We start from the raw sequence: 230686 nt of genomic DNA, 5'->3' as shown, positions 1-230686 counted from the left end.
ACATTGTTTCGAAGGGTTGATCCTTGCAAGTCTTATCTTGCAATTCCACCTGCAAAATCAACGAACGGTTTCCTGCCGAAATCACGTCCGTAGAAGATTGTGTTTCACCTGCCACATTGGTAACAGTGGCCTCAATGGAATAACGATAATATACCTTATCATTATTCTTATAAGAGTCACTTTCCTGCAAACGAACCGGTATCGTGAATTCTCCATTCTCATTGGCCATCACTTCACCGGAAGCAATCTGCACAGATTCCGCAAACCGCCAAAGGCTGTATGCAGAACGCTTTACCGTATATTTCACCAGAAGATCCTGAAGCAGCACACCACTATAAGATTGTACCTTACCCTTCACCTGTACCTCATCACCCAGTTTGTAACTTCCTTGTTGCTTTTCAAAAGTGATATCAAATGTCGGACGTTTATAATCTTCTACCCGAATGCCTGTATGGCCTCTTCCCGCTTTCAAAGAAAACATTCCGTTCAGACAGGCCGAAGGCAATGCGAAATCGGTGGTAAACGAACCGAACTCATTGGTACGTACCGACTTCTGCCCTACTTCCTGATTGTTTACATCCAATAAAGTCACCGTATATTCCTTGTTCGGAAGTACATTCGCCGTATCCGATTGTTGAGAATAAGCAATTCCCTTCACATACACAGTCTGTCCGGGACGATACAAAGAACGGTCGGTCAATAAAGTCATATTTTCAGTCACTTTATCTTCGTCGCCGTAATATCCGTAACTTCCTGCATAAATGCCTTGTTTCGGCATTGCCGTATCCGTCCCCTTGGAAGCTTTCAGATAGCGGTATTCGGATTTCCAGGGAAATACGACCTTACCCTCTTCGTTTGTCGTAAACTCCTGCAACACTTTTTCGTCATTACTGTACATCGTCACTTTCGCATGGGGAATAGGATGCCCTGTCTGTCCATCCAGCGTCACCACTTGATACTGTTTGTCCGGCAAACGGCACGTCAGCACTTTGAAACGTGTTACATCAAACTTGCTTTCACTATCTCTCTTCGCACGAATATCCGGTATGATACGCATCACGTAAGATCCAAGTTCAGGAGCTTTGAATGTAAACACAGTGTCCTGCGTCTGATAATCTTTCGGACGAAGCACAGCGTAATGTTGTTCCTTTATCAGTTTCTTCGCCTGATAAAGACGGACAGTGAAACCATCCAGATTTTTGTGTGAGACCCTTAATTCTATCTCTTCGTTCGGAAAAGCCAAATCGGATGCATTAACATTCAAATAAGGAGCCAATATCTCTTCCCGAAGATTTTTCAAAGCATTGATTCTGCGATAGCCTGAATAAAGGCGGATTGCCTCATCGCAAAGCTGCAATGCATTGAGCTGCTGTTGTTTTCCAATAGTATATCGGGCTTCTGCCAAATAGACTTCGGCACAGATGGGTTCGGAAGCATACTTGTTTTTCAATCTGTTCAAAGCTTTCAGATAAGTATCTTCCGTCAGTACCGGAAGTTCGCCCTTAGCCTGCAGAGGTCGAATATTCCGATCAGCATTCCATCTCCATTCCAGGTAGTTAAGTGCTGTCAACACATAACCTTCTTTTAATCCGGTTGCTTTATAAGCGGAAATCATATTCCCATAAATAGCTATTATATCTTGTTTGACCGGATTCACAGTACCGTCATTAGTAATCCTGTTACCCAATTCTTCCACCCGTTGCAGTGCTTCAATGCTACGGGAAGCCAATAAATGATACATATCATGGTGATAGTATTCGCTCGTTTCCCCCAATTCTACAAAAGGAATATAGCCGCGTGAGGACGTTTTGAGCAGCAATACAGAATCGGCCAATGCCTCCTTTATATTTGTCCGCACTTTTTCGATGAACATATTGGCTGTCCATTCACGCATATCGGTAGCAGGTGTCTGGTCTACGATTTCTGTCCGTTGGCGGAGTTGCCACTGGTTGCTGGCTGCATAATCTGCATAGATTCCCGCTATCAAAGAGTGTAGGATGGCGCGATCCATTGGTTGGTCAGTCTGTTTCACCCATTGTTCCAGTCCTTTCAAATCAGCGTAAAGACTGTCGGGATTCAACATTTCCCGATATTTCATCCGCCACGTATATGCTTTGAGCATTTGTGGAGAGTTTTTCTCTTTTTCCCCTTTCTGATAAATCTCATCAGACAGTTTTATCACAGTCTTAGGCAAGCTCTTTTTCTCCGCTTGCTCCACTTCTTTCCATAATTTGTCGAAAGTTTGTGCCTGTACCGCCGGAATCACTCCCAACCATAGCAGCACCATCATACAAATCTGCTTTACTTTCATAATCTTTCTAGTTTAAGTTTGCTATAAGTCTCACTCTTATAAATAACAAAGTAAGGAAATAAAGTTTAAAGATTTGTACTTTTTAGCTTAAAAAAAGCTTTTATCAAGCTATCAGCCCCATACCATATTGTATAAACATTAGCCTATTAATCAACTCGCTCTGGAATAAAATAAAAAGTCCAAAAACTGCCACTCGGTTTATTATTTAATTGAAAAGTTTATCTTCTGCAATAAGATTCACCTATCTCTTACAAGTTCATAAATGCAAAAGTATCTTGCACCTTACACTAAACCAGCGATAGTCAACTGATATACAAGTATTTGAAGCAGTGCAAGATACCGTTGCAGATGCGTGCAAGATAGAGGTATCTTACACACTGTCTCGTTTATAAGAATCCGGGCATATTCATAGAAGACACTCAATAATTTGCAGCACCTCTACATAAAATGGCTTGTTCATGCCGGTGAACAAGCTGTTTTATGCCTTGAGACCAACAGTTTCAAGTAATGAAACTACCAGTTTCACACCGGAAAACTAAGTGTTTAATACCTTGAAACTAAGTGTTTAATACCTTGAAACTAAGTGTTTCAAGCGTATGAAACAAACTGTTCACAAGCTTGAAACTGATTTTCCCCTATGGAGAAGCCAATCGAAACCTTACGGAATACAATTAATTCATCCGTATCTATTATCTCGTTCAGCCTGTTATTCCAGATAATATTACGCCAGTTATCAGACACAAATACATCATCTTTCATGTATTAGTACCAGACAAATCAGCATACAACTTACTATAAATCAACTATTAAGCACTTATTACAGGTATAATTGTAGGGTGAGAGTAAAAATTACCCTCACCCTACAATCACAGTTACCCTCACCCTTTGTAACATCGATGAACAAAGGCTTTCAAGTGATTCGGTGAGGGTATGATAGTAAAATCAGCCAAACTCGCATGTGATACATTCCAGCCCAAGTGGCAAAAGACAGTGTACCCAAACACAGAAATTAAAGGAGGAACTGACACTGAAACAGATCCCCCGCCACAGTTGTTAGCTAAAACAACTCTATATAAAATTTTAGATATAAAAAATGGGGATATCGTATTTAATAACGTATCCCCACTCTAAACTTAGTTAATGTACTTGTTCTCATTTCTCAATTCTGTACCCCCATGAAAGCATTTCATTACGACCTACTTCACTAAGGATTTTTCTAACTAAAGAACCCATTTTCTTTGCCATAATCTTTAAACCTTTTAAATTACTAATTCCTGAAAACTAAAAAATAAAACTTACTTGTTTGGTTTGGTATTAATTGTTGAATATCCCCAAACATGTACATCGGCTTCGCCGATCTTTCTAAACAATCTTTTTAAACTTTTCATTTTGTTATCCTCCTAATTACATGTTTTACAACACAAAAATACAGCCTTTGTTTATACATTGATCTAAAAAAGAGAGAAATTTATGTTTTATAGCATATTTCTTGATTTGCATCAATTAATTTATTTGTTATAAAGCAGAATTGTAATATACGCTGCAATAAATATGAAAAAAAGGCACAGATGAAATATCATCCGTGCCTTCACTATGGTCACCTATTATATAATAGGAGAATATTTATATAAAGAGAAATACGTTATTTCATTGGAGTTTGCTCCAAAGTTGCCACCAGGAAGTCATAGAACTTCTGTACGGTAGGAATCAACGCTCTTTCGTCCGGTGAATGCGGTGAACGCAAAGTCGGACCAAAAGAAATCATGTCCAATCCCGGAATAATAGCACCGATAATACCACATTCCAAGCCAGCGTGAATCACTTTCACTGCAGGTTCTACACCAAACTGTTGTTTATAGGATGACTTCATCGCATGCAAAATCGGAGAATTTACATCAGGTTGCCAACCGGAATATCCGCCTGTCATCTCTACCTTCATCCCTGCCATAGAGAAACAAGACTCCAGGCTGGTAGTCAGATATTCTTTCATGCTATCGCTTGAACTGCGAGCCAGAATCTTAATGGCTGCCTTTCCTTCACCAATCGTTATAATAGCAAGGTTGGAAGAAGTTTCTACCGTATCTGGAACAGTAGGGATCATACGTGTCACACCGTTCTGACAAGCAAAGATTGCATCAATCAGATTGTCCTGAATTTCTTCAGGTACTTCACCGGCAGGAAGTTCTACACGTTCAGCCGTAAAACTGATCGGAGTTTCAATAGCTGAATATTCTTCGTTGAACAGGTTTTCGCAGTATTTCACCAAGCCCAGCAGTTCTTCTTCATTTTCAGCCGGAATGGTAATAACCGCATGTGCTTCACGTGGGATAGCATTACGCATATTACCACCTTCCCAGCTAGCCAAACGGGCTTCATAGCTGGCAACCGCTTCACGAACGAAACGAACCAGCAACTTATTGGCATTGGCACGTCCTTCATTGATTTCCAATCCCGAATGTCCGCCGCGTAATCCTTTCAAAGTAACTTTCACTGCGATATCTCCTGCTTCGGGAGCTACTTCCTTATATTCCAGGGTAGCAGTTACGTCCATACCTCCGGCACAACCGATATACAATTCACCTTCATCTTCGGAATCCAGATTCAAAAGGATTTCACCGTTCAGGGTACCCGGCTTCAAGCCAAATGCACCGTACATGCCGGTTTCTTCGTCTTTAGTGACAAGAGCTTCCAGAGGGCCGTGTTTCAGGTCTTTTGCTTCCAGCACGGCCATGATGGCAGCTACTCCCAGTCCGTTGTCCGCACCCAAAGTAGTACCTTTTGCCTTTACCCAGTCACCGTCTATATAAGTTTCAATCAGATCTTTTTCAAAATCGTGTACAGTATCGTTGTTCTTCTGCGGAACCATATCCATGTGCGCCTGAAGAATTACACCTTTCCGGTTTTCCATACCCGGAGTCGCCGGTTTACGGATAATTACATTACCTGCTTCGTCTACAAAAGACTCCAGACCCAAACCTTTTCCAAAACCTAGAAGAAATTCTGTTATTTTTTCCATGTGTCCTGACGGACGAGGAATCTGTGTCAACGAATAAAAATGCTTCCACACGTTTTGTGGAGCTAAAGAAAGAATGGTACTCATAATAAATATTTTAAAACGATTTTAAATCTAATAATTAAACAGTGCCAAGTTATGGAAAAGTTTTCAGATGGCAAAGGACGTCAGCAAAAACATTTAAGAATACACACTTTTAGCTAAAATTTCACCCTCGATGTCTGTTAGTGAACGACAGGGCAGCAAAGCCATAGATACCCAACAGAACAACCAGAAAGGTTTGAATACCATGCACAATCAGGGCAAAGATTCCGGCATCCGTCACATTTACCCCATAAAGCATCATCATAGAAATGATAGCGAAATGCCACGGTCCCGCCCCGTTGGGAGTAGGCACAATCACGGCAAACGTACCACCTACAAACATGACCAATGCTGCTAGAATTCCTAAATGTGCCGTAAAGGCGAAACAATAGAATGTGAAATAGAAATGGAGAAAATAACACGCCCAAATGGCCAGTGTATAAAAAATAAAGAGAGGAATGTTGCGTACTCCCTTTAAAGACATAATCCCCTCCCATATATTAAGTACAAAGCCTTTCACCCGTTCATAGAAGAACAGCGTTTTTCTTAAATAATAAAGAAGGATCGCCACACCGATAAAACAAAACAGGATGATATAAAACCATACCGAAGTCAGGAGATGAACAAGAGAAGGGATTTTTGTTCCGGTCTGTTGAAGAAAGGTAACGAATATCGGTAATTGAAGCAAGACTGTGATGCCTGTGATGAGAAGAATCGTCAATGTATCGACCAATCGCTCCGTAACGACTGTTCCCAACGACTTGGCAAACGAGACGTTATCATATTTCGCCAAGACCCCGCAGCGGCTCACTTCCCCGATCCGGGGAACTACCAGACTGGCGGCATAAGAAATGAAGATAGCATTCACGCAATCGCTCTTTTTCGGGAAAGCGTCCAACGGTTCCAGTGTCTGCCTCCACCGCCATCCACGAAAGACTTGCGCGAACACCCCGAACACTAATGAGAAGAGCATCCACCACCAATTTGTACCGTGTAATAATACATCGCCCGCTTTTGTAAAATCAAAGTCGCGATACACCCAGAATAAGATAAAGCCGCCTAAAACAACCGGTAATATCAGTTTCAGCGTCTTTTTTAATAGTTTCTTCATCCTTAATTCTTCATTAGCTTCGCTGACACATCATTTATTTTTTAATAAATAGTGGTACGTTCTTCATTTAAAAGAATTACCTTTGTCGACTGCAAAAGTAATTATTTAGTTGGTAAATGAAATTAGTAAAGCCTAAAAAGTTTCTCGGACAACACTTTCTGAAAGATCTGAAAGTTGCGCAAGATATTGCCGATACTGTCGACACCTTCCCTGAACTGCCTATTTTGGAGGTGGGACCGGGCATGGGAGTATTGACCCAGTTTTTGGTGAAAAAAGACCGGTTGATAAAGGTCGTAGAAGTTGACTATGAGTCGGTTGCCTATCTTCGCGAAGCTTATCCGTCGTTGGAGGACCACATCATCGAAGATGACTTTCTGAAAATGAACCTTCACCGGCTATTCGACGGCACACCTTTCGTACTGACCGGTAATTATCCGTATAACATCTCCAGCCAGATCTTTTTCAAGATGCTAGACAACAAAGATATCGTCCCCTGCTGTACGGGAATGATTCAAAAAGAGGTAGCCGAACGTATTGCAGCCGGACCGGGCAGCAAGACTTACGGTATCCTTAGCGTATTGATTCAGGCATGGTATAAAGTGGAATACCTATTCACAGTGAGTGAGCACGTGTTTAATCCGCCTCCCAAAGTGAAAAGTGCTGTTATCCGCATGACGCGCAACGAAACTAAAGAATTGGGATGTGACGAGAAACTGTTCAAACAGGTAGTGAAAACGACTTTCAACCAACGACGCAAAACATTGCGCAACTCTATTAAACCTATTTTAGGCAAAGATTGTCCACTCACGGAGAACATCTTATTTAATAAACGTCCGGAACAACTATCGGTAGCAGAATTTATCGACCTGACCAATAAAGTGGAAGAAGCATTAAAGACGGCAGGCAACAACCTATAACCGATCTACGGGCAGCAGTAAGCAGAGAACTGGATTTTGTAATTCGTAATTTGTAATTGACAACGATGAACGAGGAATACATTGACAACGTTAAACACCTTATTGAGCAAAAAGATGCCGATACGGTAAAAGGGCTTCTCATCGACCTCCATCCGGCCGACATTGCCGAATTGTGCAATGACCTGAATCCGGAAGAGGCTAAATTCATCTATCGCCTGCTCGATAATGAAATTGCCGCCGACGTGCTTGTCGAAATGGACGAAGACGCTCGTAAAGAACTGCTCGAAATGCTTCCTTCGGAGACAATCGCCAAACGCTTCGTTGACTACATGGATACGGACGATGCCGTAGACCTGATGCGTGAACTCGATGAAGATAAGCAGGAAGAGGTTCTTTCGCACATCGAGGACATTGAACAGGCAGGTGACATTGTCGACTTGTTGAAATACGACGAAAATACCGCCGGTGGTTTGATGGGTACGGAAATGGTACTCGTCAACGAGAACTGGAGTATGCCCGAATGTCTGAAAGAGATGCGTCAACAGGCGGAAGAGCTGGACGAAATCTATTATGTATATGTCATCGACGATGACGAACGTCTGCGAGGTATCTTCCCGCTCAAAAAGATGATTACTTCCCCTTCTGTATCGAAAGTGAAACACGTGATGCAGAAAGATCCGATTTCGGTACACGTAGATACTCCCATTGACGAGGTAGTACAGGCGATTGAGAAGTATGACTTGGTGGCTATCCCTGTTGTCGACAGTATCGGTCGGCTTGTGGGACAAATCACCGTCGACGACGTCATGGATGAAGTCCGTGAGCAGTCGGAACGTGACTATCAGTTGGCATCCGGTCTTTCGCAGGACGTAGAAACAGACGATAATGTATTGAGACAGACCACCGCCCGCCTCCCCTGGCTATTAATCGGTATGATCGGCGGAATCGGCAACTCTATGATATTGGGTAATTTCGACTCCACCTTTGCTGCCCATCCCGAAATGGCACTGTACATCCCGCTAATCGGTGGTACAGGAGGAAATGTCGGAACACAATCTTCGGCAATCATCGTACAGGGTCTGGCAAACAGCTCGCTGGACGCTAAAAATACCTTCAAGCAGATTACCAAGGAATCGGTAGTAGCTTTAATTAATGCCACTATTATCTCCTTATTAGTATACACCTACAACTTTATCAGGTTCGGCGCAACGGCTACGGTCACCTATTCCGTATCCATCAGCTTGTTTGCCGTGGTAATGTTCGCTTCTATTTTCGGGACACTGGTACCGATGACGCTGGAGAAGTTCAAAATCGATCCAGCCATTGCAACAGGTCCGTTTATAGCCATTACAAATGACATCATCGGAATGATGTTGTACATGGGAATAACCGTTTTATTATCATAAAAACACGATAAACAAAAAAAAATAAGCAAAATAGTATGAAGTAATCGTTTTATTTCATTAATTTGTGACCCAAAACTAATATACAATGATGGACGCTCATGACACTAATCAACCCTTGAACCAAGGGGAATTAGAAGAAGAAAAGAAAACAGTCGAGGTTTCTGAAGCTATTACAGAGACTCCGGCTGAAGATGTTACTGCCGAAGTTCAACCTGAAGCAGCTCCTAAACCTGCCACTAAGGAAGATGTACTAAACCAGCTAAAAGAGCTTGCGCAAGATGCTGAAAATGCGAACAAGCAGGATATTGACAATCTGAAACAATCATTCTACAAGTTACATAATGCCGAGTTGGAAGCTGCTAAGGTACAGTTTACAGACAACGGTGGAAACATTGAAGATTTTGTTGCCGAAGAGGACCCGACGGAAGAAGAATTCAAACGCCTGATGGGGGTTATCAAGGAAAAACGCAGTAAACAGGTTGCCGAGCTGGAACGCCAAAAGGAAGAAAACCTGCAAGTGAAACTTTCCATTATTGAAGAACTGAAAGAATTGGTGGAATCCGGAGATGACGCCAACAAATCTTATACGGAGTTCAAGAAGCTGCAACAGCAATGGAATGATACGAAACTGGTGCCGCAAGGTAAAGTGAATGAACTTTGGAAAAACTATCAATTATATGTAGAGAAGTTCTACGATTTATTGAAACTGAACAATGAGTTCCGCGAATACGACTTCAAAAAGAATCTGGAAATCAAAACGCATCTCTGCGAAGCTGCCGAAAAGTTGGCTGACGAGGAAGATGTTGTTTCCGCTTTCCACCAACTTCAGAAGTTACATCAGGAGTTCCGCGATACAGGTCCGGTAGCCAAAGAACTGCGTGATGAAATATGGAACCGGTTCAAAGCAGCTTCTACCGCTGTCAACCGCCGCCATCAGCAGCACTTCGAATCGTTGAAAGAAGCCGAACAGCATAATTTGGATCAAAAAACCGTCATCTGCGAAATCGTTGAAGCGATTGAGTATGATGAACTGAAAACATTCTCTGCCTGGGAAAACAAGACCCAGGAAGTGATTGCCTTGCAAAACAAATGGAAAACTATCGGTTTTGCGCCCCAAAAGATGAATGTGAAGATCTTCGAGCGTTTCCGCCATGCCTGCGATGATTTCTTCAAGAAGAAAGGAGAATTCTTCAAGAGCCTGAAAGAAGGAATGAACGAGAATCTGGAAAAGAAGAAAGCGCTCTGCGAAAAAGCGGAAGCCTTGAAAGATAGTACAGACTGGAAAGTAACTGCCGATGCACTGACCAAACTTCAAAAAGAATGGAAGACCATCGGACCGGTTGCCAAGAAACACTCGGATGCTATCTGGAAACGGTTTATCACAGCTTGCGACTACTTCTTCGAACAAAAGAACAAAGCTACTTCTTCACAACGTTCTGTAGAAACAGAGAATATGGAAAAGAAGAAAGCGTTGATCGAGAAGTTATCCGCTATTGATGAAAGCATGGATACCGAAGAAGCAAGTACATTGGTTCGGGATTTAATGAAAGAGTGGAACTCTATCGGTCATGTGCCGTTCAAAGAAAAAGATAAGTTATACAAGCAGTATCACGGAATCATCGATCAGTTATTCGACCGCTTTAACATCAATGCTTCCAACAAGAAGTTAAGTAACTTCCGTTCGAATATCAGCAATATCCAGGGAAGCGGTACTCAATCTCTGTACAGAGAACGTGAAAAGCTGGTACGTACTTATGAGAATATGAAGAATGAGCTTCAGACTTATGAGAACAATCTAGGCTTCCTGACTTCTACTTCTAAGAAAGGCAGCAGCCTGCTGACTGAATTGAACCGCAAGGTAGATAAGTTGAAAGCAGACTTGGAACTGGTATTACAAAAGATCAAAGTAATCGATGAATCAATAAAAGCAGAAGAATAAGAGTTCTGCCCGATTTAGAAAAATTAGAAACAGGTTTTATACTCACTTGAGCTATAAAACCTGTTTTTCTTTTCTACTAAACAAGACGACAGCCAGTTTAAGGATTTATTCTTTATCAATCAACCGCACGGCTTTTCATAAGATTAGCGTTTTTCGAACTATCAACGTGCATTCGTGTCACCGAATTAGCCACCGAATTAGCGTCAACTTTTTTCGGATGGTATTTGTCAAAGCACAAAAAAACCCGCTAAAATTGCATTTTTAGCGGGTTTTTGTCAGTAAAAAGCTGGTGTTTTGTTGGGCTACCTGGATTCGAACCAGGAATGACAGGACCAGAATCTGTAGTGTTACCATTACACCATAGCCCAATAATTTCCGTTTGCGGGTGCAAAGATACAAATATTTTGGGAATTCAAAACAATTCTGATATTTTTTTTGCAAAAATGTCCAAATAAGCTTTCCAAACAAAAGTATCTCCACTAAAAAACACAAAAATTGAGGGATAACTTTCTTGTATCCAATAAATCAGCGTATATTTGTCAAAAATATCACGTTTATAATCAGAAACAAAGGGTTGCCTTTTTTTGTTATAAACAAATAGAGAACATGAATTATTAATCTCAATTACAGGAATGAACGATACTAAAGTATTAATTGAAAAAATAAAAGAAGGAATTCAAGAGAAAAAAGGTAAAAAGATAATCGTTGCCGATTTAACCAGCATAGAAGATACCATCTGTAAATATTTCGTTATCTGTCAGGGAAATTCTCCCAGTCAAGTGAGTGCTATTGTAGATTCAATCAAGGAATTTACACGCAAAGGTGCGGATAGCAAACCTTATGCAATCGATGGACTCCGGAATGCTGAATGGGTGGCAATGGACTATGCCGATGTACTGGTACACGTCTTTTTACCGGAGACAAGAGATTTTTATAATCTTGAACACCTTTGGGCAGATGCCAAACTTACTCAAATCCCCGATCTAGACTAATTAATGATTATGGACAATAATAATAGCAATAATAACAATAGCAATAAACCTAACAATAAGGTTAATATGCCGAAGTTCAACCTGAACTGGATGTATATGATTATTGCCCTTATGCTTCTCGGCCTCTGGTGGGGCAGTGATTCAAAGGGAGCTGGAAGTAAAGCTGTAACTTACAGTGAATTTCAGGACTACGTAAAAAAGGGCTATGTAAACAAAGTATTGGGTTATGAAGATAAGTCAATCGAAGCTTTTCTTAAACCGACTGCTGTAGGGGCTGTTTTTGGAGCGGACTCTACCAAAGTGGGACGTAACCCTATCATTACAAGTAGAACGCCATCTACCGATAAACTGGAAGAGTTTTTGCAGGCAGAAAAGGAAGCCGGTCATTTTGACGGTTCTTCCGACTATCCGCCCAAATCGGATATTTTTCCCGCAATCCTGATCCAGATACTCCCGCTTGTCTTGCTTGTAGCGTTATGGATCTTCTTCATGCGCCGTATGAGCGGAGGTGGCAGTGGTGGCCCTGGCGGTGTATTTAACGTAGGAAAATCAAAAGCCCAGCTTTTTGAAAAAGGTGGAGCCATCAAGATTACATTTAAGGATGTAGCGGGTTTGGCAGAAGCGAAACAAGAGGTAGAGGAAATTGTAGAGTTCTTGAAGGAACCGCAGAAATATACGGATTTGGGAGGTAAGATACCCAAAGGAGCATTGCTGGTAGGCCCTCCGGGAACCGGTAAAACTTTGCTTGCCAAAGCTGTGGCGGGTGAAGCTAATGTTCCTTTCTTCTCACTGGCAGGTTCTGACTTCGTGGAAATGTTTGTGGGTGTAGGTGCATCCCGTGTTCGCGACTTGTTTAAACAGGCCAAAGAGAAAGCTCCTTGTATCGTCTTTATTGATGAGATTGATGCCGTAGGACGTGCTCGTGGCAAAAATCCTGCAATGGGAGGAAATGACGAACGCGAAAACACATTGAACCAGTTATTGACAGAGATGGACGGTTTCGGTTCCAACAGCGGTGTAATTATCCTTGCTGCTACTAACCGTGTAGACGTACTTGATAAAGCATTGCTCCGTGCAGGACGTTTTGACCGTCAGATACATGTGGATCTGCCCGACTTGAATGAACGTAAAGAAGTATTTGGTGTGCATTTGCGCCCGATCAAAATAGACGATAGTGTTGATGTAGACTTGCTGGCTCGCCAAACTCCGGGATTCTCGGGTGCGGATATCGCCAATGTCTGCAATGAAGCTGCATTGATCGCTGCCCGCCACGGAAAGAAATTTGTAGGCAAGCAAGACTTTCTGGATGCGGTAGACCGCATCATCGGTGGTCTGGAAAAGAAAACCAAGATTACTACGGAAGCTGAAAGACGTTCCATCGCTTTGCATGAAGCAGGACACGCCTCTATCTCCTGGTTATTGGAATATGCCAATCCGTTGATTAAGGTAACTATCGTTCCCCGCGGACGTGCATTAGGAGCTGCCTGGTATCTGCCGGAAGAACGTCAGATTACTACTAAGGAGCAAATGTTGGATGAAATGTGTGCTACTTTAGGAGGACGCGCCGCTGAAGATTTATTCCTCGGCCGCATTTCAACTGGTGCCATGAACGACTTGGAAAGAGTGACTAAACAGGCATACGGTATGATTGCTTATTTAGGTATGAGCGACAAGCTGCCGAATTTATGTTATTACAACAACGATGAATATTCTTTCAACCGTCCATACAGCGAAAAGACAGCCGAACTAATTGACGAAGAAGTCAAGAGAATGGTGAACGAGCAGTATGACCGCGCCAAGAGAATTCTGTCAGAGCACAAAGAAGGTCACAACGAACTGACGCAATTACTGATTGACAAAGAGGTAATCTTTGCGGAAGACGTTGAACGTATCTTCGGCAAACGCCCCTGGGCTTCGCGTTCGGAAGAAATCATGGCTGCTAAAGAAAGCCAGGATGCCGCAAGAGCTGAAAGGGAACTTGCCCAAAAGTTAAAAGAAGAAGAAAAAGAAATCAAAGAAGAAGAAGCTGAAAATACTGCAGAGGAGCAAGCTCCCATTGACACCAAAGTTGCCGCAGCAGGTAACAAGGTTACAGTGGAAGGCAAAGTTACCGTAGAGGGTAAGTCCAATGGAGAAGAACAAGCTAACGGGTCCAAATAATTAAAACGAATAGATTTTGATTAACAATTTCATAAAACGAGCTATTACGGGTGTACTCTTCGTTGCCATCTTGGTAGGGTGCATCCTTTATGACGCATTCAGTTTTGGCATTCTGTTTACCGTTATCAGTGCACTGACTATTTATGAGTTTGCACAGTTGGTAAATATGCGCGCAGAAGGAGTCAAGATAAACAAGACCATTAATATGCTCGGCGGGGCTTATTTATTCCTCGCAATCATGGGATTCTGCATTGATGCAGCCGATTCGAAAATATTCATCCCGTATGTGCTTTTATTGCTTTACATGATGATTAGCGAGTTGTATCTGAAAAAGGAGAACCCGGTACTTAACTGGGCTTATTCGATGCTTAGCCAACTTTATATCGGTCTGCCTTTTGCTTTGCTGAATGTATTGGCTTTCCATAATGATCCGGCATCGGAATTCAGTAGCATAAGCTATAATCCGATTCTACCGTTATCCATCTTTATTTTCCTTTGGCTGAATGATACGGGTGCTTATTGCATCGGGTCACTGATAGGCAAACACCGACTCTTTGAACGCATCTCTCCCAAGAAATCATGGGAAGGTTCTATCGGCGGCGGAGTTGTAGCAATCGGAGTGTCTTTTATACTTGCTCACTACTTCCCATTTATGTCAATGATGGAATGGGCAGGACTGGCATTGGTAGTGGTTATATTCGGTACATGGGGCGACCTGACGGAGTCATTGCTAAAACGCCAATTGCACGTAAAGGATTCGGGAAATATTCTTCCGGGACATGGAGGGATGCTCGATCGGTTTGACAGTTCTTTGATGGCCATACCGGCAGCAGTCGTTTACTTATATGCATTAACATGGTTCTAACAGGAGTTTTTCTCATCGATTAGAATTGCACACAATACAAAAGGTCGGGAACTTCGATAGAAGTATCCCGACCTTTTTCACACACAGTAAATCATAGTTAGGTTATCGGATCGAAGAAGTGGAGTGTACATCCTTCGCAGCTTCCGGCACACCTACCGGATGTTCCAGATCAAGAACGATCACTCTTCCTTCTCCATGTTCTCTTGAATTTATAGTCACTTTAAAACCTTTCATTGTTGATTCGGCATCTTTTTCCGTTGGGAAGAACTTTTCCAAATTATAAGAAACTCGTCCCCATCCCCAATAGTCAGTCACATCCTCATACGTATTATAACGCAGTTCCAAATGTACGTAACCATCTTCAGCTACATTCAATGTTCCCGGTTCTGATGGTTCTCCCGTTTCTATCTTATTTTGCACAAGGCTGATACGATGTTTCTCCGAGCGAGGCAGCTCCTGACGGAAAATAACATTCAGGAATTTTCCTCCCAACCACATGTCACCCTGATAAATCAGGATAGGATCATTGCCGAATTCCACCGCTTCTTCCTCTGTGGTCATATCTTCCACTTCCTTTGTCAACAATTCCTGTACACCTTCCATTTTCACCTGAACTCCTTTTCCTCCTTCCATGTCATACAAAGGATTGAAAAAGGCCACTACACGTTCACCGTCTACCGGTTTAAACCAAGGTATGGAAGTAGCAACCGGATCAATCAATCCCCAACGATCACCTTCCAAATAATAACCTCCTCCACCGGTTGCCCGAACGGTCGCCCAATCCCAACTGAAATCTCCGATAGAATAACCATCATCATCACATGATTGCAACATTGGCACTAATGCCAATAACAACATTCCTAAAAGCCACTTAAATTTTTTCATATCTTTTTCCTTTCTTTTTTTAGTCTTCTGCTTAATAAATAAAAAAGCCGTGCAATTACTGCATCGGCTTTACGTTTATTCAGAAAAAGAAAGTTATTTTTTCAACAAGCGCAGCATTTCACGAGCTGCATGACAGGGAGCACCGGCAGGTCCCAACCGTTCCGCCACATATTCATATCCCAAAAGCATTTCATTTCTATATGCTTCATTTTCAATGATATTTTTCAATTCATTTTGCATATTCTTCACGGTCATCGTATCCGCCACCAACTCTTTTACCACTTCACGGTCGGCAATCAGATTAACCAACGAAATAAATTTCACGGTCAAGATATGACGCCGCAAGAAGGAAACCACTTTCCCTATCGGAGTGTAATAACAAACGACTTGGGGAACACGGAACAATGCCGTCTCAAGAGTAGCCGTGCCTGAAGTGACCAACGCCACATCTGCGTGTTGCAACAAACGATAGGTTTGATCGAAAATGATTTTCACTTTCGACTCTCCTACATATTTTTTATAATATTCAGGAGCAATGGCAGGAGCACCCGCCAGAACAAGCTGATAATCGGGAAAAGCAGAAGCAGCCTTCAACATATCTGGTAGATTATCTTTGATTTCCTGTTTCCGGCTACCTGCAAGAAGAGCTATTACCGGTTTTTCTTCCAGTTGATTCTCCGCAATAAACTGATCCTTATTTTTCGGATGAGCTTTCTGATAAGCCACCACCTCATCCACGGTAGGATTTCCAACATAGTGGATGGGGTATTGATGCTTTCCTTCGAAGAACTCTACTTCAAAAGGAAGAATGGAGAAAAGTTCGTCTACATCTCGTTTTATATTCTTGATGCGATACTCTTTCCAGGCCCATATCTTCGGAGAAATATAATAATAAACCGGGATCTGTGTCTTTGCATGGACAAACTTGGCTATATCCAGATTGAATCCCGGATAGTCCACCAGAATAACAACATCCGGTTGCCAGGAAACAATATCTCCTTTACAACGCTTCATATTTGCAAAGATAGTGCGCAGATGGAGCAACACGGGAATAAAACCCATGTATGCCAGTTCTTTATAATGCTTCACCATCGTTCCTCCGACGGCAGCCATCAAATCACCTCCGAAAAACCGGAAATCAGCCTGCGGATCTTCTGCCTTTAAGGCAGCCATCAGATGAGAAGCGTGCAAGTCGCCGGAAGCTTCGCCGACAATCAGATAATACTTCATGATAGTTGATAGTTAACTAAACCATTTGTTAAGTTCATCCATAAAGTGATAAGCTGTCACATCAACCGTGGTCGGAGTGATAGCAACATAGCCATTTGCCAAAGCCCAATGATCGTTCCTCTCATTTTCAAGTTCGTGATCGGTAAATTCACCGGTCAACCAGAAATAATTCGGATCGTTCAGACGGGGACAGGCAGCCCATTCGTTCGTCCAACGACCTTTTGCCTGTTCACAGATTTTGATTCCTTTGATATCGGTCGTATCCGGGAAGTTTACGTTCAGACAGGTTAAAGGAGGAAGTCCTTTTTCCAGTACCATGGCGGCAATACTGCGAATATAAGGTCCGGTAGCTTCAAAATCGGCATCGGGTGCATGATTGCACAAAGAGAAGCCTATAGAAGGGATTCCATTCAAACAGCCTTCGAATACCACTCCCATTGTGCCGGAATAATGCACGTTAGTGGCAGAGTTGTCTCCATGATTGATACCGCCGACTACCAAGTCCGGTGTCCGGTCGAGCACTGTGTTCCGTGCCAATTTGATACAATCGGTCGGTGTTCCCGAACATTTATAAACAGTTAAACCTACTTCTTTCTTTACTAACTGGTAATGAACAGGCTGCGTCACCGTCAGCGCACAACCACTGCCCGAGCGCGGAGCATCAGGTGCCATTACCACAATATCTCCCAAAGGGCGAAGAAACTTCACCAGTTCATTAATCCCTTTAGCCATCACGCCATCGTCATTTGAAACAAGTATCAACGGCTTTTCATTTTCCATATCTTCAATCCTTTCCTTTTTTATATTCGCACAAAAGTAACAAAAAGAAGCCGTACCGCCAAACACCTCCCTACATCAGATCGAAAAGTCTCTTTCCGCCCCACTCCTACCCGTTTACAAATCTTAATCTTCTGCAAGCGAGCAAAAAAAGAAATAGATATCCAATATAAATATGTATATTTGCAAGCTCGTTAAAGAGAAAAGAAGATGATGAACCTGTTGAAGTTTTGTAACCGTTTCGTCCGACAGTTATTAACAAAACAGGCGACTTATCAACAGAAATTGCAAAGTTTCTCTTTTTTCGTAGGCGCTCTAAGGATTTATCACTTATTTCGCTGCCAATAAATTTAGAGAATATGGGAAAAATTATTGCTTTGGCCAATCAAAAAGGCGGTGTAGGAAAGACAACGACTACGATTAATCTCGCAGCTTCACTTGCTACACTGGAAAAAAAGGTACTCGTAGTAGATGCCGACCCGCAAGCTAATGCCTCTTCCGGCTTGGGAGTAGACATCAAGCAGTCGGAATGCACTATCTATGAATGTATTATTGACAGAGCCAACGTACAGGACGCTATCCTTGATACGGAGATTGATTCTTTGAAAGTAATCTCTTCGCACATCAATCTCGTAGGAGCAGAGATTGAAATGCTGAACCTCCCAAACCGAGAAAAGATACTAAAAGAAGTACTCACGCCTTTGAAGAAAGAATATGACTATATTCTGATAGACTGTTCTCCTTCATTAGGACTAATCACGATCAACGCCCTAACGGCAGCCGACTCCGTGATTATCCCCGTTCAAGCTGAATATTTTGCTCTTGAAGGTATTAGCAAATTGTTGAATACCATCAAAATCATCAAGTCGAAACTGAATCCGGCTTTAGAAATCGAAGGTTTCTTACTGACAATGTATGACTCTCGTCTGCGTCAGGCTAATCAGATTTACGATGAAGTGAAACGTCATTTCCAGGAACTGGTATTCAACACCGTTATTCAACGAAATGTGAAATTGAGCGAGGCTCCCAGCTACGGTGTCCCGACCATCCTTTACGATGCGGAATCTACCGGCGCCAAAAATCACCTGGCCCTTGCTAAAGAGATTATCAACCGAAATAAATAAAAGAAAGAAGAAGATATGGCAACACAAAAAAGAAATGCATTAGGACGTGGTCTCGACGCCTTGCTCTCAATGGATGATGTGAAAACCGAAGGGTCTTCTTCCATTAATGAAATAGAGCTGGCAAAGATTACTGTCAATCCCAACCAGCCCCGCCGTGAGTTTGACGAAACAGCATTGCAGGAACTGGCTGATTCCATTGCGGAAATCGGTATCATCCAACCTATCACTTTACGCAAACTCTCGGACGATGAGTATCAGATCATCGCGGGAGAGCGTCGTTATCGTGCATCACAAAGAGCAGGACTGAAAACAATCCCTGCTTATATACGCACTGCCGACGACGAAAACATGATGGAAATGGCGCTGATTGAAAATATCCAGCGTGAAGACCTGAATGCCGTAGAAATCGCACTTGCCTACCAGCATCTGCTCGATCAGTACGAACTGACACAGGAACGTCTTAGCGAACGTATCGGAAAGAAACGAACGACGATCGCCAACTACCTGCGCTTACTGAAATTGCCGGCTCCAATACAGATGGCCCTGCAAAACAAGCAGCTGGACATGGGACATGCCCGTGCGCTGATTTCATTAGGCGACCCTAAACTACAAGTTAAAATATTCGAAGAAATACAAGAACACGGATATTCAGTCCGCAAAGTAGAAGAAATTGTTAAATCATTAAGCGAAGGAGAAGCTGTGAAAAGCGGCACACGGAAAATAACACCCAAACGTGGCAAACTTCCTGAAGAATTCAACTTATTGAAGCAACAACTCTCCGGCTTTTTCAACACCAAGGTACAACTCACCTGCTCTGAAAAGGGAAAAGGCAAGATCAGTATTCCTTTCGGGAACGAGGAGGAACTGGAACGTATCATGGAAATCTTCGATACGCTAAAGAAGTAAATGACAAGAAAAAGTAAGAAATATCAGTTACTAGTCAGCGCCCTGCTTCTCTGTTTTTTACAGGTGGCAGGGATTGATGTGTATGCACAATCCACTGTTACTCCGGCACGGAAAGATACAACAATCATACAGCGCGAAGCGCCGAAAGCCCGTGCACGAAGGCATCGTGATCCGATAATACAGGACTCGGTGAAGAAGGATTCTATCCAAATCATACCATCCAAAGAACTTCCGGCCATCGACAGTTTGTCAGCTGCTAAAATACAGATAGCGGATAGCTTGGATGCAGCCAACAAGAAAGAGCTGAAAAAGATAGAGCAACCTGCCTCCATTGTTGTAAAGACCGACACTGTGCCGCCACCTGCTCAAGATATTAACAAGAAAATATTTATCCCAAATCCGACCAAAGCAACGTGGCTGGCAGTCGTATTCCCCGGTGGAGGACAGATTTACAACCGTAAATACTGGAAATTACCTATTATATATGGAGGATTTGCTGGTTGTGCTTACGCCTTAAGTTGGAACGGTAAGATGTACAAAGACTATTCGCAAGCCTATCTGGACATTATGGACAGCAATCCGAATACGAAAAGTTACGAAGATTTGTTGCCCCCGAACTCCACTTATAATGAGGAGCAGCTAAAAAACACACTAAAAAGAAGAAAAGATATGTTCCGTCGTTATCGGGACCTTAGTATATTTGCATTTATCGGAGTTTACCTGATCTCTATCATCGACGCTTATGTAGATGCGGAGTTATCCAACTTCGATATAACCCCCGACTTGAGTATGAAAGTAGAGCCGGCCGTTATTGATAATAACAACCAGTTCCGCTCCAACAGTTTTAAAAACAAGTCGGTTGGTCTGCAATGCGTATTACGATTTTAAAAAACACAATTTAGATTGATCTTATTATTGAAGCATGAAGAAATTAGTTAACTATTGTTCGATTATTTTTCTTTTACTAGTGGCCACGTCGCAGGTAAAAGCGCAAAGTGTAGATGTAGTGATTCGTGAAAATGGAACTGAACGCAAAGAAAGCATCGACCTGCCTAAAAGTATGACTTATCCACTTGACAGTCTATTGAATGACTGGAAAGCTAAAAATTATATTGATTTAGGCAAGGATTGCAGTACGGCTGAAATCAATCCTTTATTCAGTGACTCTGTCTATATCGACCGCTTGTCACGCATCCCGGCCATCATGGAAATGCCTTATAATGATATTATCCGCAAATTCATCGATATGTATGCAGGACGCTTGCGCAATCAGGTTTCTTTCATGCTAAGTGCCTGCAACTTCTATATGCCGATCTTTGAAGAAGCACTGGATGCATACGGACTTCCACTGGAACTAAGATATCTGCCGATTATCGAATCTGCGTTGAACCCATCAGCCGTATCACGTGCAGGTGCTTCCGGTCTGTGGCAATTTATGATCGGTACAGGTAAGATCTATGGTTTGGAATCAAACAGCCTGGTAGATGAACGCCGTGACCCGATTAAAGCGACTTGGGCTGCCGCACGTTACCTCAAAGAAATGTATGATATCTATGGAGACTGGAACCTGGTAATTGCTGCTTATAACTGTGGCCCCGGTACAATCAATAAGGCAATCCGCCGTGCCAATGGCGAAACTGATTATTGGAAAATCTACAATTATCTGCCTAAAGAAACACGTGGCTATGTGCCTGCCTTTATCGCTGCCAACTATGTGATGACTTACTACTGCGATCACAATATCTGCCCGATGGAAACTAATATTCCGGCAAGTACTGACACAGTGCAAGTAAACAAAAATCTGCACTTCGAACAAATCGCTGACCTTTGTAATGTACCTCTGGATCAGATCAAGAGTCTGAATCCGCAATATAAGAAGCAAATGATTCCGGGTGACAGCAAACCTTATACGTTAAGACTGCCTATTGACGCGATCAGTACTTTTATCGATAAGCAAGATACGATTTATACGCATCGTGCCGATGAGTTGTTCCGCAACCGGAAAACCGTTGCTGTAAAGGATATTACACCTGCAACCCGCAAAACGACATCAGCAGTTGCCGGTAAGGGAAATCTGACCTATTATACAATAAAAAGTGGAGACACTTTATCCACTATTGCCAGAAAGTATGGTGTCACAATTAAGGATATACAAAGGTGGAATGGAATGTCTAGCACTAAAATTGCAGCAGGAAAACGATTGAAAATATACAAATAAATAACTTCCTGCTTGCATCGTTCGGAAATTTGCTTATTTTTGCAGAACTAAGCAAGTGAAAGGATAACAATTATGGATAATCTGGCCCCCAAAGAAATAGCTGACGAAGAGATGATTAATCAGGCGTTCCACGAACTACTGAATGATTATCTCAATACTAAGCATCGCAAAAAAGTTGAAATCATTACGAAGGCTTTCAACTTTGCCAATCAGGCGCATAAAGGTATCAAACGCCGTTCGGGCGAACCTTATATTATGCACCCGATTGCCGTTGCCAGCATTGTATGCAATGAAATAGGTCTCGGTTCCACTTCTATATGTGCAGCCTTGCTGCATGATGTGGTAGAGGACACTGATTACACAGTGGAAGACATCGAGAATATCTTTGGTCCGAAGATCGCCCAGATTGTGGACGGACTGACTAAAATATCCGGTGGAATCTTCGGTGACCGCGCTTCGGCACAGGCAGAGAACTTCAAGAAGTTGCTGCTCACCATGTCGAACGACATCCGGGTCATTCTTATCAAGATAGCAGACCGCTTGCACAACATGCGTACCCTTGGTTCCATGTTACCCAACAAGCAATATAAGATTGCAGGCGAAACGCTTTACATCTATGCTCCACTTGCCAACCGCTTGGGGCTTTATAAGATAAAAACGGAGCTTGAGAATCTAAGCTTCAAATATGAACATCCCGAAGAATATGCGGAAATAGAAGAGAAGTTGAATGCTACTGCCGCTGAACGTGACAAGGTTTTCAACGACTTCACGGCCCCGATTCGTACCCAACTGGATAAGATGGGATTGAAATACCGGATACTTGCCCGTGTAAAATCAATCTATTCCATCTGGAACAAGATGCAGACCAAACATGTTCCTTTCGAAGAAATATACGATTTACTGGCTGTTCGAATCATCTTCGAACCACGTAATGAAGAAGAAGAGCTCAATGACTGTTTCGATATCTACGTTTCTATCTCCAAGATATACAAACCCCACCCGGACCGTTTGCGCGATTGGGTCAGCCATCCTAAAGCTAATGGTTATCAGGCATTGCACGTCACTCTGATGGGTAACAACGGACAATGGATTGAAGTCCAGATTCGTAGTGAACGGATGAATGACGTTGCCGAACAAGGTTTCGCAGCCCACTGGAAATACAAAGAAGGAGGAGGCAGCGAGGATGAAGGTGAATTGGAAAAATGGTTAAGAACGATTAAGGAGATATTAGATGATCCGCAACCGGATGCCATTGACTTTCTGGATACCATTAAGCTAAATTTATTTGCTTCTGAAATATTCGTGTTCACTCCTAAAGGCGAACTGAAGACTATGCCGCAGAACTCTACGGCTCTCGACTTTGCATTTTCCCTGCACACGGATATTGGTAGCCATTGTATTGGCGCCAAAGTCAATCATAAATTAGTGCCGTTGAGCCACAAATTGCAAAGTGGTGACCAAGTTGAAATCCTTACTTCAAAATCGCAACGCGTACAACCGCAATGGGAAGTTTTTGCAACCACTGCCCGTGCCCGCGCCAAGATAGCAGCCATTCTCCGCAAAGAGCGTAAAGCAAACCAGAAGATAGGAGAAGAAATCCTTAGTGAGTTTCTGAAAAAGGAGGAAGTCCGTCCGGAAGAAGCTGCTATCGAAAAGCTACGCAAACTGCATAATGCCAAGAATGAGGAAGAACTGCTGGCTGCCATTGGCAGTAAAGCAATCGTTTTGGGAGAAGCGGACAAGAATGAACTGAAAGAAAAGCAAACCAGTAACTGGAAGAAATATCTGACTTTCTCTTTCGGCAATAGCAAAGAGAAGCAGGAAGAGAAAGAACCGCAGGAAAAAGAAAAAATCAACCCGAAAGAGGTGCTCAAACTGACGGAAGAAAGTTTGCAGAAGAAATATATCATGGCCGAATGTTGCCATCCTATTCCCGGTGACGATGTATTGGGATATGTGGATGAAAACGACCGGATCATTATTCACAAGCGCCAATGCCCTGTTGCTGCCAAATTGAAGAGTAGCTATGGCAACCGCATATTAGCGACCGAATGGGATACACACAAAGAACTGTCTTTCCTGGTATATATATATATAAAAGGTATAGATAATATGGGACTTTTGAATGAAGTCACTCAAGTTATCTCCAGACAGCTCAATGTAAATATCCGTAAGCTGACCATCGAAACCGAAGATGGCATCTTTGAAGGAAAAATTCAGTTGTGGGTACATGATGTAGATGATGTAAAAACCATCTGCAACAATCTGAAGAAAATACAGAATATCAAACAGGTGAGCCGTGTAGAAGAATAGCTTTCAAACGGTAAATAAGAAAACGATGAACGGTGAATAAGTTGCAGTATCATGCAAATTGTTCGCCGTTCATTTTGTTATGAGGTTTCTTGCCTATCGAATCCATGATCGATTAGCATTTATTTATTCCCGTCCATCCAATTCGCGTTTAATAGCCAAAAGCTCTTCTTTTATCGCTTTCAGCTTATTTACAATCTCATAATTACGAACCGTAGCTTCTTTATTATCCTTCAAACGTTGCCGGGCACCGGGAAGTGTCATGCCCTTTTCTTTTACCAAATGATAGATAAGACCGATCGTTTCTACGTCTTCTTTGCGGTACTGACGTATTCCTCTTCCCGCTGTCTTAGGAGAGATTTGCGGAAATTCCTTTTCCCAAAAACGGAGCAATGACGGATTGACTCCGAACATGTCGGCAACCTCCCCTATTGAATAATATAGCTTCAATTCTTTGTCTGTATTAAGCATAACACTCCTGTTTTAAGATTTTAATCGAATACTTTACCATGATTGGCTGCCAACTGAATCATCTTTTCATAATCTTCGGCACTCAAATCCATGAAATAATAATTGACCGGATTCACTACCTGCCCTTTCACGTGCACTTCATAATGCAGATGCGGACCGGTACTTTTTCCTGTACTACCCACTTTTCCGATAATCTCACCACGTACCACTTTCTTTCCGACTTTCGTATTAAATCCCTGCAAGTGAGCATACCGAGTGAGATACCCGAAGCCATGATCTATCTCAATGGTATTACCATATCCGGTTTCCCATCCCACTTTCACCACTGTTCCGTTTCCGGTAGCATATACATCCGTTCCCGGATGAGCAGAGAAGTCCATGCCTGCATGGAACTTTGTCGTACCATAAATAGGATCGATACGTGTACCATAACCGGATGCTGTCTGACGAAGATCCTTATTCGAAATAGGCTGTATGGCCGGAATACATTTCAGCATCTCATCATGGTTCTTACACATATCAATCACATCATCGAAAGATTTCGACTGGATATAAAGCCTTTTGGAAAGCACGTCCAATTTTTGAGTCGTGTTCACCACCAGCTTGGCATTCGCCAAATCCATCAGTTCTTCGTAACGGTTCGTCCCGCCATAACCTGCCTGACGAATAGCCGGAGAAACAGGATCTGCCTGTAAAATCACTCGATACAGATTATCGTCACGTTGCTGAATATCCTGAAGCACCCCCATAGCGTCGTCCAAACGCCGGGAAAGCACATTGTACTGCGCCAAAAGACGGCTGTTTTCAATTCTTAATTCCTTCTCCGACGGAGAACCAAAAATCAAAAGCAATACAATAAAGCAACCTGCTCCCAACCCCATTCCATAGAAAAGCCGACGCAGGATACTAAGCGCACGCTGCCGTACGGTAGGGTAAATTCGATCATAAGTCTGGGTCTGTGGATTATAGATGTAGTATACTTTGCGCATCTTTTTGGAAATATTTCGCTTGTTAATACGGCAAAAGTAATAAAAACAAGCTATCTTTGCACAGTTTTTACGAATTTATGAGTTGTGATTTATGATTTATTGGGGATTCTTCCCCTCTCTCATATCCCACAGCCCATAATTCATAATTCATAAATCATAATTCTTCATTATATGTTGACTGCAAAAGAGATCAGAGATTCATTCAAGAATTTCTTTGAGTCGAAAGGACACCACATCGTTCCCTCGGCTCCGATGGTGATTAAAGATGACCCTACCCTGATGTTTACGAACGCGGGTATGAACCAGTTTAAAGATATTATTTTGGGTAACCATCCGGCGAAATACCAAAGAGTCGCGGACTCGCAAAAATGTTTGCGTGTAAGCGGAAAGCATAATGACCTGGAAGAAGTAGGACACGATACGTACCACCACACCATGTTTGAAATGCTTGGTAACTGGTCGTTCGGCGATTACTTCAAGAAAGAAGCGATCAGCTGGGCGTGGGAATATCTGGTAGAAGTCTTGAAACTGAATCCGGAACATCTCTATGCAACCGTATTTGAAGGAAGTCCCGAAGAAGGATTGAGCCGTGACGACGAAGCTGCTTCTTATTGGGAACAGTTCTTGCCAAAGGATCACATCATCAACGGTAACAAACACGACAACTTCTGGGAAATGGGTGATACAGGACCTTGCGGACCTTGTTCCGAAATCCATATCGACCTCCGTCCTGCTGAAGAACGCGCCAAGATCTCCGGTCGCGACCTCGTGAACCACGATCATCCGCAGGTAATTGAAATCTGGAATCTCGTATTCATGCAATACAACCGCAAAGCAGATGGCAGCCTTGAGCCGCTTCCTGCAAAGGTTATTGACACCGGTATGGGATTCGAACGCCTTTGTATGGCTTTACAAGGAAAAACATCCAACTACGATACAGACGTATTCCAGCCAATGCTGAAAGCTATTGCAGCTATGTCGGGTACAGAATACGGAAAAGATAAGCAGCAGGACATCGCCATGCGTGTAATTGCCGACCATATCCGTACTATTGCATTCTCTATCACAGACGGTCAGTTGCCTTCTAACGCGAAAGCTGGTTATGTGATCCGCCGTATCCTTCGCCGTGCTGTTCGTTACGGATATACTTTCCTCGGACAGAAACAGGCATTTATGTATAAGTTGCTTCCTGTATTGATTGATAATATGGGAGAAGCTTATCCTGAGCTGGTTGCACAAAAGACACTGATTGAAAAAGTAATCAAGGAAGAAGAAGAATCATTCCTCCGCACTTTGGAAACTGGTATCCGTCTATTGGATAAGACAATGGAAGATACCAAAGCCAATGGAAAAACTGAAATCAGCGGTAAAGATGCCTTTACTTTATATGATACATTCGGTTTCCCGCTCGACTTGACAGAGCTGATTCTCCGTGAAAACGGAATGACTGTCAACATTGAAGAGTTCAATGAAGAAATGCAGCAACAGAAACAGCGTGCACGTAATGCCGCCGCCATCGAAACAGGTGACTGGATTGTACTGAAAGAAGGGACTACTGAATTCGTTGGTTACGATTACACTGAATACGAGGCTTCTATCCTTCGTTACCGTCAGATCAAACAAAAGAACCAGACATTGTATCAGATTGTACTCGACTATACTCCATTCTATGCAGAAAGTGGTGGTCAGGTCGGTGATACCGGTGTATTGGTAAGCGAGTTCGAAACGATTGAAGTGGTCGATACAAAGAAAGAGAATAATCTTCCGATACATATTACCAAAAAGTTACCCGATCATCCGGAAGCTCCGATGATGGCTTGTGTAGATACCGACAAACGTGCTGCCTGCGCAGCTAATCACTCGGCGACCCACTTGCTGGATGCTGCTTTACGTGAAGTATTGGGTGAACACATCGAACAGAAAGGTTCATTGGTTACACCGGATTCATTACGTTTCGACTTCTCTCACTTCCAGAAAGTGACCGATGAAGAAATCCGTAAAGTTGAACATATCGTCAATGCAAGAATCCGCGCTAATATCCCATTGAAAGAATATCGCAATATTCCTATCGAGGAAGCTAAGGAGTTGGGGGCTATCGCTCTTTTTGGTGAAAAGTATGGCGACAGAGTTCGTGTGATCCAGTTCGGCACTTCTATCGAGTTCTGCGGTGGTACACACGTAGCTGCAACCGGAAATATCGGTATGGTAAAAATCATCTCCGAAAGTTCTGTTGCTGCCGGCGTTCGCCGTATTGAAGCTTATACTGGAGCACGCGTGGAAGAAATGCTGGATACAATACAAGATACACTTAACGACTTGAAGGCTCTCTTCAACAATGCTCCTGATTTGGGTATTGCAATCCGCAAATATCTGGATGAAAATGCAGGATTGAAGAAGCAGGTGGAAGACTTCATGAAAGAAAAAGAAGCAGCGCTGAAGGAAAGACTGTTGAAGAATATACAAGAAATTCACGGCATCAAAGTGGTTAAGTTCTGTGCTCCGCTACCGGCAGAAGTAGTGAAGAATATCGCTTTCCAACTTCGTGGTGAGATTACAGAAAACTTGTTCTTCGTTGCCGGAAATATAGATAACGGAAAACCGATGCTGACAGTCATGCTTAGCGACAATCTGGTTGCGAGTGGTCTGAAAGCTGGCAATTTAGTGAAAGAAGCTGCCAAACTAATTCAAGGCGGTGGCGGTGGTCAGCCTCACTTTGCAACCGCAGGAGGTAAAAACACTGACGGACTACCGGCAGCTGTTGAAAAAGTACTGGAGCTAGCAGGAATCTAAAAGTAAATGAAAAGGAGTCTAATAAAAAGATAATAGGCTGGTTTTACATAAAGATTTAAAATTAGGCGCAGATTACGCGAATTACACGGATTTTTTATTCTTAAAACCGTGTAATCTACGAAATCCGCGCCTAAATATTACACTAATCGAGGCACCGATAAGCACTGTCCGGCACCGAGGAATATCGACCGGATGTAGAAGTCTATTTGTCTCTCTTAAAAAATATTAAGCCTATAATTTAGGCTTGTCACAGTTTTTTTCTACCTTTGTGACCAGATTAATTATTTTTCTTATCCTTCAAATAAATAAAATAAGTAATCACTAATACCTAAAGAATGATGAGAACACCTGCTTATCTATGCCTGCTGTTAACCTGCATGCTCATTTCTTGTACCCCTACGCAAGAAAAACACGAAATAGATTACACATCTTATGTAAATCCATTTATCGGAACAGACTTCACTGGAAACACTTATCCTGGTGCCCAAGCTCCTTTCGGCATGGTGCAACTTAGCCCGGACAACGGACTCCCCGGATGGGACCGTATCTCCGGTTATTTCTATCCGGACAGTACGATTGCCGGTTTCAGCCACACACATCTTTCCGGCACTGGAGCGGGAGATTTGTATGACATCTCTTTCATGCCTGTCACTCTTCCCTACAAAGAAGCGGAAGCACCACTTGGCATCCATTCTAAATTCTCCCACAAGGATGAAAGTGCTCATGCCGGTTATTATCAAGTACGCCTGACTGATTATAACATCAACGTCGAACTGACTGCCACCGAGCGTTGTGGTATCCAACGTTATACGTTTCCGGAAGCCCAATCTACTATCTTCTTAAATCTGAAGAAAGCCATGAACTGGGATTTTACCAACGATTCTCATATCGAAGTCGTAGACTCCGTCACCATTCAAGGTTACCGTTTCTCCAACGGCTGGGCACGCGATCAACACATCTATTTCCGCACCCGATTCTCCAGGCCTTTTGAGAAAATGGAACTGGACACAACTGCCATCATCAAAGACAACAAACGTATCGGTACCGCTGTTATCGCCCGCTTCGATTTCAATACCCAAAAGGATGAACAGATATTGGTAAACACTGCCATTTCCGGTGTCAGCATGGAAGGAGCAGCCAAAAACCTGCAAGCTGAAGTCCCCGAAAATGACTTCGACAAATACTTGACGGAAACAAAAGCAAACTGGAACCGCCAGCTCGGAAAGATTGAAATAAAAAGTGATAATGAGAACGATAAAGTAAACTTCTATACCGCTCTCTATCACTCAATGATTGCTCCAACTATTTACAGTGATGTAGACGGAGCTTACTACGGCCCCGATAAGAAAATACACCAAGCCGACGGCTGGGTTAATTATAGCACCTTCTCCCTATGGGATACATACCGTGCTGCCCACCCGCTCTTTACTTATACCGAACCCGAACGTGTAAACGACATGGTGAAATCCTTCATCGCCTTCTACGAACAGAATGGCCACCTACCGGTGTGGAACTTCTACGGAAGTGAAACAGACATGATGATCGGTTATCATGCTGTTCCTGTTATTGTAGACGCCTATCTGAAAGGAATCGGCGACTTCGACGCAAAGAAAGCCTTGGATGCTTGCATAGCAACGGCTAATCTGGATAATTACCGCGGCATCGGACTCTACAAAGAATTAGGATACATACCTTACAACGTAACAGACCACTACAACGCAGAAAACTGGTCGTTATCCAAAACACTGGAATACACTTTCGATGACTATTGCATTGCCGAAATGGCGAAGAAGATGGGCAAACAAGACATTGCGGACGAATTTTACAAACGTTCTCAAAACTACAAGAATGTATATAACCCCGCTACTTCTTTCATGCAGCCACGTGACGACAAAGGCATCTTTATCAAGGACTTCAAGGCCGATGACTATACACCACACATTTGCGAAAGCAACGGATGGCAATACTTTTGGTCTGTACAGCATGATATAAACGGACTGATCGACCTTGTAGGAGGTAAAAACCGGTTTGCCGAAAAACTGGACAGTATGTTCACCTATCATCCGGCAGCAGATGACGAACTACCTATCTTCAGCACGGGCATGATAGGACAATATGCGCATGGCAATGAACCGAGCCATCACGTTATTTATCTGTTCAATGCTATAGGACACGAAAATCGCACACAAGAATATGTGGCCAAAGTGATGAACGAGCTCTACAAGAACGAACCTGCCGGTCTTTGTGGCAACGAAGATTGCGGACAGATGTCAGCATGGTATGTATTCAGTGCGATGGGATTCTACCCCGTCAATCCCGTCAGTGGAAAATATGAGATAGGTACTCCCCTATTCCCGGAAATGCAATTACATCTGGCAAATGGAAAGACTTTCACCGTATTGGCCCCCAAAGTAAACAAAGAAAATATCTATATCCAATCCATCAAAATAGATGGAAAACCGTATGACAAAACATATCTTACTCACGAGCAAATCATGAGTGGAGCAACTGTCGAATTCGAAATGAGTAACACCCCTAAAGCAATTGGAGTCATATTCGAAGATAAAAACCCATAAACGAAACATGAACTTAGTCCATCGAGAGAATGAATGAAAACTTTGATGTAACCTATAAAGCACTATTTCGCCGGTACTATCCCAGCCTGATTTTCTATGCAACCCGTTTGGTGGGAGAAGAAGAAGCAGAGGATGTAGTGCAGGACGTATTTGTAGAATTATGGAAGCGGAAAGACCACATAGAGATAGGCGACCAAATCCAGGCCTTTCTCTATCGTGCCGTTTACACCCGTGCCCTTAATGTCTTGAAACACCGCAGTGTGGAAGACGGTTATTGTGTTGCCATGGAAGAAATCAACCAAAGACGCGCAGAATTCTATCAACCGGACAACAACGAAGTGATTCGGAGGATCGAAGACAAGGAACTCCGCAAGGAAATTCATGATGCAATTAATGAGCTCCCTGACAAATGCAAAGAGGTTTTCAAACTTAGCTATCTGCATGATATGAAAAACAAGGAAATAGCCGATATTCTCGGAGTTTCACTCCGCACGGTGGAAGCCCATATGTATAAGGCTTTAAAATACTTGCGTGGCCGACTCGATCCTCTTTGGGCGATTCTTTTCTTATTTTTATGGCGATTATAATAAGTGTTTTTGCGTTTTGAATTGTATTACTAATATGAAGGAAAAGAAAATGAGTAATCTGAGTGAAGAAATAATAAACAGATATCTGACAGGACAGTGTTCTGAAGAAGAGCTTATCGAGGTCAATGCCTGGATGAAGGAATCGGAAGAAAATGCCCGCCAGCTCTTTCGTATGGAAGAAATTTATCATTTGGGTAAATTCGACCAGTACACTGATGAACAACGGATACTTCGTGCGGAAAAACAACTCTATAAAAAGCTGGACGAAGAGAAAGGTAAACAGAGCAAAATACTAAGCATGCATCGCTGGATGAAATATGCCGCAGTGATTGCTGTGATGTTGGTCATGGGTGGTGGAGTCGGATATTGGTTCTATCAAAACGGAAACAATCAACAAATGATGGTTGCAGTAGCCAGCGAAGGCATTGTTAAGGAGGTAGTCTTGCCGGATGGTAGCAAGGTTTGGCTGAACAATGCAGCAACCTTGAAATATCCACGTGAGTTCTCCGAAAAGGAACGCAATGTCTACCTGGAAGGAGAAGCTTATTTTGAGGTCACCAAAAACCGCCATAAGCCATTCACCGTTCAAAGTGATGCAATACGCGTACGCGTATTGGGAACTACGTTCAATTTAAAATCCGATAAGCGTTGCCGGATAGCGGAGGCGACACTTATTGAAGGTGAGATTGAAGTAAAAGGCAATAAGGAAGAGGGGCAGATTATCCTCACTCCGGGACAACGTGCGGAACTGAACAAAAATAATGGACGATTGACCGTGAAACAAGTGGATGCCAAGTTGGATGCTGTTTGGCACGATAATCTGATTCCATTCCAAAAAGCAGATATCTTCACCATCACCAAAGCGCTGGAGCGTTTCTATGATGTGAAAATCATTCTATCTCCTGACATTCAGACGGGTAAAACTTACTCCGGTGTACTGAAAAGGAAATCGAATATCGAGTCAGTGTTAAAATCATTGCAAAACTCTATACCTATTGATTATAAAATTGTCGGAAACAATATCTTCATTTCTCCCAAATAAGAAGTAAAAGATGAACCGGCTAAAACTTAAAAGCTATTAATACCATGAAATTAAAAACATTCCTAATAGTAGGATGTTTAGGAGGTTTATTCACACTTAGCTCCTGTACAGCCCCCACTAATGTAAAAGACTATAGTGCTTACGTCAACCCTTTCATCGGTACCGGTGGACATGGTCATACCTTCCCCGGAGCGGTAGTTCCCCACGGGATGATTCAGCCCAGTCCGGACACCCGGATCGATGGTTGGGATGCTTGTTCCGGTTATTATTATGCCGACTCTACCATCAATGGCTTCTCACACACACACGTCAGCGGTACAGGTTGTTGCGACTATGGAGATGTCTTGCTCATGCCAACCGTAGGTAAACAACAATATCGAACAACCGATCCCCAAAGCCAGCGACTGGCATACGCTTCCTCTTTCTCGCACAAGAATGAGATTGCAGAACCAGGATATTATTCTGTCTTTCTCGATACTTATCAGGTGAAAGCTGAAATTTCATCCACCAAACGAGGAGCAATCCATCGCTATACTTTTCCCGAAAACACCGAATCCGGATTTATCATCGACCTGGATTACAGCCTACAACGACAGACTAACTCCGAGATGGAAATAGAAGTAATAAGCGATACGGAAATCTGTGGACATAAGAAAACAACTTATTGGGCTTTCGACCAATATATCAACTTTTACGCTAAATTTTCCAAACCATTCTCTTATACGCTCGTTACGGACTCTATCACCATGGATAATGGTAAACGACTTCCTGTCTGCAAAGCATTATTGCATTTCAACACCAGTAAAGACGAGCAGGTTCTTGTTAAAGTAGGTGTGTCCGCTGTTGATATTGCCGGTGCACGGAAGAACGTTGAATCAGAAATTCCCGGATGGGATTTCGAAAAAGTACGTAAAGACGCACGTACGGCATGGAATGAATATCTTTCCAAAATTGATATTACAACTTCCGATAAAGAAGATAAAGCCATCTTCTACACGGCCCTCTATCACACGGGAATCAGTCCAAATCTGTTCACTGATGCAGACGGACGTTATTTAGGAATGGATCTTGAAGTACATCAAGGAGACACCCTTAATCCGATATACACTGTCTTTTCTTTATGGGATACTTTCCGTGCGCTACATCCGCTAATGACTATCATTGATCCCGATCTGAATAATCACTTTATCAATTCGTTAATTAAGAAACATCAGGAAGGTGGGATATACCCCATGTGGGACTTGGCTTCCAATTACACCGGCACTATGATTGGCTATCATGCTGTTCCGGTCATCGTGGATGCCTACATGAAAGGGTATCGCAATTTTGATACCAAAGAGGCTTATAAAGCCTGCCTGCGTGCCGCTGAATATGACACTACCGGCATCAAATGTCCGGATTTGGTATTGCCTCATCTCATGCCTAAAGCAAAATATTATAAGAATGCCATCGGATATATCCCTTGTGACCGCGAAAACGAATCAGTGGCCAAAGCTCTGGAATATGCGTATGATGACTGGTGTATCTCTATCTTTGCAGAAGCGATGAGTGATTTTGAATCCAAAGCAAAGTATGAACGCTTCGCCAAGGCTTACGAATTCTATTTCGACAAATCAATCCGCTTCATGCGTGGACTGGACTCAAAAGGTGAATGGCGTACTCCATTCAATCCACGCGCATCTACTCACCGCAGCGATGATTATTGTGAAGGAACAGCTTGGCAATGGACTTGGTTTGTGCCGCATGATGTAGAAGGATTAGTCAATCTGATGGGTGGAGAAGATGCTTTTGTCCAGAAACTCGATTCCTTATTCTCGGCCGATTCATCACTTGAAGGTGAGACAACCTCATCAGATATCAGCGGACTGATCGGGCAATATGCACATGGAAACGAACCAAGTCACCATGTGATCCATCTATATAACTACGTTAACCACCCTTGGAGAACTCAAGAGTTGGTAGATAGTGTTTACCGGAGCCAGTATGCCAACAGTATAGAGGGTCTTTCGGGTAATGAGGACTGCGGTCAGATGTCTGCCTGGTATATACTCAACTCTATGGGATTCTATCAAGTATGTCCCGGCAAGCCGGTATATTCCATCGGACGTCCTGCCTTCGACAAAGCAGTTATCAATCTGCCTGAAGGAAAGACTTTCAGTATTGTAGTAAAGAATAATGGGAAAAAGAATAAATACATTGAAAGTGTATTGCTGAACGGTAAGGCTCTAAACATTCCATTCTTTAACCATCAGGATATTGCGAATGGAGGAACGATGGAAATCAAGATGACCGATCATCCTACGAAATGGGGAGTCCTCTCTCCGGCTCTCTCCTCAAAAGAAGAGGAATGAGTTGGTACTACTGGCTGTTCAAATTGAATAAAAAAACAAAACCTTGAAAAATAAATTGGCTCAATTGATTTCTGATTCGATTGAGCCATAAATAATAAATAAGACCATGAAAAAGTATCTCCTATTAGTATGTGCATTAAGTTGTATCGTCTTTGCAAAAGCCAAAGACTGGACGCAGTATGTCAATCCGCTTATGGGTTCTCAATCTAGTTTCGAGTTATCAACAGGTAATACTTATCCGGCCATTGCCCGTCCGTGGGGGATGAATTTCTGGACTCCACAGACAGGAAAGATGGGAGACGGATGGCAATACACTTATACAGCTAATAAGATTCGTGGATTTAAACAAACACATCAACCCAGTCCGTGGATTAACGATTACGGACAATTCTCTATTATGCCTATAGTAGGCAAACCGGAATTCAATGAAGAAAAGCGTGCCAGTTGGTTTGCCCACAAAGGAGAAACTGCCACTCCTTATTATTATAAAGTATATCTTGCAGAGCATGATGTAGTGACAGAAATGGCTCCAACCGAGCGTGCCGTTCTTTTCCGTTTCACTTTTCCGGAAAACGATCATTCGTATGTTGTAGTGGATGCCTTTGATAAGGGATCGTATATTAAGGTTATTCCGGAAGAAAACAAGATTATCGGTTATACAACTCGCAACAGCGGTGGAGTTCCCGAAAACTTTAAAAATTACTTTATTATTGAATTCGACAAGCCTTTCACTTATAAAGCTACGGTAGCCAATGGCAATCTGCAGGAAAATGTTACCGAACAGACAACAGAGCATGCCGGAGCCATTATTGGTTTCCAAACACATAAAGGCGAACAAGTACATGCAAGGATTGCTTCTTCTTTCATCAGTTTTGAACAGGCAGCTTTGAATATGAAAGAGTTGGGCAAAGATAATATTGAACAGCTAGCCAAGAAAGGAAAAGAAGCGTGGAACCAAGTGTTAGGCAAAATAGAAGTAGAAGGAGGCAATCTCGATCAATATCGCACATTCTATTCTTGTTTATATCGTTCATTGCTCTTCCCACGCAAATTCTACGAACTGGATGCTGCCGGACAACCGGTTCATTACAGTCCTTATAATGGGCAAGTATTACCGGGATATATGTATACCGACACAGGCTTTTGGGATACTTTCCGTTGCCTATTCCCGTTATTGAACCTAATGTACCCGTCAGTCAACAAGGAAATGCAGGAAGGTCTGATCAATACATATAAAGAGAGCGGTTTCTTCCCGGAATGGGCAAGTCCGGGGCACAGAGGCTGTATGGTTGGTAACAATTCTGCTTCTGTCTTAGTGGATGCTTACATGAAAGGAGTGAAAGTGGACGATATAAAAACATTGTATGAAGGGCTGATTCACGGAACGGAGAATGTACATCCACAAGTATCATCAACAGGACGTTTGGGATATGAATATTACAATAGACTGGGTTACGTGCCTTATGATGTAAAAATCAATGAGAACGCCGCACGCACGTTGGAATATGCATACAATGACTGGTGTATCTACCAACTGGCAAAGGAACTTAAACGTCCGAAAAAAGAGATTAATCTTTTCGCAAAACGTGCCATGAACTACAAGAATCTTTTCGATAAGGAATCTAAGTTAATGCGTGGACGCAACGAAGATGGTACATTCCAATCTCCTTTCTCTCCGCTGAAATGGGGGGACGCCTTTACGGAAGGAAATAGCTGGCACTATACTTGGTCTGTATTCCACGATCCTCAAGGATTGATTGACTTGATGGGTGGAAAAGAGATGTTTATCACCATGATGGATTCTGTTTTTGCCGTACCTCCTATTTTTGATGATAGCTACTACGGCCAAGTGATTCATGAAATCCGTGAAATGACTGTGATGAATATGGGTAACTATGCACATGGCAATCAACCGATTCAGCACATGATTTATTTATATGACTATGCAGGACAACCTTGGAAAGCCCAATACTGGTTGCGTCAAGTAATGGATCGTATGTACTCTCCTACTCCGGACGGCTATTGTGGCGATGAAGACAACGGACAAACTTCTGCCTGGTATGTATTCTCGGCATTAGGTTTCTATCCTGTTTGTCCGGGAACGGATGAATATATTATAGGTGCTCCGTTATTCAAGAAAGCTACACTTCATTTTGAGAATGGCAATAGTTTGGTTATTGATGCTCCGAATAATAGTAAGAAGAATTTTTATGTCAATTCGATGAATGTCAATGGTGCTGATTACACTAAAAATTATCTCCGACACGAAAATTTGCTCAAGGGAGGTACAATCAGTGTTGAAATGAGCAATCAACCTAATCAGAATAGAGGAACTAAAGAAGAAGATATGCCCTATTCTTTCTCTAAGCAACAATAATCCTTGCGAGATAATTTACCCTAATCTTGGTTTGAGTCTTTCAGTATTGCACCGAAATGAACCAAATGAACATTTATTGAAACGCAGATTAACGCAGATTTTCGCAAAGAATAAAAAAGTTCTCAAACATGGCGCAGCCTTCTAATAATCTGCGAAAATCTGCGTTAATCTGCGTTTCAATACTTATTTGCTAAAATATCAATTGATTCAGCACCGTACGGAAATGAGTAAAATGATACAGGTTTGAATACATAGTGAGAAAAACATCTATCATAGTATCATTCATTTTAATAATCTTCTAATTATCAAAGGAATAAGTATGATAGATAACTTTTAGAAAATGCATCTATCATACTTTTATTGCAAAAAACGGGTATCTATCACACCCATACTATATCTATTTAGTGTAGCATTAGGTGAGAGTATCCATTTAAAGGCATAAGAATGCACACTTTATAGGATGATAACCTGTATTGACAACTTAATAATCTATTGGAAGCGGCTGTCTTTCTATAGTTCACATGTGCAGGCTGTACAGCCCACGTATGTAAACCGTGCAGCCCACACATGCGGACTGTACAGCACACATACGTGGGCTATAAACTTATCGCCATTACATTTACATTATTAAGCCACGATAATCAGATTTATATGGCTCCCTTGTGACAAAAACAAGCTATCTTACACCTATTATGACCCTTATATGGCTATTTTGCACAATGATAGATAACCTGTTTTTACTGGTAAAAGTATGATAGATGCATTTTCTAAAAGCTATCTATCATACTTATTCCTTTGATAATTAAAAGATTATTGAAATAAATGATACTATGATAGATATTTTATTTCACTATGTAGCATTTAATTCAAATATTTAGGAACATGAGCAAACGTTAGACTTAGAAAAGTTAGCGCCTGCCCGTTCTTTGAAAAAGCAATTAAAAAGAGGCTGACTCAAAAACAATCTTGAGACAGCCTCTCGAATACAAACTTTAACCTATATTCTTTTTAGACTCAATACTACTTAAAGACGTATATTTCATAAAGCTCACATCCCCAAGAAGCCAAAAGATCAAATTTCACATACCGTGCAGTTATAGATTCAATGAATTGATAGTAATCGGCATTCTCATCAGCAGTAGCTACTTTTCCTAGATAATTCCATGTGTTTCCATCAGAAGAAACTGATAATTGTACATTTTGAGGAGCATAATAATATATATAATCAAGACCTACTCCAGTGATTGTTTTTTCCTCTCCCATATCGAGTGTAAATGAAATATCTCCATCAGAACATATACCTTCATAGTTACCTTTGGTTTCACCATCAATAAGCGAACCGCCACCATCGTTTTGATAAAAATCACTACTATCTTCCACATCTACAGACCAACCCTGTTTGGCCCATTCTATCCAACCGGAAGGCCGTTTGTAAGATATGTGTTCAAATCCTCTTATATATTTATTTATATTCAAGGTGAAAGAACTTCTTTTCTCATCCTGCACGAAGACCGGATCTTCACATTCAAAAACAGCTGTGATATTTAATGTGTTTGACGAGTCGTCCGATGTACGCAACAAAAAGTCATTAGTAATCTCCCAAGTAATATCTCCTGATGTCTTTTCACCAGCAGGAATTATAATTTCTGCAGGAGTAATACTAATGTCTTTCAGGTATTCGTCATCCACTCCTTCCGTTGTAAGTTTCACCTTTACATCTTTCCGAGCAGGACGATCCAATTGTACACTGAATGTATATAGATTCCGCTCCGTGTCCTTAAATTCTCCGTTGAAATAAGTATGTTCGAATGTAGTTTTATTACCGACTTTTCCTTCCAAGAAACCTGTAGCTACATACGCCTCTTTCTTTATCAAAGCTTTTGCCTCCAAGGTAATAGATGGCATTTTATATCCTTGCACAGTAGCTCTCACTCCTAAATTATAGGTAGCTTCATCGTAATTAGATTGAAAAACATCCATATTTTTTATACCCAAAGTAACACTGGCATCCGTATAGCCTGCCGGAATTATCAATTTGGTATCACTTAACTCAACATCTTCTCCGATTGGCTCAAAAGTAACTATTGCGTCCTCGGGTGAAGCGTTAAAACGAAAGGTGAATATTACGGGTTTATCGAATTCTAATATACCCTCATTATTATAGGTGGCATTCACTGTTATTTCCGAGCCTTCTCCGTCTTCCGCCACAAGAGAAAAATTGTTATCCGGATAGGTAGCCAGACTTGGAGTTTCATCTTCGCCGCATCCAGAAAGGGCTGTCAGCAAACCGACTGCCAATAATAAGAAAAATCTATAAAGTGTTCTCATTTCTACAATTGTTTTTTAATTTATTGCAAATCATCGGGATATTGGTAAGGTGTGGCATCATTGTCTTTGTAGAACACGGTAGGTGCTTGTAACGGAGAACCATACAGAGTTCTCACATCAGACAGACGCCGGAATACATTGCCATAATTTTCCGGCTTCGGTGAAAAGCCCATAAACCATCCAGAACCTTGGTTTATCAGTCTTTGTCCCTGTAAATCGCCACCTGTACCTCTAACAAACTCCATGGATTGACCGGAACATTCTTTGGATGTCAGGTCCCCATACGGAACTTGAGAAGGATCTCTACCATAATCACCAACTACAATATCTATCCAGTTTTTAATAGTTACTCCATCAACAACGGTTGCCTTCGAACTATACATTCTTCTTAATGCATATACTGCTACGATTTTATCAGGCATTGCTTGTTTAGTTTCGTAGCATAAACGTGCCGCAGCCTCCTCACTAGGCTCTGTTAATGCTGGATTATTCGGATCATAAGCACCTTCATATTCGTCATCAAAACATACCCCGTCCAGATTATATGCTTTGCAATACTGAGCTAGTTCTCGTGCAAAGTCTTTGGCACCTTGTTTAGAAAGTTGCGCCACTCCTGTTATATCCCCGTTACTAAGTATTCCTAATACTATTTTAGTTCCACGTTTACGAAGTGGTTGCAAAAATTTCTCATTATTATCTAGCAAATATTGTATGTAAGCATTACATTTTAAATAAGGGCGTTGGGCTTGTGCGTCCCAGTTGATATTGGCAGCAAATGGAGATACTACATCCCACAGCAATTTTCCGTTTTCCAGTTGAAAAGAAAGAGCATTCAGTGGATTTGTACCATCAAAGAAGACAAATGACTTTACTACATCTTCCTCTTTGTAAGTGTTTCCTAACTTTCTCATATCTTTTATCAAATAGATACAATGACCAGCTTTCTCATCTTTTATGGTAATGTCGCTACTTACGTGGGTAAGAGCTATAGGTAAAGCATAGGTTTTATCTTCTTTCAAAGTGCCGTCCGCCTGAATGGTGATGTCAGTCTGAGCAGATTTTGTTTGAGCATCTACTATGAGCTTCCCGTCATTCTTAAAAGAAACCAGGTGCACAGGATACAATTCAAAATCGGTTTCATGCTCTTTATTATAAGTATCCAAATAATCTGCATCAATAATTACTTGAGCAGAAGTACTGGTACTCGTCATTTTACTAAGACTCATTTTTACAGAAGTAGTATAAGTATCTTTGTATAGATCCACTACGTTAGAAGACAAATTGGACTTTCCGTCACGCAAGTATCCATTGTTTTCATAAATGCCGGTATATGCTGACTCATCTATTGCTTTATTTATGACAAGATCATCATCACAGGAGGTAAGGCAAGTTATGCCGCCTGCAAATATGGCAACCATCAACCCTGTTATCAGATATTTTTGTTTCATAATAATATTCTTTTTAATTAAAAGGATTAATATATTTGAGGAAGTTCTACAGGAACCCATATCGGATCTTTACTCGCTGTGATATCATTTCCATTGCCAGTACGATCTATAACAACCTTTCCAGACCCCTCATTAAATTTCCAGTAGGCTACAAGTCCTTCACTGGCAGGATTTACTTTATAAGGATTATCTGCAATTTGCTCTGCAGTTCTTTCTACGCTCCAAATACGAACCTCTGAAATTTCTCCCGGAAGCCAGCGGGTACCATCAAAAGAACGACCTATATAGCAATTCTTAGTTAAATTAACCGTACTATTTGCTGACTGGTCTTTATACACCGCCACACCATTCTTATAATAGATTCGGTTTTTATTGACAGTGTTATACACAACAGCTATGTGTACCCATTCGTCTACCGGAAGTCCAATACCTGGTGCGTGATTTGCTGGAGGAAAACTTCCACCTGGCACAAATGCCTGAAGTTGATCACGTGGACGGTCACCATCACCGATACGTATAAGGAAATTACCTTCAATTCCAAAAACAGAACTTAGTGCATTATCACGTTTGGCCACCCAGTCATCACTTCGTACCAATGCTTCCACTGTAATAGTAGTCATCTTGCTTACATCACTATTCCATTTTATCGGAAAATAGTTTTCTTTAATATTAGCTACAACATTAATAAGAGCAGCGCCTTTGATAATAAAATAAGTGGTACGGGCACTCTCAAGAAGTCCAATTCCAGATACATTTGTGATTGTAACAGGCAACACATAACGTCTTGAGTCGTCCAATTGATTCAAATTAACGAAATTCACTATGATATCATCTCCGGAAATTCCTCCGGGTTGAATCGTAACATTCTTCACAGGGATATCATAAAACGCTTCGGGAAGTGCTGTAGCATTATCCCCATAACATAGATTATAGGTAGCTGTTAAAGATGGTTTGGCATCAAAGCTGACTTGGATTTCGTTGTCGACAGGAGCAGCAAGCCGATAAGTAATTTTACGACTGTCAAACAATACATCTTCTTTAATCAGTAAATCTTCAGTTACGGGTACCGAACTTATATAAAGCTTATTGTCATAATGATGTTCATCATTAATATCCGTATCCTTGCAGCTGCTTACCGTAAATGCAGTAAGTGCTATAAATGCTAATTGATAAATATGCAATTTCATATTGTATTTCTATTTATTAGGATTCATTATATGAATAGTTTCACGTACTGTTCCATAAGTATTATTGTAATAATCCTTTTGGATATTGATGATAAAAATACCAGTGCAGGTATAATCTGGTGATGCCTGTACAATCCATTGAGCTGTACCTTGTGCAGCCAATACTTTATTTCCATTTGCATCCCGTGTATCCCAATAACCAATTATCATATCCTTATCTTCCTGTTGAGGAAACTGTGTACAGGCAATAAAACGATCTTTTGGAACAAGATCCGCATTCGTTCCTGCTACGTCTATGCCTGCTTGAATAGCCATAAAAACATTTAATGTCAGATCCTCCATGTTTTTGGAAGAAGCGGTTTTCAGTATCAGATGATTGTATTTATCCAGCATATCCATGTTTTCTGGAGCCAAATACTGCACATAACCGTAAAAAACCAATGTTTTGTCGGTATGCTTAATCCGCCAATCCAACACTCTGCTGAAGAAGTTTTGCTGACGTGCCTTGTATTGTTGTAACACATCTTCTTGCATACCCACCATTGAAAGTCCTGTATAGTCAATTAGGATACCATCATATCCATAATTGTCACATAGAACCAGCATAGCATCCGTACGTTCATTCAGATACCTTTGTGCATCTTCTTCCGTCAATTCGGAATTATCTTTTGCCTTATTGTTCCATTCTTGTTCTAAACTCTCATAATTAATGCAGGAAAGCGTGCGGATATTCTTCTCGCGTATTTTTACCATTTCGGCTTGTGTTTCAGACGAGAGCTTTTCTGGATTATTCAAACAGATAAAATCCACACTGTCCAGTATAGCGGTGAGACGTTCGGTTTGATTGATTGGATTAGTTTCCGGATTGTCAAAAGAGACAAAGACTAACTTATGTTCTCCATCCTTGTAGCGTTTCAGATCTCTGATATAGTCAGCATACAGTTGCGGGTTTTGCTCTTCAAATGTAGGGTAATGGATGTTAATGCTTTCTGGGTCTGTCCAGCCTTCGCATGAGGAATACATCATCCCCCACACCATCAATATTGCTGTAAACAAACTGTTTTTTACTATTCTTTTCATATATATTATCACTTAAAGATTTTAATCACATTATTTTCATCCAAGTTCTCTAAGTACTTGGTAAATTCTAAATATAGGTTATTCAAGGAGATATCAGATATTTCTTACTTTTTTCGAAAAAAAGAGAAAATGGACTAAGTGTTTATTATATTAGCATTGTTTTATTAACAAAGGAAGGGAAAGTCGACACTCTTCTTTTTGAGTTTAATAAAATGTATAACCATTAAATTAAATGTATGGAAAGCAAACATTCGCTTCGAAAGTCGAAGTTATTTCGAGCTTTATTGATTCTTTTGTTGATAGCAGTTCCTGTACAATGGGCTGCGGCACAGTTGACCTTATCAACTCCCCGTACAACTTTAGGAACTGTAATTAAACAAATTCAATCACAATCAAAGTACCAATTTTTCTACAATGACAAGCTATCAACTGTCACAGTTGAACCTTTAAAAGTAAAAGATGCTTCTTTAGAGCAAGTTTTAAACACACTTTTGAAAAATAAAGATATCTCTTATAAAATAGAAGAGAATATAATTTATTTATCAGAAAAAGAAAATTCCGATTCACTACAACAACAAAGCGGGAAAGAACGTACTATAACCGGACAAGTTGTAGATGCTAAAGGAGAACCATTGATTGGTGTTAGCATTTTAGTGAAAGGAACAACAGACGGAGCTATTACCGATTTGGATGGTAACTACAAAATTGTGACAAAAAGCAATAACCCAGTTATTGTTTATTCTTATATCGGATATAAGACACAAGAAATCCCTTTGAAAGGACAGACAGCCATTAATATTACGATGATGGATGATACCCAAGTGATTGACGAGGTAGTTGTTACAGCTTTGGGTATTAAGCGTTCAGAGAAAGCTTTGAGTTATAATGTCACACAGGTCGATGCAGAATCAGCTTTAGCTGTAAAAGATGCGAACTTTATTAATTCACTGAACGGAAAGGTTGCGGGTTTAAATATCAACTCTTCTTCTTCTGGTATTGGTGGTGCAAGTAAAGTTGTTATGCGTGGCTCCAGGGGTATCGAACAATCGTCTAATGCTCTTTATGTTATCGACGGTATTCCAATGTATAACCTGAGCGCTTCTGGTGGTTCTGAAGAGATGCAATCGCAAGGCTCTACAGAAGCTATAGCTGATATAAACCCAGATGACATTGAATCAATGTCAGTTTTGTCTGGTGCTGCTGCTGCCGCATTGTATGGTAGCAATGCATCTAATGGTGCTATTGTGATTACAACCAAAAAAGGAAAAGTGGGTCGTGTAGCCTTGACCGTATCTAGTAATACAGAAATGTTATCTCCATTCGTCATGCCACAGTTTCAGAATCGCTATGGAACTTCTGGAACAGATGCTAGTTGGGGTAAAAGATTGAATGAAGCTAATTACCGCGGATACGATCCTGCAAGTGATTATTTTCAGACTGGGCTTATTGGAACAGAATCTGTAACACTTTCTACTGGTACTGAACACAATCAGACATATCTTTCTGCCGCAGCCGTTAATTCGCGTGGCATTATTCCAAATAACAAATACGACCGCTATAACTTTACATTCCGGAACACCACTCTTTTTCTAGAAGATAAGATGAAACTGGATGTTGGTGCTCAATATATTATGCAGAAAGACCGTAATATGGTGAATCAAGGTATTTATGCAAACCCATTGTCTTCTGCTTACCTGTTTCCGCGTGGAAATGACTGGGAAGATTACAAAATGTACGAACGTTATGATTTAGAGCGTAATATGTATACGCAATATTGGCCTCAAGGAGGGGGATCGTTCCGTTTACAAAATCCTTACTGGATTAATTATCGTAACTTGCGTGAAAATGACAAAGATCGTTATATGTTGAGTGCAGCTTTAAGTTACGATATTCTAAGTTGGTTGAACGTAGCTGGACGTGTACGTCTAGATAATTCATACAACACATATACACAAAAATACTATGCCTCTACCATCGCAACTATTGCTGAAGGTGAAAATGGTTTTTATGGTGTAACAAACACTCGTGACAAGCAAACATATGCAGACTTATTGTTGAATATAAATAAAACATTTGGCGAGGATTGGAGTTTAACAGCTAATATCGGAGCATCTTATTCAGACAATCGTTCTGAAGCTCTTGCCGTTAGTGGACCAATTGCAGCGAATGGACTTCCTAACTTTTTCACAGTTGCTCAATTGGATAAAGAAACTGGGAAACGTGAAGAAACTGGTTATCGTGAACAAACACAATCTATATTTGCATCTGCAGAAGTTGGTTATAGAAGTACTTACTACTTGACTCTTACCGGACGTAATGATTGGCCAAGTCAATTAGCGGGACCGAACTCAAAACAGTCTTCTTTTTTCTACCCGTCAGTAGGAGGCTCTGTTGTTTTGTCTGAACTTTTCAAATTACCTGAAAGTATTTCATACTTAAAACTACGTGCTTCTTGGGCATCCGTAGGTCTACCATTTGGACGCTTCCTTGCTTATCCAACTTTTTCATGGAATACTTCAACAGGAGCATACTCTTCTCAGTCTGCATATCCATTGTATGATTTGAAACCGGAACGTACAGATTCTTGGGAAGTAGGTCTTACTGCACGTTTCCTTAAACATTTCAATTTTGATGTTTCATTCTATAATACCAAGACTTACAATCAAACCATGGATGCAAAGCTTTCTCCAACAGGAGGCTATAGTACATTCTATGCGCAGACTGGTAACGTACGTAACCGTGGTGTAGAACTTTCACTTGGTTACAAGAATACATGGAACAAGTTTTCATGGAGTTCTAACTACACATTCAGTGCCAATAAAAACAAGATTTTAAGCCTGATTGATGGTTACATAAACCCTGTAACCGGTGAAGAAATAACAAAAGACCGTATGGATGTAGGTGGTTTATCAAAGGCACGGTTCATTCTAAAAGTAGGTGGATCTTTAGGTGATCTCTACTCACAGTCTGACTTGCTTCGAGATTCAAATAATAAGATTTATGTAAATGCCGATGGAAATGTAGCAGTGAATGACAAAGCTGATGATATTTATTTAGGATCTGTTTTTCCAAAAGCTAATATGGCATGGCGCAATGACTTTCAATATGGTAACTGGGGACTTGGCTTCCTTCTTACTGCCCGTTTGGGAGGAGTCGTTTACTCTGCGACTCAAGCCGTTCTTGACTCCTATGGTGTATCCGAAGCTACAGCAGCAGCTCGTGATAATGGTGGAGTCGTGATAAACGGCAACGATATGATTGACGCGCAAAAGTGGTATACAGTGGTTGGTGCCGACAGCGGTATTCCTCAATATTACACTTATAGTGCTACCAATTTACGTCTGCAAGAAGCTTCTGTCAGCTACACTATCCCAAGAAAGAAATTGAAAAATATTATGGATATCACTCTTTCGCTGGTAGGTCGTAACTTGTGGATGATTTATTGCAAGGCTCCTTTCGATCCTGAATCTGTAGCCACTACAGGTAACTATTACCAGGGAATTGATTACTTTATGATGCCTAGCCTTCGTAGCGTAGGATTCAATTTGAAACTTAAATTCTAAAAACGGAAAAGATGAAGAAAAATACAATAATACAGTTTATAGCCACTGGTATGTTTCTTTTCGGTGCAACTGCATGTACAGGAAACTTTGAAGATTACAATAAAAATCCTCATGAACCAGACCAAAATGACATGGGAGTAGATTGGTATTTGGTAAGATCATTAGCTCTTAATTTACAAGATTTGATGATGCCAGAACAAGAGAACTTTTCTCAATATGTAGACTGTTTGATGGCAGGAGCATTTTCGGGATATGTAGCAGACTCCAATTTGGGTACAGGCTGGTCTGGTCGTTACGCAACTTATAATCCTTCAGACGATTGGAAAAAAATTCCATTCAATGATTTTTATTCAAAGTTTTATCCTGATTACTTCAATTTGAAAAATCAAAGCGATGATGAACTTTTCTTATCGTTGGCCGAGTTATATCGTATCGTCGTAATGTTACGTGTAACAGATACATATGGTCCCATCCCTTATTCAAAAGTAGGTGCAGCTAATGCGATCAAATCCCCTTATGATTCTCAGCAAGCTGTCTATGCCAAAATGCTAGAAGATTTGGATAATATTATTACAGTATTAGGAAAGTTTGGCAACCAAAGCTTCAGCTCAAGTGCTGATAGAATTTATAATGGCAATACATCAGCATGGTATAAGTTTGCCAACTCTTTGAAGCTAAGAATGGCGATGCGTACTTGCTATGTAGCAGGATTTAACGTGAATGGAAAAACATCACAGCAATTGGCTGAAGAAGCTGTAGCAGCAGGTGTTATGACTGCTGCAACTGATGGCGCTTATCGTAAAGTTGCCGATCATAATCCATGGCAACGTTTTATGGTACTATGGTCAGATGCACGAATTTCAGCGGATTTAACCTGCTACATGAATGCATACAACGATCCTCGTCGCGAAGCATATTATGATAAAAGTACTTTTGGCACCGTGTCGGGAAATGCATATACTGGAGAAGAAAGTTATGTAGGTTTACGTCGGGGTATTCTGCAAGGACAATATAACTCCTGGTCACAAGGCTCTTCTTGTATGAAAGTCACTACGAGTGATAATATAGTTGTGTTCCGTGCATCAGAAGTCGCTTTCTTGCGTGCTGAAGGAGCTCTTCGTAACTGGAACATGGGAGGAACAGCTAAAGACTTCTATGAGGAAGGAATCCGTTTGTCGTTTGAAGAAAACGGAATTACCAGTGGAGTCGAAAATTATCTTGCAAGTACGGGAAAAGTAGAAGCATATAAAGATCCACTGAAAGGACAAAGTGCCCAAACTTATGATTACTCTGGAGCTATTAATACAAATGTAACTGTGGCATGGTCTGGAGGTGATTTTGAAAAAAGCTTAGAACAGATTATTACTCAAAAATGGATTGCAAACTTTCCAAATGGTATGGAATCATGGACTGAGTACCGTCGTACAGGCTATCCTAAATTAATGCCAATGGCAGCAAATGCAAGTGGAGGAATTGTTAATGATGCGGAAGGTGCACGACGCATGCCATATCCAACTGATGAATATCGTGAAAATAGAGAAAGCGTAGAAGCAGCAGTTGCGACATTGACACAAGAGTCCAAGACTAAAAGAGGAGATACGATGGCAACTCACGTATGGTGGGACTGTAAATAAATCAACCAATGAGTAACAAAAAATAAAAATATATACCAAGTACTTAGAGTACTTAGTATATTAAATTATACAAATAAAATTACCTTAATTATAGCATATATGAGAAGAAAAATAAAATATCTCATGCCTGTAATGCTGGCATGTTCTATGATGCAGTTCTCGTGTTCTGACTGGACAGATCCAGAAAGCATCAATATACATACTCCTTCTATGGAGGAACAAAATCCGGAACTTTATGCTCAATACCTGGAATCTCTCAACAACTTTAAAGCAACAGACCATCAGGTAGTAATTGTTTCAGTTAATAATGTAAGTACTGTAACAACCTCACGCAGTCAACATCTTACTGATATGCCTGACAGTCTCGACTATATTTGTCTAAACAATACAATGGAAGTAAATCAGGCAAATATATCTGAGATGAAGGAAGTACGTCGATTGGGTACAAAAGTATTGGGATTAGTTGATTTCGATGCTATAGAAAGTGCATGGAAAAAGATTCTTGAAGAAGAAGCAGCCAACGCTGTACCTAATCCCGAATCTGATGAAACAGAAAATGGAGAAGAAGGAGAAGAGACTGTCGACGATGCAACACGTTTTATTGAATACTGCAAAAGTGAGATCACTAAACAAATCGCCGCAAGTAACGCTTTAGATGTAGATGGAATTGTAGTGAATTATACAGGCTTCGACCTCAATTCGCTTGTTGAAGAGAATGAAATTGCCGCTGAAACAGCACGTCAAGGAGCATTCTTTGACGCGGTAGCTAACTGGAAAGTTGCGAATACTAATAAGGACTTGCTTTTCAAAGGTTACCCGCAGAACGTTATTGGTAAAAGTCTGCTTTCTGATTGTAAATACATCATTGTCAATGCGCATGGAGCAAAAAACCAATACGAGATGTCTTATCTCATACTCATGGCATCAGCAAAAAACGTACCAACCGACCGCTTCATCATGGGAGTAACAACGCCTTATCTTACCAATTCGGGGAGTTACAATGGTGAACTCGGAGATGGCTCATCTGCCATCATTGGAGCTGCTCAATGGGCAGTGGCAAAGACGCCTGACTACACCAAAGCTGGAATTTCAATTGATGCAGCGGAAAAAGACTATTTTAATGCCAGCAATGTATACCCAACCTTAAAAGAAGCTATAAGTATATTGAGTCCAACCGTTAAATAAAAAACTGCCTTATGAAATTAAACAATTTAATATTTACAGCTCTTGCCGGTTTCTCAATAATTCTTGCCGGTTGCCAGAACAACGATGAAAATGAACAGCATTATGACAATAAACTCTTCATTTCGGCATCGAACTTTACTAAGGAAATACTGTTCAAAGCTGGTGATACAAATGTAGAAACTGGTCTTTCAGTAGCCATAGCAAAGCCTGAAGAACATGATATCAAAGTGACTATGTCACCTGCTCCCGAACTTTTATCAACTTATAAACTGGCATATTACGATGAAACTGCAGTACTTCTTTCTGAAGAACATTATTCAATGCCAGAAACTTCGACTACCATCAAATCAGGTAGTATAGTTAGTCCAGAATTGCCTATTGAATTCATTAATACAGGAGAACTTGATATCAAAACCACTTATGTGCTTCCAGTCACTATTAAATCAGTGGAAGGAATCGGCGTTTTGCAAAGTGCTAAGACATATTATTATGTATTCCGCGGAGCATCACTTATTAATGTGGTATGTAATATCAGTCGTAATCGTGCTTATCCGGACTTCAAGAATGACTCCAAATTCAATAATCTAACGGAGAATACGATGGAGATACTGTTCAAGGCCAATTCATTCCCTAATACTCTGAACACGTTGATGGGTATCGAAAGCAATTATTTGCTCCGTATCGGTGACGCAACCATTCCGAATAACCAACTTCAAGTAGCTACTTCTGTTAACAATTGTACAAGCGCAGACCTTCAACTTGAAAGTGGCAAGTGGTATCATGTAGCTGTCGCATTCAATAAAGGTAATGTCAAAGTATATATCAATGGCGTAGAAAAGCTTTCCGGTTCAACGGGAAAGAGTTCTGTTAGTCTTGGTGCTAAACATACCAATGAGGAAGACGGCTCACGTTGTTTCTGGGTAGGTTATTCCTATAAAGATGACCGCTATTTTGATGGCGTCGTTTCCGAAGTACGAATCTGGAATCGTGCATTAACAGCAGAAGAAATTCAGGCAACAAATCACTTCTACACAATAGAACCTGAATCGGAAGGGCTCATTGCATATTGGAAATTCGACGAAGGTTCGGGTACAGTAGCTAAAGATTACAGCGTGAGTGGCTATGATTTGACAATCGAAAAAGAACCTAAATGGGAATCTGTTTCATTGCCTCAATAATAAATCATTTAACTAAGAATTGAATATGAATATGATAAACAATATCAAATATGCTTTCCTGCCAGTGGTAATGTTCACTATGGCAACCTTCACATCTTGTGAGGAAGACATTGAAATAGGAAACAAGATAGATGAATCTTCTTATTTGGCATCGACTCAACTGAGCGGATTATTATTGGACGAAAATACGAATAAAAACAGTTCGGTAATCGAGCTCCGAAATAATGAATATAGCACTAATGTGGTATTCCGTCTTTCTAAACTACCTCAAAAAGGAGTAGATGTTCAAATAGCTGTCGAGGAATCATATGCAGCTATATACAACACTATCCATGAAACGGATTTCGAAGTGTTTCCTGCCGCTAATGTGAAAATCGCAAATAATGGTACTTTTGTACTTGCCCCAGATGATAAAGTTACCCCAAGCGTGAAAGTTACACTGACTGCGTTTGATGGAATGGAAGAGGATAAAACCTACATAGTACCTTTGACAGTAACATCTTCTACTGAAGGAGTAACATTTACTGAAACGTCCAAGCATATGGTGCTTCTCGTTCAAGATTATCGCAACAAACCTAATACTAACAAAGGAGAAGATGCGGTACAAACAGTTCTTTATTTCGAAGTTAATGATACTAACCCGCTCAATGCCCTTGAGTTTCTGACTGAAAGTGGTAAATATTTTTTCGACCATATCGTACTTTTTGCTGCTAATATCAATTGGGATCCAGAGAAACAACGAGTATATTTAGCGAACAATGAAAATGTTCAATTCTTGCTCGACAATAATGATAAGTATCTACAACCATTGCGTAAAGCTGGTATGAAAATTATTATCAGCATCCTTGGTAATCATGACGAAGCTGGTGTCGCTCAACTTTCGGATATGGGAGCTAGGGAATTCGCCCGGGAACTGGCAGCTTATTGCCGTGCTTATAATCTGGACGGCGTCGCTTTCGATGACGAATATTCGAACTCACCAGACCTTTCAAACCCCTGGCTTGCAAGCCCATCAGCTTATGCAGGTTCACGATTAATGTATGAATGTAAAGCTGTCATGCCGGAAAAAATTGTCTCGCTCTATAACCTTGGCAACATGTATTCAAGTAGTCTCCAAGTTATCGATGGTATCGAACCTGGTCAGTATTGCGATTATGCTGTAGCTGACTATGGTGGTGCTGCTGGGCCAGGTACCGGTATGACATTGAAACAGTGTGCTGGTATGTCAATAGAACTAAGACGAGGCAGTGGCAACTCAAGTGAATCTACAGCGCGTTCTAGAAAAGAAGCTGGTTATGGATACTACATGTTCTTCGCACTTGACCCATCATTATATGGTTCACAAGTATATAGATGCCAATCCGTTTGTAAAGGTTTGTACGATGAAACATTAGTTTATCCAAGTTACTATTATAAAAAGAATAGTACAGAACGTGAAGCTATTAACTGATTAATGTATATTTTACCTTAAAAAGAATAGATATGAAATTATTTAAGAATTTAATGATAGTGTTATCGGTATCCCTCCTACTATGGGGTTGTTCTGATGATGATGAATCAATCAATAATGGTAATTCAACAATCTCACTATCGACCAATATACTCCAAGTGGATAAAAATGGAGGGGATGCTACAGTTACTGTAACAAGCTCCGATAACTGGCGGTTGTCAGGAATATGTGATTGGGCACATCCGTCAATAACTTCAGGTAAAGATGGTGATGTAGTTACTTTTACCATCGATCCTAACAAATTAGATGAAAAGCGTACTGCAACCTTCAAGTTTTTCACAGGTTCTTCAGTTGTGCCACTACAAGTAGAGTCTCAACCTGCATATATAATGGATTTACTTTCTGACGAAGCTCTTTCTATTACTAAAGAAAAAAGTACTGTGAGAATTCAACTTAATACTAATGTGGCCGACCCAACGATAACATATAGTGACGGTGGTGAAGAGTGGCTGACATTCGATAGACGTAATGAATTCGGTGGCAAAGTAACTTTATCATTCACTGCTGCCGAGAACAAGACATATAAAGATCGTAGTACAAAAATTACAATCTCAAGCCCACTCGTTACTGAAAGTGTCAATGTAGATATTAATCAAAAACAAACAGATGCAATTATCACCGAAAGTAACACTTTAACATATGATCTAACAGCACGAACTATCTCTTTTAAAGTGAAATACAACGTCAATTACGCTATTTCCATAACAAAAGGGAAAGATTGGATTACTGATCAATCAATTTCCGAACCACAAAAAGGCGATGATGGTTTGACTACGGTTACTGTTACTTATAAACTATCCGCATCACCAGCTTCGCGTGGAGGTACAATTCATATTGCCCAAACCAGTGGTACATTAGTAAAAGATATTGCTATTGTTCAAAAAGATCCGGACGCCAGCCCTGTGGAAATTCCAGATGCCGTTCTTCGAGCACTTTGTATATCTAACGGTTGGGCTCTCCCTATTGATGATACCAAATGTATTATTCTTGAAGAAGGATTAAACGCAACTTCATTCTCTAACACCTCATACTCTAACCAGATTAAAGATTTAACCGGAATAGAGTATTTCCCTAACCTGACTTCATTACGTTTAGGTTATTGTTCAAACATGAAAAAGCTTGATATTTCAGGTTTACATAAGGTATCATCACTCACATTTAATAGCCCTACTATTTGTGAAGAGTATAATTTGGGAGATAATCCAATTACTAGTTTCAATGCAGGAGGTAGCTATGTTTATTCGGAGGCAGAAAGTCTTAAAGTCATCAGTAGTAAACTTGAGTCTTTGGATTTAAGTCTTGTTTCCTGGTATACAAGTTATGATTATGTTACGTCAATTGATGCTTCGGAATGTCCAGCATTAACAAACTTAAACGCCAATCGTAGCAGCAAAATTAAGACTCTTTATTTAAAGACTGGTCAAGTGATACCAAAGTTAACTAAGAATGATGCAACTACTATTGTTTACAAATAATTAATATATAGAGAAATAATTTATAGAGAATCCCTTTATTTACTCTTTCCAAATCTGTGAATAGAGTCAAATAAAGGGATTATTGCTATCTATTTTTATCTAATGCTAGCTCTTATCTTAAAATACTCTTTTCATCTATAAACAAACCACAACCAGTACTCAAAGACCTTTTTGAATCCAACAATATTGAAATCAACTGATTATATAATCAATGTAACCTTAAAACTCTAAATCATATAAAGATTAAGAGTCATTCAAAAAACAAAACTATTCCACCTGCTCTTTCGGGTAATTCACCAAATACAGTGTCTTTGTCGCCCGAGTAAAAGCTGTATACAACCACCGGAAATAATCCGGAGTCAAATACTCATCTGTCATATACCCCTGATCTAAAAACACATTCTGCCACTGTCCGCCTTGCGCTTTATGACAGGTTATTGCGTATGCATATTTCACCTGCAAAGCATTGTAATGCGGATCGGCTTTCATCTTTTTCATCCGGTCTCTTTTGTTTGGAATATCTATATAATCCTCAAGTACCGTATAGAACAATCGGTCATTGTCTTCTTTCGGCAATGCAGGTGAGTCCGAATGTAAAGTGTCTAATAATAGATTCGCATCCAATTCAAAATCATTCTGATCAGGAAAGCGGAGAGTAACTTCGGCAAAACGAAAACCATATATTTCACGAGTTCGACGAACACGCCGGACAACTGCAATTTCTCCATTAGCTATAAAATCCATCTCCTTATATTTCTCCGTCCAATAGTAATTATTTTTGGCTATCATCAACATATCTCCTGTATTCAATTCATCTTCACGCCAAAGAATTTGAGCACGTATTCCATTGTTATATAGGTTTGCACGTTTATTGGAACGACAGACAACAATCGTCTCATCCATACCATCATGATCGTAGCAATTAGTTAGTTCCTCTATCAGTTCAGTTCCCGGCACCAGTTTAATATCAGGAAAACCTGCTATTTTTATCTTAGGCAGAGAATAACAATCATCCTCTGCTATCAATTGCCCCAACTGTGTGGCATTCCATAATATTCCGGATTCTTGCACCTGACGGACTACTTGAGTAAGATCAATCTCACGTACTTCAAGTCCATACCCCTTCAATGCATCGGAAAAAAGTGCCGGGCTTAACTCCTCTCCTACCGGAGGAAGCTGCGCGGTATCACCCATTAACAAGAGACGACATCCCTGTCCTGAATAAACAAATTGCACCAAATCATCCAATAAACGTCCTGTTCCAAACATACTGCCCGACAGTCCTTCGTTTGAAATCATGGAAGCCTCGTCGACAATAAACAATGTATTGGTAGCTAAATTGTCATTGATCGAAAAGTTACTAAGTTCATTAGAAAAAGATTGTTGTCTATATATTTTTTTATGAATAGTAAAAGCCGGATGTCCTGCATACACTGAAAAAACTTTTGCCGCACGTCCTGTAGGAGCCAACAATACAGATTTCTGCTGCAGCTGATCCATCGTTTTCACCAATGCCCCTACCAACGATGTTTTACCAGTACCAGCATACCCTCTTAAGATAAAGACTTCATCTGCCAGTGTGGACAGCAGAAACTCTGAAAGAGATTTTACAGCAATTTCCTGCTCTAAAGTTGGCTGATAAGGAAAATTTTCCTTAATTTGCCTTTCTAAATAGTTATTTATCATTTTTGTACGAGAAAAAAGTTCGAGGAACTATCGTATTTAAATTTATTTATTCTATTTTTGCGATGCGAATATAACAACTAAAAACATAATTTATCATGAAAACAGTATTTAATATTGTATTGGTGCTTTGTGCTGCTGCACTGATTTACATCTGTTACACCAGCATTATGGGTCCTATCAATTTTGAAAACGCAAAAAAAGAAAGAGAAAAAGCAGTCATTGCCCGTTTGATCGACATCCGTAAGGCACAGCAGGAATACCGTTCGCTGCACCGCGGAATGTATGCACCCAAATTAGACACACTGATTGATTTCGTTAAAAATCAAAAATTGCCGTTCGTTATGAAGATGGGAATGTTAACTGACAAGCAATTGGAAGACGGACTGACTGAAAAGAAAGCCATGGCTATCATCGAAAAAGCAAAGAAAACCGGTAGATACGATGAAGTTAAGAAATGGGGACTTGAAAACTTCAAACGTGACACTATGTGGGTAGCTGTATTGGATACTATCTATCCAAAAGGATTCAATGCCGACTCTATGAAATATATTCCTCACGGAAATGGTGCTCAATTCGAAATGAACGTGAAAAATGACACTGCCAAGTCTGGTGCTCCAGTATATTTGTTCGAAGTGAAAGCTCCATACGAAACTTATTTGAGCGGACTTGACAAACAAGAAATCATCAACCTAAAAGACCTGGATTCTAAACTAGGCAAATATAGCGGCTTGATGGTAGGTTCTATCGATACTCCAAACAATGGTGCTGGTAACTGGGAATAATGATTGATTTTACTAAATCAAAACAATATACTTTATCCATCCGTCTTAGTACGGATGGATTTTCTTTTTCTATCTATAACCCGATTCATGACGATTCGCTTTCAATAATAGAGAAAGAGATAGACACATCTCTATCCCTTACAGCCAATCTAAAGGCGGTCTTTCACGAATCGGACTTCCTAAATCATCCTTACAAACGGGTAAATATAATGATGGCAAGCAAGCGTTTTACAATTGCGCCATTAGACTTATTTGAAGAGGGACAGGCGGAACTTCTGTTTTATCATAATCATCAGAAAAGAGAAAACGAAACGGTACTCTATAATATTCTAAGAAAGAATAATGTAGCTGTCATCTTCGGCATAGACAAAAGCGCACAGACCTTTTTGAATGAACAATATCCCGAAGCTCGTTTCTATTCTCAATCTACTCCATTCATCGATTATTTTTCTGTAAAAAGCAGATTGGGAAACAGTAAGAAGATGTATGCTTCTGTACGCAAAGACGGTATTGACATCTATTGTTTTGAACGAGGACATCTGCTTCTGGCCAATTCCTTTGAATGTACGCACACAGAAGACCGTATTTACTATTTATTGTACGCCTGGAAACAATTGGAGTTTAATCAGGAACGGGATGAGTTACACCTAACCGGAATACTTCCGGAGAAAGACGTTTTAATGAATGAATTGAAAAAGTTTATCCTACAGGTATTCATCATGAATCCTGCAACTAATATTGACATGCAAGCCTTATTAACATGCGAGTAATCAGCGGAACAGTATTTCAACCAATGAAAACAAGAGATAATAAACAGACAAAAACAAGATAATAAAACACTATTTTTCAACACATTACCAATCATCAAAGCGTATCTAAAAAGGTACGCTTATTTTCTTTTAGTTAGTTAGTCTTTAGCTTTAATTTGTTACTGGTTTGTTACTCAAATTAGAAAGAAACTATTATCTTTGTTGCAGGTAACAAATTAAAGACGTATGAAAAAGCAGATTAAAGTCAAAGAGCCGATCCGGCTACGGACTAAAAAACTATCAAATGGGAACGAATCTTTGTATCTAGACATCTACACAGATGGAAAGCGTGACTATGAGTTTTTAAAACTCTATATTATCCAAGAACGTACTAAAGAGGATAAAGAAAAAAACACCCAGACGCTTAAACTGGCAAATGCCATCAAATCAAAGCGTATCGTAGAACTACAAAACGAAGAACACGGATTTAGAACAAGCTCTGTTAAGTCTAAAGCTAATATCATTAACTATATTGATTCTTTTGTAGAAAACCTACCTAAAGACACAAAAGGATATAACGGGTATATCTGCACCATGCAAGGACTAAAATACCACCTTTCAAAGTACAAAGGTGAAAATATCACTTTCAAAGATATAGACCGGAAATTTCTTGCAGGATTCACCGAGTATCTGAAAGTCGCCAAAGTATCAACAAAAGCAGTAAAAGAGAGTGATCGAACATTAGCGCAGGGGACACAATGGAACTACTTCAACAAATTAAATCTATTACTCAACAAAGCCGAGAGAGAAGAAATAATACCATTTAATCCAGTGGATAGGCTAGAGAAAGGAGAAAGACCACAACGCGCAGACCCTAGATGTACATTCCTTGTATTAGATGAAGTTAAGCGATTAGCAGATACACCGTTTAGAATGGATAAATTAAAGCGCGCTTTTCTTTTTGCCTGCTTATGTGGATTAAGAATTAGCGATGTCCGGTCTTTACAATGGAACAGCTTCCAACAGGACAGCAAAGGAAATACCATCGCAAAATTAACCCAAAAGAAAACGAAAAGCATCTTATATTTGCCGATTAGCCCGGAAGCCCTTAAACAACTTCCACCCAAAGGAAACGATGTAGATTTAGTTTTTGGCAAGCTACCGGATAATAGCTATATAGATAAACTTCTTAAGATTTGGGCTAAAGATGCAAGAATAACAAAGAATCTGACTTTTCACGTAAGAAGGCATATCCAATCCTCTTTCATACTGAAAACAAACAACTTGCAAAGATTAGCAGCTTAACAGCTAACGATTTAGAAACGAGCGAAGTTCCGTATTTTACTTCGTTTTGCATTAAATCAAAAGAACGCCTTTAGTAAGACGCAAAAATAGTAATTTAATTACATATGGGCAAATTGTTCCCCTGCAAATTTGATTAGTCAAGGACTTTTTGTATCTTTGCCCCTATATTTGGTATATTGTATATAATAGCAAAAGCAAGAATGAATGTAACACTGGAAAATTATCGCTCTCTTGACTTTGATACAATTAGTGTCAAAGAAGAATGGAATATGCCGGCAGAACGAGAAAGGCGTATGCATAGTATACATGCATATCCAGCTAAATTTCCTGCATTTATTACTACAAAAGCAATCCATAAAGCTGAGGAATACAATATATCAGTCAAAACTGTGGCAGATATTTTCTGTGGTTGTGGTACGGTAGCATTTGAAACCGTAAGGAGCGGCAAACATTTTTGGGGATGTGATATAAATCCTGTAGCAACATTGATTGCAGAAACTAAGAGTAATGTATACCAAGATAAACAATTGAAAGATATTTTTGACCAAATAATAGCTGTGTACAAAACGAGTGGCGTAGATAAAAGCAATCGCATTTATTCTAATGAGCGTATTCGCTACTGGTTTGATGAAGCGCACATTGATGACCTTTTAAAACTTAGGTCTGCAATATATCAGGTTACAAATGACGGATTGTATCGCAATTTCTTTCTGTGTGCCTTTTCTAATATACTAAAATCTTGTTCACGATGGCTTACAAAATCAATTAAGCCGCAAATTGATCCTAAAAAGCAACCCAAGGATGTGCTTTCTTCATATATATGCCAAGTAAATATGATGCGAAAAGCAAATATGGAAAATATAAATGAAGAATATGGAGAGGCAGATATTATAAGAAATAATATTTTGGATATCAATATTGATAAACCATTTACAGACTTGATTGTAACCAGTCCCCCATACGTAACTTCATATGAATATGCTGATTTACATCAATTATCAACGCTTTGGCTTGAATATACTGATGATTTCAGAGCACTCCGTGAGGGCACAATAGGAAGTTTGTATCATTCAAAAGAGTTTAATGAAAACCTGAAAAAACTAAACAATACAGGCCAAGACATAGTATTCAAGATGTATTCAATAGACAAAAGGAAGGCACGTTCTATTGCACAATATTACATCGACATGCAGTCAACTGTACATAAAGTAGCTGAAATGTTGAATACTAGAGGTGCCTGCCTGTTTGTTATAGGTAATACAGAGTATAAAGGAGTAAAGATTGATAATGCGAAGCATTTGACAGAATGTTTGTTAGCAGAAGGATTCGTCAATATAGAAGTAGATAGACGTAAAATTTCTAATAAAATACTTACCCCATATCGAGATACTAATGGGAAATTTGCCAGTATTAAAGGCAGTTGTAGGAAAGTCTATTCAGAGGAGTTTGTCATTTTTGCAAGAAAATGTAATTAGTATGGCTAAGAATGTAACAATCAGACCATTTGCACGGTTGTTAACCATGTTGGGTGATCAACTAATTAAGAACGAGCAGATTGCTGTTATTGAATTGATAAAAAATGCCTATGATGCAGATGCAGATTGGGTTAAGGTCTCTTTTGAGGGATTCACAGAGTCTTTAAATATTACTTCAGAATCTCGAATCATTATTGAAGATAATGGATGTGGCATGACATCTGAGAGGATTGAAAAGTCCTGGATGAGTCCGGCTACACCTAATAAGTTTTCTAAAGATGGATCAGAACGAAGGACTCCTAAATATAATCGTATCATTCAGGGAGAGAAAGGTATCGGTAGATACGCTATGCTAAAACTAGGCAAAACAGTAAATTTAACAACTAGACCCGCAAATTGGCTCTTAAATTCAAGAAGGGAATCCGAAAGTAATAAAGAATATACTTTGTGTTTTGATTTAAGCTCATATGATAGTGATTTTATAGACGGAGCCAAAGAAGGTAATGAAGGGCTCTATTTAGACGAATTAAATTTTAAATTAGAGGACCAATCTCCTAATGTGTTTGTGGAGCATGATGTTATTGTTAATAATTTAAAATTCAACAAATGTGAGAATATTCATGGAACTCGTATTGAGATATCAAATCTATCAGGTTCATGGTCTTTAGCAAAACTTAAGCCAATCAAAGATAGTTTTCTGAGATTTGGAGATTTATTTAATGAAGTAATAAGTTCGGATGAAAAGCAGAACAGTTTTACAATTGGATTATATCTCAACGGAACTACTTTGGTTAATGATGAAAAATCAAACGACATCACTTTACGTAATTTAATAGAGACACAAAGTGTCCTACAAATAACAAATGGACACTATTCTTCAGAATCAGGGTTATTCACATATAAACAAAATGGTATTATTAAATCTGTGAGTATCCAAGAAGATGCGTTGAGGGGGCTGAGTGTCTTTAGGAATCATTTTCAAGATAAAACAACAAAAATATTCCGCAAGGTTTCTGACTTTGGTAATTTTGAGTTTGATTTTTATGTTTTTGATTTGAACTCTAAAGATGAAACATCAAAATATTACCTACCCAAAGAGGCTAAATCCATTATTAAAGAGCACAGAATATACTTATTGCGTGATAATATTCGTGTTCTTCCTTATGGTGATCCTGACGATGACTGGTTACAAATAGAAGTACGCCGTGGAACAGTACGGGCTGGTGATTTTTTAAGTAATGATCAAATTGTTGGAAGAATCAAAATAACCAAATTCGGAAACCCGCATTTGAAAGATAAAACGAATAGAGAAGGGCTTATTGAAGAAGGGAATTACACAACAGATTTTATCTGTATAATTCAGAGTTTTTTGTCATATGTCCGAAACGGAGCTTATGCGATATATTTGTCCGATAAAGAAAAAAAATCTCAACTTGATAAAGTCAAAAGAGATGCAGTAGGTACAGAAATTTCTAATTTGCGAAATCAATTAAAAGATAACAAGCAAGCATTATCTCTTTTAGCGCAATTAGAAAATGCATATAAATCAGAAAACAAATATTTAAATTGTAGAGTTGAACGAACTGAATCATTAGCAGCAGTTGGTATCTCTGTAGAAACTGCCAGCCATGACATAATGATGATGTTAAACAAGGGGGTTGATGAGTTAAGATCATTATATGAAGATTCTTTACATTTGAATTTTGATTATTCTAATTTAACATCAGAACTTCAGAAATTGTATGGCGTATTTTCATATATCCAAAATCAAATGAAAGATATGCAGATGTTGTTTACATCGTCCAAACAAAGACGTCGTCAAATAAGAGTGAAAGATATTTTAGACAAGGTCATTGCTATATACAAGCGAACATTAACCGAATCTAAAATTAAATATAAGATAGATATTATTGGCTCCCCATTGGTTGCAAAGTGCACTGATGCAGATCTTTTACAATTGTTGATTAATCTCTTGGATAACGCTATTTATTGGCTAGAAGAAAAAGACAATAAAATAGTGATTATAACTTTAGATGGTAATAATTGTAAACTAATATTTTCTGATAACGGCCCGGGAATTAGAGATGAAGATAAACCATATATTTTCGATGCTTTTTACTCAGGGAAAGGTCAAGAGGGGCGTGGCTTAGGTTTGTATATTTCGAGAAAACTTATGGAGCGTAATGACTACTCTATTGAATTGGCAGACACAACCGAAGACGAAATTTTAACTGGTGCTAACTTCATTGTGAATTTTATAAAACAAGAGCGTAATGAATATTGAAGAACTTTTTTCTGGTATTGGAATGGTTGTCGATGATCAAGTATACAATCAAGATAGCAGTGACAAAATCATTCGTATTGTTGAGAATCTTGAATCAAAAGGATTCCCTTTGGTCAAATATGCAGATGTTCCAAATGTAAGTTTGGTCAATATTGCTAAATTTAGCTTTGTTTTGTTGGATTGGGAACTCGTTAGTATATCTGATGAAGAAGGCAATCCTATACCTCATGCATCAGAATTAGAAAAAAGTGCCAGAGCTTCCCTCCTCCAGTTTATAAAAAGAATTTTAAAAGATTGTTATTTACCCATTTTTATATTCAGTAATAGTGGAGTAGAAGATATAAAAAAAGAACTCCAAGATAATAAAATAGATGTTGATAATATACCCATTTTTATAAAAAGTAAATCAGATATCATTAGTGATGGGAATGTAAAAGTGATGGAAGTGATAAGTGCATGGATAGATGAAATGCCATCTATATATGTACTGAAAGTTTGGGCAAATGCTGTAGAAAGAGCCAAGACTCACACATTTCAGCAATTGGGCAATGCAAAATATTGGCCATTAGCAATATGGAAAACGGCAGAAGACGATTCGGTCAATCCCAATGAGGAACTTTTAGATGTCTTGACACAAAATATATTTGAGCGGATGCAGCCAATATCTATTGAAAAAGAGCAATTGTTCAAAATTGGTGAGATAAAATCTACTAAAGATGAAATGTTGAATGTCCTTCGAGCTCAACGATTAGAACTCAACCCAAGTAAGGATTCTTCTATGACTGGTGATATTTATAAATTAAAAGGAAAGTATTATTTAAATATTCGTCCAACATGTGATTGTGTAGGTCGAAAAGAGCATGAATGTACTGATTGCAAAAAAAAGAATTGTATTGAGTGTTCAAATGCTAACAAGGTTTATCTAATTAAATTCGAAGCATTAAAACAACAAGAAGAAAAAGACTTGTTTGAACATAAGTATGGAGTTTTCAAAGAACGAAATAATGAAGCTATTTTAGGACCTCTCATAGGCAACAAATTTTATCGCTTTAAATTTCAAGAAATAACAATAAAACTTTATTCTGATGTTAAAGAAAACAAGAAAGGTCGAATTTTACAACCATTCATAAGACATATAACAGAACGTTATGCACTATACATACAACGTCAGGCCTTACCGCGTATTCCTAGTCAGGCAATATCTGATGAGCATTCTGACCTTATATCAGATGATTGTAATAAAGAGTCGGGGTAGTTCAATACAATAAATTGAATTTCATCTCGGTCTTTAAGTGGATAATAAAATATATATCAATAGAGATAAATAGATTATTTACCAAAATTTGCCCGAAAAGGAGAATTTAATAAGTAGTCTTCTTTTGGGGCAAATTTGGGCATATTATTCTTTCGTTGCAAGCACATCTCTTATATGTTGTTGATTCTTTTCATCGATGCCAAATAATTCATAAAGTTGAGCATTTATATTACTGCTATAATCAACAATACCATTGTCATCCGAATAATTTAATAAATCTGGAACTTTCTTAGCTAAAGAGGTCAAAGATTCGTCAGTAAGCAAAAAAGCAAAGCGAATTATCTCGCTTGTTGCATATTTGAAGAAATTCTTGGCTTCTTGTTCTGTGGCAAATGTTTTCAATGCTACGCGAGAGCGACCAAATGCACTGTGGTTATCTACGATGGCAATTTGGTTGCTACGCTTTTGTCCTCCTGCATTTGCACTTGAAACGATGACTTTCCATCTGTTTAAGTGTTCACGCCCTGTTGTGATAACATCTTTATTTGCTATGTACCATTTGGCTCTACCACTCTTTCCTGCTTTGTCATTTGTGAAGAGTTTTATTTCTGATTCAGGATCATAATTGTCACCTTCGTGATAGTCTATCACTAGCATAGGATTCTTTTCTACGAAATCACTTTCGATAGAAAACAGACTACGAGGTAATATGGCATCATGCAAACATCCATATTTTATAATAGCGCAATTCAAAGAATCTGTGATTTCATTATCAAGTGGATTCAAAGAGAATAATTCTTCTTTCGGATTATTGGCTTCAATCGTCACCTCCTTACCTTTTTTAGAATAGACGTATCTAAATCCATTACTCTTCTTTTGCGTGTCTTTCATCACTATAGACAAACCATCAGCGATTCCAACTTCTTTGAATACATCTGTTGAATCAGGGAAGAATTTCAGAAAGCACAAATGTGGGTCATTGATTTGCGTAAACCCAAATTGTTCAAGCCCTTTTCCTGAACGATGAATCCACCTTGCACCGGGATAAATCAGTGAAGTGTATCTACCTAATTGGTCGCTTATTGTTTGAAAGTATTGGAATATACTAACACTAACTTTTTGCCCATTTGCAGTTTCTTTTTGTGCAACAACCTCTTGATACGGCGGATTCCCCACTATCGCATTGATTTTCATATTCTTTATTCCTGTTCTGTCCGTAATGAATTTATCTACCTGCTTGATAAAATGTTCCGGTTTGTTTTTGATTTGATTGATTAAGTCCTCGAAATATCGGGTGTTTACCTTCGCTTTACGGAAACCTATAAGGGTGCGTTTGGTGATGCTCTTTGCCATCGGAGTTTTACAGATGACGAAGATGTTTTCAGCCACCACCTTGTCCCATATACGCTGTTCATCCTCAATGCTTGACACCGAAAACAGGGAGTCCTTGAGCCTTGTACGGTAAATGCTGTATGCCATGTATAGAGGATATAATCCTGACTTGGAGTTGATTTCAAGGATATGGGAATCCGGGGCAAACACATTGGCAGTCACTTCGCCACGGTCGATGAAACGAGGTTCTGACAAAGTGGTTTCATACCCCTTTTCAAAAAAGTTATAACCGCCTAAACAATCCCCAAGGTGCATATTGACGACACGCCAAGGGGTAAGCACCGTTTCTTTGTCGGGATTGCGGAACGTGCTGAATATATCCGTGATGCGCTCAATGCGTTCCTCCACACTTAACTTGTCAGCAGCACGAGCCATGGCACGGATGCGCTTGCCTGCCGCACAGAATATTTCCGGGTCATAGTATTTCTTGATGCTGTTGAACTTCTGTTTGGTAACACCCTTGGGCATGAATTCCTCCCACGATTGCGGGTCGATGAGTGAAGCGAAGTTGTCAATCGTTATATCTTGACTCTCATCGCTCAACTCTGCACCGTAGATAAGCAATGGCATACGGATGGAGATACCCCGAAGAATGGATATGGCAGCCTCGCGGTTGTTCTTTTTCTTCTTCAACTCTTCAAGACGCTTCTTCTCTTCTTCCGTCAAAGGTTGCTTGTCCTTGCCCCTCTTCTTGGATTTCTTTTCAAGGTCTTCAAGTTCCTCGTATTGCTCATCGGTCAGCCCTTGGTTGTTGATGTCCACCTGATTGGTTTTGGGCATTGCCTTGGTCTGGCCGATAATCTTTTTCAGGTCATCAAACTCCTGCAATTCCAAGTCATTGAGCTTCATCAACTCGTCATTATACAGGCTCTTGTCCTCGAAACCGTTGCGGACAACCCTTTCCACATAAACACGTTTAAGTTGCTCCAACATCTTGGGTACATCGAACTGGCTCATCTTGGAGCCTTCGATGGAGATAATCGGACAGAAGTTCAGGAACTCACCCATAATCTTGCGGTCGTTGCCGCTGGTTTTTCCTGCCTTGGAAGAAATCTTTACAGTCTCGGCAATGACTTTCAGTGTCCTGTCGGGAGCAAAGTCAAACACATAACATTGTTCCTTGACACGTCCGTTGATGGTGGCAGGCGTCTGCACACGGAAGATGGTCTGCATATAACTTGATGCAGCGGTATTATAAGAGCCGGACAACATGAATACGCCCGTCCACGCCTTGACACTGACACCCGTGGTCAATCGTCCGCAGGACAAGGTAATGGTACGGGTGGCATCAGGGTCTTTGCCGATGGCTTCTTCCACCGCAACAAGCGCATCCTTGCTCTCTTCGTCCTCGTCACCGTCTCCTGCCACATTCACCACCTTGAAATGCTGGAATACAGGATGTGATTGCAGTAAAGCACTCATGGCACGAGCCTCCTTCACACCCGGCAACATCCATAGCGTATGACGGAAGATGTTGCGATATTCCTCGTTGGCAAACGGATAGCAACTATTCTTGTCCTCCTTGGAAATAAGATTCAAAAAAGCCTTCACATCTTTTTCATGAATAAAGTTTCCAGATTTACGCAGTATATATACAAAATGCAAACAACACCCAATAAAGTGATAATAAATAAGCTATAAATCAGTGTTTTATAAGCCTATTTTTATTTTCAGTTGTTTTCAGTACTTTCAGTGAATTGGCTCTTATTTGGTGCAATTTTGTTTCTTATTTGTTTCTTAATCTCGATACTTATCCGTATATTTGCAATAGGAAAAATGAGAAAGGAATCCCTATGGCACGAGTTAAGAATCATACAAAAGTCAAAGAGCCGATTCGTCTTCGGATGAAGCCGTTGAGCGATGGCAGCAAGAGTCTATATCTGGATATATACCGCGATGGAAAGCGGACGTATGAATACCTCAAGATGTATATTATCCCGGAGACGGATAATAATGCCCGTAGGCAGAATCAGGCGACAATGGATGCCGCCAATGCCATCAAGTCGAAACGTATTATCGAACTGACCAGCAATGAGGCAGGAATCGTATTCCGTAAGGACAAGACTTATCTGTTGGACTGGATGAAGGTTTACATGGAAGCCCAAGAGAGTGCGGGCAAGAAAGACGGCAACCAAATCAAGATTGCCATGCGCATACTGAAAGACTATGCCGGAGAAATGGTCACACTGGATCAGATTGACGGGGACTTCTGCCGGGGCTACATCACTTATCTGTTGACGGAATATCATCCGAAAGGCAAGGACATATCAAACTACACGCTTCACAATTATTACCGTGCGTTGAACGGTGCGTTGAACTCTGCCGTCAGGAAGAAAAAGATGAAGGCCAACCCTTTCAACGAGCTTGAGAAGTCGGAGAAAATCCGTAAGCCGGAGAGTATGCGGTCGTACATGACCATCGAAGAGGTACAGGCGTTGATTGACACTCCTATGCCCCACGAGGAATACGAGATAGTAAAATGCGCGTATCTGTTCTCCTGCTTCTGCGGATTGCGCATCAGCGATATAATCAAGTTGAAATGGAAAGACGTGTTCGTTGACCGGGGACAGTACCGTTTGGCCGTGTCCATGAAAAAGACCAAAGAGCCTATTTACCTGCCCCTCTCTCCTGAAGCGTTGAAGTGGATGCCGGAACGTGGGGGAAAATCATCGGAAGATAATGTGTTCGACCTGCCGTCCGCCAATACAATCAGGATGCAGCTCAAACCTTGGGCGAAAGCAGCCGGAATCTCCAAGCGGTTCTCCTATCACACCAGCCGGCATACATTCGCCACCATGATGCTGACGCTCGGCGCGGATTTATATACCGTCTCGAAGTTGCTCGGTCATGCCGACGTAAAAATGACACAGGTGTATGCCAAGATTATCAACAAGAAGAAGGACGAGGCAGTGAATCTTGTAAACGGTTTGTTTCACTAATTGACGGCACTATGTGGTTCATGTCTAATTTACAAACATCAATTTATGGCATTGCTCCGGTTGTGAACGCAACCGAAGTTAATGCTTTCATCACATATTATAAACTCAAAAAGGTAAATCGACATGAAAAGACCTGAAGACGGCCTTCTCTCTTTTTGGAGGGAGCCAACACCTGCAGCACTTCGCTGCGGAGAAGGATGTGGCGAATGAACTTTTCGCCCTGCTAACCGAAGCAAAAACAGTTTATCTCCACGATGTTGTGTCGGGTGGTAAACAGTACCACCGTTATGTGGACGATTTCGTAAACGGACACCGGTACATAGACTGCGACCATGCGGCCTGCCGGAACTGCCACGAAATGAACATCCACATCGTCAAGGGGCTGCTGACCGAGTACGCCCGTTTCGTCCAGATTTGCTTTGCTACGCCGAATTTCACGTTTGACGAGTGCATGAAGCTGAAACGGATGTATGATACCTCGGAATCGTTGCCTCCGCTCGGTCCGCCCCACATTGACCGACCGGCAGATCTCTCCCTTTCTTTTGGCTGTGATTTTACCCCGGAACAGATGGAAAGTATTGTGGCTTGTGCCAATACTTATCATCTGTTCTGTGTTTCTGTACGCATTGAAGACATGGAGGCTCTTTTCGCCTGTAAGAAAGGCTTTTCCATCCGAGTGAACAATATCCGCCGTGTGGTAATCCTGTTCGACGCGCTTCTTGAAAACTCGCTTATCCAGTCCCGGTGGCAGAATGTTCTCGGCAAGGGTGCATTCCTGCAGTCCAAGGACGGGACACGTTCCGTTTCGGTATCGACCCTGTCTTCCGCGCTGTCATCCATCAAGAACAACATGACATCGGTCGCATACGGCATCCGAAAGACCATTGACCGGCTGAAAGAATGACAGGAAGTGACAAGAAGCGAAGTATGTGAAAGGTAAAAGCATGAGAGTTGCAATGATACGCGCATAGTATCATTCCCCAAATCACGGCATCTTCGTTTACCGGACATACCTTTGACCTCCGTTAGCGCGCTGCATAACGGAGGTTGCATCTCCATTGTCAAAAATCAAACCATGTTATTATGCCGAATAGAATGACATTCATGGAGCGGATGAGCGGACGGCTCGCCGCCATCGAATCGGTACTAAAGAAATTGGAACCGGTCGAAAGTCTCTTGGAGCGTATCACGTTGCTGGAAAATACCATCTTCACGACCAAGAGAGTGTTCACGTTTCAGGAAGCCTGTATGTATATCGGGGTTTCTGAAAGTATGCTGTACAAGCTCACATCGAGCAAGGAGATACCGCACTACAAACCGCGCGGTAAAATGGTCTATTTCGCCAAGGAGGAATTGGACGAATGGCTGTTGCAGAATTATGAACCTACAGTGAACGAGGCCGTGCGCATGGCGACGGAAGCCGCCGCCACAGAACCGTTCCTTAATAAGAGACGCAATGGAAAACGAAAGAAAGACTGACCGCTCAGCCGATATGGGAATGGATGAACACCGCCTGTCGGACATCCTTCTGGCCTCGCAAATCAAGGCAACGGACATTTATGAGACCCCGCCGCAAATCATCTGGATAGACAACTCGACGATTGCCACGCTCGGCAATTTCAGTGCATCGACAGGAAAGGCAAAGTCGAAGAAGACGTTTAATGTCTCTGCGCTTGTCGCCGCTTCATTGGCCGGGAAACAAGTGTTGAACTACCGTGCGCATCTGCCCGAAGGCAAACAGCGGATTCTGTACGTCGATACGGAACAGAGCCGTTTCCATTGCCGCTCGGTATTGGAGCGCATATTGCGGCTGGCCGGGCTGCCCACGACAACCGACCCGGAGAATCTCGACTTCTTCTGCCTGCGTGAATATTCGCCGTCGGTGCGTGTCGAGGTCATCGACTATGCGCTGCGTCAGAACAAAGGCTATGGGCTGGTCATCATTGACGGCATCCGCGACCTGATGCTTGACATCAACAGCACCGGTGAATCGGTGGAAGTCATCAACCGGATGATGGAATGGTCTTCAAGGTACGACCTGCATATCCATTGTGTACTCCATTTGAACAAAGGGGATAATAATGTGCGGGGACACATTGGTACGGAAATGAGCAACAAGGCGGAAACCGTGCTTGTCATCAGCAAGAGCAACGAGAATCCCGGTATCAGCGAAGTCCATGCGCTCCATATCCGGGAAAAGGAGTTCAAGCCGTTTGCGTTCACCATCAACGAGACTGGGCTGCCCGTCATTGCGGAAGGACACTCGTTCGGAGAGCCCCCGAAGCCCAAGGCTCGGACGGGGTTCACGGAGCTGAGCATCGAACAGCACCGGGAAGCCCTCTCCGCCGCTTTCGGGGAAAAGCCTATCCGGGGATTCGACAACCTGTTGCAAAGCCTGATGGTCTCCTATGAGGCAATCGGGTTCAAACGTGGTCGGAGCGTCATGATAAAACTGATGCAATACCTGATAGACAACCTCAAGCTCATCATCAAACGGGACAAGCTGTTCTATTATGACATGACGCCTACCGAGGCCATGCTTTTTGATGAAGAATGATGCCGGGCGCGGGCCTGTATGATTTAGTTTACTTTAGTATTTATATATATAGGAAAAAACTAAACTAAACCATTTTCGTGAAACCAAGTGAAAGAAAAAAGACATGACCATAGCAGAAGCAAAACAAGTGCGTATCGTGGATTTTCTGGCACGTCTCGGTCACCATACGCAGCACATAAAATCGGGACAATACTGGTATCTCTCACCGTTACGGAACGAGCGTACCCCGTCGTTCAAAGTGAATGACCGCATCAATGAATGGTACGATTTCGGCGAGGCGACCGGTGGCGACCTGGTGGAACTGGCAAAATACATTTGCCGGACGGACTGCGTGAGCGAGGCCCTGGCGTATATAGAGAGGCTTGTGAATGGCGCATCACTACCGAGAACCCGTATGCTGACCGCTCCACCCCGACCGGTGGAGGCTGAAATGAAAGACGTGATCGTGATTCCACTCCGTCATCACGCCCTGTTCTCTTACCTCCAATCCCGGCTTATCGACGCGGACATCAGCCGTATGTATTGCAAGGAGGTGCATTACGAACTGCGAGGCCGTCATTACTTCGCTCTCGCATTCGGCAATATATCAGGCGGTTACGAGGTGCGAAACGCCTATTACAAGGGATGCCTGAATAACAAGGACATCTCATTGATAAGACATCTGACAGAAGAGACACAGGAAAACGTCTGTGTCTTCGAGGGATTCATGGATTTTCTTTCTTATATGACACTGAAACTGGCAGGCGACCGGACGGTCTGTCTTGCCATACCATGCGACTACCTCGTGATGAACTCGGTAAACAATTTGAAAAAGACGCTGGCACGTTTACAGGAGTATTCGGACATTCACTGTTATCTCGACAATGACCTTGCCGGGCAGAGAACCACAGAGACCATTGCCGGGATGTATGGCGGACGTGTCAGCGATGAATCTTGCCACTATGCGGAATACAAAGACCTGAACGACTACCTGCGCGGAAAGAAACGCTGATATTCAATGTTCTCTTTTGCCACCTAAAGCTCTCCACCACGAGAGCTTTTTTTATGCCCCGATTTCTCCATTTCCCACCATAGAGACTGCAATATAGTACGATTTAATAGTTCGATTTTTGAAACTTACACAAATCTCATTAACGAAACAGATGTTTAATGCTCAATTATTTTATGGTTTTATATTTCGTGCGTTTCTTTGCAAAATCATACTAATACGAATTTTTAATATTCATACTAAATACATGAACTCATATTTCATTTTTGCCATTGTCCTGACGGTTGCCTACATCATTTACTACGCCGTCATCATAGCGCATGACCTCTACGGGAAAAAGGGGACGGACAAACCGGACGAGGAAGTTTTCGACCTCGGCGCACCGGAAGAGGAAGAGAGTGTGGCTGTCACGGAAAGCGAGAGCGGCTTCAGTATCGGTAGCGAGAACTACGAGACGGAAAGTACGGCTACCTCTTCCGAAACATCCCCTGAGGAGGACATCAAGGACAAACCGGGAACGGCGCAGGAGAAACTGGAACGGCTGAAGGCCGAGGCGGAGGAACAGATGGAAGAGACCACGCCTTACCTGTCGGACGCACGCACGTCGGAGGAGATGTACAAGGCTATGATTTCCAAGGGACGGTTAGACAACCGACCGGAAATAAAGTGGAACCCAATTCAAGACCGGTTGTGAGATGTCGAAAGCTAAAAAGATTCTATGTGCGCTGTGCCTCCCGTTCCCCTACACGGCTTTTGCCAAAAGCGGCAGCGTGAACTATAGCTGGGGAGCGGACGCGTTGGCCACGATGCACGACTTCGTGGTGACGATGATGCTCTATGTCCAGTATATCTGTTGCACCATAGCCGGGGTTTACGTCATCGTGTCCGTTTGTCAGATATACATCAAGATGAACACGGGCGAGGACGGCATCACCAAGTCGATAATGACGCTTGTCGGCGCGTGCCTGTTCCTGATCGGGGCATTCTATGTTTTCCCGGCTTTCTTCGGCTACCGCATATAACCTTACTTGTATCAGGTCGCAGACAAATAAAATATTCACTAAAAAAGTAAACGTATGTTTCAGAAAACCAAACAGCTGTGCCGCAAGGCATTCGGATTCGTCAACGGAATCCCTACCAAAGTAATGATGTTCTCCTTCATGCTGCTGTCCGGCATGGTGGCGAAAGCGCAGAACTCCGCAGGCGACTATTCCGCCGGTACGAGCGCATTATCCACTGTCGCCGATGAGATTGCCAAGTATGTGCCTATTATGGTGAAATTGTGCTACGCCATTGCCGGCGTTGTGGCCATCGTGGGTGCAATCTCGGTATATATCGCCATGAACAACGAGGAGCAGGACGTCAAGAAGAAGATTATGATGGTCGTGGGAGCATGTATCTTCCTCATTGCGGCGGCCAAGGCGTTGCCTCTGTTCTTCGGTATTGCCGCTTAAACATCAAGGATAAGTATGAAAAGCAAGGACGAACGCTATCCGGACTATCCGCTGTTCAAGGGACTGCAACGGCCTCTTGAGTTTTTGGGCATCCAAGGCCGGTACATATATTGGGCGGCGGTGACGACGTGCGGAGCCATTGTCGGCTTTGTCGCCGCCTACTGCCTGCTCGGTTTCATTGCCGGGCTTGTCGTGCTGGCTACCGTCGTATCGGTCGGTATCGTGCTCATCCTTCTCAAACAGCGGAAAGGACTGCATAGCAAGAAGGTCGCTCCGGGTGTGTATGTGTATGCCCACTCGCGCAAGATCTGACGAAAGAAAAACCATCACGGCAATGTGCATGGCTTTATTGATTGTTGAACGCGGGCGGGTTTGTCTTGAAGCAAGGCGAACCTGCCCCTATTTAATTACACGTATATCGAAATGACCCTATACATCATTTTATGTTTTGTCGCTTTGTGCGCGGGTATGGCCTTGTCGGTCTATGCGTTCGGTACGGGCGGCAAGCGCAAGCGAATCTTTCAGGACATCTATTTCTCAGCGGAGGAAACGGACGGTGTGGGTGTGCTGTACACCAAGACCGGCGAATATTCCGCCGTACTTAAGATAGAGAATCCGGTACAGAAATATTCGGCGGACATAGATAGCTACTACGACTTCACGCACCTGTTCACCGCCCTTGCGCAGACCTTAGGCGAAGGGTACGCCATCCACAAGCAGGATATCTTCGTCAGGAAACAGTTTGCAAGCGAACCGGCTGACGGGCAGGAGTTCCTGTCGGCGTCGTATTTCCGCTACTTCAAAGGGCGTCCCTACACGGACAGCCTTTGCTACCTGACCATCACGCAGGAGGCGAAAAAGAGCCGCCTGTTCTCGTTCGACAACAAGAAGTGGCGCGATTTCCTCGTGAAAATCCGCAAGGTGCATGACCAACTGCATGACAGCGGCGTACAGGCCAGGTTCCTGAACAAAGCCGAGGCGAGCGAGTATGTCGACCGCTACTTCGCCATGAACTTCAAAGACCGCACCGTGTCGATGACGAACTTCAAGGCGGACGATGAAACGGTGTCGATGGGCGACAAACGCTGCAAGGTGTACAGCCTTGTGGACGTGGACTGTGCCGCACTGCCCTCGATGATACGTCCGTACACGAACATCGAGGTGAACAACACGGAAATGCCGGTCGATCTGGCTTCGGTGGTGGACAACATACCGGACGCCGAGACGGTGGTCTATAACCAAGTCATCTTCCTACCCAACCAAAAACGGGAACTGGCGATGCTCGACAAAAAGAAGAACCGCCACGCGAGTATTCCGAACCCGAACAACCAGATGGCGGTCGAGGACATCAAGCGTGTGCAGGAGGTCATTGCCCGTGAAAGCAAGCAACTGGTATATACGCACTTCAACATGGTGGTAGCCGTATCTGCCGGTGCAGACCTGCAAAAGTGTACGAACCACTTGGAAAACGCATTCGGGCGCATGGGCATCCATATCAGCAAGCGGGCGTACAACCAACTGGAACTGTTCGTCGGTTCGTTTCCGGGCAACTGCTACACGCTCAATGAGGAATACGACCGTTTCCTGACCCTTTCCGATGCGGCGATGTGCCTGATGTACAAGGAGCGCGTGCTGCACAGCGAGGAAACACCGCTGAAGATTTACTACACCGACCGTCAGGGTGTGCCGGTGGCTATTGACATCACGGGAAAAGAGGGAAAGAACAAGCTGACGGACAACTCGAATTTCTTTTGTCTGGGGCCTTCTGGGAGTGGCAAGAGCTTTCATATCAACTCGGTCGTGCGCCAGCTCCATGAGCAGGGAACGGATGTGGTCATGGTCGATACGGGAAACTCATACGAGGGACTGTGCGAGTATCTGGGCGGCAAGTATATCAGCTATACCGAAGAACGGCCTATCACGATGAATCCGTTTCGCATCAACCGGGAGGAATACAACATCGAGAAGATAGACTTCCTCAAGAACCTTATCCTGATGATTTGGAAAGGGTCGGACAGCCAAATCCCCGAAATTGAGTTCCGCATTGTCGAGCAGATAATCATAGACTACTATGATGCCTATTTCAACGGATTTACAAGATACACCGACGAGCAACGGGAGGTACTGCTGAAAAACCTGTTTGCGGCGGCCAGCCGAAAGAACCCAAACAAACCACCCAGAGAGGTGGATGAGATGGTGCGCAAACAGATAGAGGTGCTTGAGGCACGGCGGGCGGCCCTCAAAGTGACGGAGCTGAGTTTCAACTCATTCTTTGACTACTCATTCGACCGTCTGGAGCAGATCTGCACCGAAAACGACATCACGACAATCAGCTACTCGACCTATTCGACCATGCTGCAGCCGTTCTACAAGGGCGGTGCGTATGAGAAAATTCTCAACGAGACAGTGGATTCGGCACTGTTTGACGAGACATTCATTGTCTTTGAAGTGGATGCAATCAAGGAAAATAAGAAACTGTTTCCCATTGTCACACTGATTATCATGGACGTGTTCCTGCAGAAAATGCGCATCAAGAAGAACCGTAAAGTCCTTGTCATCGAGGAAGCGTGGAAGGCCATTGCCAGCCCGCTCATGGCGGAATACATCAAGTTCATGTACAAGACCGCCCGTAAATTTTGGGCTTCTGTTGGCGTGGTGACGCAGGAGATACAGGACATCATCGGCAGCGAAATCGTGAAGGAGGCCATCATCAACAACTCGGACGTGGTGATGCTGCTGGATCAAAGCAAGTTCAAGGAACGCTTTGACGAAATCCGAAAGATTCTTGGTCTGACCGAGGTGGATTGCAAGAAGATATTTACCATCAACCGCTTGGAGAACAAGGATGGGCGCAGCTTCTTCCGCGAAGTGTTCATCCGCCGGGGGACGACCAGCGGCGTGTATGGCGTGGAAGAGCCGCACGAGTGCTACATGACCTACACGACCGAACGGGCGGAAAAGGAGGCACTGAAGCTTTACAAGAAGGAACTTCGGTGCAGCCACCAGGAAGCTATCGAGGCATATTGCCGGGACTGGGATGCCAGCGGTATCGGGAAGTCCCTGCCTTTTGCACAAAAAGTAAACGAGACGGGGCGTGTGCTCAACCTCCGTCCCGTGTATGAATCCAAATAAGCATTGCAGCCATGAAACGACTACTCCTTATCCTGACCATCGCCTCGGTCGCACTCTGCCAGACGGTTCACGCCCAGTATTACAGCGTGAACTACGACACCCGTACCGTTGCGGCGATGGTGGCCGCCTTCGGTACGGAAGCGGTCGCCGAAGGGTACTACCGGGAGCAGGTCGATGACATCCTCAAGCACTACACGGCAGCGGAGGTCGCTACCGCCGGGATATTCGCGGCCAAGTTCTTGGAGCATAAAGCCCTGAGCGACCTCGGCATCTGGAACAGCCGCACGGAGAACTACTACTACCGGCGCATCTACCGGATGGTGGCGGAGAAAATCATGCCCAAGATATGGGTGGTGGCGAAGCAGATGCTCCATTCGCCGCAAACGGCTATCTATTGGGGCAGTTACCTGATGAAAGTCTGCGACGATACCAAAAGTCTGTGTATGCAGTTCGAGAGCGTGGTGACCAACAGCACGCTGACCTTTTCGGACATCGCCTTTCTCGAAATCAATCCGGAGATTGCCCCCTTGCTAAAGCTCTCCGAAACGGGAAACATCGACTGGCAGCGGATGATGGACAACTTCGCCCACATACCGGGCAACTTCACGCACGAGAACCTGAAAAGCGACCTCGACAACCTTTATAACACGGGTGTCGGCCTTGCAACGGCAGGCATTGCCAATCTCGGTGACGCCCTGTTGCAAAGCAGCTCGTTCCATGACCTGATGGGCGGAAAGGTTGAAGAAATCGGCAACCTGTATGAACACTACGGGAGTCTATTCGAGCAGGCGGAACATGACATCGGCGGCTTGCTGATTGACATGGTGGGTGGTCCGGACAACGTGGCCGGTCTGTTCAACTTCAGCAACTACAACCTCACGGCATGGATGACCGACTACCTGGACGAAGCGATGGGGAACTATTACACGCAGCGGTGGTACATTGCCCGGCGTGACCAAGGGAGCGTATCGCTGTGCGACTACTATCCTCCGACGGACGACAACAGCATCCTGAACGGGGGCGCATGGGTGCGGTTCAACACGAGCGACCCGAATTTCTATCCCAACGCCTCGCAACGGGAACAGGTACTTGCCAACTCGGAAGGATATGCCGGTTGGTCAAGAAACCGCGTGCAGCAGTTGAACAACCAGAACGACGGGTTCAGCTACAGCATCAACTATTGGATGAGTGCCTATATCATCAGCAAGAAAAACAAGCAGACCAAAAAGGCATACGCATACGAAATCCATGTGAGCAAAAGCTGGAATAAGGAAGAAGTTGTCTATGAGGAAGTCTTCGATTCCTACTCGATGGACTTGAATACGTTTCGGGCGCAACTGAATGTCCGACTTGCGGAGTTCAACGAAAACGAGGACGGCTACACCTATTATATATCTTCCGGTACGCGGAACTATTACCAAGCAACGGACGCCGCCAAATTGAAGGGATGCGAGAGCGTGACCATCAGCGTGACCTGTTCCGACGGGGTTACGCTCGGACAGGGCTCGACACAATACAAGTGCCGTAAATGCGGCAGCTCGTTGAATGCCCACACCAAGGAGTGCGCCATGCAGACCTCGGTGACGGAAAACAACCTCGACCTTTCGGAACTGGATGCGCTGTTGAACGAGGCAAACAGCCAAGCGGCCAATCTTGAAGCGCAAATCGGGACATTGGAAAACGAGAACGCTGTCCTGCTGAAGAAAATCAGTACGGCGAGCATTGAGGATGCGGCGGCTTACCGACAGCAGTATAATGCAAACAAGACACGGATAGACCGTCTGAAAGGCGAACTCGCGGAGTGGAAGAAGAAACAGTCCGACTATGCTCAGGCGAAGTCGGAAGCCGCAGACGACAACAGCGTAGCGACGGATGACTATTACCGCATTCCAGCTATCATGCAAGACTGCAAGGCTGCCTACGGCCTGACATGGCAGGACGGCGGATCGTGGAACGGCTATTCGTATGTGCGCAAGGCGACAATGCCGAACATCAACGGCATCATCACATTCAAGGCTACGGTCTCGATTGCCCGCAAGCCGAAATATTTTCTCGGCATCAAGATTCACCGTGCCATCATCCAAATCCAATGGGAACTGACCTCGGTCTATACGGACACGCACGTCGCCGATGTGCTGACACTCGATCCGGGGCTTTCGGATGCGGAGAAAACCAAATTAGTGAACGACCGCATCGCCGAAATCGCCCGTGAACACCCGTCCTGCAAAATCACGACGGAATACGCCCGCAGCACACCGCTGGAGGAAACTCCGTCCGGCGACGTGTACCATCTGCTGTGGTCGAGCGACCGCCTCGAAATCGCGAGGGAGGTGGACAGCAGAATCACAAGGATATACGCCGACTTGGTATCGCTGGAAAAGATGATGCACTACAAGCGGAGCATCCTTGACGTGATGAAGGATGTGTTGCCCGGACTGGACACGGACGAAGGCCGCAGGCTGACGCTCGTGGAGGAATGCCATGACCGCTGGGTGGAGAGCGCACGGACGTTTCGGAACGATGGCGGCAGAAACGGCGGAAAGGAGGTGCGGCCATGAAACGCATTTTACGGATAGCCGCATTGCTGCTCTTCCTGCTGCCCGGTATCGCCAAGGCGCAGTGGACTTTCGATATAGTCTCCGTCGAAGCCTACATCAACGACCACAAGAAGCAGCGCAGCCTGTTGTTGGCCCGCAGTACCTTGGAGTACAGCAACAAACTGTTGCACGAATACAGCTGTAAGGAAGTCGGGGGCTATAAAGAGCTGAATATCGACCTTGACCGGTACACCCGTGCGTTCGATGTCATCGACGTCATGTACCAGTCGTTGCGCACGGTGCTGAACGTCAAGAATACCTACACATCGGTCAGCGACCGTATCGGCGACTATAAATCATTGTTGGAGGATTTCAATGCGAAGATATTGAAACGGGGACGCATCGAATCCGCAGATACCCTGATTATCTCCATCAATGCGAGGGGGCTGAGGGCGATTGCCCGTGAGGGGGAACAGCTCTACAAGTCCGTGAGCGACCTCGTGCTGTATGCCACCGGAGCGGCAGCCTGCTCGACCTCCGACCTGCTGATGGTGTTGGAGGCCATCAACCGCTCATTGGACAACATCGAGCGGCATCTGAACCGTGCGTATTTCGAGACATGGCGGTATATACAGGTGCGTATCGGCTATTGGAAGGCAAAGGTATATCGCTCCCGCACCATGCGGGAGATTCTCGATGACGCCTTCGGGCGTTGGCGCGGAGCCGGAAGACTGGATTATTAACGACAAAAAGAGAAGAATATGAACAGAAAACTATTACTCATGGCGGTGGCGGTCACCGTAACGACAGCCGTACACGCACAGTATGTAACGTACAACCATGATTCGCCGAAGCAGAATCAGGTAACGGTCATGGAGACCGGTACGGGCGCACTCTCGCCCGACCTCTATTATTCCGTGCTGCACAACAAATACAAGAAGTCGGCAGCGGCCAAAAACAAGCTCTCGTTCCGCACGCTTGCCGGTATCAATCTCTACAACCAGGTGGACGAAGCGGAAGCCATTGATTCGGCCTTGGTCAAGCGGGCGAAGGTCGAGGCGTTGAACGTTGCCGACCGGCAGGTGGACATCGCATGGCTTGCCGAGGGCGATAAGGTCAGCGGACAGATGGAGCGGTTCCGGCGCAACATCGACCGTATTCTCCTGTCCGGTGGCACTCCGGCCGACAAGGAACGGTGGACGGAATACTACCACGTCTATCAGTGTGCCATCAAAGCCACGAAAGACGCCTATATGCCCAATGCCCAGCGAAAGAAGGAGTATCTGCGCATTTACGAGGATGTGGCACGGCAGAACGAGATTTTAGTGGGCTACCTTGCCAAGCGTCAGAACGCAACGGTGACGAATGCACTGCTGAACGCAACGGACAACCGTACCCTGCATAAAGGCGGTATTGTCCGCAATGCCATGAGCCGGTGGCAGGAATCACGCCTTGCGGTGCGTGGTTCGCAATCGGGCAGCAACGGAAACGGCGAAGATGACAACGAGAGTGTAAACAGAGGGAAATAAAAAGACAGGGCTATGGCAAACGGAGATATACTTTCGGATTTCGGCATCAACCTGTTGGAGGAGGAAATAGATGATGTCATCTTTCAGACCAACGAGTTTCTGACTGACGCGACTTTTACCGGTGCGCAGGGACCTTTTTGGTGGATATTGCAGATGTGCATGGCACTCGCGGCACTGTTCTCCATCGTCATGGCGGCAGGTATCGCCTACAAGATGATGGTAAAGCACGAGCCGTTGGACGTGATGAAGCTGTTTAGGCCGCTTGCCGTGTCGATTATCATCTGCTGGTGGTATCCGCCTGCGGACACGGGTATGGCGGGGAGCCGGAACAACTGGTGTTTTCTCGATTTCCTGTCCTACATCCCTAACTGCATAGGTTCGTACACCCATGACCTGTATGAAGCCGAAGCTTCACAGATATCGGACAGGTTCGAGGAAGTTCAGCAGCTCATCCATGTGCGTGACACGATGTACACGAACCTGCAGGCACAGGCGGATGTCGCCCACACAGGCACATCCGATCCCAATCTGATAGAGGCGACAATGGAGCAGACCGGTGTGGACGAAGTGACGAACATGGAAAAGGATGCGGCGAAGTTGTGGTTCACGTCTTTGACGGCAGGTGTCATCGTGGGGATAGACAAAATTATCATGCTGATTGCCCTCGTGGTGTTCCGAATCGGTTGGTGGGCTACGATTTACTGCCAACAAATCCTGTTGGGAATGCTGACGATTTTCGGGCCGATACAGTGGGCGTTCAGCATCCTGCCAAAATGGGAAGGTGCTTGGGCGAAGTGGCTGACACGCTATCTGACGGTGCATTTCTACGGGGCGATGCTCTACTTCGTGGGCTTCTACGTGCTGCTGCTCTTTGACATTGTATTGTGCATCCAAATCGAGAACCTGACGGCGATAACCGCCAGCGAGCAGACGATGGCCGCCTACCTGCAGAACTCGTTCTTCTCGGCGGGCTACCTGATGGCGGCTTCGATTGTAGCTCTCAAGTGCCTGAACCTTGTTCCGGACTTGGCGGCATGGATGATACCGGAGGGCGACACGGCATTCTCTACCCGAAACTTCGGCGAGGGCGTGGCACAGCAGGCGAAGATGACGGCAACCGGAGGGTTGGGCGGCATCATGAGATAATCCGCAAAAGATAATATAAACCCAATAAAAATCATAACAACATGAAATTGCAAGAGAAAATCAAAAGCTGGTGCAAGGATGAGAAATTTATGTCCTTTGCACAGGAACGAGCGAGAAAAGAGGTTTGCGAGGTGGCGGAGAACCACCGCATCGACCCGCAGTATGAAGAACTGGACGAAGCCTTCGAGTACGACGACCGGTACATCGCCCCCTTAGTGACGTACCTAACGTACAAGCTGCGTCTTGCCCTGCTGCAGCGGAACGCTGGTAAGCGCAAAAGAGGAATCTGGTGGGTGCTTGTCCATGTGGAGATGCAGGGCTATTACGTGGAGATATTCTCGGCGGAGTTCGAGAATCTTTTGACGGAACTTCGGGATGCGGTCATACCCATGCTGCACACGGAATATGTACAGATGTTGAACGGTAAAAGGGAATAACCGATGGTCATCAAGAATTTGGAAAACAAAATCAGACTGGTGGGCATCATCTGTACCGCTTTTCTCGTGGGATGTGTCATCATCAGCTTGTCAAGCATCTGGACAGCCCGGACGATGGTCTCGGATGCGCAGAAGAAGGTGTATGTGCTGGACGGCAACGTGCCTATCCTCGTGAATCGCACGACAATGGACGAAACGCTTGATGTGGAAGCCAAAAGCCATGTGGAGATGTTTCATCATTATTTTTTCACGTTACCGCCGGATGACAAATATATCCGCTATACGATGGAAAAAGCGATGTATTTAGTCGATGAGACGGGGTTGGCACAATACAACACGCTCAAGGAAAAGGGTTTCTACTCCAACATTTTGGGTACGAGTTCGGTGTTCTCCATCTATTGCGACAGCGTGGCTTTCAACAAGGAGAAGATGGAGTTCACCTACTACGGACGGCAGCGCATCGAGCGACGGAGCAATATCCTGATGCGTGAACTGGTGACGGCAGGACAGCTCAAGCGTGTACCCCGAACAGAGAACAATCCGCATGGGCTGCTTATCGTGAACTGGCGTACCCTGCTGAACAAGGACATCGAACAGAAAACGAAGATCAACTACTAAACAACGGAGTTTATGAATATCAAGGGATTCAGGCGGATGCTCTTCGGTGAAAAGATGCCGGACAAGAACGATCCGAAATACAAAGACCGTTACGAGCGGGAGGTGTCCGCCGGACGAAAGTTCGCCCAAGCGACACGTATCGACAAGGCTGCCGCCAAGGTACAGGGATTCGCCAACGCGCACCGGATACTTTTTCTGGTCATCGTCTTCGGTTTCGCTATCGGAGGGTTCACTTGGAACATCTATCGCATTACGATGGCATACCGCAACAGCCGGCCGACACGCACGGCGACGGAAATGCAGGATTCGGTGCTGCGGGAAAGACACAAGAGGCTGCAAGGGGGTGAAATAAGGGAAAATCGGAACGAGAACAAGAAATATGAACCGCAATAAAGGAGTGCTTATGAATACACGATTTGAAAAATCAGTCCGCTCGTCGGACGAATGGTACACCCCGAAGGAGGTGCTGAAAGCGTTAGGCAGGTTCGACCTTGACCCTTGCGCCCCTGTCCATCCGTTGTGGCCGACCGCCGAGGTCATGTATGACCGGGACATGGACGGATTGTCCCTGAAATGGGAAGGGCGTGTATGGCTCAATCCTCCGTACTCGCGTCCCCTTATCGAACAGTTTGTCCGAAAGTTGGCGGAACACGGCAACGGCATCGCGCTGTTGTTCAACCGTTGCGATTCCAAAATGTTTCAGGACGTCATTTTCGAGAAAGCGACGGGCATGAAATTCCTGCGCCACCGCATCCGGTTTTACCGCCCGGACGGAACACGCGGCGATTCTCCCGGTTGCGGCAGCATCCTGATCGCATTCGGAGTGGAAAACGCAGAAGTGCTGAAAAACTGCAGCATTGAAGGCAAGTATGTACAACTCAATTAAAAGATGTATGATGAAGATATTTGATAAAATCAATTTCAGGGAGCCGAAGTATATGCTTCCGGCTGTCCTGTATATCCCGCTTCTGGTTGCATCGTACTTCATCTTCGACCTGTTTCAGACCGAAACGGCGGAGATTCCGGACAAGACGCTGCAGACAACGGAGTTTTTGAACCCCGATTTGCCGGATGCCCGGCTTAAAGGCGGTGACGGCATAGGCAGCAAGTACGAGAACATGGCCAAATCATGGGGTAAGATACAGGATTACTCCGCAGTGGATAACATAGAACGAGATGAACCCGATGACAACAAGGAAGAATATGAATCGCAATACACGGTGGACGACATCGCCCTGCTCGATGAGCAACAGCAGGAAAAGGCTGCGGCAGCGCAAATTGCCGATGCCAAGACGCGCGAGCAAGAAGCTCTCGCGGAACTGGAGAAAGCCCTTGCCGAAGCAAGGTTGAGAGGACGCAATGAGGTATTACCGGCGACCGATACGGACAGTACCGCATCGGCGCAACCCCCGACGGCAACCATAGAGGTTAAGGGAAAAATAGAGGAAGAGAGCCGTTCGGTAAAAGCCCCGTCAGAGAACGAACCGCCCAGCGAAGTGGTACGCAAGGTAAAGACGGCTTCGGATTACTTCAATACGCTTGCGGTCAATGCCCGTGAACCGAAACTGATAAAGGCCATTATCGACGAGGACATCAAAGCGGTGGACGGCTCGCGTGTGCGGTTGCGTCTGCTCGACGACGTGGAGATCAACGAGTGCGTGGTCAAACGAGGGTCGTATCTGTATGCCACCATGAGCGGCTTCTCGTCGGGGCGTGTGAAGGGGAACATCACCAGCATTCTCATCGAGGACGAACTGGTGAAGGTCAGCCTGTCCCTTTACGACACGGACGGCATGGAGGGGCTTTATGTACCGAACAGCCAGTTCCGGGAAACGAGCAAGGATGTGGCAAGCGGTGCGGTGTCGGGGAATCTGAACATGAATACCGGCAGTTACGGCAACAGTCTCTCGCAATGGGGAATGCAAGCCGCTACGAATGCCTACCAGAAAACGAGCAATGCCATCGGCAAAGCTATCAAAAAAAATAAGGTAAAGCTGAAATACGGCACTTTCGTCTATCTGGTGAACGGACGTGAGAAACAGTAAAAACGGAAGCCATGATAGAGATTGACAACATATATAATATGGACTGTATCGAGGGCATGAAGCTCATGGCGAACGGCAGTGTCGATGCCGTGATAGCGGATTTGCCTTACGGCGTGTTGAACCGTAGCAACAAGGCGGTACACTGGGACAGGCAGATACCGCTCGAAGCGTTGTGGGAACAGTACCGCAGGATCACCAAGCCGGGAAGCCCCGTTATCCTCTTTGCGCAGGGCATCTTCTCGGCGCGGCTCATGCTCTCGCAACCCCGGATGTGGCGGTATAACCTCGTGTGGCGGAAAGACCGGGTAACGGGTCACCTGAATGCCAACCGGATGCCGCTACGCCAGCATGAGGACATCATCGTGTTCTACGACCGTCAGCCGGTATATCATCCTCAGATGATGCCGTGTCCACCGGAACGGAAAAATCATGGACGGCGCAAGACGGACGGTTTCACGAACCGCTGTTACGGTGAAATGAAACTGGCTCCGGTGCGTGTTGCCGAAGACAAGTACCCGACCTCTGTCATTTCCATACCCAAGGAACACAAGACAGGAGCATTCTATCATCCGACACAGAAGCCGGTAGCCTTGATAGAGTACCTGATGCGCACCTATACCAACGAGGGCGATGTGGTGCTGGACAACTGCATCGGTTCGGGTACGACCGCCATTGCCGCCATCCGCACGGGACGGCATTACATCGGATTCGAGATTGAACCGACGTATTGCGAAATTGCCGGACGACGGATTCGGGAGGAACTGGAACGTGGTCATGGGATTAAAGAAAGCGAAATAAGGGAAATAAAGAAATAAAAAATATCAACAGAAACGATATGAACAAGAAAATAATTATAACTGCATTTCTTCTGGCGGCAGGACTTTTTGCCACACGGAACGCACAGGCTCAGCGTACATACGAAGAGATGGAACGGCTGACTGTCAATGAACAGGTAACGACCGTCATCACAGCCTCGGAACCGGTCCGCTTCGTGGATATTTCCACAGACAAGGTGGCGGGCGACCAACCCATTGAGAACATCATCCGGTTAAAGCCCAAAGAGACGGGACACGAGGACGGTGAAGTGCTGGCCATCGTCACCATCGTAACGGAACGCTATCGCACGCAGTATGCACTCATCTACACCACGCGGATAAGCGAGGCGGTGGCAGACAAGGAAATTCAGCTACAGGAACGGGAAGCCTACAACAATCCTACGGTCTCGATGTCCACAGCCGACATGGTGCGTTTTGCAAGACGGGTGTGGAACTCGCCCGCGAAAATCCGCAACGTGGCGACCAAGGCGCACCGAATGGTGATGCGCCTGAACAATATTTACTCGGTGGGCGACTACTTCTTCATCGACTTTTCCATCGAGAACAAAACGAACATCCGTTTCGACATCGACGAGATACGGGTGAAACTGTCGGACAAGAAACTTTCGAAGGCAACTAACGCGCAGACCATCGAGCTGACTCCTGCCCTGGTATTGGAACACGGCAAGACGTTCAAGCACGGCTACCGGAACGTGATTGTCGTGAAAAAGATGACCTTTCCGAACGACAAGCTGCTGACTATCGAAATGACGGAACAACAAATCAGCGGGCGCAATATCAGCCTGAACATCGACTACGAGGATGTGCTGTCGGCCGATTCATTTAACACCGCTTTATTGGAGGAGGAATGACGATGAAAAAGACGTTGAAAACAGTTTTGTTACTGATGCTTGTCTGCATAGGGTTTGCCACCAATGCCCATGCGCAACGCAACGGCGGCCGCCTCTCGCTCGGCGTGGGATTGCTGTATGAGAACGGCATGGACGTAACGCTTGCTTACGAGCATGAAATGAACTACCGTCATGCGTGGGAGTTCTTCGCCAACGGCTATCTGAAATGGACGGAATGTAAATCTTGCGGTCATATTTGTCCGGAATCCTTCTGGCGCAACTACCGCACTTATGGTTTCGGTGTGGCGTACAAACCTTGTGTGGTGCGTGGACGCAACCATTACGGCAACTTGCGTATCGGAGCTTCGGCAGGGAGCGACACGAACAAGTTTCTTGCCGGAATCCATGTGGGTTACGAGCACAATTATGAGCTGCGGTCGGGATGGACGCTGTACTGGCAGGTCAAGAGTGACATGATGATAAAAGGGGCGGATTTGCTGCGGACAGGTATCGTGCTGGGTGTAAAACTGCCGATAAAATAAAGGAAAAACAAAAAAACGGAAATGACATGATACGAAAGATTCAATGGATTGCAATGGTAGTGGCGGCGGTATTGTGCGCTGCCTGTGACGCCCATATCGACGTACCCGATACGGCGGTACGTCCGGGGCATATTCTCTGCGAGGACGGCACGGCATTGTCCTATGCGCAGTATGAACAATCGGGGAAGCGGGCAATAGCGGTTGTCTTTGATACCGAACGCCGTGAAGGAACGGAAGGGAACGGCTATGCGGTTTACCTGTGGGACATTGCTCCGGCGGCATTCGCCGACAGCCTCGGTGTCGCACAAGGGACGTCGGCCGACATCGGGGCATTGGACGGGAACATGAACACCTTTGCGCTGTACGACACAAGGGAGACGGCTTCGCCTATGGCGGAAGCGGTCTTTGACCTGTGGCGGTACGGACAGAGTGCCTATATCCCGTCGGTAGCACAGATGCGGTTGCTGTATGCTGTCCGGGAAACCGTCAATCCTGTCATTGAACGGTGCGGCGGTCATCCGTTGCCGTTGGATGAATACGATTGCTGGTACTGGACATCGACGGAAGTGTCCGGACAAGAGACGGCGAAAGCGTGGCTTTACTCGACAGGAAGCGGCGCGATGCAGGAGACACCTAAGACACAGGCGCATAAGCTGCGGCCTATAATTACCATGAACAAATAAAATGTGCAACGATATGAATATAGATATGCTTTTCTGTATAGTATTGATGGTATTGGGGGCTTTCCTCATATACTATCCCATCAAAGATGAATCACCTCGGCAAAAACTGAAAAAGCTCGCCGATTCTGTTGCGTCTGATAAAAAGGACATTGATTATCTGATTCAACGCTTCAGCTACCTTTTGGATAACATGGCGGCAGACAATGGGAAAGGTTCGGCTCTGAGATGCCAGATTGCCAAATTGGAGGAAGTTGTCAAGGAGTTGAACGGCAAACGCAAGGAACTTGAGTTAAACAACCGGTCGATGACGGATGTTAATGACGAATTGAAGCGAAGCAATGCCGAACTTTTAAGGAAGGCTTCTGAATTGCGTGATGAGATACAGCAACAGGAAATTAAAATCCAACAGCAGGAAGAATACATCAATTCTGTCCAGAGAGTCAAAGAAGGGCTTGAGATAGCCTTGGACAACATTCAGGCAGAAGAGGTGCATTATCTCTCACAGCCGATATTCAGCATGAAAATGACGCCTATAGTCAGAAGCAAACTCGAATCTCATGGGATATTGTATGTCGGCGACCTGATTCAGCTCAACGAGGAATATCTCATGGAAATCTGGGGTTTAGGACCGGTAGCACTTGAAAGAATAAAGACGAAACTGAACGAAAACGGTGTGTGGTTCGGTATGGATGTCATACGAATCAACGACCGTTGGTATCGTCGGAAACAAGAATTAACAACGGATTGATTCATGGAAGAGAGCAAAGAATTACAAGGGTTCTACAAGATATTCCGTGCGGTCATCTATATCTCCGTGCTGATGGAGTTCTTCGAGTATGCCATCGACCCTGCCATGCTCGACCACTGGGGTGGCATACTGATTGATATTCACGGGCGCATCAAGCAGTGGATGATTTACAATGACGGTAATCTTGTGTACAGCAAGATTGCGACGTTCCTGCTTATCTGCATCACCTGTATCGGTACGAGGAACAAGAAGCATCTGGAGTTCGATGCCCGGAGACAGGTGTTATATCCGCTAATCAGCGGACTGTTCCTGATTGTGTTCTCCGTGTGGTTGTACCATCATCCGATGGAAACGAGGCTCTACACGTTGCCACTAAATATCATCTTCTACATGGCGACCACGCTTGTCGGTGTGATATTGGTACATATCGCACTGGATAACATCTCGAAGTTCATCAAGGAGGGACTGGGTAAAGACCGGTTCAACTTTGAGAATGAAAGTTTCGAGCAGAGCGAAGAGAAGGTTGAGAACCAGTATAGCGTGAATATACCGATGCGGTACTATTACAAAGGTAAATTTCGCAAGGGATGGGTGTCGATAAGCAACTGTTTCAGAGGAACATGGGTAGTCGGAACTCCGGGCAGCGGTAAGACGTTCAGCATCATAGAACCGTTCATCCGCCAACATAGTGCCAAGGGCTTTGCGATGGTGGTCTATGACTACAAATTTCCGACACTTGCCACTAAACTTTACTATCATTACAAGAAAAACCAGAAGCTCGGAAAACTGCCCAAAGGGTGCAAGTTCAACATCATCAACTTCGTGGATGTGGAGTACAGCAAACGGGTGAACCCCATTCAGGCAAAGTACATCAATAATCTTGCGGCGGCGAGCGAAACGGCGGAAACCCTGTTGGAATCCCTGCAGAAAGGCAAGAAAGAGGGAGGCGGAGGCAGTGACCAGTTCTTTCAGACTTCTGCCGTGAACTTTCTTGCCGCCTGTATCTACTTTTTCGTGAACTACGAGCGGGAACCCTACGATGCAAACGGAAAGAAACTATATGCGGAGAAACGGCAAGATCCGCAGACGAAGTTCTGGAAGCCGACGGGTGTCGTTCGTGACCGTGAGGGTGGCAGCATCGTGGAACCTGCCTATTGGCTGGGAAAATACTCGGATATGCCGCATATCCTTTCATTTCTCAATGAGAGCTACCAGACTATTTTTGAGGTACTGGAGACGGACAACGAGGTCGCGCCGTTGCTCGGCCCGTTCCAGACGGCCTTCAAGAACAAGGCAATGGAACAATTAGAGGGTATGATTGGTACGCTGCGTGTCTATACCAGCCGTTTGGCCACCAAGGAATCCTACTGGATATTCCACAAGGATGGGGACGACTTCGACCTGAAAGTTAGTGACCCCAAGTCACCCAGTTATCTGCTGATAGCCAACGATCCGGAAATGGAAAGTATCATCGGAGCGTTGAACGCTCTGATATTGAACCGTCTCGTTACCCGTGTGAACACCGGGCAGGGGAAGAATATTCCGGTCAGCATCATCGTGGATGAGCTGCCGACACTGTATTTCCACAAGATAGACCGACTGATAGGTACGGCGAGAAGCAACAAGGTAAGCGTAACGCTGGGTTTTCAGGAGTTGCCGCAGTTGGAGGCTGACTACGGAAAAGTGGGAATGCAAAAAATCATCACGACAGTGGGCAACGTGGTAAGCGGTTCAGCTCGCGCAAAAGAGACACTGGAATGGTTGTCGAATGACATTTTCGGCAAGGTAGTACAGGTCAAAAAGGGCGTGACCATCGACCGGGATAAGACGAGCATCAATCTCAATGAGAATATGGACAGCCTTGTACCCGCCTCGAAAATTTCGGATATGGCGACGGGATGGATTTGCGGACAGACGGCCAGGGATTTCGTGAAGACGAAAACCGGTACAGGAGGCTCGATGAACATTCAGGAATCGGAAGAGTTCAAGACTACAAAGTTCTTCTGCAAGACGGATTTCGATATGAAGGAGATAAAAGCGGAGGAAGCGGCCTATGTACCGCTACCGAAGTTCTACACCTTTAAGTCGAGGGAGGAACGGGAACGCATCTTGTATAAAAATTTCATACAAGTCGGACAGGATGTAAAAGACATGATAACGGATGTACTGAACAAGCGTGGGGCGAAATAAATCAAAATCCCTGCAATAATCACGAAATTATTGCAGGGATTTTTATATTCAATTTCAGTTACCCAAAATCTTGTGGGCATAAAGCCGGTTTTACGGACGTAAATGAATTATCTGACAGTTTCCGATTTGGAATCGTTTTCCGATAGCAGATTTTGTAATTTGTCGATGTCCGGTAGAGTCTTGCGCAGATTCTCCGGCATTTCTTGGGCTGTGCGGTATGTCGCCACGCCCATAGGCTTATCATAGTCGCGCACCATGATTTCGACAAACTTGCGGTTGGCATCCTGGCATAGGACAATACCGATTGAAGGGTTCTCGTGCGGTTTCTTGTCGGTCATGTCATACACCGTCAGGTAGCCGCTAAGCTGTCCGAGATAATTCGGGCGGAACTTGCCCCGTTTCAACTCCACGATTACGCTGGCATTCAGTTCTCTGTTGAAGAATACAAGGTCAGCAAACATTTCTTCTCCGGCAACTATCAGGCGATGCTGACTGTCGATAAAAGTGAAGTCGTTTCCAAAACGGAGAATGAACTGCTTGATATTGGTTACGATTTGGTTTTCGATGACCTTTTCGTTCCAGTCCTGTTCGCGTTCTCCCACATTCTCCAGATTAACCATTTCGAGCATATACTCATCCTTGAACGCCAATATCGCTTTTACGGCATAAATGGCTTCGGGCAGCACTTGAAGGAAGTTGCTCGGCAAAGATCCGCGATTTGAATAGATGTCTTCTTTCAAGTAATTTTTGAGAGAGGATAGCGACCACGCATTTTGAGCGGCACAATGGATATAGAACAACCGTTCCGCGATGTCTTTTGAACGAGTCAGGATTTCAATATGATGTGAAAAGCTGATCTTGACAAAATCGTCCCAGGTAAATTCGGTATTGACCGGTTGCCCGATAAGTTGCAGCAGTAGATGCTCGTCAATATCCAATTCGCCCAACGCTGTTGGATGAATTAAAGCCGTACCCTTTTCCGACGAATGGTTTTCCAATTCGCCCAACACTGTTGGACGAATTAAAAACGTCCTCCATTCCTCATAGAATGAGCGCATCCGTTTCAACCCCGATTCAGAAAAGCCGTGCAGACCGGGCAACTCCCGTTGAAGGAGCTTTGATATGGTAGGCAATGCTTTAGTACCCCAACAGCCGATGCGGGAATTTTCAGACACGAATTTCCCCACTCCAAAATACAACGAGAGAGTTTCTTTGTTGACCGCAGCCGCACTTCTATACCGGCAGCGTTCGATGGCATGTTTGATTATCTCTACTGCCTCTGCATATTGTGTATAATCCGATGGGATAACCTGTTGTTCCATATACATACGTTTTTGTGCCGCAAAGGTACGAAAAATACGGGATATACAGGGCAGAATGCCAACATATTATAGTGCCGCGTGGGTCTTATTCGGTATTTTTAGCGTTCCGGTGTCTTGCACTCGCTTTGCTGCCAATCTACTCACTCAGATGTTCATGCGTCTGGGGCGTGCCGAGAAAGCTGGTAGCGGTGTGGATAAGATTGTGAGCGGTTGGCAGTCTTTGGGTTGGCCGCTTCCTACTGTAGCCGAGGAAACACGTCCGGACTATGTTGTGCTGACCTTGCAGTTAGGGATGAAAACCCGACAAGAAAACCCGCAAGAAAACCTCGCAAGCAGGATTTGAGAAAAGAGCAAATCTTGGAGTTCTGTGTTGAGCCGCAATACCTATCTGATATTTTGCAACATTTAGGATTGAAAGATAGGGAAAATCTTATGGAGGTCTATATCAATCCGATGATTGGTACAGGGGTATTGGAAATGACGGAGCCGGACAATCCCACAAGCCGTAACAACGGTAAAAGTGGAACAAGGACTTCAAAAGTGAGTTTATAATAGGATATTGCGGCTTGGACGCATCCAACCGCACACGAAAACACCGCCCACGTAGAAAAATGGGCGGTGTTATTCGGTCGCTCGCTTATTCAGGCTCGTGTACCGCTTAAAAGTACGGCAAGTTGCCGGTCGCAGAATTTGTCGTATTCCTCTTTGTCCGTACCGCTTTCGACGGCTCGGTCAATGACATCGCCCAACTCGTCGAAGCATACTTCCTCATTGACGCACTCCGCACCGTTCTCTTTCAGCAGATATACCTCATAATAATCGGAGCCGTTGAGTGCGATAACGACATTTCCGGCGTGCAACCGCCCGTTTACTTTAATCCGCAATGCCGGCAAATCCCGGAATACCGTAGCGACAAAATCGCCGATTCCCCACGACATAAGAATGGGCATGGGTGTAAGTGATACCAATTGTTCTTTGATGGTCTGTGCGATGTGCATTACATACTCTTTATCCATAACTTTGATTTTTAATATGATTATTGATTTATGTTAGTTGAACCATTCGGGGTTATCCTCTTTTAATTCCGTGATGAGTTCATCGTCCGGTAATTTGAGGGTTTTCGCATCGGTGAAAAAGAAAACCTCGTCATATATTTGTTCGGCTTCCTTACTTGCAAAACCTTCGTTTTCGTCCTCGAAACTGCCCGGATGAAGTGCATCGAGCAGAGCGGTAGAGCCGATAAGTAATTCTTCACCTTCGTTGGATTTCACGATACGGCAGATGTAGATATTGCCGTCAAATTGTAGTTCTTTCGTTTTCATACATCTGTTATCTTAATGGGATGTGTTTCCCGTGAGCCTTGAGGTATTCCATGATGCACTTCGCTTCCTCGTGCGATGCACGGTTGCGGTCGTCGTAGTTGCGTGTCTCGTCCGCCATGACCACGATACACTCTTTTACCAACCTGTAAAGGCTTTGCTGCAGTGTGGGGTGCATTTCGGGGATAGCGGCTGCAAACCGTTTGGGGTTGAAGCCGTAATCGTTCACTGCCCTTTCCCAGTCTTTGGCGAGCTGGTACTCCTTGCTTTCCTTGATGTTGTCCATAATCTTGAATTTTAATGATTTGTTTTTTTCTTCCCTCCGTTCGGTTCCTTTCTGTCGGAACCGCTTTGGGATTTTATGGATGCGGTACACGGTTGTCGGTACAGCTTCATACGGAAGGCTTTTCCTGCCAATTACTCTTTCTGAGGAAAGGAAGAATTTGCAGGAAATTCACTTTAAGCCGCCGGATCAAGCGCGACGGCCGACCTTTGCATCTGATAAAACCAAACCGGGGCTGACAGGGGACGAAGCCGGGGAAACGCTATAAAAGGGAAGTTGAAAATGGTAAAAAAGAGAGGAAACGGAAGCTATGAATGGAAGAAGGGCGGGTGGTGACGGGTTCGTCAGAAAGTTAGAAGAGGTACTTGGGTCCTTTGTCCGGAGCATACAAAAATGAATAGAGGGCGGATTTCTCCCTCCCCCTATCCGTTATGACAACAACATTTGTCAGGCAGCTATTTCTTCCGCTTGCGGTTCGGTCTGTGCTTCCGCTTCGGGTTGCGGTTCATCGGGTTGTTCCGCTTCCTGCGTGGCTTGTTCCTGCAAAGCGGCTTTCTTTTCCTCGATGCGTTGGTGTCGCTTTTCGTACACTTCATTATATCCGTCTTGGATATTGGCAAGTTCTTCGGGCATATGCTTTTGAGCGAAGTCAAGCAACAGGGAGGCTGTGGCGTTGTTACCGAATGCGTCCTTGAAATTGGCAATCAGATAATCCCTGCGGATAACGGCTTTCTGCTTGGCGGTAAGGTTCTCGATGATGCGCATTTTGTCCTCGCTCGTAAGGTAGTAATAAGAGCCTTTATCTTCAATTCCCACCTCATTGAAATGCTCTTTGCGGAGTGAGGAGAGCAGGAAGAAATACACCATTTTCTCCTCGTCCTGCCCAAATTTGCGCTCTGACATATCGACCTCTAAAATCCGCTTTTTGGTGTCTTCAACGGTCTTTTCGAGGGCAATCTCCTTGTTGCGTTTGTCCTGCTTTTCCAACTTCTCGATAGGTGAAAGCGGCATTTTGGTTGCCGTACCGTTTGCGGTTGTAGCGGTATTTGCAACATAGCACAGTGTAATGTCGTTGCTCTCAATACGGAGATAGAGGGAGATTTCTCCTGCTTCGCTTCGGGTGCGGATTGCTTCGCATTTCTCGGTGTAGCCGTTCAATTTCTGCTCGTAATCCTTTACTGCTTCCTCGTATTCCTCGGTGGTATCGTAATCCTCTTTTTGAGGAGCTTGGGGGCATTCGGGGTATTTCGTTGCATAGGTTTTAAGACTTTCCACCTCGTAGCCTATAGCGGTAAGTCGGTCGACGACGGCTTCATTGTAATTGTAGCTTTCGTGGCAGAGGGGAACGGCAGGGTGCTGTTCCATGAGCCGCATAGCCTTTTCGGTAAGGTGCGATGTGTTCATTTCCACAAGACAAGCACGGTTGGCGCAATTTCCGCAACTACCCTCACAGAATAACATCATGTTATTGGTATTGTGGGGACATGAAAGACAAAGGGTTTTGTCAAATGAATAGCGATTGAGGTCTGCGGTATATTGCCGTTCGATGCTCTGTGCCACCTCGGAGGCTTTCATGCCTCGCCAACTATTGTACTGCACCCCCTCTTTCAGATGTTGGTCGTACACCTCACGCTGTATCTCTTCCCCATAACGGCAGATTTCACTTGCCACGCTGATTGTGATTTCGTCCTGTTCCAACAGCACGGCGATTTCGGGTATCAAGGAAACGAATTTAAGTCGTGTACGGATATACGCTTCCGTCTTGCCGAACTGCACGGTCAAGGATTGGACATCGTGGCGACCGCTGTCTATGAGTTTTTGGTAGGCATTGGCTTCCTCAATCGGGGTAACATCCTTGCGATGCAGGTTCTCGGTGATTGCCATTTCCTCGGCTGTCTCGTCTGAAATTTCCATGACGGTAGCCGGAATTTCCGCCAATTCAGCCATGAGGGAAGCACGGTATCTGCGTTCTCCAAAGACAATCTCGAAACGGTTGTCCGCAATAGGGCGCACACCGATAGGCTGAAGCACTCCCTGCTGACGGATGCTCTCGGCAAGTTCCGCAAGGCTTGTCTCGTCAAAGTTCTTGCGTGGGTTGTAACTGCTCGACTGAATGTCTGCCAATGCTACCGATGTGATGTTCTTCTCTACTGCTTGAACTGCTGTTGTTGCCATAATCATAAAATTTAATTGGTTGATATTTGTTTTGTTATTTTTCCCTCTTTTCGGTTCTTTTTTCTGCCTGAACCGCTTGGGATTTACAGATGCTTCAAGGGACTGACGAACAAGCTATTTTCAACGCTTTTTCCGGAAAATTACTCTTTCACGGAAAGGAAGAATTTTACGAGAAATGCACTTCAAAGCGATGAAATCAAGCGCGGCAGTCCAAATTTGCGTCTGGAAAACCAACCGGCGATGGCAGGAACGAGACCGGACAAGCGGCAAGAGGAATGGATAGAAAGGGGAAATGCAGCATTGCAGCTATAAGAGGCGAATAGAGCAGGAGAACAGCCAGGGGTATAAACGGGAAAACCGCTACCTTGTGGACATGTGCCATAAGATAGCGGTATGGTATAAAAGTTGATTGGGCGGATTGCCGCCCCGGTTATTTCTCGTGCTTTTCCAAATACTCTTTCATCGCCTCGTTCACAATATTTCGGAGCGACATATTCTTCTCGATAGCGAGGTATTTCATCCGGGTATGAATACTCTTGTCGATAACAAAATTGCAATGCACGGCAGGTTCTTTTTCCGCTTTGACCGGTGCAGGCTCTTTCTTTTGCGTGGACTTCCCGGTGGATGACAGCAAGCCGTCCAGTCCGCTTCTCATGCCGTTTTTCAATGAATCACTTTTGCTCATATCGTCTTTACTTTAATTTCAACACTTCTTTTGCTAACTCCATGTAGTCCTTTGCCCCGTTGCTGTTCTTGTTGTATTCAAAGATGTTCAGACCCTTTATCGGAGCTTCGGCCAATGCCACATTGTCCCGGATGACGGTCTTGAACACTTTGTCGCAGAATGATTCGTTGATGAGTTCCGCAACACTCTTGTTGAGCGTCTTGCGCTTGTCAAACTGTGTGATGACAATTCCGCCGATGTTCAGATTCGGGTTCAAACGGGTTTTGACAATCTCGACCACATTTGTAATCTTCGCCATTCCGCGCATGGCGAGGAATGGCGCCTGTACCGGGATAATCAAGAAATCCGCAGATGTAAGTGCGTTGAGTGTCAGCAAACCCAGCGAGGGCGGACAGTCAATCAGGATATAGTCGAATTTACGGGTTTCAAGCAATTTTGCAATCAGCCCTTTCAGTATTAATTCCCGCCCCGGCTCATTGATAAGCTCGGATTCTGCCGCTGACAAATCAAGGCAGGACGGTACAACGGAAAGGCCATTATTTAACTCGAATACCGTTAACGGGTATTCACCTTTCATTGCTCCGTACACCGTCCGTTCCTCTTCGATGGAGAGACCGCAGGATTCCGTGAGGTTTGCCTGACCGTCCATGTCGATGAGCAGTACACGCTTTTTCTTCTGCTGCAATGCGGCAGCAAGATTGATGGTGGTGGTCGTCTTTCCGACACCGCCCTTGTGGTTCAAAACAGCGATTATCTTTGCCATAAATTCCTATCTTTATTTCTGATACAAAGATACTACTATTTTTAGTATTTACTATGATTAGTGTGTACTATTTTACTACTTTATTACATTTTAGTATCGTAGTATCTACTACTATACTAAAATACTGATTGACTAAATGTAGTGCATACTATCCTTTGCAACGGGAGATTTCCTGATATCCTACTTTACTAACATTAGTATGTACTACATTTAGTATCGACTGTATAGCAGTGAAGTAAAGCCTATTTGGGAGGTGTATATAAATGGATATTGCCGCCATCAGATCGGAGTACAAGAAAAATCCCCCTGTCGAGTTATCGCAACCGAACAGAGGGAAAAGGTTAAGATATGATTATGGTTTAAGCGGCCTTAGTAGTAGGTTCGTATTCGGCAGCCGTTGTTTCGGATGGAGTTAGAGAGCGTTCCGCATCCTTGAGACTTTCGTCAATCTTCCGCTGCAGCTCCTTGCACTCCAGTTTGAGTTTTACCAATTCATCGGCTTTGCTCCACTGGCGGCCAACGATGTCCTGCAATATGGGGATTTCGCTTTCAATCCGCTCCACCGTCTTTTGTTGCTTCTCAATAAGTGAGGGCAATTTGTTTAGTGTAGCCTGCGGATATTGAGCAGATTCCACGAAGCCAAGCGGTAACGCACCTGTCAGTCCACAACGGTATTTAAGCCCGCTTGTCCCCTCGACAAAGAACGTGTTTCGGTCAAATGTACCGTTTATGCTGTACTCGCTGCGTACCAGCAAATTCAGCCCTGTAAACGTGCCAATCGTACCATACGCTCCGCTACGGTAGGTTTTGGCGATGCGGTGTAATTCCCGGCCTGTTTCCTCGGCTGTAGCTTGTGGCAGGTTGAGAAGTTGTGTTACTTTTGTCCCCTCGTAAGAGTTGAAGTATTCCCAATCCTTGATGAAACCGGCCTTTGTACGCTGTGTCTTTGCCATATCTTCCTGTCCGGCGGTTATTTTCCGCTCGGCACGGATGCGTTCTTTCTTGAAAATGGTCTGTTCCTTTTCCAACTGCATAATCTTGTTGTCGAGTTTTGCCTTGTTCAGCAAATCGGTGTTGCCGGAAAGGATTGCCACGAACTCGGCGAAGTTCATGCCGTTGTCCTCGTCCATGCCGCCCTCGTCGATACGGCGCACGGCGATTGTGCCGTTATTGATTTGGTTGATGAACATCTGCTTGTTTTTCAGCAAATTGAATTTGTAGGCATCAAGTGTCTTTTCCGTGCCGTAAATCACCACATCCACCACGTTGCCGCCCCACAGTTTCACGGTGTTGCCCTTGCGTACCGCCCTGCCGTTGCGCTGCTCCATGTCAGCCGGTCGATCGGGTAGGTCAAGGGCATTACTGCCCTCTTCCCCCCTCAGAACCGTACGTGAGGGTTTCCCCTCATACGGCTCAAGCTTTTCAAAGTCTCTGTTCGTGTGCAGAGACCGGCTCATCCTACTTCTTGTTTCCATTGTTTTTACGGGATAATTTGAAACATTCATCATGAACCAACAGATTGCATTTCCGTCCGTCTTGTACGGTCGGCATTACATTCCATGCCTTATGCGTGTCAATCGGTTCACCACATATCGGACATTTCCGACCTTGCTTTTCCCATAGGTAAAGCAGGGATTTACGTCCTTTCAGCGTCACAAGCATCTTTGACTTCATTCTTTTATTGAAGTACAGGCGGCAGTCTGCGTCAAACGGATTCATGTCCCCCTTTATCTGCGTATATTGCAGAAAAGGAAACGAAGATGCCAGTTTCAACAAGGTGAGTTGGTCTTCTTTGCCGTTTGATTTCTTGAACTTAGCGGCGAAAGTCCAACTGTTCCCTCGGATATTGTGCCAATAGCGGTCTTTTATCCACCGTTTCCCCTTCTTGGAGTGACGGCGTTTAGCCCACTGCCACAAGGCGAGAAATATCTGATGGTCGATTCTGTGAAATGAATCACGTGTCGCCCCATGCTGATAATATGCTCCCCATCCTCGGATTTTAGCGTTCAACATCCTGATTAACGACTCCTGCTTACAACCTTTATGGCCTTTTGTCACCTTACGGATATTTTCCATAAAACGTTTTTCGGCTTTCTTGGTCGGCTTGGTCAATATTTCATTGCCGTATTTGCGGATATTGAACCCGAGAAAATCGAAACCGTCACGAATGTTGGTTATCACCGTCTTTTCTTCCGATAGGGTCAGACCTCTTTCAGACATAAAGTCGGCTACCAATGGTTTGATTTCCTTTTCAAGTGTTTCACGGTTCTCGCAGGTAATTATAAAGTCATCAGCATAGCGGACAAGATTCACCATTGGCGAATATAACTTGCCTTTGATTCTAACTCGCTTATATTTCTCTGCAAGGACTTTCTGCAATCCGTCCAATGTCATATTGGCAAGCGTGGGAGAGATAATGCCACCTTGTGGCGTTCCCTCCTCTGTCGGGAACATCTGTTTGTTGAAGACATAGCCGCATTTCAGCCATTTTCGGAGTATTGCCTTGTCCATAGGGATGTTGGCAAGCAGCCATTCGTGGCTGATATGGTCGAAGCACCCTTTGATGTCACCCTCCAAAATCCATTCGGGAGAATAGCCTTTTCGGAGAATGTTATGGCATTGCATTACCGCGTCCATACAGCGGCGTTCCTTGCGGAAACCGTATGAACGTGAGTCGGCTGTTGTTTCCGACACTGGTTCTAATGCCATAAGGTAGAGTGCTTGCATGGCTCTGTCTTTCATTGTCGGTATTCCCAACGGTCGCAGTTTGCCATTACTCTTTTTGATGTGGACTCTTCTCAATGGCTTCGGCTGGTAGCCTCTGCGTTTGAGTTCGCTTATCGCTTGTGTTTTTGCTTCGGGTTTCTCCCATGTTTCCATGTCCACTCCGGGGGTGTTGCCACCTCCGTTAGAAGTAATTCTCTTTACGGCTAAGGCTTTTGCGTAAAAAGAGTGGGTCAGCGTCCACTGCAAGGCTTTCACCTTGTTGTATCTGCCTTCCTTCTGAGCCTTTACAATTCGTGCTTGTAGCTTTCTGACAGCCAACTCCGCTTTAGTCCAGTCTATTCTGTCCCAAAGTGTTTGCTGATTGTCAGCAGGCGCACACGATGTCTTGTTTTCGTTCATTTGCTTTCCTCCTTTTGAAAGTTCTAAAAGTTAATTGTAAAGAATCACCATTTGACAACATTCGGTTTGATTGCCTACCTAATGTCGTCACAGAAGTCTGCCCACTTTCGTGTCGGATGATGTCGCCCACATCAGCCCGTGATGTCGGTTCAATCCGTATCCGCTCCATTACAGAACGGCGTTCGCTTTTTCTGTTATCTTATACCTGCACACCATTCGGCCTTCATTGCTGTCAGCTTACCTGTCATTTTTACATGACAGGAGATATACAGGCTTACCATGTTCCACATAGATAACTAACGAATAGGTTAGGTTCTGTCTCATCCTCCGGCGGTGCTTATATCCGTGTAATCCTACCATGGAGAGGATTAACCGACCGCTTCCCTTTTGGGTAGAGTGTGCCAGTATCTTACACTCTTTCGTGACATTACGAAGTTTACTAACAGTTCGCTTGCGCTAACCATACTATCCAGCCTCGCCACTCTACGGTATGATACTAACCGTACTTGACTTCCCCTCACGGTTCTGTCTTGTCTTGCGAAAGTGTACTTCGTCCCGACCGCTTAATACAACATTAAGGTGCATCGGTCGGTAGGCTACCGCTGACGGAACAGCGGGTTAAAGCTGATACCCGTAAGTATCATTCCAACAATTATCTATGCGACTTCATGTCGCACCCAGGGAATCTCCAAATGATGCACCGCTACAGCCCTCTGCTGGGCGTTCACCCCTGTTCCTAACATGGTGGTGCTGCCGAAAAGCACACGCACCTTGCCGTTGTTCATGTCCTCGAACAGGCGTTTTCTTGCCCTTTCGGTGGTAGCACACTGGATAAACTGCACTTCATCGGTCGGAATACCGAGGTTCACCAACTTTTCTTTGATGTCGGTATATACGTTCCACTCATTCGGCTTGTATGTGCCGAGGTCGCTGAACACGAACTGCGTACCCCGGTTTTCATTTGAGCGCATATAATATTCATAGATTGTTCTTGCACAGATTGAAGCCTTGTTTTCGGCATCGTCGCTGAACTTGTCGCCCAACAAACGCATATCGAGAGCCATTTTTCGTGCCACATTGGTAGCTACCAACATTTTTGCCTTGTCGAGATTGTCGGGTTCGGGCGTATCAAGTCCCAAATCCTCCCACTGTCCGCTGTGTGCAAAGGAAACCAAACGGCCTATCATTTCCTCCTGCTGGATAGTGGGCGCATGAGAAAGAAAGCGCACATTTTTATCCGGTACATCGAGGTTTATCATGTCGGCGGTGCGGTAGTCGGTAATCTCACGCAGGAACATTGCCAGTTCCGGCACTTTGATGTAGGTGCGGAAACGCTCTTTACGCTTGATTGCACCTGTCACGTTCAGTTCATAATCGGCTGTTTTCTGCGTAAATATCGCCGCCCACGCATCGAAGCAAGAAATCTGCTGACGTTGCAATTCTCTTGGTCTAAGGTACTTAAACATCACATACAGTTCGGTCAGGGCGTTCACAACCACCGTGCCCGAAAGGAATGTTGCGCCGAGGTCACGTCCTGTCCGGTGCTGAATGTCACGGATGGCAAACAGCAGGTTCATCGCCCTTTGCGAGCCTTTGGTATTGCCGATACCGGCAACCCTCGTGTGGCGTGTCTGAAATATTAAGTTCTTGAAAATGTGGCATTCATCGACAAATATGTGGTCTATGCCCATCGAGTGAAAGTCCACCGCATCGTCTTTCCGCTCGTTGATTTTCATTTTCAATTCCTTAAGTTTGGCTGCGAGGTTCTGTTTGCGCTTCTCCAGACCGTCCTGCATCTTTCCGCTGCGGTAGCGCATGGTGGATTGTTCCAAGACTTCCAAATTGCGCTCCACATCGGCCAGTTCTTCGGTGAATATATCTATCATGGTCTGTTCCGATTGCGGTATCTTGGCGAACTGGTCGTGTGTCAGAATGATGCAGTCCCAGTTGTTGTTCTTGATTTTCGAGAATACCTCTTTGCGGTTAGCAGGAGTGAAATCCTCTTTGCCCGGATAAAGCACCTTTGCCGAGGGGTAAGCCTTGCGGAACGTGTCGGCTATTTCGTGAACATTGGCTTTCAAGCCGATAATGAGCGGTTTCTGCACCAATCCGAGGCGTTTCATTTCGTAAGCGGAAACGCACATTATCATCGTCTTGCCCGTGCCTACCTCGTGCCAGCAGATACCGCCGCCGTTCTGCTTAATCATCCAAATGGCATCTTTCTGTGAGGGATAGAGGCTGTCATACGGAAAATTCTCGAAAGAGAGCTGCGGGAAGGTCTGTGCCGAGCCGTCATAATGCGGACGGACATAGCAGTTAAACCGCTCGTTGTACACCCTTACCAATTCGTCCCTTACCTCTATCGGCTGACAGTCGAGCCACTGGTTGAAACGGTTTCTTATCTCCTGTATCTTGGTGGCCGCTTCCTGTATGGCTTCCTCGTCCGGCACTCGTACCGCTTCGCCGTTCCGCTCTATCTCTTTGGTTATTTCGGGAACGGTGTCCTGCAGGGCGTGTACGAACAAATCCTCTCCGTTGTAATTCTTTACGGAATAGGTGTTATAGACTACAGGGGAATATCCTTGTAGCCGCACTAAATAGGTGTCGTTCACGTCAAAATACATCACATCGGTTTCCGTTCCGAAAAGTTCTGTGGCAAAATCGGCGTACAGCTTCGTGTCAATCCAACGCTCGCCCATGTTGATGTCGAGTTCCTCGTAGGGTATCGCTTCGGGTATGGCTTCCTCCAATGCCTTTACAGCGGTTTCCGTCCAGTCCTTTTCCTTGCCTGTGAGATCGGGAAGATAAGAGCCTGTTTCCTTGCTTTTGGCGATGACGTTTCCGGCTATGAACTTGCCTTTGTGTTCCCATTCTCCGGTGGCAGGGTTATAGAATATCTCGCCTTTGAGGTCGTCGATAACCTCGTCCTCGTCCTTGCCTGTGGTCTGCATCAGATAGTCCATATCCACACAGCCGTAAAAGTTAAGGCAGCTTGCCAACGCTTCGCCCGGTGTCAGTTGCACGGTCGTGTCTATCTTCTTGAACGCTACAGGCTCACGCATGATGTCGGATTTGAATATGTCGCCCTTGACCTGCATTTCAATCGTGAACACTTCCACGCCGAGGCTGTCAAGCATGATAAACTCCTTGTTGTCATTAGAGTGGAAAAAGCCCCATTTGGCGACAAAAGCATCATAGCAAGCGTTCAGCCGTTCACGCAAATGCGGCTGTTCCGTCTGTTCCTCCTGCTCTTTGATTGCAAGTTCAAAATATGCCTTGCGGATAGAGAAATAGTCGTTAGCCCTCTCCGTGTTCACCTTGCCCTCGTCCACCGGGACAAAATCGGTGGCCGTCTCTTGGTATAGTTCGGATTTGCGGTATCGGATAATGCCCACCTGCCCCTCAAACAGTACCATTGCACCCTCTTTCATCCACGCTTCCGGCTCGTCCGTATAGGCTCGTCTGCCTTTTGGTGGCTGCTTAACGGCCACACTGCCGAAAAGGGACATTTGCGTGTGTATGCCGTCCTGTCCCTCACTTGTGAAAAGGCTTTTGCGGAAATAGCGGCCAAAGTCGAGTTTGAGCAATGCGGCGAGATACTGCGACATGGCGTTTTCATCACCCTGCCACTGGTATTTGCGTACATACTTGCCGTACTGGTTCATCGCAATGCGGCTGCCTGTGGCGAGGGTGGTTTTCGGTAATGTGAAAAGTTTGTTGGCGTATTCGGTCATTGCGCCTGTCGTGTCTGCCTTTTCCCTGCCGACCTGTAAAAAGAGCTGTTCCCTCTGCGAGAGTGCCGCCTTGTGAGTATGCTTTTGGAAGATCAGTAAATCGCTGCCTACCTCGATGCCGCTTGTGTACATGAAAAGCGTGTCGGGCATACGGATAGCACTAATCAAATCGGCATGGTTCACAAGGTATTCACGCACGAATTTGTTGCTTGGTGTATCGGCCACACCTCTTGATGTGACGAAAGCCAGCAGGCCGCCCTCGTTCAAAAGCTCCAAAGCCTTGACAAAAAAGTAATTGTGTATGGTCTTGGTAGCCTGCTCGTATATGCCGCCTTTCTTCCAGAGTTCCGCATCGAACACACGGAAGTTACCGAAAGGGATGTTGGAGGCTATGACATCGAATTTCGTATGTTCAAAACCCTGTTCGTCTATCGTTTCAAACCCGGCTGTCCGTGTAACCGTGTTGTCATTCAGCAGGGAGAGTATCAGACCCGAAACCGGGTCTTTTTCAATGGCATAGCCGCAGGTGTCGGACATGGCTACCGGGAGGAAACCGCCAATGCCTGCACTCGGTTCGAGGAATGAGCGCATTTGCAGCTCATTGTCCTTGAATGTGGCGTGTATCTGCTTTGCGACTACATCAATAAGGAATTTCGGGGTGTAGAACGCTGTCAGGACAGAGGCTTTCATGGCTTCCGTGAAATAGGGATAGGTGTCGATAAGTTCCTGCAACCGCCTTATCGGTTCTTCCATGTCGCCACTTACAGGCTTGTCTGTGCCGATGTTCAGCACTTCTTTGATACCGCCAAACCCCGAATATTGGGATAAGGTTTCTTTTTCCTCTGGTGTGGCTTGTCTGCCTTGAATGTGGATTTGTAACGCTGTCTTTATCGCTTCCACGTTTGCCACCAATGATTTCAATTTGTTGTAACTCATATTTAACCTTTCTTTTTATTTCCCTCTGTTCGGTCTGTTTGCGACCGCCGGGAAGATTTTTCTGCTTTCGGAAGGTGGCGAGGGACAATCGGACAAGGCTGAACCGGAAAAATACGCTCGACAGAGGGAGAGGAAGATTTTTGCGTGTCACTCGCGGCGGCACGTCGGCATTGGCAAGATTGGCACGGTCGGTTACCTTTGCGGAAAATTCTATCCCGTAGGTCGCACGGCAGCGGACTTGGGTTTAATGGGAATCCGTTAGAAAAGGAAAGATTATGGGTAAAAGAGTGAAGCGGTCAGCCGGGACGGACTTTCCGACGGACTGTCTTGGGACTACAGAGGGCAGGATTTATCCCGCCCCCTGTAATGCCAAGTCTGTCCGTGTCCGTCCTTTTGCAAAAAGGGGCTTCACACACTTTATGTAACATGTTACACAAAATGCGTGAGGTTGCTTGAAGCAAACTGGCCGCAGGATGTAAGGCTATAAGAGGGAGAACAGGAGTTTTATAAAAGGTCGTTGGTCGATCGGAACAACAAACCGTACCGAGACTTTGCCCGATACGGTCTTGTCGTTGCCCTGCATATAACTCAGTCTATGTCATAGCCTATCATGTATTCATCGTTGATAAGCAGATAATAGTAGCCGTTGCCACAATTCCGGTACTCTTTGCTGAATCCTGCCGCCATATCGCCATTTTCGCGTGGCTCGCACCACAGCGTACCGTCATAGCCGCAAAAGTCGAAGCGTCCGGTGGAAAACTTTTCACCTTGCTTCAGTGCCGTTCTGAAACGAGCCATATCCCAACTGCCGCAATACTTCTCGATGGTGGCAAGTCCGATACACTTGCCGTCGATGCGTGTGCCGGTCGTGATGCGGTTCTCGTAGAGGGATTTATCCAAATCGGCATTAGCGATTTTGCGAAGCCAATCATTCGTATGCGTGGCAAGCCGGGCAAGTTTCTGGTATTTCAAGACCAGTTTCTTTTCTATGTCCGCTGCATCTTCGGGAGAGGATGACGGATAGTATATCTTCTCAATGCTTGCCCAATCTGTGAAGATGTACCCGCTTTTGCGTTTTCCGAGTGCGATAATGCCGATGACGTTTTCGTTGCGGTTGATAAACAGCCGTCTGCGTTTTCCTGCAATCCTTACATATAAGGATGTAGGATTTTGTTCGTTGCGTAGATAGGCTTCTGCCGGATGAATTGTTGTTGTTTCCATATCTGTATAAATTTGTATAAATTTTGATTTTTGCTGTTCCTATTTTGGTTTACCTGTTCAAAGTTCCGGGATTGTGCCGTTCTTATATAGAACACCGTTCCGATAATGGGACACGATACCCGGCTTAAGTCCCATTTCCTCAAAGGCTATATGCCTGATATAGTCCTTGTATTCTTTGCCAATGAAATTCTTTCCACAAAGGTTGTTGAAAATCATAGGGACGGAAAAACCGTCTTCGCTCGACAATATCACTCTGCCGTCTTGTCTAATTTCTTCTACCATACTTGTTTACTTTTAATTGGTTGAACTATCATGCTGATTTTTATTTTTCCCTGCTTTCGTTTGCCGTGCAGGTTTGTTTTCAGCTTTTTGAGGCAGCCAGAGGATGAAGCTGTGGCATCATAAGCCAAACCCGGATAGAAAACCGACCGTGCAACAGTCTGTTTTCGTCATCCGAATGCAATGCGGCTTGGCGATTATGCGCTTCGTCCTACATTCGCCGACGAAAAGAGTAAAGAATGACCTGCCGATAAACGAGATGTGACAACAATAAAACAGGAAAATACGATTTGGTAAATTGTCATTGTACAATATTGAACAATCACTAAATATCGGCACAATTTTAATTTAGTGCCGATATTTAGTAGATGATGACAAAAGGTTATTTACATATAGATTGTTTTAAATAAATACAAATTTTCGGCACTATTCAGAAATAGTGCCGAAAATTTGCTATATTTGCAGGCAAAAACAGGATATAATATGAGTAACAAAACAACGACATCCATACTTGAATACGCTGAAGTACACCGTGATTTCAGCATGGATGACTTGTTTGCCTATCTTCACGAAAAGGTTGGCATAAGCAAGTCTTCCTTGTCATGGTATCTGTTCAAGCTCGTGAATGAAAATGCATTGGTCAGAACCGGACGCGGAATGTATGCTAAAGTCATGAAACAGTCCTTTGTTCCTAAACTCATAGGTGAAGTAAGAGAAATTTACGATTCGTTGCTGGTCAATTTCCCATTTGCGAAGTTCTGCGTCTATCAGGGGGATATTATCGCAACCTTGCAGCATCACCTTTCTTCCAACCGTGTTGTCTATGTGGAAACAGACAGGGATTCGGCAGAAACGGTTTTCAACTTTTTGAAAGACGGGAACCGTGACGTCTATCTGCGACCGGACAAAGATATGATTTACCGATATGTAGATATGGACAGCCGTGTCTTTTTTGTGAAAAATTTGGTCTCGGAAGCTCCTTTGCAGAAAGTATCAGATGTACCGATGCCTACACTGGAAAAGCTGTTGGTGGATATATTGAGGGATGCGGATTTCTTCTACCTACAAGGCAGTGAAAGCGAGCATATCTTTGAAAATGCCTTTAATCTGTACGCTGTCAATCGAAATCGGCTATTCAGGTATGCCGGCAGACGTAAGGCAAAAGAAGAAATATTGTCCATATTAGAAAATCTGAACATAAAATGATAAAGAAGGAGTGTTTTACGGCAGAATGGATCGAACAGGTTTCATCCGAATTGCACTATAATGATAAAAATCTGATAGAGAAAGTAATCCGTGCCCTGTCCCTGCTTGAAATGCTGGTTAAAGCCGGGTGTCCACTGGTTTTTAAGGGAGGAACGGCACTTATGCTCATACTTGGGAAATCTGCTCATCGTCTGTCAATCGACATTGATCTTATCTGTCCCCCTGGAACCAACATTGAAGACTATCTGAAATCATTTGCCGATTTCGGCTTCATCAATCTGGAACTTGTGGAACGCAAGCAACGGGATGATGCGGATATTCCCAAGAGCCATTCCAAGTTTTTCTATCAGATTGCATACCGAAATGACACCGATGCACAATCCTATATCCTGCTGGATGTACTCTACGAGGACATTCATTATTTCCGTACCCAACAAATAGCTATCAACTGCCCGTTCATACGGTTGGAAGGAAAACCATTGATGGTAACAGTCCCGTCCGCAGAAGATATTTTGGGCGATAAACTGACGGCTTTCGCTCCCAACACAACTGGAATACCTTATTACAGGAATGGAAGGTCCTGTTCGATGGAGATAGCCAAACAGCTTTATGATGTGGGGCGGCTGTTTGAAAATGTTTCAGACCTGCAGATTACCAAAGAAGCGTTCCGTAAGATTGCGGTGGTCGAACTTTCATACCGGTCTTTCGGAACGGACATAGGGCAAGTTTTCAATGACATCCGCCAAACGGCACTTTGTATCTCCACACGGGGAAAAGCCGGAGAAGGAGACTTCGACCTGATACAAGACGGAATCATCCGTGTCAAATCATTCATGTACAAGCAGCGTTATCTGATAGACCATGCCATTATTGATGCAGCAAGAGCGGCTTATTTAGCCACGTTAATTGAAAAGGGAATCAATGAAATAGAATCTTATTCCAACAACCCTGCCGATATAAAGGATATGGTCATCCGACCTTCGCTGCCCAACAAACTGAATAAGCTGAGAAGCAACCTACCGGAAGCCTACTACTATTGGGCAAAAACGAGTGAGTTATTGGAAGCATGAAGTTTTACGAACATCGAATGGAAAAGATAAAAGCCGTATTCAACTGGAGCGGGGGAAAAGACTCCGCGCATGCCCTTTGGCGAGCTCGTCAATCGGAGCTATACGACATCGTTGCCCTGCTCACCACAATCAATCGTGACTCGCAACGCTCCAGCATGCACGGTATCCCACTCCCCTTGCTTCAGGCACAAGCAGACAGTATAGGTATTCCCCTGCATATCGTGAATCTCACACCCCAGGGGAACCTTGAAAATTACGCAGAGGCCATGACTTGCGCAGCCCTACATTTCAAGGAGCAAGGAGTAACCCATTTTATTTTCGGGGATATTTACTTGCACGATGTCCGTGCCTACAGGGAGCGACAACTCGCACCACTCGGAATAGAGGTTGTGGAGCCGTTATGGGGAGTAGTCTCCTCGGAAATCGTCATGCAGCAATACCTCGCTTCCGGACTGAAGACGGTCATCGTGACCACGCAAGCCGATGGCTTGGGAATGGATGCCATCGGTCGCGAGGTAGATGCCGACTTTATTGCCTCTCTCCCCAAGGAAATGGATCACAACGGAGAAAACGGAGAATACCACACGTTCTGCTACGACGGACCGATATTCTCCTCACCCGTACTTTTCCGACTGGGAACTCCCTTTAGCCAAAGTTATGACATCCGGCTTGAGGATGGCACGATTCAAACCTATACTTATTGTTTTGCCCATCTTTCCGCCGAACCATAACACGGATTACATTTGCAATCATAAATCAACAATATGGAAAACAAAGGATATATACATGTCTATACTGGCAACGGGAAAGGAAAGACAACGGCCGCATTTGGGCTTGCCATTCGAGTTTTGTGTGCCGGAGGAAGCGTCTTCATCGGACAATTCGTAAAGAACATGAAATATAATGAAACCAAGATCGAACATCTGTTTAACAACGTCCGCATCCAGCAATTCGGTCGGGGGTGCTTTATTGAAAAGAAGCCGGCACAAGAAGATATTGACGCAGCTTATGCGGGATTGGAAAGCTGCAAACAAATTCTCGCTTCGGGAGAGTATAATCTGGTCGTGCTCGATGAACTAACCATTGCCCTGTATTACGAGTTGCTTTCTATTGAGGAGGTATTGACGGCGATTTCTCGACGACATTCCGGGACAGAGTTGGTAATCACGGGACGGTACGCTCCGGCAGAATTGATCGACATAGCCGACTTGGTCACGGAGATGCGAGAAGTCAAACATTATTACACGGAAGGCGTCCTCTCCCGCAACGGGATAGACCGTTAGAGTCCGATCTCCCTACTCGGTCTTGGTTTCACAATCATTCAAATAAAAAATTACGATAAGTTCCAAAATGAAAAGTTCCCTGTTTTAATCGAAAACCACATCACCTAATGACACTCTTTTCGATTAGCGTTTGGCGACATAAACACTCTTACAACAGTCTGCTCAAAGCTGAAATGCACTCCTGCTGTGTAGTCCGGATGTAATCGAAAACGACCGACGGATCGACACTCTTGCCATTTAGCTTGCAGGTTATGTGCAAGTGCTCGCCTGTACTTCGTCCGGTCGAGCCGGTAATACCGACGGCATCACGGGGACGGACTACCGTACCCTTGGCGGTCAGCACCCGTGAAAGGTGGCAATAGCTGACGGTGTAATTTCCGTGCCGCAGGGTCACATACTTGCCGGACGTCTTGTCCTGTCCCACTTTGACGACCACCCCCTCCATCATGGCCAATACCTGCTCGCCCCGTGCGTGCAGGTCGATACCGCCGTGAAACTTCCTCTTTCCGGTAAACGGGTCTTTCCGGTAGCCGTATGGTGATGTAATTCTGATGCGCTGCAATGGATAAGACACACTGAGATAACGGTCAATCCACAACTTCTTACTTTCATCGGCAGGTTTTGTCGAAGTCTCCTGTACAGGAGCCATGCTTTCGGGTGTCGGCTCCGGCTTTTTCATACCCTCCTGCAAGGCTTCTACCTTGTATCTTTCTGGTGTCTTGGCAATCGTGTTGAACTGCGCCTGAGCGGGCATCGTGCAGAATGAAACACCCGATATTGCTATCAGTAAAATTTTTCTCATTCGGCAAAGTTATAACGGGAGTTTTCATGTCGGAAACAAACAGCCGTCATTTCTTGTATTGGTTTGATATTTTGCGTCTATTAGTACGATTTGAATTGAATAATCGTACTAATGAAGATAAAAACAGCATATTATAACCATTTATATAGCTGTATTTTTGTCCGTCATAATAAGATGTCCCTATCTTTGTATAGTACAATTTTATAATATGAATATAGTATGAAAAAAGTTCAGATTGAATTTGATGAATTACCTTTTCCGACACTGGAACGATTCGGTCTCACACGGGAGATGATTGAGGATTTGCCGATGCGTGTGTTGGACGACATCTGCGATGGTCGGCATTCTCCCGTGCTTCCCGTGCGTGTCACGGACGAGCATGGCGGGCAAATAGAGAGCCGTAGCCGCTTTGCCTTTATCCGCATGGACAACGGTCAGGTGGATGTGGTCTTCTATCCGGCACTGAAATCCTCTCCGTTGGAACGGTATGACGAAGCGCAGCAGAAACAGTTGCTCGACGGCAAGGCGATTGTCGCCGACGTGGAAATGGCGGACGGCCGGAGCAGCAAGGCTTTCGTGCAGATTGACACCGAGACGAAACAGGTGATGTATGTCCCCACGCCCATCATCGCACGCAACCTGAAAGTGCTGGCCGAGGTCATGCGCCTCGGTGCGGTGGAGGTAAACGGGATGCAGCACGGCGAGCCGCTGACGGTCGTCGTGGACGGCGAGTCTGCTACAGTGGGCATAGACCTTCATGCCAAGACCGGCATCCGCTTCTGTTCGGGCGACGCGCAGCAATGGCGCAACCAGCCCAAGCGCGAGTGGGACAAATACACCTTCGGGTGCTACGGTTGCTGGATCATGGACGATGACGGCAACCTTGACTACGTTTCGGAAGAGGACTACACCGAGGAGTTGTGGAACGAACAGAAGAAGAGCGGCGAACGCAACCGTGCGGCAGCCCTCCACAAGTAAAAACAATCAATCCGTAGATTATGGCACAAAACGAATATTATCCCGAAGAGGTACTTGTCGGGAAGATGCAGAGCGGCGAATACGGCTGGCTCGATTACGTCAATCATTTCTCCGCCGACTGGCAGGAGGAATACGCCCGTTACTGCGAGGAAAAGGGGCTTGCTGTCGGCAACGAATCCGCTGCCGAGTTTGTCCGCTTCAAGGACGAACAGCTGGAGGCAGCAATGGAACGCGGCGACGCATAACGAAAACAATCCGACTATGGCGATACGAACGAATACCAATCCCCGGCAGATGGACTTGCAGCCCGAAATGCGCAATATGCTGATGCGTAACGGCCTGCAAGCCCATGTTGCGCTTGATGGTTCAGGGTATCGGCTGATTGTGCAGGGGCATAATTCTCCGCTGCTGGTCTATCCGATAAGCGAACGTCAGATGTTGGCACTCACGGACTGGGGAACCAATACGGCCAACAAGAAAGCCTACAACGTGCTCACGAGCATCGTGGGCAAAGACTTCTATATGCCCAAGAACTTCGTCCATGCCCGCAATGCCAACGGGCGTGTGGCTATGGGGCTGCACGGCTACCGCATCGGCATCGGCGAGTACGGTCGCATGGGACGGATGGGAATGCCCCCGCCGTTCCTCGGCTGGACGCCACGCAACCAGTGGGGCTTGCACCTGCGCAGGGTCGGCGGCCAACTGTTCTTTCCGGGGCCGTCCATCGTACCCGAACGTCCCGACGGGCGCATGAAGCCCGGCGAGTTGCAATCGGGCGGTTACGGATTCTATTACAAGGGGCATCAACAGGCGCAACCCGTACAGCAACGGGACGTTCTGCAGGACTTGCAGGCGGTCATCACGCCGATGGTCAGCCGTCCGCGCAGCGGGGAACCGGCACGGTCGTACAAGGAGCTTATAGCCTCTCCGGTCTATTTTTCCAACGAGAAATTGGCGGAGTGCCTTGCCTCGCACGGTCTTGTCGTGGATGCGGAAAGGCGGACGCTGACTGTGCAGTCGGAAAGCGTCCAAGCCGATATGGTCTATGACCTGACGGAAAAGGAAGTGAGGACACTGGTTGCCGCACCCATCGAGGAACAACCCGTAGAAAAACGTCTGGAACTGCTGAACGGCATTATCGGGGCTGACTTTTCCGACAAAGTGACGATGGAGGCTCTCAACAGCGATCAACGCATCGCTATCGGCCTGCATCCCGAAGTACAGCAGGATTTGGAACAACGCCAACGGCAGGAGCAGGAGGCTTTCATGCCGGTGGAAACCTCGCTGCAACAGCAAGAGGAATCCATACAGGGCTATGTCGGTGCGGCAGTGGACGGGCGTGACCTCCAGTTTCTGAATGAAAACAAGGGATGGTATCGGGAAGAGAAGCACGGGCGGGAAGTTGAAGTGAGCCAGATAGCCGTTCAACCGGCACAAACCGAGGGGAAATACAGGATGACCGCTGTTATCGACGGTCAGGCTATCAGCCATGAGATAACCCAACGGGATTACGACAAGTTCCTTGCTGTGGATGATTATCACCGGATGAAGCTCTTTTCCAAGATTTTCAGCGAAGTGGACATGAAAACACGCCCGGAAGCACAACGGGGGCTCGGTACGAAAATCTTTGCCGCCCTCACCGCAGGTACGGTAGTCGCGGCGGGTGTCGCGCACGGCATCCACCATCACTGCCATGCCCCGGAGTTCTACGGCGAGTGTTTCGGCGGTCCGCCACGCCCGTACATCAAGCTGGGGGTCGATACACCGAGGGATATGGCCATCCGTTGTTTCGAGGCAGAGATGAACCGTGAAATCAATGATATGAGAATGGGGAGGTAAACCATGAGAGAGGGCGAACTGACTTATGACGATTTTCTGCGCAGGCTGAACATTCAGGACGTGCTTATCGACGCGGGCTATCACCTGAACCGGCGCGACGGCCTGCGCTATCCCTCGTATGTCCGGTTGGACAGCGAGGGGCGGCGCATCCGCAACGACAAGTTCATTGTCACGCAGCAAGGGAAATGCTGTTTCAAACCGCAACAGCAGAAGTCGTATAACATCATTTCCTTTATCAAGGAGCATCCGCATTTTTTTGCGGAATACCGTACAGGCGTGTCTCCCGACCGACTGGTAAACCTTGTCTGTAACCGGTTGCTGAACCATCCCGTCGCTGACCGGGACATCCGGATTATCCAGCCTAAACGGGATGTGAAGCCGTTTGACATGGCGGATTACGACATTCACCAGTTCAATCCGCAGGATCGGGCGACACAAAAGAAGTTCTATCCGTTCTTCAAGCATCGGGGCATCGACCTTTACACGCAGTATGCCTTTCATCGGAACTTCTGTCTGGCGACGAAGCATCGTGAGGACGGCATGAAATACACCAACCTCGCCTTTCCGCTGACCGTTCCGAAAGATACGGGACAGGTTGTCGGTCTGGAAGAGCGAGGCCGCCCTCGCATGGATGGCAGCGGCAGTTATAAAGGGAAGGCGGAAGGGAGCAATTCGAGCCAAGGGTTATGGATTGCCAGCCCAGCCAAAACTACGCTTACCGAAGCCAAGCATATCTACTGGTTCGAGAGTGCATACGACGCGATGGCCTATTACCAGCTTCATCAGGCCAACGACAAGGATTTGCGGAAAGCGGTCTTCATATCTACCGGCGGTAACCCGACGGTGGAACAGATGCGGGGTGTCCTCACGCTCTCGCTTCCTGCCAAGCAACACATCTGTTTCGATACCGACCTTGCGGGAATCGAGTTTGCCAAGAACCTGCAACAGGAGATGTACCGGGTTGTCCGTTCCACCATCGAGGAGACACCGGAGCGGAAGCCTTATCTGGATTCCGTTACTGACGGCAAGAACCTCGATGAAGGTGACATAGACCTGTTGCCCGACGCTTTGCGGTCGAGCTACGGGAAATATGAATCCGCATGGGAAGAAGCCATGTCGATGCGTTCGAGCGGCCTGTGCCATCCGGACGACATACGGGAACAGACGGATATCATGAACGGAAATTACAAGGAGTTCCGTGAAGGATTGCGGGAGTTCCTCGGTCTGGACAAGGCGAATGACGCCTCTTTTGTCCGTGAACAGCCTACCTATCCCAACAAGGACTGGAACGAACAGCTTTTGGCCGAGCAGAAACAGGAAGAGACGGTCGATGAGACACAGGCGAGAGAACAGTCACCGGAAGAGGAACAACAAACACACTTTCGCCGATGATGACCGATGCACCCACAGGACATTTCCAAAGTATCGTGCTGCAACCGCACGCCGGACAGTTCGTTATCGACGAGCTGCCCGCAATCGTATTGTGCTGTGCAGCATGGGTGTATGGTGGCATGGAGGGACTGCCTCTGACAGCTCTTGCCGTATCGGTTGCCGCATTGCTTGCTTTGGTATTGCTGTACCGTTTCATCTATCTGCGCCGGACACGCTACCACATCGGTAGCGAGCAGCTTATCAGCAGGCATGGGGTGCTGTCCCGGAAGACGGACTACATGGAACAATACCGTATCGTGGACTTTGTGGAACACCAAAACCTCATGCAGCAGCTTTGCGGATTGAAGACGGTACGCATATTCTCGATGGACAGGAATACGCCCCGGCTTGATTTGGTAGGTATCAGACACAACTTCGATGTGGTAACGCTTATCCGGGAACGGGTCGAGTATAACAAACGAAAAAAGGGAATATATGAAATCACGAATCATTAGCCTGGTCATTTTTGCCGTCTGCATGATGCCACACTGGGCGAAAGCACAAATCACGGCATCCAATCCGTTGGAATGGATGGCGTTGGCCGAGGGCAACGAGGTCATCAATGACCAGATAGAGAAACAGATAAACGGTCAGACGAAGACAGCGATGCTGCAGAACAGCATCGCCGCCGAGTTCAACCGCATTCACAAATGGGAGAAGCAATATAACAGCTATCTCAAGACGGCAAGCGGCTACGCTTCGTCGCTGAAAGCCTGCACCCACCTCTACAACGACGGCGTGAGAATCTTTCTCACGTTAGGGAAACTGGGCAACGCCATCAGGAACAACCCGCAGGGCATCATTGCCTCCATAAGCATGAACAACCTCTATATCGAGACGGCAACGGAACTGGTATCGGTCTTCACACTCCTGAATGACGCAGTGGCCAAGGGCGGCAAAGAGAATATGCTCACGGGAGCGGAACGCAGCAAGACCCTGTGGGCGTTGAACGACAAACTTTCGGCTTTCAGCCGGAAGCTACACCTGCTCTACCTGAGCATACGATACTATACCCTCAATGACATGTGGAACAATGTGACGGCCGGGATGCTCGACCGCAACAATGGGGAGGCGGCACGGATGGCCATGACCCGTTGGCGCAGGGCTGCCGTCCTCGCACGATAAAAACGGAACTGACAATGAAACGGACGATTTGGATAGGCATCTTATTGTTGTGCATCGGCATCGGCAAGGCACGGGCGCAAAACGACCCTGTACTGGCCGGAATGATCCTGCTCTATACCGACAAGGCGGAAAAGGAGCTGAAGAAACAGGAGAAAGTCATGCTGATGCAGACCACCGGACACCTGTGGACGAAAGAGGAAGTGAAAGCCACGACCGACCTGCAACGGGAGTTCAACAGCTATCTGGACTCTTTCCGGTCGATAGTCTGCTACGCGGCGCAGATATACGGTTTCTATCACGAAATATCGAAGCTGACGGATAACATGGGTGACTTTACCAGACAGGTGAGCCGGAACAGCTCCCATGCGTTGGCCGTCGCCCTCTCCACGCAACGAAACCGGATTTACCGGGAACTGATCATGAACAGCGTGGAGATTGTGAACGACATCCGCATGGCGTGCCTTTCGGACAACAAGATGACGGAGAAAGAGCGCATGGAAATCGTATTCGGCATCCGTCCGAAGCTCAAGATGATGAACAAGAAACTGCAACGGCTGACCAAGGCGGTGAAGTACACGACAATGGGCGACATCTGGCGTGAAATCGACGAGGGAGCACGTCCGGTGGCCGGCAAACGGGACATAGTGGAAGCTGCCAAGCGACGCTGGCGGCAGATTGGAAGAAATGTAAGACCTTAAAAAACAGACAATGTATGGGCGTTTGGAGTACACTATTGAAATATGGCGGCAAGGCCGCAAAAGGTGTCGGTACGGCAACGGCGGCTACCGGCAAAAGTATGGGTAAGGCAGTGCTGCACCCTTCGCAGACCTTGCGTGGTGCAGGACAGGCAGTCAAGACAGCGACTATCGGCGGTGCGATCGGTTATGTGGGCTGGGAGAAGCTGACCACCGACAAAAGCGTGGTGCGTATCGTGAGCGATGCCGTTGTGGGCGAATCCGTCACGGATACCATTGCAGGCACGGCGGACGGCGTGCGTGAACTAACGGGCAAGGCCGGAGAAGCCGTCAGTTCGGTCAGCGGTGCGGTAACCGGCATCGACAACAAACTGAACGGCGTGTCGAACTTTTTGCGACAGGCCTCCGGTGGCGGAGGTCTTGATATGTTCGGCAACTTTTTCCGCAACCTTGGCAGCGGCAACGTGTCAGGGTTGAGCATCGCCGGACTGGTTGCGGCGGCGTTCCTCATATTCGGACGCTTCGGCTGGCTGGGCAAGATTGCCGGCGCATTTCTCGGCATGATGCTCATCGGCAACAATGCGGGTGTCTTCCGCACGCCGGAGACAGAAAACGTGCAACGTACCCGTACACCTGACTTTTCGGCAGGGGAACAGGCACATGGCGGAGGAATGAGAAGATAGAATACGAATCAAAATGGAAACAGCATGAAATATACAGAAGAAATGATCCTGCAATCCGATAGCGGTTATTGTATGCCTTTCGAGGAACAGCAGGGCAAAGACGTGGAGCTGTCGCTCGGCTACGGCGAACAGACCGACCCGGTGACGGGCGAGAAATTCTTTCATCACGGCATTGACTTCAACGTGCGGTGCTATATGCTTTCCGCCCTTGCCAGCGGCATTGTGTCGGGCGTGGGCAACGATTCCGGACACGGCATCTGCCAGACCATCCGCTACGGGGAATATGAGGTGACATACGGAAACCTGTCCAATGTCTTCGCCCAATTCGGACAGCGTGTAAAGGCCGGACAGACGGTAGCTTTGAGCGGTGACAAACTGCACATGACCGTCCGCTTCAAGGGCGAGGAACTGAATCCGTTGGAATTCTTGACAATGCTGTACGGGAATATCCAGGCAATGCGTCAGGCCGGCGGACACGAAACCGACTATCCCTCCGGTGTAGAGATGGAACTGGGAACCGATTATGACCGGGATAAGAGAGAGATAGAGGAACTGATGCTGCGCTTCCTGCCGCACTATATGGAGGATTTGCGGCATGGAGCATACACCTTGCCCCGAAATACGGAGCAGTCGCTACGCCACATCTTCACGGTGGGTGCGATGAAGGAGTATTTCTACGAGAATATGCCGAGCATGGCCAATCCGCTCGGACTGGGACATAAGGCCATGCCGCTGGCCTGCAAGGTGCAGAACCTCCTGATTGCGGATTTCCTGCATTACCTCGCCCTGCGGCATGATGTGTACCTCTCCACTGCGGGCAGTGACATAAAAAAAAACTCCATGACGAAGCCCTGACCTATGGCGGCATCATAGACCCGTTGGCGGAACTGGACATCGACATACAGAGTTTCGACATACCGAGGCTTGTCACGGTCTATCCCGACCGGGCGGGTGTGCGCTGGTGGACGAAGGCATGGTTCAACAACAGGGAAGAGGGCGAGACATCCGTCGAAATCGAACGGGAGCAGGCGATACGGTTCATGCAGGACAACATCGAAAAGGACGCATGGCTGGAAGAGTTCTTTCCCCGGCAGATGGAGGTTTACCACAACGCCATCGAGCAGACGAAAGAACAGTTATTGAAACAGATAAATATATAATACACAATATGGATGGAATCAAACATAGCCGGCAATTCGCAGAAATGGAACGCCTCGTGAGCGACTATTTCCACTGCCACCTTGCGCCCGTCATGTCGAAGACACAGGCTTACCTCACGAAGAAACAGGGCGAGGAAATGAGGGAGTATTCCACCTCTTTGGGCGGCATACTCAGCGCGATGGCGTCTGCGGCACAGCCGATGGGCGACCCGTACCAGGTACTCAAGGTCACGGGCGAATGGAACTCGAAGACAACGGAGGACTATATCGGAATGTGCAAGGCGGAGATTACCGGCTCCAAAGAGATACAGCAAGACCTCGCATACATGGCCGGGCAATGGCGCGATACTGTCGTGCAGGAAATCGGGCGCAAGCGTTACGATGAACTGTCGGAACAATTAGGCGGCGACCTTGCCTATGCCTATATGGACTACCGGGTGGAGGAACTGATGATCGACCGGCTGGTCAAGGAGCGTATGCCGAAATCGTCAGCCGACTACATCATCCGCAAAGCCGCAGAATCAAGCCTGCTTGGACTTTCGCAGACCTTCAACCGCTCGCCGCTTGCTGTGGAAATCGAGGCACGGGGCGAAGCCGCCTACCGTCCGAAAGGATGGGAAAAAGGCGCGGGTCGGGTACTGGGCGCAACGGCAGATACCGTGATGATGGGAGGCGTGGGTTCGTGGGCAACACTGGCGAAGTTTGTCGGGGCGGACGTGGCTATCTCGGCAGTCGCCTCACGCTTCGAGCCTGAAAAGCCTGATACGCTTTCTGTGGAAGAGTGTATAAGCAAAGGGGTGTTCGGCAGCGAACGGAACGTATTTACGGACTTCCGCAAGGAGGCTGCAACGGTACAGACGGGTGACAGTGCGCTCATCGTGGCCGCCAACGAGCGGTTGAAGAAGAAAATACCGGTGATGGATTTCAGTTTCCCGAAGTGGATGCAGACACCAAAGTTTACCCCTTTCCAAATGCCAGAAATACCCGGACACCCTGAAAAGAAGAATGAACGTGCCGAACGGTACAAGGATGTGCCGCTGGTCGTCGCTCCCGGACAGGAAGAAGCCTATTTGAAGCATTTGGAGAAATATAAGAATGCAACGGCTGTAACTGCCAAAAAGGAATCAACGCAGCCGGAGACGGAACAGAGGGAAAAAGTGGAGAAAGAGGAACGGCAGGTGGTTATTCCACGTGAGGAAGAAAAGCAAGAGAGAGAGGCTGTGCAGACCAACACGAACGGATGGAGCGGATTGCTCAGTACGTTGGGATTAGAGGGATTGGGCGATATCACGGGCAACCTCGGATATGTCATGGCCATGCTGCCCGACATCCTGTTGGGGGCTTTTACCGGCAAGACACAATCGTTGCGCTTTGGGGACAACCTGCTGCCGATAGCGAGTATTGTGGCCGGTCTGTTCGTGCGTAACCCGCTGCTGAAGATGCTCCTTGTCGGTCTGGGCGGCGCAAACCTGCTGAACAAGGCGGGACACGAGGCTTTGGGGCGACCCATGCCGTCCGCTGCCGAACAGACGGAGAACCAGTACCGCCGTTATCCCGATGAACCGCTCAATCCCCGTATTGTGAACCCGGTACTGCAAGGCAGTACGCTCATCGCCACGATAGACCGTGTGCCTTGTACCATCCAGCTCACGCCGACCGTCGCGGAGGCTTACCGTGCAGGGGCATTGCCGCTGAACACGCTGGCGAACGCCGTGCTTGCCAAGAGCGACCAGTTGCGCCATATCGCTTCGCAGAATTACGATGACGGACAGCGGGAAACGGTCGTGCGTACACGGGGCATCCAATAATTCCATGAACAATAAAAGCATGATGATATGAAAGAAAAGTCGCAAATCGAGAAGAAAGCCGAGGCAAGGCAGGCGGAACTGCTGTCTGCCGCACTGAGCGGGGCGTCGAACGCTGGCGGCCATTGGCTCAACGTATCGGGCAAGGGATTTCCCCGGCTCTATCCGCAAGGGGTCTCGGCCAGCCCGTTCAATGCCCTCTTTATGGCCTTGCATTCGGACAATAACGGATGCAAGACCAACCTGTTCACGCTTTACAGTGAAACCAAGGTACGGGGTGCTGCGGTGCGGGAGCATGAGCAGGGCGTACCGTTCCTGTTCTATAACTGGAACAAGTATGTCAACCGGAACAATCCGGATGAGACCATCGACCGTACCGCCTATCTCCAATTGGACGAAGAGCATAAGGCACAGTTCAAGGGTGTCCACAACCGGGAGATCCGCACGCTTTTCAATATCGACCAGACGACGTTGCCCTACGTTGACAAGCCGGCTTACGAGGATGCGGTAAAGCAGGATGGCAGTGTTCAGGAAAGAGGATATACCGAGGCGGACAACCGCAGGTTGCGCACCCGGTTCAACGACTTTCTATTGAAGATGCGGGACAACCTCGTTCCCGTGCGCTCGGACGGTAGCGGAGTTCCTCATTACGAGACGGACAAAGATGCGGTCTATATGCCGCGTCAAAAGGATTTTGAACATTACCACGATTATATGCAGGAAGCCTTGCGGCAGATCGTGAGTGCTACGGGGCATCAACAGCGGCTCGCCCGTGAAGGCATGGTCATGAAGAACGGCGTGGCCCCGTCGGAGGATGCGGTAAAATATGAAAGGTTGGTCGTGGAACTGGCTTCGGGTATCAAAATGCTGGAACTGGGACTGCCCGCCCGTCTGTCCGATGCAAGCCTGAAGACGGTGGATTACTGGTGCCGGGAGTTCAAGGAAAATCCGTGTATGATGGACGCTCTCGAAAGCGACGTGAACAATGCGCTTGATGTTATCCGAAAAGCGGAACGGGGCGAGAAAATTGAGTACGCCACCCTGCGAAACAGACGGCAGACCACGACCATGCAGGAACAGATGCACAAGCATTACTTTGTGGCGAATGAAATCCGCCAGCACCCGGACAAGGCGGCGAAAAGCATCGTCCTCGTCATAGACCGGGAGGCAAAATCGGCAGATGTCATTTTGCCGGCAGGAGCTTCGACCGAGGCGAACAACGAGATTCCCGGCATGAACAAGGGACGTATCGAACGGGCATTGCAGAAAGAGGGTATCGAGCAGGTGCGTTTCTATAATACTGACGGTGCATTGGGCTACAGACCCGATGACAGCTATTTCAATGAAAAAATGGTGACACTGGCCCGGTTAAGGAACTACACGTTGGAAAAGCTCTCCACGCTGGACGTGTCGGAGGCGGTCAGACGGGCGAATGAGGTCGGGTTCGATGCCGTGCAGATGATTCAGGACGACAAGAACCGTTGGGCACTCTATATCAAGCCGGAAAACAAGGAGGGGTACAGCGTCTATCCCGATAAGGAGGATGTGAACCGTTTTTTCTCCACGCTCAAGCAGGCGATGGACAACATCGACAAGGTACGGATGGAGCTGGCGCACAAGTATTATGCACTGGCGGAGGTCAAGCCCGACCTGAAAGTGGATTTGTTCGGCAGCGATACGCCGGAGATTGACCTGAACCGTATTCAGCGTGTTGCCATCTTCAAGACCAGGCAGGATGGAATCCAGTGTGTGGCAACCATCGACGGACAAAAGCTGCAGCCCCGCAGCGTCACTCCACAGCAGTGGCAACGGATGTGGGTGGCGGAAGACCGGGACGGCTACAAGCGGCATTTGGCGGCCACGCTGTTTGCCGATGTGCTGCAAAAGGGACAATCCGTCGGGGAACAGAAAGCGGAAGAGCAGGTACGGCAACAGAATGAGACGGTGCCGGAAAATCGGTCGGAAGAGACGAATGATGAAAATATGTCTCCGAAACGGCAGTTTTGGGACAACCTCAAGGAAAAGCATCCCGACGCCCTGTATCTGATTCGTGCAGGAGAAGTGTACCGGCTTTATAATGAGGATGCGGCAAAGGGAGCAAAAATACTGGGAATTACGGTCAAGGAATATCCGGAACATGGATTTTCGACTTTCGCAGAGTTCCCAAGGACGCAACTGGACAGCTATCTGCCCAAACTTGTCCGTGCCGGTGAGCGTGTCGCCATCAGTGAGATAGAGCTACAGGATAAACGGCAGGACGAGCAGGAAACACATAGGGGTATTCATAGATAAGGAGTGACGATTATGAGCAAGAATCAGGAATATGCACTGCAATACGCGGATTATGCGATGGCACAGATGCGCAGGTATGGCATTCCGGCTTCCGTCACATTGGCGCAAGGCATACTGGAAAGCAGCAACGGACAGAGCCGTCTGGCGAGGAACGAGAACAACCATTTCGGCATCAAGGCGACACCCTCGTGGATTGCCGGAGGCGGCAAATACGGAATCTACACCGATGATAAGCCGAATGAAAAGTTCTGCAGCTATGACAGCGTGGGTGATTCATACGAGCATCACTCCCGCTTTTTGAAGGAGAACAGCCGCTATGCCGGTTGCTTCAAACTCTCCCCGGACGATTACAAGGGCTGGGCACAAAGCATTGAGAAAGCCGGTTACGCCACAGGCGGCAAGTATGCCGAGAACCTGCAAAAAATCATTGAGCAGAACGGCTTGCAGAAGTATGACAGGCAGGTGATGCAGGAGATGGCGGCACAAGGCAGGCAGTTCGGGGTAGAACACAATCCGCTCCAGACCTCCGAAGGTGCGGAACATGGAACGGGGTATTCGTTCCCGGTGGAACGGGAGGAATTTCTGTTCATTACCTCTCCGTTCGGAACACGGCAAGACCCGTTGGACGGCACAAAGCAACAGATGCACAAGGGCGTGGATATACGTTGCAAAGGCGATGCGGTACTGGCTACGGAGAACGGCGGCAAGGTCGTGGCGGTAAACCAGAACAAGAATACGCCCGGCGGCAAGTCGCTGACGGTGGAATATGCCCGGACGGACGGCAGCAAGGTACAATGTACCTATATGCACCTCAAGGAGATTTCCGTCAAGGTCGGCGATACGGTACAGGCCGGCGGACGGCTCGGCACATCGGGCAATACGGGAACACGGACGACCGGGGAACATCTGCATTTCGGTGTGAAGAATATCTATGCCGACGGGACGAAACGGGATATAGACCCTGCGGCGTATCTGGCTGAAATCGCACAGAAAGGACATATCAAATTGCAAATGCTGCACAACGGGAATGACCTGCTCGCCAAATACAAGGCGGCGGAAGATACCGTGCCTGAAAAGAACCTTTCGCCCGACGGATGGATGAAAAAACTCCTTTCGTCGGAGGATAGCGGTGTGGGAATGTCGGGATGCAACGACCCGATTGTGGAGATGGCGATGACCGCTTTCGCCTCCCTGATGCTGCTGGCCACACAGATTGACAACCGGAACGAAGAGGAACAGAAGGCGATGATATCCACCGCGATGGATCTTCGTACCATCGACCTGAAGCCGTTGTTGCCGAATATGAAGAACTGCGACCTGACTATCGGCGAGAACGGCAAGGCCATTCTGAAAGCGGACAATGGGGAACTGCGTGTCTCGCGGGAGCTGACCGCTTCCGAGCTGAACCGGTTGTCTGCCACGTTGAACAACGGCACACTCACGGAAGAGACCAAACGGATGCGTGTAACCGGTATGCTGAATACGGTTATCCTGTCGGAAGCGGCCTCACAGAATTTCGAGCAAGAGATGTCCCGGCAACAGGGACAGACGGAAAACCTGCGAAGATAAAGGCATGGCGATATGGTAAAATGCGTGATGATACAGCTATGCAAATGTCTGGCGGGAGTCTCCATCCTTGCGTTGCACGTCCGGTTCTGCTACCTGCTGTTGGGGTGGATCGGGACGCTCGTTGTCGTGGGCGTGCAATTAGCCATCGCCGGATGGATGGTCTGGGCGATGATACGTGCGCCTGACTGACCGTACCCTCCAACAGTTCAACATCAATCAACCCATGTATCACTTGTCGGATGATCCATGTATCATTAAAGACAAAAAACAGATGATTAAATGTAATGTTACGGTATGCGGCGTTATCGGCCGCGATGCGTCGGTTCGCAAGAACAGAGAGGAAAAGGAGTTTATGGCATTTCCGCTCCGGGTACAGATTCCGGCAACGGGTGGACGGCATACTATCGAGGTGGATGTCCGCAAGGAGTGCAGTCAGGAAGAAGCCACCGGTTATCGGAACGGCTCCCGTGTGGAAGTGAGGGGTACGATGTATCTCAAACGCCGGGGTGACAAGCTCTATTTCAACCTGTTCGCCGATGAAATCTGCAATGCCGCTACGGATGATGCGGATTGCGTCAAGGGTGAGCTGGCATTTCGTGGTAAAGTCGGCCAGAATATCGAGGAGAAAAGGGATAAGAAAGACCAGCCTTATACGGTGTTCTCGGCGTTCAGTGCGGAGAAGGTCGATGACGGCTTCGAATACCAGTGGGTGCGCTTCTTCTGTTTCGGCAAGGAGCGCGATGCGTGGCTACAGCCGGGTATAAAGGTGGATGCCATAGGTGAAATGAACCTGTCGGCACATAACGGGAAAATCAATCTTTCCTGCAAGGTGGAGGAACTGACGCAATATGTGGCGGATTCGTCTAACTATAATCAGTAAGTAATATGGCCGGTTACAGAAAGAAGAATGCCGACGGACCGAACAGCGAGGACAAGGCTCTCGACCTGTTCGCCGAAATGATGATCGAGAAAATCGAGGGCATTCAAAAGGACTGGAAAAAGCCTTGGTTTACCGAGGGTGCGTTGCAGTGGCCTCGCAACCTTCACGGGCGCGAGTACAACGGGATGAATGCTTTTATGCTGCTTTTGCACTGCGAGAAAGAAGGGTACAAGATTCCCCGTTTCTGCACCTTCGATTGTGTTCAGAAGCTCAATAAGTCCGGCAAGGATGGAGAGGAACTGCCGCGTGTCTCCGTGCTTCGTGGCGAGAAGTCCTTTCCGGTCATGCTCACCACGTTCACTTGTATCCATAAGGAGACCAAGGAGAAAATCAAGTATGACGATTACAAGAAACTCTCCGATGACGAAAAGGAACAGTACAATGTTTATCCGAAGATGCAGGTTTTCAGGGTCTTCAATGTTGCGCAGACCAATTTGCAGGAAGCGCGACCGGAGCTGTGGCAAAAACTGGAGCAGGAAAATTCGCGTCCGGCAATCGAGGAGGGCGAGCATTACAGTTTTGCCCCAGTCGATACGATGATAAGGGATAACCTGTGGATTTGTCCGATTACGCCGAAATATCAGAATGACGCCTACTATTCCATCACGAAGAATGAAATCATCGTGCCGGAAAAGGAACAGTTCAGATCGGGAGAATCGTTTTACGGGACACTGTTCCATGAGATGACGCACTCGACCGGTGCGGAGGGTGTTCTCGATCGGTTCAAGCCGACTACCTTCGGTTCTCCTGAATATGCCCGTGAGGAACTGGTGGCAGAGTTAGGTAGCGCACTGGTCGCACAGCGTTACGGCATGACCAAGCATATCAAGGAAGAAAGTTGTGCATACCTCAAAGGATGGCTCGATGAGCTGAAGGAATCGCCGCAATTCATCAAGACAACGCTCCTGGACGTGAAAAGGGCAACCTCGATAATTACCCAGAAGGTGGATAAGATAGCGCAAGAACTGGAACAAAATGTCGGCGAGAAGCAGGAAAACGGAGCGGCGGCAAAGGAGAAGACATTTTATTCCTCTGTCGCGTATCTCCAATTTTCGGATGACACGAGGCCGCTTGACGAACTCCGGGAGAAAGGCGATTGCGAGGGATTGCTGACGCTTGCCAAGGAGTATTACGACGGCAACGGCATCAACGAACAGCATACTTATTTATCAGCCACGAACAACAAGGGTGACAGCCTAATTGCCGAGGATGAGAATTTCGCTGTCGTGTACAACGGGAGTGTCGGGGGAACCTACGAGGTGATGTTGAAATTCACGGAGCAGGAAATTCGCGACCATATCCGGCGTTACGGTGTCGATATTGCCGGAGAGACGATAAAAGAGGTTGCCAGGGAGATGGCGGCGGAACAGTTCTCCGCTTTGGCGCATCAAAAGATTCCGGCCTTCGAGATGCCGAACGGCGACGTGCTGTATGTCGAATATAACAAGGACTCCGATATGCTTGATGTCGGGCAGCCCACCAATGCCGGGCTGGTCGCGCAGCATCGTTTCCCTTACGACCACAATATCGGGTTGGATGCCAACCTGCAAGCCGTGAACGAGAAGCTGAACGAACTGGAAGAGTATCGGGCAGAGCTACAAGAGGCTGAATACAGCGTCGGTATGCGCCGGTAAGGATGGAAAGAAAAAGATGCGGAACCGGTTGGCTCCGCATCTTTTCTTGTTTTCGGTTTTTTATTCTTTCAGTAAATCATCCATCATGGACTGCAAATTTGCCATGTCACAATATTGGTTATATCCTCCTCTGTAGTCTTTTGCGTGTTGGGCTGTCCGTATCAGAAACGAATCAAGTTCAACTCTTACGCCGCCGCCCATTCGGGCTAACGTGGAAGAGTGACTGATGTAAACGAACTTGCCGTTGCGCTCGATGAAACATGAGGTATCATAATGTCCTTTTAAGTTGGATGCCACCTGTGCACCGACCGCCGTTGCATATTTGGAAATCTCACGTACCAATGCTGTCTGGAAACTGCGATACTCTTTTGAAACATAGCCTCCTGCATCTGCAAGGATAGCGTTCTGCCATTTGGTATAAAAATTCTGTGCCATATTGATATTTATTATTCGTTCCGCAAATAACTTTTCCACTTCTCGCCGTCAATGGTCAGTTTGCCCATTTCCCAATCGTATTCCACTTCCGGTATATTGGTATAAGGGAAATGAACGGTGTAACCTATCTGTCCGTAAGAGCAATGCAGAGGGGTAACACAAATCTCCCAACCGAAGTAAAGTTGCGGTGTGCAGTATTTCCGCCAGTTGAAACGACCTGCGGCAATATTGCCGCAAAGCCGTTTTAAGATTTTGTCTTCGTTTGTCATTCTGTACCTCCTTTGCTGAGTATGGTGAGTTGTCCGGGACGGTCTGGGAACCAATAGGCATCACTGTCGATATATACGCATCTACCGCCATTCCAAGGTTTTCTGAAAGCTAATACTTCTTTGGGGCCAAATACCACCCCGTAGTCGTTAGTAAACGCCACCATATCGCCTACAGCCAAATCATTGTCTGTTTCCATGACTTCGGAAAGACGGTTGAAAAACTCCATGCCCTCGGCTTCACGCTCTTTTTTCCAGCGCAAAAATTCCTCTTTGTGGCTTCTCGATGAGCCAATAGGTGATAGCTCCGATGCCAAGACTTCAATCTCTGAAGAACCTGTTGCGATTAAAATAATACTGTCGCTATCCACTTTTTCGGGAGTTGAGATAATTCGACATTCTACATCGTTATCGGCAGTGTGCCAATAAAGGAGGTTGCCTTGCTTGATGAAATCGTACTTGCTCATTGTCTTTTGATTTATTGATTTTTTATTTCCCTTTTCTTGAAGTCTTCTGACTTCGCCCAAAAGGGTTGTTTTCATGTGCGTTCCAAACGGGGGATACAAGAACGACGGACAAGGAACCTGCGATGAAATTTTATGAAATACCGTTATCTCCGATTACGGAAAGTTGTCATCAAATTTTATTTCAGGTAGCGATAGCGGTACTTGAACCATGTTCGTCCACCGTACCTTTGCACACGAAAACAAGCCTGTGGCGTATGTCGGGGTAGTGAAGGGATTATACCCTTAAAAAAGGAATATACCGGCAGTGAAACCGGTGGCGGAAGCTCTGCAGAGCATATTTATAAAAGTAACCGGTGAGCCTGTGCAAAAAAGAGAGTAACCACCCGCCTCAAAAGCGGGTGGTTGCCAATGTTTCGGACAAACATCAGAAGTGGTAATCAACAACTCCTCCGATGTAGAGTATCGTTCCCGGTTCAAGCCTACAAACAAACTCCATAAACGCAAAGGACTGTTCGGCAAAAGATTGGCAGCCGTCGCCATCCAAATAGAAATGATAGGCGACATCCAACGGATTTTCCACTGCCTGTTTGAGATAATAGGTCGACCCCCATTCCAACATATTATCTGCCGTAAGAGCATCCGCTCTCTTTTTGATATTGGCGACATACTCCTCTTTCCATTGCTCTATGCCACCATTATAGCGCATGGTGTCATCGGATATAAGCTCGAACATTCCGTTGGGTAAGGCATAATTGACCAAATTGGCAATATCCTCTTTACGGTTTTCCTCGTCTATTTCTGAACAATAGTCATAGAAGCTCCCGTCTCCTTGCTGGAGTGTGTCCTCATTCAGATAGTTTTCTTTGTCTATCGGCTCCGTTGAAATTTGAAAAATCCTGCTGTGCATAATTGTAAATTTTAATTTGTTAAACTTTTTATTTCCCTCTTCTTGAAGCTCTTTCGGCTTCTCGTTGGGGAATGATTTTTATGCAGGACTGACAGACGGATCGAGGCAAATAAGACAAGTGAACGGCGGGCGGATTTTACGGAATACCCCAATCTGCGATTTGCGGAAGGCTGCTGTAAAATTCGCAAAACGTTAGCATTTGCGGCTCTTGGCAATTGACCGAACGCTGTACCTTTGCATAAAAATCACCCGACAGGAATTGCCGACATAAGGGGAGAAGACGAATTAAAAAATAAATGATTGGGCAATGGCATATCGTTATTCGCAACTAAAAAATGGTAGAAAGAGTACATTTTTATATTCATAAAAGCTGTTATCAGAAAAAAATGGAGAAAAAAGAAATTATATAAAAAATAACTCTTAACTTTGCACCAGTTAAGTTTCCTATCGAAGTGTCGATTGGAATTAAAAGGGAATCCCGGTGAAAATCCGGAGCTGTACTCGCAGCTGTAAGTCCTATTAAAGTTTATCGCACTCTTTGCCACTGGTGAAAGCTGGGAAGGCGCGATAAGCGGGATGAGCCAGAAGACCTGCTTGATAAGATATGATTTAGTGACCACGGGATAATTGGCATTAGATCAAAATGAACAGAGGCTCATCCAAAGACCACCTGTATTCTTTTTGATAACCGGTTTCTCATTCGTTGCAAATCTATCGCAAGGAAAACGAATGTGTAATTAAACTTTTTGTTTAACTTTTAATACTTGAGTTATGAAAAAGAATTTTAGGTTTATGGCAATGGCCGTTGTAGCAATGGCCGCCACAGTGTTCACCGGATGTTCGTCCGACGATGACTTCCTTACTCCGTATGAAGAAAGTGCGATTCAAACCCGCGCAACACCTAACCCCGATGGAACGACTACCATCACGTTTGATGATTTTGCCTCTTCGATGATGGCTATGACAACTTCCTACGGTGCTAATTATTATGGAAATGTGGGTTCGTATACCCAAGTAAAAGAAATTGCTGATCCAGATGGAGTGTTCATGTCTGAGATTAACACTGTGACTAATAATTATGGAACATTCAACAATTTCTCTTGTGGTGGATTAGCATTGTCTAAATGGAATTACCGTACCAATCCATCTTCTGCCGAAGGAATTACGATTACCGGTGATACCATACCGAGTGATTGGTGGTATTCCTATAACAATCAAATGAGTGTTTATGATACGACTTCTGTTAATGGCTCTAACGAAGGTGCAGGTCATAGCGGAAATAATTTTGCTGTTGTTTATGGTTATTCTGATGAATATAATACCGAATGGATGGCTCAACCCGAATTCTATTTAACAGGCGAATATACTCTAAAAGGTTTATGGTTCTGTAATTCATCATATACCTATGGTGTAATCATGCATGGTAATAAATTCGGCGCATCCGGTGTAGCTACTCCGCTGTCAGCACAAGTCGATGCAGGCGGAAACCATATTGGGTATTTCCAAGTTGAACTTGAATGTTATGATTTTGCTGGTAATAAGTTAGCTACATACACCAAGGTATTAGCCGATTATAGAAATGGGAAGAACGAAAATCCCGTTACTACATGGACATATTGGCCTATTAATCAAGCTGGAGTAGGATTTGTGAAATTTAACTTTTCAGGTTCCGACACAGGAGAGTATGGCTTAAATACCCCTGCATACCTCTGTATTGATGATATTGTTTTTGAAAACTAATTTTATAACCACCCCTTTCAAGGAAATTTAAACTTGGAAGTGGTGGTTGTCTTTTAATCTAACCAGCTTGTATTCATGGTAATCAAAAATTTATTTTTTTTTACACTCGCTGTATTATTCATATCCTGCAATCGGGATGAGGTTGTCGTTGCAGAATCCGGACAAGCCCCAGTGATTGAACTCGATAGTGAAGACGGTATCTATGCAGTCAAGATTGGCCGGGAACTGGTCATCGCACCGACTTACCGGTACGCAGACCATGCCTTGTTTGCCTGGACCATAGAGGGGAAACTGATTTCCACAGACCCGACCCTGAAATACACGTGGGATGAATCGGGGGAGGTCTTTATTACGCTGCGGGTGGACAACGAAAACGGTCATGCCGAAGAAGAGGTGAAAGTGGAAGTGAGGGATTTGTTGCCCCCGGCCATCAATCTGTATGTGCCGGCCAAAGGATTGAAAGTACAAAAAGGCATAGAGAATACCCTGACTGCCGTGATTGCCCATCGCGACCTTGCCGGTTTCAAGGTGGAATGGGTACGTGCAGGGGTTGTGGTATCCACCGATACGACCTATACGTTTAAGGAAAATCAGGTGGGAGTTTTTCCGATTACCATAACAGCATCCAACGAGGATGGTGAAACCAAGAAAGAGTTGGAGATAGAGGTGGTCGAGAATATGCCTTATGAGGTTGTTTTCCCTGCCCCGTCTTATGAGCAGTCTGTTTCCACACGCTATACGTTTGCCGGGCGACCAGTGTTCTTGCGTCCATTGCTGGACTATTTCGAGAATCCGCAATACCGCTGGAGCATAGACGGTAAGCCCGTGGAAGGTGAAACCGGTCGGGTGTATAAGTTCACCCCTTCGTCCGCCGGAGAATACCGGATAACCGTCTCTGTCACCGAAATGCAAAATAGCATATCCGTGGAATCCGCCGTCACCGTAGTTTGCGTGAACGGGTCGGAATCTTCCGGATATCGTGCTGCTTCAGGTGCGAGTTCGGCCTATTCCAACAGAGTGTATGAATATACGCCGGCTCCCGGACAATTCATCAACGAAACCAATACTGGTGGTTTTACCGGTAGCGAATCGACCCGAGAAGCGGCCGTCGAATATGCTTCCAAGCGTATTGCCAAGCAAAGTTATGTATCTCTCGGCTCCTTTGGCGGTTACATCATAGTAGGGTTTGACCACAGCATTCAGAATAAGGGTGGATATGATTTTGCTATTCAGGGCAATGCCTTTGATTCTTCCAATGAACCGGGGATAGTGTGGGTGATGCAGGATGTCAACGGCAATGGACTTCCCGATGATGAGTGGTACGAACTGCGGGGCAGCGAAACAGGGAAACCCACCACCATTCAAGATTATGAGGTGACCTATTTCCGACCGGCCTCGGATGGTTCACACACTTATTGGATTGACAATTTGGGAAACACTGGCTGGGTCGATTTCAATGCCTACCACACGCAACCTTACTATTATCCGTTGTGGATTACGGCCGACTCCTACACTTTGTACGGTACTCGACTATTGCCACGCAATTCACAAAGTCCATCCACAGGTTACTGGAGTAACTCTCCTTATGACTGGGGGTATGTGGATAATTGCGGTTCCGATATGTTGGCTGGTGATTCGTATGACGGTTCTGGACAGAAAAACGGATTCAAAATATCTAATGCCATGTATCACGACGGCTCTCCGGTAAATCTCCAATACATCGACTTCATAAAAGTTCAGAATGGAGCCTTGGCTAAAAGCGGCGTTTTAGGAGAAATCTCTACCGAAGTATTTTCGTTCCAAGATTTAAACATAAAGTAAAAAACAATAATAACATATTACAAATGAAACCAATCAATTTTAACTTGCTGTTCGGCCTTTTCTTCGGTATTTTGGCTGTCGGCTGTTCCGATAAGAACGAAATTCCAGTTGATGCTGATGATAATTTCATCACATCCGTGGTACTGAGTGTGAATGATAAGACATATGATGCTGTCATTGAGAACAACACAATTACGATGACTGTACCATACACAGTTTCTCTTGATGGAGCAAAGGCATCTTTCATTTACACACCTTCTGCAAAGATATTCCCTGATCCAACATCCATAACTGATTGGAACACTGAACGTACTTTCCGTGTTACTTCTTTTAATGGAGCTACCAATGACTATACTTATGTTGTTGTGAAGGATGAGATAAGAAGTGAGGGTGATGTAGAACTGAAAAAAAACTCAGAAGTAGCTGCTTTTATTGAATCTGGCGTTACAATCATAAAAGGTAATCTTATTATTGGTTCGGACGCAGAAAATGCAGAAAATATCAGTGATATTTCTGGACTTAGTATTATTAAAGAAGTCGAAGGAACCATCACAATAAAGAACAGCTATACCGGTGGAACGCTGACCGGTTTGGACAACATTACCAAAATCGGCGGTTTGTCGATTGGTTCGGAGGAAAACCCGGCTGCGAACGAAACGCTGGAGATGGTCTCCATGACCAAATTGAACGAGGTAACGGGCAATATCCATGTGTACAACAATGGTGTAAAATTCGTTCAGTTTGATCTGCTAAAAGCTATTGAGGGTGATTTTGTTATCAGTTCGTCCACATTGACAACGCTTCAAATACCCGAACTGATAAACGTCGGAGGGGCATTAAACATTTTCGGTATGGGTAAAGGTGCAATTAGCACATTGGTATTTCCCAAAGTACAGACTGTTAAAAATTCGTTAAGCATTAATGAGATTTCGACTTTAAAATCTATCTCTTTCCCTGAGCTTATTGAAACAGGAAGTATTAATTTTTCATCTTTGCCTATCGAGTTTGAAAAATTATCAATGCCCAAACTTTCTGTTGTTAATGGAGATTGTTTTATTATTTCGAACTATATTCAAGGAGATTTGTTTTCCACTACAGGAAATGTTTCTCTTACTAATCTTGATGAAATGTCGAATCTGGCAACCGTAACAGGCCTTCTTTCAATTTGTTATTTCTATGAACTTTCATCATTATCAAATCTTAAAAACTTAAAAAGAATAGGATCGTTAAAATTAGAGAAGCTAATAAGTTGTTCTTCTCCTATAGACATTAGTGATGCTGTTTTTTCTAATGAAGATTCAGAGGAATCCATTATACGCATCTCGGAATGTAAGAAACTACAAAAACTTATAACGAAAGATGATCTTTCGAATGTTTCTATTTATATTGATGCCTGGGCGAATAACTATGTTGATTTCAATTTTAAAAAGGTAAAGAATTTATCATACATAACACCAGACAAAAAAGTTTTTACCCTTCCAATTGAAGAGGTACACGGCGACTTTTATTTTGGTGCAGGGATGAAATCTGGCATCGTTGCAAATAATCTCAAATTTGTTGACGGCTATATGCATCTCAAAATTAATATGATGGCATCAAACTTAGAATTTTCAAAACTTGAAAAAATTGGCGGTCAATTTTTTATGGAGGGGGCACTTAATACTCCTAAAATGGTTCATAATTTTAGTAATTTAAAATCGATTTGTTGCAATTCAAATCCATCATATGCAAAAGAAGGTAAGTGGTCAACCAACGACCTTCCATATGGAGGATTAGATATCCGTTCTACAACCACTTATGAGCTTTTTCCTGTGCTTGAAAAAGTTGGAGGAGCGGGAATAACGATTCATGGATTTTCCGCTTTCTCATGCCCTGAATTAGTCTCTATAGCTGGATCTTTAAGTGCAGATGATGCTTCCAAATTAACATCTTTTGATATGCCGAAGCTTAAAAGTTTATCAGGAGTGAATTTCGTTAAGCTTACTTCTTTTTCTGATTTTTCTATATTTGAGCCTTTTATCAAGGATAATCAAATTACTGAACCAAATTGGATTGTAAGTGGCTGCAAATACAACCCCACCTACCAAGACATGATAGACGGGAAGTACAAGCCCGCTGAATAGATAACCAAACAATAAATTTTCTGCCAATCCTCGGTATGCTTGCCGTAAGGTAAGACTACCGGGGATTAACTATAAAAACAACGGTATGACCCATCACCAATTGAAATATCTGCTATGGAGCGTAGTTGTCGGAGCGACACTATCCTTAACCGCCTGCATGAAGTGGGACTACGGCGATGCCGTGGAGGATTTCAACGCCACGGGAGCCGGACTGTTCATTACCAACGAGGGCAACTTCCAGTACGGCAACGCCTCGCTGAGCTACTACGACCCAGAGACCAAACAGGTGCAGAACGAGGTCTTCTTCCGTGCCAACGGCATGAAGCTCGGCGACGTGGCACAGTCGATGACCATCTACGACAACAAGGGCTGGGTCGTGGTGAACAACTCCCACGTGATTTTCGCCATCGACCTGAACACCTTCAAGGAGGTGGGACGCATCGAGAATCTGACCTCCCCGCGCTATATCCATTTCCTGAGCGACGAGAAAGCCTATGTCACCCAACTGTGGGACAACCGCATCTTCATTATAAATCCGCGAACGTATGAAATCACCGGGCATATCCAAGTGCCGGACATGACGATGGAAAGCGGCTCGACGGAGCAGATGGTGCAGTACGGCAAATACGTCTATTGCAACTGTTGGAGTTACCAGAACCGTATCATCAAAATCGACACCGAGACCGACCAAGTTGTCGATGAACTGAAAATCGGCATCCAGCCCACATCGTTGGTCATGGACAAGTATAACAAGATGTGGACGATTACCGACGGCGGCTACGAGGGCAGCCCCTACGGTTACGAAGCCCCCTCGCTCTACCGCATCGACGCCGAGACCTTCACTGTGGAGAAGCAGTTCAAGTTCAAGTTGGGCGACTGGCCCTCGGAGGTGCAGCTCAACGGCGACAGGGACAAACTCTACTGGATTAACAAAGACATCTGGTGCATGGACGTGACGGCGAGCCGTGTGCCGGTGCGCCCGTTCCTCGAATACAGCGGTACGATTTATTACGGCTTGACGGTGAACCCCGCTAACGGGGAGGTGTACATCGCTGATGCCATCGACTACCAACAGCAGGGCATGATATACCGCTACTCACTTGACGGCGAACTGATTGATGAATTTTATGTTGGGATTATCCCTGGTGCATTTTGTTGGAAATAAGAAAGGAGGCAATATGAAAAGACTATATCTGTTATTCGCTTTGGCGGCATGTCTCCCCACGGCACTTTTTGCGCAGCAGACGGAAAGCAAAAAGCGGTCAGGCTGGCATCTCACCATACCGGAAGTCACGGTCATCGGACATCGGCCGATGAAAGAAATCGGCGTGCAGAAGACGAAGTTCGATTCACTCGCACTGAAAGAGAACATCGCCCTCTCAATGGCGGACATCCTGACATTCAACTCGTCCGTGTTTGTCAAAAGCTACGGCCGCGCCACGCTCTCGACCGTTGCCTTCCGCGGCACGTCGCCCAGCCATACGCAGGTGACGTGGAACGGGATGCGCATCAACAACCCCATGCTCGGCATGACCGACTTTTCTACTATCCCGTCCTACTTCATCGACCAAGCGTCGCTGCTGCACGGCACTTCGTCGGTGAACGAAACGGGCGGCGGACTGGGCGGTTTAGTCAAGCTCGGCACGGCTCCCGAAGTCGCCGAAGGGTTCAACGCCCAGTACGTGCAGGGCATCGGCTCGTTCAAGACCTTCGACGAGTTCGCTCGCTTCACCTACGGAAGCAAGCGGTGGCACGGCTCTACCCGTGCGGTCTATTCTTCCTCGCCTAACGATTACAAGTACACCAACCACGACAAGAAGATAAATATCTACGACGAGGACAAGAACATCATCGGGCAGTATCACCCCGTAGAGCGCAACCGAAGCGGTGCGTTCAAGGACCTGCACCTGCTTCAAGAAGTCTATTACAACACCCACAAAGGCGACAAATTAGGCCTGAACGCATGGTATATCAACTCCAACCGGGAACTTCCGATGTTGACGACCGACTACGGAGATGCAACCGACTTCGAGAACCGCCAGCGGGAACAGACTTTCCGCAGTGTCCTTTCGTGGGATCATATCAAAAGCAATTGGAAACTTGGCGTGAAAGGCGGTTACATACACACATGGATGGCCTACGACTACAAGCGTGAGGTCGCACCTGATAACTGGGCGTCGATGACCCGTTCGCGCAGCAAGGTAAATACGTTCTACGGGCAGGCTGAAGGTGAATACAGTCCAACAAAACGTTGGTTTTTCACCGCTAACGTATCGGCTCACCAGCATTTGGTACGCAGTGAGGACAAGAATATCATTTTGCAGGACGGAGGCAAGGCCATCGTGGGCTATGACAAAGGACGCGTGGAACTTTCCGGCTCCGTATCTGCCAAGTGGCAACCGATAGACCGGCTTGGCATGTCGGTTGTGTTGCGAGAAGAAATGTACGGTTCCGAGTGGGCTCCACTTATACCGGCTTTTTTTATTGACGGCATCATTTCTCCGAAAGGGAATGTGATGCTCAAAGCTTCTGTTTCACGCAATTACCGTTTCCCGACGCTGAATGACCTCTATTTCCTGCCCGGTGGCAATCCCAATCTGAGAAACGAGCATGGTTTCAGCTACGATGCAGGTGTAAGTTTCGAGGTCGGCAAAGAAAATGCCTATAAGTTGAACGGCGGCGTGAACTGGTTCGATTCCTACATCGACGACTGGATTATCTGGCTGCCCACCACCAAAGGATTCTTTTCGCCCCGCAACGTGAAGAAGGTACACGCCTACGGCATCGAGGTCAAAGCGAACCTGGCCGTGCAGCCGGCAAAGGATTGGCTCATCGACCTGAACGGCTCTTATTCGTGGACACCCTCTATCAACGAGGGCGAGAAAATGTCACCTGCTGACCAGTCGGTGGGCAAACAGCTGCCCTACGTGCCGGAGCATTCCGCCTCGCTGACAGGACGGTTGTCGTGGCGGTCGTGGGCGTTCCTTTACAAGTGGGCGTTCTACTCGGAGCGTTTCACCATGTCAAGCAACGACTACACGCTGACAGGACACCTGCCCGAATATTTCATGAGCAACGTCTCCTTGGAGAAAAACCTGTTTTTCAAACCGGTGGACGTTCAATTGAAATTTGCAGTCAATAATCTCTTCAACGAGGACTACCTTTCGGTGCTCTCGCGCCCCATGCCCGGTATCAACTTCGAACTGTTCATCGGCATCACCCCGAAGTTCGGAAAAAATAAGAAGAAATCCGTAAATACAAATTTGTAACAATATGAAAGCATTGAAAAATCTGAGCCTGATATTGCTGCTTGTACTGACATTCACAGGCTGCCATGATAAGAGTTCCAAACTTGCCGATTTCAACCGAACGGCCTATACACCTGAATACGCTTCGGGGTTTAACATAAAAGGTGCTGACAGCAGAAAGAGCGTATTGGTTACCGTCACGAACCCTTGGCAGGGAGCCGACAGCATTACCACGTGCCTGTTCATCGCCCGTGACGGCGAAGCCGCTCCCGAAGATTTCACCGGTCAGGTACTCAACGGGAATGCCGGACGCATCGTCTGCATGTCTTCGACCCATATCGCCATGCTTGACGCGATCGGCGAAACGGGGCGCGTGGTCGGGGTATCGGGTATCGACTACATTTCCAATCCCGATATTCAGGCACGACGCGACAGCGTCGGCGACGTGGGCTATGAGGGGAACATTAACTATGAGCTGCTGCTCTCGCTCGATCCCGACCTCGTACTGCTTTACGGCGTGAACGGGGCCAGCTCGATGGAAGGGAAACTGAAAGAACTGAACATCCCGTTCATGTATGTCGGCGATTACCTGGAAGAGTCGCCGCTGGGCAAAGCCGAATGGCTGGTGGCATTGGCGGAGGTTGCAGGAAAACGGACAGAGGGAGAGAAAGTGTTTGCCGAGATTCCGGTTCGCTATAACGCTTTGAAAAAGCGAGTAACCGATGCAGCCATCGATGCCCCTTCAGTGATGCTCAACACGCCTTACGGCGACAATTGGTTCATGCCCTCGACCGAAAGCTATGTCGCCCGGTTGATCAAAGATGCCGGAGGCGATTACATCTACAAGAAGAACACGGGAAACGCTTCCGCGCCCATCGACCTCGAAGAGGCGTATCTGCTGGCCTCGCAAGTCGATATGTGGCTGCATGTGGGTATGGCGAACACGCTCGACGAACTGCGAGCCGCCTGCCCGAAGTTCACCGACACCCGGTGCTTCCGCAACGGATACGTCTATAACAACAACGCCCGCACGAATGCCGCCGGCGGCAACGACTACTACGAGTCGGCCGTGGTGAATCCCGACCTCGTGCTACGAGACCTCGTAAAGATATTCCACCCCGAACTGGTCGCAGAAGATTTCGTCTATTACAAGCAATTGAAATAAATGCGCTCCCGTTCCGTCCTATTATTTACCGCACTGGCTGCCCTCACCCTCTTCCTGTTTCTGCTGGATTTGGCGGTGGGGGCTGTCGCCGTGCCGCTCGGCGATGTTTGGGCGGCCCTGACGGGTGGCGATTGTCCGCGAGCGACGGCGAAAATCATACTGAATATCCGACTGATTAAGGCGGTGGTCGCGTTGCTGGCCGGAGCCGCCCTGTCGGTCAGCGGTCTTCAGATGCAGACCCTCTTCCGCAATCCCCTTGCCGGGCCTTACGTGCTCGGTATCAGTTCGGGCGCGAGCCTCGGCGTGGCACTCGTCGTACTTGCCGGTGTCGGCTCGTCGATAGGCATCGCTGGGGCGGCATGGCTCGGAGCGGCAATCGTGTTGGTTGTCATCGCCGCCGTCGGACACCGCATCAAAGATATCATGGTAATTCTGATTCTCGGCATGATGTTCTCGTCGGGAATCGGTGCGGTCGTCCAAATATTGCAGTATGTTGCCAACGATGAATCCTTGAAAATGTTCGTCATCTGGACGATGGGATCGCTCGGCGACGTGACCTTCAATCAGCTTGCGGTACTCATCCCGTCGATTATCGCCGGATTGTTGTTGGCCGTAATCACCATCAAGCCGCTCAACCTGCTGCTGTTCGGCGAGGAGTATGCCGTGACGATGGGGCTGAACGTCCGTCGCTCACGCGGACTGCTGTTCCTCTCCACGACGTTGCTGGCCGGCACGGTGACCGCCTTTTGCGGTCCGATAGGTTTCATCGGGCTGGCCATGCCCCACGTCACGCGGATGCTGTTCCGCAACAGTGACCATCGGGTGCTCGTGCCGGGCACCGTTCTTTCGGGTGCTTCCGTGCTGCTGCTTTGCGACCTCGTTTCCAAACTGTTCACCCTGCCGATCAACGCCATCACCGCGCTGCTGGGAATCCCCATCGTGGTGTGGGTGGTCTTGCGCAATAAATCCGTTACGGCATGATAGAATTACACGATTTATCCATAGGCTACGGGGATCGAACCTTGCTCAGCGAGGTAGAAGCCACAATCGAAAAGGGCAAACTGACAGCCCTAATCGGCCGCAACGGTACGGGCAAATCGACGCTGCTCCGGGCTATTGCCGGGCTGAACCGCCGTTATTCCGGTCGAATCCTGCTCGACGGACGCCCCGCCGCCGATACGCGAACCGCAGAGATGGCCCGAACGCTGGCGTTCGTCACGACCGAGCGCACACGCATCGCCAACCTCAAATGCGAGGACGTCGTGGCTATCGGCCGCGCACCCTATACCAATTGGATAGGAAGGATGCAGAAGGCCGACACGGAAATCGTTATGCGGTCGCTCGCCTCGGTAGGCATGGAGGACTATGCGGAACGCACGATGGACAGGATGTCGGACGGCGAGTGCCAGCGCATCATGATCGCGCGGGCGTTGGCGCAGGATACACCGATTATTCTGCTCGACGAACCCACCTCGTTCCTCGATATGCCCAACCGCTATGAATTGTGTACGCTGCTGGCACAGCTGGCACACGACGAAGGGAAATGTATCCTGTTTTCGACCCACGAACTCGATATCGCCATGTCGCTCGCCGATGCGATAGCCCTTATCGACCCGCCCCGACTGGTATGCTTGCCCACCGAAGAGATGCGCCGGAGCGGCTGCATCGAACGGCTGTTCCGCAATAAATGCGTGACGTTCGATACTGCGACAGGTGTGGTAAAAGTCCGATAAACAATGATCCGCATATGAAAACGCAGCAGGAACTTTGCGATATACTCGGTTTCATCGCCGAATACGCCACCTATCAGCTCGGCTCGGGAGTTCACACCTCGCGGGCGGTCCGCAATTCACGCCGGATCGGCGAAGCGCTGGGCGTGGACGTTCAGTTGTCGAGTTTCCAAAAGAGTACGATACTGACTGTGCTCGACCTCGGGAGCGGCGAGTCCGCAACCCGTGTGGTGGCAATCCCGTCGCTCCCCATCAGTTTCGAGCGGAACTCTGATTTGAGTGCCTTGAGCTGGGACGCATTGGACGAGGGCCTCTCGCTCGACGAAATCCGCAGCCGTTACCGGACGCTGGTTGACAAACCGCGCATGGACCCGATCTTCACGCTCGTGTTCGTCGGACTGGCCAACGCCTCGTTCTGCAAGCTCTTCGGCGGCGACTGGACGGCCGTGGGCATCGTCTTCACGGCGACACTCGTGGGCTTCGCCGTCAAACAGCGCATGCAGGCTCACGCAGTCAATCACTTTCTCGTCTTCGCCTGCTCGGCTTTCGTCGCGTCACTCTGCGCCACGGCCGCCTTGCGTTTCGACTGCACAGCCGAGATCACTTTGGCCACCAGTCCGCTGTTTCTCGTGCCGGGCGTGCCGCTCATCAACGGGGTCATCGACATCATGGAAGGACACGTCCTTATGGGTGTCAGCCGGCTGGTCAACGCCATGCTGCTGATCGTCTGCATCGCCGTCGGTTTGTCGGCCACTTTGTTAATGGTTAAAGATTCGCTGCTATGATCGTGACGGATATTCTGCTCGACGGACTCTTCGCCGCTGTCGCCGCCATCGGATTCGGGGCCATCTCCGATCCGCCGATGCGAGCCTTTCCACGCATCGCCCTGCTTGCCGCCATAGGCCACGCCTTGCGTTTCACGCTGATGCACTGTTCCGCACTGGATATCGCCACCGCATCGCTTTTCGCGGCCTTTGCAATCGGTATGGGCAGCCTATGGCTCGGCCGCGGTGTCCGCTGCCCGATGACCTGTCTCTACATCCCGGCTCTGCTGCCGATGGTGCCGGGCATCTACGCCTACAAGACGGTTTTCTCGCTCATCATGTTCCTCCAGTCGCTCGATCGGGCTGACGAAGGGATGCGCTACATGCAGCAGTTTTTTCTCAATGCCACCGTATCGCTGAGTGTCATTGCGCTGCTTGCCGCCGGTGCCACGCTGCCGATATTCATCTTCAAGCGCCGGGCCTTCTCTATGACCCGACGCACACGAAAAAATAGTTAGGTTATGGAAATTTTTTGGAACACGATCGCGGCCTACAATGCCGCAACCTGGCCTGCGCAGATTGTCTTTACGGGCATTGCAACCCTGCTGCTTCTGTTGCTCTGCCTGCGGCCGACAAACACTGTGCGCATCGCCATGAAGAGTTTCATGGCGATGCTCAACTTTTGGATTGCCGGAGTCTATTACATGATCTATTGCCGACCGCGCGAATATCACGGCATGTTAGCACTCTTCTGGGCCATCATGGGTGGAATCTGGATTTATGACCTGCTGGTGAAACACGCCTCGCTCGAACGCACCGGCCAGCACAACGCATTCGCTGTCCTGCTCCTTGCCATGCCGTTGATATATCCCCTCTGCTCGCTGGCGCTGGGCCACGAATTCCCCATGATGACCTCGCCCGTCATGCCCTGTTCGGTGGCGGTTTTCACCATTGGACTGATGCTCGCCTTCTCGGAGCAGGTCAATATCGTGCTGGCCATGTTCCTCTGCCACTGGGCGCTGATCGGACTGTCGAAAGTCTACTTCTTCGGCATACCCGAAGACTACCTGCTGGCGTGCAGTACCGTACCTGCACTCTACATCTTCTTTCGGGAGTATGTCCGAAGCAACGCCGACCGGCCGACGAAACCCTCGGCCCACGTACTCGATGCACTGCTCATTGCGCTGAGTCTGGTCGTCGGCATCTTCTTTACCGTCACGCTCCTGCACCAACTCGACCTATTCACCCAAATCATCTGATTTATACGCGCATGCTCAAACAAATATTTTACCATTGCAATGGACTCGAGCCGATAAACCGGCACATAACTCGATATTACCTTTATAGCCCTTTTCTCGATTTACCGGTTCTGCTGACGAAGGAGATGCGCCTGAGCGGCTGTATAGAACGGCTGTTCCGAAATAATTGCGTGAAGTTCGACACTACAATAGGATTCATTAAAGTGAAGCAATGACTGAAAAATATATCATAGAGAATTTCACGGCAGGCATCGGCGTGGATGAATATATTTCACGTTTCCGGGATGAGAAACGGTTTGTCGAGTTTTGCAGGCAATGCCCTAATTACGGTAACAGTTGGGGATGTCCGCCGTTTGATTTCGATACCGGAGAATTTCTGCGCCAGTACAAGTATGCCTATCTTATGGCTACCAAAATTATTCCTATCGAAAAAGGCATCCCGATAGACAAATCACAAGAGTTAATCAGACCAGAACGAATCAGGATAGAAAAAGAGTTGCTGGAACTGGAGCACAGATACGGAGGCAGGGCATTCGCCTATGTAGGAAAATGCCTATACTGTCCAGATTCCGAATGCGCCCGCAAATGCAACCGTCCTTGCCTGCATCCGGACAAAGTACGTCCCTCGCTTGAAGCATTCGGATTCGATATAGCACGTACCCTCTCGGAACTTTTCGGGATAGAACTGCTTTGGGGAAAGAATGATATTTTACCAGAATATCTTGTGCTCGTAAGCGGATTATTTCATAACTCGACAGAAAATATTATCAGTCATACGAAGCGTAATCCGGATTCAGGAAACCTATAATCTTATTACTCTCATTGATAACGTTATGATAGCCATTCACAAAAAAGTCCCTGCAATCCGGATTATAGATTGAGGGACTTGATGAAAGTTAATGTAAAAACTAAAAGAATAACTCCACTTTCGTATGCCTGTTGGCTTCGACCGGCACATGGTCAGCTATGCCGCCCCTGCTTACCTTGACGATGCGTTCGATCGGTATGCCACGCTTTTCTAATTCTGCAACGATATGATCCGCTCTCAATGTGCTTAATGAACCATTAAGCACGGGAGTTCCAGTCGAACTGTCGGCCGCGCCGGTCACTTTCACGGATAATCCGTATTTCTTGGCCACGCGAGCCAGTTCATCAAGGTTAAGCATTTGGGAAGCATCCGTCAGGTGCGCCGTATTGAGGTTAAAAAAGAAATAGACAGGCGACCCGATGCAATTTCCGGCTTGTATGAGTTCCGTCTTTTCAGAAACGATTATGCCCGGTTGTTCGGAATCATCTCCGTTGTTGCCATATATAATACTTGCAGAATCAAGTGGCGAGATTCCATCCCAATGCCGGTTTTTCAATCTTGCCCGAAGTGAGTTCAATCCGCTGTAATTATTTCTGGGATAACCTTGACGGCGGTCGGTCTCATCGTCATTAACCAGATGACCGTACTTGTCAAGCAAGCCTTCTATTTCCAGAATTTTCAACAATTCTGCGAGCGTCCGTCGGTTGCGGTCGTACCAGTCTTTATAACGCTTGTTTTCTCCGGACAAGACATTGGCATAATCCACGAGCCACTCATTCTGACGAATGTAAGGTGTTGCATCAACCGCGCGTTTCCAACCGACCTTTCCGAGATGAAACGTGAAACCGGCGGTCAGCGATACCATGTGGTCGCCGAGGCGGTTCGGGCGTCCGTAACCATCGAAGTCCTGAAAGGTGGTCGTGCCGGAGAGTTCCAACATGGCACTTACTCGTTTGGAAATCCGATATTCTCCCTGTACGCCATACGAAACAGCAAAGGGATTATTCCCGTTAGAAGCATTGTGCAACAGGCCGACACCGGCAAAGGGAGCAAGATTCCAGCGTACCTGTTCTTGCCGGGCATATCTGCGGCCAAGGACATTCCACAGCAGATCCGCATGGATATGGTGGTATTCCTGATTGGACAATGTTCCATCTTTGAACTGCACACCGCTGTAATTGATACGTGCACCGACGGACGGAGTGAACCATTTTCCGACTGCGAAACTGTACGAGGGTTTCAAGCGTCCGAAGAGGTCTTCGCAGCCGAGAGGTGTGCCGAGAAAGGCGGACGTACCCCCGGCAATGCTGACAAACCAGTTGCCAGTCCGGGATGCCGGAAGTACCACTCCGTCAAGATAGACGGGCTGTATCGGTTGCCGTTCCTCCGAGACATTATAGTACGGTGTATGTTGTACAGTATCCACCTGTACGGGTTGTACACTTGCCTGCGCCTGCAACGTGCAAAGCACGGCCAATATAAAAAAGATCTGTTTCGTCATATTCCAATGATATTATTCGTTATACTTTTTGATTTGTAATAAGGCGTACGCCACTTACCGTTTGGGTTTCTTGCCAATGGCCGGGCGCATCATGCGGCTCGCCATCCTCATGCAGCGGAGTGCCCATGCACGGTTGTCCTCGTCCTCGTCGCGTCCCCATTTCAGGTCGCTGCCGCCACCTCCGCCGCCACGAGTTTCGGCAAAAGTGGTGGCATCATCGACCATACCGAGAAACAGCATCGTCGCGCAGTGCATCACGTCTGTACCTTGTTCCGCTATGGACTGGACGAGCGAGCCGTCGAACAGTTGCCGTTCCGCCACGTCCATCTGTGCCGATACGTTCCTATACTCGCCGACCACATTTTCCAGCAGGACATCCTTGAGCAACGTGTCCACTTTGGAATGTACATCATGGGAGTATTTGTAGGCTTCCTCCTTGAGTTCCCCGGTACGTTCCTCAATGGCATCCATGTTCTCTTTCAGCTCGGCAAGCTGCCGGTCAGCCGTCTGTAACTTCTCCTGCTTATCTGCCAGTTGCCTGTTGATTCCGGCCAGTTCTTTTTCCAGACTTTTCACTTGTGCGGCTAATTGTTCAGCATCACCCTTGTTCGCTTTCAAATCCTGTTCGGCTGCCGATAGCAGGGCCTCTTTTTCGGCTTTCGACTTCTCAAGGTTATCGACCATTGTCGTAAGCCCCTTGACCCTGCGCTCTGCCAGACGGATGTCCGATTGGAGGTCAGCCAGAACTTTTTGATGACGGCTGATATTTTCCTCGATGGTCGTACATTCTTCCGATAGCATACGGCGGTATTCTTCGGTAGTCCTGTGCCGTGCGCCTGTTTCGGATATGCTTGTTCCTCTCGACATTCCCCACCTTGTATTGACTTCGGTGAAAAAGTCGGTATGAAGCTGTTTCATCCTTGCGCTGTATTCAAACTTGTCCTTACCGGCGAATATTTCCTTGTACGCAAAGCGACCGTCTTTGATTGGCAGGAGCGTACAGTGGACGTGCGGATTCAATTCGTCAAGGTGTACGATGAATGCGGCGATGTTCTGCTCGCCATATTTGCCACTCACGAATGAATAGACGTCTTTCGCCCAGCGTTCAATATCGCTTTCTCTTTTGATATGGATATTGTCCGCATCTTTCTCGAAATCCACTTTCTGCGTGCCGAATGCGAGTTCGTGCATCCGCTTACGGGAACCGCCGAAAATGAAGTTCACCACCGTGCGGTACTTCGGTTCTGCCAGTCCTTCGTTGGGGTCTTTGATTCCACGCCTCTCCAATATGTCCGCCATCCGTTCGGGAATGTTGCGGCTCGTGTCGATGGGACGTACCTTGCCTCCGGGTGCAATCTCGAAGTTCAGGTGTTTGCGTGTGGGGTCGTAATTCCCCTTATTCATAGCGTACTTTTCCGCCCTTTCACTGCGATCACGCAAGTGTTCGTTACTTTGGGCTGTGGTGATGCCTTTCGACACCTTCACATCAAGTACCTGTTTTTGATCTGCCATACTCTTTTCGTGTTGTTTCGGACAATCCGTCCTGTCCCAGCTTGCTGCTTGCCCGGACAGCCTCCCGACGGTCGATAGACGGTCGGGGTATTAGGCTCCCCCTTCCCTTTGTTTCGTGGCAGACGGGCAAGCCCGTGTGCCTCCTATAACCGGCAGGATGACCGTTAAGGGATGGAGGCGGATTGTTCGCGTTATACAATCTGTTTTCGACTCCCGGTTCAATCCACCATCGCCTGTGCCTTCGCCAGAAGCGATAAAAAGGGTTTGCGAAGCGATTTGAGGCGTTCTTGGTCTTCGTCCATGTCGAAGTCCGTCACTGATGCCTCGGTGTCGAGAATCAGCCCGGCGAGGTCTTTGGCGGACTCGATGAAAGCTGCCCATTCTTCGCCGAGGTCAAGCCGGAAGAAATCCACAAGCGGCGAACTGTCATCGAATCTCGACTTGTGCAGGATTTTTTGCAGGGCGGCGTGGGCGATGCAGCACAGGGCTGTTTCACGATGTTCCGTGACCAAAGTGCCGGAATGTGCGGAGGTCGTGATGGAATGGGTGTCCGAACAGTGTCCGGCGTCACGGTCGGCAATTTCAGCCTTTGCCAGACTTACGAGTTGTCCACACATTACGCCAGTTTCGGCAGCGGTCGTTTTGCCGATTACCCAATCGGACAATACCTCACGGAGCTGTCCGGCAAAGTCCGGCTGCTCCTGTGCATCGCGGGGCTGTGCTGCCTGACCGGATTGTACGGTCATGGTAATGACCACGCTTTTGGGAAGCTGGATGCGGGTCAGCAAGCCGAATGCCTCCATTGCACTCAAAAAAGAACGGACGGTAGCCCTGTGCCAATGCCACTCCGATGCGAGGTCGGAAACGGTCAGGTAGCACTGGTTGGGTTGCAGCACGTAGTCCTTCTTTCTTAAAAACGGGGAAACGAAACCTGCCAGTGATTTGTCCAACAGGTCACAGTACGCTTCGGTGCGTGTCTTGCGTTCATCCCCTTTCTCCTTGAGATATTCGAATACCTCCCTGTCTGCCAATATGGAAACAGGTATCTTTTGGTTATTTTTCATTTTCATTCGGTTTTAATGATTCATATTGTGCGGATATGTCAGTGTTGCCGCTGTCCGCTTCATGCGGCAGATTTGCGTGATGATTGTCGTGATAGGATTCTGACAGCATTCCGGGATGCTTTGCCCATCCGGAAAGTGTCCCCGTGTCCTTGCATTCGGACATGACCCGAACGGAGGGATAGAACAGGGCTGCCAGAAGAAGATAGGTAATGGTTATCGCCAAGGTGTACAGATGCGGCACAAAGCCGATGACCAGTGCGACCGATGCGAGTGTGACAAATGCACCGGGGCGGTCAAGCAACCTGCGTAACCAGTTGTCCGTCCATCGGAACGAGAACATTGCGGCACAGACACCGGTAGAGAGTAGGATTCCAAACTCACCCATATGTCCACAGGCATATACATAATGGAAAAGAAGCAGGCATATCAGCCATACTTGCACATACAGTTTACGGGCGTTGCCGCTTCGTGCCATTGCCATGTAAAAGGGTGTCATGAACCGCTTGTTGTTCTTGTACAATGACATTGATACCCCGAAAGGTATCGCGCAGAAAATGAGTAGCAGGATATTCAGTAACATAAGTAATAGGGCTTTTCGGGTATGGGAGTGGGGCGCACAATGAGTTCCAACTGGACAATACCGTATGTCGCCAGTCGGATAAGGGTTTCGGCATCCTTGGGCGAAAAGTACATGGCCGCTTTCTTGATGCGCTGCTTGAATGTACTGTCTTGCTTTCGGTAGATGGCCAAAGCCTTGTCCAGTTCGTGTTCGGGAATAGTCCATGTCGTACCCTCGGCGTGTATGCCGTTCGTCTTGAAGGCACGCAGCACCAATGTACGGGAAACGAGGTAATCGGTGCGGTCGGTTCTTGAGATGATATGCTCCTTGTAGAGATTGTCATCGGCAACCTCTATCCACGTCCGGTAGGTGTTGATGCAATAGACCATCTGTCGGTATAAACTTTCTCTCATATGAAATTCATCAGCACGTCGGACTTGTCTTTCTTGTATTTCAGGAACCCGCTTTTGGAGTGAAGTTCCAAATCGAGGCATAGGTCCCCGTACATCTGCTCCAAAGAATCATAGATGGTAACAAGGATGCTGTTTACATTACCCTCCGTATCAGTCTTGGCGTTCATCTTGAACATCTGTCCGAAAGCGGGATTCGAGTATGCACAAGTGCTATGACCGAATTTTTCCGTCCGCATCGGGATATGGTGGTAAAGCGTGATCAACTCCATGTCGTCCTCGAACATATCCATTACTTCGTCCAGTTCGTAAGGGGTGCGCAACGGAAACGTAAGCAGCACATAGTCGCCGTAGAACTGCGGTTCTTCCATCGTCGTCACATCGAGCAACTGCGGAAGTTGCAGGGGGACGAATGCCATGAAGTCATTATAAAAATGTCGTAACATATTCATATATTTTTCTGTTGTCATATTTTACAGCGTGTGTATGAATGCTTCCATCAGCATTCCGGGCAGCTCGTCCAAGCGGTTGTCTCCTGGGTGCAGCATCCTGCCCAACTCTCTGAAAGCGTCGGGTGTCTGCGAGGCAAGCATATCGAGTTGCTCTCTTTCTTCGGCTGAAAGCAACGCCAAGCAGAAACCGTCCAACGACGAATAAGGCTGGAGAAGCATCCAGATGTAGGCTTGTGCCTGTGCCGGTGTCTTGACTTTTTGATTGCAGATGTCGTCGATACAGGTTCGGACATTCTGAATCAGCCTGCGGTTGGTGCGCATGGCCAAATAAATCATGGCATTGCGATAGGTGATGTCGTTCCGTTCGGCGGCAAGAAATACCTGTGCGCAGCATCGTTCCGTGTCATGCGTGATGTCGGAAAGATTCTCGCCGTCGAAATCAGGCAGACGTGAAAGGAATGCCCGGTACACAGCATCCTCCTTTTCGATAAAGGTCGTCAGGTCTGCCATACAATGAATACCGTAATCAATCGTTTCAGCAAGGGTAGCTCGATAAGTGGCAAGAATATGTTGTCGGTTTCTCTGACTGACGGGCTGGTTATCCAATGAGGCAAAGAACGGCCGGATTGTTTCAGCCACACGATGCAACTCTTTGTCTTCAAGATGCGGCGAGATTTGTTCTTTTACCCACAGTATATCCTTATAAGTGCGTGTTTGAGACAGCACCATCCGTGAAAATTCCATGCGGATGGAATCATGTATCTGTTCACACTCTTCTCTTACAGTGGAATGAAGCCGGCCAAGCGTATCACATTCGAGATACAGGAATACGGAATCCCTCAATGTTTGCCATTGCTTGAGGTGTCCGGTCAATTCTTTAATGGAGAGTCTTTTCTGCCTGCGTATGTCAGACAGGTATTCCCTGTATGTTCCGGCAGGGTCATTCTTGGCTTTCGCCAATCGTTTGCCATTGCCGTTGTCGCATGACGCGCATAGGAATACGGCAATCGAAACGGCAATTATTTTGGCAAAGATTATCGGCTGTTTTAAGTTCGATTTTGATGTTTTCATACTATATTATTTCGTACTATTTAGTGCAAAACTATATATTATTTTTGATACTTCGCATCCGAAAAACCGTATTTTGCGCATTTTTTAATATCGTACTTAATAGTATGATTACCAATGAAAACAAGTGAAGATAAAAACATGAAAAATGTACGATTTTCGTTTTTTAATATAGTATGATTCAGATACTCGAATAAAACTTGTATATTTGCACTTGTTATCATGAATATTGTATATTGATATGGCAAAAGTCGGTTATATATTCGAGGCGAATTCCTACGATGCGTTTGATGCGGATAAGGAATGGATGCGCCAGTACGGGTGTGTACAAGTGGTTGAAGAATCGGTCGGACACGAGACGCTCAGACCGAGATGGAAACAACTGATGTCGAATCTTGAAAGAGGCGACGAATTGGTGGTGTCAAAATTCAGCAATGCCGTGCGTGGTTTACGGGAACTATCGGCATTGATCGAGCTATGCCGCATCAAGGTCGTGCGTATTATCTCCATTCACGATAAAATTGACACCGACAACAAATTGTTTCCGGACACGACACCGGCGGAAGTATTGGCCATGTTCGGGGCATTACCGGAGGAAGTGGCTGTTTTGCGGAAGTCGTCAGATAAGATTATACGCCTGCAGCAGAGTATCAGTATTCCGATTACCAAAAAAAGTATGAGTAAAACTGAACGGGACAAAAAAATCGTGGATATGTATAACAATGGGTATTCAATCCGTGATATTTGGAAAGAGAGCGGTGTCCGGAGTAAAAGCACCGTGTACAGCATTCTCAATAAATACAAGGTTCAGCTTAACCGAACACCGGGACGCGTGCCGGGCATCCGGAAATAGAACTTATAAATCAAATATGGATATTGAAAATCAGTAGATTACTTGCGTAATTCATTATTTTTTCGTATCTTTAAGTTGGATATAACTATAAAAAATAAGACCTATGGGAGATATTATAATTTTATTGTTGGTATTTTTGGTAGTGGGCAGGCTCTTGAGGGGCGTCTTCGGCGGATTCAGTAAAAGCAGTTTTCGGGATGACAAATAAGTTTGGATTGTTATAACAGGCGGATATTTGTTAATTTTGCACCGTATTCATTAAAATCAAGAACAATATGACAAAAGCGGAAATTGTCGCTCAGATCTCACGGCAGAGCGGAATTGAGAAAACGGTTGTGATGACTGTGGTGGAATCATTCATGGAAAATGTAAAAGAGTCGATGGTTGCGGGAAACGAGGTGTTCTTGCGCGGCTTCGGCAGCTTTGTTATAAAACGGAGAGCTGAAAAGACGGCCCGGAACATTTCGAAGAATACGACAATTAAAATTCCCGCTCACAACATCCCTGCATTCAAACCTGCCAAAGCATTTCTGAATGCGGTAAAAGAGAACAAGTAGAGTATAAAAGTACAGATGGTGCAACAACACCGTAATGAGTAAAACAAAAGCGACCCAAAGGCCGCTTTTGTCGTGATAAGGCAAGGATTATTTCTTGCCTTTTTTCGCTGGTTTGGCCGGCTTTTCAGGAGTCTCCTCCTTCTCGACGGGCGGATAGAACTTGACGGCGACTATCACGATACGGTTGTGTTTCACACCGCTTTGGTCGCTCCATTCTTCGGGCTTGAAATACCCCTCGACGGTCAGCATCGTACCCTTGGTCAGTTGGTCGAACGACCCGGTGTTCTCGTTTTTACGCCACGCCTCAAAATTCATAAAGGCGGAAACGCGTTTGGATTCCTCGCCATTATTCTCCAGTCGGCTTACTGCCAGAGGGAAACGTGCTACACTTGCGTTGGTGAACTGACGGATTTCTGCATCCTTTCCTACGAAACCGGTTACTACGAAATTGTTTTCAATCTTTTTCATAATGAATTGTTTTTAGAAGTTATTAAATCAATTTTACGCTGCCTCAAAAAGTAGGTGCAGTTAAGGGAATGCACCAAGGCCGGACGCATCAATACTCTTTATTTTTGTCCGTAGGCAAAACCAGAAGGCTCGATAAAGGAAGATTGTACGGCTGTGCCATTGGTCAAGACTTCCAAAGTCGTTCCCGTCTGCATACTATCTTTGCATCGGAAAATGATGATGACTTCGGCGGAAAACTATTCTGAAAATGAGCGGAAAGCCGTAGTTGCAGGGGAAGTGAAAGAGCAATCCGTCCACCGGCACAATGGTGCGCGTTTCGGCTGTAAGTCCGCAGAATCGGCAGGGATTTTCGTGTAATTCGGTCGGACTGAATAGAGGTGGCTACAAACAGAACACTGAACTGACAACAGGTGGCGATACCGCAGAAGGGAATATCAACGAAGTGGCGACAAAAGGCGGAACGGGGTATCGGGGTGCTGCCATGTTCCCGTCCGGCAGAAAGAATAGGGGACAAAAGGGAAAAAGGAAAGAACCCTGCTTTTCGGAAAAGCGGACGGCAGCTTTTCACGAATGGCTGGTTTTTACAAAAGGATATGGCGCAGCCAAAAGAGAGAGATAGATGTAAAAAAGGGAATGCGGCGTGGCAGGAATGGAAGATTATCCCGTTCCTGCCTGTATCATCAAAATTCTGCCATGATTACCCGATGCTCGAAAATCTTTTTTTGATTACTGGGACGTCTTTGGCAGACCCATAGGTGATGCTTGCCATAGCCGAAGACGAAATAATCATCAAGACGTGTTTTTTCTTGTAGGCGTTCCATGCCGGTACGCAGTTCCGTTTCATCGGTTGAGAAAAGAATCGTGTTGATGATACGGAAGTAGAGTTCTGTTACCTCGTCACAATAAGGACAAAAGCTATGCTCAATCGTTGCTTTCATGTTTCTTTGATTTTAATTATACTTCTACTACGTCTTCTATTCGACCATACAAGACAGAGCGCAACGCAGTCTTGTCAATGGCGCAATACTCGGTGATATGTCCGTGCTGTTTCACGAAATATCGTTTGAGAACATCGGAGAAATCAAAGAAGTAGCCCATCAATGCGATACCTCTTTTGAAATGGATGCACTCTTTCACGTTTCGGGTAATCCAGTTCTTGTCTTCACGGCTCAACTTGTCTCCGTTATCAAGTTGTTCCCGTAACTGGTAAACCCTGCAGCCTTTCAGCTTTTCTAATTCGGGTACGTCCCATTGGACGAATTTCATTGCTACCTGTTGCATCGCTCTTGGATTTAATCGTAAATAATCACTTCATCACGGTACTCGACCACCTCTTTGCCACTGCTAAGACGTACCACTATTTTATTGCCGAAGTCGCCGACAACTGTTCCCTCGGAGTAGCCTTTATAGGGGGTAAGCAGGGTGCAGTGCGCACCTATAATTTCGCTATCTTTTTCGTATTCGTACATAGTCTTGTCATTTTAGGGTTACAACTTGATATCCCATTTACCCTGTGAGAAGATTCTGAAGCTCACGTATTCGTCTGCAAATTCGTAGGACAGAATTTTGATATAAGTTTTGTCTTTGGCTTCCAACGAAGCTATCAGCCTGTCGATTTCTTCTTCCGGATAAACCCAACGAGAGGTAAACTCCGCATCCACGCTATCGCTGTGTCTATTGACAAAGCCGTCAAAAGTGTCATCCAAGAATGCCTCTATCTTGTCGAGGTCTGCTTTGTTTTCCGTCCTTGCGTAGAAAATGTTTGTTGCATAGTTTGCCATAATCCTAAGTTTTAAGTTTTTTATTTTCCCTCTTTTAGCATTTCAGCTACTTTCGGGCTTGATTGAAAATTATGTCGCCTCAAAAGGTGTTATGGCTCTTTATGCAGGGTTTCACGACCAAATACGACCTCTGCAAAGCGGAGCGTGGAGATTTTGTCGGGAACCGTCAGGCTGTGACCTTGAATACAAGAAAGACATGACAAGTACCTTTGCGACACAATTCTCATCAGGCAGACCGAAAGTTGGGATGCGAGGATAAAATGCCTATGGCAGAAGTTACGATAAAAGGAACTTCCGTAAAATTGGGATGCAGCGAAAAAAGAAAATATCGGTGCGATTATCTTCTCTTTTGACTGTGAATATAAAAGTAAGGGGGAGAACTTCGGTAAAGGTTTAGTTTAGTCTATTAGCTTATATATATGCTAAACTAAAGTAAACTAAATATAGGCAGATATATTGGACTGCCTGTATAGGTGTTTTGAGGGAAATGGTTACCTTTGCAAAAAACAATGTTCCTTGAAAGAAACAGAGATTTGTCCTTTTTTCTTTTGGCTGTGGTTATTCATCCATAGATGACTGCAACAATCACTCTTGGCGAGAGGATGAAAATCGTGTGAAATGACTTGGAAAAATACTCAAAGTACGAACAAGTGAAGAGAAAGAAAGGTAGTGCAAATAAAAAAACAAGAAAATATGATAATTCGTGTTTCTGTTCCTAATTTGTTCCTTGATAAAAACACATCACAATATAAATTGTTAATTTATAAGATATTAAGATGTGAAATTTTGAGATATAACTAAATTTTCCAGCTTCATTGACCCGAAAAAACTCGCGGAAGTTGAAAGCCACATCTTCATCCACGAACTCATGGAGTAACCGTCCAAGGTCGTAGGTATAGATGTTCATCGTAGGTAGAGAGGCGTATGGATTCGGATCACCAAAATGGGTCAAATCCCATGAAGCCTTTGCCCGTTGCTCCATCACATAGTCCCAGGTATAAATCTCGTCCTCCTTGAAGTCGTCCAACAGGTTGAACGGAGTGCCGGAAAGTCGCAGTATCTTGGTATTTGCTTTTGTCAGTTCCTGCATGACCGCCTTGCCGAGTTCCGTCTGTGTCCCTTCGTGCGCCTCGTCCACGATGATGCAATCCCAAGCGGTGGCAAACACCTCATTGTTCTTGTCGAAGTTGCCGCCCACAAGTTCAGAACCGCGCAAATCCTGCATGGAAGCGAAATACACATATTGGCATTTGCCCTGTTTTGCTCTCGCTTCAAGTGAAGCATGGCTGTCACCATTGTTCTTTGAGCCGTATGCAAAACAGGGACAATCATAGAATATCTTGCCGAAATCCTCGAACCAGCCGCTATCCACCACGGGGCGATGGGTAAGAATCAAAGTACGGCTGAAATCCATGTCTTTCACCACCTGCAAGGCCGACAATGTCTTGCCGAAACGCATCTTGGCGTTCCAAAGCATCTGGTTACTTTTCTTGAATTGCTTCTTGGTCTTTTCAATTGCCTCCCGTTGTTCGGGACGGAATACAATCGGCATTTGGTCATGAGATACCTCGGCCGAAGACAACGACTCCCGTCCTTCCTTCACGGCTGTAATTGCCCGCTTGATGGTTTCAAGGTCGGTGATGAACCACTCGTTGGCTTTGTTCTCTGTATCGAATATCTTTTTCCTGATTCCGGAACGTTCCAGAACGCTATGTACTTCCTTGTCGTTGAAAGAACACAAGCCCTTTCTGCTGTTATATATCGTGAGTTCCGTATATAAGAGGTCGTACGCGATGCCTGCCGTTTGTGTATATTGGTTGATGCGTTTCTTAGCGGACTCGTTAAGCGGTTTGCTGTTCGGAGCAAGACCGAAGACATTGTCATTATCACAAGTGGCCTCGCCCACTTTCAGGCATCCCCTGTGTGCAGCATCATTGATGCGGAACACATATATCAGTTTTAATTTTAGTGAAGATGTGAATTTCATACTGCACTATTTTATGAGATCGATAAATCGGATTCGTTTTCCCATCTTTCCCGTTTTAGGGTCTTTGACCCGCCAGTCCTTGATTTGGCAATAGATACCGTTGTGCCTGCGGATGTCATCTTTCTGACAGCCTTCGCATTGACTGACTTCTTCCCTTGTCCCGAACAAATCAGCTACAACAGTCCGGCGCTCACCGCAGCTGTTCGGGATGACACCTTTAAGCCCGTCCATCTGCCAGACGTTCCATGAAATGATGTAGGCGATATAATTGATGGATTTCAACAAGGGTCGCTTGCCGAACTTTTGTTGATAGTATTCGATAAAGGAGATAAGCATGGATTCACGGGCAATCAGCAAATTGTCACCTTGCCATTCGTAAGCGTATATACTTTTATACGCTTCCTGCGCCCACTCCAACCATTCGCCGGAAGTTTCCGTGTTTTCGCCAACTACCCGCAACTTACGGTCAAGCAAACCGATGCGTTCCTCAATAGGAATGGTCTCTCCGGTTGTGGTGTCATAGCGACTGACGATATAAGGGGCTTCCCCGCAGGTTATCTCCAGTCGGTTGTCACGTACATAATCTTTCCAAGTCTTACCTTCCAGAAATTGAATTTTCTCTGAGTTGGGTCTCCACCGATGACAGCCTTGTTTGTCGGTGTATTCCGTATTGAACACATCCTTTCTTCCAAACCATGCTTCATCGATCAGGTTGTTCTGCGCATTGCATATCCATGACGGAGTGAACACCTCTGCCATTTCTCGTGAACGTGCGGTTTGGGTGTCACGACTTTTGAGGATACGCGGCATGATGACATGCCCGTTATCTCCGGTAATAAGACAGGGAAGAATTGGCGAATTATATTGATACCCTTCGCCCAGATATTCATAATCGGAAGTAGCCCAAAAGATATTGCGCTGAATATCCTCCTTGCTCGTTGTATGGTCTTTGAGCAGGATATTCAACAGTTCGGGCGAGAGCCGAAAGATACTATCTTCCAATATGTCAACTTCAACGGGCATTTTATTTCAAGTTTACGCCCGTCTCTTATAGAAATAAGGGAAAAAGGTTCTTCTCTTACCAAGAGACGGATGAGTTACCTTATTCCATTGATATTGAGTTGTATTTTCCCTCTTTATGGATAATTTCGCAAAACATCCGATATTCCTCGCAAAACAAAAGCATGGCAATAAGTAAGATTTTCAGCGTTTTATATCCTAAAAATCATTATTTTGCGTAATTTTGCATTGTAATATCCGTCTCTTGGTAAGCGTTGGACTGATTCGCAAAACATTCACGACTTTACAGCAAATCCAGTATCTTCTTATTGGCTTTATCCACCACTGTAGTATCTAATGATGCAAGATAAATCTGTGTGGTGCTCTCAGAATCATGCCCCATGCCCTCGCTGATGACGGATATAGGCACATTACGGCTCTTGGCGACACTTGCCCACGAATGCCGACCGACATACATTGTCAAGGGTATCAGCAGATTCAGATTCTTCCCGATTTTCTTCAGCAAATGGTTCACCCGGTGAAGTTCGTTGGCATATTGCTTCCGATAATCTTCATTCCGTTTTGTGATAATTGGTAGCAGGTACTCTGTTTCGTTTATCGGATATTTGTCAAGAATCTCTTGCATACACTTTTCCCATTTGATGAATAGCTGTTGCCCCGTTTTACGTCTGCGATAAGAAAGAGTGCCATTCTCCAAGTCTTTCTTTCTCAGATAAGCCATATCAATGAACGACATCCCCCTTGTGTAGAAACAGAGCAGGAACATATCACGGGCAAAATCTAGGTTGGGTTTCAATGACAAGTCCAATCCTTTGATGCGTTTAATGTCATTGAGCGACAAGGCTCGCTTCATGGTTTTCTCCACTCCCGTATAAACGGACTTGAACAGATGCCGTTGCTCGGTCAATCCGTCCTCCACCGCTCGGTTATAGACTGCTTTCAGAATACGCATATAAAAGGATATGGTATTGGGCGTATTTCCCCTGCTTTTTAGATAAGCCTCGTACTCTGCAAACAAATCTGCGTTAAGCTGGTCAAACAAGACCTCCTTGTCATTCATAAAACTACTGAAACTTCTGAGGGCGGCTGTATAGGTTTCCGAGGTGCGTATCTTTCCCAAGCGTTTCAGTCTCGCTATCTGCTGGCTGATGTAAGCGTTAAACGACTGTTCCTGCCTGTTGTCATGAAAGTGTATGACTATATCATCCGTTACAAATATGCCGGATTGGGATAACGCATGTATAATCTTGTTCAGCCTGTCCTTGTCCCACGTGATGCGTGAACCGATTGAAAGCAAATAGTTGTTCCGCTCTTGTTCAGTAGATAGATGATGCAAGACAATGGTTTCGGAATGGCAGTCCCATTCCGAAACGAAAAGTTTATACTCGGTATTTATCTGTCTTACCACACGGTTGTGGATGACCTGATAGTAGAGTGTACCCTCCCTGCCGTTCACGGTGGAGGGACGAAACTTGACCTTTACCGATGCCATATCAATCGGATTTTGATTTGATACTCTCCTGCATCAGGCTGTCGGAAACTGCTTTCAGGGATGTTTCATACCCATCAGCCTGCTTCCGTATCCACTCAATGGCCTTCTCGTCTCGGTGGATGTCAAACACCTTGTTCAACCAAAGCAAATCATTGGCATCACATCCACCCCAAGAGCGGATAGCACGGAACCTCAACGCATCATCGGAATACTTCCTATTGGACTGCCATTGCGAGATATTGCCCCACAGGGATAAGGCACATGCCACACCCAATCCCACAACGAAAGAAAAAACATTGCTTGACTTGATGTCAAAACTATGCCGGTGGACATGCTCCTGCGGTTGCGGCTCTTGTTGCACACCTTGTTCATCCTGCGACTTCTTGATTGTATCAAGGTGATGCAGTATCAGGGTGGAAATCTGTGCGTAAGCCTTCCAGTGCTTATCCAACAAGCCCTTAATTTCTCCAGACTGAGCTTTTGCCGTTTCCACAATAGCCTCCTTAATTGGAGATAAATCCGGTTCATTATTTTCTATTTGTGGTTGTTGTCCTGCCACCTTGGGCAATGCTTCCAGCTTGCCATTTATGCTTTTTAAGGCGGTCTTGATTTCCTCAAAGAGGATGAATACATTGTTGTCTGCCATGATTACCAGTTGATTTTATGTTGTTTCTTCTTTTTCTTGTTTTTCAGATACGGGTCGTAAGGTTGTTGCTCCTCCGGCATATTGCATGGAGAGAACAATCCTAATGAACCCTCAATAAGACTGCTGCCACTATTAGAAATTGGCCTTATTTCTTCCTTATAAGTCTGTGGTTGCGGTTGCGTCTGCCGTTCCCCGTAATTGTTGCGGTTCAATGCCGCATCAATCTTGGAGTAACTGAATTGCCTGTCCACCTTGGAACCATTGAAGCGATAGCCGTTCATAGTAAAGACGATGCCTTGATTCTCATTCGTCTGTCCCTTATATTTGAACTGCACACCTACACCTTGCTGTTCCAATCTTTCAAGCAGGGTATTCCAACCTTTACATCTGCTGACCTCTGTCTTCAAGATTTGGTATAACTCGTACCTCGTCTTGTCAGGCTCACGCAATCGGTCTGTCTTCACTTGCTCCTTGCCATTAGCAAAATGAAGTCCGTACTTCTTGGTAAGTTCCTTGCAAATACGCTCACTGCGGAAGCGGTCGTTCCTGTCGGATATGGTCTTGCCGTTATTGTCGATGCGGTTGAATGCGATATGCATATGCGGATGCTCTTTGTCAAAGTGTCGTCCGATGATGTACTGTGTGTTCTTGATACCCATCCGTTCCATATACTCACGGGCTATCTGTGCCATGACCGCATTATTCAGACGTGGTGAATCTTCCTTGGAGAAACTCAAGGCGATATGTCCGACTGCCTTTGCGACCCTCGGATTCATCTGTGCTTGCCCGATAAATCCTTGTACTATCGTGTCGTTATTTTCCAGAAACAAGCCGTCAGAATCTATGATTTGAGTACCTTTCTCATCGTTCAGAATGTAATAAACCACACCCTTGAAGTCCGAACCTTTCATGATTTTTGCTATCATAGGCGTATCCGGTTTACAAGATTGTCTATCTCTATCATCAGTGCGCGGCAAGTAACAAATACGGAAGCATACCCCTCGGCATTCGCCTTTCGTGCCAGTTGGTTCAGGTTGTTAGCCATGCCACATAGCTTGCGGATAAGGTCGCCATGCTCTTTCGAGAGCCGTTCCTTTACACCGCCCTCTTTGATACAATCACGAATGAATTCACTGGCAGAAACACCTGCTGACTTTGCTTTGGATTTCAATAGGTAGTAGTCCTCTGTTGCCATTTTCACCGTAACACGGTATTTCAGTTTCTCGGTGGCTCCTTTGACGGGACGGCCTCCCTTGTTGGCTCGCTCCCGTCTGTTGCCTTTTACATTATTCTTCCTTTTTTCGTTGTCCATGATTTTCTGTTTCTTGATTTGATTACTGATTCAAGTTTCGCAAGTTGGTATATTCCGCATGGTTTCCCCTCTTTCCAAGAAGGAGGGGTGGCTGAAAGCCGGGGTGGTAGGTATAAATAAGGTATATCCATCTATGAAAAAGGAGATTCATTTTTTTACCTACCACCTCCCCCTGCGGGGACTCACCCCCTCCGACTCCCCCGTTATCGGGGGAGAGCAACCATCTTGAAGGAGGAGAAGCTATGTAGCGTACTTGCGAAACTTTAGTTACTGATTATAGTAGTTATACAGCAGATAGACCAACGGGATGTGCCTTCCCTGCGATGTTTGGAGCGGGGCAAGTGGTTTCGGTCTGCCCGAAACATAAACTTGCCCCTCCAAACTTCGTTACAAGTGATTTAGAGCAACTCTGAAAGATGCCCTAAAGACACTCGGTTGGTCTTGTCTTAATTCCTACAATTTACGCCATTGCTCGATGTCTTCCCCGTAGGCTTCCATGTGCTGACGGGCGAGGTTCTCAATAAGCCCTGATACGCTCATGCCACGTCCACCAAGGCGGCGCACAATCTCGTCCAACCTGTCACGAACCTCCCCACTGACAAACACGGGCTTGCGGTCGGCAATCTTGGGCACTCGCAGATAGGTGGTACGGTATTCGTCCAATGACAGTCTGCGCTGTTTGCTGCTGATACGTCTGGCGACAGTTCGTTCCACGGTAACGTTATCCGCCTCTGTTTCTCTTGCCTCATTGTCTGACCCTGCGCTTGTTTCCGGCTCAGTTACCTGTTCTGCGGATGTGTCCGGCTCATCCAATATAGGAAAGAGATTGCCTGCTTCCACAACAGGTTCTTGTTCTGCTACGGAAGAACTCTCTTCCGGTTCGTGTTTGGGCATGGAAGGCATATAGTCTTCCAACTTGAAGTTCTTGAACGCTTCATCGTTCTCAATGTTTTTAAATTTCTTGCTCATTGTTGTTTCTTTTTAAAGTGAATACTTGCTGGTCTGTATGCGCATAGTTGACCGTTTGTCGGGAGCAAAGTAAGAGGCTTTAGTTCAGGCAGTCAAGTACTTGGATTCTATTAGGCAATTTTGTGTAGTTTTGCCTTATGGCGGTATGAACAATGGTGCAGACTTCTTCGATTTGCCGGATATGAATCACAGGAAGAACAAAGATGTATTTACGGGTAAATTTGAATTAAGTCCTTATTTTGTTCTTGGCATTCTTGCTAAAATCCCCAATTAAGATGATAACGATAAACAGCACCCCAGACAACCTATGCCATACCGGTGCCACATGCTTCCACTTTTAGAAAATCCATTGTCGGATAACTGATTATATATTCCTTTGCGGCAAAAGAAACAATAACATCAAAGAATAACGTATATGGAAATCGTATCTATCGAAAGACAAACCTTTGAGGCGATGGTCGCCAAGTTCGACCGCTTCGTTCACCGTATGGAAGCAATCTGCCAGCGGCACGGCGAAAAGAGAATAAGTGAGTGGATGGACAATCAGGACGTGTGCCGGATGCTGAACATCAGTCCCCGCACGTTGCAGACTCTGCGGGACAACGGTACGCTTGCCTACTCACAAATAAACCATAAGACGTATTACCGTCCCGAAGATGTGCAGCGTATCGTTTCCGTTGTGGAGGATAGACGAAAAGAAGCGAGATTCAAAGGACGGACGATATAATCTCAGTGCAATAAATAAAGTATAATAACAATACCCACTAAATACAAAGTAACATGAACGAATTGATTAACAAAGACAACGAGTGGATAATCCACTTCATGGGCAGCCTTGACCGTCTGCTGGACAACTACGAGCGCCTGACCGCCAACTACCGCCCGACATTGGGCGGAGAACGTTTCTTCACAGACAAAGAGGTATCGGCACGGTTGAAAGTGAGCCGAAGAACACTTCAAGATTACCGCAATGAAGGACGGATAGCCTATATCCAATTGGGCGGTAAAATCCTTTACCGTGAATCGGACATCGAAAGGATGCTGAATGATGGCTACCGTTCCGCTTACCGACAAACGGCGATCTGATTTTCTTGAAGGAGCGCAGTTTGCCGTCTGCCCTATAAATTGCAGAAGCAATGGACTTGACAGCAAAAAGAAAAAGGAACGGTTTACGGATGAAGCATCAAGATTCCGCTTCGTCTGTTAGCCGTTCCTTTTCTTTGTCTTCTGATTTCCCGTCAGTCGCTTGTTTCTGTTGCCGGATGCCTTTCGAGCGTATGGTCGGCAGAGGCAAGGTTTTCGGGCTGAATACGCTCCGCAGGAGGAAGATTCTGCCCGAAACGGCTTTGCCGCCTGACCTTTCCACTGCCATCAGTGCCATGCGCTACCTTTGCATCCGAGTATCGGGAACAGGTGACTGATGGGATGAACCTCAACTATACCATAGGTTGCTTCCTCTGCCACAGGATACAAACAATGTTATTGAGTTCTCTTTCTTGGTGGCGTAGATTTCATTTATCACAAACCGTCTGAACAAGATACTTTCTCTGCTGCATATTCTGAATGCAATGGCTATAACCATTTCAAGATTATAAACATCATAACTGATACCATCTGGTTGCTTGATATATTTCATCGTATCACATTCGTTTAACTCCTTATTCTTACATATAACATGAATCGCTTTACGGATGTCACAAGAGAATACTCCAAACAGGTCGGCGATTTCGAATTGTGTCATCCATACGGGTGCGGTCGGAATAGTGACCATACCCGCTTCACTGATTGTGATTATACCTCTATCCATAATATATTGTATTGACATTGTTTAGTTACTTTTGTTTGTCTTTTCGCCGGTAGATTGTTTCTTCCGGCGTTCCATCAGTTTGTCCATATCCTTTGAGATTTTGTCATCGGTTATACGTGCATATCCCTGTGTCGTCCGAATATTGGAGTGCCCCATCATCTTGGAGATACTCTCTATCGGTATATCCGCTGAAATAAGGAAAGTTCCGAAACTATGTCGGCTTTGGTGGTAGGACAAGTTATCCTCTTTGCCTATGATTACACCTAACTCATGAATTTCAAACCACAAGGCGTCACGGTTAGGAAGCGGAAATACGGGCTGTTCGTCATCGGCCGTGTTGTACAGCGACAATATCTGTTCCGCTATGGGATGCAGGGGTATGAACGCTTCCACCTTTGTCTTCTTGCGGTTGATACGGATATACCGTCTGCCCTCCGCATTCATCCCGATGTGGTGGGGATGCAACAATTGTATATCCACATACGCCAATCCCGTCAGGCAGGAGAATATGAAAGCCCGTCTCGCCAACTCCAGCCTGTTGTCATACATCGGGGTGGAAAGTATCTTCTTGAACTCATCGCGGCTGATGTATCTGTGCTTTGCCTCCGGTTTGGTTTCATATTCCAACTCCTCGCAGGGATTCACTCGGATTATCTCCTTATCGACCGCCAGATACAACAGGCGGTTCAACCATCGCAGACAATGGTTGGTCTGAGATGCCCCGAAGTTCTTGCATCTTTTCAGATATGCCTTATAAGATTTGCCGAAGTCCTCTGTAACTTCTTCAAAACAGATGTCCTTTTTACCCGATGACACAATATAGTCTGTCAGGTACTTCTGGTAATACATTGAACTTCGATAGGAGGAGGTTGAATCTATTTCCTCGGAGTGTTTCTTTAACCGCTCCCGTTCCCATTCTCCCATTTGCAGGAGGGTAGTCGGATGAATGTTGTTTTGGGTGATGTGGCTCTTCAACATCTCTGCACTGACTACACCTTGCGATTTCAGTATTTCCTCGTATGCTTCTGAAATGATTCGGAGATATTCCTGCAAGCGGTTGTTTTCCCTTGTGGACTTTATCTCGTTCTTCTTGCCATTCCAATCTTCGGGACGGCAATAGATACTTGTGCTTATGACCGTCTGTTTCCCGTCAATGGTTATGCGGCAGAGAACTGCGGTCGTACCGTCAGCCTTTACCTTGCTGCGGTTGATATAGGGTAACAGTGAAAATGTACTTCGCATATCGCTTGCTGTATTAAAGGGTAAGTTTGAAATCCTCGGTAGCTTTGATGAACCTGTCCATGTCCTCAAAGAGTTTTTTCGGACTGACACGGGCGTACACCTGAGTGGTGGAAATATCGGAATGCCCCAACATCCTACTGATGGTCTCAATCGGCACACCAGCTTCGAGCGTAATCAGCGAGGCGAAACTATGCCTCGCCTGATGGTAGCACAGGTCATCCTTGATGCCTGCCAGTGCCGCCAACGCTTTCATGTGCCTTCTAAGATTGGGCCAGCGAAGTAAAGGAAACAAGGTTTCTCTGTCCTCACTGCTATACTTATTGATAAGCGCAATTGCTTCGGGCAATAGTTTTACACTGGCACGAAGTTCGTTTTTCTTTCTGCGGTATTTCAACCATAATGCCCCGTCCCCGTCTGTCTGCAAATTAGCATGGGTAATCGAAACGACATCCGCATAAGATACACCTGTGTAACATCCGAAGAGAAACATATCCCTTGCCAGCATATGGGATTTGCGGTATGCAGGTATTTCCACGTCACGGATTTTCTCGAACGATTCACGGCTCAATGCCCGTGGAGTCGTTTCCGTTTTCTTCGGCAGGGTGAAATGTTGGAAGTGGATTTTATCGGCATGTCCCTCTTTATAAGCTAGACGGCAAATCTTCTTAAGTATGGCAAGATAATGTCTGGCAGTATCGATTGCCTGTCCTTTATCTTCCGTGACAAATGTCTGATAGTCGTGGATGAACTGTTCCGTCAGTTGCCCGAAAGCCAAATCCTTGACCTTGTACTGATGCTTGATGAACTCTCCGAGAGCCAGCCGCATATAGTGATAGCCGGGATAAGTACTTTTGGCACGGTCAATACCGATACGTGCCTTGATGTCATCACAGACAACATCGGTCATTTTCATAAGGGTCATCTGCGTTTCCATGCTGCCTTGAAAAAGGTCTTTCACATCGGTGGCATCGAAATCAATTTTGCGTTCCACAAGATTGTCGAATGCTATGTTTACCGCCAGTAGCAACTTGTCAATCTTGGCATTAGTCTCCACCGCCTCGCGGCTTTTTCCGTTCAGACGGCTTTCACGGGGATTCCACAATTCGGGTGTGCAGGACAGCTTGCATCCGAACTGCGCCATCGTGCGGTTCACTGTAATTCTTCCCATTATCGGGGCTTTGCCCGACTTTCCCAGTCCGCTCTTTTTGAGGTAAAGCAGCACCTTGAATTTTTCTACTTTCATACGCTTATATTTTTTAGTGCAAAGTTACTTGCCATATAAGCGTTCCTTGATAAGCAAAATGCTGAGTACGAGTGCAAACAAAACGGTGAGGATTTCTTTTCATTGCTTTCCGTTACCTGTTCTCGTTCCGGTAACTGCCCGGCTAACGGTCTGGTAACTGAACAACCTCAATATTACGTTGTCATTTGCATTTTCTCAATTTGGCAAAATACTGAAACAATGCTCATTTCAAACGGTTTACGTTTAATCTTCTTCTGTCTGCTTTTCCTTGCGTAGCCTATCACTTTCCACGTAAGCCGTCACACATTCGCCACTCTTAGTATAACTTATGGCGCAGAACTCTACACAGTTAGCAAACTTTTGGGACATGCAGATATTAAGACGACCCAAATATATGCAGATGTGATTAACGAAAAAAAAAGAGATGCGGTAAACTCAATCCCAAGTATTATGGATTAAAAAGATACTTAAAATTTAAATCTCTTACATACCTGATTTTTAGCGCATAATACCAATGCGCTATTTTTTTGTACATTTTATCTCCGATAGTGTCGGACACTAGAGCTACCAAAACAACAACTTACATTCATAACGGTATATTATCAATTTAAAATATATCGTTATGAATGAATTTACAACAACAGCCAATTTATCAGAGGACAACGTATGCGAGCGCACATTAGTTGGCGTAGATGAAGCCGCCCGTATTCTCCACAAATCAAAGCACACCATTTACCAATGGGTAAAACGTGGCGAGATTCCATGTTACAAAATAGGAAGAAACTTGTTATTCCGTAAAGACGAACTAGCGGCGTTTATCGGTATACGCAGGGTGTTTATTACTCCTAATTAATTTCCTTATTGAAACACAACACCAACCGATTAAACACGAAAAAGCATGGAAACAGATATTAAAGTTCAATTAGACAGAATCGAGAAACTAACATTGTTATCAGCGAAGAATGTATTATGCCTAGATGACGTTATGTTACTGACAGGTTTAAGCAAATCACACCTGTATAAACTCACATGTTCGCACCAAATCCCATTTTACAAACCTAATAAGATAATCTATTTCGACCGTTCCGAGATTGAAAACTGGATGAAACAAAATCGGGTAGCAACGACCGACGAAATCGAAACGGAAGCCGTTAATTATATAATAACAGGCAAAATACAGAAAGGGGGGCAACGTGGTAAATCGACACATTAACAAAGTCGCCGCCACGCGTGCACTATTCACCAATAACCCGAATAAAACCTTTTGCCGTCTGGATATTGTGAACGCCATAAACAAACCGATTAGTAATGTTTGCCGTATCGTCTACAATCTAGTCGATGAGGGATTTATAGAGGTTGCCAAGAAAGACAAATCACCTCATACAGGTGCGGTTGTAGAGTTTTTGAGGCTGAAAGATAATTCACAGCTAAGTATATTTTAATCATACTAATTTATTCAATGATCGACGGCTTTAAAACAAGTAGTCTAGCCCTTGATGTGCACCAATTAGCCAATAAACTAGGTGTTGATATAAGCCCTAAAGCGGTTTATATTAACATTGAGGGGCTGATATTTGGTTTCACTGACAGAGTAGACGTAACTACGGGAGAAATCCGCAAATTATGTAATTTACACGGAAGCCTACATAAGTACGCTAACGGCGGTTTGCATAATGCCGATTCTTTCCGGCTGTCTGACTTGTGCCGTGTATTTACTGAATTGCAAAAAGTCTACGGGATTAATTCCGATATTACGCGGCTTTATAGCGTCGAATTTGGCGTAAATTTAAAACTACCCTATGATCCGCAACGAATATTGAAAGCGATAAGAATGTACAAGGGTTATACATTTACTCCGATAGGAAAGATAGGGCTTATCTACGAAGCCGATTCGTATAAGCTAAAAATATACGATAAGGGAAAACAGTGCGGCGTATCGGGCTTTGATAGTATTCTACGTATTGAGATAAGCGCAACAAATACATATTTAAAGAAAAAGCACATCTATACGCCAATGTTGGGATACTTGCTTAGTGTCGATGTTTGGGAAAGGTTTGAGGCTCTTTTGCTCGATACGTTGGAAGATGTTGTAATTGTTGAGGCTGTACCATTGGAAGGATTAAGCAAGAAAGAACGAGATTTATTTGCGTTATTTCTTGGTGATGATTGGCAAGCACTTGGCAAGGTTAAACGATGCAGGATGAAAAAGAAGTTTATTGCATTAGCCGAACGGATCGGAGCTACACAGATAAAAGAGAATTTAAAAAATCTCATTTCAATAGAATGTAAGTATCTGCGAGACATGGATAACGAAAAATGCAACCGAAACGGAGTTTTTGCAAAGGAAAATTTCGATGATAAAGTAAATGAAAGCAACAATATCCAACAGGAACGAAATGCCAAAAGTGAAACCGAAACGGAGTTTTTGTATGCCTCATCAAATAGTGAAAAGTGCAACCAAAACGGAATTAAGATAAAGGGCGTTTTGGTTGCATTTTTATCACCGGAAAACGAACCACCGCCAAACGCCAACAACCCACCATTATTTAATGCGAAAAAGTACAACACCAATTCAAACACCGGAAAATGTAGAGGAAAGCCGCCCGATCCGGCTGAACTCAACACAGGATGAGGCTTTATAACAATGATAAAACGAATACTAACACATAACACGTTAAAACTATGGATGCAATAAAGAAAGCCGAAAGGCGCAAAGCAATGGGAGAAACAAAGAAAGTTCCGGTACGTATTGACCCGAAGCAATGGGAACGACTCGATGAAATCCGTAAAAAGTTCAAGTTTAAAAGCAATTACGAAATCATGCAGTACATTTTATCCTGCTTTCTTCGGGTTGCTGACCCTGCCAATGATACGGAGATTGAACCCGTACCGGAAGAAATCGAAATGATGTTCAGTGATTTGTCCGACTCTGAAAGGCATTTCGAATATGTGAAACCGAAACGCTCCATGAATCACGATTCTTTAAACAGCAGTAAACACAATTTAAAATCAAATTAAGATGAACGAGATCACTATTTTCAAAAATGAGAGATTCGGAGAAGTAAGAACCGCAACAAGTGAAAGCGGAGAACCTTTATTTGCGGCTGTAGATGTGGCGCGAGCATTGGGATACGCGAATACTAGAGATGCGATTAGTAAGCATTGCAAGCGAGTGACAAAGCGCGACGGGGTCTCTCGCACAACCAATCAACACGGCGTAGTAACGAATCAGGTAGTAGAAATGTCATTTATCAATGAGGGCGACGTTATTAGATTAATAATGCGATCCAAATTACCGCAAGCGGAAGCCTTTCAAGATTGGGTATGTGAAGAGATATTGCCAAGTATTCGCAAACATGGCGCGTATATGACGCCCGAAACTGTTGTGCAGATGTTCCAGAACCCGGACGCCCTGATACAGTTGCTCACCACCCTAAAGAGCGAGCAGGAACAAAACGCCTTGCTCCGTGCACAAAGAGAGGCTAACGCAAAAGCTATTGAAGCGATGCAGCCAAAAGCGGAGTATTTCGATACTGTGTTATCTTCGTCGTCTCTGATTACTACCAACACGATAGCCGCAAAGTTGGGAATAAGTGCCCAAAGGTTAAATAAATTCCTATGTGAATCAGGAATACAGTATAAACAAAGCGGTTTGTATTTTCTCTACTCCGATCTTCGCGGAAAGGGATTGGAAGGTTATCAAACATTTGCCCGCACCGATTCAAAAACAGGTGAAATTAAAACGATAGAGCACATGTATTGGACGGAAAAAGGCGCATATTTTATTATTAATTTATATCAGGAAACGACATCTAAACTACTGAATTAAAGATGAGTAATGATAAATTTTACTACCCCCAACGGTCACCCCCACCCCCAAAAAATATCCCGCGTGTAAAAAGATGGGGTAGAGTGGGTTTCACGGAACCGCGTCAAAAAATAAAAATCATACCCCCTTTGCCATAACTCGAAGCGTTCGCACCCGCCTAGTATTGTTCATAACCGAATACGAAGCCGCGAGACAGTCGAACGCCTCGCCGTCTATCAAGTTATCACGCAAAGAAAGATAATTCCGCTACGGGCTTGTATTTACGTAGTGACATGAAGCGAACCGAATCAAGAAAGCGAGACGAAGAAAAGTGTATCAGGTCGAAACGTTTTGTTATTCTTTAGTGCTTCCTGATTGAATACAGAGCGAGCCGGGACAGGTCAAGGGACAGCAAGCGGGGCAGATTAGAACCGTCTCAACTTATTGTAGTTCAATATCTTTACGGCTTAGATTGGAACGTTCCGGGACAGGTAGAGGGACAGGATAAGGGACAGACGACACGCAAATAGATACGCAAATCAACCAACAAAATAACCAATAAAATTTCGGTGCAACTGATTGAATACTCATTCGTTACAAGCCCTAACGCTTACGATGCAACCAACGAAGCAACCAACAACTAACCAACGGGCGACTGGGTAGCCTACGCCAAAGTAGCTTACTACGATTTTTTCGTATTTTACTACTTTGGCATGTCTACTACTGTAAATTTTACAGCCAATCGAACAGCCAATCGAACAGCCCAAGTTATCCCTTGTTCTTCAATGTTTCATTTATATTTTTGAGGTGATATACAACACTGTTTTTATAGTCATTAGGAGGGCTTGAATAATTTTGGGCATCTATTTCCTTAAATGAAAGTTTAAACCTAGAGCGTATTTCTGTACCTAATATATCTTCGCAGATTATATCAAATTCTATATAGGCATCTTCACGCGAAAAGTCAAAACTTCCGCAGCTAGTCAAAATGTAATATTGCAATTTGTATTGTGGAGGAAACACATTTATTCCTGACTTAAAAATTCCCCTATTACAAAGTGGATCACCTTTAATCCATTCGAAATCTTTATATATTTCACACTTGACGTTTCTAGCTACCCCCTCACCTATATTAGTAATGTGAAGAATTAGCGTTCCGCTTCCGTGAATTTCTGTTGTAGACAAATACGCCACAATATTAGGAGTTATTTTTTGCAATCGTGTAGCCCTGCTTTCTTTAAGCATTTTATAATTTATCACTGTATAGACTGCCGTACAAATCAACAACATTAAAGGAAGAATTATACTAGCTATGAATTGAGTGTGTGTAGTATCCATGGTATTATAAAAAATTATAGTTCTATTTTGATATTGATATTTTTTCCGCAGTGCGGGCACGTGATTCCGGCTGTATTGTTCTTTGGTTGGTCGAATAGCTCCGTAATATGCACGTCAAGCGCATTAGCTACCTTTTCTAATGTTCCAATAGTTGGATTACCTTTCAATGAAGCGCGGAGAGCTATATCTGTTACTCCGATCTTCTCGGCTAATTCTTTTTGCAAAAGACCTTTTGCCTTGCATAATTCTTTGATTCTTAATTCCATAATATATAGTATTTATTTTAATGGTACAAAGATATATTTAAAAAGCGACAAAACAAATACTATAGCATTTACTTTTTGAGTTAAACAAAAGTTAAACTTTATATTTCGTAGTTCAAAAACAAATAATATACATTATGTTTGTATCGTAAAACAAATAATAAAACATTTATAATATGAAACGGTACAATTTAAGCGAAATAATGAAATCAGCCCACACGATGAGAAAGTTTAGACCGGAAAAGTACCCGACCTTCTCGGAAGCATTAAAAAAGGCTTGGAAAGTTGCGAAGTTCAACAAAGAAATAGCAGACCGCCGCGCCGAAACAATCGCATACCACGAAGCGAAGAAACAGGAAGCGCAGGAACTAGCCGCCCGCGCCGCTCGTATCGAATCAGAGAGAGCCGAACGTATCGCAATGGAAGTAGAAGCCGCAAAGCGTGAACGCGCTGAACGTGCCGCAAAGGTTGAGGCTGAATGTCTGGCATACGGATACGGACGCGGCGAGCATTATTCATCTTTTAGCGGATGGGGAAATTATTGCGGTGATTGATTATTAACGAACTAAATACATATTCAAATGAAAGAATTAGAAATCAGTATCAAACAGGATTCCGGCATGTGGCGAATGAGTGTCATTTGCCAGGCGAATCTAGCAAATGCGGGAATTATTCAAAAGCTATTCGGATGCCTGCAGGAAGATAACGGCGTAATTCGTTCCGGTCTGCTTACTCCCAATATAATGAGGTTGATTAGTATACAAGCTGAATTATTAAGTTACTCACTATGAGAGCGATTTATTTACTCGGACTAATAGCGGGCGTTATCCTGCTATTTGCCACGGAAGCGGAGACAGCCGCACCGAACATAACAGGGCTAGCACTGTGTGTAGCCTCATCTTACAAACTCGATTTATTCACATCTAACAAAATATAAAATCATGGAAGAAGTAGTTATTTTGGGCGCGGACGGTCGCCCGGTGAAAGGTATGCAACTAGATAGAGAAATGATTCATCTAGGAGACGCAGACGGGGCGTACATGGATTGCTCCCGCGAAAGCGTAACGGAACTATCAGAAGAAAGAAACGAGCGTTTAAAAAGGAATATGCAAGCGCATCCCGAAGTGTGGGGAAATTTATCTACCTGTTTGCTTTCGGTTAAATTGGCGGGCTTTGAGAATCCATACGACGAAATCAATAATCTACTATTGAAGGCTTATACTAATACTATTGAAGCGCAAGGGGCGTTCCTCAAGATTCATGAGCAGGAAATAGAGATGAGGCGTTTACGTAGGCGAGTAATCGAGGAAATGACAGCTAAAGAAATAGCGACTGAATTTATTCTATCATCTGGGAATGTCGAAGCGTTTAGAAAGTTCTGCGAGGAAAGAGCCGGAAGTGTGCCGGGTGACAGAGGGGAAACGGGAAAGGTTCGGTTATTCGTTCGGTAATAGATTTTATTAGTAACTTTGGCAAAAAAAGAAGATGACAACTAAAAATAAGAAAATTGAAACAAGATTAGAACCGGAAACACGTGCCGAATTTGAAAGATTAGCGGATGATTTGGGCGTTTCTCCTTATACGGCGGTTCAGTGGGCTATAGATTGCTTTATTGATAAATATAAACGCCCTAAAGATGTTCCTATGAAATTTAGGGGGGTATCCGGGATTATTCCAGATGATTATTATCAAAAGATAAGCTTATTAGCTGATAAATATAATACCACAATAATAGACGTAGTTAGTTCTATTATAAATAGGGCTATTGAAAGAATGGAAAAACAAAATAGCAATTCAGAATGATAATAAGTACCAAAATAATTTCTATCTTTGCTTTCAAAGAAGCCCGCAAAAGACAGTTTTTCATCTGTTTTGTTACTAATTTGTTACCCGCCATTAGGAAAGCGGGCTTTTTATTACTGATATTCAATATATTACAAAAGTTCATTACCTTATGCGAGTAATCAGCGGTATTTACAAACGAAGAAGATTTGACGTGCCTCGAACATTTAAAGCACGCCCTACGACAGATTTCGCCAAAGAAAATCTGTTTAATGTACTCAATAACTATATCGATTTTGAAGAAAGAATAACAGCTCTTGATTTGTTTGCCGGGACAGGAAGCATCAGTATCGAACTGGTATCCCGTGGATGCGACCGTGTTATCAGCATTGAGAAAGATCCTGCACATCACTCATTCATCTGCAAAATCATGAAAGAGGTGCAGACAGACAAATGTCTGCCGATACGCGGAGATGTATTCAAGTTTATCAAGAATGGCCGCGAACAGTTCGACTTCATCTTTGCCGATCCTCCCTACGCTTTAAAAGAGTTGGAAACAATCCCCGAATTAATCTTTCAGAATAATCTTCTCAAAGAAGGAGGATTATTGGTACTGGAGCATGGAAAAGATAATAATTTCGAAGAAAATCCACATTTCCTTGAGAGAAGGGTGTATGGAAGTGTGAACTTCTCACTATTCAGATAAGATCCAAATACAATTTCATCCTTATTAAAGTAGCGGAGCCAATAAACGCACGATAGACTCCGCAGCTTTTTGTCTCCACGAACGTCTGCCCCAATTCTTCAAAAAGATCTGTGTACTTTCGCGCTGGTCCTGAAGAAATATTTCTTTCATTTCAAGGGCAGTTTCTACGTCATACATAAAAGCATTCACCTCAAAGTTATGCTCAAAGCTACGGAAGTCAACATTGGTAGAGCCTACAGTGGAAAGCATATCATCTGAAACCATCAGCTTAGAATGTAGAAAACCTTTCTTATAAAAATAGACCTTAACACCTGCCTGCATCACATCTGCCAAATAAGAACGCGATCCAAGATGAGTTATCCAGTTATCTGCACGTTCCGGTAACATCAAGCGTATATCCACCCCAGACAATGCTGCTGTTTGCATAGCTGCTAATATTGGTTCTGTAGGCAAAAAATAAGGTGTTTGCATATAGAAATATTTTTTTGCACTGGTAATGGCAACAGTCAATCCCTGCATGATTTCTTTCCAAGGCCCGATAGGCTCACTCGTGACAATTTGCACTAAAGAACTTCCGCAAGAGTCAATCTTCGGAAAATAACGGGAAGCGGTTATCAACGTACGGTCTACAAAATACCAATCAAGCAAAAAAGCCGTTTGTAAACCATGCACTGCCTTGCCTTCCAACATGATATGCGTATCTCGCCAAATCCCCCAAGAAAAGCCACGCATATAACGTTCTGCCAGGTTCATTCCCCCAACGAAGCCCACGCGTCCGTCAATAACGACAATCTTTCTATGGTTGCGGTAATTCACCCTACTGGTAAATAAAGGAAAACGTACTTTCAAAAAGCTCCTGACTTCAATACCGGCATTGCGCATTTCTTCAAAAAAACGATTAGGCACATGCCAGCAACCTACATCATCATAGATAACCCGTACTTCAACCCCGTGAGAAGCTTTTTCTATCAGCACATCCCTGACCATACGCCCGATAGCGTCATCTTCAAAGATGTAATATTCCATGTGGATATGCTGCTTCGCTTTTTGCAGTTCACGCAACAATGATTGAAGTTTGGTATATCCTTCGGTATAGACTGCCACACGGTTCCCCTCAAATGGAAACGCTTGATTCGTTTGCTGGAAAAGCTGAATAAGACGGGAGTATTCATAAGGAACGTCCGAACAATCCTGTGCGAGATATTCGGCCATTGGTTTCTTCAATAAGCGGTCGTAGCTTTTTTGCCCAATGATACGTTCGCGACGTTGACTCCGCCCAAAGAAAAAATAAAAGACAAGTCCGACAATAGGAAGGAAAAGTAATATGAGTATCCATGCCATGGTTTTAACCGGATTCCGGTTGTCAAGAATGATGATGACAATCGTACCGATAATGGCTCCAAAATAAAGAATATCAAAAGCCACTGTTGCTATCTGGCTAAGCATATAGTTCCAATCAATCATAGGAATCTCCTTTCATACGAATACTAAACAACAAATATAGAGTAAATTCTCGGATTAACAAAGAAGTCCCGGCAACAACATTGAATCGTTGTGCCGGGACTTCCTGTTTTTATTTAAACCTATTACTCTGCTTTAGTGTGGTCTGCCACCTCCAAAGCCACCACGCGGGCCACGAGGTCCACCACCATCAAAACCGCCATGACGCATATTGCCGCGAGCTTCTTTATTTCCAAAAACATTCAGACGATAAGAGAAACGAAGCATGCAGTAGCTATTAATTCCGTTATATTCAGAAACAGAACGCATATCGGCTGTTAACGAACGGCTGATATTAGATTGCTGCCGCAGAATATCATATACTTCAAAACTGATGGTTGCGGCATTGCCTTTCAGGAAGTTTTGGGCAATCTGTGCATTCCAAATAAGTTCATTCTTATTCATACTGGCATCACGATAACCACGACGAGCGTTATTAGTGATATTGGTAGACAACGTCATACTCCAAGGTAAAGAGATATTAGTACTTGCACCATAACCAAATGTATAGGGTTCTTGATTGTTTTCCGGACGCAGTTGATTTCGCTCAAAGTTATAGTTGATTGAACCATTCAAGGTAAATTCAAACCAGTCGTTACGGAAAGTTCCATTCAGATTCTCTCCGAAAGTCAGTGTCGTACTAGTGTTCTTGTCATTTATTTTAGTATCGTCATTAAAAAGATAAGAAACTGCATTGGTATAATTAGCACGGGAGAAAGAATTTATGGTAAACCGCTTGTCTCTCAATGCTGTATTGAATCCAAACATTCCCATCGCATTCCAGTTTCCGTTGATATTCTCCGGTTTAACAGTCACTCCACCAGTACTCTGATTATAAGTAGTGGCATTAGTAATGCTATTTTGAGTCATATTCAAGTTTACATGAGCCATCATGCCACGCTGTTTATCTGCATTATAAGTATTATAAAACAAACGCATAGAATGAGAGAAAGAAGGTTTCAATCCCGGATTACCCTTACGGATATTCAACGGATTAGAGTCATCAGTTACATCAAGCAAATTTTCCATACTCGGCTGGCTTGCACGTCCCCGATAGGTAAAGCGCAACTGGCTGACTTTAGAAAATCTGTAACGAAAATCAACGTTAGGAGCAAAATTGAACACATTTCTTTTTACTACAGTATCTACTTCGGCTTTCTTATAATCCAATCTGTAAGCGTCTCCGCGATTCTATATAGTGTATTAAAATAAAAAGGCTAATGATCCCTTTTTAGTCATTAGCCTTTTCCCATCTGTCAGGAAGCAGTTCCCTGTATTTTTCAATTGGTGTGTTCGGTTGCCATTCGGCTGTTCTGTTTATCACATCCGTGAGATACTCAAATAGATTCACTTTATGCATCCTACAAGTGAGTGCTATCGTATAGAGTATGGCGCCTCGTTCGGCCCCCTTATGGCTGCCGAAGAACAATGAGTTTTTTCTAGATAAGGATATGTACCGGTTCATCCGTTCAACCATATTGTTGTCCAGATAAGTGTCACCATAATTAAAGATGTCCACCACTGCATTCCACTCATTGCGAAGATAGGTAATGGCTTCCTGCAGTTCGCTCTTAGGTAATAAATCCCCCCGTTCTTCTATTTCATCAAGCACATCTTTTATTTCTCCGAGTATGTCCGGCGCATACTTTTTTCGATGCATAAGATTCTGTTCTACCGTCCATCCCTCAACCCCAACTTTATGCTTATGCTCGTTTTGATAAAGTGCGTTTATCAGCTCCACGATTCTTTTTGCATCCGGCTCCTTCTCACCGCAATCTATAAATTTCCGTTTTATATGTTGCAAGCACGGGATGCGTGTGATATTGGGATAAGCATCGCTTTCGAGCTTCCGGTAAGGTGAGTAACCATCGCTTTGTATGATACCTTTGCAACTGCCTAATTCGTTAAGAATAACTCTTTCAGACCGGGAGCCGTCATCATAGAGCAAGTATATCATCCTGGTGTTTATGCCGACAACCACCCAAAGGTATCCCTTCCTGACTCCTTTTCCCTTGCTGTTCTTTTCTGGGACGAGTATTTTGTAATAGGTTTCATCGGCTGCCTTATAAGGATCACTCAAAGCTGTCTGCCGGATGCACTTATAAAGATTTTCGAAGAGGTTTGAGGCTTTCTCTATCAACTTATGAGCCGTAGGTTTCTTCAGCGTAAAGCCATGACTCTCGAAGTAGTTGATGATTCTTTCAACAGGTAGCGATTGTATATAACGTAATTCCATCAATCCGGCAATAAATGAACCGTCATAGCTGGAATTCAAGAAGGCCGAAGCCGGTGTTTTTCCCTCAAACAGGCGACCTTCTTGCGTATAGGTGTGTATCTTGTAGACATGCTTGATGAAGCGCATGGGTACACATTCATAGCGGACGCATATTCTGGGAACAGTGGTAAACAACCGGGCCTTATTGATGTCAAAATCGGGATCATCGGGATAAACGACATGTTCTTCTTCCTCCATCTCATAATGCATGTCACGTTTGGCCCCATTGTTCTTTCTTGCTTTACGCTTATCTGCTTTTTCCGCTTCTATCTTCTGCCGCTCTTCTTCGAATATGGCAGATTGGGGAGCCTGTTGCTGTTCGGATGTGTTGGATACAAGTTTGGCGAGTCCCTTAGTAAGGCGCTGTTGCTTGCTAAGAGATTCGCCTTTTTGAAGGAGTGCCTCTTTAAGGGAAGAAACCTCCTTTATCAAAGCATCTATTTGGTCCAAGAGTCTGTTGTTGTCATCTCGTAATCCCTTGATTTGTTCCTTCAATAACTCTATGATCTCATCCTTTTTCATGGCATAAAGATATAAAAAATCAACGAATTGGCCAAATAAACCGGATGATATCTTTAGCACAAATAACTAATAATCAGAATGTTGAATTAGATCCTGAAACGTTTTCTCAACCGTACAGACTTTAATGACACTCCATTTAAGATAAAAGACAAAACCTGATAAGAGATCTCGTAATTGCCTGTATTGGGGTTAAATGTCGGTAACTCAAAACTTCCACCTTCGAGGCGCTTGTAGTACAGAAGAAAGCCATCGCCATCCCAACGCAGTATTTTTACACTTTGTCGGTTTTTACCAAAGAATAAAAAGATATCTCCGGAAACGGGAGACAAGTCCTTCATTTCCGATCGTATAATTTTGAATAAACCGTCAATGCCAAGGTTCATACGAACAAAGCCCTGGTACAGATAGTAGCGATTGGCTGATGTTAGAGAATACATGGATCTCCCTCCGTTCTTTCGTAATCGCGCAACATTTTAATAACACCACCGGGTGTGGCCCGTTTGACCGAAATGGTGGTTCCACTGTTAAAGGTGATTGTGATCCCGGCAAGACTAAACTCTTCTTCCGACAACATGGCGGGTGCTATTTGAGTGAATGAAGGAGAGGAAGTTGTCGGTTGGGAGGGTTCAACGCCGCCATAATAATCACGGACCACATCTGCCTTGGCTTGTTTAACGCTATAGCCCCGTCTGGACATCCAGGAACTCATACCACCAAAAGTGGTATGCTGATCGCGGCAAACATCGGCTAAAGAACAATTGTAGTCTACTTTCAATACTTCAAGGAAATGTTTCCAAGTTTTTCCAAATCGATTTTCTGCTAAATCCATAATGCTTCATTTTTATACATAGCAAAAATATAAGAATGAAAAAAGGGCGACAAGATAGAATCGCGGAGACGCTTACATCCAATCTGGTGTTCTGCGGTTGCAAAGATACTCCAAAGTTCAATCTATATTTCTCGCGGATAATATTTAGTCCTGCATTAATATCATGGTTATAATATTTATATTGAGCATACTTACTCAAATCTCTATCTTTATTCTCTTCATATCCTACAGGCAGGCCATCACCAAAATTCCAAAACCAATCCTGTCCTTTATCGGCATCAGGAATCAAGCTGTATGTACTTCTGTCACTTTCACTATATTTATATTGAAATTTATAGCGGAACTGTAAGAAGGTAGCTCTCGCTATCGGTTCGCTATAGGTCAGTTCGGCAGTATAATCATAATTTTTGGTTGGAGAAGTAGTATATTGTTTACGCTCATCATCTTCTTTTTTTGCATTATCATCAAAATAACGCGTCAATGATTCACTAAACTGTTCGCTGTCATTATCTCCATAACTAAATGTACCACGGAAAGTGATGTTTCGTCCCTGATTATTCAATCTACGATTCACTTGCAAAGAAGCATTTGCAGAGAGATTCTGCCCTTCAGATTTTGATTCACTATTACTGGCGTTGACACGAATAGCTTCTAAAGGATCATCCGTACTTCCCCAGAAAATCTTATTCAAAAACTCATTAGGATTAGACACCAAATTAAATGGATCTCCATTAAAAGTTCCCGATTCGGAAATAGAATAACTATTAGACTTTCCATAAGAAACGTTCGGACGGAAAATGATATTTGTCAATGTGTCCGGTTTCCACTCCAACCGAAAGTCTGCATTAAAGTTCGTATTCTTATTGCGGCCTTTACTGTTCGAATTTGAATAAGAATTTCCATTTTGCAGGAAACGTTCCGAGTAGTTTGTAGATGTTGCATCCCGATCACTGAAATTATAACGGGCACTACCTCCCAGTTCCAATTTTTCAGTCTGGGTAGCAAAGTTAGCCCCTAACATCTTGGTAGCAGTCAAACCATTGCTGTTCCGGAAACGAGGTCCGCCACCTCCACCGGAGAATCCCTGATCGTTCACATTATTAGCAGAACCGATTAAAGAGAATTGGCTATTATCGACAAAACGATTCAACATCAAGTTGCTTCCGTAACGATCTTCTGTACCACCGGCAACACTTGCATTACCAAACCAACCTTGATTCATACCTTTCTTCACTTTCAGGTCAAGAACAGTTTCTTCTTCTCCGTCATCTATTCCGGTAACACGTGCCAAATCAGACTTTTTATCGTACGTCTTCAGTTTGTCGATCATGTTGACCGGTAAGTTCTTCAATCCGGTTTTCACATCACCGCCAAAGAACTCTTTACCATCCACCATAATCTTCTTTACTTCTTTACCATTGATTTTGACGTTACCGTCATCGTCTATTTCTGCTCCCGGAAGTTTCTTCACCAACTCTTCGAGCATCGCCCCTTCGGGAGTACGGTAAGCTGTTGAGTTATATTCCAGCGTATCTTCTTTCACGACCACCTGCGGAGCTTCGGCAGTAATCACCGCTTCCTTCAGCATGACAGCATCAGGGTCCAATGTAATGGTTCCCAATTTTTTATCAGTGGCGTTAGCAGATAATTGTACCGGTACGAGCTTGGTTCGGAATCCAATATAGGAAACTTTCAACACATATTTTCCGGCTTTTACTTTGGGGAGAGTAAACCATCCCTGGTTACTACTGGCTATACCGGCGGCATAAGCACTATCAGGTAATGATAGCAATTGAACTGTAGCCTGCGCTGCGGGCTCTTTAGTATCGGATTCCACCACACGTCCCGAAACGGTAATAACCTTATTCTGTGCAAAAATTGAGAAGGTGCATAGCAACATCAGCACCAACCCTGCTGAAAATCTTTTCATTTACCTTATTTACGATTATATTAGTAGCAATAACAATGTCTTTTTGACAAATCGAATCGCAAAAGGTTTAATTGAAAAGAAAATTATCTTTTAAAGAATCGATCAACAAGCGCTTTTTTCAGACCAAACTCCAGACAAAGCACATTAAAAACCAGAAAAGTAAGGAAAGAGGAAGTATCGACGTTTATCACATCTCCTTGCATAACACGCCACAACATACCACCAAAGACGAACAAGAATGTCAAAAAGATAGCATTACGAACAGCCGAATTCCGGATTTGCTCCGTTTCACGGCTTTCATTCTTACTCAATGCAAAGATTATCAACAAGCATCCTGCCATCATCAACAACTTTGTACATTCTTTATAAAACAGCAAATTAGTATCAGTTACTACTCCCTGCATCACCAAAATAAAAGGGATAAACAGAGCTACCAACAAGACAACATATCCTAAAGGACGACAATATACAGGTAATAATGCTTTCATGATTAAACGTTTTAATGAGACAAAAGTAAGTAAAAAAAGATATTTTATATACATTTGCAGAGTAAAAAAGCAAAAGAATCATGAGTAAACAAGAAGTTATTCTCTGCGAAAGCTTGGAAACGAGCCTCGGTCGTGCCATTGAGCTATGTCCGCATGACAAATTATTCGTCCTCACAGACGAGCATACCCAGCGTCTTTGTCTCCCCTCTCTAAAGGAATCGGGGCTGTTGAAAGATGCTGTAGAAATCTGTATCGGAGCAGAAGATGTGCATAAAACTCTGGAAACACTCGCTTCCGTCTGGATGGCATTAAGCACTCAAGGGGCTACCCGCCACTCTTTACTTATCAATCTTGGAGGAGGGATGGTGACAGATCTCGGAGGTTTTGCCGCAGCTACATTCAAACGGGGCATTTCCTATATCAATATACCAACCACCCTGCTCGCCATGGTGGACGCATCAGTGGGGGGTAAAACAGGAATCAACTTCAACGGACTGAAAAATGAAATCGGTGCTTTCGCTCCGGCAAACAGTGTATTGATTGAAACTGAATTCCTACGCACATTGGACACACACAATTTCTTCTCCGGATATGCTGAAATGTTGAAGCATGGTTTGATTAGCAATACGGCACATTGGGCAGAATTGCTCAATTTCGATTCCTCTAGTATTGATTATGCAGCTCTCAAACAATTGGTAGGCCAATCGGTACAAGTGAAAGAAGATATTGTAGAACAGGATCCCTTCGAACATGGAATCCGCAAAGCATTAAATCTGGGACACACCGTAGGACATGCGTTCGAAAGTATGGCACTGGCAGAAAACCGTCCTGTATTACATGGATATGCAGTAGCTTGGGGAATTGTGTGCGAACTGTATCTTTCTCATCTCAAAGTAGGTTTCCCGAAAGAGAAAATGCGGCAAACGATCCAGTTTATCAAGGATAATTATGGCATATTTACTTTCGACTGCAAAAAATATGACCAACTGTATGCATTTATGACGCATGATAAAAAGAATACTTCAGGCACTATCAATTTCACATTACTAAAAGATATTGGAGACATTTGCATCAATCAGACTGCCGATAAGGACACTATCTTCGAAATGCTCGACTTCTATCGCGAATGTATGGGAATTTAACCCATCCTACATCAGATATACCGCATAATAAAAGGGAATGAAATAGACTTCATTCCCTTTCTCTTCCCAATCCCTATAGATATTATTGCCTATTGTGAGGCAATTGTCCGCACTATTGTTCTAAGTTACTCATTCGATATTGTGAAAGCGACATTCCTGTATGCTTTCTAAAAAAACGTCCAAGCGACGATTGATTCGCAAAGTTCGTTTTAATCGCTATTTCCTGAATGTTCAGGCTGGTATTTTTCAGCAAAGCCTTGATTTCTAATATGATGTATTCAACAATCCAGTCTTTGGCAGACTTCCCGCTTGTCTCCTTAATTACCATAGTCAGGTATTTGGAAGTAATACACAGTTTATCCGCATAAAAAGCCACATCCTTATTCTCCTTAAAATGCTTCATGATAAGCCCAAAGAATTTATTAGCCAACTCTTCTTTACGGGTATCCCTGCGGGCAGTCATCAAGGTAGATTCCTTTTGATAAGCATTGAACAGTTCCAGATACAGATACCTCAACAAATGAATAATCAGCTCCCGCCTATATATATCTTGAGAGGTAACTTTATCTTTTATCATACCCAGATAATTATATATCCGGGGAATATCTCGTTCTGACTGCGGATACCAGTAATGAGTCCGCATGTAGAAAAAGAAATGCGGAGAAAATCTGGGCACACCACTTAACGCATCACTAAACAGTGAAGTAGATATAACCATCGTAACGGTCGAGAAATCTTCACTTGGCTCACTAAATGAGACAAATTGTCCGGGTAATAATATAATCAATTCCTCCGGTTGTATCCAATGTACATCTTCATGCACTGTAATTTTGGCCTTTCCACCTAAACAATATATAATCAAAGCTGATTGATTATTAGAAGGATAAGAAGTCAAAGGAAGATACTTCAGATTTTGATAAAATTTAAAATCGTCACCCAGGACGTATATCTCTAATGTCTCTCTATTTTTAATGTCTAACATTTAACACCTTTCTAAACTAAGTCTTTTTACAAATGTATAACTTCCTAATTTACCACGCACCAAAAATGGAAATATAGTATCATACTAAGGAAGTCAAACACCTTTTATTTGCATTAATTTATAAACAAACTATCTGATTGTTAGTTCATTTATCATTTTCCTATTTCGTTTTATTATAGACTGACCTGTTTTTTATAGTGTTTTTAGGACAGGAAAAGGATTAATGCTTTCAAATGAAAAATAAGCAGATTGTTTTCTAATTCAAGCAAAATTAAAGAAATGTACTTTTATATCACATAAGAGGCAATCAAAAAAACTACTAACTCATTGAAATAAAGATTTGCATGTTCACAAGAAAGACTAATAATCAGAATAATAGCTATAAATCGGCACAATTCATACTAGAAAAATCAACGGATTATTTGCTAATTAAAAATTAATCTGTACTTTTGCATCCGCAATTCGGGGTGTAGCTCAGCCCGGTTAGAGTACGCGTCTGGGGGCATTGAAATGAGTAAAATATTTTCATCACACAATCATATATAAAACAAGGAGTTAGATAGTTATCTAGCTCCTTTATTTTTATACCGATTAAAATTCGATTAAAGTTTTCGGGATATTTAGTCCAAACTAAAGCAAATTGTAGTGTAAACTCTCTTTTGCGTTCTTCGTGTTTTTATCACAATAAATACCTTACCACAGACTCCCAATTTGGAAACCGTTCAGAACCGAACAATATAAGCTCACCTTTAAAATCAGCAGCACCATTCTTTTTCCTGTCATCTATTAAATAGTCACCTGCATTCAAGTTTTTATGGTGCGACAAGATCAAACGTTTATAGCATACTTCACCCAAATAACGTTTCACCCATTCCAACTTGTCAGACCATGCACTTGGGTTATCCCATGGAGCTGTTGATAAAATGTAAATGTCGTATTTGTCTTTTAAACGGTTCATGGCATCTATTGCCCCTTCATTGGGTTGCATTTTTGCAAATATATTAGGGACTTCATCATAACACCCCGCATATCGGCTTTTTAAATCCTCATTTAAGGCGTCTATGCCCGATTGGAAGTTTACCAATACATTATCCATATCTACATATAAAACTTTCTTATTTGAGCACCGTTCGAGGTACTCCAACGCTTCTTTATATGTTTCCAACTTCCAATGTGCCTTACCATTCAAACGGGTTACATCCATATTATCTTTTAAGTCTTGTATTTTAACCTTTGTAGCCAAACGATTAGTAGAGACACGTTCAATAAACGCTTTATAATCTTCACCCTCTTCTTTAATCAGACATTTTAAAGCCTCCAGTAGCCTGTCATCCAACCCTTCCGTTTTTAAATCCTCAAATGTTATAGATGTATCTTCTACAACATCATGCAACAATGCTACTATCTTTTCATCCTCTGTTTGACAGTGTAAAGCAACTCTGACTGGATGCAATATATACGGACTGCCACCTTTGTCTAACTGTCCAATATGAGCCTTATAGGCAATATTTAAAGCTTTGTTCAACATATTTCTATTGACATAAAATTAATCAGAATTAGAGATTCTGCATTACTCTCCTCACAAAAATAATTCAAAACATTTTTCATCTACTAATACGTAAAGCCTGCCCTTCTCTCAACACTGTTGTTATTTTTACACGATTTAACTTACAAATTGTGTCTATAGAAACCCCTAATTTTTCTGCTATATCTTGGATTTTATCTCCATTCTTTACTTTATAGTATCTTATTTTTTGCTCATTTCTTTCCTCTACTGGTTTTATTCTACTTTTATGCACATATCCTTTTATTCCTTTTGCAGTTTGCACAATATACCAATTATCATTTGTTTCCCAATAAGTGAATACTTCCCTATCCACAATTTTACCTATAATTTCCGAATTTACACTATTTGACTTACGGATATTTGTATAGCCATCCGAATCAGTTATCACCCCCTTGCGCAATTGAGTGGACAATTCATTCACTGTTTCTACTTTATTTTTTATAGGAACAATGGACGAAATCATATAAGTTTTAGGAAACACTATAATAATTCCAACAGAACTCTCGACTTCTTTATAAGAATTGACACCGTAGTTATTTGCATAAAGACTTAATTTTTTCTTGGTAGTAACCACAACATCCATTTTTGAAATCCTGTCTATACCTTTGTAAATATAGGCTCCTTCACCACCATTGGAATATTTTATATGCAAATTCACCTTGTCTCCTTTTACATTCACGAATATATCATAATAATTCAAGGAACTATCGTATGCAATTTCTAATCCTGTAACTTTTATACGAGTATTTGTATCTGGCATAAAATAAGCCTCATCGTAATTGCAGAAACGTACCTTTCCATTTAACTCTGTTTTTACGCCAATTCCTAATTGTTGAGCTTGGACAGTTTTAATGGAACTTATAAATAAGAACATTACAGACATTCCTACTGATAAAATAAAATTCTTTTCCATAATAATGCATTATTTAAAATTTTGAACATATCATACATCTAACATTCTATTATTCTCCCTTTTTCTTTCGTACCATAGGAATATTTTCAAGTAAATTACTATAGCCTACCCAACGTACTATAGCCTAATACGTTATACAATTTATTCATATATTGAATATAACACAATTTCTTTTTTGTTAGAAATATTTGAATATTTTTGGGCAACTACAGATATAAGCTCTCCATCTAATTCCTGTATTTCAATTAGGTATCGTCCCTTCTTTAGCAAGGCAATATTAGCCTCTATGACCTTCTCCGCCTTTTGGCTAACTTTACCACTCCCCCAACGAGTATATAAAACTTTTCCTTTCTTCAATACTATTTCTCGAGTTAACGTACAAACAATCAAATTTGGGGAAAATCTATCAGTTAGGAACATCTTTCCATTAATTAGTTTTGCACCATTATTATTTTTAGCTTGATATTTGTATTCATTTCTATTAAACTCATCTAGATATTCAATATTTTCAGCTACTTTCACATCATTTATTTTAAGAATTTTTACAACCTTATTTGAATCTATGCAAGCCATATACCTAACAGCAAAATTCGTCTCTGAATCCCAACTATATCGCCCGGCACCCTTCTTCTCGAAAAATTCCTTCTTAAAAGAATTTCGCAAACTGTCTTGAACGCTCGCTTTAGTACTTTGCCAATATGAATATAGTTCATTTAGTTTATCTTGCAATCTATTTCTTTCTTTTATCTTAATGCTCCTTTCTTCTTTTTCTTTTCGTCTTTCAGGAGTATTTTTCAATGGATATATTGATAGGTCACCAATTCCATATATAGCAATTTCTATTTCTTTATCCCTTTCAAAAGATTCACTTTGTGTTTGCCCTACATTATCGAGAAAATCGCTCAACTTTCTTTTCGTAGCTACTACTGTTTTATTACCAGATGAATCCGTTCCTGTATATATATACTTTCCATTTCCCGAAGTGATAAATTTCACAGATATATTAATATTACGAAATATATATCTGAATTTTATCCCATATCCAGTATTAGGATTATAAGAAATCGTAAGAGATTCCCCTCCTAAAGTAGCTTTCCGAACATCATAAGGGTGTGGAGTAACATAATCAAGATATTCAAACGACCTTACAGAGGTTAATTTTTGAGCAAACATAGAAAGAGCCATTACTGCCCCTACTAGAAACAACAAAATTCTTTTCATAATATCACAGATTTGTTTCCCTAGCCCCAACAAGAAAGGTTTGTATAAAAAAGAAAGCGTGAGGCTGTTAGAATTATCTGTTTTAGAGGTTCTGGACAAACCTATCACACGAGATAAAACGACACCCCACGCTAAACTGTATATATCATTTGAGTATGTATATACGGCTAGCATGAACGTTTGTATCGCCAATCCCCGTGTGATTCGAAATTGTCCAGATTCCTAAAAACGGGATAAAGCTAAACGCTTCCATAATTAACTATGTCCACCAAACAGGGATAAACCTGTATGATGCGACAAATATAGTCAAAATTCCACGTCCTACAAACGTTTTTCGGGGTGTCATGGAACAAATTTATATAAAACTTGATACCCAACAAGGATTTCAGGAAATAACTTCGATGAGGCTTCCCAAACTTTTGATATCACTTTTGTCAATGTGACGTCACTATTAGCCTCATCACTATGCCCTTCCCCTACCTTTTCACTACATATCTACTCCAATCCATTCTATTTTAATCCTATATGACATTCTCATATTACCGCCTGTCCCCTACTCCTACCCCTAGCTTGTTACATCATTTACAGGTATCATTCAATTAATGTGGACATTCTACACCCTCATTCTTTTTTATGATAACTTAAAAATGGAACATCGACTCCCAACCTCTCAATCACGGAGGTTCGTTTTAGGATGGTATTAGCCATTTTATTCCCATACCGAGCAAATTACACCTGTAAGGGATAAAAGTGGCAATACGCTTCCAATAGAGATGAGAGAAGATATATACGCAGGACAATAGCCTGCGTATATTGACGAAAGAGGACTTTGATATATTTCATATATCCAGTCCTCCTTTTATTTTTATGACCTCTCATAATAGTCTTTTATAGAAGAGTTACCCCTAATCAAGCACTATTCCCCAACCGTTAGAAGTTTATCTCGTATAGAACCTAATAGAGAGCTTATTTGACCGAAGCACTATCTTCCCGCACATTATAAGCATCGGGTGAGTTTTCGAACTTATCCGTTAGATATGCCTCAATCTTATCTGTCAGCTCTTGCATTAACTCTGTTTTTCCCATAGTACCACTAAAGTGCTTCATAGCTCCTCTAATTTTATCCTGTATTCTTTTATGGTATTGTCTATCCTGTCCATCCTTTTTATTGCCATTCGATTCGCCAAGACTCCGTTCTCTGACAGAGAAACGTCCTTTTACAAAAGAAGGAAGCCCAACAACACTATGAGCAATACAAATACACCACTCCTCAAAATCACTCAGCGTTTTTATCTGTTCAAAAGACACATCAAAAAGCTTATCCGATATTATACCTATTTCGTCATAGGAGTAGAGCCACTCGGATACCAACCTCCAAAATATATCTTTATCATACAAGTCTTTCGCTTTTAGCTGATGACCGAACATCCGCCTAATTGCCTTTTTACCAAAGCATATCTCGTATCTTAATAAATTCTGTTCCACACTTGTAGAGAAAGCACCGGGAGTATTCTTCTGATTTTTCCTTTTCTTACGCACTTCTTTGGACTTATCATAGAAACGTAACAATACCCCATTAGAAGGAAAATAGGTAGTCCCTTTCCACTTATTAGGGTAACATTCCCCCAAACTTTGCATTTTAGAAATATAAAATTCAGGGGGACGAGACATTTCAAAGTTTTCAGCCATATCCACCCGTTCCACATCAGCCTCTATCATAGGAACACCTAGCTCCTTACCCAATTGCTTGATAGCCTTTTCAACTTGTGACAAGGTTAAAGAATCGAGATTAGTACCTCTGAAATATTTAGAGAGGCTCCCCGTGACTCTGACATGTTTCTCCGTTACAGAGACACGTAATCCGTTTATATGTCCGCTACCACCTTCAACTTGCTTGTACTCGCTGGTTTGGTCAATCTTATTAAAGACAGACCTCCAATCGTACTTATCGCCTATATCCTCTTTTAGAAGTTTTAAAACTACTGTGTCATACATAACTGATTAATTTGAATGTATACAAATACCACTACTTTTATAGGTTATTATAGATATACCTGGAGGCCAACTCCGATTCTTTGCGTTTTATAAACTCATCTTTCGTTTCCTGTTTCCGAGCTGTCAGCCATTCTACAATTTCATCACGTTTGAATACCAATTTACGCCCATTAGCGCCGGAACGATGACACGGTATCTCTTTTGTGCGAGTCCACTTATAAATCGTATGCTTTGCATAGCCTGTCAATTCACAACAAATACCAAGACCAAATATCTCCGGATAATCTTCTATCCGTTTTAATGGTCTACTAGACGTCTGCGACTCACTTTTAGGAATATCACAAGCCACACCCAACATATTACAAACAACATCCCGTAATGACATTATCGGAGCCAACACTAAATACTCCCACTCTTTCCGCAAAAACTCTATGTCATGATAGAAACATGCACTTTCTACCGCATCCTGATGATGTTCATTTATAAAGCCATACTTTGCAATAGATTCATATAAATAATCTACTGACAGTGCAATTTTACCAGACTTCAACAAATAATTTTCTTCATGAAAAATATCATCTAACTCTTGAGGTGTTATTTGTAATTTACTTCGATTAAAAGCAGCTACCCTTTCTTCATAAACGGATATAAAATAACTATCCTTCCAGTTAGCAACCATATCATCTATATCTTTCAATACTTGCCGAAGTTTACCTTTATCCCCATTTGTTAAATTCTCAACATAAAGATAGAGTCTCTTTTCTGATAGTGCTGTCACTTCCCCTTTAAGAAGTTTACCTATCAATTGTTCCAAAGGTATTTTTAATGTCAAAACCATATTAAACAAGATTTAATTAATAATTATAATAACATTGCAACTCTGTCCAATACATTTTGTGACAAACTATCCAAATATGTCATGGTGGTTTTAATGTCACGATGTCCCAATACTGCGCTAATTGTTTCTCGGGAAACGTCATTGCCTTGCAACGTCATAGCCATCGTATGACGACTCACATAGGTGGTAAGGTTCTTCTCAATACCTAATATCTTACCTAATTTCTTCAGGTTATTATTAAGGCGTTGATAACGGGTACGTATATGATCATACAGTTGCTCCCCGTCATAATCCTTCGTTATTATAGGCAAAAGATATTTTCCTACTAAAGAAGTATTTTGTTTAAACCACTCCAATATATCTTTCAAGGCAGGGGTAACAGGTATTATTAACGGCTTCATGTTCTTGACATTCTTCGTCTTTTCCCGTTTATAAACAATATGTTCTATCCCTTCCGATACAACTATATTTTCAGTCGTAAGCTTTGCCATATCAACAAAACTCATCCCATAACAATAATAGGAAAATAAAAACAGCATACGGGCACGCTCCAATACAAAATTTGTTTGGGGCGAATTCTTTAAAAGTTCCAAATCCTTTGGCTGTAAATAGCGTTTCTCCGTTTCTTCCTCCAAACAACCTATTTCAAAACCATTTTTACCGAATGGATAGGTTTTCGATGAGGCTTCATGCTCCTTTATCGCCCTGTTCATAACCGCCCGTAATGTTTTAAGGTAATATTTACGGGTATTGCCACAGCACCCGTCTTTTTCCATTTCCAAATTAAAACGATTGATATATTTTATATCCAATTCTGAAAATACCCGTTCCTTAATCTTCGGGTCATACTTTGCCAACATACGTAGAGTTCGCTCATAAACCTTTGCATTTCCAATATGTTTTGTAGCTTTCAAATTCTCGACCTGCCTCATAAAGTAGTCATAAACCTTTCCCTGCCTTGACATACCCAGAAATTCCGATTCAAACTGATTCAAAGTCCAGTCTACACGCTCTTCCAAAAACTTCCTTAGGATAGTATTTTTTCGGTCTTCATAATGACTCAACAGCCCATTATATAATTCATAATTAGGATTGACACGCTTATCATTCTTAAAGCGGCAAGTATCTTCATTCCACTGCCCCTCTAATGATGATAATTTTAAATCAATGTACTTGAGCTTACCTTTTTTAGACACTCTTAAACATACAGGGTAACTCCCGTCTTTTCTTTTGTTGCTTTTGTACAACACAAACTTAATAGTTGCCATATTATTATTTTTTATCCTCCTGACAAACATTATTTATAAATATTACAACACAAATATATACATCAAAAAATAGATTTATCAGAAACAAAAACAATCATTAACATGTAAATTTTCACACCACCTCACCATGTTTATCTTCTTTATCAAAGCTGTTAAACAATTTACTAAGGTTCAACTTATTAATTAGAAACACAAAACCGATATATTGTTCTATTTTTTCATAAAACCAAGAATAAATACATCTCATATAATTACAAATTTTCATTTAGTGAATCTATAATTCCTCTGTGAAACTTTTTAAAATTACGGAATATAAAGTTACGAAATATAACTACAGAAACCACCTATTAATTATCATTTACATACATATATATACATAAATTAAAAGACAGTAATGAGATTCTGATAAGAAAATTCGATTAAAGTTTTATTAAAGTTTTTCGGTTAATTGATATGATTTAGTCCCACAACTCAGCCATTTTGCATAAACTGAAAAATGCAATATGGAATTAAATATAAATCCATAACATCTTTTTATTTTGCCTCTACCAACAAACAAAACAATCCCACAATCTACTAATAACCAGCCGATAGCACTAAATAGTAAATTTATAATAGAAGAAATTTCACACTATTTATTTGCTATTTAAAAATTAATCTGTACTTTTGCATCCGCAATTCGGGGTGTAGCTCAGCCCGGTTAGAGTACGCGTCTGGGGGGCGTGTGGTCGCTGGTTCGAATCCAGTCACCCCGACTGGTTAAAGAGGTTAGAAACCGAATGGGTTCTAACCTCTTTTTATTTTAGAAAACAATGAAAGAAGATCCTAGACATATCCATATCAGTGAATACAGTTATCCTCTTCCGGATGAACGTATTGCTAAATTCCCGTTGCCTACCCGCGACCAGTCCAAACTCTTAATATACCGTCGTGGAGAAGTTAGTGAAGATGTTTTCACGTCTTTGCCGGAATATCTGCCGCAAGGCAGCCTGATGATATTCAATAATACAAAAGTCATTCAGGCACGCCTCCATTTTCGAAAAGAGACGGGAGCACTGATCGAAGTGTTTTGTCTTGAACCGATCCAGCCAAACGATTATGTCTTAAATTTCCAACAGACAGCACATGCCGCCTGGCTTTGCATGATCGGCAATCTGAAGAAATGGAAAGACAGACAGTTGAAACGCGAAATGACCGTCAAAGGATTCCCTATTACTCTGACCGCTACCCGAGGAGAATGTAAAGGAACCAGCCATTGGGTAGATTTTGCATGGGATAATCCGGAAGTGACGTTTGCCGATATCCTTGAAGTATTCGGAGAACTTCCTATTCCTCCTTACTTAAACCGGGATACGGAAGAAAGTGACAAGGAGACTTATCAGACTGTTTATTCTAAGATTAAAGGTTCGGTAGCTGCGCCTACGGCGGGATTACATTTTACTTCACGAGTATTGGATGCTCTTCAAGAAAAAGGGATCGATCTTGAAGAATTAACTCTACATGTAGGAGCAGGCACATTCAAACCTGTAAAAAGTGAAGAAATCGAAGGTCACGAGATGCACACGGAATATATATCGGTCAATCGGAGTACCATCAAAAAACTGATTGACCACGACGGTTGTGCTATTGCAGTAGGGACTACTTCTGTACGGACTCTGGAAAGCCTGTATCACATTGGAGTTACATTGGCTGAAAATCCGTATGCTACGGAAGAAGAACTACGTGTCAAACAATGGCAGCCTTATGAAAAGTACGACCAGATTCCTCCCGTTGTTGCGTTGCAAAAGATATTAGGATATCTCGACAGGAATGGTTTGGAAACCCTTCACACCAGTACACAGATTATCATAGCACCGGGATACAATTATAAAATAGTGAAAGCGATGGTTACTAATTTCCATCAGCCGCAAAGTACCTTGCTGCTTTTGGTTTCAGCTTTTGTAAAAGGGAATTGGCGCACTATTTATGATTATGCACTGGCGCATGATTTCCGATTCCTAAGTTATGGAGATTCTTCTTTATTAATACCATAAGAAATCCTCCTCTCCGAAAGATTTTACGCAATATAAAAGACACTATGCCAAGTGATAATAACCAGGAAATGTTCCCTATCGTAGACGAACAGGGAAATATCACCGGAGCTGCCACTCGCGGAGAATGTCACAGCGGTAGCAAACTGCTTCATCCGGTAGTTCACCTTCACGTATTCAATGCCCAAGGAGACATCTATTTACAGAAACGCCCCGAATGGAAAGACATTCAACCGGGGAAATGGGATACGGCTGTAGGCGGACATATTGATTTGGGCGAAAGCGTAGAAATCGCCCTAAAGAGAGAAGTCCGTGAAGAATTAGGCATCACAGACTTCACTCCCGAGCTTCTCACCAGTTATATTTTTGAATCCAGCCGTGAAAAAGAGCTTGTTTTTGTCCACAAAACCGTTTATGAGGAAGAAATCCATCCCAGCGACGAACTGGACGGTGGACGATTTTGGAAGATCGAAGAAATAAAAGAAAATCTGGGTAAAGGAATCTTCACTCCCAACTTCGAAGAAGAGCTGAAAAAAGTCTCTCTTATTCCTTCTCTATCCAAGTAATAATCTTTTCAGAGAACGGACTTTCTTTCGGAGACACAACTCCCGCCCAATGTCCGTTCTCATCAATCATAAACTTCTGAAAGTTCCACTGAATCGGTGCACTTTCTTTTCCATTTTGTTTTTTCTCCGTCAACCATTGGTAAAGAGGAGCCATATCTTTTCCTTTAACGGAAATCTTAGCCATCATCGGAAAAGTAACATCATAGTTCAAAGAACAGAACTTGGCTATTTCTTCATTACTACCCGGTTCTTGTCCCATAAAGTTATTCGCCGGAAAACCGATAATAACAAAGTCTTTTTCTTTATATTTCTCATATAGTTTCTCCAGTTGAGCATACTGGGGCGTCAGCCCACACTTAGATGCCACGTTGACTACCAGCACTTTCTTACCTTTCAGTGAAGAAAGAGGAAAGTCCTTACCATCAATAGTTTTCACTGTAAAATCATAAAAAGACTTGTTTTGCGCTTCCGAAGAAATTGCAAACAACAGGCTTACCATCATCAAGACGAATGTTTTCATGTTGAATATACATTTAGTTTGTTTTTATATTAAACGAGTAAACTGAAAGAAATGTTTGTTCAGCAGTGAAACAAGAACTATGATTTTACATCTTTCAATTCCCAAATCCGTCACTTCACCCCACAATCTTTCCGCTTCATTTATTCTTAGTGATAACGGATGAAGATAGGCAGTAATTTTGTACTGTGAAATAATAATACAACGAAAATCATGTTTACAGCTATTGTACGTTTTTCAATCAAGAAGAAACTATTTGTAGGACTCACTACTCTCTTCCTGTTTATCGGAGGTATCTATGCGATGCTGACACTACCTATTGATGCCGTGCCCGACATTACCAATAATCAGGTACAAATAGTGACCGTATCTCCTACACTCGCGCCACAAGAGGTGGAACAACTCATCACTATGCCTATCGAAATAGCAATGAGCAATATTATGAATGTCGAAGATATCCGTTCTGTCAGCCGCTTCGGGCTATCGGTCGTAACGGTCGTTTTTAAAGAAAGTGTCCCCACACTCGATGCACGGCAGTTGATAAATGAACAAATACAAAGCGTAACAAGCGAAATTCCCTCCGAACTCGGAACACCGGAGATGATGCCCATCACCACCGGTCTGGGAGAGATTTACCAGTATATATTGAAGGTAGCTCCCGGATATGAGAAGAAATATGACGCAATGGAACTCCGCACCATTCAAGACTGGATGGTGAAACGTCAGTTGTCCGGTATACCCGGTATAGTAGAAATCAATAGTTTCGGCGGTTACCTGAAACAATATGAAGTAGCCGTCGATCCGGACGCCCTGTTTTCTTTGAATATCACTATCGGCGAAGTGTTCGAAGCACTTAGCAGCAACAACCAAAATACCGGAGGAAGCTACATTGAGAAGATAAAGAATGCCTACTATATCCGGTCGGAAGGTATGATTACCCGCATCAAGGATATTGAACAGATTGTAGTGACCAACCGGAATGGGATTCCGGTACATATCAGTGATGTAGGAGTTGTCCGCTTCGGTTCTCCAAAGCGTTTCGGTGCCATGACCAAGGATGGTGAGGGCGAGTGTGTCGGCGGAATTGCCATGATGCTGAAAGGTGCCAACGCAAATGTAGTGACTCAAGAACTCGAAAAACGGGTAGAAAAAATACAGCAGCTATTGCCCGAAGGAGTCAGTATAGAACCTTACTTGAACCGTTCGGAACTGGTAAATCGGAACATCTCTACGGTTGTCAACAACCTGATTGAAGGAGCAGTTATCGTCTTCCTTGTACTCATCCTCTTCCTCGGCAACCTCCGTGCCGGACTGATTGTCGCATCCGTCATCCCGCTGGCAATGCTTTTCGCTTTTATCATGATGCGTGTATTCAATGTCACCGCCAATCTAATGAGTCTCGGTGCCATTGACTTTGGTATTGTAGTAGATGGCTCTATCGTTATATTGGAAGGTATCCTCGCCCACATTTACGGAAAACAATTCCGAGGCCGCACACTGACCCGCAAAGAGATGGAAAAAGAAGTGGAAAAAGGAGCTTCCGGCGTTGCACGTTCGGCCACTTTTGCAGTGTTGATTATCCTTATCGTCTTCTTCCCCATCCTTACATTGAACGGGATTGAAGGGAAATACTTCACCCCCATGGCTAAAACACTTGTGTTCTGCATTATCGGAGCCTTAATTCTCTCACTGACTTATGTTCCTATGATGGCCTCCCTCTTTCTGAAGCATACCATTGTTGTGAAACCCACCCTTGCCGACCGCTTCTTCGAGAAACTGAACAAGATCTACCAGCATACCCTGCGCGCCTGTCTTCGTTACAAATGGCGTACCGTCATCATAGCCTTCTCCGCGCTGATCGGTTCACTTTTTCTCTTTACCCGCCTGGGAGCAGAGTTCATTCCCACTTTGGACGAAGGTGATTTTGCCATGCAAATGACACTACCCGCAGGAAGTTCGCTGACCGAAAGTATCGAAGTTTCCCGCTTGGCAGAGAAAGCATTAATGGATAAATTCCCTGAAATCAAACACGTGGTAGCCAAAATAGGAACGGCGGAAGTTCCCACTGACCCGATGGCAGTGGAAGATGCTGATGTGATGATTATCATGAAACCATTCAAAGAATGGACAAGTGCCGGAAGCCGTGCAGAAATGGTGGATAAAATGAAAGATGCACTTGCTCCGCTCTCTGAACGTGCCGAATTCAACTTCTCGCAACCGATACAGCTTCGCTTCAACGAGCTGATGACGGGAGCAAAAGCAGATATTGCCATCAAACTATATGGAGAAGACACGCACGAATTATATGAAAGAGCCAAAGAAGCAGCTACCTTTGTAGAAAAAGTGCCGGGAGCAGCGGATGTCATCGTTGAGCAGACGATGGGATTACCCCAATTGGTAGTGAAATACAACCGTAGCAAAATAGCCCGTTACGGCATCAACATACAAGAGCTTAACACCATTATCCGAACTGCCTATGCCGGAGAGTCAACAGGTGTAGTCTTTGAAAACGAACGGAGATTCGATCTCGTGGTACGGCTTGACCAGGAGAAAGTGGCCGACTTGAATCTTGATAAGTTGTTTGTACGCACTTCGGAAGGAATTCAAATTCCTGTTGGAGAGGTAGCAAGCATCGACCTTGTCAGTGGGCCACTGCAAATCAACCGGGATGCAACCAAACGACGCATCGTCATCGGTGTCAATGTGCGTGACGCAGACATCCAGCAAGTTGTCGCCAATATTCAAGAGACACTGAACAAGAACATCAAACTGAAGCCGGGATATTACTTCGAATACGGCGGCCAGTTCGAGAACTTGCAAAATGCCATCAATACCTTACTGGTAGTCATCCCCGTGGCATTAATGCTCATTCTATTGATTCTGTTCTTCGCATTCAAGAACATCACCTATACCCTGATGGTATTCTCAACCGTCCCCCTATCGCTCATCGGTGGTATCGCCGCACTTTGGCTACGCGGACTTCCGTTTAGCATATCGGCCGGAGTAGGATTCATCGCCTTGTTCGGGGTAGCAGTATTGAATGGTATCCTGATGGTAAATCACTTCAACGAACTTCGTAAACAAAATACCTATTCCATGACTACAAACCAGATTATCAAAAGAGGGACTCCACACTTGCTCCGTCCTGTATTCCTGACAGGACTGGTTGCATCTTTGGGATTCGTCCCGATGGCAATAGCCACTTCAGCCGGCGCAGAAGTACAACGTCCGTTGGCAACAGTGGTCATCGGTGGCTTGATTATTTCTACCGTACTGACTTTACTCATCATTCCAGTGTTTTACAAAATTGTAAATTCATTTGCTACCTGGAGACGTCCGGGAATCAAACTGCGCCGGCCTTTCGGGGGATTGTGTCTCCTGTTCTTGTTTCTTCCCGCGTTCGTTTCCGCTCAACAGACACAAACAGTCAGTCTCGAACAGGCGATAGAAATAGCCAAACAAAATCACCCTCGCCTGAAAATAGCCAATAATGCTATTCAACAAGCCAAAGCCACTCGCGGAGAAGTGATAGAAGCAACCCCTACCTCGTTCAGCTATTCCTGGGGGCAACTTAACGGAGAAAACAAAAAAGACAAGGAACTGGCTTTCGAGCAAAGCCTGGGCTCCCTTCTAACGCCATTCTACAAGAATGCGTTAGTCAACCGTCAGGTAAAAACGAACACCTATTATCGGCAGATGGTAGAGAAAGAAATCACAGCAGAAGTGAAAAGGGCGTGGGCCTACTACCAATATGCCACTAATCTCTGTTCAATGTATCGGGATCAGGATAAAATGGCAGAAGAACTGCAGCGCATCGGAGAATTACGATACCAACAAGGAGAGATTACCTTGCTCGAAAAAAATATGATGACCACCATAGCTGCCGATCTGCATAACCGCTGGTTCCAAGCAAAAGAAGAAGAGAAAATGGCATTGGCACGTTTCCAATGGAGTTGCTACTCCAACGATCCCATTGTTCCGATGGATTCCACTTTATCCTTATTCTATACCGGCATTTCGGATGGAAACCTGTCGGGAGCACATACAGCCTACTTTCAAAGCCAGGCAGATGAAGCGAAAGCAATGCTTCGTGTAGAGCAGAGCCATTTCTTTCCTGAAATCAGTGTGGGGTATACCCGTCAGGACATTCTCCCACTTAAGAATCTGAATGCCTGGATGATCGGGGTTTCTTTCCCCATCTACTTCCTGCCACAAAAGAGCAAAGTGAAGCAGGCACGGCTAACTGCCACTTCAGCGCAAATACAGGCAGATGCCAACATCCGGGAGTTAAGAAATAAAACACTCGAACTGGAAGCATCCCTCCGCAGATATAATGAGAGCTTACGATATTATACCTCTTCTGCCTTGAAAGAAGCGGACGAACTGACAAAGGCAGCCAACCTGCAATTGCAGCAGAGCGAAACAGGCATTGCCGAATATATACAGTCGATTACCACCGCCAGAGAGATACGCAGAGGCTATATTGAAACAGTCTACCAATACAATATTGCTGCACTGGAATATGAACTTTTCAAGTAGGTGGAAGATCGAGACATTGAATGACATACATCACCCAGAATAATTATTATAAAACATAAGATATGAAAAAGATAGTTTATCCCATCCTTTTACTAGTTCTAACGGCTTGCAAAGGAAACCAGCAAACTACAAATAACGAATCCGCCGCAATTCCCGTTGCCGAAACGATAGCAGATACCATCGCACAACCCGAAGTGGATGCCATCACTTCAGCTACCTCAAAGCCTAATCAGGTTTCGTTCAACGGACGAATCGTTCTTCCTCCTCAACGTCAGGCAACCATTGCTTTAACCATGGGAGGCATTGTAAAAAAGGCTTCTCTGCTTCCAGGGCAATGGGTGGCTGCAAACAGTGTAATCGCCACGTTAGAGAATCCGGAGTTCATCACCCTGCAACAAACTTATCTGGATAGTCACGCACAGACCGAATATCTCTTAGCTGAATACGAACGTCAAAAAAATCTGTCTGCCGAACAAGCAGCTTCTCAAAAGAAATTCCAGCAAAGTAAAGCGGACTTTCTCTCCATGAAGAGTCGCCAGGACGCCGCTGCTGCACAACTTTCTCTTTTAGGCGTCCAAACGGAGGCATTACTTAAGAACGGAATACAACCGCTACTGGAAGTCAAAGCCCCCATTAGTGGTTATGCCGCTAATGTAGCGATGAATATCGGCAAATATATCAATCCGGGAGAAGCACTTTGCGAACTTATCGATAAAAGCAGCCCGATGCTTTGCCTGACTACTTACGAGAAAGATCTTGCAGACATACAAGTCGGCAGCCCGGTACAGTTTCGGGTAAACGGAATGGGGACACAAACCTTTCACGGCATCGTGATTTCCATCGGACAAAAAGTGGACGAAACCAATCGTTCGCTCGAGGTATATGCTTCCATCAAGGAGGAAAATGTGCAATTCCGCCCCGGTATGTATGTCACGGCACACATTCAGAAACAATAATTGACCAACTGCGCCAACAGCATTCACATTTTATAACCGGTAACTCATAATTTACCACTATCTTTGTTGTATGATAGCCAAAGCAATAAAAAAAGATAAGTATATACTTTCCACAGTCATCATCTCCTTAGCGGTTGCCGTACTGATTCATTTTCCTGAATCAGTATCTCTTTTCGACCGTTTCGAAAGTCATTCCTTATTCCCGGGGATGAAGTTTATAGATGTGGCAAACGAAATACTGTTTACCTTTCTGTCACTATTGTTACTTTTTGCCATCAATACCCGTTTGTTTCATTTCAATCAGGCTTCCATTAAAATTACAGGGACAAAGATTTTGCTTTCCTTTATCGTGACATGGATATTGAGTAACTTGTCAGGACAGTTTTTTGTTTTCCTTCACAGAACGTTTGATATTCCGGCCATCGATGCCATGGTACATCATTATTTGCATCCATTGCGGGATTTTATTGTGGCATGTCTCGTCACCAGTAGTTGCTGCATCCTTCATCTTATATTCAAGCAGCAACTGGTACTTATCGAGAACGAACAGCTTCAGGCAGAGAATCTCCGCAATCAGTATGAAGTACTGAAGAATCAGCTGAACCCACACATGCTGTTCAACTCGCTGAATACCCTGCGTTCGCTGGTACGCGAAAATCAGGATAAAGCGCAGGATTACATTCAGGAACTCTCCCGGGTACTAAGGTATACTTTGCAAAGTAATGAGTCACAATGTGTCAGTCTCCGGGAAGAAATGGAATTTGTTTCCGCTTATATATTTCTATTAAAGATGCGTTTTGAGAACAATCTACAATTCGACATACAGATAAGCAATGCCTACGAAGAATATCTCCTCCCTCCAATGGCGGTGCAAGTGTTGATTGAGAATGCAGTAAAGCACAACGAAATCAGCAACCGGAAGCCGTTGACCATTCATATCACGACGGACGATAACGGCAATTTGTCTATCAGCAACGACATTCAGCCCAAATGGACTGCAACTTCCGGAACCGGTATCGGACTTGCCAACCTTGCCAAACGATACAGGCTCTTGTTTAAACGGGATATACAAATAACGGAGGACAGAGAGTTTACAGTTTGTATTCCTTTGATTGAAAAATCACAACTAGAACAATAACCACCATGAAGATTGTCATTATAGAAGACGAAAAAGCAGCAGTACGAAATCTGACTTCACTGCTTAATGAAATAAAACCGAATGGAGAAATCGTGACCATACTGGATAGTATCAGTTCCACTATCGAATGGTTCAGTTCTCATCCGATGCCGGAACTGGTATTCATGGATATTCACCTGGCAGATGGTTCCGCCTTCGAGATATTCAATCATATCAATATTACTTGTCCGATTATCTTTACAACTGCCTATGATGAATATGCATTACGCGCATTCAAAGTAAACAGCATCGACTACTTATTAAAACCCATCGGTAAGGAAGACATAGAACACGCTTTCGATAAGCTGCAAGGTTTACAGGATGCTGCTGACAAACACCTGTTTCCTTTTCCACAACAGGAGAATGAGCTACTGAAACTGATACATTCACTCCAAAAGCAGGAAAACTATAAAAGTCATTTCCTTATTCCTACCAAAGGAGACAAACTATTGCCTGTCTCTGTAGATATGATACAATTGTTTTATATTAAGGACTGTCAGGTCAAGGTAGTCTTAACCGATGAAACCGAATACTGTTTTTCTCAAACATTAGATGAACTTACGGAGTGTCTCAATCCTTCTCTTTTCTTTCGGGCTAACCGCCAATATCTTATTTCGCGAGAAGCTATCAAAGATATTGACTTATGGTTCAACAGCCGACTGTCCATCAACTTGTATTATTCAGGAATCAAAGAAAAAATACTTGTCAGTAAAGCCCGAGTAGCAGAATTTAAAGAGTGGTTCTCTAAGAGAAAGCGTTGATTCCGAGGCTTTGCCTTCTTAGAACAAATAGCAAAACAAAGTGTTTCGTGCCGTGAAACGATTGGTTTCAACGCTTGAAACAAAGAGTTTCAAGCCGCAAAACACTTTGTTTCAAGCCTATGAAACTGCAGTTTCCCGCCTTGAAACCAAAAGTATCCCCTGTTGAAACTTCTATTTACATACCAGCTTATGTTTATATGCAGGCATGTTCATTTCAAACGGTGATAGATGAAGATTAGGTGATAGATGGAGAACAACCTATCACCGCCCTGAAAGCTCGATGAACAAGGTGTTTCAGAAGGATGGTGATAGATTGAAAGATGATTTCCATTTTTATGTATGGAAAGTTAGAATATGTGCCATCATTCAATGACAGCTGCAAAGCCACCATTTCTAACCATCTTTATAGTTAGCTGCTCCCCGGCTTTCACCTGGGATGACTTGCAACGATAATCCATCGCCTGACGTCCTGCGTTGATACCATCCTCAAAAGATATCATTTGATAAGAGCGATCTTTATTCAAGAAATCTAACTTTATGGTAAACTCACGTTCCTTTTTACCATTATTAGTCATTCCTCCTATAAACCACTTATCGCCTTTCCGTTTTGCTACAATGACGTATTCACCCGCTTTAGCTTCCAATGCCACAGTCTCGTCCCATGTTACGGGAACTTGTGTGATGAAACGGGTACAATCTTCATTACGATAATAAAGAGTAGGATTATCTGCCAACATCTGCAGACCACTCTCAAAAACCACAAAGAGTGCCAACTGATAAGCACGTGTTCCGATACTTGCAGCATTAGGACGTTCCGACCGATACACATTAGGCTGCATACTAATCATCGCCCCGGGAGTATAATCCATCGGACCGACAGCATTACGCATAAATGGTAAATACAAACTATTATCCGGATAACAACCGCCCATTTGTTCCATGCCACGCACTCCTTCGTAAGACAGCACATTCGGATATTTATATTCCAGTCCGGCAGGTTTGAAAGAGCCATGAAAATCGACAAACAAATGATGTTTGGCTGCTTCCCGGGCTACCCGTTCGTAATAGTTGACCATCCACTGATCGCTTCTGTCCATAAAATCAATCTTAAGTCCTTTTACTCCCCATTCATTGAAAGTCTTGAAGAGATCAAAATTGTTTTCTACCGTCAACCATGTCAACCAAAGCACAATCCCTACATTTTTTTCTTTGCCATAACGAATCAACTCGTGCAAGTCTACTTTGGGATTAGGCGTATAAGGATCACGCGTACTTTTAGCCCAGCCTTCATCCATAATGATATATGGAATACCAAATTTAGAAGCAAAATCAATGTAATACTTATAAGTATCCAAGTTATAACCGGAAACAAAATCCACATCCGGTCCGTAAGGAGAAGCGTCATTCCACCATTCCCAGCTTACCTGTCCCGGCTTAATCCATGAAATATCCTGAAGTTGATTCTTTTCAGCCAGTTTATAAGTCATTGTGTTCTCAATCAACTGCTTATCATTTTTACTTATCACAAAGTAACGCCAAGGATAATTTCTCGTACCTTTTGTTTTAGCAATGTAATCAGCTTCTTGAGTAATCTTCACACTACGATCACTGTTTTCGGCAAACGCAAGCGGAGCTTTAGGAAAAACAGAAATTGCTCCGTTCGTGCCCGTTCCTTTGAGAAACATACATGGATAATCAGCCAAATCCGACTCGCTGATTAATATTTTATAGTCTTTTTGTGTGTCAATCAATACCGGCAAAACAGCTATCCGTTCTTCAGGCTTCCACGCATTACTTTGAACATGTGTGTAAGGTTCCTCATAAGCTGTATGGAAACTTCCCGGTTGTTGCAAGTGAAGAAGATAATCCGACGGGAAGTTGATAGCAAACTCTTCGTTCATTACTTCAACATCACCTTTTTGTGAGGTAATAAACCGGTAAGCAACTCCATCGTCAAAAGCACGGAATTCTACTGAATAATCTTTAAAGGTCAGTAGCAATTGATTATAACGATTATTGACTTTCGAATATTTCAAAGGAACAATAGGAGTTAATTGCTCGTCGACACTCCATTGCTTCTGACGACGCAACTTAGGGTTCTGTCCCAACACTTGATTTTTCAGAACCAACAAAAGAGAATTGTCTTTCAACAATACATCTCCGTTATAATCTATACTATAATAGATTTTATCCGAGAGATTCAAGGACACTTTCAGCTCTCCATTGGGAGAAACCAACTCTAACCGGTTCTGCGCATGAAGTAGTGAAACTAAGCACAAACACACAACTAACAGAATATATCTTCTCATGATTTAGATATTTAATTAATAATCGTTTTACATTGGCAAATGTAATAAAAACATCACTTCGTACTATCAAGCGGACTGGGTAATACTCCTTCAAAAGTCATTTTCACTGGTTTAATATACCCGTTTTCATCAAAATACATTCGATCAATACAAGTTGCACGACTATTTGCTGCTGTTTCACCTAACGGACGACGATGATAAACAATATACCATTCATCTTCTCCGGCTCCTTTTATCACCGAATGATGTCCTGCTCCGGTAGCTACCGAAAGATCCTGTTCCAGGATTTTACCAACCCTTTTGAACGGACCAAAGGGAGAATCTGAAATGGAATATGCTACACTATAGTTCGGGAGTCCCCAGCCACCTTCCGACCACATGAAATAATATTTTCCATTACGTTTCAACATAAATGGTCCTTCTACATAGTTTTCCGGAGTGACTTCCTTATACATCGTTCCGTCCTCAAAAGGAACAATACTCAATAAGTCAGGAGCCATTTTCACCATATTACAATGTCCCCAGCCACCATAATACATGTAATATTGCCCGTCATCATCCTTGAATACAAACTGATCGATAGGTTGAGCCCCATGAACGATCTTATCAATCAGCGGCTTACCCAAAGCATCCTTAAAAGGTCCGGCAGGACTATCTGACGTAGCAACACCAATCCCTCCTACTTCATTATTATTCTGAATATCATTAGCTCCGAAAAACAAATAATACTTATCATTCGCTGAAAGCACCGCTGGCGCCCAAAGAGCACGACGAAGCCAACTGATATTCTCTTTTGATATGACTTTCGGATGCTTTGTCCAGTTCACCAAGTCTTTAGACGAAAAGGCATCCATAAAGGTTTGTTCATCATAAGGTGCCGAATACGTAGGATAGATCCAATATTCATCTCCAAACACGACTCCTTCGGGATCGGCATACCAACCTTTAAAAACAGGATTACCACTCTTTTTCTTTTCTGAAAAATTTGCCTGATATTTCATTGTCTTTCCAGGCAACGACAAAGAAGGAGCTACCGCTTCATCCGATACCGCACGCTTATAGTTCGGTTTACTGCTCATGACAAAACGTAGTTTCACGCCATCACGTATATCCTCATATTTCAAATAAGACTTGTCATACTTCTTGCCGTTCACATACAATTCCTTTACATACACATTCTTCGGCGACCAATTATCTGCTACCATTTCAATCACCTTTCCGTTACTCATCCGAACAGTTATTGCCTCAACGCAAGGAGAACCGATGTTATACATATTGCTTGAAGGAGCCACCGGGTAAAAGCCTATGCAATTGAACATATACCAAGCCGACATCTGTCCGCAATCGTCATTGCCACTTAATGCATCCGGAGTATCGCCATAGAAACGGTCAGCAATCGTCCGTACCCACTTCTGACATTTCCAAGGTTCTTTCAAGTAATTATAAAGATACGCTACATGATGGCAAGGTTCATTTCCATGCCAATAGGCTCCGATACGGCCTTGAATATCATGTGCTCCCGGAATGTCATCCGGCAACTCTACTGTGAACAGTTCGTCCAACCGGTTGCGGAACCAGTTTTCGCCAGCTTCGTTGATATATCCTTGTACATCTTGTGGTACGTACCAGGTATATTGTACAGTAAAGCCTTCCGTAATATCCCCCCATCCATTTACAGATCCGGGGCCCTGATAAGCTACCGGAGTAAACGGTGTACGCCAGTTTCCCTGACTGTCCTTGCCACGCATATACTTCGTTTCCGGATCAATCAAAGTCTGATAAGAGAGTGCACGATTCAAGAAATAACGATAATCATCCTCTTTACCCAAAGCCTTGGCAGCCTGTGCCATACAATAATCATCATACGCATATTCCAATGTTTTAGATACTGATTCCGCCTCTTTATCGAAAGGCACATATCCCATCATACGATACTCCGGCAAACAGTCATAATTCGGATTCATCGCCGTGGTCTTCATAGCCTCATACGCACGTTCGTAATCGAACCCTTTTACTCCCTTCACAATCATGTCAGCCAATACGGAAACTGCATGATAACCAATCATACACCAAGTCTCATTTCCATAAAACGACCAGACAGGCAGCATTTTCTCCACACTTTTATCATAATGAGCCAACATGGAATTGGCAATATCGGCATTCACTTCCTGCTGCACCAGATTGAACCAGGGATGCAAAGCCCGGTAGGTATCCCAAAGAGAGAATACCGTATAGTTGGTAAATCCTTCGGCTTTCTCTATATTTTTATCTAATCCTCGAAACTGCCCGTCTACATCCTGAAAGATGAACGGATGCAAAGCCGCATGATAAGCCGACGTATAGAATGTTCTTTTCGTTTTACGGTCGGCAGTAAGGGTATATTTTCCAAGTTCTTTTTCCCACAGTGCTTCTCCTTTAGCTTTCAGTTCATCGAAAGCGAGTCCGGCAAGTTCCGCCATATTGTTCTTTGCCCCGTTTGTGCTGACCGATGAAATAGCAGTTTTTACAATCACTTCCTCTCCGGCTTTCGTATCAAAAGAGATGCAAGCCATCAAATTCTTTCCCCAGGCTTCATAGCTGCTACGAAACCGGGAGGTATTGTAAATCACCGGTTTCTTATTCTGCATAAAGCGCAAACCGGTCAACTTTTTAGAGAAAGTAGCCGTGAAATAAATATGCCGTTCCGGTCCCCAGCCTTTTACCAGTTTATATCCGGTGATGGTGGAATCATTTTCCATGCGCAGATTCGCCCATTCACAAGATTGCCATAAAGTATGGTTCATATCGATCATAATAAAAGCTTTATCCGATTGAGGATAGGTGAAGCGAAACATACCACTACGTACTCCTGACGTCATTTCAGCCTTTACTCCATAATCTGACAGCTCCACCGCATAATAATTAGGTGATGCCCATTCCTTCTCATGAGAATAACGTGAACGGTATCCCTTTTCCGGCTCCTCACGTGTCCCTGGATCCAGTTTCATCTCTCCTGTTCCGGGAATAAACAGAAAGTCTCCCAAATCAGGTATACCAGTCCCGCTTAAATGAGTCAGGCTGAATCCCAACAAGGTGGAATGATTATATTTATAACCAGAAGCCGCATCATAGTATTTACTATCTGTGTCCGGACTCATCTGAATTCCTCCGAAAGGAATCTGCGCACCCGGATACACATTACCATAACCATCTGTTCCCACAAATGGATTCACATAATCAATCAGTTTCTCGGTTTGAGCCATGCCCGGCAAAATACTCACCAGACACGACCAAACCAAAAACAATCTCTTTTTACCCAATCTACTAGCCATATTTATTCTTATTGTGCTTGTACATCTCCTACCGCAACTTGATATTCGTGCCACAGTTCATCAATATTATATTCATTCCCTAAAATATGTTTGATAGCACCATCAAACGACCAAGGCACCACCTCCAACGTACTGCGATTGAACTTACGCAAGAATTCAGGGTCTTTGTTATCACGCAGCCAGACAAAGAAATAACCGGCCGTACGATAACCGTCCATATAGTTCCCACCTTTTGGACGGGCATTAGGACCATCGAAACCACCGTTTGCCACACGTACAGCATCGGCCATGCCTTCAATAAATGCCCAGAAAACACGGTTAGTCCCATAAGAACCAATTCCTTGCGGTTCCAGCTGATAGGCATGTGTCAGTTCGTGCAGCAATACTCCGCGCGTTTCGAAAAACAGCTTTGCCGTATCATTCTTCGCAAATGATTTCTCAATATGCCGCGTGCTATAGAAGATTGTGACATCACCATTACCACCACCTTTAGCAGAAACGCCTTCAATATCTTCCAACGTATAATGTATCTTGTTCACTGTCGGAATACTATCATCCGGAGAATTATAAAGGGTAGCCAATACCTCACGTGCCTGGGCCTTGATATACGATTCCGCATCGGGGATAATCCGGTGATAGACATCAGAACCTTTCGTTTCCGGTGCTTTATCTTCAAACAGGATAGTGCCCACATTATATTTTCCCCATGTGTCAGTCACAACTTCAGCCTGATTCTTTGAAGTTGCAGAACAAGCTCCCATAGCGATTAGCATACAGGTAACATAGATCAAGTTTCTCTTTTTCATATCTTTATTTTATTATTTATTGATTCCATCGGTTAACGAGTAAGGTTTGTCTCCTTTCGCCAGACCACGACGTTTGTTGGGCGATGCGGACATCTTAAACTCCAATACTCCACCTTTTAATATATCCTCGTGTGTAATGTACATCTTATCATATACTTTCCCGTTCAGTTTCAGAGACTGAACATAACGCTTCTTGTCACTGACGTCCGGTGCTTTGATCTCCAATGTATTGCCATTGGGAAGTTTCAACTTCAGATAAGGCAAATACGGGGCTCCCAGTACATACTCGTCTGTTCCGGGACAAACCGGATAGAAACCCATTACGGAGAAAAGATACCAAGCAGACATCTGTCCGCAGTCGTCATTGCCACCCAGTCCGTTGATGTCATTACGATACATCTTATTCAGGATTTCACGCAACCAGTACTGTGTTTTCCAAGGTTCAGAGGTCCATGCATAGAGATAAGGAATATGATGGCTGGGTTCATTGCCATGCACATATCCGCCAACCAGGCATTCTTCCGTTATATCTTCGTTGTGCTCATAATACTTTTCCGGCAGATGCATGGAGAACAGCTTATCCAGTTTGTCTACAAACACTCTCTCCCCTCCCATCAGGTCCATCATGCCAAATACGTCATGGGGCACATGGAAAGAGAAGTTCCAGGAATTTCCCTCAATGAACCCCTCACCATAGGTCTGCAACACATCAAAGTCCTTCTTGAATGAACCGCCACTAAATCGGGGACGGGCAAAACCAATCGTCGTGTCATAGATATTACGGTAGTTCAAAGCACGCTTCCGATACGTTTCGGCAATCTCTTTCTTTCCGGATTTTAAGGCAGTCTGATAGATGGTCCAGTCATCATACGCATATTCCAACGTGGAGGAAGCTGCCGTACCGCTTTTGTCCAACGGGATATAGCCCAGTTTCATATAGTCCGCCACTCCTTCGTAATAAGGTACAGTAGAAGTACTGACCATTGCGTCCAAAGCCTCGTCTACATTGGAAAAAATTCCTTTAGTTATGGCATCCGCCAACACCGATACGGCATGGTAGCCACTCATACACCAGTTCTCATTACCCATCAGACTCCAGACAGGCAACATCCCGTGCACACTTTGCTGTTCATGCTTAATCATTGACTCCACCATGTCCACACTACGTTCCGGCTTCACTAGATTCAGGAACGGATGTTCCGCACGGTAGGTATCCCAGAGTGAAAATATCGTGTAGTTGGTGAAGCCTTTTGCCTGATGGATATTGTGATCCAAGCCACGATAAGATCCGTCTACGTCCATATAGACCGATGGATTAATCATCGTATGATAAAGCGAAGTGTAGAGCATTGCTTTCTGGTCTGCAGTTCCTTCCGCCTCAAAATGATCGAGTTCATTGTTCCAGTCCGTTCGGGCGGCTTCTGCCAGTTCTTCAAAGCTTTTTCTGGAAGCTTCGGCATGTAGATTCTTGATAGCTCCCTCGGTACTGACAGCCGACAATGCCACCTTTACGACCAGTTCGGATTCTTTGACTGTATCAAAGTTGAAGTAAGCCACAATCTTGCGTCCTGTAATCTCCGGAAAATTCTTTTCCATATTGAAACGACGCCAGAAGCCATTATAACGCACTTTTTCTTTGTCCTTATACCCATATTCCCTTATAGGTTGTGAAAGAGAAATTGCAAAATAAGTATAGTTGGTTCTTGCCCATCCGTTTGTTATGCGATAGCCCGTAAGCAAGGTATCATTTTCAACCCGCAGGTTTGCCCATAGTACCTTACCGTCATAATTATAGATACCATGTACCAAGTCCAGAATCAGATGACCGTCTTTTCCTTTCGGGAAGGTATATTTATGTATACCCACACGTTGCGTTGCAGTCAACTGCGCCTTAATGCCATAATCATCCAGCATCACTTCATAATATCCGGGAGCAGCTTTTTCCGTGGCATGGCTGAAACTGGAACGGTATCCTTCGTCCGGGTAATCCGCCCTGCCGGGATTCAGTTTCAGTTCACCTACGGCAGGCATCAGTAAAATATCGCCCAGGTCCGAATGTCCGGTTCCGCTAAGGTGTGTATGGCTAAAACCCACAATTGTCTTATCACGATATTGATAACCGGCGCAATACTCATAGGCGTTCTTCTGATAGGCTCCGTTTACGTTATGTGGAATTGTGTCTGTATCCGGGCTCAACTGTACCCATCCGAAAGGTGTGCAAGCACCGGGAAAGGTATGCCCCATACCATTAGTACCAATTATCGGATTCACATAATCCACTGGTTGTTGAGCCATGGCGGACGATACTGTAACCGCCGCCATAGCCATTATCCCTAATCTCTTCTTTATACCCATATCCAGTTAGTTTTAGTCGCGAGAGAAAGAATACGGATAATCTGATTCATTCACACCTCTTCCCATATTGGGTTTATTATCCATATTAAATAGCAGTCGCCCGCCCTTTAATAAATCAAAATGGTTCAAATAGTTCTTCGTATAGTTCTTGCCATTATAGTTCAATGAACGGATATAACGGTTTTCATCACTGTTCTTGGGAGCAGAGATTTCCAGCTTCTTCCCGTTTTCCAATGTAATAGTTGTCTTTTTGAAATAGGGAGCTCCCAGCACATATTCATTGCTGCCCGGACATACCGGATAGAAGCCTAAGGCCGTAAAGACATACCAGGCGGAGGTCTGTCCGTTATCCTCATCACCACAATAGCCATCCGGGGTAGCAAAGTACAGGCGGGTCATCACCTCACGCAACCAGTATTGTGCTTTCCAGGGTTCGCCGGCATAATTATACAGGTAAATCATGTGTTGGATAGGTTGATTACCATGCGCGTAATTCCCCATATTGGCAATTTCCATTTCGCGGATTTCATGAATGACTCCACCGTAGTAACTGTCGTCGAATACCGGTGGAAGGCTGAATACGGAATCGAGCATACTGACAAACATCTTCTTACCGCCCATCAGGTCGACCAGTCCTTGTACGTCATGGAACACCGACCAGGTATAGTGCCAGCTATTTCCTTCGGTAAAGGCATCTCCCCATTTAAACGGATTGAAAGGAGACTGGAACGTACCGTCGGCATTCTTTCCACGCATCAGTTTCGTTTCCGGGTCAAACAGGTTGCGATAGTTCTGACTTCTTTTTTTATAAACTTCCAGTTCCTCGGCAGGACGTCCCAGTTTCTCGCCCATACGATAGATACACCAGTCATCATAAGCATATTCCAGCGTACGTGCAGCACTCTCATTGATCTTTACATCGTATGGTACGTAACCCATTTTATTATAATATTCATATCCACGACGTCCGGTAGTGGAAACTCGCGGATGTACACTGTTGGCACCTTTCAGTAAGCCTTCGTACATTTTTTCTGCATCCGCTTTGGTTACATTCTTCATAAAGGCATCCGCCACTACTGAAGCAGAGTTGTTGCCAACCATACACCCTCTGTGTCCCGGACTAGCCCATTCGGGAAAAAAGCCGCTTTCCTGATAAGTATTCAACAAACCTTCCTGCATTTTTTCTCCCATGGAAGGATATACAAGGTTCACAAACGGAAACAGGCAACGGAAGGTATCCCAGAATCCGGTATCGGTAAACATATAGCCCGGACGGACTTCGCCGTTGTAAGGACTGTAATGAACTGTTTCGCCCTGCGCATTTACTTCATAGAACATACGGGGGAAAAGCACGGAACGATACAGACAGGAGTAGAATGTACGCATACGGTTTTCATCATTGTCTTCTATCTTGATGCGTCCCAGCACGTCGTTCCAAGCCTTACGCCCTGCTTCCTTCGTCTGCTCGAAGGTTTTCTTGCCGATTTCCTTCAAGTTCAGTTCTGCCTGTTCGGGGCTGATGAACGAGGAAGCGACCTTGGCATGCACCTGTTCGCCTTTCTTCGTGGAAAAACCGATAGCTGCTCCCACATGATTGGACTGCAACTCCAGATGTTTTTCTACCGTATGATAGTCTGCCCAGACTTTATTGAACGTGAAAGGTTTGTCGAACTCTATCACGAAATAGTTCTTAAAGTTCCGTGGAACGCCGCCGCTGTTGCGTGTCGTATATCCCACGATTTTGTTTTCTTCGGGGATCACCTTCACATACGAACCGCGATCAAAAGCATCTATCACGATATACGCATCTTTCGTTTCGGGAAAAGTGAACCGGAAATAAGCACAACGTTCTGTCGGAGCAATTTCCGTTGTCAGATTATATTCTGACAAATAAACACTATAATAATAAGGAGTTGCCTTCTCTGCCTTATGCGAGAACCAGCAGGCACGCTGCTCCTGATCAATTCTCAATCGTCCCGTCATTGGCATGATTGAAAACTGTCCGTAGTCATTGATCCAGGGACTAGGCTGGTGGGTTTGCTTGAAGCCACGGATTTTATCCGAAGCGTAAGTATATGCCCAGCCATCACCCATTTTGCCAGTCTGCGGCATCCAGAAATTCATCCCCCACGGCAATGCGATAGCAGGATATGTATTCCCATTGGATAACGAGATTTTAGAGTCGGTTCCCATCAAAGGATTCACGTAGTCGACAGGTTGTTTCTGCGCGAAAAGGAAATAAGTGCCCAATAACAGGGCACCTCCGAGAGACAAGAGTTTCTTTTTATTCATGGTTTGTGAATTAAGTATAATATTATATATTACTTTATTCGGTGATATTCATAAGCGAGCACGAAAAGAAATCTATTTATTGTTCATATTTAATCAACTGTAAGAACCATTTCACCTCATCCTCATTTAGTTTTTGAACATCTTTCAACAGGGCAGGCAAGTTTTTATAACTCTTCCAAAACTCAGCAGACAAATCATCCAAATTCTCTGGTGTGTAACGTATAGCCTCCTTGATGCTGCCCAATTTGCAAAAGTCCGGTTGAAAAACAATATAAGAATTACGATATTTCAATTTCTCCATCGCCTTAGCTACACGTTTGGCAGCACCAAATAATCCATCCAAATTGACTTCGGAAACAGGATATTCAATTGCAACCACTTTTTCTCTATTACAATCTTTCTGCGGAATATCTACCAACAGAGCGAATTCTTCATTCAGGTAAACGAAATCTTGTTTCTGTCCGTCTACTGTCACACTTTCAGGTATAGCCGAAGCAAGAACCTTTACCTGATAAGAACGTTGTGCAGGCATTTCCTTATAAGAACCTTTACGCGGACTAATAGTTAGCGTCAGTTTTGAGCCCGTCTTTTCAGAGTGAATAGCAGTCGTAGCAAATTCCTTCTGATAATTTTTATCATCGCCATTGTCCTCGTACAATGTAAATTCAGAAGAAGTCTTACCCGGAATAACATTCAAAACAATCGTTTCATCCTTACCGTTCAGATTCATCACTTTATCGTTGTACATCGGCAGTACCGCACCTGCTTTAATATAAATGGGGTATTCGTCAAGAGCGAAATAACGAGTCAATACTTGTCCCCCTTGCAACGTCTTTCCGGAAGCAAATTCATACCATTGTCCCTCCGGAAGCCATACTTTCACTTCGGTATAACCATCCTTCATAGGTGAAGTTGCAGGAGCTACCATTACATCATTACCAAACATATATTGATTGCGGTAATCATAAGCTTCTTGCGTTTCCGGATAATCATAATACATTGGGCGACAGAGTGACAGTCCTGTTTCATAAGCCTCACGAGCCATTGTGTAAATATAAGGTACCATATTATAACGCTGGCGAATGATGCCACGCAAAATATCAGATACCTCATTACTAAATACCCAAGGCTCTTTTGTCAAACCAGCAATCTTCGTACTATGTGAACGTAAAATAGGACTAAAAGCGCCAAATTGCATCCAACGAACATACAATTCCGGATCAATATGGTCTACACCCTGGTGACCTCCTATATCATGACTCCAATAACCATAAAGTACATTACTGGCAGTAGAGTTGAAGTAAGTCTGGTAATCGAGACTAGCCCAGGAAATAAATGTATCACCCGAAAAGCCCACCTGATAACGATGATTTCCAAGTCCTCCCCAACGATGATAAATCAATGGACGCGTCTGACGTTCACGCTCCATTTGGGAGAAAAATATATAATTCAGCCACCAAGTATTACTTAGATTTTTCACTTCTTTATCAAATGGTTCCTGCTGCCAATCCAGCCACCAAAAATCTATTCCGGCATTGTTCATAGGCATTAGAACATTCTTGAACATACTTTTTATGAAACTCTTTTTTGAAGATATCCAAGGTATTTCCTGTTTAGTAGCCGGATCCACTCCATTATCACGCGCCACAGCTTCATATTGTTCTTCGTAACTACGGACTCCTTCTGCAGGATGCAGGTTAAGGGTAACACGTAGTCCATTGTCAGCTTTCAAATCTTTAAGGAGTTTACGATAATCAGGAAACAACTCTTTGTTCCATGTCCATCCGGTCCAACTCCCCCGTCCCTTATCTGTATAATGCCAGTCCATATCTATTACAAGCACATCCAAAGGAATATTATAGTTTTCAAAATTCTTGCATAATTCTCGCAATTCATGATCACTATACATCCAATAACGACTCCACCAATAACCGAAAGCATAACGGGGAGGAAGAGGCATACGGCCGGCAAAAAGAGTATAGTCTTTCAATGCAGCTTTATAATCATGTCCATAAGCCATAAAATACCAGTCTTGAGCCCCCTCAACATGTTCACGAGTCTTCACCCAATTCCAGTTATCCGCATCACCATCGAAAAGAAAATTGTTGGAGTCATCTAAGCAAGTCCACCCGTCTTTAGCAAGAAGCCCATCTTCCAAATCCGCTTTGTGCCCCCAACACTTATCCCCGTCCCATCCGTCAAGTGTACGAGTCGTGCCTTTCAGATTATACTGTTGCTTCATACCTGGCTTCCAAACGAAAGCAGGTGTCAACCCTTTCATCGAAGAAATCTGAAGATTCTCGGCAGTGAAAGCACCACTATTTTTTTTATAACGCAGTTTCATTTTAGAGGTAGAAAGCTCAATCCATGCACCTTTCTTTAGTTTGAATTTAACTGCCGGATAATTACGTTCTACAGCCAAGAAAGAGTGTTGATTAATGAATTTACCATCAGGAGCATACTCCATACGAATTGTACCGTCAGAAATGACTGTAAAACGTACATTCGTATCCTCATAGGCAACGTTATTCGATTTTTCTTGTGCACCCAAGGAAATTGAAAAGAAAGTTATCAAAAAGAACAAGTAAAAGTTCTTCATCTGCTTGAATTTTGAATAATGAATAATTGGTTTGGTTTAGAATATTAAGGCATCTCTTCCACTTTTCATGCAAAAATACAAAAAAAGAAAGAAGAGATGTTTGAATTTACACAGAATCAATCTCTGGTAACATGAATGACAGCCGTTTTCACACTGCCTTCTTCGGCTAAAGCAGTAGAAATAGACAGATCAATAGGAGTTGCAGTGATGCTAATAACAACATCATAGGTACCTGTTTGTGTAAAGCCAGCTTTTGTCAAGTAGTCTTTTAATTGAACTTTACTTATGGTCATACTCAACACATTAAGTTCTTCTTCAACTGTCACCTCGTTGTTCAAGACTTCTGTGACAATATTCTCTGTATCAGAATCACTGGCTTTAGTAAATGCTACCGTATAAGTGGCATTACCTACATCTACCCAACGGAAAGCTATAAATTGAGGAGTGGTAAGATCTGTCATGTCCAACGTATACTCATCGGCCTCTATAATTAAACTTTTAGGTGAAGGAACACCGGCCCCATCTTCGTCAACGCAAGACTGAAAGCCCACAAATAGTAGTAAAGATACTACCAAACGATATAAATGTTTCATTGTAATCAAGATTTATAGTATTCAAGTTTTGAAGCCGGAATTCTTCCGGCTTCCATTCTTTTATTAGTTTGCAGGAACAAACTCTGTATGCATATCTTTCACATCCAAACAGAAAGTAAACTTGTAACGACCACTTACAGTAGGAACCCACTTGAGGTCACCGCCATCTTTTTCCAGACGATACTTTGTCAAGTCATGATTTGTTAACGGATCGGTAGCGGCCTCCGGAGCAAAGAAGAACGGATCTTCACCCCAACTTGAACCTCCAAGACTGATTTTTATTTCACCGCCAGCATTGAACTCACCTGTCCAAGAATACAGGTGTGGATTACGAGCATTCTCTATTTTGAAAAGACCATCACCACTATTAAGAGTCCAACCAACAGAACAACCATTACCTACCATATACATTGTTTCAGGAACAGGTAGTTCTAAAATTTCCATCATACGGCAATCATTATAATCGTTATTAGTGTCCACAATGAAAGTGCGACGTCCTGTTTCTGTATTAGTAAATTCTGTAATTTCACCCTCATTCAAATAGACCATATGAAGACCATCTCCACTATTACCGTAGGCAGGATAATCTCCACCTGCTACTGTAATAAAATGATACGCACAAGGAGTCACATCAAATGTACCCTCATAAATACCGGTTCCCATGTTGCGTTGTCCTAGCCGTTGAGTTGAGACTTTACCCTCATTATCTGTCATGTGAATGTAAATATAAGTAGGATACTTCTCATAACCCGACACAGTAAATTCTACCGTGGACGATTCCGGCTTTATGTATTTGTCCGCATTATGAACGGTACAAACGACTTGTGCAGTAACTTTAACCTCTTGCCCCGGCAACACCCAAGTACCAATAATAGCATTAAGTTCATCATGCGTGAAACTCTTTTTCCGATCAGTATCCAATTCATAAAAATCGGTATTATTTGCACTTTTATTTGCCGTAGCATACAAACGTAACGAGTAGGTCACTAAGTCAGTCTCATTGACCGGACTACTAGCGGCATCCCAAGTAAAGGTTATCGCAGTTTCGTCTTCCTTTCCTTTATCCAACACCAGCTTATCGGTAGAAGCTACAATATGCATCTCGTCAGGCTGTTCGTCCAGCGTGAAGTACTCTGGATCTTCATTACAGGCTGTCGCCACTCCTAATATGCTGCACAACCCCATTATTTGATAGAATATCTTCTTCATAATTTTTTACTTCATTAAATAATTGATTGTTATTCACTATTCGAGCCAGAACGGAGTTTGCACCAAATTCGGGTTCTTCTCATATTCATCAATAAAGACTGGCATCCAATAGTAACATCTTTTCCATACACGAGTCTGATAAACGGTACGTTTGAAGAAAGTCTCATTGGTAGTTCCCTCTGAATTCATACCATAATCATCACCAATCATTTCCGGTGTATTTTCCACATCTTTCCAACGACGAAGATCGTACCAGCGATTGTTCTCCAAACAAAGTTCTACACGACGTTCAGCTTTGACAACTTTACGCACAGCTGCTTGCGTGTTCTCTATATGTATAAAATTCTCATCCAAGTCAGAGACAGCGTCAAATGTGTACTGACGCACACCTGCCCGTTCTCTTACCTTATTTAAATATTTTAAGCACAATTCACGGGCAGCACTTGTATCATAGGCCTCATTATTAGCTTCGGCATAATCCAAATAAGTGAAAGCCAACCGATAAGTGAAACCTTGACGACTAGTATATACACCTGTTTTTTTGTTATCGGTCATACAAAGACTCTTACGAACCAAATAACCATTTTGAGGAGCATCATGAGGCGAGCTGGTACGAATATTGTCTTTTCCGTTGTAGAAGAAGTCATACGGACGCTTCGCACATTCTTGCCAAGATCCATGGAAAGAAACAGCATTATAAAAACGAGGTTCGCGGTTGCAATACATCTTATAGATTCCGGCAGCAGTTATTTCTCCCTCTTTACCGGTACCATAAGACCAGCTAGTATTACGTTTATCTACATTTTCCGAGAATCCCTTTTCTGAATAAGATTCATCCTCAAGAATAGGTAATCCCCTTCTTGTGAAAAATGCATCAACCAATCCTTGATAGACTCCTTGACCACCACCGCCACTGAATTCACGTGTGGAAGCTCCATAAAGGAAAAAATCAAAGTAACCGTTTCCTTTTGTTACCGGGAAAGTAATTTCTCGGTTTCCTTCACTCCATTTCTTGATATGGACATTATAGGTAGACATGAATGGATCGTTCTCACCGGTAGGACCTGTTTCAACATACAGTTTGTATCCTGCTTTTTCCGCTTCATCAATACAAAGCTTGCAAGCCTCGGCTGCTTTTACCCATTTGTTGGGATCGTAAGTCGGATTGAATACCAGTTCCCCCGCTTTATTACGATAATCTTTGTACCATTCATTACCATTAACCAGAGGGCTAGCAGCAAACAATAACATACGAGAACGAACAGTCAGTGCCATAATCTTATTGATACGACCATATTTAGAAGGATCATCGTAGATAGCAGGCAGTGCATTTGCGGCCTCCAACATTTGTTGATCACAATAATCTACTACTTCATCAAAAGGACTTTGTCCAATCATCAAATCAGACAAGGTGAAATCACTAGGGGTGATATAATCCGGTTTAAAAGGAATAGCACCATAGTTTTCAGCCAACTGCCACCAAGCATAAGCAGTTAGGAACTTAACTTCCATCTTCATATTATCTATTTCACTCTGTGGCAAATCACTATCCGGCAAAGCATAGGCACGTTGTTGAAAAATATATCCGTGACGGATATATTGCGGCATCATACGCCAAAAATCGCCATCCCATGTCGAATTGACAGTCCATTCACCAAAGATTTTAGGAATGGTGGTTTTACCATCCCATTGCTCCCAGCGCTTTGAAGGAGTCAGGTCATCAGCAAACACTTCGTAACCATCTTTCCAGATACGCCATTTATCAGGCTCATGAATTGTGTTGTACACAAAAGCCAACCATTGATACACCTTATCTCTATTGGAAAACACCATTTCGATGTCCAGTTCCGTGTCAGGTTCTTTATCAAGATAATCTGCACACGAAGTATTTGTCGTAAGCAGCGAAGCCGCCATAAGACCCGCTACCATATATTTTGAAAAATTGAGATGTCTCATAAAATTGTTTTTGAGGTTTAGTTTAGAAATTAATATCAATACCAAACAAAATAGAACGGTTCATCGGATATTTCAAACCATTATTAGTACCAAGTTCCGGATCCCACAATTTGAAAGGAGAGAAACATAAGAGGTTGTTACCGCTGACAAATACGCGCGCCCCCTTAGAGTAAATTTTTTCCATCCATTTCTTCGGGAAAGTATATCCGATTTCTACAGTTTTCAAACGTAAGAAACTCATATCCTTCTTCCACCAAGTAGAAGCACGATAGTTGTTCTTGTTAGGACCATATGTAAGGCGAGGCCAAAAAGCATACGGATCTTGATTATCATCCGTCCAACGATCATCCAGATTTTCAGAATAAGCATTCCCCTGCACAGTTGTACCACTACCTGGCAAGAAGATGGTTGAATTACCAATCACACGATGAGCGTCGGCAGTACCTTGAAAGAAGAAATTAAAATCTATGTTCTTATAAGCTATAACACCGCCAAAACCGTAAACGATACGCGGATCTTCCGTTCCGCCAATATAACCTTCGTCTTCTTCAGTAATTTTACCGTCTCCATTCATATCAACATATTTAATGTCACCCGGATAAAGTTTGTCAGCACCCACCTCTTGTTTTGGAATACCGAATTTCAATGAACCATCAGACTCAAAATCGTCTGCAGTGAACAAACGTTCAGCGGTAAGCCCCCAAAGTTCATTCATAGAGCGCCCTGTCTGTCCGCGATAAGTACCAATTTTAGAAGGAGCCTCGTCATACTCGTCTACACGATTCTTGGCAAAAGTAAAATTCCCATAGAAAGATGTAAACCAGTCTTTATTAAGTTGCTTGTGCAAATTAATCGAAACCTCCATACCGCCATTCGTTACTTTTCCATAGTTAGCCCAAGGATTTGTGATAAAACCTGTTTGTGTAGGAATAATACGACGTTGCATAAAGATATTCTTACGTTTTTCACGGAAAACATCTACTGTAATATCCAACGCGTTCCACAAACCAACTTCCAGACCAAGATTTGATTTAGTAGCTGTTTCCCAAGTCAGATTTGTCACACCAATCTCGCCTTCTGTAATACCTTTATCGTAGTTCTTTTGTCCTGTAGTCCCCCAAGTATATCCGCTGGCATCTGTTTTTAGTGTAGTCAAATAAGCAAAACGACGACCACCAATATTATCGTTACCTGCTTGTCCCATACTAGCACGGAATTTAATCTTATCAAAAGTGTTTTTCAAAGGCTCCATCCACGGTTCTTCACTCATCAACCAACCTAATGCTACGGAAGGAAAGAAACCGAAACGATGACCTTTGGCGAAATTTTCCGAACCATTATAACCGAAGTTGAATTCAGCTACATAACGGCTATCGTATGTATAAGACAAACGTCCTGCAAACCCTTGTTTACGATAATCCTGAATAGAACCGTCGTCATAAGCCTGTTGATTATAAAGAAGCAAAGCATCAATATCGTTCTTTCCGAACTTACGGCTATAATTCAAGTTAAACTCAAAATAAACATTGGTATTACCATATTCAGTGCCGGTTTCACTACCCATTGATTCATCGCCCACATCATACGACGTATACACCAAATTACCTTCTGCATCACGCCCTGTCGCCGGATGTACGGTAGGAGTATTGCTGGTACGCGACCTCCTGCTACTGTTCCAACGGTCGAAACTGAAGATACCTTTAGCTTTCAATCCCGGCGTAATCTGTCTCAAGTCTTGTTCTACAGAAAATAAAGTCTGAATCTTGGACGAGGTAGTGAAGTCATACCCTCCCTGCGTCGCAGTCCTCCACGGGTTAGCTCTATTCATTTCACGAGGAATGGAACCGTCGCTATAACGTGCCGGGTGCACAAAAGGTAAAGTCTCGAAAGCTTCGGAAAAAGCTTGGTCTGTGCTGCAACGTTGTTTCCTGAAACGATTCAGAAAACCACCAATATTTACACGCATCAAGGTAGTTTTGGTTACGTTCATATCAATATTCGAACGCATATTGAACTGATTATTGTCCGTAGAATTATCTACCGGCAATGTTTTATCTTGTTGCAGAATACCCGACTCATTAAAATATGAAGCTACGATACAGTAACGCAAGAAATCAGAACCACCACTTACCTCCAAATTACCTTTGGTTGTGTAAGCATAATCTTTTGTAATTGCATCAATCCAGTTTACGTTCGGATAAAGATCGGGATCATATCCGCTACGGGTACGATCAATACGCGTTTGATCAAAAGGTAATATCGCTCCATCCTGTGCAGCCAGTTGGTTGAGTAACGTCATATAATCCGGTGCATCCAAAAAATCTGGGAATTTGGTAGGTTGATTAATAGAATGTTCTACGTGTACTCTTACCTGGGGTGCACCAATTTGACCGTGTTTCGTTGTGATGACGATTACACCATTAGCACCACGTACACCATACATGGCACTAGCCGACGCATCTTTCAAAATAGAAAAACTTTCAATCTCGGCTACATCTACGTTATTAAGATCTCGTGCAATACCATCCACCAAGATCAATGGAGAATTACTGCCCGAAAAAGAACTAATACCACGAATCCAGAAGTTAGAATCATCATACCCCGGTTCACCACTACGCTGAATAGCAATTACACCACTTAACTTACCCGCTAAGTTGTTACTTAATGTACGACTTGTACCAAATTGCAGTTGCTGTGGTTGAATCGTCTCAATAGAACCGATGATAGACGCTTTCTTCTGGCTACCATAACCGGTAATTACAACTTCCTCCAACTCCGAAGCGTCTTCCTCCAGAACTACATTGAGTAACTTCGATCCATTTAACGAAACAGATTTCTTCTTAAATCCAATATAAGAAAACTCCAATGTAGAATTTTTGGCCGGAACGGTTATTTGAAACAAACCGTCAACATCTGTCACTGCCCCCGAAGGGTTTGCAACATTAGCTACAACAATCGTTACTCCCGGCAATGGATTCTTATCCTTATCAGTAACCATTCCCGTTACACGAACTCCTTTCTGCTGTTGCACTTCCAAAGTACTCTCTACGGAAGCTTCCCGCAAAGATGCAGCCATACCATCAGTTGGCAAACTCCAAACCGGGACAGCTAGAGAAGCAAAAAAGAATGTTCCCAAAATGCTTTGAATTACATTTTTCATACTTTAATGTATAATTAAGGTTAATATTAATTTTAAGTTTAACATATAAATAAGATCTTTTGAGTCCTGCGTTTTACAGGATATGAGTATATTCAAATATTAAATCAAACTACCTTCCAGTTCTTAATAAATGAGGAGCGATGCGCATTGGCATCGGAGTATAAGAAGGCGGTGTATAAGGAGATAAATTTCCTCCTACTCCAAATTCTTCTGCTGCTCCCGGTTCCATTATACGGAGATCGATAAGCGGCGGAACCGTATTATCATCCTTGATGAACAACATGCCGTCGCCCGTCCCGTCATGTCCACCACTAATAGTAGGCACTGCACCCCATGGATTACGCATGACGAAAAGCATCGTATCATCCACAGGCAAAGACACGGTATAAGCATGTGCAGAAACAGTTTTATACTTACCGTCGACAGGAACATCGCTTTTAGTGAATCCTCCTACCACCAGTTTTCCTCTCTTCAGTGAAACCGACACGGCACGTTGCAGCTCGGCAGGAGTTAATTTTTCCGGAGCAAAAGCAAAACTGGAGCCATTACCGGTGATGATAGCTGCTGCATATTCCGAACCGATACCGCCAATGTCCGACGTGTTTCTAAACGCTTGAAACCACTTGATGACTGCCTTTTCAAGAACTGTAGACCATGTGGGCTGACCGCTCTTGCCGGAACTTGCGCCCAAACTTCCACTCGTACCCACGAACAGATTACTTACTCCGACTTCGATCTGCTGTCCTTTCGGATCGTACAGCTTCACCGTAAATGTCTGGTTGCCATTATTCTTAATAATATTCTTGATAAATCCCGGATAAACGTAAGACAAAGAACCCATCACCGCACACAAACAGCAGTCACCAATGGAATGTTGGTTTACATCTGCCGGACAAGGTTCGCCAAAAGGATAAAGATTGGAGACTTGGAAACCAGCCCAACTCAATCCGGCAAAAGGATCCGGTTCTTTATTCGGATCTTTCAACCACAGCAATTTTTCCTGCGTAACGGACAAATCCGACTCGGCATGCTGAGTACCCATCACATTATCCGGACTATACGTACTTCCGGAAGATTTCGACATCAAATCATCAATGTCTCCAACGAAAGCAGATGCTGCCAATGACAACTCTGCGAGTTGAGTAGAACTTGCCCCATGATTACTTTGTATGCTCAATCTATAATATCTATATTCTTCTTCATTTTCTACAGCATACGTTTTCGTCTGTTTTCGTTCTGCGAAAGTCTGATCTTTCTGAGTGTCCAGTACTACCCATTTTTGATTGTCAGAAGAACCGGATAATGTCCACGATTTCGGATCTGCTTCCGGAGAATCAGCTGCCGATGTAAGTGAATAGGATTTTACTGAGACACTACTGTTTCCATTCCAATTTATATTCACATTACTATGATAAGTAACGTACTTTGTGTCTAAATCATTATCTACTAACTTTCCAACTTCCGACCCAACAGGTGCATCCGAATATTGAGTCCAAAGAGTTCCGCCACAAGGCATACTGGAATTATTGGCATCTAATGCCCAATAAGTCTGAAAGAAAGCTCTTCCTTTTCCTTGTTCATCATCATCTGAACAGCTAGCAGCACAAAACGACAATAATAAAATTGAAAATAGAAATCCACTCTTCATAAGAAAAGAATCGGTGTTCATCTTCCACCGCAACGATTTCGCGTGATGTTTTTTCATTCTAAATACATTCATTTTACTTGTTTATTAAGGTTACTAAATACATTTGTATTCTTAACTATGCATATATTTTTCTTGTTAACGAAAGCAAAATAAGTTCTTTTTCACCTATTACATATACTCTGGCGTGACAAAATGAAGACAAAATTTCGTTGACAAAGAAGCGCACAACAAGCACAATAAGAGCACAAAATAAAGTCCTCATATTCAACACATTAAGCACCACTAAGCAGAATAAGAGAACAATAAGAGAACACAAGAGAAAAGTATTAATTCAAATCTGTATTCTCTTTTCAAACCCGAACAAAATGGGGTAAGGTACCGACTCCACTATTAATAGACGTAAAAAGACTAGCTATAATAATAAACGACTTGCCTAAGAATATATAACTTGCCGGCAGATATTTTTCCAAATACCTGCCGACGAGAAAATCAATTCTGTTTTTTTTCCCATACAGCTAAACGAGCATACAGTTCTACAAGTGCACCCTGATGTAGAATCTGCCATTTATTGCCACCGTCTTCTGTCGGAATATCTCCACTTAAACCACTCAAATCCTCATTATTAATCAATCCATTATTATGATGTGCTTTGCCAAACCAGGCGTGTAACATCGTACTATGTATATCTTCCAAATACAATGAGTTCTTGTCAATGGAGTAGAGTTCGAAAAATCCACGACACATAATAGTATTAAACCATGCGTGTCCGGGCGACAGGACTTTAAAATCACGTTTCAAAATATCCGAATGAAACTGTTTAAACCACTTATTGTGACAAGCTTCCGCTATTTGTTTTGCTAAATTCAAATAAGAATTCTCTTGCGTTATTTTATAAAGAAGACAAGCCAACTGCAAAGGCTGACCAGAATTATAAGAATACTTATTCTTCTCTATGTTACCTACCTGAGTGGGATCATCATCTTTAGGAGAAGCGTTATCATAATACAAATGATCACTAGGATCATACATATAAGTCTGCAACCAGTTAAAACACTCTTTTGCTTTATCCAAATAAATTTGTTTGTTAGTTAACTGATATAAAATACAACTCAATACCCCTGTCGGAGCTGTAGAACAAGTATTCTTCGACCTACTAGGTTCGTTCAATTCTCTCCAATGTACTCCGCCACCACAAGTTTCATCCCACCCATACTGTGCCAAATAATTCCACACAGCCTCAGCCTGAGTCAAATAACGTTTATCTCTAGTAATAATATACCATTCCGCCATATCAAGTCCAATCCATACATTATCATCATAAAAACGCTCGTTGCCAGCTGCCGGATACACACTATATGCAGTACGTCCACGATCTGCTATCCAAAAAGCCTGAATACCACTGAACATATCATTGTCCAAAGACTCATAGTGCCGTTCCTGCCCCGTACCAAGAGAAGCTTCTCTCATTGCCACAAACGCAGACAATCCACTACCTTGTCCCCATACAAGTGCGTCTCCATCCCAATAACCGTCAGCCTTAGGATACCATGTCTGCCAACACGTCCGAGGCCCCTTGTGATAATAATACTCTATAACCTTTGTCATCAAGGTATGAGCACAATCAAACATTTTCATTTGTGCATATTCAAAGGTTGCCGCTTCCTGACTTTTACTCTCCGACCGCAAACCATTGACTCCCACTAAAGTGACCGCTACCTCATACGTTCCCTCTGAAGGTACTTGTAGCAAATAATTTGCTCCGTTTTTGTATTTGACATCATTACCATTTAATAAAACAATGCTCCATTCCTGCGTCTTTCCGGTGTCTATCCTCCGATAAGCTATTTCTATCTGGAGATCTTTCACATAGGTTTTCCTCACAAAATTCACAACCAGCTCTTTCTCCCTATTTGTATTCAACACTTCCAGTTGCTCCACCGGATCAATTTTTTGGAGAAAGTTTTCCTCTTCTTTACTATCTTCACTACACGACTGCATGGTAGTCCCAACCACAAATAGAACTATCAATATACCAATTATCTTTTCCATATATTTTTTCATTTATTATTTCCCAACGAGGTGGTAGCCTGTTTACAATCCGACTTCAATACCTTCTGTCAGATTACCACTAGCCAGTCGAATACCTTGTTTAGTTATCACCTTGACAATTGCCATCCCTTTATTCTCCAGTTCTCTTTTTCCTGTTTTTCCAACCAGTTTCACCATGACTTTGTTACCATTACGTTCTGCTGTAAACTGTTGTAAACTATAATCACCTTTTTGGTATGACCAGCCGTCTCCAGCATCCCAATACATACTTCCGGAAGCCTTGCCTTGCTCATCCAAACAGACCAAAAGCATCAAAGGATCCAGTGAATTTTCAGTGGTATTCTGTATTATCTTGCCGGTAGGAATGATAGAACCACCACGAATCTTTAATTTTGCCTGATATTTACCATCCTTATCCCCGTCTACTAGTGACAAATCCTCCCATATTCCTTTAGGAAGCGCCGTTTTTTTAGCAAATGAAGGGATTACCAACAGGTCATCACCAACCAGAAATGCTTTTTCTTCCGCTCTTAACGAAAGATCTTTTGGATCAGCAAAGAATATCGGACGCATGATAGGCATACCTGTTGTGGAAGCCTCATGCAAAAGAGTATAATAATAAGGTAGCAAAATATATCTGCGTTCCAAAGCAATACGGGAAACCTCTTCTATTTCTTTTCCAAAAGCCCAAGGCTCTTTATTGTTGGTTCCGGCACAAGCATGACCGCGAGAAAAAGGGTAAAAAGCTCCCAGTGCAATCCAATTCCCAAACAAATCGGCATCTGCATGGAACAAGAAGCCACCAATGTCAGCGCCACTCATAGGTTGTCCCGACAGTCCCAATGTTAACGACATAGGTACAGACATCTCCATATGCTCGCGACTGGAACCATTGTCACCTGTCCATGTTGCGGCATAACGCTGCCCTCCCAAAAAATTAGAACGAGTCAGAATAAAAGGACGTTTCTTAGGTTGCGCGGCTAACATTCCTTCTCTTGATGACTTAACCATTAAGAACCCGTAAACATTATGATATTGCAAATGAGTTCCGGCAGGAATTCCATTTCCACCTCTATGCAAATTATCTTCCGGCATCGTTCCGGTAGGTGTATTACTCACTTGCGGTTCGTTCACATCGTTCCAAACCCCATCTACGCCTTGCGCCATAAAGTCTTTATAAAGTCCGCCCCACCACTGGCAAACTTTAGGATCTGTGAAATCCGGCCATGCCACTTTCCCCGGCCATGCATCACCGTTATATTCTTTTCCATCTACAGTTTTTACCCAAACATCATTTGCTGTTCCCGAATCATAGACAGAATAACCTGTTTCAGCTTTAGCTCCCGGATCAATCATCCATACCGAATGGAACCCACGCAGATGCAAGTCTCGATTTACAGCTTTTGGATCAGGAAAACCTTGCGGGTTAAATGTGAATATACGATAACCATCCATATAATCAATGTCCATCCAAATTGCATCACACGGAATACGCTTGTAACGAAGCGTATCGGCTATTTCTATTACACGACTGTCAGGCGTATAAGAAAAACGGCATTGCTGATAGCCTAAAGCCCAGCGCGGAACCATCGGCATAGTACCGGTTAGTTCGGATAATCCTCGAACAACAGCCTGCGGTGATTCTCTGTCAATGATAAATACACGAAAAAGCTCCCCTTCACTTCTTAACTCTATTTTCTCATCTGTACTGCTTAATTCAGCTTTCCAAGTAGTATCAAACAAAATACCAAAGGCGGTTCCATCCTTCCTGACTCCCATCATCCATGGATGTGACTGATACAAACGCGTTCCATTATCAACTCCGTATGCTCCGGAATCGGTATTCCACAGTTTTATGGTTTTTCCGTTTCTTAAAAGAGATCCGGTAACTTCTCCGCCTCCGTAGATACTCGTACCTTCCGGTATGATTAATGATGCATTCGCTTTACCGTCAGTCAGTGAAAAATCGGGAACCAGCTCCCACCCGGAAGAAAGCGCTCCCTGTTCGCGAGGTTCTTTTTCAATTGCAAAAGAAGGTACTTTCTTGGCATCAAAGCCATCAGGTACAAATTTGGCAATTCCATTTCCTACCATAACGCTACGCGCGACATTTACCTTCCTCGTAGAGGCATTAGTTGACAAAGACAATGTTACGAGCAAACTAATTGCTACAGTTTTAATGCAGTTTTGTTTCATGATTTCTTAATTAATGATTCTGTTGAATACTTATCCTTCAATGGCTAAGTACAAAGCGAATTAAACACTTTTTCACTCATTAATCATCCTCTGAAATGACAAAATGCTGGCAAAATCACATTGGTCAAAAGACACATAACATGTACAATGGGAGCACATTATAAACAAGACATTTACAATGTGTTACAATATATTGTGTATAATGAGCGCACAATATAAAGTACAAGAAAACTACGGATTCTTATGCTGTTCTCGATAATCCTTAGGTGTCATACCGAATTTTCTAGCAAATTCTTTGTAAAAATAGGAACGACTTGATATCCCCACATCAGCAATAACGTCCTGAATAGAAAGATCTTCCTCTCTTAAAAGGCGCGCAGCTTTCTCCATCCGATAGTTTTTAATCAGATCGCTAGGAGCAATGGGAGATATTTCCTTAAACTTACGATAAAACTGGCGCGGACTCATTGCCATACGATCGGCTATCAATGTTGAACCCAATTCTTCCTCTTCAAGATTCTGTTCAATCACTTGTAAAAGTTTACGGATAAAATCAGCCTGTTCTGCTGTAGTACACACTATTTGCCCTGCCAATTCACCCAAATCTTCCAAATAAATTTGTTTGGCTTCCCGCTTACCATAAATAGCTTTATGAACATCTTCTTTCAGAAAGAGAATATCATAGGGTAGTACAATATAGGAATCGGACCATTTAATCAATTCGCGTTGAATAACCGAACTTGCTTTCCATGTCAGCAAAGGAATAAAAGCTGTTTTCGATAAAGCCGAGCGATTCTTTCCAACATATTCCATAAACGTACTTTCCTCTTCCGCATACATAGCCATATCAACTAAAAAAACAGCAGGAACCGAACGATGAATTTCCTCAAATGCCACCTGTACACTTTTCACCGAATGTATCAAATATTCTTCAGAAAGTAATCCTGTTATCAACCAAACCATTTCTTCACGATCTTCTAATAAAAGAATCGTTTTCTTTTCACTCGATTGATTTTCAATTAATGTGGCGGGATCGAAAGTAAGCATCAGGCTATGTTGGCCACTGTCAGATTCTACATAACGAACAACTGTATGAAGTTGCTCTAAAGCTGATTGCACAAAACAAAGCATCAACTGAATACCGAAAAACCGATCAATATCTTCTTTATTAAACACAGAGGAAGGAGTTCCGGTCAGTTGTTGTTGTAGTTCTTTAAGCACCTCAACCGTACCAGATATTATTAACGACATCTTGCCGTTTTCTTCCTGCACACTAACCGTAATTCTGCCTGACGATGTTTTCTGACAAACAAACTGATAACAATAATAAAGAATACAACGTAAAGCATTTTTATAGACCGGAAAAGTAAAATTCGCAGGAATCAGAGATTGTACCAAAGTAACATCTACTCCTTCTGACTTCAACGTGCGAAGTACTTCCATAGATAACTCCTGTATACACATACGGGCAGACAAAACAAAGGTAGTAGGATAAAAATGCTTCAGTTTCTCTGAATAAAGCGTCTCTGGCCGGAAAAGAGCACTCATCGCTGTTTCACGTATTAACTCCACTTGCTTACGACGTTGTTCATAAGAGGTGTTTTCTGCACGTAGCTGATCGCAAGCATGGTAAATGAGGGTAAAACTATCCAATAAGTCACGATTATAACTACTACTTTCCAGCACCTTTTTATTATTTTCCGTATTGAGCAACCGTTTCAGTATACGTTCATGAAGGATATATTTACGAAGTAAATGAAACAAATAAACCACAAAGAGCACTATTAATAAAATATAAAGGAGATAAGCCCATAGCGACTGATACCACGGTGGAAGAATATGTATGGGAATGGAAAAGAATTTATACTCCGTATCGAACACGTCTTTCTTATAACGGACTTTAAAAATATAATCACCCGCAGGCACATCAGTATATGAAGCCTCATTGATGCTGCTGAATGAAGTCCATTGGTTATCATATCCTTCCAGGATGAATGAATATTCCACTTCTTTCCCGGTCAAATAATCAGGTACGGTAAAAGAAAGAGAGAAAGAAGTTTCCGCTCCTTCCAATTGCAGACTTTTTCCATCTTCCGTATAATAATCACCTAAATTTACTGCTGTCCGCCCAAGCCACAACCGACGTAACACAATATCCGGATAAAACTCAGGGGCAGCCGCCACTTTACGATCCAGATAAAGCAGTCCATCAATTCCTCCAAAGAAAAGACTGCCTGTATAAGGACACTGATAATAGGCATCATCACTAAACTCTCCTATTTGCACACCGGCACTGTAATAATAATCATGCGACGAGCCATTTTTCGGATTATATTTGATGAGTCCGCGATTGGTACCCAGCCAAAGGAAGCCATTGCCATCTTCCTGTATACCATGTATCATATCATTAAGAAGTCCCTGCTCCCTACCGATATAAGTAGCTTCTATCTTCTTTCCACAAAATGAAAGACAAACCAAACCAGAAGTTGTTCCTACATACATTTTACCATCTTCAGTGCGGTACAAACTTAATATATCGTCTACCGACTTGCGCAGCTTTTCTTTCAAAGAGATGACTTGATATTCTTCCGTTCGTTTATCGAAACGAACAAGTCCTTTTTCACGACTACCTAACCATAAGATAGAATCCCCTTCCGCCAACATGGGATAAAACATCATAATCTCCCGTTGCTCATGAAAAAAATGATAACGTTTTTGCTGACGTACATTAATAGTCCCTCCTTTCTTTTCAAGCACCATTTTATAAAAACCATCCACCGCCGTTACAGCATATAACACACTATCATTTTCTTCATAAATATCATGTATCTCAATAACAGGTCGACCGGAAGAATATTCTACCGAATGCACAGCATCATCTCTGAATGAATAATAAAATAATCCCGGATTTCCTGCCCCTATCCAGAAGCCATCCATATAGCGACTTTGGGCCAGTTTATAAACGTGAAACTCATGATTCCATTTAATATATGATGACATTACCTGTTTCTCTCCAGGAGAATAAACCATAGCCCTCCCAAGAGGATTTCCTACTGCTTCATGATAATCAGGCAAATGTAAAAGCCCATCTCCCTTTGTTC

At 44.2% G+C, this 230686-nt stretch carries 194 protein-coding genes, 2 tRNA genes, 6 pseudogenes and 1 riboswitch (2 of these 203 cut by a window edge); of the genes and pseudogenes, 116 read left to right on the top strand and 86 right to left on the bottom strand.

From position 1 onward, the window contains the following. The 4 genes from Bovatus_RS21035 to Bovatus_RS21020 all read right to left on the bottom strand — a co-directional run. On the bottom strand, positions 1-2311 hold the 5' end (the start) of the coding sequence (locus Bovatus_RS21035; RefSeq protein WP_004301424.1) for an alpha-2-macroglobulin family protein. The gene continues 3425 nt to the left of window position 1, outside the view; only the first 2311 of its 5736 coding nucleotides appear in the window; it begins with the start codon at positions 2309-2311; its stop codon lies beyond the left edge, outside the window. 588 nt (positions 2312-2899) lie between these two features. Continuing rightward, entirely contained in the window at positions 2900-3070 is a 171-nt protein-coding gene (locus Bovatus_RS25555; protein ID WP_004301421.1) for a hypothetical protein, read from the bottom strand. 883 nt (positions 3071-3953) lie between these two features. Beyond that, positions 3954-5411 carry an aminoacyl-histidine dipeptidase gene (locus Bovatus_RS21025; RefSeq protein WP_004320988.1) on the bottom strand — a complete coding sequence of 486 codons (1458 nt, stop codon included), beginning with the start codon at positions 5409-5411 and terminating at the stop codon, positions 3954-3956. 121 nt (positions 5412-5532) lie between these two features. Next, on the bottom strand, positions 5533-6519 hold the full coding sequence (locus Bovatus_RS21020) for a lysylphosphatidylglycerol synthase transmembrane domain-containing protein (RefSeq protein ID WP_004301414.1): 987 nt from the start codon (positions 6517-6519) through the stop codon (positions 5533-5535). Between the two features lie 116 nt (positions 6520-6635). On the opposite strand from Bovatus_RS21020, the gene rsmA reads away from it, so the two are divergent. The 3 genes from rsmA to Bovatus_RS21005 all read left to right on the top strand — a co-directional run bounded on the left by rsmA (position 6636) and on the right by Bovatus_RS21005 (position 10781). Further along, positions 6636-7436, top strand: a complete 801-nt coding sequence (gene rsmA / locus Bovatus_RS21015) for a 16S rRNA (adenine(1518)-N(6)/adenine(1519)-N(6))-dimethyltransferase RsmA (protein WP_004301411.1) — start codon at positions 6636-6638, stop codon at positions 7434-7436. Between the two features lie 65 nt (positions 7437-7501). After that, positions 7502-8842: a magnesium transporter gene (mgtE, locus tag Bovatus_RS21010; protein WP_004301409.1), complete on the top strand. Its 1341-nt coding sequence runs from the start codon at positions 7502-7504 to the stop codon at positions 8840-8842. 85 nt (positions 8843-8927) lie between these two features. After that, positions 8928-10781, top strand: coding sequence for a DUF349 domain-containing protein (locus Bovatus_RS21005; RefSeq protein ID WP_004301408.1), 1854 nt, complete (start codon positions 8928-8930; stop codon positions 10779-10781). Between the two features lie 297 nt (positions 10782-11078). On the opposite strand, the gene Bovatus_RS21000 is transcribed toward Bovatus_RS21005, so the two are convergent. Further along, positions 11079-11149, bottom strand: a tRNA-Gln gene (locus tag Bovatus_RS21000). 264 nt (positions 11150-11413) lie between these two features. Here Bovatus_RS21000 and rsfS point away from each other — a divergent pair. Genes rsfS through Bovatus_RS20985 form a run of 3 tightly spaced genes read left to right on the top strand, consistent with a single transcriptional unit; the run spans position 11414 to position 14798 of the window. Beyond that, a complete protein-coding gene (gene rsfS / locus Bovatus_RS20995; protein WP_004301405.1) occupies positions 11414-11773 on the top strand; it encodes a ribosome silencing factor in 360 nt (119 codons plus the stop codon). A 9-nt stretch (positions 11774-11782) separates the two neighbouring features. After that, complete coding sequence (gene ftsH, locus Bovatus_RS20990) at positions 11783-13933, top strand: ATP-dependent zinc metalloprotease FtsH (protein WP_044918366.1); 2151 nt, start codon at positions 11783-11785, stop codon at positions 13931-13933. Between the two features lie 16 nt (positions 13934-13949). Continuing rightward, positions 13950-14798 carry a phosphatidate cytidylyltransferase gene (locus tag Bovatus_RS20985; protein ID WP_004301401.1) on the top strand — a complete coding sequence of 283 codons (849 nt, stop codon included), beginning with the start codon at positions 13950-13952 and terminating at the stop codon, positions 14796-14798. Positions 14799-14900: 102 nt separating this feature from the next. Here the strand turns inward: Bovatus_RS20985 and Bovatus_RS20980 are convergent, their stop codons facing one another. The 3 genes from Bovatus_RS20980 to surE all read right to left on the bottom strand — a co-directional run bounded on the left by Bovatus_RS20980 (position 14901) and on the right by surE (position 17693). After that, positions 14901-15683, bottom strand: a complete 783-nt coding sequence (locus Bovatus_RS20980; protein WP_004301399.1) for a NigD1/NigD2 family lipoprotein — start codon at positions 15681-15683, stop codon at positions 14901-14903. Positions 15684-15776: 93 nt separating this feature from the next. Further along, positions 15777-16913 carry a lipid-A-disaccharide synthase gene (gene lpxB, locus Bovatus_RS20975; RefSeq protein ID WP_004301397.1) on the bottom strand — a complete coding sequence of 379 codons (1137 nt, stop codon included), beginning with the start codon at positions 16911-16913 and terminating at the stop codon, positions 15777-15779. Positions 16914-16925: 12 nt separating this feature from the next. Further along, the gene (gene surE / locus Bovatus_RS20970) at positions 16926-17693 is read right to left on the bottom strand and encodes a 5'/3'-nucleotidase SurE (protein ID WP_004305393.1); all 768 of its coding nucleotides are present in this window, start codon (positions 17691-17693) and stop codon (positions 16926-16928) included. 356 nt (positions 17694-18049) lie between these two features. Between surE and Bovatus_RS20965 the strand changes: the two genes are divergently transcribed. The 5 genes from Bovatus_RS20965 (at position 18050) to Bovatus_RS20945 (ending at position 24251) form a co-directional block, all read left to right on the top strand. Continuing rightward, positions 18050-18814, top strand: a complete 765-nt coding sequence (locus Bovatus_RS20965) for a ParA family protein (RefSeq protein ID WP_004301394.1) — start codon at positions 18050-18052, stop codon at positions 18812-18814. 15 nt (positions 18815-18829) lie between these two features. Continuing rightward, positions 18830-19720, top strand: coding sequence for a ParB/RepB/Spo0J family partition protein (locus Bovatus_RS20960; RefSeq protein ID WP_004301392.1), 891 nt, complete (start codon positions 18830-18832; stop codon positions 19718-19720). Then, entirely contained in the window at positions 19721-20608 is an 888-nt protein-coding gene (locus tag Bovatus_RS20955; RefSeq protein ID WP_004301390.1) for a DUF5683 domain-containing protein, read from the top strand. It begins immediately after the preceding gene. A gap of 34 nt (positions 20609-20642) precedes the next feature. Further along, entirely contained in the window at positions 20643-21938 is a 1296-nt protein-coding gene (locus tag Bovatus_RS20950) for a lytic transglycosylase domain-containing protein (protein ID WP_004301388.1), read from the top strand. 72 nt (positions 21939-22010) lie between these two features. After that, a complete protein-coding gene (locus tag Bovatus_RS20945; RefSeq protein WP_004301386.1) occupies positions 22011-24251 on the top strand; it encodes a RelA/SpoT family protein in 2241 nt (746 codons plus the stop codon). 123 nt (positions 24252-24374) lie between these two features. Here the strand turns inward: Bovatus_RS20945 and Bovatus_RS20940 are convergent, their stop codons facing one another. Then, positions 24375-24719 (bottom strand): MerR family transcriptional regulator, encoded by a 345-nt coding sequence (locus Bovatus_RS20940; protein ID WP_004301384.1) that lies wholly within the window; start codon positions 24717-24719, stop codon positions 24375-24377. 20 nt (positions 24720-24739) lie between these two features. Then, positions 24740-25708, bottom strand: a complete 969-nt coding sequence (locus Bovatus_RS20935; protein WP_004305395.1) for a M23 family metallopeptidase — start codon at positions 25706-25708, stop codon at positions 24740-24742. Positions 25709-25879: 171 nt separating this feature from the next. Here Bovatus_RS20935 and alaS point away from each other — a divergent pair, with 171 nt between their 5' ends. The 6 genes from alaS (at position 25880) to Bovatus_RS20905 (ending at position 37431) form a co-directional block, all read left to right on the top strand. Then, complete coding sequence (alaS, locus tag Bovatus_RS20930; protein WP_004301380.1) at positions 25880-28498, top strand: alanine--tRNA ligase; 2619 nt, start codon at positions 25880-25882, stop codon at positions 28496-28498. A 338-nt stretch (positions 28499-28836) separates the two neighbouring features. Beyond that, positions 28837-31074, top strand: a complete 2238-nt coding sequence (locus Bovatus_RS20925; protein WP_004323636.1) for a GH92 family glycosyl hydrolase — start codon at positions 28837-28839, stop codon at positions 31072-31074. A gap of 29 nt (positions 31075-31103) precedes the next feature. Continuing rightward, positions 31104-31661 (top strand): RNA polymerase sigma-70 factor, encoded by a 558-nt coding sequence (locus Bovatus_RS20920; RefSeq protein WP_004301378.1) that lies wholly within the window; start codon positions 31104-31106, stop codon positions 31659-31661. A gap of 34 nt (positions 31662-31695) precedes the next feature. Then, complete coding sequence (locus tag Bovatus_RS20915; RefSeq protein WP_004301377.1) at positions 31696-32703, top strand: FecR family protein; 1008 nt, start codon at positions 31696-31698, stop codon at positions 32701-32703. 44 nt (positions 32704-32747) lie between these two features. Then, the gene (locus Bovatus_RS20910; RefSeq protein WP_004301376.1) at positions 32748-35054 is read left to right on the top strand and encodes a GH92 family glycosyl hydrolase; all 2307 of its coding nucleotides are present in this window, start codon (positions 32748-32750) and stop codon (positions 35052-35054) included. A 106-nt stretch (positions 35055-35160) separates the two neighbouring features. Then, the gene (locus tag Bovatus_RS20905) at positions 35161-37431 is read left to right on the top strand and encodes a GH92 family glycosyl hydrolase (RefSeq protein WP_004301375.1); all 2271 of its coding nucleotides are present in this window, start codon (positions 35161-35163) and stop codon (positions 37429-37431) included. Positions 37432-38451: 1020 nt separating this feature from the next. On the opposite strand, the gene Bovatus_RS20900 is transcribed toward Bovatus_RS20905, so the two are convergent. Genes Bovatus_RS20900 through Bovatus_RS20885 form a run of 4 tightly spaced genes read right to left on the bottom strand, consistent with a single transcriptional unit; the run spans position 38452 to position 43474 of the window. Beyond that, on the bottom strand, positions 38452-39759 hold the full coding sequence (locus Bovatus_RS20900) for a DUF4989 domain-containing protein (RefSeq protein WP_004301374.1): 1308 nt from the start codon (positions 39757-39759) through the stop codon (positions 38452-38454). Positions 39760-39779: 20 nt separating this feature from the next. Then, entirely contained in the window at positions 39780-41207 is a 1428-nt protein-coding gene (locus tag Bovatus_RS20895) for a BT_3987 domain-containing protein (protein ID WP_004301373.1), read from the bottom strand. Positions 41208-41233: 26 nt separating this feature from the next. Next, the gene (locus tag Bovatus_RS20890; RefSeq protein ID WP_004301372.1) at positions 41234-42394 is read right to left on the bottom strand and encodes a DUF1735 and LamG domain-containing protein; all 1161 of its coding nucleotides are present in this window, start codon (positions 42392-42394) and stop codon (positions 41234-41236) included. Positions 42395-42403: 9 nt separating this feature from the next. Then, complete coding sequence (locus tag Bovatus_RS20885) at positions 42404-43474, bottom strand: glycoside hydrolase family 18 (RefSeq protein WP_004301371.1); 1071 nt, start codon at positions 43472-43474, stop codon at positions 42404-42406. A 236-nt stretch (positions 43475-43710) separates the two neighbouring features. Between Bovatus_RS20885 and Bovatus_RS20880 the strand changes: the two genes are divergently transcribed. From Bovatus_RS20880 to Bovatus_RS20855, 6 genes are all read left to right on the top strand, one after another. Then, positions 43711-47037, top strand: coding sequence for a TonB-dependent receptor (locus Bovatus_RS20880; RefSeq protein ID WP_004301370.1), 3327 nt, complete (start codon positions 43711-43713; stop codon positions 47035-47037). 11 nt (positions 47038-47048) lie between these two features. Further along, positions 47049-48671, top strand: coding sequence for a SusD/RagB family nutrient-binding outer membrane lipoprotein (locus tag Bovatus_RS20875; protein WP_004301369.1), 1623 nt, complete (start codon positions 47049-47051; stop codon positions 48669-48671). Positions 48672-48770: 99 nt separating this feature from the next. Further along, on the top strand, positions 48771-49856 hold the full coding sequence (locus Bovatus_RS20870; RefSeq protein WP_004301368.1) for a glycoside hydrolase family 18: 1086 nt from the start codon (positions 48771-48773) through the stop codon (positions 49854-49856). A gap of 11 nt (positions 49857-49867) precedes the next feature. After that, positions 49868-51034, top strand: coding sequence for a DUF1735 and LamG domain-containing protein (locus Bovatus_RS20865; RefSeq protein WP_004301367.1), 1167 nt, complete (start codon positions 49868-49870; stop codon positions 51032-51034). Between the two features lie 25 nt (positions 51035-51059). After that, a complete protein-coding gene (locus Bovatus_RS20860; protein WP_004301366.1) occupies positions 51060-52484 on the top strand; it encodes a BT_3987 domain-containing protein in 1425 nt (474 codons plus the stop codon). A 32-nt stretch (positions 52485-52516) separates the two neighbouring features. Continuing rightward, entirely contained in the window at positions 52517-54019 is a 1503-nt protein-coding gene (locus tag Bovatus_RS20855) for a BACON domain-containing protein (protein ID WP_004301365.1), read from the top strand. 267 nt (positions 54020-54286) lie between these two features. Here Bovatus_RS20855 and Bovatus_RS20850 read toward each other — a convergent pair whose 3' ends face one another. Then, positions 54287-55705, bottom strand: a complete 1419-nt coding sequence (locus Bovatus_RS20850; RefSeq protein ID WP_004301364.1) for an ATP-dependent DNA helicase — start codon at positions 55703-55705, stop codon at positions 54287-54289. A gap of 95 nt (positions 55706-55800) precedes the next feature. Here Bovatus_RS20850 and Bovatus_RS20845 point away from each other — a divergent pair, with 95 nt between their 5' ends. The 6 genes from Bovatus_RS20845 (at position 55801) to Bovatus_RS20820 (ending at position 63555) form a co-directional block, all read left to right on the top strand. Further along, positions 55801-56487 (top strand): hypothetical protein, encoded by a 687-nt coding sequence (locus Bovatus_RS20845; RefSeq protein ID WP_004301363.1) that lies wholly within the window; start codon positions 55801-55803, stop codon positions 56485-56487. Then, positions 56487-57257, top strand: coding sequence for a DUF3822 family protein (locus Bovatus_RS20840; protein ID WP_004301362.1), 771 nt, complete (start codon positions 56487-56489; stop codon positions 57255-57257). Before Bovatus_RS20845 ends, Bovatus_RS20840 begins: the two co-directional genes overlap by 1 nt. 225 nt (positions 57258-57482) lie before the next feature. After that, a complete protein-coding gene (locus Bovatus_RS20835) occupies positions 57483-58541 on the top strand; it encodes a site-specific integrase (protein ID WP_004301361.1) in 1059 nt (352 codons plus the stop codon). Between the two features lie 200 nt (positions 58542-58741). Continuing rightward, positions 58742-60016 carry a DNA adenine methylase gene (locus tag Bovatus_RS20830; protein WP_004301360.1) on the top strand — a complete coding sequence of 425 codons (1275 nt, stop codon included), beginning with the start codon at positions 58742-58744 and terminating at the stop codon, positions 60014-60016. A 1-nt stretch (position 60017) separates the two neighbouring features. Beyond that, positions 60018-62300, top strand: coding sequence for an ATP-binding protein (locus tag Bovatus_RS20825; protein WP_016272703.1), 2283 nt, complete (start codon positions 60018-60020; stop codon positions 62298-62300). Continuing rightward, positions 62290-63555 (top strand): hypothetical protein, encoded by a 1266-nt coding sequence (locus Bovatus_RS20820; protein ID WP_004301358.1) that lies wholly within the window; start codon positions 62290-62292, stop codon positions 63553-63555. Before Bovatus_RS20825 ends, Bovatus_RS20820 begins: the two co-directional genes overlap by 11 nt. A gap of 144 nt (positions 63556-63699) precedes the next feature. On the opposite strand, the gene Bovatus_RS20815 is transcribed toward Bovatus_RS20820, so the two are convergent. Next, positions 63700-66498: an Eco57I restriction-modification methylase domain-containing protein gene (locus Bovatus_RS20815; protein WP_224440814.1), complete on the bottom strand. Its 2799-nt coding sequence runs from the start codon at positions 66496-66498 to the stop codon at positions 63700-63702. Between the two features lie 242 nt (positions 66499-66740). On the opposite strand from Bovatus_RS20815, the gene Bovatus_RS20810 reads away from it, so the two are divergent. From Bovatus_RS20810 to Bovatus_RS20690, 25 genes are all read left to right on the top strand, one after another. Then, positions 66741-67886 carry a site-specific integrase gene (locus Bovatus_RS20810; RefSeq protein WP_004301355.1) on the top strand — a complete coding sequence of 382 codons (1146 nt, stop codon included), beginning with the start codon at positions 66741-66743 and terminating at the stop codon, positions 67884-67886. 199 nt (positions 67887-68085) lie between these two features. Then, positions 68086-68790: a hypothetical protein gene (locus Bovatus_RS20805; RefSeq protein ID WP_004301353.1), complete on the top strand. Its 705-nt coding sequence runs from the start codon at positions 68086-68088 to the stop codon at positions 68788-68790. Positions 68791-68990: 200 nt separating this feature from the next. Continuing rightward, positions 68991-69365 (top strand): helix-turn-helix domain-containing protein, encoded by a 375-nt coding sequence (locus Bovatus_RS20800; RefSeq protein ID WP_005944205.1) that lies wholly within the window; start codon positions 68991-68993, stop codon positions 69363-69365. Continuing rightward, complete coding sequence (locus Bovatus_RS20795) at positions 69343-70443, top strand: AAA family ATPase (RefSeq protein WP_004301351.1); 1101 nt, start codon at positions 69343-69345, stop codon at positions 70441-70443. The genes Bovatus_RS20800 and Bovatus_RS20795 overlap by 23 nt, the downstream gene beginning before the upstream one ends. A gap of 103 nt (positions 70444-70546) precedes the next feature. Then, complete coding sequence (locus Bovatus_RS20790) at positions 70547-71434, top strand: toprim domain-containing protein (RefSeq protein WP_004301350.1); 888 nt, start codon at positions 70547-70549, stop codon at positions 71432-71434. 244 nt (positions 71435-71678) lie between these two features. Next, the gene (locus Bovatus_RS20785) at positions 71679-72125 is read left to right on the top strand and encodes a hypothetical protein (protein ID WP_018452175.1); all 447 of its coding nucleotides are present in this window, start codon (positions 71679-71681) and stop codon (positions 72123-72125) included. A gap of 1 nt (position 72126) precedes the next feature. Then, a complete protein-coding gene (locus tag Bovatus_RS20780) occupies positions 72127-72453 on the top strand; it encodes a DUF4134 domain-containing protein (protein ID WP_004301348.1) in 327 nt (108 codons plus the stop codon). Positions 72454-72507: 54 nt separating this feature from the next. Further along, positions 72508-72885: a DUF4134 domain-containing protein gene (locus Bovatus_RS20775; RefSeq protein ID WP_004301347.1), complete on the top strand. Its 378-nt coding sequence runs from the start codon at positions 72508-72510 to the stop codon at positions 72883-72885. Positions 72886-72900: 15 nt separating this feature from the next. Further along, positions 72901-73197, top strand: coding sequence for a hypothetical protein (locus tag Bovatus_RS20770; protein WP_005944213.1), 297 nt, complete (start codon positions 72901-72903; stop codon positions 73195-73197). Positions 73198-73308: 111 nt separating this feature from the next. Further along, positions 73309-76017: a TraG/VirB4 family ATPase gene (locus tag Bovatus_RS20765; RefSeq protein ID WP_005944216.1), complete on the top strand. Its 2709-nt coding sequence runs from the start codon at positions 73309-73311 to the stop codon at positions 76015-76017. Between the two features lie 11 nt (positions 76018-76028). Continuing rightward, positions 76029-78575 carry a coiled-coil domain-containing protein gene (locus tag Bovatus_RS20760; RefSeq protein WP_004301344.1) on the top strand — a complete coding sequence of 849 codons (2547 nt, stop codon included), beginning with the start codon at positions 76029-76031 and terminating at the stop codon, positions 78573-78575. Then, positions 78572-79297 (top strand): hypothetical protein, encoded by a 726-nt coding sequence (locus tag Bovatus_RS20755; protein ID WP_004301343.1) that lies wholly within the window; start codon positions 78572-78574, stop codon positions 79295-79297. Before Bovatus_RS20760 ends, Bovatus_RS20755 begins: the two co-directional genes overlap by 4 nt. 18 nt (positions 79298-79315) lie before the next feature. After that, a complete protein-coding gene (locus Bovatus_RS20750; RefSeq protein WP_004301342.1) occupies positions 79316-80083 on the top strand; it encodes a DUF5045 domain-containing protein in 768 nt (255 codons plus the stop codon). A 12-nt stretch (positions 80084-80095) separates the two neighbouring features. Beyond that, the gene (locus tag Bovatus_RS20745; protein WP_004301341.1) at positions 80096-81229 is read left to right on the top strand and encodes a hypothetical protein; all 1134 of its coding nucleotides are present in this window, start codon (positions 80096-80098) and stop codon (positions 81227-81229) included. A 41-nt stretch (positions 81230-81270) separates the two neighbouring features. Beyond that, positions 81271-81666 (top strand): hypothetical protein, encoded by a 396-nt coding sequence (locus Bovatus_RS20740; RefSeq protein WP_004301340.1) that lies wholly within the window; start codon positions 81271-81273, stop codon positions 81664-81666. 3 nt (positions 81667-81669) lie between these two features. Next, positions 81670-82284, top strand: a complete 615-nt coding sequence (traK, locus tag Bovatus_RS20735; protein WP_004301339.1) for a conjugative transposon protein TraK — start codon at positions 81670-81672, stop codon at positions 82282-82284. Between the two features lie 12 nt (positions 82285-82296). Next, complete coding sequence (locus Bovatus_RS20730) at positions 82297-82677, top strand: hypothetical protein (RefSeq protein WP_004301338.1); 381 nt, start codon at positions 82297-82299, stop codon at positions 82675-82677. A gap of 10 nt (positions 82678-82687) precedes the next feature. Then, positions 82688-83170 (top strand): DNA N-6-adenine-methyltransferase, encoded by a 483-nt coding sequence (locus Bovatus_RS20725; RefSeq protein ID WP_052588035.1) that lies wholly within the window; start codon positions 82688-82690, stop codon positions 83168-83170. Positions 83171-83177: 7 nt separating this feature from the next. Then, a complete protein-coding gene (gene traM, locus Bovatus_RS20720; protein WP_018452180.1) occupies positions 83178-84329 on the top strand; it encodes a conjugative transposon protein TraM in 1152 nt (383 codons plus the stop codon). Between the two features lie 11 nt (positions 84330-84340). Next, positions 84341-85144 (top strand): DNA-methyltransferase, encoded by an 804-nt coding sequence (locus Bovatus_RS20715; protein ID WP_004301335.1) that lies wholly within the window; start codon positions 84341-84343, stop codon positions 85142-85144. 20 nt (positions 85145-85164) lie between these two features. Further along, the gene (gene traN, locus Bovatus_RS20710; protein ID WP_004301334.1) at positions 85165-86016 is read left to right on the top strand and encodes a conjugative transposon protein TraN; all 852 of its coding nucleotides are present in this window, start codon (positions 85165-85167) and stop codon (positions 86014-86016) included. Then, positions 86013-86537, top strand: a complete 525-nt coding sequence (locus Bovatus_RS20705; protein ID WP_004301333.1) for a hypothetical protein — start codon at positions 86013-86015, stop codon at positions 86535-86537. The genes traN and Bovatus_RS20705 overlap by 4 nt, the downstream gene beginning before the upstream one ends. A 26-nt stretch (positions 86538-86563) precedes the next feature. Further along, a complete protein-coding gene (locus Bovatus_RS20700) occupies positions 86564-87220 on the top strand; it encodes a hypothetical protein (RefSeq protein WP_004301332.1) in 657 nt (218 codons plus the stop codon). Between the two features lie 13 nt (positions 87221-87233). Beyond that, positions 87234-87968 (top strand): DNA-directed RNA polymerase subunit alpha C-terminal domain-containing protein, encoded by a 735-nt coding sequence (locus Bovatus_RS20695; RefSeq protein WP_005944229.1) that lies wholly within the window; start codon positions 87234-87236, stop codon positions 87966-87968. A 3-nt stretch (positions 87969-87971) separates the two neighbouring features. Continuing rightward, positions 87972-90158, top strand: coding sequence for a type IV secretory system conjugative DNA transfer family protein (locus Bovatus_RS20690; protein ID WP_004301330.1), 2187 nt, complete (start codon positions 87972-87974; stop codon positions 90156-90158). Positions 90159-90265: 107 nt separating this feature from the next. Here the strand turns inward: Bovatus_RS20690 and Bovatus_RS20685 are convergent, their stop codons facing one another. Next, positions 90266-91480 carry a PDDEXK nuclease domain-containing protein gene (locus Bovatus_RS20685; RefSeq protein ID WP_004301329.1) on the bottom strand — a complete coding sequence of 405 codons (1215 nt, stop codon included), beginning with the start codon at positions 91478-91480 and terminating at the stop codon, positions 90266-90268. Positions 91481-91535: 55 nt separating this feature from the next. On the opposite strand from Bovatus_RS20685, the gene Bovatus_RS20680 reads away from it, so the two are divergent. Then, positions 91536-91823 carry a putative DNA binding domain-containing protein gene (locus Bovatus_RS20680; protein WP_004301328.1) on the top strand — a complete coding sequence of 96 codons (288 nt, stop codon included), beginning with the start codon at positions 91536-91538 and terminating at the stop codon, positions 91821-91823. An 89-nt stretch (positions 91824-91912) separates the two neighbouring features. Continuing rightward, on the top strand, positions 91913-92032 hold the full coding sequence (locus tag Bovatus_RS25840) for a hypothetical protein (protein WP_018452185.1): 120 nt from the start codon (positions 91913-91915) through the stop codon (positions 92030-92032). A gap of 89 nt (positions 92033-92121) precedes the next feature. Here the strand turns inward: Bovatus_RS25840 and Bovatus_RS20670 are convergent, their stop codons facing one another. The 11 genes and pseudogenes from Bovatus_RS20670 to Bovatus_RS20615 all read right to left on the bottom strand — a co-directional run bounded on the left by Bovatus_RS20670 (position 92122) and on the right by Bovatus_RS20615 (position 106004). Further along, on the bottom strand, positions 92122-92496 hold the full coding sequence (locus tag Bovatus_RS20670) for a hypothetical protein (protein WP_004301326.1): 375 nt from the start codon (positions 92494-92496) through the stop codon (positions 92122-92124). Positions 92497-92529: 33 nt separating this feature from the next. Further along, the gene (locus Bovatus_RS20665; RefSeq protein ID WP_004301325.1) at positions 92530-92802 is read right to left on the bottom strand and encodes a hypothetical protein; all 273 of its coding nucleotides are present in this window, start codon (positions 92800-92802) and stop codon (positions 92530-92532) included. A 7-nt stretch (positions 92803-92809) separates the two neighbouring features. Continuing rightward, positions 92810-93085, bottom strand: coding sequence for a hypothetical protein (locus tag Bovatus_RS20660; protein WP_005944231.1), 276 nt, complete (start codon positions 93083-93085; stop codon positions 92810-92812). A 444-nt stretch (positions 93086-93529) separates the two neighbouring features. After that, positions 93530-95257 (bottom strand): ParB/RepB/Spo0J family partition protein, encoded by a 1728-nt coding sequence (locus Bovatus_RS20655; protein ID WP_005944233.1) that lies wholly within the window; start codon positions 95255-95257, stop codon positions 93530-93532. 430 nt (positions 95258-95687) lie between these two features. Next, positions 95688-95942: a hypothetical protein gene (locus Bovatus_RS20645; protein ID WP_004301320.1), complete on the bottom strand. Its 255-nt coding sequence runs from the start codon at positions 95940-95942 to the stop codon at positions 95688-95690. Positions 95943-95949: 7 nt separating this feature from the next. Then, on the bottom strand, positions 95950-96705 hold the full coding sequence (locus tag Bovatus_RS20640) for a ParA family protein (protein WP_004301319.1): 756 nt from the start codon (positions 96703-96705) through the stop codon (positions 95950-95952). A gap of 359 nt (positions 96706-97064) precedes the next feature. After that, positions 97065-98060 (bottom strand): annotated as a pseudogene (locus Bovatus_RS20635) (DNA methylase); the annotation flags it as partial. Between the two features lie 103 nt (positions 98061-98163). After that, complete coding sequence (gene ltrA, locus Bovatus_RS20630; protein ID WP_004298575.1) at positions 98164-99831, bottom strand: group II intron reverse transcriptase/maturase; 1668 nt, start codon at positions 99829-99831, stop codon at positions 98164-98166. Positions 99832-100487: 656 nt separating this feature from the next. Continuing rightward, positions 100488-104501 carry an N-6 DNA methylase gene (locus Bovatus_RS20625; RefSeq protein ID WP_004301317.1) on the bottom strand — a complete coding sequence of 1338 codons (4014 nt, stop codon included), beginning with the start codon at positions 104499-104501 and terminating at the stop codon, positions 100488-100490. Between the two features lie 588 nt (positions 104502-105089). Continuing rightward, positions 105090-105722, bottom strand: a complete 633-nt coding sequence (locus tag Bovatus_RS20620) for a hypothetical protein (protein WP_004301315.1) — start codon at positions 105720-105722, stop codon at positions 105090-105092. Between the two features lie 57 nt (positions 105723-105779). Beyond that, positions 105780-106004: a DUF7688 family protein gene (locus tag Bovatus_RS20615; protein WP_004301314.1), complete on the bottom strand. Its 225-nt coding sequence runs from the start codon at positions 106002-106004 to the stop codon at positions 105780-105782. A gap of 480 nt (positions 106005-106484) precedes the next feature. On the opposite strand from Bovatus_RS20615, the gene Bovatus_RS20610 reads away from it, so the two are divergent. The 4 genes from Bovatus_RS20610 to cobO are packed head-to-tail and all read left to right on the top strand — an operon-like array spanning position 106485 to position 109560. After that, entirely contained in the window at positions 106485-107207 is a 723-nt protein-coding gene (locus Bovatus_RS20610) for a DUF6577 family protein (RefSeq protein ID WP_004301310.1), read from the top strand. Beyond that, on the top strand, positions 107204-108277 hold the full coding sequence (locus Bovatus_RS20605; RefSeq protein WP_004301309.1) for a nucleotidyl transferase AbiEii/AbiGii toxin family protein: 1074 nt from the start codon (positions 107204-107206) through the stop codon (positions 108275-108277). The genes Bovatus_RS20610 and Bovatus_RS20605 overlap by 4 nt, the downstream gene beginning before the upstream one ends. Before the next feature lie 17 nt (positions 108278-108294). After that, positions 108295-109008, top strand: coding sequence for a Dph6-related ATP pyrophosphatase (locus tag Bovatus_RS20600; protein WP_032931883.1), 714 nt, complete (start codon positions 108295-108297; stop codon positions 109006-109008). A gap of 33 nt (positions 109009-109041) precedes the next feature. Next, positions 109042-109560, top strand: coding sequence for a cob(I)yrinic acid a,c-diamide adenosyltransferase (gene cobO, locus Bovatus_RS20595; RefSeq protein WP_004301307.1), 519 nt, complete (start codon positions 109042-109044; stop codon positions 109558-109560). A 148-nt stretch (positions 109561-109708) separates the two neighbouring features. On the opposite strand, the gene Bovatus_RS20590 is transcribed toward cobO, so the two are convergent. Next, on the bottom strand, positions 109709-110362 hold the full coding sequence (locus Bovatus_RS20590) for a M23 family metallopeptidase (RefSeq protein ID WP_005944242.1): 654 nt from the start codon (positions 110360-110362) through the stop codon (positions 109709-109711). Positions 110363-110581: 219 nt separating this feature from the next. On the opposite strand from Bovatus_RS20590, the gene Bovatus_RS20585 reads away from it, so the two are divergent. From Bovatus_RS20585 to Bovatus_RS20515, 16 genes are all read left to right on the top strand, one after another. Continuing rightward, positions 110582-111340 (top strand): DUF4099 domain-containing protein, encoded by a 759-nt coding sequence (locus Bovatus_RS20585; protein ID WP_004301304.1) that lies wholly within the window; start codon positions 110582-110584, stop codon positions 111338-111340. Positions 111341-111360: 20 nt separating this feature from the next. Beyond that, entirely contained in the window at positions 111361-111585 is a 225-nt protein-coding gene (locus Bovatus_RS20580; RefSeq protein WP_004301303.1) for a hypothetical protein, read from the top strand. Between the two features lie 16 nt (positions 111586-111601). Next, the gene (locus tag Bovatus_RS20575; protein ID WP_004301302.1) at positions 111602-113179 is read left to right on the top strand and encodes a hypothetical protein; all 1578 of its coding nucleotides are present in this window, start codon (positions 111602-111604) and stop codon (positions 113177-113179) included. Between the two features lie 3 nt (positions 113180-113182). Continuing rightward, complete coding sequence (locus Bovatus_RS20570; RefSeq protein WP_004301301.1) at positions 113183-114571, top strand: toprim domain-containing protein; 1389 nt, start codon at positions 113183-113185, stop codon at positions 114569-114571. Continuing rightward, on the top strand, positions 114568-115065 hold the full coding sequence (locus Bovatus_RS20565; RefSeq protein WP_004301300.1) for a PH domain-containing protein: 498 nt from the start codon (positions 114568-114570) through the stop codon (positions 115063-115065). The genes Bovatus_RS20570 and Bovatus_RS20565 overlap by 4 nt, the downstream gene beginning before the upstream one ends. Then, positions 115046-115735, top strand: a complete 690-nt coding sequence (locus Bovatus_RS20560; RefSeq protein ID WP_004301299.1) for a hypothetical protein — start codon at positions 115046-115048, stop codon at positions 115733-115735. The genes Bovatus_RS20565 and Bovatus_RS20560 overlap by 20 nt, the downstream gene beginning before the upstream one ends. 14 nt (positions 115736-115749) lie before the next feature. Further along, a complete protein-coding gene (locus Bovatus_RS20555) occupies positions 115750-116433 on the top strand; it encodes a hypothetical protein (RefSeq protein ID WP_004301298.1) in 684 nt (227 codons plus the stop codon). Positions 116434-116447: 14 nt separating this feature from the next. After that, positions 116448-117113, top strand: a complete 666-nt coding sequence (locus tag Bovatus_RS20550) for a hypothetical protein (protein WP_004301297.1) — start codon at positions 116448-116450, stop codon at positions 117111-117113. A 24-nt stretch (positions 117114-117137) separates the two neighbouring features. Next, positions 117138-117968 (top strand): M23 family metallopeptidase, encoded by an 831-nt coding sequence (locus Bovatus_RS20545; protein WP_004301296.1) that lies wholly within the window; start codon positions 117138-117140, stop codon positions 117966-117968. A 23-nt stretch (positions 117969-117991) separates the two neighbouring features. Continuing rightward, positions 117992-118273 carry a hypothetical protein gene (locus Bovatus_RS20540; RefSeq protein WP_004301295.1) on the top strand — a complete coding sequence of 94 codons (282 nt, stop codon included), beginning with the start codon at positions 117992-117994 and terminating at the stop codon, positions 118271-118273. Positions 118274-118281: 8 nt separating this feature from the next. After that, a complete protein-coding gene (locus Bovatus_RS20535; RefSeq protein WP_004301294.1) occupies positions 118282-120081 on the top strand; it encodes a hypothetical protein in 1800 nt (599 codons plus the stop codon). Positions 120082-120108: 27 nt separating this feature from the next. Continuing rightward, positions 120109-122370: a MutS N-terminal domain-containing protein gene (locus Bovatus_RS20530; protein WP_004301293.1), complete on the top strand. Its 2262-nt coding sequence runs from the start codon at positions 120109-120111 to the stop codon at positions 122368-122370. Between the two features lie 12 nt (positions 122371-122382). Next, entirely contained in the window at positions 122383-123939 is a 1557-nt protein-coding gene (locus Bovatus_RS20525; protein ID WP_004301292.1) for a glucosaminidase domain-containing protein, read from the top strand. 44 nt (positions 123940-123983) lie between these two features. Then, positions 123984-124124: a hypothetical protein gene (locus Bovatus_RS25550; protein ID WP_167560843.1), complete on the top strand. Its 141-nt coding sequence runs from the start codon at positions 123984-123986 to the stop codon at positions 124122-124124. A gap of 86 nt (positions 124125-124210) precedes the next feature. Continuing rightward, the gene (locus Bovatus_RS20520; protein ID WP_005944254.1) at positions 124211-124819 is read left to right on the top strand and encodes a hypothetical protein; all 609 of its coding nucleotides are present in this window, start codon (positions 124211-124213) and stop codon (positions 124817-124819) included. A 5-nt stretch (positions 124820-124824) separates the two neighbouring features. Continuing rightward, complete coding sequence (locus Bovatus_RS20515; RefSeq protein WP_004301287.1) at positions 124825-126513, top strand: zincin-like metallopeptidase domain-containing protein; 1689 nt, start codon at positions 124825-124827, stop codon at positions 126511-126513. A gap of 60 nt (positions 126514-126573) precedes the next feature. Here Bovatus_RS20515 and Bovatus_RS20510 read toward each other — a convergent pair whose 3' ends face one another. The 4 genes from Bovatus_RS20510 to Bovatus_RS20495 all read right to left on the bottom strand — a co-directional run bounded on the left by Bovatus_RS20510 (position 126574) and on the right by Bovatus_RS20495 (position 128588). Continuing rightward, complete coding sequence (locus Bovatus_RS20510; protein WP_004301285.1) at positions 126574-126948, bottom strand: hypothetical protein; 375 nt, start codon at positions 126946-126948, stop codon at positions 126574-126576. 11 nt (positions 126949-126959) lie between these two features. Beyond that, positions 126960-127217 carry a hypothetical protein gene (locus tag Bovatus_RS20505; RefSeq protein WP_004301283.1) on the bottom strand — a complete coding sequence of 86 codons (258 nt, stop codon included), beginning with the start codon at positions 127215-127217 and terminating at the stop codon, positions 126960-126962. Beyond that, on the bottom strand, positions 127214-127681 hold the full coding sequence (locus Bovatus_RS20500; RefSeq protein ID WP_008759631.1) for a hypothetical protein: 468 nt from the start codon (positions 127679-127681) through the stop codon (positions 127214-127216). The genes Bovatus_RS20505 and Bovatus_RS20500 overlap by 4 nt, the downstream gene beginning before the upstream one ends. Before the next feature lie 424 nt (positions 127682-128105). Next, positions 128106-128588, bottom strand: a complete 483-nt coding sequence (locus Bovatus_RS20495; protein WP_004301275.1) for a hypothetical protein — start codon at positions 128586-128588, stop codon at positions 128106-128108. Positions 128589-129008: 420 nt separating this feature from the next. Further along, positions 129009-129200, top strand: a riboswitch (cobalamin riboswitch). 159 nt (positions 129201-129359) lie between these two features. Between Bovatus_RS20495 and Bovatus_RS20490 the strand changes: the two genes are divergently transcribed. The 13 genes and pseudogenes from Bovatus_RS20490 (at position 129360) to Bovatus_RS20435 (ending at position 143246) form a co-directional block, all read left to right on the top strand. Continuing rightward, the gene (locus Bovatus_RS20490) at positions 129360-130328 is read left to right on the top strand and encodes a DUF4465 domain-containing protein (protein ID WP_004301268.1); all 969 of its coding nucleotides are present in this window, start codon (positions 129360-129362) and stop codon (positions 130326-130328) included. A 75-nt stretch (positions 130329-130403) separates the two neighbouring features. Beyond that, a complete protein-coding gene (locus Bovatus_RS20485; protein WP_004301266.1) occupies positions 130404-132149 on the top strand; it encodes a PKD-like domain-containing protein in 1746 nt (581 codons plus the stop codon). 23 nt (positions 132150-132172) lie between these two features. After that, positions 132173-134272 carry a hypothetical protein gene (locus Bovatus_RS20480; RefSeq protein ID WP_004301264.1) on the top strand — a complete coding sequence of 700 codons (2100 nt, stop codon included), beginning with the start codon at positions 132173-132175 and terminating at the stop codon, positions 134270-134272. Positions 134273-134357: 85 nt separating this feature from the next. Beyond that, entirely contained in the window at positions 134358-135437 is a 1080-nt protein-coding gene (locus tag Bovatus_RS20475) for a glutaminyl-peptide cyclotransferase (protein ID WP_004301261.1), read from the top strand. 13 nt (positions 135438-135450) lie between these two features. Continuing rightward, positions 135451-137541, top strand: a complete 2091-nt coding sequence (locus Bovatus_RS20470) for a TonB-dependent receptor plug domain-containing protein (RefSeq protein ID WP_052588034.1) — start codon at positions 135451-135453, stop codon at positions 137539-137541. Positions 137542-137545: 4 nt separating this feature from the next. After that, positions 137546-138685 carry an ABC transporter substrate-binding protein gene (locus Bovatus_RS20465; RefSeq protein WP_004301256.1) on the top strand — a complete coding sequence of 380 codons (1140 nt, stop codon included), beginning with the start codon at positions 137546-137548 and terminating at the stop codon, positions 138683-138685. Further along, a complete protein-coding gene (locus Bovatus_RS20460; protein WP_004301254.1) occupies positions 138686-139666 on the top strand; it encodes a FecCD family ABC transporter permease in 981 nt (326 codons plus the stop codon). After that, entirely contained in the window at positions 139663-140418 is a 756-nt protein-coding gene (locus tag Bovatus_RS20455; RefSeq protein ID WP_004301252.1) for an ABC transporter ATP-binding protein, read from the top strand. Before Bovatus_RS20460 ends, Bovatus_RS20455 begins: the two co-directional genes overlap by 4 nt. Before the next feature lie 14 nt (positions 140419-140432). Continuing rightward, positions 140433-141200, top strand: coding sequence for a threonine/serine exporter family protein (locus Bovatus_RS20450; RefSeq protein WP_004301249.1), 768 nt, complete (start codon positions 140433-140435; stop codon positions 141198-141200). Beyond that, positions 141197-141697: a threonine/serine exporter family protein gene (locus Bovatus_RS20445; protein ID WP_004301247.1), complete on the top strand. Its 501-nt coding sequence runs from the start codon at positions 141197-141199 to the stop codon at positions 141695-141697. Before Bovatus_RS20450 ends, Bovatus_RS20445 begins: the two co-directional genes overlap by 4 nt. Positions 141698-141700: 3 nt before the next feature. Beyond that, positions 141701-142438, top strand: a complete 738-nt coding sequence (locus Bovatus_RS20440) for a DUF6064 family protein (protein ID WP_004301245.1) — start codon at positions 141701-141703, stop codon at positions 142436-142438. 116 nt (positions 142439-142554) lie between these two features. Beyond that, positions 142555-142653, top strand: a pseudogene (locus tag Bovatus_RS25835) (ABC transporter ATP-binding protein); the annotation flags it as partial. Further along, positions 142650-143246 (top strand): DUF2284 domain-containing protein, encoded by a 597-nt coding sequence (locus tag Bovatus_RS20435; RefSeq protein ID WP_008669449.1) that lies wholly within the window; start codon positions 142650-142652, stop codon positions 143244-143246. The pseudogene Bovatus_RS25835 and the gene Bovatus_RS20435, both read left to right, overlap by 4 nt. A 100-nt stretch (positions 143247-143346) precedes the next feature. On the opposite strand, the gene Bovatus_RS20430 is transcribed toward Bovatus_RS20435, so the two are convergent. The 7 genes from Bovatus_RS20430 to Bovatus_RS20400 form a co-directional block, all read right to left on the bottom strand. Next, the gene (locus Bovatus_RS20430) at positions 143347-144747 is read right to left on the bottom strand and encodes an OmpA family protein (RefSeq protein WP_004301238.1); all 1401 of its coding nucleotides are present in this window, start codon (positions 144745-144747) and stop codon (positions 143347-143349) included. Between the two features lie 54 nt (positions 144748-144801). Then, on the bottom strand, positions 144802-146259 hold the full coding sequence (mobV, locus tag Bovatus_RS20425; RefSeq protein ID WP_004301236.1) for a MobV family relaxase: 1458 nt from the start codon (positions 146257-146259) through the stop codon (positions 144802-144804). Positions 146260-146477: 218 nt separating this feature from the next. Beyond that, positions 146478-147323: a helix-turn-helix domain-containing protein gene (locus Bovatus_RS20420; protein ID WP_004320581.1), complete on the bottom strand. Its 846-nt coding sequence runs from the start codon at positions 147321-147323 to the stop codon at positions 146478-146480. Beyond that, on the bottom strand, positions 147313-147903 hold the full coding sequence (locus Bovatus_RS20415) for a hypothetical protein (protein WP_004301229.1): 591 nt from the start codon (positions 147901-147903) through the stop codon (positions 147313-147315). The genes Bovatus_RS20420 and Bovatus_RS20415 overlap by 11 nt, the downstream gene beginning before the upstream one ends. Further along, positions 147894-148295: a hypothetical protein gene (locus Bovatus_RS20410; protein ID WP_004301227.1), complete on the bottom strand. Its 402-nt coding sequence runs from the start codon at positions 148293-148295 to the stop codon at positions 147894-147896. The genes Bovatus_RS20415 and Bovatus_RS20410 overlap by 10 nt, the downstream gene beginning before the upstream one ends. Continuing rightward, positions 148292-148738, bottom strand: coding sequence for a hypothetical protein (locus tag Bovatus_RS20405; protein WP_005680025.1), 447 nt, complete (start codon positions 148736-148738; stop codon positions 148292-148294). The genes Bovatus_RS20410 and Bovatus_RS20405 overlap by 4 nt, the downstream gene beginning before the upstream one ends. Positions 148739-148765: 27 nt before the next feature. Then, positions 148766-149815 carry a hypothetical protein gene (locus Bovatus_RS20400; protein WP_004301222.1) on the bottom strand — a complete coding sequence of 350 codons (1050 nt, stop codon included), beginning with the start codon at positions 149813-149815 and terminating at the stop codon, positions 148766-148768. A gap of 238 nt (positions 149816-150053) precedes the next feature. On the opposite strand from Bovatus_RS20400, the gene Bovatus_RS20395 reads away from it, so the two are divergent. Both Bovatus_RS20395 and Bovatus_RS20390 read left to right on the top strand, forming a co-directional pair. Continuing rightward, entirely contained in the window at positions 150054-150665 is a 612-nt protein-coding gene (locus tag Bovatus_RS20395) for a recombinase family protein (RefSeq protein ID WP_004301218.1), read from the top strand. A gap of 275 nt (positions 150666-150940) precedes the next feature. Continuing rightward, positions 150941-151222 carry an HU family DNA-binding protein gene (locus tag Bovatus_RS20390; RefSeq protein WP_004301212.1) on the top strand — a complete coding sequence of 94 codons (282 nt, stop codon included), beginning with the start codon at positions 150941-150943 and terminating at the stop codon, positions 151220-151222. An 87-nt stretch (positions 151223-151309) separates the two neighbouring features. Here the strand turns inward: Bovatus_RS20390 and Bovatus_RS20385 are convergent, their stop codons facing one another. Next, positions 151310-151690 (bottom strand): single-stranded DNA-binding protein, encoded by a 381-nt coding sequence (locus Bovatus_RS20385; RefSeq protein ID WP_004301211.1) that lies wholly within the window; start codon positions 151688-151690, stop codon positions 151310-151312. 304 nt (positions 151691-151994) lie between these two features. On the opposite strand from Bovatus_RS20385, the gene Bovatus_RS25575 reads away from it, so the two are divergent. Continuing rightward, positions 151995-152309, top strand: a complete 315-nt coding sequence (locus tag Bovatus_RS25575; protein ID WP_004301209.1) for a hypothetical protein — start codon at positions 151995-151997, stop codon at positions 152307-152309. Positions 152310-152370: 61 nt separating this feature from the next. Here Bovatus_RS25575 and Bovatus_RS20375 read toward each other — a convergent pair whose 3' ends face one another. From Bovatus_RS20375 to Bovatus_RS20360, 4 genes are read right to left on the bottom strand one after another with little or no spacing between them, the layout of a single operon-like run. Further along, positions 152371-152628: a hypothetical protein gene (locus Bovatus_RS20375; RefSeq protein ID WP_004301208.1), complete on the bottom strand. Its 258-nt coding sequence runs from the start codon at positions 152626-152628 to the stop codon at positions 152371-152373. Between the two features lie 16 nt (positions 152629-152644). After that, on the bottom strand, positions 152645-152971 hold the full coding sequence (locus tag Bovatus_RS20370) for a hypothetical protein (RefSeq protein WP_004301207.1): 327 nt from the start codon (positions 152969-152971) through the stop codon (positions 152645-152647). Between the two features lie 11 nt (positions 152972-152982). Next, positions 152983-153159 (bottom strand): hypothetical protein, encoded by a 177-nt coding sequence (locus Bovatus_RS20365; RefSeq protein ID WP_004301206.1) that lies wholly within the window; start codon positions 153157-153159, stop codon positions 152983-152985. An 18-nt stretch (positions 153160-153177) separates the two neighbouring features. After that, positions 153178-153471 (bottom strand): hypothetical protein, encoded by a 294-nt coding sequence (locus Bovatus_RS20360; protein ID WP_004301205.1) that lies wholly within the window; start codon positions 153469-153471, stop codon positions 153178-153180. A 71-nt stretch (positions 153472-153542) separates the two neighbouring features. Here Bovatus_RS20360 and Bovatus_RS25780 point away from each other — a divergent pair, with 71 nt between their 5' ends. Continuing rightward, the gene (locus Bovatus_RS25780; protein ID WP_004301204.1) at positions 153543-153671 is read left to right on the top strand and encodes a hypothetical protein; all 129 of its coding nucleotides are present in this window, start codon (positions 153543-153545) and stop codon (positions 153669-153671) included. Positions 153672-154270: 599 nt separating this feature from the next. On the opposite strand, the pseudogene Bovatus_RS20350 reads toward Bovatus_RS25780, so the two are convergent. The 7 genes and pseudogenes from Bovatus_RS20350 to Bovatus_RS20320 form a co-directional block, all read right to left on the bottom strand. Next, positions 154271-155458, bottom strand: a pseudogene (locus Bovatus_RS20350) (DEAD/DEAH box helicase); the annotation flags it as partial. Positions 155459-155464: 6 nt separating this feature from the next. Beyond that, positions 155465-156481 carry a hypothetical protein gene (locus Bovatus_RS20345; RefSeq protein WP_004301200.1) on the bottom strand — a complete coding sequence of 339 codons (1017 nt, stop codon included), beginning with the start codon at positions 156479-156481 and terminating at the stop codon, positions 155465-155467. A 280-nt stretch (positions 156482-156761) separates the two neighbouring features. Beyond that, complete coding sequence (locus tag Bovatus_RS20340) at positions 156762-157970, bottom strand: tyrosine-type recombinase/integrase (protein ID WP_004301198.1); 1209 nt, start codon at positions 157968-157970, stop codon at positions 156762-156764. 1 nt (position 157971) lies between these two features. Next, positions 157972-158616 carry a hypothetical protein gene (locus Bovatus_RS20335; RefSeq protein ID WP_004301197.1) on the bottom strand — a complete coding sequence of 215 codons (645 nt, stop codon included), beginning with the start codon at positions 158614-158616 and terminating at the stop codon, positions 157972-157974. 2 nt (positions 158617-158618) lie between these two features. After that, positions 158619-159542, bottom strand: a complete 924-nt coding sequence (locus Bovatus_RS20330; protein ID WP_004301196.1) for a relaxase/mobilization nuclease domain-containing protein — start codon at positions 159540-159542, stop codon at positions 158619-158621. Next, on the bottom strand, positions 159539-159928 hold the full coding sequence (locus tag Bovatus_RS20325; RefSeq protein WP_004301195.1) for a plasmid mobilization protein: 390 nt from the start codon (positions 159926-159928) through the stop codon (positions 159539-159541). The genes Bovatus_RS20330 and Bovatus_RS20325 overlap by 4 nt, the downstream gene beginning before the upstream one ends. A gap of 453 nt (positions 159929-160381) precedes the next feature. Beyond that, a complete protein-coding gene (locus Bovatus_RS20320; protein WP_004301192.1) occupies positions 160382-160897 on the bottom strand; it encodes a DUF3408 domain-containing protein in 516 nt (171 codons plus the stop codon). 415 nt (positions 160898-161312) lie between these two features. Here Bovatus_RS20320 and Bovatus_RS20315 point away from each other — a divergent pair, with 415 nt between their 5' ends. From Bovatus_RS20315 to Bovatus_RS25320, 3 genes are all read left to right on the top strand, one after another. Next, positions 161313-161624: a helix-turn-helix domain-containing protein gene (locus tag Bovatus_RS20315; protein WP_004301190.1), complete on the top strand. Its 312-nt coding sequence runs from the start codon at positions 161313-161315 to the stop codon at positions 161622-161624. A gap of 53 nt (positions 161625-161677) precedes the next feature. Then, positions 161678-161983 carry a helix-turn-helix domain-containing protein gene (locus tag Bovatus_RS20310; RefSeq protein WP_052588012.1) on the top strand — a complete coding sequence of 102 codons (306 nt, stop codon included), beginning with the start codon at positions 161678-161680 and terminating at the stop codon, positions 161981-161983. A gap of 89 nt (positions 161984-162072) precedes the next feature. Further along, entirely contained in the window at positions 162073-162318 is a 246-nt protein-coding gene (locus Bovatus_RS25320) for a hypothetical protein (RefSeq protein WP_139266166.1), read from the top strand. A gap of 11 nt (positions 162319-162329) precedes the next feature. Here Bovatus_RS25320 and Bovatus_RS20300 read toward each other — a convergent pair whose 3' ends face one another. From Bovatus_RS20300 to Bovatus_RS20290, 3 genes are read right to left on the bottom strand one after another with little or no spacing between them, the layout of a single operon-like run. Further along, positions 162330-162704 (bottom strand): hypothetical protein, encoded by a 375-nt coding sequence (locus Bovatus_RS20300; RefSeq protein ID WP_052588032.1) that lies wholly within the window; start codon positions 162702-162704, stop codon positions 162330-162332. A 21-nt stretch (positions 162705-162725) separates the two neighbouring features. Further along, entirely contained in the window at positions 162726-163946 is a 1221-nt protein-coding gene (locus tag Bovatus_RS20295) for a site-specific integrase (RefSeq protein ID WP_004301184.1), read from the bottom strand. Positions 163947-163959: 13 nt separating this feature from the next. After that, complete coding sequence (locus tag Bovatus_RS20290) at positions 163960-165189, bottom strand: site-specific integrase (protein ID WP_004301183.1); 1230 nt, start codon at positions 165187-165189, stop codon at positions 163960-163962. A 279-nt stretch (positions 165190-165468) separates the two neighbouring features. On the opposite strand from Bovatus_RS20290, the pseudogene Bovatus_RS25315 reads away from it, so the two are divergent. From Bovatus_RS25315 to Bovatus_RS20260, 7 genes and pseudogenes are all read left to right on the top strand, one after another. Further along, a pseudogene (locus tag Bovatus_RS25315) lies at positions 165469-165648 on the top strand (tyrosine-type recombinase/integrase); the annotation flags it as partial. A gap of 163 nt (positions 165649-165811) precedes the next feature. Then, complete coding sequence (locus Bovatus_RS20285; protein WP_004301180.1) at positions 165812-166042, top strand: helix-turn-helix domain-containing protein; 231 nt, start codon at positions 165812-165814, stop codon at positions 166040-166042. A 45-nt stretch (positions 166043-166087) separates the two neighbouring features. After that, positions 166088-166402, top strand: coding sequence for a helix-turn-helix domain-containing protein (locus Bovatus_RS20280; protein WP_004301179.1), 315 nt, complete (start codon positions 166088-166090; stop codon positions 166400-166402). After that, positions 166383-166631, top strand: coding sequence for a hypothetical protein (locus Bovatus_RS20275; RefSeq protein WP_004301178.1), 249 nt, complete (start codon positions 166383-166385; stop codon positions 166629-166631). The genes Bovatus_RS20280 and Bovatus_RS20275 overlap by 20 nt, the downstream gene beginning before the upstream one ends. Positions 166632-166648: 17 nt before the next feature. Further along, positions 166649-167821, top strand: coding sequence for a hypothetical protein (locus tag Bovatus_RS20270; RefSeq protein WP_004301177.1), 1173 nt, complete (start codon positions 166649-166651; stop codon positions 167819-167821). A gap of 50 nt (positions 167822-167871) precedes the next feature. Further along, positions 167872-168207: a hypothetical protein gene (locus Bovatus_RS20265; protein ID WP_004301176.1), complete on the top strand. Its 336-nt coding sequence runs from the start codon at positions 167872-167874 to the stop codon at positions 168205-168207. A gap of 1 nt (position 168208) precedes the next feature. Next, the gene (locus Bovatus_RS20260) at positions 168209-169018 is read left to right on the top strand and encodes a phage antirepressor (protein WP_004301175.1); all 810 of its coding nucleotides are present in this window, start codon (positions 168209-168211) and stop codon (positions 169016-169018) included. Between the two features lie 747 nt (positions 169019-169765). Here the strand turns inward: Bovatus_RS20260 and Bovatus_RS20255 are convergent. Both Bovatus_RS20255 and Bovatus_RS20250 read right to left on the bottom strand, forming a co-directional pair. Beyond that, complete coding sequence (locus Bovatus_RS20255; protein ID WP_004301173.1) at positions 169766-170335, bottom strand: hypothetical protein; 570 nt, start codon at positions 170333-170335, stop codon at positions 169766-169768. 14 nt (positions 170336-170349) lie between these two features. Next, positions 170350-170601: a helix-turn-helix domain-containing protein gene (locus tag Bovatus_RS20250; RefSeq protein ID WP_004301172.1), complete on the bottom strand. Its 252-nt coding sequence runs from the start codon at positions 170599-170601 to the stop codon at positions 170350-170352. A 218-nt stretch (positions 170602-170819) separates the two neighbouring features. Here Bovatus_RS20250 and Bovatus_RS20245 point away from each other — a divergent pair, with 218 nt between their 5' ends. From Bovatus_RS20245 to Bovatus_RS20225, 5 genes are all read left to right on the top strand, one after another. Continuing rightward, positions 170820-171152, top strand: a complete 333-nt coding sequence (locus tag Bovatus_RS20245; protein ID WP_224440817.1) for a hypothetical protein — start codon at positions 170820-170822, stop codon at positions 171150-171152. Between the two features lie 27 nt (positions 171153-171179). Continuing rightward, positions 171180-171389: a hypothetical protein gene (locus Bovatus_RS20240; RefSeq protein ID WP_004301170.1), complete on the top strand. Its 210-nt coding sequence runs from the start codon at positions 171180-171182 to the stop codon at positions 171387-171389. Positions 171390-171587: 198 nt separating this feature from the next. Beyond that, positions 171588-172049, top strand: a complete 462-nt coding sequence (locus Bovatus_RS20235) for a hypothetical protein (RefSeq protein WP_224440818.1) — start codon at positions 171588-171590, stop codon at positions 172047-172049. Positions 172050-172083: 34 nt separating this feature from the next. After that, a complete protein-coding gene (locus Bovatus_RS20230) occupies positions 172084-172401 on the top strand; it encodes a hypothetical protein (protein ID WP_004301167.1) in 318 nt (105 codons plus the stop codon). Positions 172402-172552: 151 nt separating this feature from the next. Beyond that, the gene (locus tag Bovatus_RS20225; protein WP_004301165.1) at positions 172553-173086 is read left to right on the top strand and encodes an RsmD family RNA methyltransferase; all 534 of its coding nucleotides are present in this window, start codon (positions 172553-172555) and stop codon (positions 173084-173086) included. A gap of 24 nt (positions 173087-173110) precedes the next feature. Here Bovatus_RS20225 and cls read toward each other — a convergent pair whose 3' ends face one another. From cls to Bovatus_RS20190, 7 genes and pseudogenes are all read right to left on the bottom strand, one after another. After that, positions 173111-174550 carry a cardiolipin synthase gene (gene cls, locus Bovatus_RS20220; RefSeq protein WP_004301164.1) on the bottom strand — a complete coding sequence of 480 codons (1440 nt, stop codon included), beginning with the start codon at positions 174548-174550 and terminating at the stop codon, positions 173111-173113. A gap of 132 nt (positions 174551-174682) precedes the next feature. Continuing rightward, positions 174683-175756 (bottom strand): annotated as a pseudogene (locus Bovatus_RS20215) (outer membrane beta-barrel protein); the annotation flags it as partial. A 61-nt stretch (positions 175757-175817) separates the two neighbouring features. After that, positions 175818-177383, bottom strand: coding sequence for an IS66 family transposase (gene tnpC / locus Bovatus_RS20210; protein ID WP_052587919.1), 1566 nt, complete (start codon positions 177381-177383; stop codon positions 175818-175820). A gap of 86 nt (positions 177384-177469) precedes the next feature. Further along, a complete protein-coding gene (gene tnpB, locus Bovatus_RS20205) occupies positions 177470-177820 on the bottom strand; it encodes an IS66 family insertion sequence element accessory protein TnpB (RefSeq protein WP_004296723.1) in 351 nt (116 codons plus the stop codon). Further along, positions 177808-178212 (bottom strand): hypothetical protein, encoded by a 405-nt coding sequence (locus Bovatus_RS20200; protein ID WP_004298116.1) that lies wholly within the window; start codon positions 178210-178212, stop codon positions 177808-177810. Before Bovatus_RS20200 ends, tnpB begins: the two co-directional genes overlap by 13 nt. 76 nt (positions 178213-178288) lie before the next feature. Then, a pseudogene (locus Bovatus_RS20195) lies at positions 178289-180142 on the bottom strand (carboxypeptidase-like regulatory domain-containing protein); the annotation flags it as partial. An 83-nt stretch (positions 180143-180225) separates the two neighbouring features. Further along, positions 180226-180630, bottom strand: a complete 405-nt coding sequence (locus Bovatus_RS20190; RefSeq protein WP_004305412.1) for a hypothetical protein — start codon at positions 180628-180630, stop codon at positions 180226-180228. A gap of 80 nt (positions 180631-180710) precedes the next feature. On the opposite strand from Bovatus_RS20190, the gene aroB reads away from it, so the two are divergent. Continuing rightward, positions 180711-181772 (top strand): 3-dehydroquinate synthase, encoded by a 1062-nt coding sequence (gene aroB, locus Bovatus_RS20185; RefSeq protein ID WP_004301156.1) that lies wholly within the window; start codon positions 180711-180713, stop codon positions 181770-181772. A 112-nt stretch (positions 181773-181884) separates the two neighbouring features. Here aroB and Bovatus_RS20180 read toward each other — a convergent pair whose 3' ends face one another. The 7 genes from Bovatus_RS20180 to Bovatus_RS20150 form a co-directional block, all read right to left on the bottom strand. Continuing rightward, on the bottom strand, positions 181885-182754 hold the full coding sequence (locus Bovatus_RS20180) for a helix-turn-helix domain-containing protein (protein ID WP_004301155.1): 870 nt from the start codon (positions 182752-182754) through the stop codon (positions 181885-181887). Positions 182755-183433: 679 nt separating this feature from the next. Continuing rightward, positions 183434-184282 (bottom strand): 5' nucleotidase, NT5C type, encoded by an 849-nt coding sequence (locus Bovatus_RS20175; RefSeq protein WP_004301154.1) that lies wholly within the window; start codon positions 184280-184282, stop codon positions 183434-183436. Between the two features lie 76 nt (positions 184283-184358). Continuing rightward, positions 184359-185234: a LysM peptidoglycan-binding domain-containing protein gene (locus Bovatus_RS20170; RefSeq protein ID WP_004301153.1), complete on the bottom strand. Its 876-nt coding sequence runs from the start codon at positions 185232-185234 to the stop codon at positions 184359-184361. Positions 185235-185375: 141 nt separating this feature from the next. Then, positions 185376-186455, bottom strand: a complete 1080-nt coding sequence (locus Bovatus_RS20165) for a hypothetical protein (protein WP_224440819.1) — start codon at positions 186453-186455, stop codon at positions 185376-185378. 966 nt (positions 186456-187421) lie between these two features. Continuing rightward, on the bottom strand, positions 187422-188450 hold the full coding sequence (locus tag Bovatus_RS20160; protein WP_004301150.1) for a phage/plasmid replication domain-containing protein: 1029 nt from the start codon (positions 188448-188450) through the stop codon (positions 187422-187424). 37 nt (positions 188451-188487) lie between these two features. Continuing rightward, positions 188488-189288 (bottom strand): helix-turn-helix transcriptional regulator, encoded by an 801-nt coding sequence (locus Bovatus_RS20155; RefSeq protein ID WP_004301149.1) that lies wholly within the window; start codon positions 189286-189288, stop codon positions 188488-188490. Positions 189289-189311: 23 nt separating this feature from the next. Next, positions 189312-190556, bottom strand: a complete 1245-nt coding sequence (locus tag Bovatus_RS20150) for a site-specific integrase (protein WP_004323625.1) — start codon at positions 190554-190556, stop codon at positions 189312-189314. A 680-nt stretch (positions 190557-191236) separates the two neighbouring features. Here Bovatus_RS20150 and Bovatus_RS20145 point away from each other — a divergent pair. The 3 genes from Bovatus_RS20145 to Bovatus_RS20135 all read left to right on the top strand — a co-directional run bounded on the left by Bovatus_RS20145 (position 191237) and on the right by Bovatus_RS20135 (position 193152). After that, positions 191237-191311: transfer RNA gene (locus Bovatus_RS20145), tRNA-Pro, on the top strand. Positions 191312-191368: 57 nt separating this feature from the next. Then, entirely contained in the window at positions 191369-192589 is a 1221-nt protein-coding gene (locus tag Bovatus_RS20140) for an S-adenosylmethionine:tRNA ribosyltransferase-isomerase (protein WP_004301146.1), read from the top strand. A 44-nt stretch (positions 192590-192633) separates the two neighbouring features. Beyond that, complete coding sequence (locus Bovatus_RS20135) at positions 192634-193152, top strand: NUDIX hydrolase (protein WP_004301145.1); 519 nt, start codon at positions 192634-192636, stop codon at positions 193150-193152. Here Bovatus_RS20135 and Bovatus_RS20130 read toward each other — a convergent pair. Further along, positions 193130-193672, bottom strand: a complete 543-nt coding sequence (locus tag Bovatus_RS20130; protein WP_004301144.1) for a glutathione peroxidase — start codon at positions 193670-193672, stop codon at positions 193130-193132. The genes Bovatus_RS20135 and Bovatus_RS20130 overlap by 23 nt on opposite strands. Before the next feature lie 210 nt (positions 193673-193882). Here Bovatus_RS20130 and Bovatus_RS20125 point away from each other — a divergent pair, with 210 nt between their 5' ends. The 4 genes from Bovatus_RS20125 (at position 193883) to Bovatus_RS20110 (ending at position 201102) form a co-directional block, all read left to right on the top strand. Further along, positions 193883-198208, top strand: a complete 4326-nt coding sequence (locus Bovatus_RS20125) for a CusA/CzcA family heavy metal efflux RND transporter (protein ID WP_004301143.1) — start codon at positions 193883-193885, stop codon at positions 198206-198208. Positions 198209-198270: 62 nt separating this feature from the next. Further along, positions 198271-199164, top strand: coding sequence for an efflux RND transporter periplasmic adaptor subunit (locus tag Bovatus_RS20120; protein WP_004301142.1), 894 nt, complete (start codon positions 198271-198273; stop codon positions 199162-199164). A 70-nt stretch (positions 199165-199234) separates the two neighbouring features. After that, on the top strand, positions 199235-200302 hold the full coding sequence (locus Bovatus_RS20115; RefSeq protein ID WP_004301141.1) for a sensor histidine kinase: 1068 nt from the start codon (positions 199235-199237) through the stop codon (positions 200300-200302). A gap of 5 nt (positions 200303-200307) precedes the next feature. Then, positions 200308-201102, top strand: coding sequence for a LytR/AlgR family response regulator transcription factor (locus tag Bovatus_RS20110; protein ID WP_004301140.1), 795 nt, complete (start codon positions 200308-200310; stop codon positions 201100-201102). A 362-nt stretch (positions 201103-201464) separates the two neighbouring features. Here the strand turns inward: Bovatus_RS20110 and Bovatus_RS20105 are convergent, their stop codons facing one another. The 14 genes from Bovatus_RS20105 to Bovatus_RS20035 all read right to left on the bottom strand — a co-directional run. Next, complete coding sequence (locus tag Bovatus_RS20105) at positions 201465-203411, bottom strand: glycoside hydrolase family 97 protein (protein ID WP_004301137.1); 1947 nt, start codon at positions 203409-203411, stop codon at positions 201465-201467. Between the two features lie 53 nt (positions 203412-203464). After that, positions 203465-206722, bottom strand: a complete 3258-nt coding sequence (locus Bovatus_RS20095; protein ID WP_004301136.1) for a GH92 family glycosyl hydrolase — start codon at positions 206720-206722, stop codon at positions 203465-203467. An 8-nt stretch (positions 206723-206730) separates the two neighbouring features. Further along, positions 206731-207528, bottom strand: coding sequence for a basic secretory family protein (locus Bovatus_RS20090; protein ID WP_004323619.1), 798 nt, complete (start codon positions 207526-207528; stop codon positions 206731-206733). A gap of 12 nt (positions 207529-207540) precedes the next feature. Further along, a complete protein-coding gene (locus tag Bovatus_RS20085) occupies positions 207541-209883 on the bottom strand; it encodes a GH92 family glycosyl hydrolase (RefSeq protein WP_081015851.1) in 2343 nt (780 codons plus the stop codon). Positions 209884-209895: 12 nt separating this feature from the next. Continuing rightward, positions 209896-212175, bottom strand: a complete 2280-nt coding sequence (locus Bovatus_RS20080) for a GH92 family glycosyl hydrolase (protein WP_004297324.1) — start codon at positions 212173-212175, stop codon at positions 209896-209898. Positions 212176-212251: 76 nt separating this feature from the next. Then, positions 212252-214774 (bottom strand): glycoside hydrolase family 31 protein, encoded by a 2523-nt coding sequence (locus Bovatus_RS20075; protein WP_004297323.1) that lies wholly within the window; start codon positions 214772-214774, stop codon positions 212252-212254. Between the two features lie 116 nt (positions 214775-214890). Beyond that, positions 214891-215367, bottom strand: a complete 477-nt coding sequence (locus tag Bovatus_RS20070) for a hypothetical protein (RefSeq protein ID WP_004297322.1) — start codon at positions 215365-215367, stop codon at positions 214891-214893. Between the two features lie 63 nt (positions 215368-215430). Continuing rightward, on the bottom strand, positions 215431-216576 hold the full coding sequence (locus Bovatus_RS20065; protein ID WP_004297320.1) for a SusE domain-containing protein: 1146 nt from the start codon (positions 216574-216576) through the stop codon (positions 215431-215433). A gap of 36 nt (positions 216577-216612) precedes the next feature. Beyond that, positions 216613-218532, bottom strand: coding sequence for a RagB/SusD family nutrient uptake outer membrane protein (locus tag Bovatus_RS20060; RefSeq protein WP_004323617.1), 1920 nt, complete (start codon positions 218530-218532; stop codon positions 216613-216615). A 22-nt stretch (positions 218533-218554) separates the two neighbouring features. Beyond that, the gene (locus Bovatus_RS20055; RefSeq protein WP_004297318.1) at positions 218555-221692 is read right to left on the bottom strand and encodes a SusC/RagA family TonB-linked outer membrane protein; all 3138 of its coding nucleotides are present in this window, start codon (positions 221690-221692) and stop codon (positions 218555-218557) included. Between the two features lie 109 nt (positions 221693-221801). Next, complete coding sequence (locus tag Bovatus_RS20050; RefSeq protein ID WP_224440820.1) at positions 221802-223397, bottom strand: C2 family cysteine protease; 1596 nt, start codon at positions 223395-223397, stop codon at positions 221802-221804. Positions 223398-223829: 432 nt separating this feature from the next. Beyond that, positions 223830-225389 (bottom strand): glycoside hydrolase family 76 protein, encoded by a 1560-nt coding sequence (locus tag Bovatus_RS20045; RefSeq protein ID WP_004324754.1) that lies wholly within the window; start codon positions 225387-225389, stop codon positions 223830-223832. A 42-nt stretch (positions 225390-225431) separates the two neighbouring features. Continuing rightward, positions 225432-227585: a TIM-barrel domain-containing protein gene (locus Bovatus_RS20040; protein ID WP_004297315.1), complete on the bottom strand. Its 2154-nt coding sequence runs from the start codon at positions 227583-227585 to the stop codon at positions 225432-225434. A 231-nt stretch (positions 227586-227816) separates the two neighbouring features. Beyond that, positions 227817-230686, bottom strand: partial view of a helix-turn-helix domain-containing protein gene (locus Bovatus_RS20035; RefSeq protein WP_004297314.1) — the 3' portion only. Its footprint extends 1081 nt past the window's final position; 2870 of the gene's 3951 nt are visible here — the last part of the coding sequence; its start codon lies beyond the right edge, outside the window — the gene reads right to left on this strand; the stop codon is at positions 227817-227819.

The organism is Bacteroides ovatus (genome assembly GCF_001314995.1).
Taxonomy (GTDB): domain Bacteria; phylum Bacteroidota; class Bacteroidia; order Bacteroidales; family Bacteroidaceae; genus Bacteroides; species Bacteroides ovatus.
Note: the sequence above shows the minus strand (reverse complement) of the source record. Positions and strands in the feature narration are given on the sequence as shown.

What these genes read in the sequence shown, in the direction of transcription:
- Bovatus_RS20770 (WP_005944213.1), top strand. Translation starts at nt 72,901, where the DNA reads ATGAAAAGCAAGGACGAACGCTATCCGGACTATCCGCTGTTCAAGGGA.
- tnpB (WP_004296723.1), bottom strand. Translation starts at nt 177,820, where the DNA reads ATGTATTCTCTAACATCAGCCAATCGCTACTATCTGTACCAGGGCTTT.
- Bovatus_RS20550 (WP_004301297.1), top strand. Translation starts at nt 116,448, where the DNA reads ATGGGCGTTTGGAGTACACTATTGAAATATGGCGGCAAGGCCGCAAAA.
- Bovatus_RS20490 (WP_004301268.1), top strand. Translation starts at nt 129,360, where the DNA reads ATGAAAAAGAATTTTAGGTTTATGGCAATGGCCGTTGTAGCAATGGCC.
- Bovatus_RS20760 (WP_004301344.1), top strand. Translation starts at nt 76,029, where the DNA reads ATGAAACGACTACTCCTTATCCTGACCATCGCCTCGGTCGCACTCTGC.
- Bovatus_RS20240 (WP_004301170.1), top strand. Translation starts at nt 171,180, where the DNA reads ATGAAAGAATTAGAAATCAGTATCAAACAGGATTCCGGCATGTGGCGA.
- Bovatus_RS20400 (WP_004301222.1), bottom strand. Translation starts at nt 149,815, where the DNA reads ATGAAAACATCAAAATCGAACTTAAAACAGCCGATAATCTTTGCCAAA.
- Bovatus_RS20800 (WP_005944205.1), top strand. Translation starts at nt 68,991, where the DNA reads ATGGAGCGGATGAGCGGACGGCTCGCCGCCATCGAATCGGTACTAAAG.
- Bovatus_RS20135 (WP_004301145.1), top strand. Translation starts at nt 192,634, where the DNA reads ATGCCAAGTGATAATAACCAGGAAATGTTCCCTATCGTAGACGAACAG.
- Bovatus_RS20580 (WP_004301303.1), top strand. Translation starts at nt 111,361, where the DNA reads ATGGCACAAAACGAATATTATCCCGAAGAGGTACTTGTCGGGAAGATG.
- cls (WP_004301164.1), bottom strand. Translation starts at nt 174,550, where the DNA reads ATGATTGATTGGAACTATATGCTTAGCCAGATAGCAACAGTGGCTTTT.
- Bovatus_RS20440 (WP_004301245.1), top strand. Translation starts at nt 141,701, where the DNA reads ATGGAAATTTTTTGGAACACGATCGCGGCCTACAATGCCGCAACCTGG.
- Bovatus_RS20300 (WP_052588032.1), bottom strand. Translation starts at nt 162,704, where the DNA reads ATGGATAGAGGTATAATCACAATCAGTGAAGCGGGTATGGTCACTATT.
- Bovatus_RS20345 (WP_004301200.1), bottom strand. Translation starts at nt 156,481, where the DNA reads ATGCCCGTTGAAGTTGACATATTGGAAGATAGTATCTTTCGGCTCTCG.
- Bovatus_RS20435 (WP_008669449.1), top strand. Translation starts at nt 142,650, where the DNA reads ATGACTGAAAAATATATCATAGAGAATTTCACGGCAGGCATCGGCGTG.
- Bovatus_RS20415 (WP_004301229.1), bottom strand. Translation starts at nt 147,903, where the DNA reads ATGTTACTGAATATCCTGCTACTCATTTTCTGCGCGATACCTTTCGGG.
- Bovatus_RS20545 (WP_004301296.1), top strand. Translation starts at nt 117,138, where the DNA reads ATGAAATATACAGAAGAAATGATCCTGCAATCCGATAGCGGTTATTGT.
- Bovatus_RS20585 (WP_004301304.1), top strand. Translation starts at nt 110,582, where the DNA reads ATGAAAAAAGTTCAGATTGAATTTGATGAATTACCTTTTCCGACACTG.
- Bovatus_RS20245 (WP_224440817.1), top strand. Translation starts at nt 170,820, where the DNA reads ATGAGAAAGTTTAGACCGGAAAAGTACCCGACCTTCTCGGAAGCATTA.
- Bovatus_RS20785 (WP_018452175.1), top strand. Translation starts at nt 71,679, where the DNA reads ATGAACTCATATTTCATTTTTGCCATTGTCCTGACGGTTGCCTACATC.
- Bovatus_RS20780 (WP_004301348.1), top strand. Translation starts at nt 72,127, where the DNA reads ATGTCGAAAGCTAAAAAGATTCTATGTGCGCTGTGCCTCCCGTTCCCC.
- alaS (WP_004301380.1), top strand. Translation starts at nt 25,880, where the DNA reads ATGTTGACTGCAAAAGAGATCAGAGATTCATTCAAGAATTTCTTTGAG.
- Bovatus_RS20790 (WP_004301350.1), top strand. Translation starts at nt 70,547, where the DNA reads ATGACCATAGCAGAAGCAAAACAAGTGCGTATCGTGGATTTTCTGGCA.
- Bovatus_RS20695 (WP_005944229.1), top strand. Translation starts at nt 87,234, where the DNA reads ATGAATATAGATATGCTTTTCTGTATAGTATTGATGGTATTGGGGGCT.
- Bovatus_RS20190 (WP_004305412.1), bottom strand. Translation starts at nt 180,630, where the DNA reads ATGAAAGCATTATTACCTGTATATTGTCGTCCTTTAGGATATGTTGTC.
- Bovatus_RS20900 (WP_004301374.1), bottom strand. Translation starts at nt 39,759, where the DNA reads ATGAGAACACTTTATAGATTTTTCTTATTATTGGCAGTCGGTTTGCTG.
- aroB (WP_004301156.1), top strand. Translation starts at nt 180,711, where the DNA reads ATGAGTAAACAAGAAGTTATTCTCTGCGAAAGCTTGGAAACGAGCCTC.
- Bovatus_RS20835 (WP_004301361.1), top strand. Translation starts at nt 57,483, where the DNA reads ATGAAAAAGCAGATTAAAGTCAAAGAGCCGATCCGGCTACGGACTAAA.
- Bovatus_RS20890 (WP_004301372.1), bottom strand. Translation starts at nt 42,394, where the DNA reads ATGAAATTGCATATTTATCAATTAGCATTTATAGCACTTACTGCATTT.
- lpxB (WP_004301397.1), bottom strand. Translation starts at nt 16,913, where the DNA reads ATGAAGTATTATCTGATTGTCGGCGAAGCTTCCGGCGACTTGCACGCT.
- Bovatus_RS20510 (WP_004301285.1), bottom strand. Translation starts at nt 126,948, where the DNA reads ATGGCACAGAATTTTTATACCAAATGGCAGAACGCTATCCTTGCAGAT.
- Bovatus_RS20810 (WP_004301355.1), top strand. Translation starts at nt 66,741, where the DNA reads ATGGCACGAGTTAAGAATCATACAAAAGTCAAAGAGCCGATTCGTCTT.
- Bovatus_RS20465 (WP_004301256.1), top strand. Translation starts at nt 137,546, where the DNA reads ATGAAAGCATTGAAAAATCTGAGCCTGATATTGCTGCTTGTACTGACA.
- Bovatus_RS20670 (WP_004301326.1), bottom strand. Translation starts at nt 92,496, where the DNA reads ATGGATAAAGAGTATGTAATGCACATCGCACAGACCATCAAAGAACAA.
- Bovatus_RS20845 (WP_004301363.1), top strand. Translation starts at nt 55,801, where the DNA reads ATGAAAACAGTATTTAATATTGTATTGGTGCTTTGTGCTGCTGCACTG.
- Bovatus_RS20645 (WP_004301320.1), bottom strand. Translation starts at nt 95,942, where the DNA reads ATGAGCAAAAGTGATTCATTGAAAAACGGCATGAGAAGCGGACTGGAC.
- Bovatus_RS20375 (WP_004301208.1), bottom strand. Translation starts at nt 152,628, where the DNA reads ATGAAAGCAACGATTGAGCATAGCTTTTGTCCTTATTGTGACGAGGTA.
- Bovatus_RS20180 (WP_004301155.1), bottom strand. Translation starts at nt 182,754, where the DNA reads ATGTTAGACATTAAAAATAGAGAGACATTAGAGATATACGTCCTGGGT.
- Bovatus_RS20235 (WP_224440818.1), top strand. Translation starts at nt 171,588, where the DNA reads ATGCAACTAGATAGAGAAATGATTCATCTAGGAGACGCAGACGGGGCG.
- Bovatus_RS20660 (WP_005944231.1), bottom strand. Translation starts at nt 93,085, where the DNA reads ATGGACAACATCAAGGAAAGCAAGGAGTACCAGCTCGCCAAAGACTGG.
- Bovatus_RS20495 (WP_004301275.1), bottom strand. Translation starts at nt 128,588, where the DNA reads ATGCACAGCAGGATTTTTCAAATTTCAACGGAGCCGATAGACAAAGAA.
- Bovatus_RS20920 (WP_004301378.1), top strand. Translation starts at nt 31,104, where the DNA reads ATGAATGAAAACTTTGATGTAACCTATAAAGCACTATTTCGCCGGTAC.
- Bovatus_RS20625 (WP_004301317.1), bottom strand. Translation starts at nt 104,501, where the DNA reads ATGAGTTACAACAAATTGAAATCATTGGTGGCAAACGTGGAAGCGATA.
- Bovatus_RS20385 (WP_004301211.1), bottom strand. Translation starts at nt 151,690, where the DNA reads ATGAAAAAGATTGAAAACAATTTCGTAGTAACCGGTTTCGTAGGAAAG.
- Bovatus_RS20700 (WP_004301332.1), top strand. Translation starts at nt 86,564, where the DNA reads ATGATACGAAAGATTCAATGGATTGCAATGGTAGTGGCGGCGGTATTG.
- Bovatus_RS25840 (WP_018452185.1), top strand. Translation starts at nt 91,913, where the DNA reads ATGGAGGTCTATATCAATCCGATGATTGGTACAGGGGTATTGGAAATG.
- Bovatus_RS20055 (WP_004297318.1), bottom strand. Translation starts at nt 221,692, where the DNA reads ATGAAAAATGTAATTCAAAGCATTTTGGGAACATTCTTTTTTGCTTCT.
- Bovatus_RS20430 (WP_004301238.1), bottom strand. Translation starts at nt 144,747, where the DNA reads ATGACGAAACAGATCTTTTTTATATTGGCCGTGCTTTGCACGTTGCAG.
- tnpC (WP_052587919.1), bottom strand. Translation starts at nt 177,383, where the DNA reads ATGAAAAAGGATGAGATCATAGAGTTATTGAAGGAACAAATCAAGGGA.
- Bovatus_RS20120 (WP_004301142.1), top strand. Translation starts at nt 198,271, where the DNA reads ATGAAAAAGATAGTTTATCCCATCCTTTTACTAGTTCTAACGGCTTGC.
- Bovatus_RS20265 (WP_004301176.1), top strand. Translation starts at nt 167,872, where the DNA reads ATGGATGCAATAAAGAAAGCCGAAAGGCGCAAAGCAATGGGAGAAACA.
- Bovatus_RS20280 (WP_004301179.1), top strand. Translation starts at nt 166,088, where the DNA reads ATGGAAACAGATATTAAAGTTCAATTAGACAGAATCGAGAAACTAACA.
- Bovatus_RS20750 (WP_004301342.1), top strand. Translation starts at nt 79,316, where the DNA reads ATGAACAGAAAACTATTACTCATGGCGGTGGCGGTCACCGTAACGACA.
- Bovatus_RS20850 (WP_004301364.1), bottom strand. Translation starts at nt 55,705, where the DNA reads ATGATAAATAACTATTTAGAAAGGCAAATTAAGGAAAATTTTCCTTAT.
- Bovatus_RS20290 (WP_004301183.1), bottom strand. Translation starts at nt 165,189, where the DNA reads ATGAAAGTAGAAAAATTCAAGGTGCTGCTTTACCTCAAAAAGAGCGGA.
- Bovatus_RS20480 (WP_004301264.1), top strand. Translation starts at nt 132,173, where the DNA reads ATGAAACCAATCAATTTTAACTTGCTGTTCGGCCTTTTCTTCGGTATT.
- Bovatus_RS20485 (WP_004301266.1), top strand. Translation starts at nt 130,404, where the DNA reads ATGGTAATCAAAAATTTATTTTTTTTTACACTCGCTGTATTATTCATA.
- Bovatus_RS20330 (WP_004301196.1), bottom strand. Translation starts at nt 159,542, where the DNA reads ATGATAGCAAAAATCATGAAAGGTTCGGACTTCAAGGGTGTGGTTTAT.
- Bovatus_RS20565 (WP_004301300.1), top strand. Translation starts at nt 114,568, where the DNA reads ATGATGACCGATGCACCCACAGGACATTTCCAAAGTATCGTGCTGCAA.
- Bovatus_RS20390 (WP_004301212.1), top strand. Translation starts at nt 150,941, where the DNA reads ATGACAAAAGCGGAAATTGTCGCTCAGATCTCACGGCAGAGCGGAATT.
- Bovatus_RS20070 (WP_004297322.1), bottom strand. Translation starts at nt 215,367, where the DNA reads ATGAAACATTTATATCGTTTGGTAGTATCTTTACTACTATTTGTGGGC.
- Bovatus_RS20960 (WP_004301392.1), top strand. Translation starts at nt 18,830, where the DNA reads ATGGCAACACAAAAAAGAAATGCATTAGGACGTGGTCTCGACGCCTTG.
- ltrA (WP_004298575.1), bottom strand. Translation starts at nt 99,831, where the DNA reads ATGAACGAAAACAAGACATCGTGTGCGCCTGCTGACAATCAGCAAACA.
- Bovatus_RS20705 (WP_004301333.1), top strand. Translation starts at nt 86,013, where the DNA reads ATGACGATGAAAAAGACGTTGAAAACAGTTTTGTTACTGATGCTTGTC.
- Bovatus_RS20095 (WP_004301136.1), bottom strand. Translation starts at nt 206,722, where the DNA reads ATGGCTAGTAGATTGGGTAAAAAGAGATTGTTTTTGGTTTGGTCGTGT.
- Bovatus_RS21025 (WP_004320988.1), bottom strand. Translation starts at nt 5,411, where the DNA reads ATGAGTACCATTCTTTCTTTAGCTCCACAAAACGTGTGGAAGCATTTT.
- traM (WP_018452180.1), top strand. Translation starts at nt 83,178, where the DNA reads ATGATGAAGATATTTGATAAAATCAATTTCAGGGAGCCGAAGTATATG.
- Bovatus_RS20200 (WP_004298116.1), bottom strand. Translation starts at nt 178,212, where the DNA reads ATGGATTTAGCAGAAAATCGATTTGGAAAAACTTGGAAACATTTCCTT.
- Bovatus_RS20840 (WP_004301362.1), top strand. Translation starts at nt 56,487, where the DNA reads ATGATTGATTTTACTAAATCAAAACAATATACTTTATCCATCCGTCTT.
- Bovatus_RS25575 (WP_004301209.1), top strand. Translation starts at nt 151,995, where the DNA reads ATGGTGCGCGTTTCGGCTGTAAGTCCGCAGAATCGGCAGGGATTTTCG.
- Bovatus_RS20575 (WP_004301302.1), top strand. Translation starts at nt 111,602, where the DNA reads ATGGCGATACGAACGAATACCAATCCCCGGCAGATGGACTTGCAGCCC.
- Bovatus_RS20935 (WP_004305395.1), bottom strand. Translation starts at nt 25,708, where the DNA reads ATGCGCAAAGTATACTACATCTATAATCCACAGACCCAGACTTATGAT.
- Bovatus_RS20945 (WP_004301386.1), top strand. Translation starts at nt 22,011, where the DNA reads ATGGATAATCTGGCCCCCAAAGAAATAGCTGACGAAGAGATGATTAAT.
- Bovatus_RS25780 (WP_004301204.1), top strand. Translation starts at nt 153,543, where the DNA reads ATGTCGCCTCAAAAGGTGTTATGGCTCTTTATGCAGGGTTTCACGACC.
- Bovatus_RS20730 (WP_004301338.1), top strand. Translation starts at nt 82,297, where the DNA reads ATGAATATCAAGGGATTCAGGCGGATGCTCTTCGGTGAAAAGATGCCG.
- Bovatus_RS25550 (WP_167560843.1), top strand. Translation starts at nt 123,984, where the DNA reads ATGTCTGGCGGGAGTCTCCATCCTTGCGTTGCACGTCCGGTTCTGCTA.
- Bovatus_RS20855 (WP_004301365.1), top strand. Translation starts at nt 52,517, where the DNA reads ATGAAATTATTTAAGAATTTAATGATAGTGTTATCGGTATCCCTCCTA.
- Bovatus_RS20600 (WP_032931883.1), top strand. Translation starts at nt 108,295, where the DNA reads ATGGAAAAGATAAAAGCCGTATTCAACTGGAGCGGGGGAAAAGACTCC.
- Bovatus_RS20685 (WP_004301329.1), bottom strand. Translation starts at nt 91,480, where the DNA reads ATGGAACAACAGGTTATCCCATCGGATTATACACAATATGCAGAGGCA.
- Bovatus_RS20130 (WP_004301144.1), bottom strand. Translation starts at nt 193,672, where the DNA reads ATGAAAACATTCGTCTTGATGATGGTAAGCCTGTTGTTTGCAATTTCT.
- Bovatus_RS20335 (WP_004301197.1), bottom strand. Translation starts at nt 158,616, where the DNA reads ATGGCAGACAACAATGTATTCATCCTCTTTGAGGAAATCAAGACCGCC.
- ftsH (WP_044918366.1), top strand. Translation starts at nt 11,783, where the DNA reads ATGGACAATAATAATAGCAATAATAACAATAGCAATAAACCTAACAAT.
- Bovatus_RS20395 (WP_004301218.1), top strand. Translation starts at nt 150,054, where the DNA reads ATGGCAAAAGTCGGTTATATATTCGAGGCGAATTCCTACGATGCGTTT.
- Bovatus_RS20620 (WP_004301315.1), bottom strand. Translation starts at nt 105,722, where the DNA reads ATGGAAACAACAACAATTCATCCGGCAGAAGCCTATCTACGCAACGAA.
- Bovatus_RS20410 (WP_004301227.1), bottom strand. Translation starts at nt 148,295, where the DNA reads ATGAGAGAAAGTTTATACCGACAGATGGTCTATTGCATCAACACCTAC.
- Bovatus_RS20050 (WP_224440820.1), bottom strand. Translation starts at nt 223,397, where the DNA reads ATGAAAAAACATCACGCGAAATCGTTGCGGTGGAAGATGAACACCGAT.
- traN (WP_004301334.1), top strand. Translation starts at nt 85,165, where the DNA reads ATGAACAAGAAAATAATTATAACTGCATTTCTTCTGGCGGCAGGACTT.
- Bovatus_RS20160 (WP_004301150.1), bottom strand. Translation starts at nt 188,450, where the DNA reads ATGTATGACACAGTAGTTTTAAAACTTCTAAAAGAGGATATAGGCGAT.
- Bovatus_RS20950 (WP_004301388.1), top strand. Translation starts at nt 20,643, where the DNA reads ATGAAGAAATTAGTTAACTATTGTTCGATTATTTTTCTTTTACTAGTG.
- Bovatus_RS20170 (WP_004301153.1), bottom strand. Translation starts at nt 185,234, where the DNA reads ATGGAAAAGAATTTTATTTTATCAGTAGGAATGTCTGTAATGTTCTTA.
- Bovatus_RS20175 (WP_004301154.1), bottom strand. Translation starts at nt 184,282, where the DNA reads ATGTTGAACAAAGCTTTAAATATTGCCTATAAGGCTCATATTGGACAG.
- Bovatus_RS20665 (WP_004301325.1), bottom strand. Translation starts at nt 92,802, where the DNA reads ATGAAAACGAAAGAACTACAATTTGACGGCAATATCTACATCTGCCGT.
- Bovatus_RS20340 (WP_004301198.1), bottom strand. Translation starts at nt 157,970, where the DNA reads ATGGCATCGGTAAAGGTCAAGTTTCGTCCCTCCACCGTGAACGGCAGG.
- Bovatus_RS20690 (WP_004301330.1), top strand. Translation starts at nt 87,972, where the DNA reads ATGGAAGAGAGCAAAGAATTACAAGGGTTCTACAAGATATTCCGTGCG.
- Bovatus_RS20875 (WP_004301369.1), top strand. Translation starts at nt 47,049, where the DNA reads ATGAAGAAAAATACAATAATACAGTTTATAGCCACTGGTATGTTTCTT.
- Bovatus_RS20680 (WP_004301328.1), top strand. Translation starts at nt 91,536, where the DNA reads ATGCCAACATATTATAGTGCCGCGTGGGTCTTATTCGGTATTTTTAGC.
- Bovatus_RS20445 (WP_004301247.1), top strand. Translation starts at nt 141,197, where the DNA reads ATGATCGTGACGGATATTCTGCTCGACGGACTCTTCGCCGCTGTCGCC.
- rsmA (WP_004301411.1), top strand. Translation starts at nt 6,636, where the DNA reads ATGAAATTAGTAAAGCCTAAAAAGTTTCTCGGACAACACTTTCTGAAA.
- Bovatus_RS20535 (WP_004301294.1), top strand. Translation starts at nt 118,282, where the DNA reads ATGGATGGAATCAAACATAGCCGGCAATTCGCAGAAATGGAACGCCTC.
- Bovatus_RS20455 (WP_004301252.1), top strand. Translation starts at nt 139,663, where the DNA reads ATGATAGAATTACACGATTTATCCATAGGCTACGGGGATCGAACCTTG.
- Bovatus_RS20150 (WP_004323625.1), bottom strand. Translation starts at nt 190,556, where the DNA reads ATGGCAACTATTAAGTTTGTGTTGTACAAAAGCAACAAAAGAAAAGAC.
- Bovatus_RS20615 (WP_004301314.1), bottom strand. Translation starts at nt 106,004, where the DNA reads ATGGTAGAAGAAATTAGACAAGACGGCAGAGTGATATTGTCGAGCGAA.
- Bovatus_RS20755 (WP_004301343.1), top strand. Translation starts at nt 78,572, where the DNA reads ATGAAACGCATTTTACGGATAGCCGCATTGCTGCTCTTCCTGCTGCCC.
- Bovatus_RS25320 (WP_139266166.1), top strand. Translation starts at nt 162,073, where the DNA reads ATGAAGCATCAAGATTCCGCTTCGTCTGTTAGCCGTTCCTTTTCTTTG.
- Bovatus_RS25555 (WP_004301421.1), bottom strand. Translation starts at nt 3,070, where the DNA reads ATGAAAGATGATGTATTTGTGTCTGATAACTGGCGTAATATTATCTGG.
- Bovatus_RS20315 (WP_004301190.1), top strand. Translation starts at nt 161,313, where the DNA reads ATGGAAATCGTATCTATCGAAAGACAAACCTTTGAGGCGATGGTCGCC.
- Bovatus_RS20860 (WP_004301366.1), top strand. Translation starts at nt 51,060, where the DNA reads ATGAATATGATAAACAATATCAAATATGCTTTCCTGCCAGTGGTAATG.
- traK (WP_004301339.1), top strand. Translation starts at nt 81,670, where the DNA reads ATGGTCATCAAGAATTTGGAAAACAAAATCAGACTGGTGGGCATCATC.
- Bovatus_RS20825 (WP_016272703.1), top strand. Translation starts at nt 60,018, where the DNA reads ATGGCTAAGAATGTAACAATCAGACCATTTGCACGGTTGTTAACCATG.
- Bovatus_RS20605 (WP_004301309.1), top strand. Translation starts at nt 107,204, where the DNA reads ATGATAAAGAAGGAGTGTTTTACGGCAGAATGGATCGAACAGGTTTCA.
- Bovatus_RS20880 (WP_004301370.1), top strand. Translation starts at nt 43,711, where the DNA reads ATGGAAAGCAAACATTCGCTTCGAAAGTCGAAGTTATTTCGAGCTTTA.
- Bovatus_RS20610 (WP_004301310.1), top strand. Translation starts at nt 106,485, where the DNA reads ATGAGTAACAAAACAACGACATCCATACTTGAATACGCTGAAGTACAC.
- Bovatus_RS20250 (WP_004301172.1), bottom strand. Translation starts at nt 170,601, where the DNA reads ATGGAATTAAGAATCAAAGAATTATGCAAGGCAAAAGGTCTTTTGCAA.
- Bovatus_RS20085 (WP_081015851.1), bottom strand. Translation starts at nt 209,883, where the DNA reads ATGGGTATAAAGAAGAGATTAGGGATAATGGCTATGGCGGCGGTTACA.
- Bovatus_RS20295 (WP_004301184.1), bottom strand. Translation starts at nt 163,946, where the DNA reads ATGCGAAGTACATTTTCACTGTTACCCTATATCAACCGCAGCAAGGTA.
- rsfS (WP_004301405.1), top strand. Translation starts at nt 11,414, where the DNA reads ATGAACGATACTAAAGTATTAATTGAAAAAATAAAAGAAGGAATTCAA.
- Bovatus_RS20230 (WP_004301167.1), top strand. Translation starts at nt 172,084, where the DNA reads ATGACAACTAAAAATAAGAAAATTGAAACAAGATTAGAACCGGAAACA.
- Bovatus_RS20105 (WP_004301137.1), bottom strand. Translation starts at nt 203,411, where the DNA reads ATGAGAAGATATATTCTGTTAGTTGTGTGTTTGTGCTTAGTTTCACTA.
- Bovatus_RS20365 (WP_004301206.1), bottom strand. Translation starts at nt 153,159, where the DNA reads ATGTACGAATACGAAAAAGATAGCGAAATTATAGGTGCGCACTGCACC.
- Bovatus_RS20320 (WP_004301192.1), bottom strand. Translation starts at nt 160,897, where the DNA reads ATGAGCAAGAAATTTAAAAACATTGAGAACGATGAAGCGTTCAAGAAC.
- Bovatus_RS20870 (WP_004301368.1), top strand. Translation starts at nt 48,771, where the DNA reads ATGAGAAGAAAAATAAAATATCTCATGCCTGTAATGCTGGCATGTTCT.
- Bovatus_RS20515 (WP_004301287.1), top strand. Translation starts at nt 124,825, where the DNA reads ATGGCCGGTTACAGAAAGAAGAATGCCGACGGACCGAACAGCGAGGAC.
- Bovatus_RS20505 (WP_004301283.1), bottom strand. Translation starts at nt 127,217, where the DNA reads ATGACAAACGAAGACAAAATCTTAAAACGGCTTTGCGGCAATATTGCC.
- Bovatus_RS20820 (WP_004301358.1), top strand. Translation starts at nt 62,290, where the DNA reads ATGAATATTGAAGAACTTTTTTCTGGTATTGGAATGGTTGTCGATGAT.
- Bovatus_RS20155 (WP_004301149.1), bottom strand. Translation starts at nt 189,288, where the DNA reads ATGGTTTTGACATTAAAAATACCTTTGGAACAATTGATAGGTAAACTT.
- Bovatus_RS20830 (WP_004301360.1), top strand. Translation starts at nt 58,742, where the DNA reads ATGAATGTAACACTGGAAAATTATCGCTCTCTTGACTTTGATACAATT.
- Bovatus_RS20725 (WP_052588035.1), top strand. Translation starts at nt 82,688, where the DNA reads ATGAATACACGATTTGAAAAATCAGTCCGCTCGTCGGACGAATGGTAC.
- Bovatus_RS20045 (WP_004324754.1), bottom strand. Translation starts at nt 225,389, where the DNA reads ATGGAAAAGATAATTGGTATATTGATAGTTCTATTTGTGGTTGGGACT.
- mobV (WP_004301236.1), bottom strand. Translation starts at nt 146,259, where the DNA reads ATGGCAGATCAAAAACAGGTACTTGATGTGAAGGTGTCGAAAGGCATC.
- Bovatus_RS20255 (WP_004301173.1), bottom strand. Translation starts at nt 170,335, where the DNA reads ATGGATACTACACACACTCAATTCATAGCTAGTATAATTCTTCCTTTA.
- Bovatus_RS20895 (WP_004301373.1), bottom strand. Translation starts at nt 41,207, where the DNA reads ATGAAACAAAAATATCTGATAACAGGGTTGATGGTTGCCATATTTGCA.
- Bovatus_RS20940 (WP_004301384.1), bottom strand. Translation starts at nt 24,719, where the DNA reads ATGCTTAATACAGACAAAGAATTGAAGCTATATTATTCAATAGGGGAG.
- Bovatus_RS21020 (WP_004301414.1), bottom strand. Translation starts at nt 6,519, where the DNA reads ATGAAGAAACTATTAAAAAAGACGCTGAAACTGATATTACCGGTTGTT.
- Bovatus_RS20980 (WP_004301399.1), bottom strand. Translation starts at nt 15,683, where the DNA reads ATGAAAAAATTTAAGTGGCTTTTAGGAATGTTGTTATTGGCATTAGTG.
- Bovatus_RS20765 (WP_005944216.1), top strand. Translation starts at nt 73,309, where the DNA reads ATGACCCTATACATCATTTTATGTTTTGTCGCTTTGTGCGCGGGTATG.
- Bovatus_RS20905 (WP_004301375.1), top strand. Translation starts at nt 35,161, where the DNA reads ATGAAAAAGTATCTCCTATTAGTATGTGCATTAAGTTGTATCGTCTTT.
- Bovatus_RS20885 (WP_004301371.1), bottom strand. Translation starts at nt 43,474, where the DNA reads ATGAAAAGAATAGTAAAAAACAGTTTGTTTACAGCAATATTGATGGTG.
- cobO (WP_004301307.1), top strand. Translation starts at nt 109,042, where the DNA reads ATGGAAAACAAAGGATATATACATGTCTATACTGGCAACGGGAAAGGA.
- Bovatus_RS20125 (WP_004301143.1), top strand. Translation starts at nt 193,883, where the DNA reads ATGTTTACAGCTATTGTACGTTTTTCAATCAAGAAGAAACTATTTGTA.
- Bovatus_RS20965 (WP_004301394.1), top strand. Translation starts at nt 18,050, where the DNA reads ATGGGAAAAATTATTGCTTTGGCCAATCAAAAAGGCGGTGTAGGAAAG.
- Bovatus_RS20460 (WP_004301254.1), top strand. Translation starts at nt 138,686, where the DNA reads ATGCGCTCCCGTTCCGTCCTATTATTTACCGCACTGGCTGCCCTCACC.
- Bovatus_RS20080 (WP_004297324.1), bottom strand. Translation starts at nt 212,175, where the DNA reads ATGAATAAAAAGAAACTCTTGTCTCTCGGAGGTGCCCTGTTATTGGGC.
- Bovatus_RS20225 (WP_004301165.1), top strand. Translation starts at nt 172,553, where the DNA reads ATGCGAGTAATCAGCGGTATTTACAAACGAAGAAGATTTGACGTGCCT.
- Bovatus_RS20640 (WP_004301319.1), bottom strand. Translation starts at nt 96,705, where the DNA reads ATGGCAAAGATAATCGCTGTTTTGAACCACAAGGGCGGTGTCGGAAAG.
- Bovatus_RS20555 (WP_004301298.1), top strand. Translation starts at nt 115,750, where the DNA reads ATGAAACGGACGATTTGGATAGGCATCTTATTGTTGTGCATCGGCATC.
- Bovatus_RS20715 (WP_004301335.1), top strand. Translation starts at nt 84,341, where the DNA reads ATGATAGAGATTGACAACATATATAATATGGACTGTATCGAGGGCATG.
- Bovatus_RS20090 (WP_004323619.1), bottom strand. Translation starts at nt 207,528, where the DNA reads ATGAAAAAGAGAAACTTGATCTATGTTACCTGTATGCTAATCGCTATG.
- Bovatus_RS20910 (WP_004301376.1), top strand. Translation starts at nt 32,748, where the DNA reads ATGAAATTAAAAACATTCCTAATAGTAGGATGTTTAGGAGGTTTATTC.
- Bovatus_RS20325 (WP_004301195.1), bottom strand. Translation starts at nt 159,928, where the DNA reads ATGGACAACGAAAAAAGGAAGAATAATGTAAAAGGCAACAGACGGGAG.
- Bovatus_RS20745 (WP_004301341.1), top strand. Translation starts at nt 80,096, where the DNA reads ATGGCAAACGGAGATATACTTTCGGATTTCGGCATCAACCTGTTGGAG.
- Bovatus_RS20140 (WP_004301146.1), top strand. Translation starts at nt 191,369, where the DNA reads ATGAAAGAAGATCCTAGACATATCCATATCAGTGAATACAGTTATCCT.
- Bovatus_RS20915 (WP_004301377.1), top strand. Translation starts at nt 31,696, where the DNA reads ATGAAGGAAAAGAAAATGAGTAATCTGAGTGAAGAAATAATAAACAGA.
- Bovatus_RS20065 (WP_004297320.1), bottom strand. Translation starts at nt 216,576, where the DNA reads ATGAAGAAGATATTCTATCAAATAATGGGGTTGTGCAGCATATTAGGA.
- Bovatus_RS20115 (WP_004301141.1), top strand. Translation starts at nt 199,235, where the DNA reads ATGATAGCCAAAGCAATAAAAAAAGATAAGTATATACTTTCCACAGTC.
- Bovatus_RS20270 (WP_004301177.1), top strand. Translation starts at nt 166,649, where the DNA reads ATGATCGACGGCTTTAAAACAAGTAGTCTAGCCCTTGATGTGCACCAA.
- Bovatus_RS20865 (WP_004301367.1), top strand. Translation starts at nt 49,868, where the DNA reads ATGAAATTAAACAATTTAATATTTACAGCTCTTGCCGGTTTCTCAATA.
- Bovatus_RS20040 (WP_004297315.1), bottom strand. Translation starts at nt 227,585, where the DNA reads ATGAAACAAAACTGCATTAAAACTGTAGCAATTAGTTTGCTCGTAACA.
- Bovatus_RS20470 (WP_052588034.1), top strand. Translation starts at nt 135,451, where the DNA reads ATGAAAAGACTATATCTGTTATTCGCTTTGGCGGCATGTCTCCCCACG.
- Bovatus_RS20165 (WP_224440819.1), bottom strand. Translation starts at nt 186,455, where the DNA reads ATGAAAAGAATTTTGTTGTTTCTAGTAGGGGCAGTAATGGCTCTTTCT.
- Bovatus_RS20955 (WP_004301390.1), top strand. Translation starts at nt 19,721, where the DNA reads ATGACAAGAAAAAGTAAGAAATATCAGTTACTAGTCAGCGCCCTGCTT.
- Bovatus_RS20500 (WP_008759631.1), bottom strand. Translation starts at nt 127,681, where the DNA reads ATGAGCAAGTACGATTTCATCAAGCAAGGCAACCTCCTTTATTGGCAC.
- Bovatus_RS20260 (WP_004301175.1), top strand. Translation starts at nt 168,209, where the DNA reads ATGAACGAGATCACTATTTTCAAAAATGAGAGATTCGGAGAAGTAAGA.
- Bovatus_RS21005 (WP_004301408.1), top strand. Translation starts at nt 8,928, where the DNA reads ATGATGGACGCTCATGACACTAATCAACCCTTGAACCAAGGGGAATTA.
- Bovatus_RS20110 (WP_004301140.1), top strand. Translation starts at nt 200,308, where the DNA reads ATGAAGATTGTCATTATAGAAGACGAAAAAGCAGCAGTACGAAATCTG.
- Bovatus_RS20530 (WP_004301293.1), top strand. Translation starts at nt 120,109, where the DNA reads ATGAAAGAAAAGTCGCAAATCGAGAAGAAAGCCGAGGCAAGGCAGGCG.
- Bovatus_RS20075 (WP_004297323.1), bottom strand. Translation starts at nt 214,774, where the DNA reads ATGAAGAACTTTTACTTGTTCTTTTTGATAACTTTCTTTTCAATTTCC.
- surE (WP_004305393.1), bottom strand. Translation starts at nt 17,693, where the DNA reads ATGGAAAATGAAAAGCCGTTGATACTTGTTTCAAATGACGATGGCGTG.
- Bovatus_RS20475 (WP_004301261.1), top strand. Translation starts at nt 134,358, where the DNA reads ATGACCCATCACCAATTGAAATATCTGCTATGGAGCGTAGTTGTCGGA.
- Bovatus_RS20520 (WP_005944254.1), top strand. Translation starts at nt 124,211, where the DNA reads ATGATTAAATGTAATGTTACGGTATGCGGCGTTATCGGCCGCGATGCG.
- Bovatus_RS20775 (WP_004301347.1), top strand. Translation starts at nt 72,508, where the DNA reads ATGTTTCAGAAAACCAAACAGCTGTGCCGCAAGGCATTCGGATTCGTC.
- Bovatus_RS20310 (WP_052588012.1), top strand. Translation starts at nt 161,678, where the DNA reads ATGAACGAATTGATTAACAAAGACAACGAGTGGATAATCCACTTCATG.
- Bovatus_RS20570 (WP_004301301.1), top strand. Translation starts at nt 113,183, where the DNA reads ATGAGAGAGGGCGAACTGACTTATGACGATTTTCTGCGCAGGCTGAAC.
- Bovatus_RS20370 (WP_004301207.1), bottom strand. Translation starts at nt 152,971, where the DNA reads ATGCAACAGGTAGCAATGAAATTCGTCCAATGGGACGTACCCGAATTA.
- Bovatus_RS20060 (WP_004323617.1), bottom strand. Translation starts at nt 218,532, where the DNA reads ATGAGACATCTCAATTTTTCAAAATATATGGTAGCGGGTCTTATGGCG.
- mgtE (WP_004301409.1), top strand. Translation starts at nt 7,502, where the DNA reads ATGAACGAGGAATACATTGACAACGTTAAACACCTTATTGAGCAAAAA.
- Bovatus_RS20560 (WP_004301299.1), top strand. Translation starts at nt 115,046, where the DNA reads ATGAAATCACGAATCATTAGCCTGGTCATTTTTGCCGTCTGCATGATG.
- Bovatus_RS20795 (WP_004301351.1), top strand. Translation starts at nt 69,343, where the DNA reads ATGGAAAACGAAAGAAAGACTGACCGCTCAGCCGATATGGGAATGGAT.
- Bovatus_RS20360 (WP_004301205.1), bottom strand. Translation starts at nt 153,471, where the DNA reads ATGGCAAACTATGCAACAAACATTTTCTACGCAAGGACGGAAAACAAA.
- Bovatus_RS20655 (WP_005944233.1), bottom strand. Translation starts at nt 95,257, where the DNA reads ATGGCAACAACAGCAGTTCAAGCAGTAGAGAAGAACATCACATCGGTA.
- Bovatus_RS20925 (WP_004323636.1), top strand. Translation starts at nt 28,837, where the DNA reads ATGAGAACACCTGCTTATCTATGCCTGCTGTTAACCTGCATGCTCATT.
- Bovatus_RS20525 (WP_004301292.1), top strand. Translation starts at nt 122,383, where the DNA reads ATGAGCAAGAATCAGGAATATGCACTGCAATACGCGGATTATGCGATG.
- Bovatus_RS20285 (WP_004301180.1), top strand. Translation starts at nt 165,812, where the DNA reads ATGAATGAATTTACAACAACAGCCAATTTATCAGAGGACAACGTATGC.
- Bovatus_RS20420 (WP_004320581.1), bottom strand. Translation starts at nt 147,323, where the DNA reads ATGAAAAATAACCAAAAGATACCTGTTTCCATATTGGCAGACAGGGAG.
- Bovatus_RS20590 (WP_005944242.1), bottom strand. Translation starts at nt 110,362, where the DNA reads ATGAGAAAAATTTTACTGATAGCAATATCGGGTGTTTCATTCTGCACG.
- Bovatus_RS20450 (WP_004301249.1), top strand. Translation starts at nt 140,433, where the DNA reads ATGAAAACGCAGCAGGAACTTTGCGATATACTCGGTTTCATCGCCGAA.
- Bovatus_RS20405 (WP_005680025.1), bottom strand. Translation starts at nt 148,738, where the DNA reads ATGTTACGACATTTTTATAATGACTTCATGGCATTCGTCCCCCTGCAA.
- Bovatus_RS20740 (WP_004301340.1), top strand. Translation starts at nt 81,271, where the DNA reads ATGAAATTGCAAGAGAAAATCAAAAGCTGGTGCAAGGATGAGAAATTT.